The 220,293-nt window shown below is 65.2% G+C and carries 221 protein-coding genes, 7 tRNA genes, 1 pseudogene and 1 riboswitch (2 of these 230 running past the window's edge); of the genes and pseudogenes, 117 read left to right on the forward strand and 112 right to left on the reverse strand.

Annotated elements, in window-relative coordinates; translation table 11 throughout:
• Positions 1–231: the start of a tRNA dihydrouridine synthase DusB gene (dusB, locus tag J2P76_RS07040; protein WP_207405639.1), read on the reverse strand. Its footprint begins 795 nt before the window's first position; the window shows 231 of its 1,026 coding nt (coding positions 1–231); the start codon lies at positions 229–231; its stop codon lies beyond the left edge, outside the window.
• Between the two features lie 55 nt (positions 232–286).
• Positions 287–1,447: a UbiH/UbiF/VisC/COQ6 family ubiquinone biosynthesis hydroxylase gene (locus J2P76_RS07045; protein WP_207405641.1), complete on the reverse strand. Its 1,161-nt coding sequence runs from the start codon at positions 1,445–1,447 to the stop codon at positions 287–289.
• Between the two features lie 54 nt (positions 1,448–1,501).
• Between J2P76_RS07045 and J2P76_RS07050 the strand changes: the two genes are divergently transcribed.
• Positions 1,502–1,954, forward strand: a complete 453-nt coding sequence (locus J2P76_RS07050) for an NINE protein (protein ID WP_207405643.1) — start codon at positions 1,502–1,504, stop codon at positions 1,952–1,954.
• A 6-nt stretch (positions 1,955–1,960) separates the two neighbouring features.
• On the opposite strand, the gene J2P76_RS07055 is transcribed toward J2P76_RS07050, so the two are convergent.
• Complete coding sequence (locus J2P76_RS07055; protein ID WP_207405645.1) at positions 1,961–3,301, reverse strand: aminopeptidase P N-terminal domain-containing protein; 1,341 nt, start codon at positions 3,299–3,301, stop codon at positions 1,961–1,963.
• A gap of 89 nt (positions 3,302–3,390) precedes the next feature.
• A riboswitch (yybP-ykoY riboswitch) is annotated at positions 3,391–3,530 on the forward strand.
• Between the two features lie 78 nt (positions 3,531–3,608).
• On the opposite strand from J2P76_RS07055, the gene J2P76_RS07060 reads away from it, so the two are divergent.
• The 3 genes from J2P76_RS07060 to J2P76_RS07070 all read left to right on the forward strand — a co-directional run bounded on the left by J2P76_RS07060 (position 3,609) and on the right by J2P76_RS07070 (position 6,276).
• Positions 3,609–4,601, forward strand: a complete 993-nt coding sequence (locus J2P76_RS07060) for a sodium:calcium antiporter (RefSeq protein ID WP_207405647.1) — start codon at positions 3,609–3,611, stop codon at positions 4,599–4,601.
• Positions 4,602–4,972: 371 nt separating this feature from the next.
• On the forward strand, positions 4,973–5,299 hold the full coding sequence (locus tag J2P76_RS07065) for a hypothetical protein (RefSeq protein WP_207405649.1): 327 nt from the start codon (positions 4,973–4,975) through the stop codon (positions 5,297–5,299).
• Between the two features lie 80 nt (positions 5,300–5,379).
• Positions 5,380–6,276, forward strand: a complete 897-nt coding sequence (locus J2P76_RS07070) for a cytochrome c oxidase assembly protein (protein ID WP_207409145.1) — start codon at positions 5,380–5,382, stop codon at positions 6,274–6,276.
• A gap of 13 nt (positions 6,277–6,289) precedes the next feature.
• On the opposite strand, the gene galU is transcribed toward J2P76_RS07070, so the two are convergent.
• Positions 6,290–7,126, reverse strand: coding sequence for a UTP--glucose-1-phosphate uridylyltransferase GalU (gene galU / locus J2P76_RS07075; protein ID WP_207405651.1), 837 nt, complete (start codon positions 7,124–7,126; stop codon positions 6,290–6,292).
• Positions 7,127–7,191: 65 nt separating this feature from the next.
• On the opposite strand from galU, the gene J2P76_RS07080 reads away from it, so the two are divergent.
• Entirely contained in the window at positions 7,192–8,703 is a 1,512-nt protein-coding gene (locus J2P76_RS07080; RefSeq protein WP_207405653.1) for a M48 family metalloprotease, read from the forward strand.
• Positions 8,704–8,786: 83 nt separating this feature from the next.
• On the opposite strand, the gene J2P76_RS07085 is transcribed toward J2P76_RS07080, so the two are convergent.
• The 4 genes from J2P76_RS07085 to J2P76_RS07100 are packed head-to-tail and all read right to left on the reverse strand — an operon-like array spanning position 8,787 to position 11,507.
• Positions 8,787–9,887 (reverse strand): YheT family hydrolase, encoded by a 1,101-nt coding sequence (locus J2P76_RS07085; protein WP_207405655.1) that lies wholly within the window; start codon positions 9,885–9,887, stop codon positions 8,787–8,789.
• A gap of 14 nt (positions 9,888–9,901) precedes the next feature.
• Positions 9,902–10,324, reverse strand: a complete 423-nt coding sequence (locus tag J2P76_RS07090; RefSeq protein WP_207405657.1) for a YybH family protein — start codon at positions 10,322–10,324, stop codon at positions 9,902–9,904.
• Between the two features lie 7 nt (positions 10,325–10,331).
• The gene (locus tag J2P76_RS07095) at positions 10,332–10,544 is read right to left on the reverse strand and encodes a zinc-finger domain-containing protein (RefSeq protein ID WP_207405659.1); all 213 of its coding nucleotides are present in this window, start codon (positions 10,542–10,544) and stop codon (positions 10,332–10,334) included.
• 42 nt (positions 10,545–10,586) lie between these two features.
• A complete protein-coding gene (locus tag J2P76_RS07100; RefSeq protein WP_207405660.1) occupies positions 10,587–11,507 on the reverse strand; it encodes a branched-chain amino acid transaminase in 921 nt (306 codons plus the stop codon).
• Between the two features lie 203 nt (positions 11,508–11,710).
• Here J2P76_RS07100 and J2P76_RS07105 point away from each other — a divergent pair, with 203 nt between their 5' ends.
• The 3 genes from J2P76_RS07105 to J2P76_RS07115 all read left to right on the forward strand — a co-directional run bounded on the left by J2P76_RS07105 (position 11,711) and on the right by J2P76_RS07115 (position 14,300).
• The gene (locus J2P76_RS07105) at positions 11,711–12,442 is read left to right on the forward strand and encodes an AzlC family ABC transporter permease (protein WP_207409146.1); all 732 of its coding nucleotides are present in this window, start codon (positions 11,711–11,713) and stop codon (positions 12,440–12,442) included.
• Entirely contained in the window at positions 12,439–12,774 is a 336-nt protein-coding gene (locus tag J2P76_RS07110; RefSeq protein ID WP_207405662.1) for an AzlD domain-containing protein, read from the forward strand. The genes J2P76_RS07105 and J2P76_RS07110 overlap by 4 nt, the downstream gene beginning before the upstream one ends.
• A 104-nt stretch (positions 12,775–12,878) precedes the next feature.
• Positions 12,879–14,300 carry a DEAD/DEAH box helicase gene (locus tag J2P76_RS07115; protein ID WP_207405664.1) on the forward strand — a complete coding sequence of 474 codons (1,422 nt, stop codon included), beginning with the start codon at positions 12,879–12,881 and terminating at the stop codon, positions 14,298–14,300.
• Between the two features lie 19 nt (positions 14,301–14,319).
• Here J2P76_RS07115 and J2P76_RS07120 read toward each other — a convergent pair whose 3' ends face one another.
• The gene (locus tag J2P76_RS07120) at positions 14,320–14,706 is read right to left on the reverse strand and encodes a thioredoxin family protein (RefSeq protein ID WP_207405666.1); all 387 of its coding nucleotides are present in this window, start codon (positions 14,704–14,706) and stop codon (positions 14,320–14,322) included.
• 63 nt (positions 14,707–14,769) lie between these two features.
• Between J2P76_RS07120 and J2P76_RS07125 the strand changes: the two genes are divergently transcribed.
• The 3 genes from J2P76_RS07125 (at position 14,770) to J2P76_RS07135 (ending at position 17,406) form a co-directional block, all read left to right on the forward strand.
• Positions 14,770–15,573 (forward strand): EI24 domain-containing protein, encoded by an 804-nt coding sequence (locus J2P76_RS07125; protein WP_207405668.1) that lies wholly within the window; start codon positions 14,770–14,772, stop codon positions 15,571–15,573.
• Positions 15,574–15,596: 23 nt separating this feature from the next.
• Complete coding sequence (locus tag J2P76_RS07130) at positions 15,597–16,397, forward strand: competence/damage-inducible protein A (protein ID WP_207405671.1); 801 nt, start codon at positions 15,597–15,599, stop codon at positions 16,395–16,397.
• Positions 16,398–16,554: 157 nt separating this feature from the next.
• Positions 16,555–17,406 (forward strand): IclR family transcriptional regulator, encoded by an 852-nt coding sequence (locus J2P76_RS07135; protein WP_207405673.1) that lies wholly within the window; start codon positions 16,555–16,557, stop codon positions 17,404–17,406.
• Positions 17,407–17,603: 197 nt separating this feature from the next.
• Here J2P76_RS07135 and J2P76_RS07140 read toward each other — a convergent pair whose 3' ends face one another.
• Entirely contained in the window at positions 17,604–18,581 is a 978-nt protein-coding gene (locus tag J2P76_RS07140) for a tripartite tricarboxylate transporter substrate binding protein BugD (RefSeq protein WP_207405675.1), read from the reverse strand.
• Positions 18,582–18,909: 328 nt separating this feature from the next.
• Between J2P76_RS07140 and phaP the strand changes: the two genes are divergently transcribed.
• Positions 18,910–19,485, forward strand: a complete 576-nt coding sequence (gene phaP, locus J2P76_RS07145; RefSeq protein ID WP_207405684.1) for a TIGR01841 family phasin — start codon at positions 18,910–18,912, stop codon at positions 19,483–19,485.
• Between the two features lie 116 nt (positions 19,486–19,601).
• Here phaP and J2P76_RS07150 read toward each other — a convergent pair whose 3' ends face one another.
• The 7 genes from J2P76_RS07150 to J2P76_RS07180 all read right to left on the reverse strand — a co-directional run bounded on the left by J2P76_RS07150 (position 19,602) and on the right by J2P76_RS07180 (position 25,376).
• Positions 19,602–20,648, reverse strand: coding sequence for a quinone-dependent dihydroorotate dehydrogenase (locus J2P76_RS07150; protein ID WP_207405686.1), 1,047 nt, complete (start codon positions 20,646–20,648; stop codon positions 19,602–19,604).
• Positions 20,649–20,686: 38 nt separating this feature from the next.
• A complete protein-coding gene (locus tag J2P76_RS07155; RefSeq protein ID WP_207405688.1) occupies positions 20,687–21,421 on the reverse strand; it encodes an arginyltransferase in 735 nt (244 codons plus the stop codon).
• 60 nt (positions 21,422–21,481) lie between these two features.
• The gene (gene aat / locus J2P76_RS07160) at positions 21,482–22,243 is read right to left on the reverse strand and encodes a leucyl/phenylalanyl-tRNA--protein transferase (RefSeq protein WP_207405690.1); all 762 of its coding nucleotides are present in this window, start codon (positions 22,241–22,243) and stop codon (positions 21,482–21,484) included.
• A 3-nt stretch (positions 22,244–22,246) separates the two neighbouring features.
• A complete protein-coding gene (locus J2P76_RS07165; RefSeq protein WP_207405692.1) occupies positions 22,247–22,828 on the reverse strand; it encodes an NUDIX hydrolase in 582 nt (193 codons plus the stop codon).
• 49 nt (positions 22,829–22,877) lie between these two features.
• A complete protein-coding gene (locus J2P76_RS07170; RefSeq protein ID WP_207405694.1) occupies positions 22,878–23,465 on the reverse strand; it encodes a DUF2946 family protein in 588 nt (195 codons plus the stop codon).
• Between the two features lie 84 nt (positions 23,466–23,549).
• Complete coding sequence (locus J2P76_RS23805) at positions 23,550–24,281, reverse strand: LuxR C-terminal-related transcriptional regulator (protein ID WP_207405696.1); 732 nt, start codon at positions 24,279–24,281, stop codon at positions 23,550–23,552.
• Positions 24,282–24,500: 219 nt separating this feature from the next.
• Positions 24,501–25,376, reverse strand: a complete 876-nt coding sequence (locus tag J2P76_RS07180) for an AraC family transcriptional regulator (protein WP_207405698.1) — start codon at positions 25,374–25,376, stop codon at positions 24,501–24,503.
• A 593-nt stretch (positions 25,377–25,969) separates the two neighbouring features.
• On the opposite strand from J2P76_RS07180, the gene J2P76_RS07185 reads away from it, so the two are divergent.
• The 4 genes from J2P76_RS07185 to J2P76_RS07200 all read left to right on the forward strand — a co-directional run bounded on the left by J2P76_RS07185 (position 25,970) and on the right by J2P76_RS07200 (position 28,185).
• A complete protein-coding gene (locus J2P76_RS07185; RefSeq protein WP_207405700.1) occupies positions 25,970–26,365 on the forward strand; it encodes a hypothetical protein in 396 nt (131 codons plus the stop codon).
• A gap of 68 nt (positions 26,366–26,433) precedes the next feature.
• On the forward strand, positions 26,434–26,835 hold the full coding sequence (locus tag J2P76_RS07190; protein WP_207405702.1) for a hypothetical protein: 402 nt from the start codon (positions 26,434–26,436) through the stop codon (positions 26,833–26,835).
• Positions 26,836–26,994: 159 nt separating this feature from the next.
• The gene (locus J2P76_RS07195; protein ID WP_207405704.1) at positions 26,995–27,309 is read left to right on the forward strand and encodes a DUF1153 domain-containing protein; all 315 of its coding nucleotides are present in this window, start codon (positions 26,995–26,997) and stop codon (positions 27,307–27,309) included.
• Positions 27,310–27,612: 303 nt separating this feature from the next.
• The gene (locus J2P76_RS07200) at positions 27,613–28,185 is read left to right on the forward strand and encodes a hypothetical protein (protein ID WP_207405706.1); all 573 of its coding nucleotides are present in this window, start codon (positions 27,613–27,615) and stop codon (positions 28,183–28,185) included.
• 64 nt (positions 28,186–28,249) lie between these two features.
• On the opposite strand, the gene J2P76_RS07205 is transcribed toward J2P76_RS07200, so the two are convergent.
• Together J2P76_RS07205 and J2P76_RS07210 are read right to left on the reverse strand one after the other, a co-directional pair.
• Positions 28,250–28,323 (reverse strand) — tRNA-Cys (locus J2P76_RS07205).
• Positions 28,324–28,502: 179 nt separating this feature from the next.
• Positions 28,503–28,578: transfer RNA gene (locus J2P76_RS07210), tRNA-Gly, on the reverse strand.
• A gap of 212 nt (positions 28,579–28,790) precedes the next feature.
• On the opposite strand from J2P76_RS07210, the gene J2P76_RS07215 reads away from it, so the two are divergent.
• Both J2P76_RS07215 and J2P76_RS07220 read left to right on the forward strand, forming a co-directional pair.
• Positions 28,791–29,357, forward strand: coding sequence for a DUF2478 domain-containing protein (locus J2P76_RS07215; RefSeq protein ID WP_207405708.1), 567 nt, complete (start codon positions 28,791–28,793; stop codon positions 29,355–29,357).
• Complete coding sequence (locus tag J2P76_RS07220) at positions 29,354–30,148, forward strand: class I SAM-dependent methyltransferase (RefSeq protein WP_207405710.1); 795 nt, start codon at positions 29,354–29,356, stop codon at positions 30,146–30,148. The genes J2P76_RS07215 and J2P76_RS07220 overlap by 4 nt, the downstream gene beginning before the upstream one ends.
• Positions 30,149–30,208: 60 nt before the next feature.
• On the opposite strand, the gene J2P76_RS07225 is transcribed toward J2P76_RS07220, so the two are convergent.
• Both J2P76_RS07225 and J2P76_RS07230 read right to left on the reverse strand, forming a co-directional pair.
• Positions 30,209–30,913 carry a glutathione binding-like protein gene (locus tag J2P76_RS07225; RefSeq protein ID WP_207405712.1) on the reverse strand — a complete coding sequence of 235 codons (705 nt, stop codon included), beginning with the start codon at positions 30,911–30,913 and terminating at the stop codon, positions 30,209–30,211.
• A gap of 91 nt (positions 30,914–31,004) precedes the next feature.
• Complete coding sequence (locus J2P76_RS07230) at positions 31,005–31,754, reverse strand: IclR family transcriptional regulator (RefSeq protein WP_207405714.1); 750 nt, start codon at positions 31,752–31,754, stop codon at positions 31,005–31,007.
• Positions 31,755–31,857: 103 nt separating this feature from the next.
• Between J2P76_RS07230 and J2P76_RS07235 the strand changes: the two genes are divergently transcribed.
• Genes J2P76_RS07235 through J2P76_RS07255 form a run of 5 tightly spaced genes read left to right on the forward strand, consistent with a single transcriptional unit; the run spans position 31,858 to position 36,744 of the window.
• The gene (locus tag J2P76_RS07235) at positions 31,858–32,847 is read left to right on the forward strand and encodes a Bug family tripartite tricarboxylate transporter substrate binding protein (RefSeq protein WP_207405716.1); all 990 of its coding nucleotides are present in this window, start codon (positions 31,858–31,860) and stop codon (positions 32,845–32,847) included.
• A gap of 18 nt (positions 32,848–32,865) precedes the next feature.
• Positions 32,866–34,371 carry an AMP-binding protein gene (locus tag J2P76_RS07240; RefSeq protein ID WP_207405718.1) on the forward strand — a complete coding sequence of 502 codons (1,506 nt, stop codon included), beginning with the start codon at positions 32,866–32,868 and terminating at the stop codon, positions 34,369–34,371.
• Positions 34,368–35,153 (forward strand): citryl-CoA lyase, encoded by a 786-nt coding sequence (locus J2P76_RS07245; protein ID WP_207405720.1) that lies wholly within the window; start codon positions 34,368–34,370, stop codon positions 35,151–35,153. The genes J2P76_RS07240 and J2P76_RS07245 overlap by 4 nt, the downstream gene beginning before the upstream one ends.
• A gap of 2 nt (positions 35,154–35,155) precedes the next feature.
• Positions 35,156–35,899, forward strand: a complete 744-nt coding sequence (locus J2P76_RS07250) for an SDR family NAD(P)-dependent oxidoreductase (protein ID WP_207405722.1) — start codon at positions 35,156–35,158, stop codon at positions 35,897–35,899.
• Positions 35,896–36,744: an SDR family NAD(P)-dependent oxidoreductase gene (locus J2P76_RS07255; RefSeq protein WP_207405724.1), complete on the forward strand. Its 849-nt coding sequence runs from the start codon at positions 35,896–35,898 to the stop codon at positions 36,742–36,744. Before J2P76_RS07250 ends, J2P76_RS07255 begins: the two co-directional genes overlap by 4 nt.
• A gap of 55 nt (positions 36,745–36,799) precedes the next feature.
• Here the strand turns inward: J2P76_RS07255 and J2P76_RS07260 are convergent, their stop codons facing one another.
• The 3 genes from J2P76_RS07260 to J2P76_RS07270 all read right to left on the reverse strand — a co-directional run bounded on the left by J2P76_RS07260 (position 36,800) and on the right by J2P76_RS07270 (position 38,334).
• Entirely contained in the window at positions 36,800–37,228 is a 429-nt protein-coding gene (locus J2P76_RS07260; protein WP_207405726.1) for a putative toxin-antitoxin system toxin component, PIN family, read from the reverse strand.
• Entirely contained in the window at positions 37,218–37,469 is a 252-nt protein-coding gene (locus tag J2P76_RS07265) for a type II toxin-antitoxin system Phd/YefM family antitoxin (RefSeq protein ID WP_207405728.1), read from the reverse strand. Before J2P76_RS07265 ends, J2P76_RS07260 begins: the two co-directional genes overlap by 11 nt.
• Positions 37,470–38,258: 789 nt before the next feature.
• Positions 38,259–38,334, reverse strand: a tRNA-Gly gene (locus J2P76_RS07270).
• 135 nt (positions 38,335–38,469) lie between these two features.
• Between J2P76_RS07270 and murB the strand changes: the two genes are divergently transcribed.
• Positions 38,470–39,531 carry a UDP-N-acetylmuramate dehydrogenase gene (gene murB, locus J2P76_RS07275; protein WP_207405730.1) on the forward strand — a complete coding sequence of 354 codons (1,062 nt, stop codon included), beginning with the start codon at positions 38,470–38,472 and terminating at the stop codon, positions 39,529–39,531.
• A gap of 33 nt (positions 39,532–39,564) precedes the next feature.
• Here murB and dapB read toward each other — a convergent pair whose 3' ends face one another.
• Together dapB and J2P76_RS23615 are read right to left on the reverse strand one after the other, a co-directional pair.
• On the reverse strand, positions 39,565–40,356 hold the full coding sequence (gene dapB, locus J2P76_RS07280; RefSeq protein ID WP_207405732.1) for a 4-hydroxy-tetrahydrodipicolinate reductase: 792 nt from the start codon (positions 40,354–40,356) through the stop codon (positions 39,565–39,567).
• A gap of 260 nt (positions 40,357–40,616) precedes the next feature.
• Positions 40,617–41,105, reverse strand: a pseudogene (locus J2P76_RS23615) (outer membrane protein assembly factor BamE); the annotation flags it as partial.
• 162 nt (positions 41,106–41,267) lie between these two features.
• Here J2P76_RS23615 and fur point away from each other — a divergent pair.
• Positions 41,268–41,690: a ferric iron uptake transcriptional regulator gene (gene fur, locus J2P76_RS07290; protein WP_207405736.1), complete on the forward strand. Its 423-nt coding sequence runs from the start codon at positions 41,268–41,270 to the stop codon at positions 41,688–41,690.
• Positions 41,691–41,746: 56 nt separating this feature from the next.
• Here fur and recN read toward each other — a convergent pair whose 3' ends face one another.
• Together recN and J2P76_RS07300 are read right to left on the reverse strand one after the other, a co-directional pair.
• Positions 41,747–43,408: a DNA repair protein RecN gene (recN, locus tag J2P76_RS07295; RefSeq protein WP_207405738.1), complete on the reverse strand. Its 1,662-nt coding sequence runs from the start codon at positions 43,406–43,408 to the stop codon at positions 41,747–41,749.
• An 11-nt stretch (positions 43,409–43,419) separates the two neighbouring features.
• A complete protein-coding gene (locus tag J2P76_RS07300) occupies positions 43,420–44,319 on the reverse strand; it encodes an NAD kinase (protein ID WP_207409147.1) in 900 nt (299 codons plus the stop codon).
• Between the two features lie 116 nt (positions 44,320–44,435).
• On the opposite strand from J2P76_RS07300, the gene hrcA reads away from it, so the two are divergent.
• The 7 genes from hrcA to dnaJ all read left to right on the forward strand — a co-directional run bounded on the left by hrcA (position 44,436) and on the right by dnaJ (position 51,182).
• Entirely contained in the window at positions 44,436–45,443 is a 1,008-nt protein-coding gene (hrcA, locus tag J2P76_RS07305; protein WP_207405740.1) for a heat-inducible transcriptional repressor HrcA, read from the forward strand.
• A 54-nt stretch (positions 45,444–45,497) separates the two neighbouring features.
• Entirely contained in the window at positions 45,498–46,604 is a 1,107-nt protein-coding gene (hemH, locus tag J2P76_RS07310) for a ferrochelatase (RefSeq protein ID WP_207405742.1), read from the forward strand.
• Positions 46,605–46,677: 73 nt separating this feature from the next.
• A complete protein-coding gene (locus J2P76_RS07315; RefSeq protein WP_207405744.1) occupies positions 46,678–46,923 on the forward strand; it encodes a hypothetical protein in 246 nt (81 codons plus the stop codon).
• 89 nt (positions 46,924–47,012) lie between these two features.
• On the forward strand, positions 47,013–47,570 hold the full coding sequence (gene grpE, locus J2P76_RS07320; RefSeq protein WP_207405746.1) for a nucleotide exchange factor GrpE: 558 nt from the start codon (positions 47,013–47,015) through the stop codon (positions 47,568–47,570).
• A gap of 5 nt (positions 47,571–47,575) precedes the next feature.
• Positions 47,576–47,974, forward strand: coding sequence for a thioredoxin family protein (locus J2P76_RS07325; RefSeq protein WP_207405749.1), 399 nt, complete (start codon positions 47,576–47,578; stop codon positions 47,972–47,974).
• A 54-nt stretch (positions 47,975–48,028) separates the two neighbouring features.
• Positions 48,029–49,951: a molecular chaperone DnaK gene (gene dnaK / locus J2P76_RS07330; protein ID WP_207405751.1), complete on the forward strand. Its 1,923-nt coding sequence runs from the start codon at positions 48,029–48,031 to the stop codon at positions 49,949–49,951.
• A gap of 103 nt (positions 49,952–50,054) precedes the next feature.
• The gene (gene dnaJ / locus J2P76_RS07335) at positions 50,055–51,182 is read left to right on the forward strand and encodes a molecular chaperone DnaJ (protein WP_207405753.1); all 1,128 of its coding nucleotides are present in this window, start codon (positions 50,055–50,057) and stop codon (positions 51,180–51,182) included.
• Positions 51,183–51,270: 88 nt separating this feature from the next.
• On the opposite strand, the gene J2P76_RS07340 is transcribed toward dnaJ, so the two are convergent.
• A complete protein-coding gene (locus J2P76_RS07340; RefSeq protein ID WP_207405755.1) occupies positions 51,271–51,606 on the reverse strand; it encodes a DUF4148 domain-containing protein in 336 nt (111 codons plus the stop codon).
• Positions 51,607–51,887: 281 nt separating this feature from the next.
• Complete coding sequence (locus J2P76_RS07345; RefSeq protein ID WP_207405757.1) at positions 51,888–54,710, reverse strand: M16 family metallopeptidase; 2,823 nt, start codon at positions 54,708–54,710, stop codon at positions 51,888–51,890.
• A gap of 247 nt (positions 54,711–54,957) precedes the next feature.
• Here J2P76_RS07345 and J2P76_RS07350 point away from each other — a divergent pair, with 247 nt between their 5' ends.
• Both J2P76_RS07350 and J2P76_RS07355 read left to right on the forward strand, forming a co-directional pair.
• Positions 54,958–55,326 carry a hypothetical protein gene (locus J2P76_RS07350; RefSeq protein ID WP_207405759.1) on the forward strand — a complete coding sequence of 123 codons (369 nt, stop codon included), beginning with the start codon at positions 54,958–54,960 and terminating at the stop codon, positions 55,324–55,326.
• Positions 55,327–55,380: 54 nt separating this feature from the next.
• Positions 55,381–55,941 (forward strand): N-acetyltransferase family protein, encoded by a 561-nt coding sequence (locus tag J2P76_RS07355; protein ID WP_431603382.1) that lies wholly within the window; start codon positions 55,381–55,383, stop codon positions 55,939–55,941.
• A gap of 21 nt (positions 55,942–55,962) precedes the next feature.
• Here the strand turns inward: J2P76_RS07355 and J2P76_RS07360 are convergent, their stop codons facing one another.
• Positions 55,963–57,135 (reverse strand): vWA domain-containing protein, encoded by a 1,173-nt coding sequence (locus tag J2P76_RS07360; protein ID WP_207405764.1) that lies wholly within the window; start codon positions 57,133–57,135, stop codon positions 55,963–55,965.
• Positions 57,136–57,154: 19 nt separating this feature from the next.
• The gene (locus J2P76_RS07365; protein WP_207405766.1) at positions 57,155–58,027 is read right to left on the reverse strand and encodes an AAA family ATPase; all 873 of its coding nucleotides are present in this window, start codon (positions 58,025–58,027) and stop codon (positions 57,155–57,157) included.
• A gap of 152 nt (positions 58,028–58,179) precedes the next feature.
• Between J2P76_RS07365 and J2P76_RS07370 the strand changes: the two genes are divergently transcribed.
• Positions 58,180–58,521 (forward strand): c-type cytochrome, encoded by a 342-nt coding sequence (locus J2P76_RS07370; protein WP_207405768.1) that lies wholly within the window; start codon positions 58,180–58,182, stop codon positions 58,519–58,521.
• Positions 58,522–58,535: 14 nt separating this feature from the next.
• Positions 58,536–58,898: a c-type cytochrome gene (locus J2P76_RS07375; RefSeq protein WP_207405770.1), complete on the forward strand. Its 363-nt coding sequence runs from the start codon at positions 58,536–58,538 to the stop codon at positions 58,896–58,898.
• A gap of 83 nt (positions 58,899–58,981) precedes the next feature.
• On the opposite strand, the gene J2P76_RS07380 is transcribed toward J2P76_RS07375, so the two are convergent.
• Positions 58,982–59,407, reverse strand: coding sequence for a DUF1841 family protein (locus tag J2P76_RS07380; protein WP_207405772.1), 426 nt, complete (start codon positions 59,405–59,407; stop codon positions 58,982–58,984).
• A gap of 196 nt (positions 59,408–59,603) precedes the next feature.
• On the opposite strand from J2P76_RS07380, the gene icd reads away from it, so the two are divergent.
• Both icd and J2P76_RS07390 read left to right on the forward strand, forming a co-directional pair.
• Complete coding sequence (gene icd / locus J2P76_RS07385; RefSeq protein WP_207405774.1) at positions 59,604–60,860, forward strand: NADP-dependent isocitrate dehydrogenase; 1,257 nt, start codon at positions 59,604–59,606, stop codon at positions 60,858–60,860.
• 445 nt (positions 60,861–61,305) lie between these two features.
• Complete coding sequence (locus J2P76_RS07390; RefSeq protein ID WP_207405776.1) at positions 61,306–62,442, forward strand: porin; 1,137 nt, start codon at positions 61,306–61,308, stop codon at positions 62,440–62,442.
• 78 nt (positions 62,443–62,520) lie between these two features.
• Here J2P76_RS07390 and J2P76_RS07395 read toward each other — a convergent pair whose 3' ends face one another.
• Positions 62,521–62,913, reverse strand: coding sequence for a pyrimidine dimer DNA glycosylase/endonuclease V (locus J2P76_RS07395; RefSeq protein WP_207405778.1), 393 nt, complete (start codon positions 62,911–62,913; stop codon positions 62,521–62,523).
• A gap of 343 nt (positions 62,914–63,256) precedes the next feature.
• Between J2P76_RS07395 and J2P76_RS07400 the strand changes: the two genes are divergently transcribed.
• Positions 63,257–63,535: a DUF4212 domain-containing protein gene (locus J2P76_RS07400; RefSeq protein ID WP_207405780.1), complete on the forward strand. Its 279-nt coding sequence runs from the start codon at positions 63,257–63,259 to the stop codon at positions 63,533–63,535.
• Entirely contained in the window at positions 63,535–65,616 is a 2,082-nt protein-coding gene (locus J2P76_RS07405; protein ID WP_207405782.1) for a sodium:solute symporter family protein, read from the forward strand. The genes J2P76_RS07400 and J2P76_RS07405 overlap by 1 nt, the downstream gene beginning before the upstream one ends.
• On the opposite strand, the gene J2P76_RS07410 is transcribed toward J2P76_RS07405, so the two are convergent.
• Genes J2P76_RS07410 through trxB form a run of 3 tightly spaced genes read right to left on the reverse strand, consistent with a single transcriptional unit; the run spans position 65,617 to position 67,566 of the window.
• Positions 65,617–65,946, reverse strand: a complete 330-nt coding sequence (locus tag J2P76_RS07410) for a DMT family transporter (protein WP_207405784.1) — start codon at positions 65,944–65,946, stop codon at positions 65,617–65,619.
• Positions 65,943–66,620 (reverse strand): Smr/MutS family protein, encoded by a 678-nt coding sequence (locus J2P76_RS07415; protein WP_207405786.1) that lies wholly within the window; start codon positions 66,618–66,620, stop codon positions 65,943–65,945. Before J2P76_RS07415 ends, J2P76_RS07410 begins: the two co-directional genes overlap by 4 nt.
• Positions 66,607–67,566: a thioredoxin-disulfide reductase gene (gene trxB, locus J2P76_RS07420; RefSeq protein WP_207405788.1), complete on the reverse strand. Its 960-nt coding sequence runs from the start codon at positions 67,564–67,566 to the stop codon at positions 66,607–66,609. The genes J2P76_RS07415 and trxB overlap by 14 nt, the downstream gene beginning before the upstream one ends.
• A gap of 42 nt (positions 67,567–67,608) precedes the next feature.
• Here trxB and J2P76_RS07425 point away from each other — a divergent pair, with 42 nt between their 5' ends.
• Together J2P76_RS07425 and lolA are read left to right on the forward strand one after the other, a co-directional pair.
• Positions 67,609–69,972 carry a DNA translocase FtsK gene (locus J2P76_RS07425; protein ID WP_207405795.1) on the forward strand — a complete coding sequence of 788 codons (2,364 nt, stop codon included), beginning with the start codon at positions 67,609–67,611 and terminating at the stop codon, positions 69,970–69,972.
• Positions 69,972–70,598: an outer membrane lipoprotein chaperone LolA gene (gene lolA / locus J2P76_RS07430; protein ID WP_207405797.1), complete on the forward strand. Its 627-nt coding sequence runs from the start codon at positions 69,972–69,974 to the stop codon at positions 70,596–70,598. The genes J2P76_RS07425 and lolA overlap by 1 nt, the downstream gene beginning before the upstream one ends.
• Here the strand turns inward: lolA and J2P76_RS07435 are convergent.
• Positions 70,588–72,684 (reverse strand): acetate--CoA ligase family protein, encoded by a 2,097-nt coding sequence (locus J2P76_RS07435; protein WP_207405799.1) that lies wholly within the window; start codon positions 72,682–72,684, stop codon positions 70,588–70,590. The genes lolA and J2P76_RS07435 overlap by 11 nt on opposite strands.
• A 26-nt stretch (positions 72,685–72,710) precedes the next feature.
• Positions 72,711–74,060, reverse strand: a complete 1,350-nt coding sequence (locus tag J2P76_RS07440; protein ID WP_207405801.1) for an MmgE/PrpD family protein — start codon at positions 74,058–74,060, stop codon at positions 72,711–72,713.
• 231 nt (positions 74,061–74,291) lie between these two features.
• Between J2P76_RS07440 and J2P76_RS07445 the strand changes: the two genes are divergently transcribed.
• Positions 74,292–75,287: a Bug family tripartite tricarboxylate transporter substrate binding protein gene (locus J2P76_RS07445; RefSeq protein WP_207405803.1), complete on the forward strand. Its 996-nt coding sequence runs from the start codon at positions 74,292–74,294 to the stop codon at positions 75,285–75,287.
• Between the two features lie 40 nt (positions 75,288–75,327).
• On the opposite strand, the gene J2P76_RS07450 is transcribed toward J2P76_RS07445, so the two are convergent.
• Complete coding sequence (locus J2P76_RS07450) at positions 75,328–76,218, reverse strand: LysR family transcriptional regulator (RefSeq protein ID WP_207405805.1); 891 nt, start codon at positions 76,216–76,218, stop codon at positions 75,328–75,330.
• 125 nt (positions 76,219–76,343) lie between these two features.
• On the opposite strand from J2P76_RS07450, the gene J2P76_RS07455 reads away from it, so the two are divergent.
• The gene (locus tag J2P76_RS07455) at positions 76,344–77,501 is read left to right on the forward strand and encodes an acyl-CoA dehydrogenase family protein (RefSeq protein ID WP_207405807.1); all 1,158 of its coding nucleotides are present in this window, start codon (positions 76,344–76,346) and stop codon (positions 77,499–77,501) included.
• A gap of 26 nt (positions 77,502–77,527) precedes the next feature.
• Entirely contained in the window at positions 77,528–78,367 is an 840-nt protein-coding gene (locus J2P76_RS07460; protein ID WP_347565297.1) for an alpha/beta fold hydrolase, read from the forward strand.
• Positions 78,368–78,388: 21 nt separating this feature from the next.
• Here the strand turns inward: J2P76_RS07460 and J2P76_RS07465 are convergent, their stop codons facing one another.
• From J2P76_RS07465 to J2P76_RS07505, 9 genes are read right to left on the reverse strand one after another with little or no spacing between them, the layout of a single operon-like run.
• A complete protein-coding gene (locus tag J2P76_RS07465) occupies positions 78,389–78,802 on the reverse strand; it encodes a RidA family protein (protein WP_207405809.1) in 414 nt (137 codons plus the stop codon).
• A complete protein-coding gene (locus J2P76_RS07470; RefSeq protein WP_207405811.1) occupies positions 78,799–80,283 on the reverse strand; it encodes an N-acyl-D-amino-acid deacylase family protein in 1,485 nt (494 codons plus the stop codon). Before J2P76_RS07470 ends, J2P76_RS07465 begins: the two co-directional genes overlap by 4 nt.
• 4 nt (positions 80,284–80,287) lie before the next feature.
• Positions 80,288–81,157: a MurR/RpiR family transcriptional regulator gene (locus J2P76_RS07475; RefSeq protein ID WP_207405813.1), complete on the reverse strand. Its 870-nt coding sequence runs from the start codon at positions 81,155–81,157 to the stop codon at positions 80,288–80,290.
• Positions 81,158–81,207: 50 nt separating this feature from the next.
• Positions 81,208–82,191 carry an ABC transporter ATP-binding protein gene (locus J2P76_RS07480; RefSeq protein ID WP_207405815.1) on the reverse strand — a complete coding sequence of 328 codons (984 nt, stop codon included), beginning with the start codon at positions 82,189–82,191 and terminating at the stop codon, positions 81,208–81,210.
• A complete protein-coding gene (locus J2P76_RS07485; protein ID WP_207405817.1) occupies positions 82,188–83,195 on the reverse strand; it encodes an ABC transporter ATP-binding protein in 1,008 nt (335 codons plus the stop codon). The genes J2P76_RS07480 and J2P76_RS07485 overlap by 4 nt, the downstream gene beginning before the upstream one ends.
• 2 nt (positions 83,196–83,197) lie before the next feature.
• Positions 83,198–84,067: an ABC transporter permease gene (locus J2P76_RS07490; RefSeq protein ID WP_207405819.1), complete on the reverse strand. Its 870-nt coding sequence runs from the start codon at positions 84,065–84,067 to the stop codon at positions 83,198–83,200.
• Positions 84,068–85,009 carry an ABC transporter permease subunit gene (locus J2P76_RS07495; RefSeq protein WP_207405821.1) on the reverse strand — a complete coding sequence of 314 codons (942 nt, stop codon included), beginning with the start codon at positions 85,007–85,009 and terminating at the stop codon, positions 84,068–84,070. It lies immediately after the preceding gene.
• 31 nt (positions 85,010–85,040) lie between these two features.
• A complete protein-coding gene (locus tag J2P76_RS07500; RefSeq protein WP_207405823.1) occupies positions 85,041–86,600 on the reverse strand; it encodes an ABC transporter substrate-binding protein in 1,560 nt (519 codons plus the stop codon).
• 40 nt (positions 86,601–86,640) lie between these two features.
• Complete coding sequence (locus J2P76_RS07505) at positions 86,641–87,924, reverse strand: amino acid deaminase (RefSeq protein ID WP_242697320.1); 1,284 nt, start codon at positions 87,922–87,924, stop codon at positions 86,641–86,643.
• Positions 87,925–88,109: 185 nt separating this feature from the next.
• On the opposite strand from J2P76_RS07505, the gene J2P76_RS07510 reads away from it, so the two are divergent.
• The 3 genes from J2P76_RS07510 (at position 88,110) to J2P76_RS07520 (ending at position 91,403) form a co-directional block, all read left to right on the forward strand.
• Positions 88,110–89,450, forward strand: a complete 1,341-nt coding sequence (locus J2P76_RS07510; RefSeq protein ID WP_207405825.1) for a replication-associated recombination protein A — start codon at positions 88,110–88,112, stop codon at positions 89,448–89,450.
• 45 nt (positions 89,451–89,495) lie between these two features.
• Positions 89,496–90,842: a serine--tRNA ligase gene (gene serS, locus J2P76_RS07515; protein ID WP_207405828.1), complete on the forward strand. Its 1,347-nt coding sequence runs from the start codon at positions 89,496–89,498 to the stop codon at positions 90,840–90,842.
• Positions 90,843–91,154: 312 nt separating this feature from the next.
• Positions 91,155–91,403: a hypothetical protein gene (locus J2P76_RS07520; RefSeq protein WP_207405830.1), complete on the forward strand. Its 249-nt coding sequence runs from the start codon at positions 91,155–91,157 to the stop codon at positions 91,401–91,403.
• A 190-nt stretch (positions 91,404–91,593) separates the two neighbouring features.
• On the opposite strand, the gene J2P76_RS07525 is transcribed toward J2P76_RS07520, so the two are convergent.
• Positions 91,594–91,902, reverse strand: coding sequence for a virulence factor (locus tag J2P76_RS07525; protein ID WP_207405832.1), 309 nt, complete (start codon positions 91,900–91,902; stop codon positions 91,594–91,596).
• A gap of 335 nt (positions 91,903–92,237) precedes the next feature.
• On the opposite strand from J2P76_RS07525, the gene J2P76_RS07530 reads away from it, so the two are divergent.
• Positions 92,238–92,435 carry a hypothetical protein gene (locus tag J2P76_RS07530; protein ID WP_207409260.1) on the forward strand — a complete coding sequence of 66 codons (198 nt, stop codon included), beginning with the start codon at positions 92,238–92,240 and terminating at the stop codon, positions 92,433–92,435.
• 25 nt (positions 92,436–92,460) lie between these two features.
• Here the strand turns inward: J2P76_RS07530 and J2P76_RS07535 are convergent, their stop codons facing one another.
• Positions 92,461–93,180 (reverse strand): glutathione S-transferase family protein, encoded by a 720-nt coding sequence (locus J2P76_RS07535; RefSeq protein WP_207405834.1) that lies wholly within the window; start codon positions 93,178–93,180, stop codon positions 92,461–92,463.
• Positions 93,181–93,295: 115 nt separating this feature from the next.
• Here J2P76_RS07535 and J2P76_RS07540 point away from each other — a divergent pair, with 115 nt between their 5' ends.
• Positions 93,296–93,877: a TetR/AcrR family transcriptional regulator gene (locus J2P76_RS07540; protein ID WP_207405836.1), complete on the forward strand. Its 582-nt coding sequence runs from the start codon at positions 93,296–93,298 to the stop codon at positions 93,875–93,877.
• Positions 93,878–93,899: 22 nt separating this feature from the next.
• Here J2P76_RS07540 and J2P76_RS07545 read toward each other — a convergent pair whose 3' ends face one another.
• Positions 93,900–94,595, reverse strand: coding sequence for a MarC family NAAT transporter (locus J2P76_RS07545; protein ID WP_207405838.1), 696 nt, complete (start codon positions 94,593–94,595; stop codon positions 93,900–93,902).
• Positions 94,596–94,754: 159 nt separating this feature from the next.
• Here J2P76_RS07545 and chrA point away from each other — a divergent pair, with 159 nt between their 5' ends.
• Entirely contained in the window at positions 94,755–95,963 is a 1,209-nt protein-coding gene (chrA, locus tag J2P76_RS07550) for a chromate efflux transporter (RefSeq protein WP_207405840.1), read from the forward strand.
• A 10-nt stretch (positions 95,964–95,973) separates the two neighbouring features.
• Here the strand turns inward: chrA and J2P76_RS07555 are convergent, their stop codons facing one another.
• Together J2P76_RS07555 and J2P76_RS07560 are read right to left on the reverse strand one after the other, a co-directional pair.
• Positions 95,974–97,368: a sensor histidine kinase gene (locus J2P76_RS07555; protein ID WP_207405842.1), complete on the reverse strand. Its 1,395-nt coding sequence runs from the start codon at positions 97,366–97,368 to the stop codon at positions 95,974–95,976.
• On the reverse strand, positions 97,365–98,072 hold the full coding sequence (locus J2P76_RS07560; RefSeq protein WP_207405844.1) for a response regulator transcription factor: 708 nt from the start codon (positions 98,070–98,072) through the stop codon (positions 97,365–97,367). Before J2P76_RS07560 ends, J2P76_RS07555 begins: the two co-directional genes overlap by 4 nt.
• A 147-nt stretch (positions 98,073–98,219) precedes the next feature.
• Between J2P76_RS07560 and J2P76_RS07565 the strand changes: the two genes are divergently transcribed.
• A complete protein-coding gene (locus tag J2P76_RS07565; RefSeq protein ID WP_207409150.1) occupies positions 98,220–98,672 on the forward strand; it encodes a MarR family winged helix-turn-helix transcriptional regulator in 453 nt (150 codons plus the stop codon).
• Positions 98,673–98,688: 16 nt separating this feature from the next.
• On the opposite strand, the gene J2P76_RS07570 is transcribed toward J2P76_RS07565, so the two are convergent.
• The 5 genes from J2P76_RS07570 to J2P76_RS07590 all read right to left on the reverse strand — a co-directional run bounded on the left by J2P76_RS07570 (position 98,689) and on the right by J2P76_RS07590 (position 101,194).
• Complete coding sequence (locus J2P76_RS07570; protein ID WP_207405846.1) at positions 98,689–99,060, reverse strand: VOC family protein; 372 nt, start codon at positions 99,058–99,060, stop codon at positions 98,689–98,691.
• A gap of 63 nt (positions 99,061–99,123) precedes the next feature.
• A complete protein-coding gene (locus J2P76_RS07575) occupies positions 99,124–99,819 on the reverse strand; it encodes a helix-turn-helix transcriptional regulator (protein WP_207405848.1) in 696 nt (231 codons plus the stop codon).
• 16 nt (positions 99,820–99,835) lie between these two features.
• A complete protein-coding gene (locus J2P76_RS07580; RefSeq protein ID WP_207405850.1) occupies positions 99,836–100,702 on the reverse strand; it encodes a nickel/cobalt efflux transporter in 867 nt (288 codons plus the stop codon).
• A gap of 11 nt (positions 100,703–100,713) precedes the next feature.
• Positions 100,714–100,992, reverse strand: a complete 279-nt coding sequence (locus J2P76_RS07585; RefSeq protein ID WP_207405857.1) for a metal-sensing transcriptional repressor — start codon at positions 100,990–100,992, stop codon at positions 100,714–100,716.
• A 111-nt stretch (positions 100,993–101,103) separates the two neighbouring features.
• Positions 101,104–101,194 (reverse strand) — tRNA-Ser (locus J2P76_RS07590).
• Positions 101,195–101,493: 299 nt separating this feature from the next.
• Between J2P76_RS07590 and J2P76_RS07595 the strand changes: the two genes are divergently transcribed.
• Genes J2P76_RS07595 through J2P76_RS07605 form a run of 3 tightly spaced genes read left to right on the forward strand, consistent with a single transcriptional unit; the run spans position 101,494 to position 104,313 of the window.
• On the forward strand, positions 101,494–102,276 hold the full coding sequence (locus J2P76_RS07595) for a 3-hydroxybutyrate dehydrogenase (protein WP_207405859.1): 783 nt from the start codon (positions 101,494–101,496) through the stop codon (positions 102,274–102,276).
• 43 nt (positions 102,277–102,319) lie between these two features.
• A complete protein-coding gene (gene yaaA, locus J2P76_RS07600) occupies positions 102,320–103,090 on the forward strand; it encodes a peroxide stress protein YaaA (RefSeq protein WP_207405860.1) in 771 nt (256 codons plus the stop codon).
• 11 nt (positions 103,091–103,101) lie between these two features.
• The gene (locus tag J2P76_RS07605; RefSeq protein ID WP_207405862.1) at positions 103,102–104,313 is read left to right on the forward strand and encodes an MFS transporter; all 1,212 of its coding nucleotides are present in this window, start codon (positions 103,102–103,104) and stop codon (positions 104,311–104,313) included.
• A 197-nt stretch (positions 104,314–104,510) separates the two neighbouring features.
• Here the strand turns inward: J2P76_RS07605 and J2P76_RS07610 are convergent, their stop codons facing one another.
• Entirely contained in the window at positions 104,511–106,730 is a 2,220-nt protein-coding gene (locus tag J2P76_RS07610) for an FUSC family protein (protein WP_207405864.1), read from the reverse strand.
• Between the two features lie 474 nt (positions 106,731–107,204).
• Here J2P76_RS07610 and J2P76_RS07615 point away from each other — a divergent pair, with 474 nt between their 5' ends.
• The 4 genes from J2P76_RS07615 (at position 107,205) to pssA (ending at position 111,490) form a co-directional block, all read left to right on the forward strand.
• On the forward strand, positions 107,205–108,920 hold the full coding sequence (locus tag J2P76_RS07615; protein ID WP_207405866.1) for an acetolactate synthase 3 catalytic subunit: 1,716 nt from the start codon (positions 107,205–107,207) through the stop codon (positions 108,918–108,920).
• Positions 108,921–108,930: 10 nt separating this feature from the next.
• Complete coding sequence (gene ilvN, locus J2P76_RS07620; protein WP_012248528.1) at positions 108,931–109,422, forward strand: acetolactate synthase small subunit; 492 nt, start codon at positions 108,931–108,933, stop codon at positions 109,420–109,422.
• Positions 109,423–109,488: 66 nt separating this feature from the next.
• Complete coding sequence (gene ilvC, locus J2P76_RS07625; protein ID WP_207405868.1) at positions 109,489–110,505, forward strand: ketol-acid reductoisomerase; 1,017 nt, start codon at positions 109,489–109,491, stop codon at positions 110,503–110,505.
• A gap of 211 nt (positions 110,506–110,716) precedes the next feature.
• Positions 110,717–111,490 carry a CDP-diacylglycerol--serine O-phosphatidyltransferase gene (pssA, locus tag J2P76_RS07630; RefSeq protein ID WP_207405870.1) on the forward strand — a complete coding sequence of 258 codons (774 nt, stop codon included), beginning with the start codon at positions 110,717–110,719 and terminating at the stop codon, positions 111,488–111,490.
• Between the two features lie 16 nt (positions 111,491–111,506).
• Here pssA and J2P76_RS07635 read toward each other — a convergent pair whose 3' ends face one another.
• The gene (locus tag J2P76_RS07635; protein ID WP_207405872.1) at positions 111,507–112,025 is read right to left on the reverse strand and encodes a hypothetical protein; all 519 of its coding nucleotides are present in this window, start codon (positions 112,023–112,025) and stop codon (positions 111,507–111,509) included.
• A 274-nt stretch (positions 112,026–112,299) separates the two neighbouring features.
• On the opposite strand from J2P76_RS07635, the gene rpsO reads away from it, so the two are divergent.
• The 4 genes from rpsO to J2P76_RS07655 all read left to right on the forward strand — a co-directional run bounded on the left by rpsO (position 112,300) and on the right by J2P76_RS07655 (position 116,945).
• On the forward strand, positions 112,300–112,569 hold the full coding sequence (gene rpsO, locus J2P76_RS07640; RefSeq protein ID WP_012248532.1) for a 30S ribosomal protein S15: 270 nt from the start codon (positions 112,300–112,302) through the stop codon (positions 112,567–112,569).
• A 90-nt stretch (positions 112,570–112,659) separates the two neighbouring features.
• On the forward strand, positions 112,660–114,819 hold the full coding sequence (gene pnp, locus J2P76_RS07645) for a polyribonucleotide nucleotidyltransferase (RefSeq protein WP_207405874.1): 2,160 nt from the start codon (positions 112,660–112,662) through the stop codon (positions 114,817–114,819).
• A gap of 139 nt (positions 114,820–114,958) precedes the next feature.
• Complete coding sequence (locus J2P76_RS07650; protein ID WP_207405876.1) at positions 114,959–115,681, forward strand: hypothetical protein; 723 nt, start codon at positions 114,959–114,961, stop codon at positions 115,679–115,681.
• A gap of 46 nt (positions 115,682–115,727) precedes the next feature.
• A complete protein-coding gene (locus J2P76_RS07655; protein ID WP_207405878.1) occupies positions 115,728–116,945 on the forward strand; it encodes a threonine ammonia-lyase in 1,218 nt (405 codons plus the stop codon).
• Positions 116,946–116,977: 32 nt separating this feature from the next.
• Here J2P76_RS07655 and J2P76_RS07660 read toward each other — a convergent pair whose 3' ends face one another.
• Positions 116,978–117,583, reverse strand: coding sequence for a PIN domain-containing protein (locus J2P76_RS07660; protein ID WP_207405879.1), 606 nt, complete (start codon positions 117,581–117,583; stop codon positions 116,978–116,980).
• Between the two features lie 355 nt (positions 117,584–117,938).
• Between J2P76_RS07660 and J2P76_RS07665 the strand changes: the two genes are divergently transcribed.
• From J2P76_RS07665 to J2P76_RS07705, 9 genes are read left to right on the forward strand one after another with little or no spacing between them, the layout of a single operon-like run.
• Positions 117,939–119,822, forward strand: coding sequence for a type VI secretion system tip protein TssI/VgrG (locus tag J2P76_RS07665; RefSeq protein ID WP_207405881.1), 1,884 nt, complete (start codon positions 117,939–117,941; stop codon positions 119,820–119,822).
• A gap of 23 nt (positions 119,823–119,845) precedes the next feature.
• The gene (locus tag J2P76_RS07670) at positions 119,846–120,814 is read left to right on the forward strand and encodes a hypothetical protein (protein ID WP_207405883.1); all 969 of its coding nucleotides are present in this window, start codon (positions 119,846–119,848) and stop codon (positions 120,812–120,814) included.
• A gap of 38 nt (positions 120,815–120,852) precedes the next feature.
• Positions 120,853–121,893, forward strand: coding sequence for a hypothetical protein (locus J2P76_RS07675; protein WP_207405885.1), 1,041 nt, complete (start codon positions 120,853–120,855; stop codon positions 121,891–121,893).
• A gap of 9 nt (positions 121,894–121,902) precedes the next feature.
• The gene (locus J2P76_RS07680; protein WP_207405887.1) at positions 121,903–122,892 is read left to right on the forward strand and encodes a hypothetical protein; all 990 of its coding nucleotides are present in this window, start codon (positions 121,903–121,905) and stop codon (positions 122,890–122,892) included.
• 9 nt (positions 122,893–122,901) lie between these two features.
• Positions 122,902–125,532 (forward strand): DUF2169 domain-containing protein, encoded by a 2,631-nt coding sequence (locus J2P76_RS07685; RefSeq protein ID WP_207405888.1) that lies wholly within the window; start codon positions 122,902–122,904, stop codon positions 125,530–125,532.
• Positions 125,529–126,572 (forward strand): pentapeptide repeat-containing protein, encoded by a 1,044-nt coding sequence (locus tag J2P76_RS07690; protein ID WP_207405890.1) that lies wholly within the window; start codon positions 125,529–125,531, stop codon positions 126,570–126,572. The genes J2P76_RS07685 and J2P76_RS07690 overlap by 4 nt, the downstream gene beginning before the upstream one ends.
• A 16-nt stretch (positions 126,573–126,588) precedes the next feature.
• Positions 126,589–126,957 carry a hypothetical protein gene (locus J2P76_RS07695; RefSeq protein WP_207405892.1) on the forward strand — a complete coding sequence of 123 codons (369 nt, stop codon included), beginning with the start codon at positions 126,589–126,591 and terminating at the stop codon, positions 126,955–126,957.
• Between the two features lie 5 nt (positions 126,958–126,962).
• On the forward strand, positions 126,963–127,463 hold the full coding sequence (locus J2P76_RS07700; RefSeq protein ID WP_207405894.1) for a hypothetical protein: 501 nt from the start codon (positions 126,963–126,965) through the stop codon (positions 127,461–127,463).
• Between the two features lie 43 nt (positions 127,464–127,506).
• Positions 127,507–128,016: a hypothetical protein gene (locus J2P76_RS07705; RefSeq protein ID WP_207405896.1), complete on the forward strand. Its 510-nt coding sequence runs from the start codon at positions 127,507–127,509 to the stop codon at positions 128,014–128,016.
• Between the two features lie 24 nt (positions 128,017–128,040).
• Here J2P76_RS07705 and J2P76_RS07710 read toward each other — a convergent pair whose 3' ends face one another.
• From J2P76_RS07710 to J2P76_RS07730, 5 genes are all read right to left on the reverse strand, one after another.
• A complete protein-coding gene (locus J2P76_RS07710) occupies positions 128,041–128,403 on the reverse strand; it encodes a DUF2784 domain-containing protein (protein WP_207405898.1) in 363 nt (120 codons plus the stop codon).
• 28 nt (positions 128,404–128,431) lie between these two features.
• On the reverse strand, positions 128,432–129,073 hold the full coding sequence (locus J2P76_RS07715) for a DedA family protein (RefSeq protein ID WP_207405900.1): 642 nt from the start codon (positions 129,071–129,073) through the stop codon (positions 128,432–128,434).
• Positions 129,074–129,132: 59 nt separating this feature from the next.
• On the reverse strand, positions 129,133–129,756 hold the full coding sequence (locus J2P76_RS07720; protein ID WP_207405902.1) for a hypothetical protein: 624 nt from the start codon (positions 129,754–129,756) through the stop codon (positions 129,133–129,135).
• A 96-nt stretch (positions 129,757–129,852) separates the two neighbouring features.
• Positions 129,853–129,937, reverse strand: a tRNA-Leu gene (locus J2P76_RS07725).
• Between the two features lie 12 nt (positions 129,938–129,949).
• Positions 129,950–130,039 (reverse strand) — tRNA-Ser (locus J2P76_RS07730).
• A 124-nt stretch (positions 130,040–130,163) separates the two neighbouring features.
• On the opposite strand from J2P76_RS07730, the gene J2P76_RS07735 reads away from it, so the two are divergent.
• The 3 genes from J2P76_RS07735 to secG all read left to right on the forward strand — a co-directional run bounded on the left by J2P76_RS07735 (position 130,164) and on the right by secG (position 132,544).
• Positions 130,164–131,141 carry an NAD(P)H-quinone oxidoreductase gene (locus J2P76_RS07735; protein ID WP_207405904.1) on the forward strand — a complete coding sequence of 326 codons (978 nt, stop codon included), beginning with the start codon at positions 130,164–130,166 and terminating at the stop codon, positions 131,139–131,141.
• A gap of 96 nt (positions 131,142–131,237) precedes the next feature.
• Positions 131,238–131,984, forward strand: a complete 747-nt coding sequence (gene tpiA / locus J2P76_RS07740; RefSeq protein WP_207405906.1) for a triose-phosphate isomerase — start codon at positions 131,238–131,240, stop codon at positions 131,982–131,984.
• 17 nt (positions 131,985–132,001) lie between these two features.
• A complete protein-coding gene (gene secG / locus J2P76_RS07745) occupies positions 132,002–132,544 on the forward strand; it encodes a preprotein translocase subunit SecG (RefSeq protein WP_207405909.1) in 543 nt (180 codons plus the stop codon).
• Between the two features lie 58 nt (positions 132,545–132,602).
• Here secG and J2P76_RS07750 read toward each other — a convergent pair whose 3' ends face one another.
• On the reverse strand, positions 132,603–133,283 hold the full coding sequence (locus J2P76_RS07750; RefSeq protein WP_207405910.1) for an HAD family hydrolase: 681 nt from the start codon (positions 133,281–133,283) through the stop codon (positions 132,603–132,605).
• A gap of 179 nt (positions 133,284–133,462) precedes the next feature.
• On the opposite strand from J2P76_RS07750, the gene J2P76_RS07755 reads away from it, so the two are divergent.
• From J2P76_RS07755 to J2P76_RS07785, 7 genes are all read left to right on the forward strand, one after another.
• A tRNA-Leu gene (locus tag J2P76_RS07755) sits at positions 133,463–133,547 on the forward strand.
• A gap of 202 nt (positions 133,548–133,749) precedes the next feature.
• The gene (locus J2P76_RS07760; protein ID WP_207405913.1) at positions 133,750–135,075 is read left to right on the forward strand and encodes a tyrosine-type recombinase/integrase; all 1,326 of its coding nucleotides are present in this window, start codon (positions 133,750–133,752) and stop codon (positions 135,073–135,075) included.
• A gap of 30 nt (positions 135,076–135,105) precedes the next feature.
• The gene (locus J2P76_RS07765; RefSeq protein ID WP_207405915.1) at positions 135,106–135,888 is read left to right on the forward strand and encodes a hypothetical protein; all 783 of its coding nucleotides are present in this window, start codon (positions 135,106–135,108) and stop codon (positions 135,886–135,888) included.
• Positions 135,889–136,030: 142 nt separating this feature from the next.
• The gene (locus J2P76_RS07770) at positions 136,031–136,300 is read left to right on the forward strand and encodes a helix-turn-helix transcriptional regulator (protein WP_207405917.1); all 270 of its coding nucleotides are present in this window, start codon (positions 136,031–136,033) and stop codon (positions 136,298–136,300) included.
• Positions 136,293–136,670 carry a hypothetical protein gene (locus tag J2P76_RS07775; protein WP_207405918.1) on the forward strand — a complete coding sequence of 126 codons (378 nt, stop codon included), beginning with the start codon at positions 136,293–136,295 and terminating at the stop codon, positions 136,668–136,670. The genes J2P76_RS07770 and J2P76_RS07775 overlap by 8 nt, the downstream gene beginning before the upstream one ends.
• On the forward strand, positions 136,670–137,932 hold the full coding sequence (locus J2P76_RS07780) for a DUF3987 domain-containing protein (RefSeq protein ID WP_207405921.1): 1,263 nt from the start codon (positions 136,670–136,672) through the stop codon (positions 137,930–137,932). Before J2P76_RS07775 ends, J2P76_RS07780 begins: the two co-directional genes overlap by 1 nt.
• A gap of 64 nt (positions 137,933–137,996) precedes the next feature.
• Positions 137,997–139,100 carry a hypothetical protein gene (locus J2P76_RS07785; protein ID WP_207405923.1) on the forward strand — a complete coding sequence of 368 codons (1,104 nt, stop codon included), beginning with the start codon at positions 137,997–137,999 and terminating at the stop codon, positions 139,098–139,100.
• Between the two features lie 272 nt (positions 139,101–139,372).
• Here the strand turns inward: J2P76_RS07785 and J2P76_RS07790 are convergent, their stop codons facing one another.
• The 4 genes from J2P76_RS07790 to J2P76_RS07805 all read right to left on the reverse strand — a co-directional run bounded on the left by J2P76_RS07790 (position 139,373) and on the right by J2P76_RS07805 (position 142,673).
• Positions 139,373–140,104, reverse strand: a complete 732-nt coding sequence (locus tag J2P76_RS07790) for a MobA/MobL family protein (RefSeq protein ID WP_207405925.1) — start codon at positions 140,102–140,104, stop codon at positions 139,373–139,375.
• 345 nt (positions 140,105–140,449) lie between these two features.
• The gene (locus J2P76_RS07795; protein ID WP_207405927.1) at positions 140,450–140,779 is read right to left on the reverse strand and encodes a DUF4087 domain-containing protein; all 330 of its coding nucleotides are present in this window, start codon (positions 140,777–140,779) and stop codon (positions 140,450–140,452) included.
• 49 nt (positions 140,780–140,828) lie between these two features.
• Positions 140,829–141,203: a hypothetical protein gene (locus tag J2P76_RS07800; RefSeq protein ID WP_207405929.1), complete on the reverse strand. Its 375-nt coding sequence runs from the start codon at positions 141,201–141,203 to the stop codon at positions 140,829–140,831.
• A gap of 360 nt (positions 141,204–141,563) precedes the next feature.
• Complete coding sequence (locus tag J2P76_RS07805; protein ID WP_207405931.1) at positions 141,564–142,673, reverse strand: glycosyltransferase family 4 protein; 1,110 nt, start codon at positions 142,671–142,673, stop codon at positions 141,564–141,566.
• Positions 142,674–143,301: 628 nt separating this feature from the next.
• Between J2P76_RS07805 and J2P76_RS07810 the strand changes: the two genes are divergently transcribed.
• Positions 143,302–143,655, forward strand: a complete 354-nt coding sequence (locus J2P76_RS07810; RefSeq protein WP_207405933.1) for a helix-turn-helix domain-containing protein — start codon at positions 143,302–143,304, stop codon at positions 143,653–143,655.
• 414 nt (positions 143,656–144,069) lie between these two features.
• Here J2P76_RS07810 and J2P76_RS07815 read toward each other — a convergent pair whose 3' ends face one another.
• The 8 genes from J2P76_RS07815 to J2P76_RS07850 form a co-directional block, all read right to left on the reverse strand.
• On the reverse strand, positions 144,070–144,387 hold the full coding sequence (locus tag J2P76_RS07815) for a hypothetical protein (protein WP_207405935.1): 318 nt from the start codon (positions 144,385–144,387) through the stop codon (positions 144,070–144,072).
• A gap of 63 nt (positions 144,388–144,450) precedes the next feature.
• A complete protein-coding gene (locus J2P76_RS07820; protein ID WP_207405937.1) occupies positions 144,451–145,356 on the reverse strand; it encodes a hydrolase or metal-binding protein in 906 nt (301 codons plus the stop codon).
• Positions 145,357–145,397: 41 nt separating this feature from the next.
• Positions 145,398–146,387 (reverse strand): YqaJ viral recombinase family protein, encoded by a 990-nt coding sequence (locus J2P76_RS07825; protein ID WP_207405939.1) that lies wholly within the window; start codon positions 146,385–146,387, stop codon positions 145,398–145,400.
• Between the two features lie 81 nt (positions 146,388–146,468).
• The gene (locus J2P76_RS07830) at positions 146,469–147,434 is read right to left on the reverse strand and encodes a DUF932 domain-containing protein (protein WP_207405941.1); all 966 of its coding nucleotides are present in this window, start codon (positions 147,432–147,434) and stop codon (positions 146,469–146,471) included.
• Between the two features lie 990 nt (positions 147,435–148,424).
• Positions 148,425–150,068, reverse strand: a complete 1,644-nt coding sequence (locus J2P76_RS07835; RefSeq protein ID WP_207405943.1) for a nuclease-related domain-containing DEAD/DEAH box helicase — start codon at positions 150,066–150,068, stop codon at positions 148,425–148,427.
• Between the two features lie 24 nt (positions 150,069–150,092).
• Entirely contained in the window at positions 150,093–156,386 is a 6,294-nt protein-coding gene (locus J2P76_RS07840) for a DEAD/DEAH box helicase (RefSeq protein ID WP_207405945.1), read from the reverse strand.
• A gap of 46 nt (positions 156,387–156,432) precedes the next feature.
• Positions 156,433–159,441, reverse strand: coding sequence for a hypothetical protein (locus J2P76_RS07845; RefSeq protein WP_207405947.1), 3,009 nt, complete (start codon positions 159,439–159,441; stop codon positions 156,433–156,435).
• Positions 159,442–159,470: 29 nt separating this feature from the next.
• On the reverse strand, positions 159,471–160,757 hold the full coding sequence (locus tag J2P76_RS07850; RefSeq protein WP_207405949.1) for a DNA cytosine methyltransferase: 1,287 nt from the start codon (positions 160,755–160,757) through the stop codon (positions 159,471–159,473).
• A gap of 223 nt (positions 160,758–160,980) precedes the next feature.
• Here J2P76_RS07850 and J2P76_RS07855 point away from each other — a divergent pair, with 223 nt between their 5' ends.
• A complete protein-coding gene (locus J2P76_RS07855; protein WP_207405951.1) occupies positions 160,981–161,412 on the forward strand; it encodes a very short patch repair endonuclease in 432 nt (143 codons plus the stop codon).
• Positions 161,413–161,488: 76 nt separating this feature from the next.
• Positions 161,489–162,385, forward strand: coding sequence for an HNH endonuclease (locus tag J2P76_RS07860; protein WP_207405953.1), 897 nt, complete (start codon positions 161,489–161,491; stop codon positions 162,383–162,385).
• Between the two features lie 26 nt (positions 162,386–162,411).
• On the opposite strand, the gene J2P76_RS07865 is transcribed toward J2P76_RS07860, so the two are convergent.
• From J2P76_RS07865 to J2P76_RS07880, 4 genes are all read right to left on the reverse strand, one after another.
• Positions 162,412–162,624 carry a hypothetical protein gene (locus J2P76_RS07865; RefSeq protein ID WP_207405955.1) on the reverse strand — a complete coding sequence of 71 codons (213 nt, stop codon included), beginning with the start codon at positions 162,622–162,624 and terminating at the stop codon, positions 162,412–162,414.
• 102 nt (positions 162,625–162,726) lie between these two features.
• Complete coding sequence (locus J2P76_RS07870; RefSeq protein ID WP_207405957.1) at positions 162,727–163,047, reverse strand: hypothetical protein; 321 nt, start codon at positions 163,045–163,047, stop codon at positions 162,727–162,729.
• Between the two features lie 1,005 nt (positions 163,048–164,052).
• Positions 164,053–164,430: a hypothetical protein gene (locus tag J2P76_RS07875; protein ID WP_207405959.1), complete on the reverse strand. Its 378-nt coding sequence runs from the start codon at positions 164,428–164,430 to the stop codon at positions 164,053–164,055.
• Positions 164,431–164,652: 222 nt separating this feature from the next.
• Complete coding sequence (locus J2P76_RS07880) at positions 164,653–164,874, reverse strand: hypothetical protein (protein WP_207405961.1); 222 nt, start codon at positions 164,872–164,874, stop codon at positions 164,653–164,655.
• 158 nt (positions 164,875–165,032) lie between these two features.
• Here J2P76_RS07880 and J2P76_RS07885 point away from each other — a divergent pair, with 158 nt between their 5' ends.
• Positions 165,033–165,284: a hypothetical protein gene (locus tag J2P76_RS07885; protein ID WP_207405963.1), complete on the forward strand. Its 252-nt coding sequence runs from the start codon at positions 165,033–165,035 to the stop codon at positions 165,282–165,284.
• Positions 165,285–165,300: 16 nt separating this feature from the next.
• Here the strand turns inward: J2P76_RS07885 and J2P76_RS07890 are convergent, their stop codons facing one another.
• The 5 genes from J2P76_RS07890 to J2P76_RS07910 form a co-directional block, all read right to left on the reverse strand.
• Positions 165,301–166,488 (reverse strand): FAD-dependent oxidoreductase, encoded by a 1,188-nt coding sequence (locus J2P76_RS07890; RefSeq protein ID WP_207405964.1) that lies wholly within the window; start codon positions 166,486–166,488, stop codon positions 165,301–165,303.
• 60 nt (positions 166,489–166,548) lie between these two features.
• Positions 166,549–167,541, reverse strand: a complete 993-nt coding sequence (locus J2P76_RS07895) for a Bug family tripartite tricarboxylate transporter substrate binding protein (RefSeq protein ID WP_207405966.1) — start codon at positions 167,539–167,541, stop codon at positions 166,549–166,551.
• A gap of 86 nt (positions 167,542–167,627) precedes the next feature.
• The gene (locus tag J2P76_RS07900; protein WP_207405968.1) at positions 167,628–168,962 is read right to left on the reverse strand and encodes an NAD(P)/FAD-dependent oxidoreductase; all 1,335 of its coding nucleotides are present in this window, start codon (positions 168,960–168,962) and stop codon (positions 167,628–167,630) included.
• A gap of 33 nt (positions 168,963–168,995) precedes the next feature.
• Complete coding sequence (locus J2P76_RS07905) at positions 168,996–171,014, reverse strand: hydantoinase B/oxoprolinase family protein (protein WP_207405970.1); 2,019 nt, start codon at positions 171,012–171,014, stop codon at positions 168,996–168,998.
• Positions 171,011–173,062 (reverse strand): hydantoinase/oxoprolinase family protein, encoded by a 2,052-nt coding sequence (locus J2P76_RS07910; protein ID WP_207405972.1) that lies wholly within the window; start codon positions 173,060–173,062, stop codon positions 171,011–171,013. Before J2P76_RS07910 ends, J2P76_RS07905 begins: the two co-directional genes overlap by 4 nt.
• A 104-nt stretch (positions 173,063–173,166) precedes the next feature.
• Here J2P76_RS07910 and J2P76_RS07915 point away from each other — a divergent pair, with 104 nt between their 5' ends.
• On the forward strand, positions 173,167–173,814 hold the full coding sequence (locus tag J2P76_RS07915) for a helix-turn-helix domain-containing protein (RefSeq protein ID WP_207405975.1): 648 nt from the start codon (positions 173,167–173,169) through the stop codon (positions 173,812–173,814).
• A gap of 16 nt (positions 173,815–173,830) precedes the next feature.
• Here the strand turns inward: J2P76_RS07915 and J2P76_RS07920 are convergent, their stop codons facing one another.
• Entirely contained in the window at positions 173,831–174,145 is a 315-nt protein-coding gene (locus J2P76_RS07920) for a DUF2007 domain-containing protein (RefSeq protein ID WP_207405977.1), read from the reverse strand.
• Positions 174,146–174,266: 121 nt separating this feature from the next.
• On the opposite strand from J2P76_RS07920, the gene J2P76_RS07925 reads away from it, so the two are divergent.
• Entirely contained in the window at positions 174,267–174,917 is a 651-nt protein-coding gene (locus J2P76_RS07925) for a DsbA family oxidoreductase (RefSeq protein ID WP_207405979.1), read from the forward strand.
• A 20-nt stretch (positions 174,918–174,937) separates the two neighbouring features.
• On the opposite strand, the gene J2P76_RS07930 is transcribed toward J2P76_RS07925, so the two are convergent.
• From J2P76_RS07930 to J2P76_RS07940, 3 genes are all read right to left on the reverse strand, one after another.
• Positions 174,938–175,459, reverse strand: coding sequence for an ureidoglycolate lyase (locus J2P76_RS07930; protein ID WP_207405981.1), 522 nt, complete (start codon positions 175,457–175,459; stop codon positions 174,938–174,940).
• A 415-nt stretch (positions 175,460–175,874) separates the two neighbouring features.
• On the reverse strand, positions 175,875–176,852 hold the full coding sequence (locus J2P76_RS07935; RefSeq protein WP_207405983.1) for a tripartite tricarboxylate transporter substrate binding protein: 978 nt from the start codon (positions 176,850–176,852) through the stop codon (positions 175,875–175,877).
• Positions 176,849–177,694, reverse strand: a complete 846-nt coding sequence (locus J2P76_RS07940; RefSeq protein ID WP_431603417.1) for an amidohydrolase family protein — start codon at positions 177,692–177,694, stop codon at positions 176,849–176,851. Before J2P76_RS07940 ends, J2P76_RS07935 begins: the two co-directional genes overlap by 4 nt.
• Positions 177,695–177,839: 145 nt before the next feature.
• Here J2P76_RS07940 and J2P76_RS07945 point away from each other — a divergent pair, with 145 nt between their 5' ends.
• Positions 177,840–178,724, forward strand: a complete 885-nt coding sequence (locus J2P76_RS07945) for a LysR family transcriptional regulator (protein ID WP_207405986.1) — start codon at positions 177,840–177,842, stop codon at positions 178,722–178,724.
• Positions 178,725–178,746: 22 nt separating this feature from the next.
• On the opposite strand, the gene J2P76_RS07950 is transcribed toward J2P76_RS07945, so the two are convergent.
• The 4 genes from J2P76_RS07950 to J2P76_RS07965 all read right to left on the reverse strand — a co-directional run bounded on the left by J2P76_RS07950 (position 178,747) and on the right by J2P76_RS07965 (position 181,747).
• Positions 178,747–179,448: a 3-oxoacid CoA-transferase subunit B gene (locus J2P76_RS07950; protein ID WP_207405988.1), complete on the reverse strand. Its 702-nt coding sequence runs from the start codon at positions 179,446–179,448 to the stop codon at positions 178,747–178,749.
• Entirely contained in the window at positions 179,445–180,116 is a 672-nt protein-coding gene (locus J2P76_RS07955) for a 3-oxoacid CoA-transferase subunit A (protein WP_207405990.1), read from the reverse strand. The genes J2P76_RS07950 and J2P76_RS07955 overlap by 4 nt, the downstream gene beginning before the upstream one ends.
• A 63-nt stretch (positions 180,117–180,179) precedes the next feature.
• Positions 180,180–181,352 carry a thiolase gene (locus J2P76_RS07960; protein ID WP_207405993.1) on the reverse strand — a complete coding sequence of 391 codons (1,173 nt, stop codon included), beginning with the start codon at positions 181,350–181,352 and terminating at the stop codon, positions 180,180–180,182.
• The gene (locus J2P76_RS07965) at positions 181,349–181,747 is read right to left on the reverse strand and encodes a Zn-ribbon domain-containing OB-fold protein (RefSeq protein WP_207405995.1); all 399 of its coding nucleotides are present in this window, start codon (positions 181,745–181,747) and stop codon (positions 181,349–181,351) included. The genes J2P76_RS07960 and J2P76_RS07965 overlap by 4 nt, the downstream gene beginning before the upstream one ends.
• A gap of 252 nt (positions 181,748–181,999) precedes the next feature.
• On the opposite strand from J2P76_RS07965, the gene J2P76_RS07970 reads away from it, so the two are divergent.
• A complete protein-coding gene (locus J2P76_RS07970) occupies positions 182,000–182,560 on the forward strand; it encodes a cytochrome b (RefSeq protein WP_207405997.1) in 561 nt (186 codons plus the stop codon).
• A 28-nt stretch (positions 182,561–182,588) separates the two neighbouring features.
• Here J2P76_RS07970 and J2P76_RS07975 read toward each other — a convergent pair whose 3' ends face one another.
• Positions 182,589–183,113 (reverse strand): anti-virulence regulator CigR family protein, encoded by a 525-nt coding sequence (locus J2P76_RS07975; protein ID WP_207405999.1) that lies wholly within the window; start codon positions 183,111–183,113, stop codon positions 182,589–182,591.
• A gap of 222 nt (positions 183,114–183,335) precedes the next feature.
• Here J2P76_RS07975 and J2P76_RS07980 point away from each other — a divergent pair, with 222 nt between their 5' ends.
• Positions 183,336–184,229 carry a manganese catalase family protein gene (locus J2P76_RS07980; RefSeq protein ID WP_207406001.1) on the forward strand — a complete coding sequence of 298 codons (894 nt, stop codon included), beginning with the start codon at positions 183,336–183,338 and terminating at the stop codon, positions 184,227–184,229.
• 11 nt (positions 184,230–184,240) lie between these two features.
• Here the strand turns inward: J2P76_RS07980 and J2P76_RS07985 are convergent, their stop codons facing one another.
• From J2P76_RS07985 to J2P76_RS08000, 4 genes are all read right to left on the reverse strand, one after another.
• A complete protein-coding gene (locus J2P76_RS07985; protein WP_207406004.1) occupies positions 184,241–184,441 on the reverse strand; it encodes a hypothetical protein in 201 nt (66 codons plus the stop codon).
• Between the two features lie 76 nt (positions 184,442–184,517).
• Positions 184,518–185,756, reverse strand: a complete 1,239-nt coding sequence (locus tag J2P76_RS07990; RefSeq protein ID WP_207406006.1) for a DUF763 domain-containing protein — start codon at positions 185,754–185,756, stop codon at positions 184,518–184,520.
• A 129-nt stretch (positions 185,757–185,885) separates the two neighbouring features.
• On the reverse strand, positions 185,886–187,283 hold the full coding sequence (locus tag J2P76_RS07995) for an APC family permease (protein ID WP_207406008.1): 1,398 nt from the start codon (positions 187,281–187,283) through the stop codon (positions 185,886–185,888).
• 182 nt (positions 187,284–187,465) lie between these two features.
• Positions 187,466–187,606: a hypothetical protein gene (locus J2P76_RS08000; RefSeq protein ID WP_207406010.1), complete on the reverse strand. Its 141-nt coding sequence runs from the start codon at positions 187,604–187,606 to the stop codon at positions 187,466–187,468.
• A gap of 267 nt (positions 187,607–187,873) precedes the next feature.
• Between J2P76_RS08000 and J2P76_RS08005 the strand changes: the two genes are divergently transcribed.
• A complete protein-coding gene (locus J2P76_RS08005) occupies positions 187,874–188,446 on the forward strand; it encodes a DUF4142 domain-containing protein (RefSeq protein WP_207406012.1) in 573 nt (190 codons plus the stop codon).
• A gap of 58 nt (positions 188,447–188,504) precedes the next feature.
• Here J2P76_RS08005 and J2P76_RS08010 read toward each other — a convergent pair whose 3' ends face one another.
• From J2P76_RS08010 to J2P76_RS08025, 4 genes are all read right to left on the reverse strand, one after another.
• Positions 188,505–189,425: an NAD(P)-dependent oxidoreductase gene (locus J2P76_RS08010; protein ID WP_207406014.1), complete on the reverse strand. Its 921-nt coding sequence runs from the start codon at positions 189,423–189,425 to the stop codon at positions 188,505–188,507.
• Between the two features lie 35 nt (positions 189,426–189,460).
• Complete coding sequence (locus J2P76_RS08015) at positions 189,461–190,261, reverse strand: SDR family oxidoreductase (RefSeq protein ID WP_207406016.1); 801 nt, start codon at positions 190,259–190,261, stop codon at positions 189,461–189,463.
• Complete coding sequence (locus tag J2P76_RS08020; RefSeq protein ID WP_242697321.1) at positions 190,258–191,073, reverse strand: N-acyl homoserine lactonase family protein; 816 nt, start codon at positions 191,071–191,073, stop codon at positions 190,258–190,260. Before J2P76_RS08020 ends, J2P76_RS08015 begins: the two co-directional genes overlap by 4 nt.
• A gap of 152 nt (positions 191,074–191,225) precedes the next feature.
• Complete coding sequence (locus J2P76_RS08025) at positions 191,226–191,864, reverse strand: GntR family transcriptional regulator (RefSeq protein ID WP_347565299.1); 639 nt, start codon at positions 191,862–191,864, stop codon at positions 191,226–191,228.
• 337 nt (positions 191,865–192,201) lie between these two features.
• Between J2P76_RS08025 and J2P76_RS08030 the strand changes: the two genes are divergently transcribed.
• The 12 genes from J2P76_RS08030 to J2P76_RS08085 all read left to right on the forward strand — a co-directional run bounded on the left by J2P76_RS08030 (position 192,202) and on the right by J2P76_RS08085 (position 203,619).
• On the forward strand, positions 192,202–193,560 hold the full coding sequence (locus J2P76_RS08030; protein WP_207406021.1) for an MmgE/PrpD family protein: 1,359 nt from the start codon (positions 192,202–192,204) through the stop codon (positions 193,558–193,560).
• A gap of 56 nt (positions 193,561–193,616) precedes the next feature.
• Positions 193,617–194,579: a tripartite tricarboxylate transporter substrate binding protein gene (locus tag J2P76_RS08035; protein WP_207406023.1), complete on the forward strand. Its 963-nt coding sequence runs from the start codon at positions 193,617–193,619 to the stop codon at positions 194,577–194,579.
• Positions 194,580–194,598: 19 nt separating this feature from the next.
• Complete coding sequence (locus tag J2P76_RS08040) at positions 194,599–195,342, forward strand: SDR family NAD(P)-dependent oxidoreductase (protein WP_207406025.1); 744 nt, start codon at positions 194,599–194,601, stop codon at positions 195,340–195,342.
• Positions 195,343–195,359: 17 nt separating this feature from the next.
• Positions 195,360–196,709: an MmgE/PrpD family protein gene (locus J2P76_RS08045; RefSeq protein WP_207406027.1), complete on the forward strand. Its 1,350-nt coding sequence runs from the start codon at positions 195,360–195,362 to the stop codon at positions 196,707–196,709.
• Between the two features lie 24 nt (positions 196,710–196,733).
• Complete coding sequence (locus J2P76_RS08050; RefSeq protein WP_207406029.1) at positions 196,734–197,696, forward strand: branched-chain amino acid ABC transporter permease; 963 nt, start codon at positions 196,734–196,736, stop codon at positions 197,694–197,696.
• Between the two features lie 8 nt (positions 197,697–197,704).
• A complete protein-coding gene (locus J2P76_RS08055; protein ID WP_242697322.1) occupies positions 197,705–199,483 on the forward strand; it encodes a branched-chain amino acid ABC transporter ATP-binding protein/permease in 1,779 nt (592 codons plus the stop codon).
• Positions 199,473–200,183: an ABC transporter ATP-binding protein gene (locus J2P76_RS08060; protein ID WP_207406033.1), complete on the forward strand. Its 711-nt coding sequence runs from the start codon at positions 199,473–199,475 to the stop codon at positions 200,181–200,183. Before J2P76_RS08055 ends, J2P76_RS08060 begins: the two co-directional genes overlap by 11 nt.
• A gap of 45 nt (positions 200,184–200,228) precedes the next feature.
• Positions 200,229–201,452 (forward strand): ABC transporter substrate-binding protein, encoded by a 1,224-nt coding sequence (locus J2P76_RS08065; RefSeq protein WP_207406034.1) that lies wholly within the window; start codon positions 200,229–200,231, stop codon positions 201,450–201,452.
• 114 nt (positions 201,453–201,566) lie between these two features.
• Positions 201,567–201,962 (forward strand): carboxymuconolactone decarboxylase family protein, encoded by a 396-nt coding sequence (locus tag J2P76_RS08070; protein WP_207406036.1) that lies wholly within the window; start codon positions 201,567–201,569, stop codon positions 201,960–201,962.
• A gap of 13 nt (positions 201,963–201,975) precedes the next feature.
• Entirely contained in the window at positions 201,976–202,869 is an 894-nt protein-coding gene (locus J2P76_RS08075) for an NAD(P)-dependent oxidoreductase (protein WP_207406038.1), read from the forward strand.
• Positions 202,870–202,882: 13 nt separating this feature from the next.
• Entirely contained in the window at positions 202,883–203,281 is a 399-nt protein-coding gene (locus J2P76_RS08080; RefSeq protein WP_207406040.1) for a cupin domain-containing protein, read from the forward strand.
• Positions 203,282–203,292: 11 nt separating this feature from the next.
• Positions 203,293–203,619 carry an NIPSNAP family protein gene (locus J2P76_RS08085; RefSeq protein WP_207406041.1) on the forward strand — a complete coding sequence of 109 codons (327 nt, stop codon included), beginning with the start codon at positions 203,293–203,295 and terminating at the stop codon, positions 203,617–203,619.
• Positions 203,620–203,625: 6 nt separating this feature from the next.
• Here J2P76_RS08085 and J2P76_RS08090 read toward each other — a convergent pair whose 3' ends face one another.
• Both J2P76_RS08090 and J2P76_RS08095 read right to left on the reverse strand, forming a co-directional pair.
• Positions 203,626–204,591, reverse strand: a complete 966-nt coding sequence (locus J2P76_RS08090) for a Bug family tripartite tricarboxylate transporter substrate binding protein (protein WP_207406043.1) — start codon at positions 204,589–204,591, stop codon at positions 203,626–203,628.
• A 62-nt stretch (positions 204,592–204,653) separates the two neighbouring features.
• On the reverse strand, positions 204,654–206,237 hold the full coding sequence (locus J2P76_RS08095; protein WP_207406045.1) for a sulfatase family protein: 1,584 nt from the start codon (positions 206,235–206,237) through the stop codon (positions 204,654–204,656).
• A 143-nt stretch (positions 206,238–206,380) separates the two neighbouring features.
• Here J2P76_RS08095 and J2P76_RS08100 point away from each other — a divergent pair, with 143 nt between their 5' ends.
• The 8 genes from J2P76_RS08100 to J2P76_RS08135 all read left to right on the forward strand — a co-directional run bounded on the left by J2P76_RS08100 (position 206,381) and on the right by J2P76_RS08135 (position 212,998).
• Positions 206,381–207,286: a LysR substrate-binding domain-containing protein gene (locus J2P76_RS08100; RefSeq protein ID WP_207406047.1), complete on the forward strand. Its 906-nt coding sequence runs from the start codon at positions 206,381–206,383 to the stop codon at positions 207,284–207,286.
• A gap of 192 nt (positions 207,287–207,478) precedes the next feature.
• Positions 207,479–207,766 carry a hypothetical protein gene (locus J2P76_RS08105; protein ID WP_207406049.1) on the forward strand — a complete coding sequence of 96 codons (288 nt, stop codon included), beginning with the start codon at positions 207,479–207,481 and terminating at the stop codon, positions 207,764–207,766.
• A 148-nt stretch (positions 207,767–207,914) separates the two neighbouring features.
• On the forward strand, positions 207,915–208,880 hold the full coding sequence (locus J2P76_RS08110) for a tripartite tricarboxylate transporter substrate binding protein (RefSeq protein WP_207406051.1): 966 nt from the start codon (positions 207,915–207,917) through the stop codon (positions 208,878–208,880).
• 16 nt (positions 208,881–208,896) lie between these two features.
• Positions 208,897–209,682: a UTRA domain-containing protein gene (locus tag J2P76_RS08115; RefSeq protein ID WP_207406053.1), complete on the forward strand. Its 786-nt coding sequence runs from the start codon at positions 208,897–208,899 to the stop codon at positions 209,680–209,682.
• Between the two features lie 14 nt (positions 209,683–209,696).
• Entirely contained in the window at positions 209,697–210,959 is a 1,263-nt protein-coding gene (locus J2P76_RS08120) for a 3-isopropylmalate dehydratase large subunit (RefSeq protein WP_207406055.1), read from the forward strand.
• Positions 210,956–211,471 carry a 3-isopropylmalate dehydratase gene (locus J2P76_RS08125; RefSeq protein WP_207406057.1) on the forward strand — a complete coding sequence of 172 codons (516 nt, stop codon included), beginning with the start codon at positions 210,956–210,958 and terminating at the stop codon, positions 211,469–211,471. The genes J2P76_RS08120 and J2P76_RS08125 overlap by 4 nt, the downstream gene beginning before the upstream one ends.
• Complete coding sequence (locus tag J2P76_RS08130) at positions 211,471–212,334, forward strand: isocitrate lyase/PEP mutase family protein (protein ID WP_207406059.1); 864 nt, start codon at positions 211,471–211,473, stop codon at positions 212,332–212,334. The genes J2P76_RS08125 and J2P76_RS08130 overlap by 1 nt, the downstream gene beginning before the upstream one ends.
• Before the next feature lie 82 nt (positions 212,335–212,416).
• Positions 212,417–212,998 (forward strand): cytochrome b, encoded by a 582-nt coding sequence (locus J2P76_RS08135; RefSeq protein WP_207406061.1) that lies wholly within the window; start codon positions 212,417–212,419, stop codon positions 212,996–212,998.
• 30 nt (positions 212,999–213,028) lie between these two features.
• Here J2P76_RS08135 and J2P76_RS08140 read toward each other — a convergent pair whose 3' ends face one another.
• Positions 213,029–214,234 (reverse strand): MFS transporter, encoded by a 1,206-nt coding sequence (locus tag J2P76_RS08140; RefSeq protein ID WP_207406063.1) that lies wholly within the window; start codon positions 214,232–214,234, stop codon positions 213,029–213,031.
• A gap of 86 nt (positions 214,235–214,320) precedes the next feature.
• On the opposite strand from J2P76_RS08140, the gene J2P76_RS08145 reads away from it, so the two are divergent.
• The 3 genes from J2P76_RS08145 to J2P76_RS08155 are packed head-to-tail and all read left to right on the forward strand — an operon-like array spanning position 214,321 to position 216,875.
• The gene (locus J2P76_RS08145; protein ID WP_207406076.1) at positions 214,321–215,274 is read left to right on the forward strand and encodes a diacylglycerol/lipid kinase family protein; all 954 of its coding nucleotides are present in this window, start codon (positions 214,321–214,323) and stop codon (positions 215,272–215,274) included.
• Positions 215,271–216,083 carry a metallophosphoesterase family protein gene (locus J2P76_RS08150; protein WP_207406080.1) on the forward strand — a complete coding sequence of 271 codons (813 nt, stop codon included), beginning with the start codon at positions 215,271–215,273 and terminating at the stop codon, positions 216,081–216,083. Before J2P76_RS08145 ends, J2P76_RS08150 begins: the two co-directional genes overlap by 4 nt.
• Before the next feature lie 39 nt (positions 216,084–216,122).
• Positions 216,123–216,875: a phosphatase PAP2 family protein gene (locus tag J2P76_RS08155; RefSeq protein WP_207406082.1), complete on the forward strand. Its 753-nt coding sequence runs from the start codon at positions 216,123–216,125 to the stop codon at positions 216,873–216,875.
• Here the strand turns inward: J2P76_RS08155 and J2P76_RS08160 are convergent.
• From J2P76_RS08160 to J2P76_RS08170, 3 genes are read right to left on the reverse strand one after another with little or no spacing between them, the layout of a single operon-like run.
• Positions 216,859–217,332, reverse strand: a complete 474-nt coding sequence (locus J2P76_RS08160) for an NAD(P)-binding domain-containing protein (RefSeq protein WP_431603384.1) — start codon at positions 217,330–217,332, stop codon at positions 216,859–216,861. The genes J2P76_RS08155 and J2P76_RS08160 overlap by 17 nt on opposite strands.
• Positions 217,329–217,757 carry a PaaI family thioesterase gene (locus J2P76_RS08165; protein WP_207406084.1) on the reverse strand — a complete coding sequence of 143 codons (429 nt, stop codon included), beginning with the start codon at positions 217,755–217,757 and terminating at the stop codon, positions 217,329–217,331. Before J2P76_RS08165 ends, J2P76_RS08160 begins: the two co-directional genes overlap by 4 nt.
• Positions 217,754–218,371 carry a TetR/AcrR family transcriptional regulator gene (locus J2P76_RS08170; protein WP_207406086.1) on the reverse strand — a complete coding sequence of 206 codons (618 nt, stop codon included), beginning with the start codon at positions 218,369–218,371 and terminating at the stop codon, positions 217,754–217,756. Before J2P76_RS08170 ends, J2P76_RS08165 begins: the two co-directional genes overlap by 4 nt.
• Positions 218,372–218,815: 444 nt before the next feature.
• Here J2P76_RS08170 and J2P76_RS08175 point away from each other — a divergent pair, with 444 nt between their 5' ends.
• On the forward strand, positions 218,816–219,922 hold the full coding sequence (locus J2P76_RS08175; RefSeq protein WP_207406088.1) for a porin: 1,107 nt from the start codon (positions 218,816–218,818) through the stop codon (positions 219,920–219,922).
• 200 nt (positions 219,923–220,122) lie between these two features.
• On the forward strand, positions 220,123–220,293 hold the start of the coding sequence (locus J2P76_RS08180) for an NADH-quinone oxidoreductase subunit A (protein ID WP_207406090.1). Its footprint extends 189 nt past the window's final position; 171 of the gene's 360 nt are visible here — the first part of the coding sequence; the start codon lies at positions 220,123–220,125; its stop codon lies off the right edge, out of view.

The raw sequence follows: 220,293 nt of genomic DNA on the forward strand, positions 1-220,293 counted from the left end.
GGCCGGGTCGGCCCCGGCGATCTGCACTGCCACCGGGGCGATTTCGCCGTCGTGGTTCAGGCGGCGCGAGGTCTTGACGCTGTCCCACAGGCGCGGGTTGCTGGCCGCCATTTCGGACACCGCGTGCCCGGCCCCCAGCCGCTTGCACAGCTGGCGGAAAGGCCGGTCGGTCACCCCCGCCATGGGGGCGACCAGCACGTTGTTGGGAAGGGTCCAGGGGCCGATGCGCATGGGCGGATTTTACCCGCCTTCATGTGGCCCCATATTGACTGGCGGCGCGCGCGGTCTAGTTGCGCAGCCCCTGCAGCAGGTGGCGCGCCAGCGGCGCGCGCAGCGGCGCCGCCAGGTCCAGGGCCAGCAGCCCCAGCCCGCAGGCATGCTCGACCGGCGCCAGGCCGGTGGCGAACGCGCGCGGCATCAGGTCGGTCAGGCCGGCGGTAATCCAGCGGTCGGCGCGGCGCGCCTGGGCGAAGGCGGCCAGCGCGGCGGCCGGGCTGGCCGCGGGGCTGGCCAGCCAGTCGGCCAGCCCCTGGGCCAGGCGGGCCGCGTCGCGCAGCCCCAGGTTCAGGCCCTGGCCGGCCACGGGATGCAGGGTTTGCGCGGCGTTGCCGATGGCCGCCAGGCGGCCCTGGGTGAGCGTGCGCCGGGCGTTGAGGGCCAGCGGGAAAACGTGCCGCGGCGCCTGGCTGGACAAGCGCCCCAGTCGGGTGCCGAACGCGGTGCTCAGCGCTTCCGAGAAGGCGGTGTTGTCCAGCTGCGCCAGTTCGGCGGCGCGCGCCGGCGCGCTGCACCACACCACGGAATAGGCCTGCGCCTGGTGCGGATGCGGCAGCAGCGCCAGCGGGCCCTGGTTGGTGAAGCGTTCCCAGGCCCAGCCCGGCCGGGGCAGGGCGGCCTGCGCGCTGGTGATGACGGCATGCTGGCCGTACTCGCGGCGCAGGTCGTTGCCGCCGCTGCCATCGGACAGCACCGCGACGCCGCAGCGCAATTCGGCTTCGCCCTGCCGGACGGTGACGCCCTGGCCATCCTGGCCCTGCACCCGGGCCGGCGGCCCGTGCAGCACGGTCACGCCGCTGGCCTGCACGTGCTCGTGCAGCGCGGCGTGCAATTCGGCATACGACACGGTGCTGCCCAGCCGCGGCACCTGGAAATCGCCGCACTGGATCAGCGTGCTGCCCAGCCGGCCGCGCTGCGACACATGCACGGTGCGGATGTCGGCGGCGCGCCCGGGCCAGGCCTGCAGCGATTCAAGCAGCACGCGGCTGCCGTGGTTCAGCGCCAGCACGCGCGGATCGGCGGACGGCGCGGCCGCCCCCGGCGCCGGCGCGGCCCCGGCCAGCAGCGCGATGCGCTCCGGCCGCGCGGCATGGCGGGCCAGCAGCAGCGCCAGCACGCGGCCGACCGGGCCGGCGCCCAGGATGGCGATATCGTAAGCAGGCTGAGTCATGCCGAAATTCTACCGTCCACTACAATCGCCGACATTCCCGTCCCTTGCCTTCCCATGCCGCCAGCCTCGTCCACTTTGCCCGCTTCCGCCACCCGCCCGCGCAACAAGCTCGTGCTGGGCCTGCTGGCCTGCCTGCTGGGATGGCTGGGGGCGCATTGGTGGTACCTGGGCCGCCGCTACGCCTGGCTGGTCACGCTGGCGGCCGTGCTGTGCCTGGCCGCGGCATCGCAGTTTCCGGTGTGGTACGACAACCCCGCGTTCTTCGTGGTGTTCATTCCCATGATCGACGGCTTCATTGAAGGCGTGGTGTTCAGCCTGATGCCGGACGAAAAATTCGACCGCCTTTACAACCCCGTCCACGGGCGCATCACGCATACCGGCTGGGGGCCGGTGCTGGTGGCGCTGATGGGAACGCTGGTGGGGGCGATAGCCGGCATGTTCGCCATCGCGATGGTGGTGGTGTACACCTGGACGGCCATGGGCTGGCTCGACGGCTACGTGTTCTAGCCGCTGTCATTCGCGCATCAGGGCCTCGATTTCGCGCGCGTCCACCGGCACGCCGCGGGTGATCAGCTCGCAGCCTTCCTGGGTGATCAGCGCGTCGTCTTCGATGCGGATGCCGATGTCGTGGAACCGGCTGGGCACGTCATCGGCGGCGCGCACATAAATGCCGGGCTCGATGGTCAGCACCATGCCCGGCTCCAGGTTGCGCCACGGCCGGTCTTCGCCCGTGCCCGCGCCGCCGCGGTAGTCGCCCGCGTCGTGCACGTCCAGCCCCAGCCAGTGCCCGGTGCGGTGCATGTAGTAGCGGGTATAGGCGCCTGACTCGATCACGCCGTCCAGCGATCCCTGCAGCAGGCCCTCGTCGAGCATGCCCTGCGCCAGCACGCGCACCGCGGCTTCGTGGGCGTCGTTCCAGCTGCGGCCCGGCGCCGTCGCGGCGACAGCGGCGGCCTGCGCGGCCGCGGTCAGGTCGTACAGCGCGCGCTGCGGCCCGCTGAAATGGCCATTGACCGGAAACGTGCGGGTGATGTCCGACGCGTAGCTGTCGACTTCGCAACCCGCGTCGATCAGCACCAGCTCGCCGTCGCGCAGCACCGTGTCGCCGGCGGCATAGTGCAGCACGCAGGCATTGGCGCCGGCCGCCACGATGCTGGGATACGCCGGCGCCTGCGCGCCATGGCGGCGGAATTCATACAGCAGCTCGGCTTCCAGCTCGTATTCGCGCTGCCCGGCGCGCGCGGCCCGCATGGCGCGCGCATGGGCGCCGGCCGAAATGCGCGCGGCCTGGCGCATGGCGGCGATTTCGCTGGCGTCTTTTACCAGCCGCATGCCGGCCAGCAGCGGCCGCAGGTCGTGCACGCGCGCCGGCGGCTGGCGCCGGCCGCGGCCTTGCTGCTCGGCTTCGGCCTGCCAGCGGCGCAGCTTGCGCTCGACCGGCCCGGCCGCCGCGAACGAACGGTACAGCACCGGCTGGTCCAGCAGCAGGGCGGGCATCAGTTCGTCGAGTTCGTCGATGGCGTGCGCATCGTCCATGCCGTAGCGTTCGAGCGCGGCCTCGGGCCCGCACCGGTAGCCTTCCCATATTTCCTGTTCGGGATGCCGGGCGCGGCAGAACAGAATGGCCCGGTCGAAGGCGCCCGCCACCAGCACCAGCCAGGCCTCGGGCTCGGTAAAGCCGGTCAGGTAGTAGAAATCGCTGTCGTGGCGGTACGGGTATTCGGTATCGCGGTTGCGCACCGCATGCGGTGCGGTGGCCAGCACGGCGATGCCGCCGCCGGCCGCGCGCAGGTGGTCGAGCACGCGGCGGCGCCGGTCGGCGAAGGGGGCAATGTCGGTGGCGGGCAGGCTCATGGCGGGGCGGGCTTTCCGGGGGGCGGCAACAGGCCTACTTTACCTTGGCAGCGTCCTGGCGGGGGGGCTTTGCGCCTGCTACAATCCGGGCCACTGTCATTGGGGAGTAGCCATCCTTTGAATCCCCAAAGGAGTCAGCGTCAACAAACTTGGTGGTCTTGCACCCCATGGCGCTGACGGTTCCCGCGCGGCGGCATTGCCCGCCGCTCCGGGCCAGCCAGGCGAGACCTTTGGCCGCGATGCGTTCACGCCAGCCGGGCGAGCCGCATCGTCGCGCCATGGGTATCTGCTCGTCCGGCTATGCGTCATGCTGCTCACCCTGTTCCTGTTCTTCCTGTCCGCGCTGGTCATCTACTTTGCCTGCGAATACTTCGTCAACGGCATCGAATGGGTCGGCCATCGCCTGAAGCTGGGCGCCACCGCCGTCGGCACCGTGCTGGCCGCTTTCGGCACGGCGCTGCCCGAAAGCGCGGTTACCTTCATGGCGGTGGTGTTCGGCACCACCCCTGAACAGAAAGACATCGGCGTGGGCGCCGCCATGGGCGGGCCGCTGGTGCTGGCCACCCTGGCCTACGCGGTGGTAGGGCTGGCGCTGTGGCGCGGCGGGCGCAGCGCCGCCCGCATCAATGCCGACCAGAAGCGGCTGGCGCGCGACCAGGCGTGGTTCATGGGCGTATTCGTGGTCAAGGTCGGCCTGGGGCTGCTGGCCTTCGCCTGGAAGCCCTGGCTGGGCCTGCTGTTCCTGGGTGTCTACGGGCTGTACGTCAAGCGCGAGCTGTCCAACGATGAAGAATGCCTGGACTGCGACGAGCTCGAGCCCCTGAAGCTGCGCCCGCGCGACGACAACCCGTCGATGGCGTGGGCCTGTATCCAGACGGCGCTGGCGCTGGCGGTGATCGCCGGCGCCTCGCACGTGTTCGTGCGCCAGATCGAGCTGCTGGGCATCGCCATGGGCGCCTCGCCCCATATCGCGGCGCTGCTGCTGGCGCCGGTGGCCACCGAGCTGCCCGAGATCATGAACGCCCTGATCTGGGTGCGCCAGGGCAAAGAGCGTCTGGCATTGGCCAATATTTCCGGCGCCATGATGATCCAGGCCACCATCCCCAGCGCGCTGGGCATTTTCATGACGCCCTGGCTGCTCGACGGCCCCCTGGTGGCAGCCGGCCTGTTCACGCTGCTGTCGATCTCGCTGCTGTGGCTGCGCTTCCGCCGCGCCGGCATGAGCGTGCCGGTGCTGTCGACGGTGGGCGGCTTCTACGGCCTGTTCGCCCTGTACCTGGGCTGGCACTTCGCGCGCTGAGGCTGGCGTGTCGCGTATCTGGCGACAAAACCGGGAAAACCCTTGTTGTCGGTCAAAAAATCACGTAAAATCAACATGTTTACATCATACGGAGTTGCTCTGTGAATACCGATTCCGGCGACAGTAGTCGATCTTGCATCGACGTCGCTGCCTGACAGGATCCACGCAGAAACTCCATCTGCCGCATCCTGCCAGTGCAGGGTGCGGTATGCGGCGGCAAGTTCTTTGCTGCCATCGTCCCGCCAAACCGCCAGAACCGTAGCTGTGCCTTCGCAGCCCGCGTCGGTGCGCGCCTGTCTTGCGCCGCCGCTTGCTGCCGGGAAGGCGCGCGCGCATTCGCAGCAGCGCTCCCCTGCTTCAGGGAGGTTGCCATGCGTTTATTCGACCTGTTCATGCGCCGCGCCGGGGTGGACCGCGGCGCGCTCAACCGCCGTCCGGGCACATCGCGCCTGACCATCGAGTGTCCGCGCGACGCCCTGGGCGCCGTCCGCAAGCAGATATGCCTGGATTTCGGGGCCGCCGGCCTCGACGTGGCGCAGTTCCAGATCGATTCCGGCCGCGATGCCGATTTCGCCTCTGCCTGCATTACCGTCAATTGCCCGCCCGAGCTGCGGCCCGAGCTCATGTCGCAGGCACGGCGCTTGCGCGCCAACCCGGCCGTGCGCCACCTGCATTTCGGCACGTCGGCCCGCGCCTGACTACCCGCCGCGCCATCCTGGCGCGGCTCTACTACAATGCCATCCCGGGCCCGCGGCCCGCATTTCGTCAGATTTTCCGGATTTTCGGCATGGATCGGCTCGGTTGGCTCGTCCCGTGGGAATTCTCCCCGACCCTGGTGGCTGCCTTCCTGGCGGCCATTGCGCTGTTCTTGCGCGGCCAGCGCGTGCACCGGGTCAATGGCGCGCGCCAGTTCTTGTTCTGGGCCGGCATGGTGCTGCTGTACCTGTCGCTGCATACCCGGCTCGACTACTACGCCGAGCGCATGTTCTTCATCCACCGCATCCAGCACCTGGTGCTGCATCACTTGGGGCCGCTGCTGGTCATGGCCGCGTTCCCGGGTTCGGTGATGCGCGCCGGCCTGCCCATGGCCTGGCGGGTGCGGCTGCGCGATTTCCTGCGCACCGGCGGCGGGCGCGCCCTGGTGGGCGTGCTGACCAATAAATACCTGGTGCCGACCCTGTTCGTGTTCCTGGTGCTGGTCTGGCTGATCCCGTCGGTGCAGTTCTATTCCATGCTCGACTGGCGCCTGTACCGGCTGATGAACTGGTCGGTGGTGATCAGCGGTTTCATGTACTGGAACCTGATTCTCGACCGGCGGCCCAGCCCGCCGGCCGCCATGAGCCCCGGCGGCCGGGTGCTGTCGCCCATTCTCACCATGGCCCCGCAGATGGTGGCCGGCGCCGTCATCGCCTTCACCGAATCCGACATCTACCCGCTGTTCGAGCTCTGCGGCCGCGCCATTGCCATGTCGGCGCAAACCGACCAGACCATCGGCGGCCTGACCATGTGGATTCCCGCCGCCATGGTGGAAGTCTTCGGTTTGCTGGTGGCGCTGGGCACCCTGATGCGCCTGTCTGGCAAGGGCCGCCTGCGGCCCGAAGACCGCCAGGCGCGGGCCAGCGCGCGCGAACGCGAACGCGCCGCCAAGGCGGGGCAGGCCGTGGCCAGCCCCTGAACGCCGCGGCGGCCTACGCCACCAGCCCGTGGTACTTGCGGCCCAGGGCCACGGTGGCCTGGAACATGCCCGCCTTGCTGCCGCAGTCGTAGCGCTGCCCCGCATAGCGGTGCGCAAACACCGGCCGCGCGCCCATCAGGGCGGCAATGCCGTCGGTCAGCTGGATTTCATTGCCGGCCCCGATCTGCGTGGCGCGCAGGTGGTCGAAGATCTCGGGTTCGAGCACGTAGCGGCCCACCACCGCCAGGGTGGACGGGGCCTCTTCGGGCGCCGGCTTTTCAACAATGTGCGTGATGCGGGCGGTGCGGTCGTTGATCGGGCGCGCCGCCACGATGCCGTATTTGCGCGTGTCTTCGCGGGGCACGTCCTGCACGCCCAGCACGCTGGCGTCTTGGGCGTACGAGGCGTCGATAAGCTGTTTCAGCACCGGGGTGTCGGCGTCGATCAGGTCGTCGGCCAGCAGTACGGCGAAGGGTTCGCTGCCGACCGCGGGGGCGGCCGTCAGCACGGCATGGCCCAGCCCCAGCGGCGCCGCCTGGCGGATGTACAGGCAATTGACATGCGCCGGCAGAATGCCGCGCACCATGGCCAGCAGCTCATGCTTGCCCTTGCTTTCCAGGTCGGCTTCCAGTTCGGGGGCGGAGTCGAAGTGGTCTTCGATGGCGCGCTTGTTGCGCCCGGTAACGAAGATCAGATCGGTGATGCCGGCCGCCACGGCCTCTTCCACGGCGTACTGGATCAGGGGCTTGTCGACCACCGGCAGCATTTCCTTGGGCATGGCCTTGGTGGCAGGCAGAAAACGGGTGCCCATTCCTGCGACAGGAAAAACGGCTTTGCGGATTGGGCGCATGAGGACCTCTGGTGGAAAATTGATCGAACCGGCAAACTTTTGCCGGCGGTCGCTATCATATTGCCATGAACCGCAGGCATACGATATTCAGGTATCCCATTGTGCAGCGCGGGCTGGCCGGCGCCCTGAGCCTGGCCCTGGCCCTGCCCGTTGCGCCGGCCCTGGCCCAGCCCGTGGGCCTGCCCTCGATGGGCGCGGCCTCGTCGGCCGACTTGTCGCCCGCGCTGGAACGCCAGCTGGGCGAGGCTATCATGGCCCAGGGCAGGCGCGACCCCACCTACATCAATGATCCCGAACTTACCCAGTACCTGACCACCATGGGGCGCAAGCTGGCCGCCTATTCGCCCGGCACGGTACCCGATGTCGAGATGTTCGGGGTGCGGGACCCCGAAATCAACGCCTTTGCCATGCCCGGGGGCTTCATCGGGGTCAACAGCGGCCTGATCGTCTCGTCCACCAGCGAATCCGAGCTGGCCTCGGTGCTGGCCCACGAAATCGGCCACGTCGTGCAGCGCCACATTGCCCGTGGCATGACCCAGCAAAGCCAGAACAGCGTGGTCATGATGGCCAGCATGGCGGCCGCCCTGCTGGCGGCGCTGGCGGGCGGGAGCGGCAACCTGGCCATGGGGGTGGCGGCCTTCGGCCAGGCCGCCGCCATCAACCGGCAACTGGGCTTCTCGCGCGATGCCGAGCGCGAAGCCGACCGCGCCGGGTTCCAGATGCTGACCCGGGCCGGCTACGACCCCAACGGCATGGTGCGCATGTTTTCGCGCCTGATGAACGCCTCGCGCCTGAACGAAGGCATGGGCGGCGGCGCATGGGCCAGCACCCACCCCCTGTCGATCGAGCGGATGTCGGATATCCAGAACCGCGCCCGCAGCCTGCCGGCCGAGCGCCACGCCGACAGCGACGACTTCTGGTACATACGGGCCAAAATGCGCGTCATCCAGGGGCGCGACGCGGTCAGCCTGCGCACGTCCGGGCAGCAATTGCAGGACGAGGCGCGCACGCTTACCGGCGTGCGCCAGTCGGCGGCCTACTATGGACTGGCGCTGCAGGCCTTCCAGCGCAACAGCCTGGACGAAGCCCAGCGCTATCTCGACCAGGCCAGCGCCGGGCACAGCAGCCCGCAGCTGGCGCGGCTGGGCATCGACCTGGCGGCCGCCCGCAAAGACAGCGCCCAGGCGCTGTCGCTGGCCTCGGCCGCCATCAAGCGCTGGCCGCAGCAGCGCGCCCTGGGCATTGCCTATGCCCAGGCCCTGCAGGGCGTCGGCCGCCACGCCGACGCGCAGGCCTACCTGCGCGACCGCATCAAGCAGTGGGGCGACGACGAGCCCGGCCTGTACCAGATGCTGGCGCAAAGCGAAGAGCACAACGGGCAGCCGGTGCAGGCGCGCCGCGACATGGCCCGCTATTACGTGCTGACCGGCGCCTACGCGGCCGCCGAATCCCAGCTGCAGCAGGCGCGCGGCCTGTCCAAGGATTTCTACGAACAATCGCAGATCGACGTGCAGATCCGCGAAGTGAAAGACAAACTGGCCGCCGAACGCGACCTGCTGGAACGCTTCAAGGGATAGGCGGCCTGCGTGGCGGGCCGGGTCGGGCCAGGTGTCAGGCTCCGCAGGTGCCTGACACCGTTCTATTGAGATGGTCGCTGGCCTTATTGTCCGGTTTCGAAGAAACGTCCCAGGCGCTGCGGCAGCCAGCCCAGGTGGGCCGGGAACGGGCCGGTGGGAAAGCCGGCGTGTCCGCCTTCGGCCGGCTGGTGCAGCAGCACGTGGCCCGAGCATTCGCGCGGCGTGGGCAGGGCGCTTTCGGGCAGGAAAGGGTCGTTGCGCGCGTTCAGCACCAGCGTGGGCACGGCGATGCTGGTCAGCCACGGCTTGCTCGACGCGCGGGTCCAGTAGTCGAGCGCATTGCGAAAACCATGCATCGGGGCCGTGTAGGCATCGTCGAAGTCGCGCAGGTCGCGCGCGTGGGCGATGCGCATGACATCGATGGCGCCCGGGAAGCGCCGCGCCTTTTCCAGCACCTTGTGCTTCATGGTTTTCAGGAAATGCGCGCTGTACAGGCGGCGGTTGATGAACCCGCGCGACAGGGTCGTGCCGCCGGCCACCAGGTCCAGCGGCACAGATACCCCGGCGCACGCCGCCAGCCACGATACATTGCCGCCTTGCTCGCCCAGGTACTTGAGCAGCGCGTTGCCGCCCAGCGATACGCCCACGGCGTGCCAGCGCGCGTGCGGGATGCGGGCGCGCACGGTGTCGAGCATGAAGCCCACTTCGGTGGAGTCGCCCGAATAATAGGCGCGCGCCAGCCGGTTGGGCGTGCCCGAGCAGCCGCGAAAGTGCGCCACCGCCACGATCCAGCCGCGCGCCCGGAAATGATGGGCGATGGACTGCGCATAGCGGCTGGTGCTGCCGCCTTCCAGCCCGTGCAGCAACAGCAGCGCGGGCGTATCGGGGGTTTGCGGCAGCGATGGCCAGTCGGCGTCGGTGATCCAGCGGGCGGCGGCGGTCTTGCCGGCGACCACGGGGGCGGCGCTGTCGATGGGATGCCCGTCGGCGCGCTTGTGCGGAAACAGCCCCGGCCCGGTCCAGTCGATGTCGATGAAATCGGTATCGGGCGTGTCCACGCGCTGGCGCACGAACGCGATGTGATGATGCTGGGCCACGAAGGCGGCATAGATCGTCTGGCTATGGCAACCGGGCAGCCAGGCGGGAACGGGACAGGGCGAGGTATCGAGTCGGGCGGAGGCCAAGCGATGCACCCGGATCAGTGCAGCCGGTCGGGCATGTCGTGCAGGTCGAGTACCCCGGCATCGGCGGGCGCCGGCGATGCGTGGTGCGCGACCATGCGCCACCCGGTCGGCCCCTTGTGATAGATGTTGGTGGCATAGCAGTTGGCGTACTGCGTGCTGCCGCGCGTGCGCACGGCCACCTGTTCGACCAGCGTGTGCACCGAGCACATCATGCTTTGCATGACCAGCGGGCGCAGCGGCCGGATGTGCAGCGGCCCCGCCGCCAGCGTCTGTTGCCAGGATTCCTGCACGGCCGTATGGCCGACCGCGCGCAGCCCGCCCGGATGGATGCAGACGACTTCCTCGTCGTCGGCCCAGATCTGCATCAGGCGGACGGTATCGGCTTGCTCGAGCGCTTCGTAGAACGCTTGCTCGGCTTCTTCAGGCGTGGCGAACATGGGGCGGTCAGTGGCCGTGGACGACGGTGCCGGGCTTCAGGCGGTATTCGGCGCCGCAGTAGGCGCAGCGCGCCGAACCGGAATGGGTGATGTCGAGGAACACGCGCGGGTGCATGCTCCAGAGGGGCGCCTTGGGGCCGGGGCAGTACACGGGCAGGTCTTCGGCGCCGATTTCGATGGTTTCGTGCGTGGGCGCGGCGGCAGGGGCGGCGGCGGTCATGGGGTTTCCTGGAAAAAGCGTAGGGTGGAAGAAAGCGGCGGATCAGACCGGGGTGAGCCAGTGCGCATACTTGGTGTTGCGCCCGCTGACCAGGTCGAAGAACGCCGTTTGCAGTTTTTCGGTGACCGGCCCGCGCCGGCCCGCGCCGATCTTGCGGTTGTCGACTTCGCGGATGGGGGTGACCTCGGCGGCGGTGCCCGTGAAAAAGGCTTCGTCGGCGATGTAGATGTCGTCGCGCGTCAGGCGCTTGGTAACCACGGGTATGCCCAGGTCGGCGGCCAGCGCGTGCACGGTGGAACGCGTGATGCCGGTCAGGGCCGAGGCGATCTCGGGTTCGCACAGCACGCCGTCTTTGACGATGAAGACGTTCTCGCCCGCGCCTTCGGCCACGAAGCCTTCGGTGTCGAGCAGCAGGGCTTCGTCGTAGCCGTCTTGCAGGGCTTCGGCATTGGCGATGATGGAATTGGCGTAGGTGGTGGCCACCTTGGCGCGCGGCATGGTGACATTGACGTGCTGGCGCGCGTACGACGACACCTTCACGCGGATGCCCTGCGCCAGGGCTTCTTCGCCCAGGTAGGCGCCCCAGGGCCAGGCCGCGATGGCCACGTGCACCTTGGCGCCCTTGGGCGACACGCCCATTTTTTCCGAGCCGTAGAACACCAGCGGGCGCAGATAGCAGGATTCGAGCTGGTTGGCCCGCACGACCTCGCACTGGGCGGCGTTGAGCGTGTCGGGGTCGAACGGCATGGGGATTTGATAGATGTGCGCCGAATTGCACAGCCGCCGGGTGTGGTCCTGCAGGCGGAAGATGGCGGTGCCGGCGTCGGTTTTGTAGGCGCGCACACCTTCGAACACCGACAGGCCGTAATGCAGGGAGTGGGTCAGCACGTGCGTGGTGGCGTCGCGCCATGGCACGAGCTTGCCGTCGTACCAGATGAAACCGTCACGGTCCGCCATCGACATGGTATTCCCCCCTTGAAAGAGGCGCCTATTGTATCAAGCAGCAAGGGTACAATGCCGCGTTTCAGCGCCAGGGCCGCGGGCGGCGCCCCGGACTGGCGCCGCGCCGGACGAGCTGGCGTGCATGTATGTGCCTTCTTTGATGAATTCCATGCCGTCCAGTTCCATTTGCCAGGGGGCGCCAGGTGCCCGCTGACTCTGCCGCCATGCCCGAAGATGCCCGCCTGGCGCGCCAGGAACGCATCGATGCGTTCCGCCAGGGCGTGCATGCCCTGATGCCGGCCCTGATCGCCACCGGCACCTGGGGCCTGGTCACCGGGGTGGCCATGGTCAAGTCGGGCCTGACCGAGTCCATGGCCCTGGCCATGACCCTGCTGCTGTACGCCGGGTCGGCCCAGCTGACCTCGCTGCCGCTGATCGCCAGCGGCGCCCCGCTGTGGTTGATCTTCATGGCCGGCAGCGTGGTCAACCTGCGCTTCATCATCTTCGGCGCCGCCCTGCATCCGTATTTCCGCCATTTGTCGTGGCCGCGCCGCCTGGGGCTGGGGTATTTCACCACCGACATGGGCTTCGTGCTGTTCATGCCGCGCTTCGGCGACGCCGCCGAGCGGGGCACGCGCGAGCAGCTTTGGTATTTCCTGGGCACCATCGCCCCGGGCTGGGTGGTCTGGCAGACCTCGTCGATTGCCGGCATCTACCTGGGCACGCTGGTGCCCACCGCCTGGTCGCTCGATTTCGCCGCGGTGCTGGCGCTGCTGGCCATTACCGTGCCGCTGGCCAATTCCAGGCCCATGCTGGTGTCCATGCTGGCCGCGGGGCTGACCGCCTGGGTCGGCCAGCTGCTGCCCCTGCGGCTGGGTCTGGCGGCCGCCGTGATCGTCGGCATCCTGGCCGGCATCGCCGCCGAACGCTATTTCCACAAGGCGGCCCGCCCATGAGCTTCTGGCCTTCGGAAATCTACGTCTATTCCGCCATTCTGCTGCTGGCGCTGTGCAGCGTGCTGACCCGGGCGGGTTTCATGCTGTTCGGCGACTACGTGCCGCTGCCCGACGGCGTGCGCCGCGCCCTGCGCTATGCGCCGGCGGCGGCCCTGACCGCCATCATCGTGCCCGACCTGCTGCCCTGGAAAGCCGGGGCGGGGCCGGCGTTCGATTACCGCCTGGTGGCGGCCACGGTGGCGGTGGTGGTGTTCCTGCGCACCCGCAGCGCGGTGCTGGTCATCGTGGCGGGCATGCTGGTGCTGTGGACGCTGCGCTGGCTGGCCGGCTAGGCGTCCGGGCCGGCTGCGCTAAAATAAAGTTATCCACAGCAATCCGGGCTTGGCAGCATACTCGTTTTGTTCTTTTTCATGGCCCCCGGCATCTGCCCATCCTGATGACTGACTCCAATACATCCGCAGCCCCCAGCACCGACGCGCCCACCTCGACTTTCGCCGACTTCGGACTGCACCCGCAACTGCTCCAGTCGGTTGCCGACACCGGATACACCACCCCCACGCCGATCCAGGCCCAGGCCTTGCCGGCGGTGATGGCCGGGCGCGATGTCATGGGCGCGGCGCAAACCGGCACCGGCAAGACGGCGGCCTTCACGCTGCCCATCCTGCATCGCCTGATGCCGCTGGCCAATACCAGCGCATCGCCGGCGCGGCATCCGGTGCGCACGCTCATTCTCACCCCCACGCGCGAGCTGGCCGACCAGGTCTACGAAAGCGTCAAGCGCTACAGCAAGCACACGCCGCTGCGTTCGGCGGTGGTGTTCGGCGGGGTGGATATCGGGCCCCAGAAAGACGCGCTGCGGCGCGGCTGCGAAATCCTGGTCGCCACGCCGGGGCGCCTGCTCGACCACGTCGAGCAAAAAACCGTCAACCTGGGCCAGGTGGGCATCCTGGTGCTGGACGAGGCCGACCGCATGCTCGACATGGGCTTCCTGCCCGACCTCGACCGCATCGTCCGTCTGTTGCCGGCGCAGCGCCAGGGGCTGCTGTTCTCGGCCACCTTCAGCAACGAAATCCGCAAGCTGGGCCGCAGCTACCTGAACCAGCCGGTCGAAATCGAAGTCGCCGCGCGCAATGCCACGGCCGACACGGTCACCCAGATCGCCTACCAGATGCCCAGCGACGCCAAGCGCGCCGCGGTGGTGCACCTGGTGAAGTCGCGCGGGCTGAAGCAGGTGATCGTGTTCTCGAACACCAAGATCGGCACGGCGCGCCTGGCGCGCGAACTCGAACGCGACGGCGTGCGGGCCGAATCCATCCACGGCGACAAAAGCCAGGCCGACCGCATGAAGGCGCTGGATGCCTTCAAGGCCGGCGAGCTCGAAGTGCTGGTGGCCACCGACGTGGCCGCCCGCGGCCTGGACGTGGCCGGCGTGCCCTGCGTCATCAATTACGACCTGCCGCACAACGCCGAAGACTACGTGCACCGCATCGGCCGCACCGGCCGCGCGGGCGCCTCGGGCGAAGCCATCGCGCTGTTCACGGCCGATGAAACCCGCTACCTGCAAGACATCGAAAAGCTGACCAAGCGGCCGGTGCCGCGCGGCACGCTGGACGTGCCCCAGGACCTGGTGGCGCGCAGCCACACGCGCGATACGCGCGAGCCCCGCGGCCGCGGCCGCGAGCGGCGCGGGCCGTCGCAGGCTTACGGCGCGCCGCGCCAGCCGGTGGACGATTTCTTCTACAAGCCCTACGAGCCGGCCGCGCCCACCGCCGGTCAGGCCGACTCTCAGCCCGAATCGCGCCCGGCCGCGTCGAAGCGCCAGGTGGCGGTGCTGCTGGGCGGCAGCCGCAAGCCCTGAGCCTGAACCGCCGCGCCCGCTAGCCGGCCAGCAGCGCCGGTACGTCGGGCAGGCCGGTAGCCACCGCGGGGCTGTCGGGCCCCAGACTGTCCAGCAGCCGTTCCAGGTGGCCGATATGCGGCAGCATCGGGCCATAGAACACCACGCGCGACCCCGCCTGCACCAGCAGCGTGGGAAAGTTCTCGACATCTTCGTCGCCGAGCAGGTCGGGGTGGTCTTCGATATCGATCCAGGCGTACACCCGCCCGGGCTGGGCATCGGCCAGGGCCGCCAGCCGCGGGCGGTATTGCCCGCAGGTATCGCACCATGCGGCGCAGAAGCAGGCCACCAGCCAGGTGTCGGGGCCGCCTTCGGCCAGGGCGGCGCGCAGCGCGGGGGTGTCGGGTCCGGGAACGAGCAGGGGCATGGCATCAAATCGCAGCGTATTTGAGACTATGATACCCGGCATGTCTTCCGACGGGTTTGCCACATGATTCCTCCCCGCCCCGATTACGCGGTGCCCACGCCGGCCCGCGCCGCCGCGGCAGGCGCGGCCGGCGTTGCCCAGGCGTTCAAGCGCGCGCTGGTGTCGCAGTGCCATCCCAACATGCTGTTCGCGGTACTGCTGCCGTTCGTCATTGCCCTGCTGGGCGCGTTGCTGCTGGTGTGGCTGTTCTGGACGCCGCTGACCGAATGGCTGAACCTGCAGGCCTCGCAATGGCAGGTGGTCAACAACGTCGACGCCTGGCTGGTGGGCATCGGCCTGTTTTCCATCAAGCTGTATTTCATCCCCGTCATTGCCGCGGCCATCCTGCTGCCCATATCGGGCATCCTGGGGCTGGCCATCGCCGCCGTGTTCGTCATGCCGCTGGTGCTGCGCCACGTCGGCGCGCGCGAGTACGCCGGGGTGGCGCGCCAGGGGCGCAACGCCACGGCCTACAGCGTCTGGAACGCTATCTGGGTCAGCGTGATTTTCGCGGCGGGCTGGGTTCTGACCCTGCCGTTCTGGCTGATCCCGCCCATGGCGGTGATTCTGTCGATTTTCTGGTGGGCCTTCGCGTTCTCGCGCATGCTGCGCGTCGACGCCATTGTCGAGCACGCCAGCCCGGCCGAGCGGCGCATCCTGCTCGAACGCCATAACACCGGTTTCTGGATCATCGGCCTGGTCTGCGCCCTGTTGAACCTGCTGCCGCCGGCCTGGATCATCCTGCCCGTGTATTCGGGCCTGGTGTATGCCCATTACGGGCTCGAAGCCCTGCGGCGCCTGCGCCAGGAACGCGTCATCGAAGCCTGACCCCGCCACTTATCTGGATCCCCATGGCTGCCTCTTCTTCCCGCCGCATCGGCCTGATCATCGTGGGCGATGAAATCCTGTCCGGCCGCCGCCAGGACAAGCACTTCGCCAAGATCGTCGAACTGCTGGCCGCGCGCGGCCTGCAGCTGGCGCGCGCCGAAATCCTGCCCGACGACCGCGCCGCGCTGACCGCCGCCCTGCGCCGCAGCTTCGCGTCCGGCGATATCGTGCTGTCGTGCGGCGGCATCGGCGCCACGCCCGACGATCACACCCGGCAGGCCGCCGCGGCCGCGCTCGGCGTGCCGCTGCAACTGCATCCCGATGCCGAGCAGGCCATCGCGCTGCGCGTGGCCGAGATGGTGGCCAAGGGGCAGGGCTCGGCCGACATGAGCACCCCCGAAAACCAGCACCGCTTGCAGATGGGCATGTTCCCCGCCGGCAGCGAGATCGTGCCCAACCCCTATAACCGCATCCCGGGCTTCTTCATCCACGACCACACCTTCGTGCCCGGCTTCCCGGTCATGGCCTGGCCCATGATCGAATGGACGCTCGATACCCGCTATGCCTCGCTGCATCACCACGTGGCGCATGTCGAGCATTCGTTCCTGGTGTTCGGCATTCCCGAATCGCGCATCGCGCCGGTCATGCAGGCCATCGAGCAGCGCTGGGGCGCGGTGCGCGCCTTCAGCCTGCCCAGCGTGGGCGAAGCCGGCGGGCCGCCGCACATCGAACTGGGCGTCAAGGGCGACCCCGACGAAGCCGCCCAGGCACTGGCCTTCCTGCAGCAAGAAGCGCAACGGCTGGGCGGCCGGCTGGCGCCCTGATCCCGCCCGCCCCGGGAAGCCGGGTCGGCCCGGGTTGCCAAATCGGCCGCAAGATTTCACAATACGGGAAGTCGGCCCCATGGTGCGCTGCGGCATCCGCCGCGATGCCAGGGGGCGCACCCGTTACCCGCGCTAATCGATCATCGTGACTTCCACTATGTCAGCCATCGTGCCGGGCTCGGACAGCGAGCATGCCCCGGGCCAGTCTCCTATTGCCATCCAGGTCATCGAGCGCGCCATGCGCCTGCTCGACGCCCTGGCTGCCCACCCCGACCCGGTCACCCTGAAAGAGCTGTCCGCCACCACCGGCCTGCACGCGTCCACGGCGCACCGCATTCTCAATGACCTGGTCGTGGGGCGCTATGTCGAGCGCGTCGACAACGGCCTGTACCAGCTGGGCATGCGCCTGCTCGAGCTCGGCTCGCTGGTGAAAGGGCGCCTGAACGTGCGCGAAGCCGCCATTTCGGCCATGCGCTCGCTGCACAAGCTCACCGGCCAGACCATCAACCTGTCGGTGCAGCAGGGCGACGAAATCGTCTACATCGACCGCGCCTGGAGCGAGCGGTCCGGCATGCAGGTGGTGCGCGCCATCGGCGGGCGGGCGCCGCTGCATCTCACGTCCACCGGCAAGCTGTTCCTGTCCACCATCGACAGCCGCCAGGTGCGGGCCTATGCGCTGCGCACCGGGCTGGCCGGGCACACCCGCAACAGCCTTACCGAGCTCGAGCGCCTCGAGCGCGAACTGGCCCTGGTGCGCCGCCACGGCTACGCGCGCGACAACGAAGAACTCGAAATGGGCGTGCGCTGCATCGCGGCCGGCATTTTCGACGACACCGGCAAGCTGGTGGCCGGCCTGTCGATCTCGGCGCCGTCCGAGCGCCTGCAAGACGAATGGATCCAGGCGCTGGTCGAATCCGCCCGCAACATTTCCGAAGCCCTGGGCTACGAGCCCACGGTGACCGCCAACCATACCGGCAAGGGGCTGGCGCCGCACGCGGTGCGTACGTAACGTTCCCCCCCGAAGCGCTGCGCGCTTCCCCCCCAGGGGGGCGACGCTGGCGGACCGGCGGAGCCGGATCCGCGGCGTCCCCGATCTGGCCGCATCTGTTTTCATTGCTGCAACGCGGTACAGCAATGAACAACACCCAATAAAAAACCCCTGGCAAGCCAGGGGTCGCAGGGGCCCGAAGGCCGGTGTTGTTGGTTTTATTGTTTCGGTACGCCAGCCTTCTTGAACAGCTCGGCCCATTGCGGCACTTGCTGCTTGACCTTGGCTTCGAGCGCCTTCGGGTTGGCTTCGTCGTTCAGCACTTCCGCGCCCAGGCCCGCCATGCGTTCCTTGAACTTGGGGTCGGCCAGGCCGGCCTGCAGGGCCTTGACCAGCTTGTCGACCACCGGCTTGGGCGTGCCCTTCGGTACCCACATGCCGTGCCAGATGCCCACTTGGAAGCCCTTGAAGCCCGATTCATCCATGGTGGGCAGGTCGGGCAGGGTGGGCACGCGCTTCAGGCTGGTGACGGCATAGGCCTTCACCTTGTGGCTGGTGATGTACTGGGTGGTATTGGTGGTCTGGTCGCACAGCATGTCGACCTGCTTGCCCAGCAGATCGTTCATGGCCGGGCCGGTGCCCTTGTAGGGGACGGTAAGCAGGTCGACCCCCAGGGCGTCGACCAGCATGGTGCCGCACAGGTGGCTGGCGGCGCCGATGCCTGCGTTGGCCAGCGAAACCTTGTCTTTGTTGGCCTTGACGTACTCGACCAGTTCTTTGATGTTGTTGGGCGGGAAGTCTTCGCGGGCGATGACGGTCATGGGGACGTCGACCACCAGGCCCACCGGCTCGAAGCTCTTGAAGGGATCGTAGCCAGGGTTCTTGTACAGCGACGGCGCGGTGGTGAATCCCAGGTGCATCAGCAGTACGGTGTAGCCGTCGGGGTCGGCGCGCGCCACGAACGAGCTGCCGATGGTGCCGCCCGCGCCGGTCTTGTTTTCGACCACTACGGACTGGCCCAGGGTGGGCCGCATGGCTTCGGCCAGCGAGCGCGCCACGTTGTCGGTGGGGCCGCCCGCCGAGAACGGCACCACCATATTGATGGCCCGTTCCGGGTATTCAGCCTGGGCGGCGCCGGCTGCGAACAGAGCGCCGGCGGCCAGCAATGCCGAAAGCGTACGGGGGATGAATGTCATGGGGTCTCCTGTGCCGCGGGGTGCGCGGCGGTGTTTTCACTAGGGCTGACGAAGCTTTCTTGGAGTGTCATCAGCTGGTCGTCAGTGTAGAAAACAATGGGTGGTCCGTCACCGGGTATTTCCCCCGATCCTGCGGCGCCCGGATCATAGTTTGTTGCGATGCATCAAAAGTGCTTGACAGCCGGCTGCGGGTCCGTAAAATGGAGTTTGTGCAGTGCAACAAACGCGCCGGCGATAGCTTGCAACATCCGTTCCCGAGCACGTTTCCATCCCTCGCAAAGCATCGTTATCCGCCGGCACGCCCCCGGCTCCCCTACCGGAGATCCTCATGACCGCCATTCCGCAACAAGTTCTGGACCGCCAGAAATCCGCCCTGAATACCCTGGTTGCCACCCAGGCCACGCTGTTCGCCGGCTTCGAAAAGCTGGTCGACCTGAACCTTAAGGTCGTCAAGGCCACGCTGGACGAAGTGGCCCAGACCTCGCAGCAGGCCATCACCGTCAAAGACTCCCAGGAAGCCGCCGCGTTCGCCACCGCCCTGGTGCAGCCGGGCGCCGAAAAGGCCCTGGCCTACGGCAAGCATGTGTATGACATCGTTGCCGGCGTGCAAGGCGAACTGGCCAAGCTGGCCGAAGTGCAGATCGCCGAAGGCCAGCAGCAAGTGGCCGACGCCGTCGAGCAGTTCTCGAAAAACGCCCCCACCGGCTCGGAAAGCGCCGTGGCGCTGCTGAAGTCGTCGCTGGCCACCGCCAACGGCGCCTACGAATCGCTGACCAAGGCCGCCAAGCAGGCCGCCGAAGTCGCCGAATCGAACCTGAACGCCGCCGCCAACGCCACGTTCAAGGCCGCCACCGACGCCGCCGAGGCTGCCACCAAGTCGACCCGCGGCCGCCGCGCTGCCTGACGGCCTCGCGGGGCTGTTGCAGCCGAGCAGACTGTAGTACTGTTGAGTGACAGAGCAGAGCTGGAATTAGCCACCCCACGGGGTGGCTTTTTTTTTCGGCCCTTTTTTGATGGGTATCAGGCCGCAGCGCCGATGGCGCTGACGCATTCGCCCACCAGCGCCGGCCCGCGGTAGATCAGGCCGGTATACAGCTGCACCGCGTTGGCGCCCGCGTCGATTTTTTCGCGGGCCTGGCGGCCCGCCAGGATGCCGCCCACGCCGATGATGGCCGCATCCGGCCCCATGCGCTGGCGCAGGCGCGCAATAACGGCCAGCGACAACGCATGCACCGGCGCGCCCGACAGGCCGCCGGCCTCGTTGGCGTGGGGCTGCCCGGCCACGGCGTCGCGCGACAGAGTGGTATTGGTGGCGATGACGCCGTCCACGCCGTAGCGCGGCAGGATATCGGCGATGGCGTCGATCTGCGCTTCGGTCAGGTCGGGGGCGATTTTCACGGCCAGCGGCACGTGGCGCTGGTGGCGGTCGGCCAGTTCGGCGCGCTTGTCGCGCAATTGCGCCAGCAGGGCCGACAATTCATCGCCGCCCTGCAGGGCCCGCAGGTTCTGCGTGTTGGGCGACGAGATGTTCACGGTGACGTAGTCGGCGTGCGGGTACACGCCTTCCAGCCCCAGCAGGTAGTCGTCGGCCGCGCGTTCGATGGGAGTGTCGGCGTTCTTGCCGATATTCAACCCCAGCACGCCGCCCTGCGCGCGCCACTGGCTGCGCCGCACATTGGCGATGAAAGCGTCCAGCCCCTGGTTGTTGAAGCCCAGGCGGTTGATCAGCGCCTGGGCGCGCGGCAGGCGGAACATGCGGGGCTTGGGGTTGCCCGGCTGGGCCCGCGGGGTGACCGTGCCCACTTCGACGAAACCGAAGCCCAGGTTGCCCAGGGCATCGATATGGGCGCCGTTCTTGTCCAGGCCGGCCGCCAGCCCCACCGGGTTATCCAGCGCCAGGCCCATCAGGGTGGCGGGCGCCTGCGGGCGGGCGCGCAGCAGCCTGCGGGTGGCGCCGCAATCGTAGGCGCGCTGCAGCCCGGCCAGCGTGACTTCGTGGGCGGTTTCCGCGTCCATGGCAAACAGGGCCGGACGCGCCAGGGGATAGGCTTGGAACAGGATGGACATGGGGCGCAATTGTAGCCAGTTTGCGCCGCCGCGGGCCTTCAGGGCATGTCGGGCGGCGGTTCTTGCCAGGCACCGTCCAGGTGCAGCTGCAGTGGCCGGAACCCGGACTTGTAGGCCATCTTGCGGCTGTCGCGGATCCAGTAGCCCAGGTACAGCCAGGGCAGATTGAGGATGCGGCACTGCTCGATCTGCCACAGCACATTGTAGGTGCCCAGGCTGCCGCGCGCGGCCGGATCGTAGAACGTGTACACCGACGAGAGGCCGTCGTCGAGCACGTCGATGATCGACACCATGGCCAGGGCGCCTTCGGCATCGCGGAACTCGACCAGGCGGGTGTTGACACGGCTGGTCAGCAGGAACTGGGCATATTGCGTGCGGCTGTCGTCGTCCATGCCGCCGCCGGGATGGCGGCCCTGCTGGTAGCGGGTGTACAGGTCGTAGTGCTCGGGCGACCAGGCCAGCTCGGCCACGAAGGCGCGCAGCCCCTGGTGGCCGCGCCATGCGCGGCGCTGGCTGCGGTTGGGGGCGAAGCGGGCGGTGTCGACGCGCACCGGCACACAGGCCCGGCAGTTGTCGCAATGGGGGCGGTACGTGAACAGCCCGCTGCGGCGGAAGCCTTGTTCGACCAGTTGCGAATAGGCGCCCGCATTGATCAGATGGCCGGGCGCGGCCACCTGCGAGCGCGCCTGGCGCCCGGGCAGGTAGCTGCAGGGGTACGGCGCAGTGGAATAGAACTGCAGGGTGGCGAAAGGAAGTTCTTTGAGCTGGCTCATGGGCGGCCCGCCCGGAAATCGGGCCCGGCAGGCATGGCTACATCTTAACGCCGAAGCGGGTCAGGACAACAACCGCGAGGCCCAGGCCGGGTGCAGCCGGCCCTGGCTGTCCAGGCGCCCCGTCTGCCAGGCGGGCGGGGGCCCCGCCACGGCGCGGCGCACGTGCTCGACGAAGCGGGCGCGCGGCACCGGCCGGGCCCCCAGGCTGGCCAGGTGGCGCGTCTGCTGCTGGCAGTCGATCCATTCGACGCCGGCCCGGCGCAGGAACGCCACCAGGTAGGCCAGCGCCACTTTCGAGGCGTCGGGCGCGCGCGTGAACATCGATTCGCCGAAGAACATGCGGCCCAGGCTGATGCCATACAGGCCGCCCGCCAGTTCGCCATCGATCCAGGTTTCGACACTGTGCGCCGCGCCCGCGGCATGCCAGGCTCGGTAGGCCTGCCGCATGTCGGCGGTGATCCAGGTGCCGGCCTGTCCGTCGCGCGGCGCGGCGCATTGCGCCACCACTGTGTCGAACTCGGTGTCGACGCGCACTTGCAGGCGCGGCAGCAGGCCGGATTCTTCGCGCGCGACCTGGCGCAGCAGCTTGCGCAATGAGTGCGAGGGCGCGAAGTCGGCGCAGGCCAGCACCATGCGCGGATCGGGGCTCCACCACAGGATGGGTTCGCCTTCGCCGTACCAGGGAAAGATGCCGTTCGAATAGGCCGCCGCCAGGCGCTCCAGCGACAGGTCGGCGCCCGCCGCCAGCAGGCCGGCCGGATCGGACAGCGCCTGCTCGGCCGGCGGAAACGGCGTGTCGGGGGATAGCCAGGGCAACTTCAAGATTCAGCGGTGCGATTCGAGGGTGTAGTGATGGGTGCCGAAGCTGCCGCGCCGGCGATCTTCCAGGAACTGTTTCAGGGTGGTGGCCACCGTGCGGAAAGACAGGTCTTCCCAGGGAATGTCGGCCTCGTCGTAATAGCGCGCTTCCAGGCTTTCGGGGCCGGGATCGAGCTCGGGGCCCAGCGCCTGCGCCAGGTAGAACAGGTGTACCTGCTCGATCTGCGGTACGTCAATGATGGTGAACAACTGGCCCAGTTCGATGCGCGCGCCCGATTCTTCCAGGGTTTCGCGGGCCGCGCCCTGGGCAGTGCTTTCGCCCAGTTCCATGAAGCCCGCCGGCAGCGTCCAGGTGTCGTAGCGCGGTTCGATGGCGCGCCGGCACAGCAGGATGCGGTTTTCCCAGACCGGCACCGTGCCCACCACCATGCGCGGGTTCTGGTAATGAATGGCGCCGCAGTGGTCACAGACGTCGCGCTCGCGATTGTCGCCATCCGGCACCCGGCGATTGATGGGGGTGCCGCACTGGCTGCAGAAGCGTGCCCGGCGCGGGGCTGGAAAATACGTCGGAGGCGATTGGGCGGTCATGGCGTCGATTCTAACGGCAGTCGGCCCGCCCGTTGCGCGGCGCGCGGAGTCAGCGCCGCGGATTCGCCACGAAGGCCAGACGGGCCGGGATATCGCACCGTGCGACCTCGAGATGCAGCGGGGCGGGGGCGGGCAGGGCGGGATGCGTGACGGGCAGGTTGCCGGGGGCCGATTCCAGCGCATCCGTCAGCGGCCGGCCGTGCGCGTCGCGCAATTGATCCAGCAGCGCCGGCAGTTCGCGGCCTTCGACCATGGCCGGGCCCACGTCGGCCTGCGCATAAAGGCGTCCCGTGTCGTCCAGCCACCAGGCCGACACCGCCCGCACCGGCAGGCCCGTATGGGTGGCCAGCCCGACCCCGTCGTCGGCGCGGCGCAGCAGATAGGGCGCGGCGTCCAGCCGCACATACACGCGTTGCGGACCATTCTGGAAATACCAGCGGCCCTGGCTGTCGCTTTCGTAATTGCGGCCGATGAATTCCAGGATCTGGGTGTTCTCGATGGATTCGCCAGGCCCGCCGCCGGCGGCGTCGCCCTGCGGATGCAGGCGCCAACGCCCGCGCTCGTCCAGCGACAGCCAGCCGTGCACGGCCGGCACATCGGGCCATTTGGCCAGGGCTGCTTTGACGGAAGAATCCATGTGGAAGGCAAAAGAATGCCGCAAGGCGGTCGGCCCGCGTTCGACCTGCTATTTAACCAGAACGGCCTGCAGCCGGCGGCGCCGCTACACGCTGGTGGCCGCTTCGCGCGCCATGGCGGGCCAGCCCAGCGTGGCGCCGCGCGAAATGGCGGCATACACGGCCTCGGTGCGGTTGTGCACATGCAGGCGCTGGTACACGGTTTCGGCGTGCACCTTGGCGGTGGTGACGGCAATATTCAAATCGCGCCCGATCGCTTTCAAGGTATAGCCGCGCGCAAGCAGCACCAGCACTTCGTATTGGCGCGGGGTCAGCCCCAGCGCCTGGCCTTCCTGGTGCCGGAAGGGAAGTTCATGCGGCGACGGACAGGCGGCGTCGCTGTCCGCCGTCGCCCGGCCGGGCGCGTCCTGCTCTTCGAACGGCGGCTTGTCGATATCCGGCGCGGGAAAGAACATGCCGCCGGCCAGCACCAGCCTGATCGAGGCCTGCAGCATGTCGGCGGGCGCATCGCTGGGCACGCAGCCCACGACGCCCGGCGGCAGGCCATGCGGCCAGGGGGCGAATCCGCGGCTGCTGGCCAGCAGCAGAATGGCCTTGGGCATGTATGTCAGCTTGGCCATGGTCACGGTCTGGTAAACGTCGTCCAGGTTCAGCACTGACAGCAGCATCAGTTCATATCCCTGGTCGCGCCACGGCTCGCTGGGCATGTCAAGGTAGGCGGAGCTGTCGACACGCCAGCCGGGAACGGCCTGCGAGGTTGCCTGCAGAATGCCCTGCCGGATCGACGGCCGCGATTCGATGATGATGATGGTCGACACGTTTGCTTCTCCCTTGGTGGTCCCTTCGCCCTGTTCTAGTTGTTGACGGGGGGGGCACGCCAGAAGCGGTGACGATGGAGAAATCGGCAGCAGGCAGGTGGCTGCCCTGCCTGCTGCGGCACGACCGGAAGTTGATCCCGGTTTGTGAAAAAATTTAACGCCAAATAACAAGCTGTGCAAGGATTTTGCTACATAAACGCATCAATTTATCTTTAATAATCACTGAATCCAGCAATTTAATTGCACCGGTTGGGGCTTTGCGCCCCAATTCAGCGGAAATGTGTCGAAGCGCTCGGCAAAGCACGATGCCCGCAGGCTGTAGCCGGACCGCGGCAGCCATTGGTCCAGCAGGTTCCCGTAAAGCGCCAGGATCCCGTCGGCCGTGCATTGGGCTTCGCAGGTGGCGATACGGCCGCCGGGCAGGGTGATTTCGAAGGCGTCCTTGGGCTTGGGCCCGAAGCCGGGTGGCACCTGCACGCCGCAGTAATAGCGCATGAACGGCGTGGGCACGAACATCGGCGTGTCGTAGGTCAGGCCAAAGAAGGGGCCGGTGAGCAGGTCCGACCGCAGATGGGCGAACAGCCGGTGAAAGTCATTCCAGCAGGCGTGCTTCTGGCTGGACATGCCTTCGTAGCGCACCGCCCAGAAGCGGGTGGGCGGCAGTTCGCGCACGGCAACCCGGGCCGGGCTGGCCGGTGGATGCGGAGAATCGGCGGCCAGCCTGCCTGGCTCGTTCATTTTCGCAATGTAGCGGGCATGCGCCAGCCGGAACTGGCAGGGCGATATTCCCCAATAGCGCGTGAAGGCCCGCGTGAAAGCCTGCTGGCTCGAGAAGCCCATGTCGATCGCAATCGAAAAAGGCGGCTGGCGCGTATGCGCGACCATCAGGGCGCAGCGCCCCATCAGGTTGCGATGGATGTAATCCCGCGGGGAATGCTGGAAGTCTTTCAGGAACAGGCGGGTCAGGTGAAAACGGCTTAGCCGGATTTCCTGTGCCAGTTCTTGTATGAGCGCGTCATGGACGCAGTGCTCGGTTGATTCGTGCAGGATTTTTTGTTCGATCTGCGTTATGCAGTATTGAATGCGAGGGTCCATGGGACTAGTTCCTTTCGCTGGTGGCCAGCGCCCGCTCCTGGTTCTTGCAGATTCCGCCGCGGGACCATGCAAGGCCAAACTTCAAAAAAAAATTTGAAAAATCACAAACTGTAAATTTTGTGAGTCGGAACTGCCTAGAATGAAAACCGTGCAGACAAGCGCGAAGGGGAGCAGGAAGGCAATTTCGAATAGCGTCCGGGCAGACGTGGAAATTGCAAGGATTAGTCAGAAGATTGCGGCAGTGGTTTTCACGACTGGATTATGCGGCGAACTGAGTAAGTATTAAATAGGCCGTTGGTAGTAGATGGGTGGTGCGCAGGCGCGCACCGGCGGGGGCCGAATTTAAAACACTGTTGCCGATTGCTGGCTTGGCATTTTCAGCCGAGCGGGGGAGCTGTTTGTCCGCGATTTCTGAAATAACAGGATCGGCAGGTTTTCGTAGCGGATTTCCAGTATCGAAAAAGCCATTTTCATATGGAAAAAAGATATTCCCGGCATTGCGGTCTTATTGAAAAAGCGGCAGCGGCGCAATTCCGGATAACCGGGTTGGACCGCCTCGAGACGGATTCTCGAGATATCAGGAGGCATACATCATGAAGAAAGCACTATTGGCAGTGGCCCTGGCCGTCAGCTCTGTGGGCATGGCGCACGCGGCGGGTTTTGCGATCGGCGTCTTCGGCGGAACCGGCACGTCCACCTCGGGCACGCAAGGCGGTTCGCAGGCGTCCAGCAGCAGCGGTTCGCTCGGTTTCGGCGCGGCCCTGCAGGGCACCACGGCCACCAGTTCGACCAGCGCCAATTCCGGCGTTTCGTTGACCCCGCAAGGCACCAACACCTATGCCAACGGCACCAGCGTCAACCAGTCGGTGGGCGGTGGCTACACGGCCGGGTTCGCGGTCGGCGGAACCTCGGGCATGGCCGGAGGTGAATACACCAGCGGCGCCACCGGCAACGTCGGCAACATCGGTTTCGGCGGCTGGAGCTGGTAAGCCATCTGTCCGAGCCGATACCTGTCGTGTGGGGAAGAGCGGTCTTCCCCACACGTGGGAGAACTCTCATGAAACCCGTGCTGTGCCTGGCTTTCCTGGTTTTCGGGGCTTGCGTTGCGCCGCCGCGCCAGGCGGCGTCCGGCCCGGCGGCGCTCGCGCCGGCCGCCGCGGTGTCGCCGGCGCCGGTCTGCCGGCCCGACGCAGATCTGGAAATGACGCAGTTCGCCGCCACGTTTCCGGCGATGGCGCCGGCCGAAAAGGACTTTTCTCTGGCCAGCGGCGACCCGCCAGACTGCCGCGCGCCAGGCGGCAGCGGTTTCACGAGCTTCATCGCGCGGGTGCATGCCGGCGGCGACTACCGGTTCCGCGACTACTGGCTGGCCGGCGCCCGCCTGCTGCCCAGTTATCCCGACGCCGGCAGTCCGGCATTTTTGCCGCCCGGCTGGCACTGGATAGAACTCGATCGATAAACCCGATTTTTAATAGGCGGCTATATCCGGGGATTATCCCGGCTGCTCAGCGCAGCCCGTGGCACGGCCTCGGAATAGTGTATTGGCGAAGGGCAGTTACATTCTTGCGCGGCTAATTAAAAGGCCGGGCAGGAATAGGCCATCTCAGGAGCGCTGGTCATGGACGAGAAACTTGACGAAGAAATCAAGCGGTGGACGGTCAGGCGCAAGAGCGTGCTGGTCATGGATATTATCCAGGGCAGAACCAGTGTGCGCGAGGCCAGCGAGGCTTTTGATTTGCCGGTGCCCGAGATAGAGCGCTGGGTCGAAGAAGGAAAGCGCGGCCTGGAAAATGCGTTGAGATCCAACCCTTTGAATGTAAAGGAATTTTATGAAAAACAGATCAAGGCCCTGCAGCAGGCCTATGGCGAAGCCATGCTCGAGCTGCGGGTCAGGGGCAAGCAGAACGGGCCACCGGCTGATGATGAGAAATGACGATCTGTCCGGCTTGGCAGGGCCACCCGCGGTGATTTTCACCAGAATATCGGAAGCGGGACGCGCAGTGGCGCGCATCAGGCTGGACGAGTATTGAAATCAGGTTGTTTCTTGGAATAAGCCGTCGAGATTTATTTTTAATAAATAATCAGTAGAACCTCACAAAGTGGCAAAACCCGGTTTTAGCGTAACCATACAATGAATTGCCCGTATTCGCGTGGTTACAAGGATTTTGAATAAAACGATTATGTGGCGGGTATCCCTGCTGACAGCATAGGGTGGCTTCATTCCAGGAGAATAATCATGAAACGCCTATTATTTGTGATATTGGCCTTATGCAGCGCCGGTGCGCAGGGCCAGACCATTACGACGGGCGCCGACGCGGCCTCGAACGCAACCGGCAGCGCCAGCTCCAATTCCCAGTCGGGCACTGCCCAGGTGGGCGTGTCGGCCCAGATGGGCATGGGCAACATCACTTTCGAAGGGTCTTCCCAGCGCGAGCACCAGAGTGTTTCCACCACGCCCAATGTCTACATCGCCCCCAGCATGTTCGGCGGCGCCAACAATTGCGGCCAGAGCAATACCATGGGCGTGGGCGTAACCGGGTTCGGCATAGGCGGGTCGGTGGCAAGCGAAAGCTCTGCCTGTAACGCCCGCGAAGACACGGCCACCGCCTACAAGCTGGGCTACAAAGAGGTGGCCGACATGAGATTCTTCTGCTTCGGCGAAGACGAGAACCGGCTGGCCTGGGAAGCCACGGGCCACACCTGCCCGGCGACGGCCAAGCCTGTTTCCCAGCGGCCCCAGGATACTTCGGTCGCGGCGGCGCCCAGCAGCGCCAGCTATGGACCCGTGTCGAACTACATCGAGCCGTGACGCGGGGGCAAAAGAAAAAGGCTCTCGGTAACGAGAGCCTTCGTTTTTGCAGCGTTGTTCTTTCTGGAGGCGCAAGCCGGAATCGAACCGACGTACACGGATTTGCAATCCGCTGCATAACCACTCTGCCATTGCGCCAGGGCATGTTCTGCCAAGCCCGCCATTGTACAGGAATTAAGCCGCTTGTGTCGTATGCGGCGGCCCGGCTCGCCGGGTGCGCATCCTTGTGTAGCGCGGCATGCCGCAATAAAAAAGCCCCGGCGACGGGGCTTTTTTTCATGCCGGGCAACTGGATGCCAGTGCCTGCATGCTGAATCTGGAGCGGGAGACGAGTCTCGAACTCGCGACCTCAACCTTGGCAAGGTTGCGCTCTACCAACTGAGCTACTCCCGCGTATCTGGTTGCCTGGCGTGTTGTGAAGGTGCTGTGAAGCACATTCAGCGCGTGGCCACCAAAGACAAAAATTATATCATTGTTTTTTGCGCCTTGCCATCGGCCGGCCATCCTAGGCCAACGGCAGGGCTTTCGGGCCGGGGGCGGCGAGTATAGAGTGGGCACGTATCCCCATGCATTCCGCCGCCGCGCCCGGCGTCGGCTGTCACACAATGGCCCTGAACCCCGCTGTTTCCATTCCTGTCGCCGCGCTGGTGTATGGCAAATCGTCGCGCGGCGCCGATGCCTTGCTGGCCGATTTCGCCCGCGACCTGCTGGCGCAGGGCCGGCGGCTGCACGGGCTGCTGCAGCACGAAACCTTGCCGCCCGATGGCGGCCGGCCGCAGCGCCGGCTGCGCGATGTGCGTTCGGGGCGCCTGTACGGCCTGTCGCAAGACCTGGGCCCCGGCTCGCGCGCGTGCAGCCTGGATTCCGGCGCGCTGGCGGCTGCCAGCCATGTGCTGCGCGAAGCCCTGCAAACCCGCGCCGAACTGGTCATTGTCAACCGCTATGGCGCCACCGAAGCCGCCGGCGGCGGCTTCGCCCAGGAAATGCTGGCCCTGATGAGCGACGGCATTCCCCTGGTTACCGTGGTGTCGGCGGCGCTGCTGCCCGACTGGCGCCGCTTCACCGGTCAGGCGGGCCTGGAATTGCCGGTGGCCCGCGCGCCTTTGCAGGCCTGGTTCGAGCAAGTGGCCGCGCCCCATCATGCGGCCCGCAGCGGGGGCGCCCCGGCATGACGCTGGCAGATATTGATTTCGCGCAGCGTTACCGCCAGCACCTGGCGGCGGCGCGCGGCCAACCCAAGCCGCCGCAGGCCTGGGACCGGCGCGCCGGCGAACTGGGGCCGCGCGCCCCGCGCAGCCGCTATGCGGACGATTTCATTGCCCGCATGCAACTGGACGGCGCGCGCACGCTGCTCGACGTAGGCTGCGGCGCCGGCACGCTGGCTCTGCCGCTGGCGGCGCGGCTGCAGCAGGTGGTGGGCCTGGATTACAGCGCGGGCATGCTCGACGCGCTGGCGCGCAACGCGCAGGCGCAGGGGGTGGGCAATATCCAGCCCCTGCTGCGCGCCTGGGAAGACGACTGGTCCGATGTGCCGGTGTGCGACATCGTGGTGGCCTCGCGCTCCACCGCGGTCGAAGACATGGCGGGGGCCCTGGCCAAGCTGCACGCCAAGGCCCGCCTGCGCGTTTACCTTACCCACCTGGCGGGCGGCCATTTCATCGACCCCGCGATCCAGCAGGTGCTGGGCCGCACGCGGCCCGCCATGCCCGGCTACATCTACGTGATCAATATCCTGCATGGCATGGGCATCCAGCCTTCGCTGGACTACATCAGCGTGCCCAGCCAACTGGCGGCCGCGCCCGATTTCGACGACTATGCGCGCCGCGTGGCCCGCTCGATGGGCGGGCTGGACGACGACGAGCGCGGGCGCCTGCAGGCCTGGTACCGCCGCGCCTCGCCGCAGGAACGCGTCGGCGCGCCGCTGCGCTGGGCATTCATCCACTGGCAGAAAGACGGCGCCTAGCCGCCTGGCGCTTCAGCCGTCCGGCGGCATGGGCGCTGGCCCAGCGCGTGCGGCCGGCTGTCAGCGCGCGCCCGCCTGCTGCGCCGTCTGGCCGAACAAAATCTTCTTTCCTTCTTCGGTCACGGCCGGCCGGTTCGTATAAGGGTCGCCCTGGGCATAGGCGCGCACCGTGGCGGGACGCTCGCGCACCGTGTCGAACCAGCGCCGCAAATGCGGGAAGTCGTCCAGGTTCTGCTGCTGCTTTTTCCACGGCACGATCCACGGATACGATGCCATGTCGGCGATGCTGTAGTCCTTGCCCGCGACAAAGGGCTGCTCCGCCAGGCGCCGGTCCAGCACGCCGTACAGCCGGTTGGTTTCCTTGACATAGCGCTCGATGGCATAGGGCAGCGGCTCGGGCGCATAGAGCCCGAAATGATGGTTCTGGCCGGCCATCGGCCCCAGGCCGCCCACCTGCCAGAACAGCCATTCCAGCACCGCCTTGCGGCCGCGCGCGCCGGCCGGCAGGAACTGCCCGGTTTTCTCGGCCAGGTACAGCAGGATGGCGCCCGATTCAAACACGGTGACCGGCTCGCCGCCGTCGGCGGGCGCCGTATCGATAATGGCCGGCATGCGGTTGTTGGGCGAGAACGCCAGGAACTCGGGCTTGAACTGGTCGCCCGCGCTGATGTCGACCGGATGGATACGGTACGGCAGGCCCGCTTCTTCCAGGAACAGGGTGATTTTGTGCCCATTGGGCGTGGGCCAGTAGTACAGCTCGATCATGGCGTTTCCTTGCAGGAGTGGAGCAGTTTATTTTAGAACGATTGATTTAAAATGAACAGCATCCGCCCGGGCCGGCGCAAGCCGGCTGCCTTCAGGCGATGTCGCCGATTTCGCGGCGGATCAGGTCGGCAATGGTGCGCTGCCGGGCCGCCGGCATGCGGTCGAGAATGCACGACACGCTGACCGCCAGGCGCGGATAGCCCGAGCGGTCGCGCAGCGCCACGCCCACGCCCAGCACGCCCGGCACCGCCGCGTTGCCTACCGCGGCCCAGCCGCGGCCGCGCGTGGCCTCGACCAGCAGCCGCATGTGCGCCACCGTCATGTGCCCGTACGAGCGCAGCGCCTCGCGGTTCTGCTGCATCAGGGCTTCGGCCTCGTCGGCGGGCAGGGCGGCCAGCAGCGCCAGGCCCGCCGCGCCCACCCCCAGCGGCTGGCGATGGCCGATGGTCACGGCCAGCACCTGCACCGGGTAGCTGCCGATTTCGCGGTGCAGGCACAGCGAGTCGGAACCGACCCGGCAAATCAGGAACGAAGAATCGCCGGTGTGGCCGCTGATGCGCCGCATGGCGGGCGCCAGCTGCGCCACGGACAGCGTCTGTTCGTCCACCGGATGCGTCCCGGTCGAGGCCGCGCGATAGCGCCCGGTTTGCGGGTCGCGCACGGCATAGCCCTCTTCGGCCAATACCGAAATGTAGCGATACACACTGGTGCGCTGCATGGCCAGGGCCCGCGCGATGCCGGCGATATCCAGGCCTTCCGGGGTCCGCCGCAGCGCCGCCAGAATGTGCAGGCCGCGCCGCAGGGTGCGGGCGCCGTGGTCGCCATGGTCTGGGTTGTTCATTATTTGGACAGCCTGTCTTCCTGAGTAGATACGCAAGGCTGATGATATCTCTGACGCAGCGGGAATGCGCGTCCAAATAATGAACAACCGATAGGAGACTCACATGCATTCTGTTATGCGACGTTTTGTGCGGCCGGCGGCGCTGCTGCTGGCCGGCCTGGGCCTGGTCCCGGCCGCCCGGGCGGCGGCCGATTATCCGCAGCGCCCGGTGACCCTGGTGGTGGGCTATGCCGCTGGCGGCGCGACCGATATCGTGGCGCGCCTGATCGCCAAGTCGCTGTCGGATTCCCTGGGCCAGCCGGTGGTGGTGGAAAACCGCACCGGCGCCAACAGCAACATTGGCGCCGAAGTCGTGGCCCGCGCCAAGCCCGACGGCTACACCCTGTACATCGGCTCGATCGCGAACACCATCAACCGCACCCTGTACGAAAAGCTCAACTACGATTTCAAGAAAGACTTCACGCCGGTGGCGCTGCTGGCCACCATCCCCAATATCCTGGTGGTCCATCCCAAGCTGCCGATCCATTCGGTGCAAGAGTACGTGGCCTACGCCAAGAAGCATCCCGGCAAGCTGACCTGCGCGTCGTCGGGCAGCGGTTCGTCCATCCACCTGTCGTGCGAAATCTTCAAGATGGCCACCGGCACCGACATCCTGCATGTGCCGTACCGGGGCAGCGGCCCGGCGGTGGCCGACCTGCTGGGCGGCCAGGTGGATTCGATGTTCGACAACCTGCCGTCGTCGCTGCCGCACGTGCAGGCGGGCAAGCTGCGCGCCCTGGGCGTCACGGCGCCGCAGCGCGTGCCGTTCGCGCCCGACGTGCCCACGCTGGCGGAATCGGGCCTGCCCGGCTTTTCGGTGCAATCGTGGTTCGCGGTCATGGCGCCGGCCGGCACGCCCGGGCCCATCGTGGCCCGGCTGAACCAGGCCATCAACCAGGGCCTGGCCGGCGACACCCTGACCCAGGCCTACAAAGCGGCCGGCTTCCTGCTGCCGGCCACGCCGAATACGCCCGCCACTTTGCAAAGCTTCATCGACAGCGAAATCGAAAAGTGGGGCAAGGTCGTGACCCAGGCCGGCCTCAAAGTGCAATAGTAGAACCAGGAGCCGTTCGTGTATCCCATTGATTTTTTCCTTCGGGCCGCCGCCCGTTTCAGCGACCGCGTCGCGCTGGACACGCCCCAGGGCGCCTGGACCTACGGCCGGCTGCGCAGCGAGGTGCAGGCGCTGGCCGCCGCCCTGCAGGCGCTCGACCCGGCTCCGCAAAGCCGGGTGGCGGTCTGCGCCGGCAATACAGCGCAGCACGTGGTGGCGCTGCTGGCGGTGATTGCTTCGGGCAAGATCTGGGTGCCGTTGAACTACCGCAGCACCGCGCCGGAAATCGGCCGCATCATCGATGCGACCGAGCCCGGCATCGTGATCACCGACCGCACCGGCGACGCCCTGGTGGACGCCGGTAGGGCGGCGCACATCCGCCTGGATGAGGCCGCCGGCGGGCACACGCTGGCCGGCCTGCTGCAAGCCTATGCCGGCCGCGAGCCGGTGCGCTGCGAGCCAGGCACCGACGCGGTGCAGGCAATCAAGTTCACCGGCGGCACGACCGGCCTGCCCAAGGGGGTGATGCAGCCCTACCGGGCCTGGACCGCGGTCATCGTCAACCAGATCCAGGCCTGGCGGCTGACCAGCGAAGACCGCTATGTCGTGGCCGCGCCCGTCACGCATGGCACGTCCACCTATCTGCTGCCCGTGCTGGCGCAGGGCGGCACCCATGTGTTCCTGGATGAAGCATCGCCGGCGGCGATCACGGCCGCCTTCCGCGAACGCGGCGGCACGCTGGCTTTCATGCCGCCCACGCTGATCTACATGATCATGGCGCAGCCCGGCGTCTCGCGCGCCGACTTTCCGCGCCTGCGCAACCTGATCTACGGCGGCGCGCCCATGCCCGTGGAAAAATTCGAGCAGGTGCGCGCGTTCTTCGGCCCGGTGGTGGGCGCCACCTACGGCCAGACCGAATCCCCGCAGATCGTCACGGCCATTACGCCGGCCGAGCTGGCCGACCCGGCCAACCTGGGGTCGGTGGGCAGCGCCACCTGGTTTTCCGAATTCGCCATCATGGACCGCGACGGCCGCTGCCTGCCGGCCGGGCAGGCGGGCGAGGTGGTGGTGCGCGGCGACCTGGTCATGGCCGGCTACTGGCGGCTGCCCGAAAAAACCGCCGAAACCATCGTCGACGGCTGGCTGCATACCGGCGACGTGGGCGTGGTGGACCAGCGCGGCTACCTGACCATCAAAGACCGCCTGCGCGACGTCATCATCACCGGCGGCTTCAATGTGTATCCGGTCGACGTCGAGAACGCGCTGGCCCGCCATCCCGCCGTGTATGAATGCTCGGTGTTCGGCGTTCCGGACGATAAATGGGGCGAGGCCGTGCAGGCCGCCGTGCAATTCCATGGCGGCGCGTCCGCCGAGCCGCAGGAACTGATGATGTTCGTGCGCGACCGGCTGGGCCCCGTGCACACGCCCAAGCGCATCCATGTTTTCGAGAACCTGCCGCGCTCGTCCGTCGGCAAGGTGCTGAAGAACGCCGTCCGGGATTCTGTCATCAAGGAGACCACATGAACCGCCCCGTTACCCGCCTGTGCGCCCACCACCTCGAGGGCATGTCGTATCGCGACGCCGATCTGGTCGAAGAGCTGATCGGCAAGAAGACCTTCACCGAAGTGATGTTCGCGCAGATCATCGGCCGCGATGCGCGCCCGGTCGATCTGCGCGTGGTCGATGCCGTGCTGATCACCCTGATGGAGCACGGCCTGACGCCCAGCGCCATTGCCACGCGCGTGGTGTACATGAGTGCCCCGGAAAACCTGCAGGGCGCGGTGGCCGCCGGCCTGATGGCCGTGGGCAGCAGCTTCGTGGGCACCATGGAAAACTGCTCGCTGCTGCTCGACCGCATTCTCAAGGCCGACGACGCGCAGGCCGAAGCGCGCGCCATCGTGCAGGCGCACCGCGACAGCAAGAAGCCGCTGCCCGGCTTCGGGCATCACCTGCACAAGCCCGACGATCCGCGCTCGATCAAGTTGCTGGCGCTGGCCCGCGCCGAGCCCGACCTGGCGGGCAAGTGGCTGGACGCGCTGGAACTGCTGGCCCGCACCGTCGACAGCGTGTATGGGCGGCACATCACCATCAACGCCACCGGCGCGGTGGCGGCGCTGCTGGGCGAAATCGGCATCCCCACCCAGCTGATGCGCGGTTTCGCGGTCATATCGCGCGCCGCCGGCCTGGTGTCGCACGTCGCCGAAGAACAGCAGTGCCCCGCGGGCCGCTTCATCTGGGAAACCATCGACCGCGAGATTCCCTATGTGGGCGCGGGCAAGTCGGCGCGCGGCCGGCAGGAGGGCTGACGATGGGTGTCCCGCACACCGCAGCGCCCGTCGCGCTGGTCACCGGCGGCAGCGCCGGCATCGGCCGGGCTGTGATCGAACGCCTGCTGCAGGACGGCTATGAAGTCGTCAATTTCGATCTGAAGGCGCCTGCTGCCACTCTGCCGGGCGAGACGCATGTGGCGGTCGACCTGTGCAGCGCCGATGCCACGCGCCAGGCCGTGGCCGCGCTGGCGGCCGAGCGCGATGTGCTGTACCTGGTGAACAACGCGGGCACGGTGCGCCCGGCATTGCTCGAACACGCCTCGCCGGATGACCTGGCCTTCGTGATGGCGCTGAATATCCAGGCCCCCATGCTGCTGATGCAAGGCCTGCTGCCTGCCATGCGTCGCCGCCAATTCGGCCGCGTGGTCAATATCTCCAGCCGCGCGGCGCTGGGCAAGGCCGAGCGCACCGTGTACGCCGCCAGCAAGGCCGGTCTGCTGGGCATGACGCGTACCTGGGCGCTGGAAATGGCCGGCGACGGCATCACGGTCAATGCGGTCGGCCCCGGGCCGATCGCCACCGAACTGTTTGAACGGGTCAATCCGCCGGGCGCGCCGCAGACCGAGAAGATCCGCGCCGCGATCCCGGTGCGGCGCATGGGCACACCCGCCGACATCGCGCATGCCGTGGCCTCGCTGCTGGACGAGCGCGCAGGCTTCATCACGGGGCAGGTGCTGTACGTGTGCGGCGGCATGACGGTCGGCCTGGGGAGCGCGGCATGAACAACAGCCTCGACATCGACGCTCTGCAGGCGCTATTGCCGGCCGCCAGCGGTCGGCTGGCCGGCAAAGTGGCGCTGGTTGCCGGCGGCGGGTCCAGCGGTCCGGGGTGGAGCATCGGCAAGGCCAGCTGCGCCACGCTGGCCCGCCACGGCGCGGCGGTCTGCGTGCTGGACGCCAGCCTCGACGCGGCGCAGGATGCGCTGGCCGCGGTGCAGGCGCTGGGCGGGCAGGGCCTGGCCCTGCAGGCCGACGTGGCCGACCCCGGCGCCATGGAACAGGCCGTGCAGGCCGTCATGGCCCGCTACGGCAGGCTGGACATCCTGCAGGCCAATGCCGGCATCGGCAAGGTGGGCGGCCCCGAAGGCATCGCGCTGGCCGACTGGGAACGCATCCAGAAAGTAAATGTCGACAGCCTGGTCATCGCCAGCCGGCTGGTGCTGCCCATCATGCGCGGGCAGGGCGGCGGCGCCATCGTGGCCGTGTCGTCGGTAGCGGGCCTGCGCTACCTGGGCTACCCGCACCTGGCCTACAACGTCACCAAGGCCGCGGTGATCCATTTCGCGCGCATGATCGCGCAGCAGTATGCCGCGCAAGGCATCCGCGCCAATACCGTGGTGCCCGGCCTGATCGACACGCCGCGCGTGCGCACTACGGTGGCCCGCATGTTCTCGGCCGACGACTTCGAGCAGGCCCGCGCCGCGCGCGACCGGCAGGTTCCCATGGGGCGCATGGGTACGCCGTGGGAAGTGGCCAATGCGGTGGCTTTCCTGGCTTCCGACGAAGCGGCCTACATCACGGGCACGGAACTGGTGGTGGACGGGGGGCTTATCGGAAAGTACGCCTGAGCGCGCGGCGCGCGGCTGCGCGCCGGGTTCGACTTCGTTATGAATTGGAGTTTGCTCAATTCTGTTGCCATTTTTGCAGAGCCTGCGCGGGTGACAGAATTTCAAATCCCCAGTCGGCGGGTGGCAGCTCCAGTAAATCCCTGTCGCCACTTACTAGCCATTCCGCCTTGCCATGTAGGGCGGTATGGAGAAATACATCGTCATCGGGATCACGGCTGTGCGTTGGCCTGGGCGCCGTGGGCAGATCAATCCATTGAGCCGCCGCAGCGAAGTCATGCAATAGCAGGCTGCGGCGATCAATGTCCAGATAACGGTCAAATTTTGGACGCCAGAGCCTGGTTTCCAGTTCCGCGAAGGTCTCTCGCGAAAACACCAACGTAGCATGTTGCAGAAGGCAATCCACGATCCGAGCGGGAGCAGAGCAGGGGGATAGCGCAGCACTTATCAGGACGTTGGTATCGACGACTGCGCGTTCAATCCTCATCGGCCAAAAGCTGTTCCAGCTTCTCGTCTGTCAAGCCTTTGGCTGTTGCTTCTTCGGCACTTTGCTTCAATGTGCGCCGCAGTCGATCTGCATAGAACTCGCGCATTGCACGGTAGTCCTCCGCAGAAACCATGACACCGACGACACGGTTGCGCCGCGTGACCTGGATTGGCTCTCGCTGTACCCGGTCTATCAGTTCGCCGAATCGAGTTTTTGCCTCATTGGCAGTAAAAGTTTGCATTTTGGACTCCTCGAACAAGTCTACTTTGTCAGCTTACCTCAATCGTTCGATTCGTTCAATTCGGTTGAATAGGTCGATTTGCTGCCATGCTGATCCAGCTGTCAAATACTGGCGAGAGAGGCGGACGGCGGCACTGTGTGGCCTGGTAGAGGAATGAGATATGGTTGGAGCGTTCCTGGGCCATCGGGGCGAAGTGGGACTATTGCGTTATAGATTTGGATCCCTTGAACTTGCAGCATGTTTAGCTGACTCAATGTATGCGCTGACTTCTGTTGTAGTTCATCAGGAAGCAGCTCGACAGAGAACGATTCCAGTGCTCTTGGTATAGCCCTTGCGAGAAATATAAAAGTTGCCAAAGCGTCACTGATGCTCGCACGATAGCCGATAGGGCAGTGCCAGCCGCTGAGATGGAATCTGCAGTCATATAGTCCTTAAGCACTACCATGCGCTCCTACGGATCACCAGCAACTTAACAATGTCATGAATGGAGGCATCAGGCGTACATGCCGTCTTCTGCATGTCACTCGCACTCGTACAAAGAAAAGCATCCTGGGCCATCGAGTCTAAGGGGGCACATGGTGCCCATTCGAAATCAGGAAATGCTACCGATATCCATGGTCGTTCCCAGACATCAGAGCCGGAAAGAGACAATAAAAATGGACTAAAGGGAACGGGCTGCTGGTTGAATCCGCAGGATACCGGTGGAATTCCGGTTGGAAACGAAAAAAGGAGCCGAAGCTCCTTTTTGGCGTGCCATGGCGTGCTTGTGAAGCCCCATGGAAAGAATCCTGGAGCGGGAGACGAGTCTCGAACTCGCGACCTCAACCTTGGCAAGGTTGCGCTCTACCAACTGAGCTACTCCCGCGTGGCCGGGCCCGGTCAAAGCAGTGGGCCGATCAGCGAAGACCGGCATCATAGCGGTTTTCCAAGCCGTGTGCAAACCATTGACGGCCTGCCGTTAATATGTGGGCTCTTGTCCTTTGCAACCCTGCTTTCTTACATGCCGGATCCTTCCCGGGCCTTGCCCGACACCCTGGTCCCCGCCGCCCACGACCTCACCCCGCTCAACACGCTGGGGCTGGCCTCGCGCGCCGCGGCTTTTGTCAGCCTGCAGTCGCTTTCCCAGCTCGACGCCCTGTCGACGCTGGCCGGGCGCTATCCCGGCCTGCTGGTGCTGGGCGGCGGCAGCAACCTGGTGTTGCCGCCGCGGGTCGACAGCCTGGTGGCGCACGTGGCAATGCGGGGCGTGCGCCTGCTCGAGGCCCGGCCCGATGCCTGGATCATCGAAGCCGGCGCGGGCGAGAACTGGCACGGCTTTGTGTCGGCCTGCGTGGCCAACGGCTGGGACGGCCTGGAAAACCTGGCCCTGATCCCGGGCACCGTGGGCGCCGCGCCGGTGCAGAATATCGGCGCCTATGGGGTCGAACTGGCCGACCGCTTCCTGGGCCTGACCGCCTGGAACGTGCGGCAGCGCCGCCTGGTCGACATGGATGCCGCCGCCTGCCGTTATGCCTATCGCGACAGCGTGTTCAAGCACGATGCGCCGGGCGCCTGGATCATCGTGGCGGTGCGTTTCGCGCTGCCGCGGCCCTGGCGGCCGGTGCTGGACTATCCCGACCTGCAGCGCCAGGCCGCACTGGCGGGGGGCACGCCCACGGCCCGCGCCGTGTTCGATGCCGTGTGCGGCATCCGCCGCGCCAAGCTGCCCGATCCGGCCGTCATCGGCAACGCGGGCAGTTTTTTCAAGAATCCGCTGGTCGATGCCGCCGCGCGGGACGCGCTGGCCGCGCGCTATCCGGGGCTGGTGTCGTATCCCCAGCCGGGCGGCCGCTACAAGCTGGCCGCCGGCTGGCTGATCGACCAGTGCGGCTGGAAGGGCAGGCACTTGGGCCCGGCCGGCGTGCACGACCGGCAGGCGCTGGTGCTGGTGAACCGGGGCGGGGCCGCGGCGGCCGACATCCTGGCCCTGGCCGCCGCCATTCAGCGCGACGTGGCGGCCCGTTACCAGGTGGCGCTGGAGCCCGAGCCGGTGGTGTGGCGCGACGCGGCGCCCGGCGCATAGCCGGCGGGCGCCGCGCCGGATGCCGCGGGCCGGCTACAGCTCCAGCACGGCCTGCATGTCGAACAGGCCGTTGTGGCGGTCTTGCAGGAAGCGCGCGGCGCGCAGGGCGCCTTCGGCGTAGGTGGCGCGGCTGCCCGAGCGGTGCGTGATCTCGATGCGCTCGCCCGTGCCGCAAAAATACACAGTGTGGTCGCCCACGATATCGCCGCCCCGCACCACCGAAAAGCCGATGGTGCCCGGCTTGCGCACCCCGGTGTCGCCGTGGCGGGTCCAGGTGGCCACGTCGGGCAGGGCCACGTTCCAGGCCGAGGCGATGGTCTCGCCCATTTTCAGGGCCGTGCCGGACGGCGCATCGACCTTGTTGCGATGGTGCGCCTCGAACACTTCGACGTCGTAGCCTGAATTCAGGATGCTTGCGGCCACTTCCAGCAGCTTCAGGGTGGCATTGACCCCCACGCTCATGTTGGGGGCGAACACGATGGCGGTTTTCTGCGCGGCCACCTCGATGGCGGCGCGGCCATTGTCATCGAAACCCGTGGTGCCGATGACCATGCGCGTGCCGTGCCGGACGCAGGCCTGCAGGTGTTGCAGCGTGGCTTCGGGGCGCGTGAAGTCGACCAGGCAGTCGGCCCCGGCCAGCACGTCGAGCTGGTCGGTGATGGCCACGCCGGTGTCGCGCCCCAGGAAGGCGCCGGCGTCCTGGCCGATGGCGTCGGCGCCGGCGCGGTCCAGGGCGGCTGCCAGTGTCAGGTCGGGGCTGTTCAGCACGGCTTCGATCAGCATGCGGCCCATACGGCCGCCGGCGCCGGCAATAGCGATACGCATCGTGGTTCCTTTCAGCGCAGAGGCTCGGCGCCGCCGCCCGGTTGCCCGATGCTGCTGGGCGGCAGGGCGTCGGGCGAATTCAGTCGCAGTTCGCGCCGCCCTGGCGAGGGGGCGGCGGGCTGCGCGGCAGGGTTCTGGGTGTCGGACGCGTCTGGTTGCGCGCCCCCCATGTCGGGCGCCGGCACCGGCTGGGCGTCGATGGTCGGCTGGGCATTGCTTGCCGGCTGCACGCCTCCCGGCGGCGTGCCCAGCGCGGGCAGCTGAGCCGGATCGGCCGGCTCTGGCGCGGTGGTGCCGTCCATGCCGGCGGCGTCCTGGCGGGCGGTGTCGGCGTCGATCTGCTCGTCGGCCTTTTCCTGGGCCGGCTTGCCCTCGGCATCGAGCTGGAACGGCTGCAGTTCCGGCTGTTCGTCACCGCTCCAGCGCACCAGGCGGTCGTTGTCGAACCAGACGGTGAATTTGCGTTCTTGCGGCTTGCCGTAACCCGGCTTGAAGAAATAGGGGTAATCCCAGCGATCGGCGTGCAGCACGCTGGTCAGGGTGGGGCTGCCCAGGGCAAAGCGCACTTGTTCGCGCGTCATGCCCGGCTGCAGCAGGGCGACCTGCTCTTGGGTGATCCAGTTGCCCTGCTGCACGGGCGCCTTGTACGGGAAGCCCCATTTGTCGGACGTGCAGCCCGCCAGGGCGGCCGTAACCGCGGCCGCCGCGAGCAGGGTTTTCAGGAACCGGGTCGGAATACGTGCAATCATGGACTCCAAGCGCCCCTATCTGTGATTTAAAGCCAGTAAAACCGTTATCATAAAGGTTTCATATTGCGGTAGCTCCGCGGGCAGCGCAAAAAGGCGGTACGTTGCCGAGAGGGGCCCCGTGATTCTGCCCATGCCACACCGCGGACGGAGAGCGATTACACCATGACCACCGACCAAAGCGAATTGAAGAACATGGGTTTGAAGGCGACTTTCCCGCGCCTGAAAATTCTGGATATCTTCCGTAAAGCCGACCAGCGCCATCTCAGCGCCGAAGACGTTTATCGCGCCCTCATCGGCGAAAACGTCGAAATCGGCCTGGCCACCGTTTACCGCGTACTGACCCAGTTCGAGCAGGCCGGCATTCTCAGCCGCAGCCAGTTCGACAGCGGCAAGGCGGTATTCGAGCTCAACGATGGCGACCACCACGACCACCTCATCTGCACCAATTGCGGCAAGGTGGTCGAGTTTTCGGATCCCGACATCGAAAAGCGCCAGCACAAGGTTGCCAAAGACAACGGCTTTGCCCTGGAAAGCCACGCCATGGTGCTGTACGGCATCTGCAGCGACTGCCAGAAAACCCGTTAGGCCTTTTGTTGTGGCGGCGGCGGCCGCGCCGCCGTGTCCGGAAAACCCCGGAACGCCTAGCGCGACGGCTCGGCCAGCCCGCCCAGCATCTCGCGCGCGTGTTCGCGCGTAGTGGCGGTGATCTTGATGCCGCCCAGCATGCGCGCGATTTCTTCTACACGCTCGCCCGCGTCCAGTTCGGCAATATGCGACCGGGTGGCGCCGGCGGTTTCCGTCTTGCTGACCCGGTACTGCGCCGTGCCGCAGGCCGCCACTTGCGGCAGGTGCGTCACGCACAGCACCTGGTGGCGTTCGCCCAGTTCGCGCAGCAGCTTGCCCACCACTTCGGCCACCGCGCCGCCCACCCCGCTGTCGACTTCATCGAAAATCAGCGTGGGCACGCGCGCCGCGCGGCTGGCGATGACCGACAGCGCCAGTGAAATGCGCGACAGTTCGCCGCCCGATGCCACCTTGCCCAGCGGCCGCGGCGAGGTGCCGGCGTGGCCGGCCACCAGGAACTCGACGTGGTCGCTGCCGTGGGCCGACGCGGCGGCCCGCGACACCACGGGCTCGAAACGGCCGCCCTGCATGGCCAGCGTCTGCATGGCCTGGGTGACCTGCTTGCCCAGGCTCTTGGCCACTTTGGCGCGCGCGGCCGACAGCTTGCCGGCGGCCGTCTCGTACTGGGCGGCGGCGGCGTCGGCGCGGGCGCGCAATGCATCGATGTCGGCCGCCGCCTGCAGGTCGGCCAGTTGCGCGTGCACGGCGTCGCGCAGGGCCGGCAGGGCTTCGGGCTCGGCCTTGAATTTGCGGGCGGTTTCAAACACCGCGCTCATGCGGGTGTCGACCTCGGCCAGCCGCTGCGGGTCGAGTTCGACGCGGCTGACATAGTTGTTCAGGTCGGACACGGCCTCGGACACCGCGATGCGCGCCGATTCGAGTTCGTCGGCCACGCCCTGCAGCGCCGGATCGTGGCGCAGCATCTGCTGCAGCCGGTGCTGCGCGGCATTCAGGCGGTGGCCGGCGGAATCGTCTTCGCCATCGAGGGCTTCGAGTATTTGCCCGGCGCCGTCGAGCAGGGCCTGGGCGTGCGCCAGACGCGACTGTTCGGCCTGCAGGGCGTCCCATTCGTCGGGCTGCAGGGCCAGCTGGCCCAGCTCATCGGCCTGCCACTGCAGGCGCTCGCGCTCGGCCGCCAGGCCGGCCGCGTCTTTTTCGGCCAGTTCGAGCTGGCGGGCCAGCGTGCGCCAGTCTTTCCAGGCCTGCGCGACCGCCTGGCGCAGTTCGCCGTGGCCGCCATGCGCGTCGAGCAGGTCGCGCTGCGCATCGGCGCGCATCAGGCTCTGGTGGGCGTGCTGGCCGTGGATGTCGACCAGGCTGTCGCCCAGTTCGCGCAATTGCGCCAGGGTGGCCGGCATGCCATTGATGTAGCCGCGGCTGCGGCCCTGGGCGTCGACCACGCGGCGCAGCGCCAGTTCGCCGCCGGCATCGAGATCGCGCTCGGCCAGCCAGGGGCGCAGCGTATCGGGGGCCTCGAACAGGGCCGTGATGTCGGCGCGCGCGGCGCCTTCGCGCAGCACGCCGACGTCGGCGCGTTCGCCCAGCGCCAGCGCCAGCGCGTCGATCAGGATCGACTTGCCGGCGCCCGTTTCGCCGGAAAACACGGTAAAGCCGGCGCCGAAATGGATTTCGGCCTGCTCGACAATGACGAAATCGCGGATATGCAGGGTGCGCAGCATGGCCGGTGCCGTTATTCCACGCTGTCGGATGCCTGCGGCATCAGGTTCCAGTGCAGCTTGCGGCGCAGGGTCGAGAAGAAACTGTAGCCCTCGGGGTGCACGAAGCGGATGGTGTGCGGCGCGCGCTGCACCGAGATGCGGTCGCCCGGCTGCAGGTCGGACCAGGTCTGCATGTCGAAATGCACGCTGGCGCCGACTTCGACGCGGCCGATGGCGGTAAGCGTCATGTTCAGCACGCCGCCGCCCGGAATGACGATGGGCCGGTTCGACAGTGTCTGGGGCGCCACCGGCACCAGCACCATGGCGTCGAGGCCGGGGTGCAGGATGGGGCCGTTGGCCGACAGCGCGTACGCGGTGGATCCGGTCGGGGTGGCGATGATCAGGCCGTCGGCGCGCTGGGCGTACATGAAGGCGCCGTCGAGCTCGACCCGCACTTCGATCATGCCGCCGCGGCCGGCCCGGTTCAGCACCACGTCGTTGAGCGCCGGCGCCGTATACATGAGCTGGTCGCCGCGCCAGACGCTGCCCACCAGCAGCATGCGGTCTTCGGCCTGGTAATTGCCTTCGATGACCCGCGCCAGGGCATTGTGCGCTTCTTGCAGCGGCACGTCGGTGATGAAGCCCAGCCGTCCGTGGTTGATGCCGACCAGCGGCACGCCGTAGGGCGCCAGCGTGCGGGCGGCGCCCAGCACGGTGCCGTCGCCGCCCATCACCACCGCCAGCGACGCGGTGGAGCCGATTTCCTGCAGGCTGGCCACCGGGTATTCATGCACGCCGGTATTGCTGGCGGTATCGGCCTCGACCAGCACGCGGCGCCCGGCCTGCACCAGCATGTGCGCCAGGGCGCGCAGCGGCGCGTCCAGGCCGGTATCCTGGTGTCTGCCAATCAGGGCGACGATGGGAAAGTGCATGGCGAAAGAGAGCGAATAATCGAAGGGAACAGCAGATTCGGCGATTATATGGGGCCGCATGTTCGGCCGCTGGACAAAAATCGCCCATTTCCAAAAGTTTCCCTACAATAGCCTATATGGATGATCGTGCACGCGCCTTGCTGAAAGCGTTGATTGAACGCCACATCGCCGACGGACAACCGGTCGGTTCGCGCACGCTTTCCAAGGTATTCGACCTGTCGCCGGCCACTATCCGCAACGTCATGGCCGACCTCGAAGACCTCGGCCTGATCCACAGCCCGCATACCTCGGCCGGGCGCGTTCCCACCCCGCGCGGCTACCGCATGTTCGTCGATTCGCTGCTGGCGGTGCAGCCCTTCGAATTCCAGCCCCGGCAGTTCAGCGAAGCCGCCCTGACGGCCACCGAGCCGTCGCGGGCTGTCAGCGCGGCCGCCGCGCTGCTGTCGAACCTGACGCAGTTCGCGGGCGTGGTGCTCACGCCCAAGCGCGCCCAGGTGTTCCGCCAGATCGAATTCATCCGGCTGTCGGGCAAGCGCGTGCTGCTCATCATCGTCACCCCCGATGGCGACGTGCAGAACCGCATCCTGTCGGTGCAGCGCGACTACTCCGAAGCCGAGCTGATCGAGGCGGGCAACTTCTTCAATGTCCATTTCGCCGGCAAGTCGTTCGACGCCGTGCGCCGCACCCTGACCACCGAACTGGCGCAGCTGCGCGAAGACATCTCGCGCCTGATGCAGGCCGCGGTCGAGGCCGGCGCCGAGGCCGCCGAAGACGGCGACGACGTGATCATCTCGGGCGAACGCAAACTGCTCGACGTGACTGACATCGCGTCCGACATGGACCGCCTGCGCAAGATGTTCTCGCTGTTCGAACACAAAACCGACCTGCTGCAGCTGCTGGACATCTCCAGCCGCGCCCAGGGCGTGCAAATCTATATCGGCGGCGATTCGCAATTGCTGCCCATGGAAGAGGTTTCGGTCATCACCGCGCCCTACGGCGTCGACGGCAGGGTGATCGGCACCCTGGGGGTCATCGGCCCCACCCGCATGGCATACGAGCGCGTCATTCCCATCGTCGACATCACCGCGCGGCTGCTTTCCAACGCGTTCAGCCACAACCAATAAATCTGTAGCGGGCCGGCCTTCTTTTCGCGGAGAGGGCGCCCAGAGGGGTGTTTTGTGTTTCTTCGCCTGTTCAAGTATTTGTGGCCCGAGCGCTACCTGCCCGAACCCAGCCAGGCGGACCCCTTCGACGACGACCCGCCCCCGCGCGCGGCCGGCCCCGTCGGCGTGCTGCTGGTCAACCTGGGCACGCCCGACAGCGCCACGCCGCGCGACATCCGCCGCTATCTGGCGGATTTCCTGTCCGACCGGCGGGTCATTGAAATTCCCCGCTACCTGTGGTGGCCCATTCTGCACGGCATGGTGCTGGCGCGGCGGCCGCGCCGCCTGCAGCCGCGCTATGCCGGCATCTGGATGGACGAGGGTTCGCCGCTGCTGGTCTACAGCCGCAGGCAGGCCGAGGGCGTGCAGCGGGCGCTGGCCGAACGCGGCCACGCGGTGCAGGTCGAGCTGGCCATGCGCTACGGCGAGCCTTCCATCGCCCAGGCCATCGAGCGGCTGCGCCAGCGAGGCTGCCAGCACATTCTTACCGTGCCGCTGTATCCGCAGTACGCGGCCAGCACCACCGCCACCGTGGTCGACGCGGTGGCCGCGTATGCCGGGCGCCTGCGCGACCAGCCCGAGCTGCGATTCATCAAGCGCTTCCACGATGACCCCGGCTACCTGGACGCCCTGGCCGGCCGCATTTCCAGCTACTGGCAGGCCCATGGCCGGCCGCAGAAACTGGTCATGAGCTTTCACGGCCTGCCCCGCTATTCCATCGAGCTGGGGGATCCGTACTACCGCGATTGCCTTGAAACCGCGCGCCTGCTGCGCGAGCGCCTGGGGTTGTCGCCCGAGCAATCCGAAGTCACGTTCCAGAGCCGCTTCGGCGCCGCGCGCTGGCTCGAGCCCTATACCGAACCCACCCTGAAGGCCCTGGCGGCCCAAGGTGTTACCGAGGTCGACGTGGTGTGTCCCGGTTTCCTGGCCGATTGCCTAGAAACGCTGGAAGAAATCAGCCAGGAATGCCGCGATGCGTTCCTGGCCGCGGGCGGGCGCCAGTTTCGCTACATTCCGGCCCTGAACGATGACCCCGCGTGGGCCGAAGCCCTGGCCCGCCTGGCCGACAAACACTTACAAGGCTGGCCCACACGCGCCGCGCCGGGGCCTTACACTGGGTGAAAGGGCATCCGCCGAGGCGGGCGCCAGCGGCCCGGCGGGCCGCCCCCTGATCGACCTTTGCAGGAGACAGCGCATGAATACCACCGCGAAACCCGGCGTGGGCACATCTTCGGCACCTGGACATACCGATCTGAAAGAAGATCCCATCGAACGCGAGCTCGATGAAGCCCTGGAAGACACCTTCCCGGCCAGCGACCCTATCGCCGTCACGCCCGAAGAAGCGCCGCAGCGCGACCCCGATGCCGCCGTCGACGAGGCGCTTGAAGACACCTTCCCGGCCAGCGACCCGCCGGCCCCGGTGCGGCCCGGCAAGGGTTAGGGCAGTCCGTTCCGCCGTCCGCCTCTTGAAATCACCGGATCGGCCCCCATTATCGGGGCCGACGCTATTGTTTTTTGGAGGAAATCCCCATGACGGCATCCCAAGAGCCTGTCGATCAAGCCCCCGAGTCTGACGAACCGGCCGCGGCCATGCCCGCCACTGTTGAAGCGCTGCAGGCCGAGCTGGCCGCCGTGCGCGCCGAACTCGAGGCTGCCCAGGCCACGGTTGCCGCGCAGCAGGATCAGGTGCTGCGCGCCCGGGCCGATACCGAAAACGTGCGCCGCCGCGCGCAGGAAGACGTGTCCAAGGCGCGCAAATTCGGCATCGAATCGTTCGCCGAAAGCCTGGTTCCCGTCAAAGACAGCCTGGAAGCGGCGCTGGCGCAGCCCGACCAGACCGTCGACGCCCTGCGCGAAGGCGTCGAAGTCACCCTGAAGCAACTGGCCGGCGCCTTCGAGCGCAATCTGCTGAAAGAAATCGCCCCGGCGCAGGGCGACAAGTTCGATCCCCACCTGCACCAGGCCATTTCGTCGGTTCCGTCCGACCAGCCCGCCAATACGGTGGCGCAACTGCTGCAGAAGGGCTATGCCATTGCCGACCGCACCCTGCGGCCCGCCCTGGTCATGGTGTCCGCCGGCCAGGGGTAAGCGCCATGTCCGGCCCCACCTCGTTCGATCCGGCGCAGGTTTTCGACGTATTCGCCATGCGCACGGTCGGCACGGCCGATTTCGACCAGGCCGTGGTCGACGCGCCGGGCGACGACCTGCGCTGTGTATTCCTGTGGGGCCAGGATTGTTACAATTGTAATTTGTTCAAGCAGGCCGCCTTGCTGCACCGGCAGGCGCTGCTTGACCTGGGGCTGACCTGGTTCCAGGCCGATGTCTACGCCGACGAGGCACTGGGGCGGCGCTTTTCGCTGCATGGCGTGCCCACCTTCGTGCTGTACCGCGGCGGCAGGCGCCTGGGCCGCATTACCGGCTGGCCGGGGTTGCCGCGCTTTACCGAAGCCATCGGCCGGCTCTTGAAAAACCCCTCTGGCAGCCCCAGTTAGGCTAAGACCCATTTTTATCCCTGTATTCACGGATCTACATCAAGGTATTCCACCATGAGCAAAATCATCGGCATCGACTTGGGCACGACCAACAGCTGCGTGGCTGTCATGGACGGCGGCCAGGTCAAGATCATCGAAAACGCCGAAGGCGCCCGCACCACGCCCTCCATCGTCGCCTACATGGACGACGGCGAAACCCTGGTGGGCGCGCCGGCCAAGCGCCAGGCGGTCACCAACCCCAAGAACACCCTGTACGCGGTCAAGCGCCTGATCGGACGCAAGTTCGACGAAAAGGCCGTGCAGAAAGACATCGACCTGATGCCCTACAGCATCGTCAAGGCCGACAACGGCGACGCCTGGGTGGAAGCGCGCGGCAAGAAAATCGCGCCTCCCCAAGTGTCGGCCGACGTGCTGCGCAAAATGAAGAAAACCGCCGAGGACTACCTGGGCGAAGAAGTCACCGAGGCCGTGATCACGGTGCCGGCGTACTTCAATGACAGCCAGCGCCAGGCCACCAAAGACGCCGGCCGCATCGCCGGCCTGGAAGTCAAGCGCATCATCAACGAGCCCACCGCGGCCGCGCTGGCGTTCGGCCTGGACAAGTCCGAAAAGGGCGACCGCAAGATCGCCGTCTATGACCTGGGCGGCGGCACGTTCGACGTGTCCATCATCGAGATCGCCGACGTCGACGGCGAGAAGCAGTTCGAAGTGCTGTCGACCAACGGCGATACGTTCCTGGGCGGCGAAGACTTCGACCAGCGCATCATCGACTACATCATCGGCGAGTTCAAGAAAGAGCAGGGCGTCGACCTGTCCAAAGACGTCCTGGCCCTGCAGCGCCTGAAAGAAGCGGCCGAAAAGGCCAAGATCGAGCTCTCGTCCAGCCAGCAGACCGAGATCAACCTGCCGTACATCACGGCCGATGCGTCCGGTCCGAAGCACCTGAACCTGAAGGTCACGCGCGCCAAACTGGAAGCGCTGGTCGAAGAACTGATCGAGCGCACCATCGACCCCTGCCGCGTGGCCATCAAGGACGCCGGCGTGAAGGTCTCCGAGATCGACGACGTGATCCTGGTCGGCGGCATGACCCGCATGCCCAAGGTCCAGGAGAAGGTCAAGGAATTTTTCGGCAAGGATCCGCGCAAGGACGTCAACCCCGACGAGGCCGTGGCCGCTGGCGCCGCCATTCAAGGCTCGGTGCTGTCGGGCGAGCGCAAAGACGTGCTGCTGCTCGACGTCACGCCGCTGTCGCTGGGTATTGAAACCCTGGGCGGCGTCATGACCAAGATGATCCAGAAGAACACCACGATCCCGACGCGCTTCTCGCAGACGTTCTCCACGGCCGACGACAACCAGCCGGCCGTGACGATCAAGGTATTCCAGGGCGAGCGCGAAATCGCCGCGGGCAACAAGAGCCTGGGCGAATTCAACCTCGAGGGCATCCCGCCGGCGCCGCGCGGCCTGCCGCAGATCGAAGTCACGTTCGACATCGACGCCAACGGCATCCTGCACGTGTCCGCCAAGGACAAGGGCACCGGCAAGGAAAACAAGATCACCATCAAGGCCAATTCCGGCTTGTCGGAAGACGAGATCCAGCGCATGGTCAAGGATGCCGAGGCCAACGCCGAGGAAGACCACCGTGTCGCCGAGCTGGCCCAGGCCCGCAACCAGGCCGATGCGCTGGTGCATGCCACCCGCAAGTCGCTGACCGAATATGGCGAGAAGCTCGAGGTTTCTGAAAAAGAAGCCATCGAAGGCGCCATCAAGGAACTGGAAGATGTGCTGAAAGACGGCGACAAGGCCGCCATCGACGCCAAGGTCGAAGCCCTGTCCACGGCCTCGCAGAAACTGGGCGAGAAGATGTACGCCGACATGCAGGCGTCGCAGGCTGCCCAGCAGCAGGCCGCCGACGAGGCCAAGCCGGTGGACGAGAACGTGGTCGATGCCGACTTCAAGGAAGTCAAGCGCGATCAGTAATGGCCATTAACGCCTGAATGACGCCCGGAGCCGGAATTTTCGGCTGCCGGGCGGATTCGTTTCAGTACCTACAAGCTTATGGCTCTCTCCGGGCCCATCCATTATGGCAAAACGCGATTACTACGAAGTCCTGGGCGTGGCAAAGAACGCAACGGACGATGAACTGAAAAAGGCCTATCGGAAGCTGGCCATGAAGCATCATCCGGACCGCAATCCGGACAACAAAGAGGCTGAAGAAAAGTTCAAGGAAATCAAGGAAGCCTATGAAGTCCTGGGCGACGAGCAGAAGCGCGCCGCCTACGACCGCTATGGCCATGCGGGGGTCGACCCCAACGCGGCCGGCATGGGGGGCGCGGGCATGGGCGGCGGCTTCGCCGATGCCTTTGGCGACATCTTCGGCGAGATCTTCGGCGGCGCGGGCGGCCGGCGCGGCGGCGGTGCGCAGGTGTACCGCGGCGCCGACCTGAAGTACGCGCTGGAAATCACGCTGGAGCAGGCGGCGCACGGTTTCGATACCGAAATCCGCGTGCCCAGCTGGGAACATTGCGACACTTGCCATGGCAGCGGCGCCAAGCCCGGCACTTCGCCCAAGACCTGCCGCACCTGCGGCGGTTCGGGGGCAGTGCGCATGCAGCAGGGGTTCTTCAGCGTGCAGCAGACCTGCCCCACTTGCCACGGCACCGGCAAAGAGATCACCGATCCGTGCCCGTCCTGCGATGGGGTGGGGCGCATCCGCCGCAACAAGACCCTGCAGGTGAAGATTCCCGCCGGCATCGACGACGGCATGCGCATCCGCTCCAGCGGCAATGGCGAGCCGGGCATCAACGGCGGCCCTTCGGGCGACCTGTACGTCGAGATCCACATCAAGCCGCACAAGATCTTCCAGCGCGACAGCGACGACCTGCACTGCGAGCTGACCATTCCGTTCACCACGGCGGCCCTGGGCGGCGAGCTGCAGGTGCCCACGCTGGGCGGCAAGGCCGAGATCTCCATTCCCGAGGGCACGCAGTCCGGCAAGACTTTCCGCCTGCGCGGCAAGGGCATCCGCGGCGTGCGCGCCAGCTATCCGGGCGACCTGTACTGCCATGTGGTGGTCGAAACCCCGGTGCGGCTCAGCGACGAGCAAAAGGCCATTCTGCGCCAGTTCGAAACGTCGCTGAGCGACGGCGGCGACCGCCATTCGCCGCAAAGCAAGTCCTGGACCGATCGCGTGAAGGAATTCTTCAGCTGATCGCCGGCCCGCAACGAAAAACCCCCTGCCGCACACACGGCAGGGGGTTTTTTTTGCAGCTTGCCGGCCCTGGGAAGGGCCTGTCCTATCAGTTGGCAACCGGGGGATAGTCCAGTTCGCCGAAGGTGTACTGGCCGTTGGCCTTGGCTTCGGCCAGTTCGGCGCGAACCTGCTCGCGGGTCTTGCCGGCGGCGGTGGACACCTGGACAGCCGGGTAGTCTTCTTCGCCGAAGGTGACCAGGCCGGCGGCCTTGGCCTGGGCCAGTTCGGCCTGCACCTGGGCGCGGGTCGGCGCGTTGGCGTCAGCCTGGCCGTACACACCCTGGAAGGGCACGTTGTTGGGTTCGATGTTGGGCGACGCGGCGTAAGCGCCGGCGCTCAGCAGGCCCATCGAAACAAAGAGAGCAGTAGCTAGGGTTTTCATGATAAGACCTCCATTCGTCTGTTGATCTGGGACTGAATCCGGCGGCCTTCCGTCGTGGTTCGTTGTGTTTCCCGATGACTGAATTCTGCGCGCATCCGAACCTGGGATAAACCCTGATTTTTTGAAAATATTTTTCCATTTTCCGGTGTAATAAGCAGGTTCATGGGGGTTATATCGGAATGATGGCCGCCTTTCCCATCAGGACCCGGGCGGGGATCGCCGCGACCGGCCCCAAAAAAAACCGGCCCCTGGGGCCGGTCTGGGCGGCAACGAAGGGCTGCCTAAGGGGCGGCTTTCTTCGGGGCGGCATCCTGCGGAGCGGCCTTTTCTGGCGGGGGTTGCCGCGGCGCCGCCTTGTTCGGGGACGCGAAGTCGCCCGCCACGGCCGTGCTGAAGGCCGCCGGCTGCAAGTGCCCGCGCAGGGCCGCATTGACGGTATCGGGCGTCAGGGCGGCAATCTTGCGGTCCATGTCGGCCGACCATTCGAAGCTGCGGCCGCGCTTCAGGTAGTTGATCCAGGTCGAGGCCAGCACGCTGTCCTGGGCGCGGGCCAGCTTGCGGTAGTTGAGCAGGGCGGCGATGCCGTCTTTGACTTCTTCGGCGGAGAAGCCGTCTTTCAGCGCCCGGGCCAGCTCTTCGTCTATGGCTTTTTCAAGCCGTGCGCGGTTCTGCGGCGCATAGATGGCATAGATGGTCCAGCTGGCCGTGGGCTCGAACGACGACACCGACAGATTGCTGCGCACGTTGTACGACAGCCCGTCGGTTTCGCGCACGCGGTTCCACAGGCGCGATGTCTCGGAGGTGCCCAGCAGGAAATTGGCCAGGTACAGCGCCGGGAAGTCGGCGTCGGTGTCCTGCAGCTTCAGCGGCATGCGCGAGATATAGAACGCGTTGGCCTTGTCGGGGGTTTCGATGCTGAAGCGCTGCGCCTTGATGGCCCGGTAGGGGTCGGACAGGCGGGTATAGGCCGGCGCCTGCTGCCAGCCTTTCAGGCCGGTGGTCAGGGCCTGCTTGACCGCGTCGGCGTTGAAATCGCCCACGGCCGAGAACTTGATGTGGCCGGCGCCGTAGTAGCGGTCGTGGAAAGCGGCCAGCGCGTCGCGGTCGAGCTTGCCCGCGTCGGCCAGGGCTTCTTCGAAAGTGGGTACATAGCGCACATCGTCGGCCGGCCACGGGTTGTCCTGGCGCGCCAGCGCGCGCGAGGCCAGGGCGGTGGGCTCGGTCATGCTGCTGCGGATCGAGGTGAGCGCCTGGCGCTGGTATTCCTCGACCTGGTCTTTGGGGAAGTTGGCGTGGCGCACCACGTCCAGCACCAGGGCGACCAGTTCGGGCAGGTGCTCGCCCGCGGCCGACATGGCCACCGTGAGATCGGTGCCCGACCCGTCGAATTCGACCTGGGCCTGCAGGGCATCGAAGCGGTCCTGGATGTCCTGGCGCGACAGCTTGGCGGTGCCGCGCTCGAGCAGATCGGCCACGGCGGCGGCGTTGACGCGCTGGCCGCGCAGGCTGTCGGCGTCGCCGAACTGCACCAGCAGCTCGGCCTGCACGCGGCCGCCGCGGGTGGCCTTGGGCAGCAGGGCCAGCTGCACGGGGCCGTTGGGCAGATCGAGCTGGCTGCGCTGGGTGAGCTTGTCGATGTTGGCGGGCGACGGGTCGAAGGCCTCGGCCTGCTTGAAATCGGGGTCGCCCTGGTAGTCTTTCAGCAGGCCGGCCAGGTCGGGGCGCTGCGCCAGCGGCGCGCGCTGGGGTTTTTCGGTGGGAATGTAGCGGCCTTCGGTGCGGTTGCTGGCCACCAGGTAGGTGGCGGCCACGCGCTGCACGTCTTCGAGTTTGGCGTCGCGCACCCGGTCGCGCTGCAGGAAGAACAGGCGCCAGTCGCCGCCGGCGATGGCCTCGGACAGCGCCACGCCGATTTTTTCGGGATCGGAATACACCTGCTGCCAGGCGGTCAGCCACTTGCTGCGGGCGCGCTCGAGCTCTTCGGCGGTAAACGGCTTGTCGCCCAGCGACTCCAGGGTCGAGGTCAGGGTTTGCAGCGCCTTGTCCTGGTCCATGCCGGGCTGCAGCTGCGCGCCGAACATGGCCACGCCGGGGTCGAGCTGGTCCATGGTGAAACCGAACACGTCGGCCGCCTGCTTGGTGGGCACCAGGGCATGGTACAGGCGGCCCGAGGGCGTGTCGGCCAGGATGGTGGTGGCCAGGTCGAACGGCGCGTAATCGGGGCTGCCGGCCGCCGGAATGTGGTACATGGCCGCCACCAGCGGGATGCCGCCCGCGCGGCGCAGGGTGATGGCGCGTTCGCCGTCTTGTACGGGCTCGACGGTGTATTCGGGCGGCAGCTTGCGCTGCGGCCGGGGCAGCTTGCCCAGGGTGGCGCGGATGGCTTCCAGGGTGGTTTGCGGGTCGAACTTGCCGGCCACGATCAGCACGGCGTTGTCGGGCTGGTAATACTCATGATAGAAGGCCCGCAACTGCCCGACATCGACATTTTCGACATCGGAGCGCGCGCCGATGGTGCTTTTGCCGTAGTTGTGCCATTGGTAGGCGGTGGCCTGCATTTTCTGCATCAGCACCCGGAAAGGGTTGTTTTCGCCGCTTTCCATTTCATTGCGCACCACGGTCATCTCGGAATCGAGATCTTCCTTGGCGATCAGCGAGTTGACCATGGCGTCGGCCTGCCAGCCCAGGTACCACTTCAGCGTGTCGGGGTTGGCGGCAAAGCTGGCAAAGTAGTTGGTGCGGTCGGCCGAAGTCGAGCCGTTGGCCTGCAGGCCGCGCCGCGAGAATTCGGCCAGCGCGTTGCGGGTGGTGGGGGTGGCCTTGAACAGCATGTGTTCCAGCAGGTGCGCCATGCCGGTCTGGCCGTAGTTTTCCTGGCGCGAGCCCACCAGGTACGTCATGTTGACCGTGGTGGTGGGTTTGGACGCGTCGGGCGCCAGCAGCACGCGCAGCCCGTTCGGCAGCCGGTATTCGGTGATGCCCTCGACCGAGGCAACCTCGGAAACCCCCGCCGGCACCGGCGCGGCGCCGGCCTGGAAGGCCAGGAAAGAGGTGATCAGCAGGGCGTTCAGGCGGGCGGGCAGCCCCGAAAGCGAAAAGCGCATGGCGAGTATCCGTGTTACGGGAGGATGTCGTTGGAGTGTATACGCCCCGGATGGTTCCTATTTGGCGCCGCGCCCGGCGCGGGTGTAACCTGTTGGAAACAGGGCTGTTCCAGACAGACGGGATGCGCGACGGCCTGCAGCGGGTCTCCCGTCTTGCGCCTTTCCGGCCTCTCCGCGGCCGGGGTGTGTCGTTCGCGCGTTCGCTGCCGGCATTGCGCCGGCCAACCTGACCGGAGGAACGACGGCCATGCTGACCAATCTTGTCACGCGCGCCCTGTCCCAGCTCGTGGGCGCGCCGCTTAGCCAAGACCGCATCAAGGGGCGATTCCGCTACGCTTATGCCAGCGACGACGGGCAATTCGTGGCGATACTGGCCCATGATCTGACCACCTATGTGGTGGATGTGCCGGCCGAGCGCTATTTCGCCGAATGCGGCGGCTCGCCGCGCGGCTTTGCGGGGCATGTGCTCGAAATGGAAGGGGTTGCCACGCAACCGCGCCAGCGGACGGCCGCCAATGAGCTGTTCGACCTGGACATGGACAGCGACGACATTCCCTGGCGCCGCTGTCCGGGGCCGCAGGCGCATTTTGCCGTGCAAGAGCGGCGCATGGCCTGAGCCGCCCGCGCAGGCCGGAAGGGCGGCCGGCGCGCCGCGCGCGGCGTCGCTACAATGCGCGCCATGGATTCCGATTCTGCCCGCCCGTCCGGCGCCACTCTGATCGAATGCACGCATGCGCGCCATGCCGGTGCCATTCTGGCCATCTTCAACGACGCCATCGGCACGTCCACGGCCCTGTACGAATATCAGCCGCGCACGCCCGCGACGATGCAGGCCTGGTTCCAGGCCAAGCAGGCGGGCGGCTTCCCGGTCATCGGCTTCGAAAACGCGGACGGCGAGCTGATGGGCTTTGCCAGCTATGGCGCGTTCCGCGCCTACCCGGCCAACAAGTACACGGTCGAGCACTCGGTGTACATCGATGCCCGCTTCCGTGGCCGCGGCCTGGCCGAGGCGCTGATGCGCATCCTGATCGCGCGTGCGCGCGACCGCCAGCTGCACGTGCTGGTGGGCGGCATCGACGCCGCCAACACCGCCAGCATCCGCCTGCACGAAAAGCTGGGCTTCGAGCATGCCGGCACGATCCGCCACGCGGGTTTCAAGTTCGGCCGCTGGCTGGACCTGGCGTTCTATCAATTGATATTGGACACGCCGGCCGAGCCCGCCGACGGCTGAAGCCGCCGGCGCGGGCAGCCGTTATTTCGACAGCAGGCGCATGGCCTGTTCCAGGCCCGCCACGGTAACGGGGTACATGCGCTGCTGCATGATGTCGCGCAGCAGCGCAATGGACTGGCGGTATTGCCACGACGCCGTGGGCTCGGGATTGAGCCAGACGGCCTTGGGCCAGGCATCCAGCAGCCGGCGCAGCCACACCGCGCCCGGCTCTTTGTTGTAGTGCTCTACCGAGCCGCCGGGCTGCAGGATCTCGTACGGGCTCATGGTGGCGTCGCCCACGATGATCAGCCGCCAGTCGGGGTTGTACTTGCGCAGCACATCCCAGGTGTCGAAGCGCTCGTTCTGGCGCCGGCTGTTGCTTTGCCACAGGCTTTCGTACGGGCAGTTGTGGAAGTAATAGACATCCAGGTTGCGGAATTCGCTGCGGGCCGCCGAAAACAGTTCTTCGACCCGGGCGATGTGGTCGTCCATGCTGCCGCCCACGTCCAGCAGCATCAGCACCTTGACTGTGTTGTGGCGCTCGGGCACCAGGCGCAAGTCCAGGTGGCCGGCATTGCGCGCCGTGCTGGCGATGGTGTCGTCCAGGTCCAGTTCGAGTTCGGCGCCTTCGCGCGCGAAACGCCGCAGGCGCCGCAGCGCCACCTTGAAATTGCGGATGCCGAGTTCGAGCCGGTCGTCGTAGTCGCGGAACTGGCGCATGTCCCACACCTTGACCGCGCTGCGGTTGCCGGCCGAATCGCCGCCCACCCGGATGCCTTCGGGGTGGTAGCCGCTGTTGCCGAACGGCGAGGTGCCGCCGGTGCCTATCCATTTGCTGCCGCCGGCGTGGCGCTCTTTCTGTTCTTCCAGCCGCTGCTTGAACAGTTCCATCAGCTTGTCCCAGCCGTGCCGCTCGATGGCGGCTTTTTCTTCGGGGGTCAGGCTTTTTTCGAACTGCTTGATCAGCCAGTCGATGGGAATGTCCTTGCCGGCGGGCAGGGCGGCCTCGATGCCCCGGTAGTAGGCGCCGAAGGCCGCGTCGTAGCGGTCGTACAGCGATTCGTCCTTGACCAGCGCGGCGCGCGCCAGGTAATAGAAGCTGTCCAGCGTAGGCGCCATGACGTCGTGGCGCAAGGCGTCGAGCAGGGTCAGGTATTCCTTGACCGAGACCGGCAGCTTGTGGGCGCGCAGGTGGTAGAAGAAATCGGTCAGCATGGCGGCGGGGGCCGGGCGCTCAGCGGCGGGCGTTGCCGCGGGTCATGGCGGCCAGGCGTTCCAGCAGCTGCACGTCCTGCTCGTTCTTGAGCAGGGCGCCGGCCATCATCGGCACCGAGGCGGCCGCGTGGGCGTCGATCTGCTCCGCCGTGGCGCCTTCGGCCAGCAGCAGGCGCAGCCAGTCCAGCAATTCGGAGGTGGACGGTTTTTTCTTCAGGCCCGGCGCATCGCGCAGCGCGAAGAAGGTATCCAGCGCGGCCCGCAGCACGTCCTGCTTCAGGTCGGGAAAATGCACCGCCACGATGTCGCGCATGGTTTCGCGCTCGGGAAAGCGGATGTAGTGGAAAAAGCAGCGCCGCAGGAACGCGTCGGGCAGGTCTTTTTCATTGTTCGACGTAATGATCACCAGCGGCCGGTGGCGCGCCGCGATGGTCTGGCGCGTTTCGTACACATGGAATTCCATGCGGTCGAGTTCGCGCAGCAGGTCGTTGGGAAACTCGATGTCGGCCTTGTCGATTTCGTCGATCAGCAGCACCACCGGCTCCGGCGCTTCGAACGCCTGCCACAGCGTGCCCTGCACGATGTAGTTGCGGATGTCGCGGACTTTTTCGTCGCCCAGTTGCGAGTCGCGCAGGCGCGATACGGCATCGTATTCGTACAGGCCCTGGTGCGCCTTGGTGGTGGACTTGATATGCCATTGCAGCAGCGGCCGGCCCAGCGCCAGCGCGACTTCTTCGGCCAGCATGGTCTTGCCCGTGCCCGGTTCGCCCTTGATGAGCAGCGGGCGCTGCAGGGTCAGGGCGGCGTTGACGGCCAGTTTGAGATCGTCGGTGGCAACGTAGCGTTCGGTTCCGTCGAAGCGGGGGGCGGCAGGACTCTGGGCAGCGGGCATGGGCGGTGGCGGGAAAGATACGCGCGGGCAAACCGCGCAGGGGTTGGCATGGCTTGGCAACAATTATCGTACAATCGCAGGGTTTTGTTAGCCGGGCGCAGATCCGGCGCTCATCCTTAGCCCAGTTTTCAGCCTTACCAAGAGCCATTCCAATGAAGTTGAGAACCTCTCTGTCCGCGCTGGCCATGGTTGCGTCCTGTTCGGTCGCCGGTCAGGCGGCTGCTGCCGATGCAGCGCCGGTCGGCAATGCCCAGAACGCCCGAGACAAAATCTCCATGTGCATCGGTTGCCATGGCATCAAGGGCTACAAAGCCAGTTTCCCCGAGCTGTACCACGTTCCGATGATCGCTGGGCAAAACGCCAAGTACATCGAAGCGGCCCTCAACGAGTACAAGAAAGGCGCGCGTAGCCATCCCACCATGGATGCCATCGCCGGCAGCCTCAGCGACCAGGACATCGCCGACCTGGCCGCGTACTACTCCAATCTCAAGTGATGCGAGGGCCCATCATGAAACGCTATACGCTGACCCTCGCGGGCGCCATCCTGGCTGTTGCCGGCGGCGCCGCGCAGGCGCAAGACCTGGCCGCCGGCAAGGCGGTGTTCGACAAGTTCAACTGCGCGTCGTGCCACGGCGCCGACGCCAAGACGCCGGTCGACCCGGCCTACCCGATCCTGGCCGGCCAGCATGCCGACTATCTCGAGCAGGCGCTGAAGTCGTACAAGCGAGGCGCCGCCGGCGCCCCGGCCTCGTCGAACGTGCGCAAGAACCCCATCATGGGCGCGTTCGCCGTGCAGCTGTCCGACCAGGACATCGAGAACGTCACCGCCTGGCTGGCCTCGCAGTCCAGCGACCTGGGCGTGCGCAAGTAAACCGCCGCGCGGCCTGCAGGCAAGAAAAAACGCCCCGCGGGGCGTTTTTTCTTGCCTGCGGCCAAGGGCCGGGCCGGCCCCCGCTAGCGTTCCGCGCGCTGGCGGATCAGCTCGATATAGGCATCGCTGTCGAGCGGCGTGCCCAGCCGCTGGGCTTCCCAGACCACCTGGCCCAGGCATTCCATGATTTCGTGCGCCGCCTGGTGGGCGTCGCCGCGGTTGACCAGCCGCTGGTAGGCCGCGCGGATGCCGCGCGGATGGTCGATGGACAGCTGCTCGGCGATGGCCAGGTGCATCGACAGGTGCAGGAACGGGTTGGTGCGGCCCTGCTCGACCGGGTATTCGGCCGTCATGGCCTCGGGGTGTTCGAGGTCGCCGTGGTACTCGGGGTGCTCGATGACCCAGTCCAGCGCCATGGACTCCAGCGGCGTCAGGACCTCGCCGGCGCGGTGCTTGCGCCAGGTCTCGATGAAGAACTCGCGGACTTGGTCGCGGGAAGGGTTGAACATGGGGGCTGCGGCAGGTATACGGATGACAGGCCTTCATTTTACGCCCCTGCGCCGCCCCCGCCGGACGCGGCGCCCCAATGCGAGCTAGAATTGGGGGTTGTCCGCCATCCGGCCCGGTAGCTTCGGGGGTTTCCCGCCTGCGTCCGCGCCCCGGTCAGGCGTGCGCGCAAAACCACCCGGAGCAACTGGAGCATTCATGTCCTACCAACATATCAAGGTTCCCGCAGGGGGCCAGAAAATCACGGTCAACGCCGATTTTTCGCTGAACGTGCCCGACCAGGCCATCGTTCCGTACATCGAAGGTGATGGCACGGGCGCCGACATCACGCCCGTCATGATCAAGGTCGTGGACGCTGCCGTGCAGAAGGCCTACGGCGGCAAGCGCAAGATCCACTGGATGGAAGTCTATGCCGGCGAGAAGGCCACCAAGGTGTACGGCCCCGATGTCTGGCTGCCCGAAGAAACCCTCGACGTGGTGAAAGACTACGTGGTGTCGATCAAGGGCCCCCTGACCACCCCGGTGGGCGGCGGCATCCGTTCGTTGAACGTGGCCCTGCGCCAGCAGCTCGACCTGTACGTCTGCCTGCGCCCGGTTCGCTACTTCAAGGGCGTGCCTTCGCCCGTGCGCGAACCTGAAAAGACCGACATGGTCATCTTCCGCGAGAACTCCGAAGACATCTACGCCGGCATCGAATACCAGGCCGAAACCGAGCAGGCCAAGGAACTGATCCAGTACCTGCAGACCAAGCTGGGCGTGAAGAAAATCCGTTTCCCGAACACCTCGTCGATCGGCATCAAGCCGGTGTCGCGCGAAGGCACCGAGCGCCTGGTCCGCAAGGCCATGCAGTACGCCATCGACAACGACCGCGCTTCGGTCACGCTGGTGCACAAGGGCAACATCATGAAGTTCACCGAAGGTGGCTTCCGTGACTGGGGCTACGAGCTGGCCCAGAAAGAATTCGGCGCCCAGCTGATCGACGGCGGCCCGTGGTGCAAGTTCAAGAATCCCAAGACGGGCCGCGAAATCATCGTCAAGGATTCCATCGCCGACGCCTTCCTGCAGCAGATCCTGCTGCGCCCGGCCGAATACGATGTCATCGCCACGCTGAACCTGAACGGCGACTACATCTCCGACGCCCTGGCCGCGCAGGTCGGCGGCATCGGCATCGCCCCGGGCGCCAACCTGTCCGACTCGGTGGCCATGTTCGAAGCCACCCACGGCACGGCGCCCAAGTATGCCGGCAAAGACTACGTCAACCCGGGTTCCGAGATCCTGTCGGCCGAAATGATGCTGCGCCACATGGGCTGGACCGAAGCCGCCGACCTCATCATTTCCAGCATGGAAAAATCCATCCTGTCCAAGCAGGTCACGTACGACTTCGCGCGCCTGCTCGAAGGCGCCACCCAGGTGTCGTGCTCGGGTTTCGGCCAGGTAATGATCGACAATATGTAATTCCGGCGGCGGCATCGCCCGCCTGTCGCTAAAAAGCCGCCCTCGGGCGGCTTTTTTTTAAATGCGCGGGTTGCAACGCATGGACAAATATTGCCCGGATGTATTAAAAGCAATACCAACATTTGCGCGTGCAGATAATCACAAAAATGCGCGCATCTGCTGGCCAGGGTTGCCGCGCGGGCCTGCGGCACGGTGCAACGTCTTGCGCTCTGTTGTTAAAGCGCCATATATCCAGTGTTCATGAAAGTGTATTAAGTAACTTAATGTACTGTGCCGATATTTCTCTTCATAGGAAAATGGTGAGGTTCGCCCGGCCGCTGGAAATTTTTTGATTCCTTGTGTAGTTCCTCGTTTTGGTGGAAACACCAGCATTCCCTAACGTATGGGTTCGAACTGTCTCCGCGGGTGGAGACAGACGGCTTTCACTCTTGATCGGGATGAGGAAATGAAACTAACAAAAACCTTGCTCGCCGGCGCAATTCTCGCCGGTATCGGCGGCACCGCGTACGCTGAAACGTCGGTGACCTTGTACGGCTTGATTGACGTCGGGATCACCTACCAGCGCGGCAAGGTCGGTACCGAAGACGCCAACCGCGGCCAGTATGGTGGTGACTACCAATCCCGCATCGGCATGACCGACGGCATCCAGAGCGGCTCGCGCTGGGGCCTGCGCGGCACCGAAGACCTGGGCGATGGCCTGTCGGCGGTGTTCGTGCTGGAAAGCGGTTTTGGCGCCAGCAACGGCAACAGCAAGCAGGGCGACCGCCTGTTCGGCCGTCAAGCCACCATCGGCCTGAACCACGAATCGTTCGGCCGCCTCGATCTGGGCCGCCAAACCAACATCGCGTCGAAGTACTTCGCCGACATCGATCCGTTCTCGCTCAGCTACCTGAACTCGACCATGGGTTCGGCGTTCAGCGCGGCCAACACGGTTCGCTATGACAATATGGTGATGTACCAGACCCCCAGCTGGAGCGGCTTCCAGGGTGGCATCGGGTACTCGTTCTCGACCGATGACGTCGAAGGCCCGACCGGCTTCGAAGAAGACGACAACAACCGCGCCATCACGGCCGGTGTGCGCTACGTGGGCGGTCCGCTGCAAGTGGCCTTCACGTATGACCAGCAATTCCGCGCGCCCAGCCAGCCGCAACCCCAGCAGTTCATTCTGGGCGCGGCCTACGACTTCGAAGTGCTGAAGCTGTCGCTGGCCTATGGCCGCACCAAGGACGGCGTGTTCGTCGGCCAGGACTTCGACCTGATGGGCGGCGCTGTCAACCCCAACACGCCCGCCAAGGGCCTGGGCAATACCAACGACCGCTTCACCTGGGACGGCCTGAAGGTCAATTCGTACCTGGTCGGCGTAAGCGCGCCCATCGGCGGCGCCAGCAACGTGTTCGCCTCGTGGCAGCGCGCCGATCCGAACAAGGGTCTGGAAAACATGGACATCTACAGCGTGGGCTACACCTACGACCTGTCCAAGCGGACCAACCTGTATGCGGTGGGCTCGTATGCCGACGGCGCTGCCTTCGTCGAAGGCAACAAGATGACGACGGTCGGCGTCGGTCTGCGTCACCGCTTCTGATCAGGGTACGGGTTGCCCTTTTCCGAGCGGAGTCGGGGCACCTTGTTCTTGGCCATCCACACTGTGGGTGGCCTTTTTTTATGGCCGCGCATCCTCGGCGTAAGCCGGCCCGCCGCGTTCGGCGATACGCCGGCGGTTCATGGCCAGCGCCTGGGGCGTGGGCGTCCAGTCGCCCCACAAGGCGGCGGGAATGTCGGCGTGCACCTCGGCCAGCGGGGCCAGGAAGGCCGGCTGGTAGCCGCGTCTTTGCATCTCGCGCACGAGTTCGCCATGGCGCCTGGCCAGATACCCTAGCCGGGTGTAGAAAAACAGCAGGTGCCCCTTGCCCAGAGTGTAGTCGGTGGGACTGGACACCGGGCCGCGCTCGCAGGCCTTGCGGGCCAGGGCGAAAACCCGCGGCAGCTCGCGATATTCGGCCACCAGGTGCTGGCGAGTAAGTTCTTCAACCGGAACGCAGTTGATGCGGGTCATAGACTATGTATACAGGCGTACAAGCCGCCATTTTAGGTGGCGGAGCCAGTGGGCTCGGCGGTTTGCACCATATTGGTGCATTCAATCACATGTTTCGGCGCCGCCTTAGGGCATTCCCCTAGTGTGACAATCCCGTTCCTGGTGCAGAATCCTGTTCCATGCAGGTGAGGAGACAAACAGCCCTGCATGGGCGACCGGCGGCACCGGTATAACAAACTGGCAGTACCCAATAAAAGCAAAATGCACAACGGCTGGCACCATTTCGTGCCGGCCGTTGTCGCTTACAAGGCTCGCTTTTGTGCATAAAGGCTTCAAGCGGCGCGTAACCGGATAATAATCACGCATGCCGGCTCCCCGCACCCCGACACCCCCTGCCGCACGGCGTTACTGGCGGCGCAATCTGGTCCTGATCGCTGTTCTCACGGTCTGCTGGGCCACGCTGACCTTCCTGCCGGCCTTTTTTGCCCGCAAGCTGATGTTCGATTTCATCGGCTGGCCGTTCGCCTTCTGGATGGCGGCCTATGGGGCGCCGCTGTCGTACCTGGTGCTGATAGCCATCTATGCCCGCCTGATGAACCGCGCCGACCGGCGCGCCCGCCGTGAAGGCGAGCGGGGCGATTGATGCCATTTACCGGCGACAACCCCCGTGAATTCGAGATCCGGCTGCGCCGCATCTATGTGCTGTACACGGCCGGCTTTGCCCTGCTGATCGTGCTGCTGGCGCTGGCCGAAGTGGCGGGCATGGCCCGCAACTGGATCGGCTACGTGTTCCTGCTGGTCACCGTCAGCCTGTACGCCGGCATCGGCATTGTCTGCCGCACGTCCGACCAGGTCGAATACTACGTGGCGGGGCGGCGCGTGCCGGCCTTCTACAACGGCATGGCCACCGCCGCCGACTGGATGTCGGTGGCCTCGTTCATCGGCGTGGCCGGCACGCTGTACCTGACCGGCTACGGCGGCCTGGCCTACATCATGGGCTGGACCGGCGGCTATGTACTGGTGGCGCTGCTGCTGGCGCCGTACCTGCGCAAGTTCGGCCAGTACACCATTCCCGATTTCATGGGCGCGCGCTATGGCGGCAACCTGGCCCGGCTGGCGGGCGTGGCCTGCGCGGTGCTGTGCTCGTTCACGTACCTGGTGGCGCAGATCTACGGCGTGGGCATCATCACCACGCGCATGACGGGCATTTCGTTCGAGCTGGGCATTTTCGTGGCCCTGGGCGGCATGCTGGTGTGCTCTTTCCTGGGCGGCATGCGGGCGGTCACCTGGACCCAGGTGGGGCAGTACATCATTCTGGTGGTGGCCTACCTGGTGCCGGTGATATGGCTGTCGGTAAAGCATACGGGCATGCCGCTGCCGCAATTGTCGGCCGGCACGGTGCTGCAGCAGGTGACCGAGCGCGAAGCCCAGCTGGGCAAAGACGTGTCCGAACTGCAGGTGCGCCAGTTGTGGAAGGCCCGCGCCGATGAAATGACCCAGCGCCTGCAGGCCCTGCCGGAATCCTGGCAGCAGGAAAAAGACAGGCTGCGCAACCGGCTGGCGAAAATGACCGCGGCCGACGCGCCCATGGTCGAAATACGCACGCTGGAGCGCGAGCTCGAGGCGTATCCCGCCAGCGTCGAACAGGCCCGCGTGGCGTGGTCGCAGGCGCGCGCCGTCTACGAGGCGCGCGGCTCGCCGCCGGTGCCGCATGCCGAGCCGTTTCCCGCCAAAGACCCGCAAGAGCGCCAGGAGATGCGGGTCAATTTCCTGGCGCTGGTGCTGTGCCTGATGCTGGGCACGGCCGGCATGCCGCACATCCTGATGCGCTCGTACACCACCCCGTCGGTGATCGAGGCGCGCCGCTCGGTGTGCTGGTCGTTGCTGTTCATCCTGCTGCTGTATTTCATGGCGCCGGCGCTGGCATTGCTGGTCAAGTACGAGGTCTATACCCAGGTGGTGGGCACCGATTTCGCCGCGCTGCCCAACTGGGTGCATGCCTGGAGCGCGGTCGACATCAATTTGCTGGACTTGCTGGACGTCAACCGCGACGGCACGGTGCAGCTGGGCGAGATCAGCATGGGCGCCGACGTGGTGGTGCTGGCCATGCCCGAGATCGGCGGCCTGCCATATGTGGTGTCGGGCCTGGTGGCGGCCGGTGGGCTGGCGGCCGCGCTGTCCACGGCCGACGGCCTGCTGCTGACCTTGTCCAATTCGCTGTCGCACGACATGTGGTACCGGCTGGTATCGCCGCGCATGTCGGCCGCGCGCCGCGTGATGGTGTCCAAGATACTGCTGCTGGCAGTGGCGTTCGGGGCGGCCTGGGTGGCGGCCCGCAAGCCGGCCGACATTCTTTTCATGGTGTCGGCGGCATTTTCCTTTGCCGCCTCGTCGTTCTTCCCGGCGCTGGTAATGGGCATATTCTGGCGCCGCGCCAACAAATGGGGCGCCACGCTGGGCATGCTGGCGGGCCTGATGATGACCTTCGGCTACATGGCGCACACGCATCCATGGCTGCGCGAATGGGTGTTCGGCGTGGACCGCGGCCAGCCGGTGGAGCTGTGGTGGGGCATCCAGCCCATCGCGGCCGGCGTGTTCGGCGCGCCAGTGGCCTTTTTGACGATTATCGTGGTGTCGCTGCTGACGCCGCCGCCCGACCGGGCCACGGCCATGCTGGTGCAGTACCTGCGCGAGCCCGACGGCCCGCCGCCGCCGCTGCCGTGATCAGTGTCCGACCGATTTCGAAAACACGTTCATGACCACCACGCCGGCGATGATCAGCGCGATGCCCAGCAGGGCGGGGGTGTCGAGGTGCTGCTTGAAGAACACCGCGCCCACCAGCGAGATCAGCACGATGCCCACGCCCGACCAGATCGCGTAGGCGATGCCCACCGGGATTTCGCGCAGCGTCAGCGCCAGAAAGTAGAAGGCCACGGCGTAGCCGGCCACCGTGACCAGCGAAGGCAGCAGCCGGGTGAAGCCCTCGGCGCTTTTCAGGGCGCTGGTGGCCACGATCTCGGCCACGATGGCAATGCCCAGGTATACCCATTTCATGGGCGCCCCGTGCCGGTCTGGCGCAGCAGCACCAGCAGGGCGCCGGCGCCGCCTTCGCGTTCGGGCGCCTGCGAAAACGCCATGACATCGGCTTTTTGCACCAGCCAGGTGCGCACCTTGTCTTTCAGCACGGGTTCGAGCCCCTGCGAGCCGTAGCCCTTGCCGTGCACGATGCGCACGCAGCGGATGCCGTGTTCCAGGCATTCGTCCAGGAACGACAGCACTGCGTGGCGGGCCTGTTCGACCCGCAGGCCGTGCAGGTCGAGCTCGGCGCCGGCCGGCCACTGGCCGCGGCGCAGGTTGCGCGCGGTGTCGGGCGCGGCATCGGCGCGCACGAACGCGGTGCCGCCTTCGGACAGCAGATGCGCCACGTCGCCGCCGTCGGAGACACCGGCATCGGCGCGCGCCGCGCTTTCGCCCACCGCGGCCGCGCGGCGCATGGCCACGGCGGCGCTGGCCGGCGCCGCGGCGGGCGGCGGGGGCGGCCGGCGGCCGGTGTGCTTGAGCGGGGTGACCGCCTGGGTGGCGCGGCGAAAGGCGTCGGGGTCGTCGGCCGGGCTGGCCGGCGCGGCGGCCTTTCGGGCGGCCTGTTCGGCCTGTGCCTGTGCCTGGGCCTGGCGGGCGGCCTGGTGCAGGCGCTTCAGGTCGGCCAGGCCGCTTTTAGTGCTGCGCATTCTCCAGCCACCGTTGCGCGTCCAGGGCGGCCATGCAGCCCGTGCCGGCGCTGGTGATGGCCTGGCGGTAGACGTGGTCCTGCACGTCGCCGGCGGCGAACACGCCGGGCACCGAGGTCATGGTGGCCATGCCCGACAGGCCGCTTTTGGTGATGATGTAGCCGTCTTTCATGTCGAGCTGGCCTTCGAAGATGCCGGTATTGGGCTGGTGGCCGATGGCGATGAAGGCGCCGGTGGCGGCCAGGTCTTCGGTGGCGCCGGTGTCGGTGTGGCGCACCCGCACGCCCGTGACGCCGCTGTCGTCGCCCAGGACTTCTTCCAGGGTATGGAACAGCTTCAGTTCCATATTGCCGTTGTTGACCTTGTCCATCAGCTTGTCGACCAGGATGGGCTCGGCGCGGAATTTGTCGCGGCGGTGGATCAGCGTGACTTTGCGGCAGATATTGGACAGGTACAGGGCTTCTTCCACGGCCGTGTTGCCGCCGCCCACCACCACGACGTCCTGGTTCTTGTAGAAGAACCCGTCGCAGGTGGCGCAGCCCGACACGCCGCGGCCCATGAAGGCCTCTTCAGAGGGCAGGCCCAGGTACTTGGCCGAGGCGCCGGTGGCGATGATGAGGGAGTCGCAGGTGTACAGGTTGCCCGTGTCGCCGGTCAGGGTGAAAGGGCGCTGCGACAAATCCACTTTGGCGATATGGTCGAAAATGATGTCGGTATTGAAGCGCTCGGCGTGCTGCTGGAAGCGCTGCATCAGTTCGGGGCCCTGGACGCCGCTGGCGTCGGCCGGCCAGTTGTCGACGTCGGTGGTGGTCATGAGCTGGCCGCCCTGGGCCAGACCTGTAACAAGTACGGGGGCCAGATTGGCGCGCGCCGCATAGACGGCAGCCGTGTAACCGGCGGGGCCGGATCCGAGTATCAAAACTTTAGCGTGTTTGGGCGTGGACATAGGTAAGTATCTTTAGAGGGATGCCCAATTATAATGAGCCGCATGCCGCGTATTTCAACTGCTTCCCCGCGCGCCTCGCGCAACACCCGAAACGGCCCTTCGCCGCTGCAGACGCGAATCTCTGCCTTGCTGCGCGAAGCCCGCTGGATCCTGTTCGCCGCCCTGGCCGCCTGGCTGACCCTGGTGCTGGCCACCTGGTCGCCCGCCGACCCGGGCTGGTCGCATTCCGTGCCCGGCGGCGTCATCCATAACCGGGGCGGCACCCTGGGCGCCTACCTGTCCGACATTCTTCTGTACCTGTTCGGCTATTCCGCCTGGTGGTGGGTCGTGCTGCTGCTGCACCGCGTGCGCGCCGGCTACCGCCGCCTGGCCAGCCACCTGCGCGCCTCCGACGGCAAGCAGCCCGAAGTCCTGCCGCGCGTGCACTGGGAAGAGGGCATCGGCTTCTTCCTGGTGCTGGTGGGCTCGCTGGGCATCGAGGCGCTGCGCCTGTACAGCTGGGGCATGCACCTGCCGGGCGGCACCGACGGCGAAAGCGGCGCGGGCGGCGTCATCGGCCAGATGCTGGCCGGCGCGCTGGCCGAGGGCGTGGGCTTCACCGGCGGCACGCTGGCGCTGCTGGTCATGCTGGCGGTGGGCCTGAGCCTGTTCTTCTCGTTCTCGTGGCTGCATGTGGCCGAACGGGTCGGCGCCTGGCTCGAAGGCCTGCTGCGGCGCGTGCGCGATTCGTACACCGCCCGCCAGGACCGCAAGGTCGGCGAGGTGGCCAAGGCGGTGCGCACCGAACAGGTCGAGGCCAAGCACGAAAAGCTTACCCACGAACAACCCGTGCGCATCGAACCGGCCATTACCGTGGTGCCGCGCTCCGACCGGGTCGAAAAAGAAAAGCAGCAGACGCTGTTCGCCCCGCCCGCCGGCGAAGGCGACCTGCCTGCCATCGGCCTGCTGGACGCGCCCGCGGCCAACCAGGAAACCGTCTCGGCCGAAACCATCGAATTCACTTCGCGCCTGATCGAAAAGAAACTGGCCGATTTCGGCGTGAACGTCACCGTGGTGGCGGCGCAGGCCGGGCCGGTGATCACCCGCTACGAAATCGAGCCCGCCACGGGCGTGAAGGGCAGCCAGATCGTCAACCTGGCCAAAGACCTGGCGCGCGCGCTCAGCCTGGTCAGCATCCGGGTGGTGGAAACCATTCCCGGCAAGAACCTCATGGGCCTGGAACTGCCCAACCCGCGCCGCCAGATGGTCAAGCTGTCCGAGATCCTGGGCTCGCAAACCTACCACGCCAGCCATTCGGTGGTGACCATGGCGCTGGGCAAGGACATCGCCGGCAACCCGGTGGTGGCCGACCTGGCCAAGATGCCCCACTTGCTGGTGGCCGGCACCACCGGCTCGGGCAAGTCGGTCGGGATCAACGCCATGATCCTGTCGCTGCTGTACAAGGCCGGCGCGGCCGACACGCGACTGATCCTGATCGACCCCAAGATGCTCGAAATGAGCGTCTACGAAGGCATCCCGCACCTGCTGGCGCCGGTGGTCACCGACATGCGCCATGCCGCCAACGCCCTGAACTGGTGCGTGGGCGAAATGGAAAAGCGCTACCGCCTGATGAGCAAGATGGGCGTGCGCAACCTGGCCGGCTACAACTCCAAGATCCGCGACGCCATCAAGCGCGAAGAGCCCATTCCCAATCCGTTCTCGCTGACGCCCGACCAGCCCGAGCCGCTGGCGCCGCTGCCCACCATCGTGGTGGTCATCGACGAACTGGCCGACCTGATGATGGTGGTGGGCAAGAAAATCGAAGAGCTCATCGCCCGCCTGGCGCAGAAGGCGCGCGCCGCCGGCATCCACCTGATCCTGGCCACCCAGCGGCCCAGCGTGGACGTCATCACCGGCCTGATCAAGGCCAACATCCCGACGCGCATCGCGTTCCAGGTATCGTCCAAGATCGACTCGCGCACCATTCTCGACCAGATGGGCGCCGAAACCCTGCTGGGCCAGGGCGACATGCTGTACATGCCGCCCGGCACCGGCCTGCCGGTGCGGGTGCACGGCGCCTTTGTCAGCGATGAAGAAGTGCACCGCGTGGTCGAACACCTGAAGTCGCAGGGCGAGCCCAACTATGTCGACGGCCTGCTCGAAGGCGCGCTGGAAGGCGAAACCGGCGACGGCGTGGGCAGCGTTACCGGCATGACCGATTCCGAAAGCGATCCCATGTACGACCAGGCCTGCGAAGTGGTGCTGAAGCATCGCCGCGCCTCGATTTCGCTGGTGCAGCGCCATTTGCGCATTGGTTACAACCGTGCCGCACGGTTACTCGAGCAAATGGAGCAATCGGGTATGGTGTCGGCAATGCAATCCAACGGCAACCGCGAAATCCTGGTGCCGTCCAAAGAGGAAGCCTGATGCCTGGTCTACGCCGGCTGGCCGCCGCGGCCGCGCTGCTGGTGCTGTGCCCGATGGCCGCCCTGGCGGCCGACGCCCGCACGCAGCTGAAGTCTTTCGTGGCCGAAATCAAGAGCGCCACGGGCAGTTTTACCCAGTCCACCACCGGGCCGCAGGGCCGCGCGCAGCGGCCGCAAAGCGGCACCTTCGCCTTCCAGCGGCCGGGCAAGTTCAAGTGGGCGGTCAGCCAGCCTTATGAACAGCTGGTGGTGTCCGACGGGCAGCAGCTGTACCAGTACGATCCCGACCTGGCCCAGGTAACCTCGCGCAAGGTCGATCAGGCCATCGGCACCTCGCCGGCGGCCATCCTGTTCGGTTCGGGCAACCTCGAACAGGCTTTCCAGGTGACGCCGCTGCCGGCGCGCGACGGGCTGGAATGGCTGCGCGCCAAGCCGCGCAACGCCGACGCCGGTTTTGCGCAGGTCGATATCGGCATGAAAGGCAACTTGCCCGTGCGCGTGGAACTGCTGGACGCCTTTGGCCAGACCACGCGGGTCGAGCTGTCCGATATCCAGGCCAATCCCGCGCTGCCCGCCGGTGAATTCCGCTTCACGCCGCCGGCGGGAGTCGACGTCGTCAAGATGTAGCGTCGGGCGCCTGCAAATGCAGCAGGCCGTCCACCGCGATTACCCCATCCTGGCGCACGAATAGCGGGTTGATTTCCGCTTCGGCCACCCGCGCGCCGCGCACCCGCGCCAGCCGCGAGAAGGCCACGATGGCATCGGCCAGGGCGTCGCAATCGCCGCGCGGCAGGCCGCGAAAGCCGCGTATCAGCTGTGTGGCGCGCACTGCTTCAATCATTTCCATGGCCTGCCGGCGAGTGACCGGCGCCAGCCGCACGGCCACGTCGGGCGACAGCTCGGCCGCCACGCCGCCGGCGCCCAGAACCACCACCGGCCCCACCAGCGGGTCGTGCCGGTAGCCCAGGATCAGTTCGAGCAGCTTGCTTTGCATCTGCTGGACCAGGACGCCATCCAGCCGCGCCTGCGGCATGCGGCGGCGGACTTCGGCCAGCATTTCGCCCGCCTGTCGCCGCAGATCGGCGGCGTCGCGGATGCCGATGCGCACGCCGCCCGCATCGGTCTTGTGCGGAATGTCGCGCGACGCGATCTTCAGCGCCACCGGGTAGTCCAGGTCGTGGTCCGGGTTGTCGGCGGGCACCTGGCGCATGGCGGCCACGGGCACGCCCAGGCTGGCGAACACCTGGCCGGCTTCGTACTCGGTCAGCGCGCCCGCGGCCGGCAGCCCGGCGGGCCAGTCGAAGGCGGGGCCGTCGCCGGCGGGGCATGCCGCCGCCGGGCGGCGCAGGAACAGCGCCAGGGCCTCGGCGCAGGATTCGGGCGTGCGGAAGCCGGCAATGCCTTCGCGCTGCAGAACCTGCAGCGACGCCATGGCCTCGGGCGCCAGGAACGCCGCGACCGGCTTGCCGTCGGGCTTGCGGGCGCGCACCAGCGGCTGCACCGCCACTTCGGGGTGGAACTGCGCCGACGATCCGGCCACGCTGAGCACGGCATCGCACCAGTCGGAAACCAGCAACTGCTCGAGCAGGTCCTGGTACTGCGCGCTGGTGGCCGCCAGCGTCAGGTCGATGATGGGCGCCTGGCGCACGCGCAGGCCGCGTTCGGCCATGTGGGCCACGAACGCGTCCGGCGGCGTGGCCGCCACCAGGCCGCGCATGCCCAGGTTGTCGACCACTGTGGCCGCGCCGCCGCCCGTGGTGGTAATGACCGCGACGCGCGGGGCGCGCGGCGGCGGCGGGGCGTGGCGGCCGTAGCGCAAGGCCAGCGGCACGATTTCGTACAAGGTTTCCAGGGATTCCACGCGCAGCACGCCGTGCGCGCGCAGAAAGGCATCCACGGCGGCGTCATTGCCCGCCATGGCGCCCGTATGCGACTGCGCCAGCGCGTCGCCCTGGGCCGAGCGCCCCAGTTTGTAGGCGATGACCGGCTTGCCGGCCGCCTGCGCCGCCTGCAGCGCGCGCCCCAGCACGGGCGCGTCGCGCAGCGTTTCCAGGAACAGCAGGATGGCGCCGGTCTGGCCGTCTTCGCTCAGGGCCTGGACCACTTCGCCGACGCTGATGTCGCATTCGTTGCCGACCGACACCGACTTGGCGAAGCCGAACCCGCGCGCGCTGGCGCGCGACAGCAGCGAGCCCATCATCGAGCCGCTTTGCGAGACGATGCTGATGGCGCCCTGGCTCAGGTGGTCGGATTCGAATACCGCATTGACCGAGATGATGGCGCCGCTGTGGATGTTGGCCAGGCCGATGCTGTTGGGGCCCAGCAGCCGCACGCCCAGTTCGCGGGCGCGGGCCACCAGGGCGTCCTGCGCGGCGCGTCCGGCCGCGCCGGTTTCGCCGAAGCCGTCGCTGTAGATGGTGGCCACCTTGGCGCCGGCGCGCGCGCAGCCTTCGAGCTGTTCGGCCACTTTCGGGCCGGGCACCATGATGAACACATGGTCTACCGGCTGCGGCAGCGCGGCCAGGTCGGGATAGGCGGGTTCACCCAGGATCTCGGCGCGGCCGGCATTGATGGGAAAAATGCGGCCGCCATAGCCGTGCTTGCGCATGAAGCGCAGCGGCCGGGCGGTGTTCTTGGCGGGATCGCCGGAAGCGCCGACTAGCGCGATGGCCTGGGGGGCGAGCAATGCTTGGGCAAAAGTACCGTTCTGCATGGGCAACTTCGAAAAAGAGAATGGGGTTACACCGGCTGGTGCAGCTGCAGGTCGCGCACCGCCAGCGATTCCAGGCGCCAGGCCTGTTCGCGCAATTGCCGCGTGCGGGCCTGGCCCAGTACGGGGGCGACCAGTTCATTGAATTTGTCGTTCAGGTCCGCATCGCTGAGCGGCGCCTCGGGGTCGCCTTTCCGATACGGGGCGTAGTGGCGGTGCGTGGCGCCGTCACGCGTGCGGATGGCCACCCGCGCGGCCCGCCGGCCGGGAAATGCGGCCGTCAGTTCAGGATCGGCGCGCAACTGGATGCGCGCCATCAGGCTGCGCAGGCCAGGTTCGGCCAGGCGCGCCGGCTCGAAGGCGTCCAGCCGCACCGATCCGTAGGCCAGGGCGTGGGCCACCACATAGAACAGGCTGAATTTTCCTTCGAACGGCGTGCGCGGATCGGCGTTGCCGGTGACATCCAGCGTAGTCTGGTAGGCGTCGACCTCGATGGCCTCGATGTCGGCCGGTGTCAGCCCATGCGCGGCGCGCAGCGCCAGCGCCGCGTCGATGGCGGCGAAGGTGTGGCCGCAGCAGCCGTGGTTTTTCTGGGTGATCTGCAGGATGTTGTAGCGTTCGCCCAGCGCCTGGGTGGCCTTGCTCCAGTCGGGGTGGTCGGCCAGGGCGGCGCCGAAGCCCACCGGGCCGTCCAGCATGCCGGCCGCGCCGGTCAGCCCATGGGCGGCGCCCAGCCCGGCGCGCACGCCGACGCTGGCGGCATTGCCGGCGTGCAGCGCCTTGGTCATGGCGTCGGAACGGAAGGCCTGCTGCAGGCCGGCGGCGAAACTGGCCGCCGTGGCCAGGGCGTGGCGCATGGCGTTTGCGTTGCCGGGCGCCGCGAGCGCGGCGGTGGCGGCGGCCGCGCCGAAACAGCCTACCGTGCCGGTGGTGTGGAAGTACCGGTAGTGCGAAGGCTGCACTGCCGCGCCGATGCGCGTGGAAATCTCGTAGCCCACCACAATGGCATTGAGCAGCGCGGCGCCGCTGGCGTCCTGTTCTTCGGCCACCGCCAGGGCGGCGGCAATGACCGGGCAGCCCGGGTGATAGATCGCGTCGCGGAAAATATCGTCGAATTCCACGGCATGCGACACGCTGCCGTTGATCCAGGCCGCCGTGGGGCTGAAGGCGGTGGTGCCGCAGCCCGGCAGACTGGAGCGCCCCGATCCCAGTTCGGGCCGGTGCGCGGCCAGCAGCTGGGCGCAGGGCGCCGTGCGGGTGCCGGGATACAGGGCGGAAAACCAGTCCACCAAGGCCCGCTTGGCATGGTGGGTGACATCGGCGGGCAGGTCGCGCACGCTGTCGCGCGCCCCGTAGTGGGCCAGTTGGTCGAGAATCATGCGCTGTCTCCGGAATGCCTGGCCGGCCCTGCTGCGGATGGCGGGCAGCCGTCATGTGCAGACTACTGTAGCGGCCGGCGCCGGCGCGTGGCATGAAAAAAAAGAAACGCCTGCTATGCCGATTTTTCACACCGCGCGGGGCGTGCCGTTCCTAAGATGCTTTTCCAGGAACGCGGCGCCCCGGATTGCCCGGCGCTGCGCGCCTGCCGATTTCAAAATGAGGAGACAAGATTGAAACTGCACTTCAGCGCGCGGACCGCCGCGGCCCTGTTGACCCTGGCCGGGCTGGCCGGCCCGGCGGCGGCCGCCGACCCCGCCGCCGACTATCCCGCGCGCCCCATTACCCTGCTGGTGGGTTTCCCGGCCGGCGGTCCGTCGGACACGGCGGCGCGCATCCTGGCCAGCCGGCTCGAACACGAACTGCCGGGCGCGCGCGTGGTGGTGGAAAACCGCGGCGGCGCCAATGGCACCCTGGCGGCCGCCGCGCTGACCAAGGCGCCTGCCGACGGCTATACACTGTTCCTGGTCACCAAGAGCCACGTCAACACCAAGTGGCTGTACCGCCATCTGCCGTTCGATCCGGCTAGCGACTTCCAGCCTGTGGCGCTGCTGCTGACCATGCCGAATGTGCTGGTGGTGGGGCCTTCCATCGATGCGCCCGACTACCAGGCGTTTGCCGCCGATGCGCGCAAGCACCCCGACGACTACACCGTATTCTCTACCGGCAACGGCTCCGACCCGCACCTGGCGGCGGCGGAGTTCCAGGAAAAAACCGGGTTGAAGTTCCGCCACATTCCGTACAAGGGCGGGGCGCAGGGCATGGTGGACATGCTGAGCGGCCGGGTGGACCTGTCGTTCGCCACGCTGGGCACGGTCATGAGTTATCTGGGCGACAGCGGCAGCAAGGTGCGAGCGCTGGCGCTGGGCGGCGCGCAGCGCGATCCGCTGCTGCCCGACGTGCCGACCTTCGGCGAAGTGGGAGTGGCCGGTTTCGAACCGATCGCCTGGTATGGCGTGATGGCGCCAGTGGGCACGCCGCGGCCGATTCTGGAAAAACTCAACCACGCCATCAACCATGGCATGAATCAGCCCGAAGGCACTGCCCTGCTGCACAAGATGGGCGCATCGCCCGCCAATGCCTCGATCGAAGCGTTCACCGCCCTGTACCAGAAAGACATCAAGACCAACGGCGAACTGATCCGGCACCTGGGCGTGACGCTGGACTGAGGCCCGCGCGATGAACCGGGCCGGATCGATGGCAGCGGCGCTAGGCGGGCTGCGACAGGAACTGCAGCAGCTCGGCCACGACCGGGCTCAGGCTGTCGGGGTCGCGCACTGCCACGAAGAAGTGGCGGGTGGCCCATTCATCGCGCAGGCGCAGCAGCACCAGCCCCATGCCGCCCAGGTAGTTGGCGGCGATGCGTTCGGGCACGATGCCGATGCCCAGCCCTTCGCGGATCATGCGGCAGCGCGTCTCGAAGTTCGACACCTGCAGCTTGACCGTGGGCGGGCGCGTGACGGTCTGGCCGATGTAGGCCAGGAACTGGTCCAGCGAATGGCGCGGAAAATAGCCCAGCAGATCGTAGTCCAGCGCCTCTTCCAGGAACAGTTCGCCGCGCCCGGCCAGCGGGTGGCCGATGGGCACCACCAGGCCGACGCGGTCGCTGGCGAAGGGCTGCGACGTGACGCCGGTGGCGGGGTGGTCGGCATGGTAAATGCCGATGTCCACCGAACCATCGATCAGCAGGCGCGGGATGTCATAGCTGTGGGCCTCGAGCAGGTCGACGCTGACGTAGTCGCGCAGCGACAGGAAGCGCCCCATGCGGTCGGGCAGGAACTGCAGAATGGTCGACGGGTTGGCGGCCAGCCGTACCTTGGCCTGCCCGTCGGCCGAATAGACTTTCACGGCCGATTCGGCCAGCTGCACGGCGCGCAGAATGGCCTTGGCGCGCTGGTACAGCAGCGTGCCGGCCGGTGTGGGCTCGACGCCGCGCCCATGGCGCTGCAGCAGGGTGCGCTGCAGGTGGCGCTCGAGCTCGGCCACGCGCTTGCTGGCGGCCGAGGTCACCAGGTTGGCGCGTTCGGCCGCTTTCGACAGGCTTTTTTCTTCTACCGCGGCCACAAACGCCTCGAGGGCGGGGATATCCATGCCTTTCATCGGGAATCTCGCTGCTGCGCCGGCGGCCATGGCCGCCGGCCGGGGTCCAACCGCTTTTATCATGGCCGCACGGCGCTTGGAAAGCGCATGGCGCGGGCACTGACTTTTACTAGGTAGCCACATCTATGGATTTCAACCTGAACCCGGAATACCAAGCCTATGCCGATTCGGTGCGGCGATTCGCGCGCGAGCGCCTGGCCGACGGCGCGCTGGCGCGCGCGCACGCCGATACGTATCCATGGGAAACCGCCCGCCTGCTGGCCGACAATGGCTTCCTGGGCATTGCCTTTCCCGAGGCCGACGGCGGGCAGGGCGGCACGCTGATGCACGCCGTGCTGGCCATCCAGGAAATCGCCCTGGTGTGCCCGCGCAGCGCCGACATCGTGCAGGCGGGCAATTTCGGGCCGATACGCACTTTTGTCGAATACGCCACGCCCGAGCAGAAGGCCCGCTTTTTGCCCGACCTGCTGGGCGGGCGCAAGCTGATCTCGCTGGGCATGACCGAGCCGCAGGCCGGGTCCGCGGTCACCGAGCTGTCTACCACTGCCACGCGCGACGGCGATGAAGTGGTCATCAACGGCAGCAAGATCTTTTCCACGCACAGCCCCGAGGCCGGCGTATTTTTGGTGTACGTGCGCTTCGGCCCGGGCACGGGTGGCATCGGCTCGGTGCTGATCGAGCGCGGCACGCCCGGCTTCACCGTGGGGCAGCCGTCGCGCTTCATGAACGGCGAGCATTGGGCGCAGCTGTACTTCGACGGCGCGCGCATCCCGGCCTCGCAGATCCTGCTGGGGCCGGGCGGCTTCAAGAAGCAGATATCGGGCTTCAACGTCGAGCGCCTGGGCAATGCCTCGCGTTCGCTGGCGCTGGGCCGCCACGCCTTCAACCTGGCGCGCGAGCATGCCCTGATCCGCAAGCAGTTCGGCCGTGAACTGTGCGAATTCCAGGGGCTGCAATGGAAGTTCGCCGATATGTGGATGAAGCTGGAGCAGGCGCAGCTGCTGCTGTACAAGGCCGCCCTGGAGGGCGAGCAGGGCCTGCCCAGCGCCCAGAGCACCGCCATGGCCAAGCTGGCCTGCAACGAGGCCGGCTGGTTCGCCGCCAACGAGGCCATGCAGGTCATGGGCGGCATGGGGTTCAGCCAGGAATCCCTGGTAGAGTACTGCGTACGCCGCACGCGCGGCTGGATGATCGCCGGGGGTTCCATCGAGATGCTGAAAAACCGAATCGCGGAAGGGGTGTTCGAACGCAGTTTCCCGCAGCGGCCGCCCAAGGCCGCATGATGAGCGGGCAGCCTGCGCAAGCGTCCGTGCATCCCGAAATCGCCCGGCTCGACGCCCTGGCCGAGCCTGTCGATATCGCCGTCGGCCCGGCCGGCACCGTGCGCTGGCACCGCCTGGGCCAGGGCGACCCGCTGGTGCTGCTGCATGGCGGGCACGGCAGCTGGCTGCACTGGCTGCGCAACATCGAGCCCCTGGCGCGGCATCGCACAGTGTGGGTGCCCGACATGCCGGGCTACCTGGATTCATCCAACGTGCCGGCGCCATCCGGGGCCGACGAACTGGTGCCCCTGGTCGACATGCTGCAGGCCGCGCTGGACCGGGCCGTGGGGCCCGATACGGCCATCGACCTGGCAGGGTTCTCGTTCGGCGGGCTGGTGGCGTCGCGGCTGGCCGCGCAGCGCCCGCACGTGCGCCGGCTGGCCCTGCTGGGGTCGGGCGGACACGGCATGCCGCGCCCCCGCGCGCTCGACATGCGGCAGTGGCGCAAAGCCGAATCGGCGGCGCAGCGGCGCGACATGCTGCGCCACAATCTCAACCAGCTGATGCTGTACCGGCACGAGCCCGACGAGCTGGCGCTGGACATACACGAAATCAGCTGCATGGCCACGCGCTTTCGCAGCCGCACGGCATCGCAGGGCGACGGCATGGTGCAGGCCCTGCGCCGCTACGGCGGCCCGGTGCTGCTGGTGTGGGGCGAGCACGATGTCACCGCCGCGGCGCGCCAGGTGGCGCCCGCCATCGCCGCGGCCGGGCCGCGGCGCGAGTGGCGCGTCGTGCCCGCGGCCGGGCATTGGGTGCAGTACGAAGGCGCCGCGGTGGTCAACGACCTGCTGCCGCGCTGGTTCGACGGCCTGCCCCTGCCTTAGGCTTGCCGGCGGGGCCGGGCGCTACGGCTTCTTGTAGGCCACGCAGTCCACTTCGACCTTGGCGTCGACCACCAGCCGCGATTCCACGCAGGCCCGCGCCGGCGGATGCTCGCCGAAGGCTTCCTTGAATACCTTGTTGAAAGCGGCGAAATCGCGCGGGTCGTCCAGCCAGACGCCGCAGCGCACCACGTGCTCGGGGCCGTAGCCGGCTTCGCGCAGGATCGCCAGCACATTGCCGATGGCGACGCGCGACTGGGCCACGATGCCGCCGTCCACCACTTCGCCGTCCTGCATGGGCACCTGGCCCGATACATACAGCCAGCCGTCGGCCTGCACGGCGCGCGCGAAGGGCATGTGCTGGCCGCCCTGGCCGGTGCCGCCGGCCACGCCATAGCGGATGATGCCGTTGGCGTCGGCGGTGGGGGGGATGCTCATGGCTGCTCCTGGGATGGGGAAAAAAAAGCGTTGAAGCCCGCGCGCAAGTCGCCGCCGCGCGGCAGCCAGCGGCCGGCGCGCGCGCCGGTCAGGCGCCCGGCCCGGTACGACAGCGCGCCATTGACCCACACCGCGGCAATGCCGTCGGCCGGCTGCTGCGGGTCGGCATAGGTGGCGCGGTCGGCCACGCGGGCCGGGTCGAACAGCACCAGGTCGGCGTGATGGCCGGCGCGCACCAGTCCGCGCTCTTGCAGGCCGAAGCGCGCCGCCGACAGGCCGGTCATCTTGTGCACTGCCTGCGCCAGCGGGAACAGGCCCAGCTCGCGGCTGTAGTGGCCCAGCACGCGCGGAAACGCGCCCCACAGGCGAGGATGCGGCAGCGGGTCGTTCGGCAGGCCGTCCGAGCCCACCATGGTCAGGCGGTGCGCCAGGATGCGGCGCACGTCGTCTTCGTGCATGCCGTGGTACACCGCGCCGGCCGGCTGCAGGCGGCGCGCGGCCTCGCGCAGCGGCACCTTCCATTGCGCGGCGATGTCGGCCAGCTTGCGGCCCGCCATGGCGGGGTGCGGGTCGGACCAGGTAATGTCGATGTCGAACTCGCCGGTCACCTGCTTCAGATCCAGCGTGGACGAACTGGCCGAATAGGGATAGCAGTCGCAGCCCACCGGCAGGTAGCGCCCGGCGGTGTCCAGGCTGGCCAGCACTTCGCCGCTGCGGCCCCAGTTGCCGGCGCCGGCGCATTTCAGGTGCGACACGATCACCGGCACGCGCGCGTGCGCGGCGATATCGTAGGCCTCTTGCATGGCCTCGAGTATCTCGGCGAATTCAGAGCGCAGGTGCGTGGTGTACAGCGCGCCGTGGGCATCGAGCTCTTCGGCCAGCGCCTGCACCTCGGCAGTGTCGGCATGCTGGGCCGAGGCATAGGCCAGCCCGGTGCTCAGGCCGATGGCGCCGTGGCGCAGCGCGTCGCGCAGCTGCGCGCGCATGGCGGCGACCTCGGCATCGGTGGCGCGCCGGTCCAGGCGGTCCATGTGGTTGCTGCGCAGCGCCGTGTGGCCCACCAGCGCCGCCACGTTCACGGTCGGCCGGGCGGCGTCCACCGCTTGCGTGTAGTCGGCAAAAGAGGGGTATGCGAACGCGTCGCGGCCGCCCAGCAGATTCATCGGGTCGGGCGGTTCGCCGCGCAGGGTCACCGGCGCGGCGCTGATGCCGCAGTTGCCCACCACCACGGTCGTCACGCCCTGTGACAGCTTGGGCAGCATGTCGGGCGTGCGGATCACATTGGTGTCGTCGTGGGTGTGCACATCGATGAAGCCCGGCGCCAGCGCCAGGCCCGCCCCGTCGATGTGTTCGCGCGCGGCGGCGCCCCGCAGCCGGCCCAGGGCGGCGATGCGGCCATCGGCCACGGCCACGTCGGCCTGGAAGCCGGCCGCGCCGCTGCCGTCCAGCACCAGCGCGCCGCCGATCAGGGTGTCGTACATCGGGTCAGTCTCCCAGCGGCAGGCGGTTGGGCCCGCCGCGGTACTCGTCCAGCGCCAGCTTGATGCGGCGCAGCCGTTCCTGCGTGGCCTCTTGCCGGGCCAGCGCCAGCTCGGTGGCCAGGATGTCGATGGCCAGCAGCATGGCATAGCGCGACGACGACGGCTTGTAGATGAAATCGGTCTCGGCGGTGTGGATGGGCAGGACCACGTCGGCCAGCTCGGCCAGCGGCGAGGCCGGATCGGTCAGGGTGACCATGCGCGCGCCGTATTGCTTGACGATGCGCGCGCCGGCCAGGATCTCGGGCGTCAGGCCCGAAGTCGACAGCACCACCACCACATCGCGCTCGTCCAGCGTGGCCGCCACCATGCGCAGCAGCACGGCATCGCTGTAGGCCGCCACCGCGTAGCCCAGCCGCACCAGGCGCGACTGCAGTTCCTGCGACAGCACGGCCGAGGCGCCGCCCATGCCGAACACATAGGTCATGCGCGCGTCGCGCACGATGCCGGCGGCCTGTTCGAACAGCGCCTCGGAAAACCGCGGCAGGTGCGCGCGCAGCGTGGCCTCGATGTCGGCGTACAGGCGCGCGTAGAAGGTGCTTTCTTCGGGCGTGGACGGATCCAGGAAGCGTTCGCCCACCGCGCTGGCCTGCGCCAGCTTCAGCTTCAGGTCGCGCGTGTCGTCGCAGCCCACCGAGCGCGCAAAGCGTGAGATGGTGGCGATGCTGACGCCCGCCTTGCCGGCCAGCTGGTCCACCGTGGCGCCGGCCGCGGCCGCGATGTCGTCCAGGATGGCGTCGGCCACTTTGCGTTCGGTGGCGCTCAGGGTGTCGCGGCGGCTGCGTATCTGGTAGACGATGTCGCGCGGGGTGGGCATGCCGGAGGCTCCGTTGCCGTGCCGGTTGGGGGGTGTCCGGGTAGGGGGGGTCATAAGCTGATCTCGTCCAGGCGCGCACAGGCGGCATGATGCCCGCCGCCCAGGTCGCGGGCCGCGGGCACGGCCGCCGCGCAGATTTCGGCGGCATGCGGGCAGCGGGTGCGGAACACGCAGCCCGACGGCGGGTCGACCGGGCTGGGAATCTCGCCCTTGAGCAGGATACGCGAACGCGGCGCGCGCGGATCGGGCACCGGCGCGGCCGACAGCAGGGCGCGGGTGTACGGGTGGCGCGGCTGATCGTATACGCGCCGCGTGGGCCCGCGCTCCATCACGCGGCCCAGGTACATCACCACCACTTCGTCGCACAGGTAGTCCACCACCGCCAAGTCGTGCGCCACGAACAGCATGGTCAGCCCCAGGTCGCGCTGCAGGTCCTGCAACAGGTTCAGCACCTGGGCCTGCACCGACACGTCCAGCGCCGACACCGGCTCGTCGGCCACGATGAAATCGGGCTCCACCGCCAGGGCGCGGGCAATGCCGATGCGCTGGCGCTGCCCGCCCGAGAATTCGTGGGGATAGCGGCCGCGGTGATCGGCGTGCAGGCCCACCCGTTCGAGCAGTTCGCCGATGCGGGCGGCGCGGCGCCCCTGCGCCAGGCCATGGGTGTCCAGCGCTTCGCCCAGGATCTCGGCCACGGTCATGCGCGGGTTCAGGCTGGCATACGGGTCCTGGAACACGATCTGCATGCGCCGCCGCCAGGGCAGCATGCGGGCTTCGTTCAGCCCGGTGATGTCGGTGCCGTCGAACAGAATGCGCCCGGCCGTGGGCGCGAACAGGCGCAGCAGGGCGCGCCCCGTGGTGGTCTTGCCCGAGCCCGATTCGCCCACCAGCCCCACGATGGCCTTGCGCGGCACGTCGAAACTCACGTCCTCGACGGCGCGCACCACCTGGCCGAGGCGCGCGGCGCCGGTCGGGAAGTGCACAGTCAGGCCCTGCACGCGCAGCAGCGGCTCGGCGGATACGGTGTCGGTCATTGCGGCGTTACCTTGATACAGCGGGCCAGGTGCGCGTCGCGCACCGCGGCCAGTTCCGGGACGGCGCGCGTGCAGGCCGGCTCGGCCAGCGCGCAGCGCGGCGCAAAAGTGCAGCCGGGCGGCAGGTCCAGCACGCTGGGCACATTGCCGGGAATGGGCTGCAGCCGCTGGCGCGACGCCAGCAGGGCGGCGGTAGGGATGCACGACAGCAGCCCGCGGGTATACGGATGCGTGGGCCGCTCGAACAGTTCATGCACGCCGGCGTCCTCGACCACGCGGCCGGCGTACATCACCGCCACGCGATGCGCGATTTCCGCCACCACGCCCAGGTTGTGCGTCACGAACAGAATGCTCATGCCGGATTCGGCCTGCAGGCGCCGCAGCAGGTCCAGGATCTGCGCCTGCACGGTCACGTCCAGCGCGGTGGTGGGCTCGTCGGCGATCAGCACCGAGGGGTTGCAGGCCAGGGCCAGCGCGATCATCACCCGCTGGCGCATGCCGCCCGACATCTGGTGCGGATACTCATGAACGCGGCGCGCCGCCGCCGGGATCTCGACCCGTTCCAGCATGTCGCGGGCGCGCTGCAGCGCCGCGGCGCGCGAGCCGCCCTCGTGCTGCAGCACGGCTTCGGCGATCTGGTCGCCCACCGTGTACAGCGGGTTCAGGCTGGTCATGGGTTCCTGGAAGATCATGGCGATCTCGGCGCCGCGGATGCGCCGCAGCGTCGCGACCGGCGCGCGGGCCAGGTCGTGCGTGGCGCCGCGGCGGTCGCGGAAACGGATGCTGCCGGCTTCGATGCGGCCGGCCGGCTTGGGCAGCAGGCCCATGATCGACAGGCTGGTCACCGATTTGCCCGAGCCCGATTCGCCCACGATGGCCAGGGTCTCGCCGCGCGCCAGGTCGAAGGTGACGCCGTCCACCGATCTGGCCACGCCGTCGCGGCTGTGGAACCAGGTTTTCAACCCGTCCACCGCCAGGATGATGTCTCGTTGGCTTGCGCCCATGTCTACAGCTCCTTGCGCAGGCGCGGGTCCAGCACGTCGCGCAGGCCGTCGCCCACCAGCTGCAGCGACAGCACCGACAGGACGATGGCGATGCCGGGAAACACCATGATCCAGTCGGCCGACCCCATGTACTGCTGGCCCGCGTTGATCATGGTGCCCCAGGTCGGGATGTCGGGCGATACGCCCACGCCCAGGAACGACAGCCCGGCTTCGGCCAGGATGGCGTAGGCGAAGATGAAGGTGCCCTGCACCAGGATGGGCGAAACCAGGTTGCGCAGCACATGCACGGTGACGATGCGCCGCGTCGGCACGCCCAGCGCCCGGGCGGCCTCGACGAACGGCAGCTCGCGGATCACCAGGGTGGAAGCGCGCACGATGCGGGCCAGGCGCGGCGCGTACACGATGCCCAGCGCGATGACCACGTTCAGCAGCGACGGCCCCAGCGCCGCCACCAGCGCGATCGCCAGCAGGATGTCGGGGAAGGCCATCATCGCGTCGATCAGCCGCGACACCACTTTGTCGGCGCCGCGGAAGAACCCCGCCACCAGGCCCAGCGCGATGCCCAACACCCCCGACAGCAGCACCACCAGGAAGCCCACCAGCAGCGATAGCCGTCCGCCGTGGATGACACGGCTGAACACGTCGCGGCCGAAGTCGTCGGTGCCGAACCAGTGCACGGCGCTGGGCGCCTGCAGGCGGCTCATGATGGACAGCTTGTACGGGTCGAACGGACTGATCCAGGGCGCCAATGCCGCCGCCGCCACCAGCACCGCCAGCACGATCAGGCTGGCCAGCACTGTCTTGCGCGCCACCAGCAGGCGCAGGACCTGCCAGCGCTCGGCGCCGGGCCCGGAAGTGATTGCAATTGCCATTTAGTAGCGCACCCGCGGATCGACCAGCAGGTACAGCAGGTCGATGAAAAGATTGATCAGGACATAGATGGCGGCAATCACCAGCAGCGCGCCCTGGATGACCGGGTAATCGCGCCGCAGCACCGCCGACACCACCAGGCTGCCGACGCCGGGCAGGCCGAACACGGTCTCGGTGACCACCGCGCCGCTGACCAGCAGGGCGGTGGTCAGGCCCAGCACGGTCAGGATCGGGATCAGCGCATTGCGCGCCGCGTGCTTCAGAATCACCTTGCGCTCGGGCAGGCCCTTGGCGCGCGCGGTGCGCACGTAGTCGTCGCGCAGCACGTCCAGCATGCTGGCGCGGATGAAGCGGGTGATCAGCGCCGAGTTCACCAGCCCCAGCACGATGGCCGGCAGCACCAGGTGCGACAGCCGCGTGGCGATGCTGGCGTCCGGCCCGCCGTAGCCCGCCACCGGCAGCCAGCCCAGCTTCACCGAGAAAATCTGCATCAGCAGCAGCCCCAGCCAGAAACTGGGCACGCTGGACGTGAACATGGAAAACGTCACCACCGACTGGTCCAGCGCCGTGCCGCGCCGCACCGCCGACAAAATGCCCACCGGCAGGGCGATGGCGCTGGCGATGGCCAGCGACATCAGTGTCAGCCAGAAGGTCGGCTCGGCGCGGTCGGCCAGCGCGGCCAGCACCGGCTTGTCCAGGAAGATCGACTGACCCAGGTCGCCGCGCGCCAGCTGGCCCAGCCAGGTGGCGTACTGCATGGGCAGGGGCTGGTCCAGCCCCAGGCGCGCGCGCAGGGTGTCGATGTCCTGCTGGCTGGCCTGCGGGCCCAGCATCACGGCCGCCGGGTCGCCCGGGGTCAGGCGCAGGATCACGAACACGATGGTGGCCACCAGGAACATCACGGCCACCAGCCCCACCAGGCGGTTCAACAGATAGCGCAGCACGGTCGCTTCCTTTCAGGTTGGCGCGCGGGCGCTACTTGGCGGCCTTCCAGGCATTCCAGAAGTACGGCCATGGCGAGGGCTGCACGCCTTGCAGGGCGGGCGATTTCGCGGCCAGCGAATTGAAGTCGCCCACCTTGATGAAAGGCACTTCGTCGAACACCGCCTGCTGCACGTCGGCCCAGCGCTTGATGCGTTCTTCGGGGCTGCCCGCCTGGTTGAAGGCGTCCAGCACCTGGTTGCGGCGCGGCGTGTCCCACCAGCCCGGCGAGTCCTTGGACGGAAAGTCGATCAGCGCCGGCTCGGGCAGGAACGGGCTGTGGGTAATGAAGATGTCCCACAGGGCCGGGTCCTGGCGGCGCTGCGTCAGCGTGGCCCAGTCCACCACCTGCATGTCCACCTTGAAGCCGGCCGCCTTCAGGTATTCGGCCGCCACCAGCGCCATCTTGTAGTGGAACTCGTACTGCTGGCTGGTCAGGATGCGGATCGTGCGGTCCTGCACCTTGGCTTCGTCCAGCAGCTTCTTGGCGCCGGCCGCGTCGCCCTGGTTGTAGACTTTGCCGCCCAGGCGGGTGGCCCATGGGTAGCCCTGCGGATACAGGTCGCCGTTCAGGCTGTAGAAGTCCTTGTTGCCGAAGGCCGCGTACAGCATGTCTTCTTCATTCAGCGCCAGCTGCACGGCGCGCCGCGCGGGCAGGCTGGACATGATGCCCTGCCTGGTGTTGAGCACCAGGCGCGGCCAGCCGAACGGCTTGAGCAGCAGCGGGTCCGAACGGCCGTTCTGCAGCTTGGCGATCGATTCCACCGGCAGCGCGTCCACGTAGTCGTACTGGCCCGCCGCCGCGCTTTCGACGCGCGTATTGGCGTTGCTGACCGGCGCGAAGCGGATCTCGTCCAGGTACTGCTTGCGCGCGCCGCCGTAGCCGTCGGGTTCGCCGGCGCGCGGCTGGTAGCCGTCGAAGCGCGTCAGCTGGATGTACTGGTCGGGCACGCGCGCCTTCAACTGGTAGGGGCCGGTGCCGATGAATGCTTTCAGGGGCGTGGCCAGTTTTTCTTGCGGCATCACCACCGCGGCGCTGTTGTTCATGGCCAGCAGCGCGGTCAGCGGCGCATAGGGCTGCTTCAGCACGATGCGCACCGTGTGCGCGTCGGGCGCCTCGATGGCGCTGATCAGCTTGGCGGCCTGCTTGCCGCGCGAGGCGGTCTCGGTCCAGCGCTTCAGCGAAGCCGCCACGTCGGCGGAATCCATGTCCGAGCCGTCATGGAACTTGATGCCCTGGCGCAGGGCAATGGTGTAGGTCAGGCCGTCGCTGCTGATCTGCGGCATGCTGTCGGCCAACAGCGGCGTGGTGTTCCACTTGGCGTCGAAGGTGTACAGCGTTTCGAAGATGTGCTGGGTCAGGATCCCGACCAGGTCGGCCGTGCTGGCCATCGGGTCCAGGGTGGGCGGTTCGCCGATGGTGGCAACCACGATGGTGCCGCCCTTGACCGGCGCGGCGCCAAGCGCCGGGGCCGACAGGGCCGCCAGGCCGATCGCACCGGCGGCCAGCAGGCCGCGCAGCCCGCCACGGCGCCGGAAGGTACAGAAGTTCATGGGTCTGTCTCCAGTGGGGGTCAACAACACGCCGTGGCGGTCAGAAGCAGGTGGGCGCCACGCCGGTGATCCGGTACTGCTCGTCTACCAGCAATACCTGCCGCCATTTATCGAATGTCAGGCAGGGGTGGGAAATATCGAAGGCAATCATGTCGCCGACCTGGATGTCGTCGCCGGCATCGATGTCCAGGAAGGCGTGCTGGTCCATCATGGCGGTCAGCTTCCAGTGGCCGGGCGCGGGCAGGGGCGCCGCGCTGCCGGGCCGGTAATGCACGGCCGGCACCGGCAGCCCGGCATCGAACGCCGCGTCGCGCTTGCCCAGCGCCACGATGGCGCGGCGCTGCTCGGGCACCGACTGCACATAGGCCCACACCTGCAGGGCCGGCTGCAGGCCGGGATCCAGCCGGCGCGCCACCGGGTTGTGCGCGGCGATGCGCTCGGCCGCGCTGCGGTAGATGCCCACGTCGTGCGACAGATAACAGCCCGGGCGCAGCACGATATCCAGCGGCATGCCGATATCCAGGCCCGAGAACTCTTCGGCCACCACGTCGAACCAGGCCGAGCCCGCGCCGGATATCAGCGCCGGGCCGTCCTGGCGCAGCCGCCCGTCGGCCGCCAGGTCGCGCAGGGTGTTCACCGCGCGCCGCATGAATGCGCGGATGCTGTCTTCATCCTGCAGCACGCCTTCGTACACCTCGACCCCGGCCAGGGCCAGGGCCTGCGGCCAGCGCTCCAGTTCGGCCAGCAGCGCGCGCAATTGCGCCTCGTCGCGCACGCCGGTGCGCCCGCCGGCCACGCCCAGCTCGATCAGCACCGGCAGCCGCAGGCCCTGTCCGGCAAAGTAGTCGCCCAGCCGGGCGGCGTTGGCGGCCGAATCGACCAGGCAGAAATACGTAAACCCCGGATCGCGCAGCAAGTCGGCCACCATGGCCATGTTGGCCCGGCCCACCAGCTGGTTGGCCATCAGCACCGTGCGTATTCCGTGGCGGTAGGCCGCGCGCGTCTGCGGCGCCGTGGCCAGCGTGATGCCCCAGGCGCCGCCCTGCAACTGGCGATGGAACAGCGCCGGGCTCATGGTGGTCTTGCCGTGCGGCGCCAGCTTGACGCGGTAGGCCTCCATGAAGCGCTGCATCCATTGCAGGTTGTGGCGCATGCGCGCTTCGTACAGCACGGCTACCGGCAGGCTGACGTCTTCGCGCAGCAGGTTCCAGTCCAGCGCCGCCGACTGGTCCGCCGGCCAGCCGGCGGGGAAGGCGCCCAGGCCTTTGCCGTCGGCATCCAAAGGCATGCCGGTGTCGGAGGGGGCGGGCGGGGAAGTTTCCATGGCGCGGGTGTCTTGAAAAAAATTACCGTCAAATCACTAGATTGTGATTATTATGAAAATAATTTACATATGGCAGTTGGGAGTTTCCCGTATCCCGGCGGCCGGGCGGCCCCGGCGGGGCGGCAGGGCAGCCATGGTGTAATGGCTGTTTTGGCCGCCTTGCGGCCTGCTGTCATTCCGCCGCCATGAGCAACGATCTGTTCGCCGCCGATCCCGCGCACCGGCCCTACGTTCCGCTGGCCGAGCGCCTGCGTCCGCGCACGCTGTCCGACGTGGTCGGCCAGTCGCATCTGCTGGGCCCCGACAAGCCGCTGCGCGTCGCCTTCGAGTCGGGCCGCCCGCATTCCATGATCTTCTGGGGGCCGCCCGGCGTCGGCAAGACCACGCTGGCGCGGCTGATGGCCGACAGCTTCGACGCCCAGTTCATCGCCATTTCGGCGGTGCTGGGCGGGGTCAAGGACATCCGCGATGCCGTGGCCGTCGCGCAGGTGGCGCAAGGGCAGGGCCGCCGCACCATCCTGTTCGTGGACGAAGTCCACCGCTTCAACAAGGCCCAGCAGGATGCCTTCCTGCCCTACGTCGAAAGCGGCTTGTTCACCTTCATCGGCGCCACCACCGAAAACCCCTCGTTCGAGGTGAATTCGGCCCTGTTGTCGCGGGCGCGCGTTTATGTGCTGCAGTCGCTCAACGCCGAAGAGCTGCAGCAGCTGATCGACCGTGCCGTGCAGGCCCTGAACGACGGCCGCGAGGCCGAAGCCCGGGTGCGCTTCACGCCCGACGCGCGCGAACAGCTGGCGGCCTGGGCCGACGGCGATGCGCGCCGCCTGATCAGCGCCGTGGAAGTCGTGGCCGAGTCGGCCCAGGCGGCCGGGCGCGACGAGGTCGACGCCGACTGGCTTGAAACTTCGCTGTCGCAGAACCTGCGCCGCTTCGACAAGGGCGGCGACGCCTTCTACGACCAGATCAGCGCGCTGCACAAGGCCGTGCGCGGCTCCGATCCCGACGCCGCGCTGTACTGGCTGGCCCGCATGCTCGATGGCGGCGCCGATCCCAAATACATGGCGCGCCGCCTGGTGCGCATGGCCATCGAAGACATCGGCCTGGCCGATCCGCGCGCCACCGAGCTGGCCATCAACGGCGCCGACATCTACGAACGGCTGGGCTCGCCCGAAGGCGAGCTGGCGCTGGCGCAGGCCGTGGTGTACCTGGCCTGCGCGGCCAAGTCCAATGCCGTGTACAACGCCTACAATGCCGCCCGCAAGTTCGCCGCCGAACACGGCAGCGCGCCGGTGCCCATGCACCTGCGCAATGCGCCCACCAAGCTGATGAAACAGCTGGGCCACGGCCATGCCTATCGCTACGCCCACGACGAGCCGCATGGCTACGCCGCGGGCGAGCAGTATTTTCCCGACGGCGTCAAAGCCACCTTCTATCGGCCGACCGATCGCGGCCTGGAAGCTAAAATCCAGCAAAAGCTGGCGTTCCTGCGCGAACTCGACGCCCAGGAACGCGCCAGGCAGCGGTAAGTGCTTCGTGTCCGCCGCCTTTCGTCAACCCTTACTCTGTCGCCCATGCTAGATCCGATACTGCTGCGCAAAGACCTGCAAACCGTCGTAGGCCGCCTGAAAACCCGCGGCGTCGACTTCGACACGCAACGATTCAACGAACTGGAATCGCGCCGCAAGGCCGTCCAGACCGAAACCGAATCCCTGCAGGCGCGCCGCAACGCATTGGCCAAGCAGATCGGCCAGCTCAAGGCGCAAGGCCAGGATGCCTCGGCGGTGCTGGCCGAATCGCAGGCCATTCCGGCCCGCCTGAAGCAGCTCGAAGACGACCTGGCCGCCGTGCAGCAGTCGCTTGGCGACCTGCTGATGGCGGTGCCCAACCTGCCGCACGACAGCGTGCCGGCTGGCGCATCGGCCGACGACAACGTCGAAGTGCGCCGCTGGCTGCCGGTGCAGCCGGCCGCCGACGGCAACCCGCCGCCGCTGCCGTTCGAGCCCAAAGACCACGTCGCGCTGGGCGAGCCGCTGGGGCTCGATTTCGACACGGCGGCCAAGCTGTCGGGCGCCCGCTTTTCGTTCATGCGCGGCCCGGTGGCGCGCCTGCACCGCGCCCTGGCCCAGTTCATGCTGGACCTGCAAACCGGGCAGCACGGCTATACCGAGTGCTATACGCCGTACATCGTCAACAGTTCCACACTGTACGGCACGGGCCAATTGCCCAAGTTCAAGGACGACATGTTCTTCGTCACCAGGGGCGGCGAAGACGACGACCCCAAAGTCGACGAGCGCGGCAACGTGCTGGCGCGCGAAGACCAGTACCTGATTTCCACGTCCGAGATCACCCTGACCAGCGTGGCGCGCGACAGCATCATTCCCGCGGCCGACCTGCCGGTGCGCCTGACCGCGCACACGCCGTGCTTCCGGTCCGAAGCGGGCAGCGGCGGGCGCGATACGCGCGGCATGATCCGCCAGCACCAATTCGACAAGGTCGAGATGGTGCAGATCGTCCACCCCGAAACCTCTTACCAGGCGCTGGAAGACATGGTGGGCCACGCCGAGCATGTGCTGCAGCTGCTCGAATTGCCGTATCGCGTGGTGCTGCTGTGCACCGGCGACATGGGCTTCGGTGCGGCCAAAACCTACGACCTGGAAGTCTGGCTGCCCGCCCAGAACACCTGGCGCGAAATCTCGTCGGTGTCCAACTGCGAGACCTTCCAGGCGCGGCGCATGCAGGCGCGCTTCCGGGCCGCGCAAGGCAAGCCCGACTACGTGCACACGCTCAACGGCTCGGGCCTGGCCGTGGGCCGCGCCCTGGTCGCCGTGCTGGAAAACCACCAGCAGGCCGACGGCAGCATTGTGGTGCCCAAGGTGCTGCAGCCCTACATGGGCGGGCTGACCGTGCTGCAGCCCTAGCGGGTTCCCCCCAGGTGTCTGACTCCGCAGGTGTCAGACACCACTGCGCGCCATGGTTGCCTCATTTGTGCGGTGTCTGACACCCTTCGGGAGCCAGACACCTGCCGGCCACCCGCCCCGGCGCCGACTTCCATTTCCGGACACACGGCCGTCATATTCCTGTCGTGTCGGCCGGTTATCCTGCCCGTCATTCCCCGGTCTTTGATGTCAGCAATTGTATGCGGCTAAAAAAGGGCCGCATCTTTAAGGCACAATATGCGCCGGTACGCCGCAGGCGGTTTTGTCGTCAATGAATTGGGGAGATGACTCAACATGAGTTCCAGGATGATCGGTGATTTTCGCGTGCGTTGCGATGTCGTTGAAGACGGAGCGCAGGGCTTTCAGGTGCGGATCTGGACTCGCCGCATCGGAGGCAACGCGCCCGAAAAGAGCTGGACCGTACCGGGCCAGCAGCCGTTCGCAACACGCCTCGAAGCCGAGCAGCGCAGCCTGCAGGTATTCGAGGGCATCAATGGAGTGCGATTCAATGGTGAACCGGAGTTCGCGCACGCGTCCGCATAATGGCTGGTGGCGCGCGCCCAGCGCCCCGCGCCGCCTGCCCGACCCGCCGGCCTCGGGCCGGCGCCCGGCGGGCTGAAGGGCGTAGGCCAGGGCCCCATGCGGGGGCCCGGCCATAAAAAAGGCTGCCCGTGGGCAGCCTGTGAAAAACGGGCGGCGCTACACCGCCCGTGCACCGAAACGCCAGAGGGCGTCAGTCGTCGTAGCGGTGATGGCCGCGGCCGTGTTTCCAGTGCTTCTTGTGATAGTGGCGATCGCCGTGGCGGCCACCGTAGTAGTACACCGGCGCGGGGTACACATAGCGCGGGCGATACACCGGCGCGGGTTGGTAGTACACCGGCGGGGGCGGCGCCACGTAGACAGGCTGCGGCGCCACATAAACCGGCGCGGGAATCATTATTCCCGGGATGCCGATGGCCACGCCGATGTCGACGCGTGCCATGGCGGCGCTCGAGATCAGCAGCCCCGCGGCTCCGATTCCGGCTATGAACCATTTTTTCATGTGCACCTGCCTTGCTGCGCAAGCAGCCGAGTTGATATGACGGCCCTATTGTCGGGTTTTTCCCCCGGCAGAACGTGAGCGGATCTGCGTCAATGGCGACAATCCGCAACACGGTGGCGAACGGCCCGGGCCGGCTTGCTGCGGTGCAAGGCAGGCATCCCGGCAGGGCGAAGGCGCGCGGTGTAATCGACTGAAATCGGGCATTGCCAGGGTGGCGGGCGCTATTTTGTTACATTCATGCACCAAGCGGCGTGCCCGCGTGCGGCCATTGCGCAACAGTCCGCGGCAGGGGCGCGCGGCGGTGCGAATGCCGGGTTTGTCGATATACTTTGGCGATGCAGACCAAAATCCACGATCTCAAGCCTGGCTACTACTGGTACACCATGGCATCGGACCCGCTGGCCGTCATCCACATCCACGACGACGGCGGGGCAACCCTGATGGGCACCGATTACCGCATGGAAGCCCAGGGCGTGGCCCAGATGATCCAGCAGGGCGAACGCTTTTTCTGGATCGAACCCCCGGCGCTGTAGGCCCGCGCCGCGCCCTGGCCGCCGGTCAGGGCCGCGCCCAGTCCGCCAGTTCCGGGTAGTTCGACGGAAACAGCGCGCGCCTGGTTTCGTCGTCGTTCACCCGCTTGAATTCATGGTCCTTGCCCACCGCGCGGGCGCGCGCTGCGGCGGGGCGCGCATCAATGGCCTGGAACCAGCGCTTGATGTTCGGATAGGCCGCCAGCGGGTCTTGTTCGCCTTTCAGCACGCGCGAGGCGCGGTCCAGCCAGCCCCAGCCCGACATGTCGGCAATCGTATAGGCGTCGCCCACGATGTAGTCGCGGCCGGCCAGGTGCGTATCCAGCACCCGGTAATGGCGTTCCGCCTCGCGCCGGTAGCGGTTGGCCGCGTAGTCGTTGCCTTCCGGCGCCGCGAACTGGAAATGCACCGCCTGCCCAGAGAACGGGCCCAGGCCCGTGCCCAGGAAAAACAGCCACGACAGCAGTTCCGGCCGGTCGGCGGGCGCGCCCATGAACTGGCCGGTTTTCTCGCCCAGGTACAGCAGGATGGCGCTCGAATCGAACACCCGCGCCGCGTGGCCGCCCGGCCCTTCGGTATCGACAATGGCCGGCACCTTGCCATTGGGATTGATGGCGCGAAACGCCGCCGCGTGCTGCTCGCCCTTGCTGGTATCCACCGGCGCCACTTCATAGGCCAGCCCGGCTTCTTCCAGGAACAGCGCGACCTTGGCGGGGTTGGGGGTGGGGTGGAAATAAAAACGGATCATCGGTAGTCTCCATGCCGGACGTTCGGGAATGAGGGAACGATTCTAGATCGGTTGATCTAGAATAAAGCATGAACCCCGGCGCGGCAAGATCGCCCGCCCTTGCAAGGACAACATCATGGCCCGGCCACGAGAATTCAACGAAACGGCAGTGCTCGACGCGGCGGTGGGCTGCTTCTGGGCGCGCGGCTTCGAGGCGACCTCGGTACGCGAACTGGCCGAATCCATGGGCATTACCGGCGCCAGCCTGTACAACGCGTTCGGCGACAAGCGCTCGCTGTACCGGCGCGCGCTCGACCACTACGTGGAAACCAGCTTCAGCGCGCGGGTCCGGCGCGTCGAGCCGCTGCCGCCGTGCGAGGCCCTGGCCGCGTTCTTTGCCGACATCGTCGAACGCTCGCTGGCGGACCGCCAGCGCAAGGGCTGCATGATCATCAATTCGGCGCTGGAAGTCGCGCCGCACGACCCGGAATTCCAGCAAGTGGTGGCCGGTGTCCTGGCCCGCATCGAGGCGTTTTTCCTGCGCTGCGTCACCGCCGGCCAGCAGGCCGGCGTCATCACGGCGGCCCAGCCGGCCGACGACCTGGCCCGCCTGCTGCTGAGCGTGCTGATGGGCGTGCGCGTCATGGCGCGCACCCGGCCCGAGCGCGAACTGCTGGAAGGCATGGTGCGCCCGGCGCTGGCGCTGCTGGCGGCGTAGCCCAGGCAGGTTGCCGCGCGCCTTATGGCACGGTCTTGCCCATCAGTTCGAAAATGCCGTCGATGCCGAACTGCACGCCCATGCATATCAGCAGGAATCCCATGATGCGCGAGACCGCGTCGATGCCCGACTCGCCCAGCACATGAACCACCCGCTCGGCGCTGCGCAGGCAGATCCAGAACAGCAGCGCCACCAGTATCGCCACGGAAATCACCGCCAGGTGGTGGATGGGCTGCAGTCCGCCGTGGCTTTGCAGCGCCGAGGCGCTGCTGATGATCAGCGCGATGGTGCCCGGCCCGGCCGTGCCCGGCAGGGCCAGCGGAATGAATGCGATGTCGCGCGGTTTCGGGCGCTGCGGGCCGTGCGGCGTGGCCACGTGCACGCTGGGCTCATCCGGCGCCATGTCGAGCTGTACCGAGGCCTCGGTCTGGCTGGGAAACAGCATGCCGAAGCCGATGTAGGCCACGATCAGGCCGCCGGCGATGCGCAGGCCCGGAATCGAGATGCCGAAGCCCGACATGATGGCGTTGCCGGCGTAGAAGCACACCAGAATGATGGCCGCCACGTAAATGGTTGCGCGGTCGATCTGGCGATTGCGTTCCTGGGTGGTGTAGCCCCGGCTCAGGGCCAGCAGCAGCGTGGTGCTGGTCAGCGGGTTGGCCACGGGCAGCAGCGCCACCAGGCCCAGCCCGACATACTTCAGATATTCGAGTAGCAAGCGGACTCCTGGTGAAATGCCGGCGCTGGCCGGCGCCGGACCGATGGCCGGCCGGGCGGTGCAGGCCATGGTAGCACCGGACGGCGCGCCGCCGCGCATGTGGCCGTAATATCACTTCGGTTAGCATCGCGGCGAACCTCAAACACATACCCTGCATATATGGCCGATTCCGCACCGCGCGACACCCGTCCCTGGACGGTTTTCCTGGTCTTCCTGCGCCTGGGCCTGACCTCGTTCGGCGGGCCGGTGGCCCACCTGGGTTATTTCCATGCCGAGTTCGTGGCGCGGCGGCGCTGGCTCAGCGAGCACGCCTATGCCGACCTGGTGGCGCTGTGCCAATTCCTGCCGGGGCCGGCCAGCAGCCAGGTGGGCATGGCCCTGGGGCTGTCGCGCGCGGGCTACCTGGGGGCGCTGGCCGCCTGGGCCGGCTTCACGCTGCCCTCGGCCGCGCTGCTGGTGCTGTTCGCCCTGGGCATCTCGCACTTCGGGCAGGCATTGGCGCCGGGAGTGCTGCACGGCCTGAAAGTCGTCGCCGTGGCGGTGGTGGCGCAGGCGGTCTGGAACATGGCGCGCAGCCTGTGCACCGATGCGCGGCGCGTCGGCATCATGGTCGCCGCCGCGTGCGCCGCCGCATTGCTGCCTTATGCCTGGACGCAGGTGGGCATCCTGGCGGCGGCCGCGCTGGCCGGCCGTCTGTGGCTGGCCTCGTCCAGTCCGGCGGCGCACCAGGCGTTGCCCATCGCCGTGGGGCGCCGCGCCGGGGGCGCCTGGCTGCTGCTGTTCGCGGCGCTGCTGGCGGGCCTGCCGCTGGCCGCCGCCGTGTTTCCCAGCCATGTATTGGCGCTGGTCGACGCCTTTTACCGCGCCGGTTCGCTGGTGTTCGGCGGCGGCCATGTGGTGCTGCCGCTGCTGCAGGCCGAAGTGGTGCCGCCGGGCTGGGTCGGCAACGATGTCTTCCTGGCCGGCTATGGCGCGGCCCAGGCCGTTCCGGGGCCGCTGTTCACTTTCGCCGCCTTCCTGGGCGCCTCGCTGCAGGGCCAGCCCTCGGGCTGGCTGGGCGGCATGCTGTGCCTGGCGGCGATCTTCCTGCCGTCGTTCCTGCTGGTGGCCGGCGCGCTGCCGTTCTGGGAAAGCCTGCGGCGCGGCCCGCGCGCCAGGTCGGTGCTGGCCGGCGTCAATGCCGCGGTAGTGGGTCTGCTGGCGGCCGCCCTGTACCAGCCGGTCTGGACCAGCGCCATCCTGCGGCCGGCGGACTTCGCCCTGGCCCTGCTGGCGCTGGCCGCGCTGACGGCCTGGAAGCTGCCCGCCTGGCTGGTGGTGGCCGGCTGCGCCGTGCTGGGCGCTTTGCTGGCCACCTGGCCGGCATAGCGCCCGGCAGCTAGGCAGCGGCCAGGGCAGGGTCGCGCGGAAAGTGCAGGCGCACGCACAGCCCGGGCTGCGCGTTGCCCAGTTCCAGGCGGCCGCCATGCAGCCGGGCAATCGCCATGACGGTAGCCAGGCCCAGGCCGTAGCCCGGCACGTGGCGATGGGCCCGATAGAACCGTTCGCCGATGCGCCCCATTTTTTCGGGTGGAATGCCGGGGCCGTTGTCGATGACGGTCAGCCGGGTTTCCTGGGCGGTCTGCACGGTCTCGATACGGATGCGCGCCGCGTCGCCGGCGTACTTCAAGGCGTTGTCCACCAGGGTGGCGATGGCGCCGGCCAGCAAGTCGGGGTCGCCCAGCAGCGGCGCGGGGCCGTCGCCGTGAAAGGTCAGCACCGCCTGCCGGTCTTCGGCCACGGCTTCGTACAGCTCGGCCACATCGCGCGCAATGACGTCCAGCCGCAGCGGTTCGAAATGCTTGCGCCGCGTGCCCGATTCCAGCTCGGCGATCTGCAGCAGCTTTTCCGATACCTTCACCAGGTCTTCCAGTTCGGCCTGCAGGCCATCGACCCGCGCCCGGATGTCCGCGCGCGAGTCCTGGTTCCAGTCGATCGTGCGCAGCCGCACCAGCATGCGCGTCAGGGGCGTGCGCAACTGGTGCGCCACGGCGTCCGACACATTGCGCACGCCGTGCATCAGCAGCTCGATGCGGTCCAGCATGCGGTTGATGTCGTTGGACAGCAGCGCGAACTCGTCCTGCCTGGGGTGCGCCGGAATGCGCTGCCCCAGTTCGCCGGCGCCGATCTGCGCCGCCGTGCGCCGGATGACCTCGACGCGGCGCTGCAGCACCCGCCGGAACAGCGCGGCGCCCAGCAGCACCAGCAGCGCAATGACGCCGGTGGCAACCAGGCTGACTTTCTGGATCAGGTCGGTCAGTTCGTACAGGTCGCGCAGGTCGTGCCCGATGATCAGCGTGGACCCGTCGCGCAGCTTGCGCGCCACCAGGTAGCCGTGCACGGGCTGCCCGCGCAATTGCACCGATCGCATCACGCCGCTGCCGTTCAGCGGCGCATCGGATGGGTCCCAGGCGATATTGCCCGCCAGCATGCGGCCGGCGGGGTCCAGCAGCATGAACATTTCCGTGTCGGTGTTGACGTGGTCGGCCATTTCCAGCGAGATCTCGCGGGCCAGGCCCGCCAGGCCGCCCTGTTCGAAATGGGCGTTCATGCGCTGCGACGTGATCTGCACCTGGCGCGAGAATTGCGCTTCCAGGATCTTCACGCTCTGGTAGTACATGAAGAACAGCGACAGCAGCGAGGCCAGCAATGCCAGGATGCTGTAGTTGAGCGTCAGGCGGAACGCCACCGAACTCCAGATGGCGCGCAGCCAGCGTGCCAGGCGGCCCATCATGAACGCGCCTGCCGGCCGGCGTCCGCCTGCGCCGCCAGGCGGTAACCCACGCCGCGCACAGTGTGGATCAGCGGCGCCTCGCCCGCGCCGTCGATCTTCTGGCGCAGCCGGCTGATATGCACATCGATCACGTTGGTCTGCGGATCGTAGTGATAACCCCACACCGTGGCCAGCAGCATGGTACGCGTCAGTACCTGGCCGGCGTTGTTCATCATGTAGGCCAGCAGCTTGTATTCGCGCGGCTGCAGCGCGATGGTCCGGCCGCCGCGCGTGACCTGGCCGCTGACCAGGTCCAGCGACAGGTCGGCCACGGTAAGCTGGCGCTGCTCATAGCCGGACGAGGAACGGCGGATCAGCGCCTCGACGCGCGCGGCAAGCTCGGGAAACGCAAACGGCTTGGTCAGATAGTCGTCGCCGCCCGCCTTCAGCCCGCGCACGCGCTCGTCCAGCGCCGTCAGTGCGCTCAGCACCAGCACCGGCGTCTTGCGGCCCAGCGCGCGCAGCGACCACAGAATCGACAGCCCGTCGACATCGTTGGGCAGCATGCGGTCCAGGATGATGGCGTCCCAGTGCTCGGCGGTGGCCCGCTGCAGCGCGGTCGGCCCGTCCATGGTGATGACCGGGTCGTAGCCCAGTTCTTTGAGCCCGTTGGCGATATAGCGGGCATTGTCGGCATCGTCTTCGACGATCAGGCAGCGCCACATGGTTATCTCCTGCAAGGCCTGGCGTACAGCGGCGCATTCTAGCCCAGCCCAATACGCATTTCCCCCGTCGGGCCCGGCTGCATTACCAATAATTAACGATTCCGTAATGCCACCCGGCGGCGCCGCATGCGTACCATCGGCAGGGTAATGGATGCACTGACGCTCTCATCTTCGCATGCCCGCAACGCGCTTCGGGCGCTGCAGCCGGCCGATTTCGCCGTGCTGGCGGATTTCCGCCACGAACTGCGCCGCTTCGCCCTGTACGGCGAGGCCGAGGCGCAGGCCCAGGGGCTGGCGCCGCAGCAGCACCAGGCCCTGCTGGCCATCAAGGCCAGCCGCGGCCCCTTGACCGTTACCGAACTGGCCCAGCGGCTGTGCATCAAATCGCACAGCGCCGCGGAACTGGTCAGCCGGCTGGTGCAAATGGGCATGCTGGCCCGCCGGGCCGACCCCAGCGACGGCCGGCGCGCGTTGCTGCGCCTGACGCCGCAGGCCGAAAGCACGCTCGACGCGCTGGCCACGGCCCACCTCGAACAATTGCAGAGCATTCGCCCCTTGCTGGTGGGCCTGCTGCAGAAATTCGGCGCCGAAACCGAATAAGCAGCAGGGTGCGTGGCTAGCCTTCGTTTACGGTATACACCCGCAGCCGGTGCCCGTCGGGGTCGGCCGCGACAAAGGTGCGGCCGAAATCCAGGTCGGTGGGCGGCAGCACAATGGCCGCGCCCTTGGCCTGCCAGTCGGCATGCAGCGCATCGACCCGGTCGGGCGCCTCGACCCTGAAGCCCAGGTCGCTGCCGCCGCCCGCAGCGGTGGGCGGCGGTTCGGCGCCCGCCTTGCCCCACAGGCCCAGCCCCAGGCCGGACGGCAGGATGAACATGGCGAAGGTGGGGCTGGCCTCGATAGGCTGCTGGTCGAGCAGCCGCGCATAAAAGCGGGCGCTGGCCGGCGCGTCGGCCACGTAAAGCAGGATGCTGTTGCGGGTGGTCATGGAGTGTCTCCGGGTTGCGTGAACCCGTACTCTAGCCACACATACTGCCAAATTTTGGCAGTATCAGATTTCCCGTTCGGGGATCCCTTGTGTTTCGCGCCACTGCTTCAGCAATGCCAGCCGCCGTTGCGGATACCGGCCTTCCAGCGTCTCGGCCTGCGCGATCCGGTCGGTGCGGAAATGGCGGAAATCCTGGCGCAGTTCGCACCAGGCGACCAGCACGCGCACGTGGTCGAAAAAGGCCAGCGCGAACGGCCAGATGACACGCTGTGAAACCTCGCCGGCCGCGTCGCGGTACGCCACCGACAGGCGGCGTTCGCCGCGGATGGCCGCGCGCAGGATCGACAGTGCGACGCGTTCCGCCGGCACTTGTGCGCCGGGGCCCACCAGCAGCGCGGCCGTATCGAGTTCGACCCGCAGTTCGGGCGGCAGCACCGCGGCGATGCGCGCCAGCGCGCTGACGGCTGCTTCGCGCAATTGAAGGTCGGCCCGTTCGGCCACCCAGCGCGAACCCAGCACCAGCGCTTCAAGCTCTTCGGGCGGGAACATCAGCGGCGGCAGCAGGAATCCGGGCTTCAGCACATAGCCCACGCCCGGCTCGCCCTCGATCATGGCGCCCTGGGCCTGCAGGCTGGCGATGTCCCGGTACAGCGTGCGGATACTGACGCCGGTTTCCTGCGCCAGCACCTTGCCGCTGACCGGCCGGCGGTGGCGGCGCAGCGCTTGCAGAAGGTCGAAAAGGCGTTCAGAGCGGGACATGGCGGGACGCTGCGGGTCAGCCCCGGGCTGCAATGCCCAGCCAGCCGTGGATGCCTACGTAAAGGCCCACTGCAATAATGAGCAGGCTGGACAGATAGGGCGCGCGGCGCGCGATGGCCGACAGGCCGCTATAGCGCTTGTTGACATGGCGTACGCTCCAGGCCGCCGCCATGCCCACGGTAACCAGTGTAAGCGCCAGCCCGACCGAAAAGCACAGCACCAGCACCGCACCCAGGGATACCTGCTTCAGCTGCAGGCACAGCAGCAGCACCGTGATGGCGGCCGGGCAGGGGATCAGGCCTCCGGTCAGCCCGAAAAGCGCAATTTGCCAGTGGGTGACATTCCGGTGGGCAAAGCGGCGCTGGATGTCGTGGGCGTGCGCCAATTCATGCGCATCCTGGTAGCCTTCGTCCGGCAGGGCCGGGCCGCGCGGTTCGCCGTGGCCGTGATGCTGGCCGTGGTGATGATGGTGCGCGCTGCCTTCCGCATGGCCATGATCGTGGCCGTGATGTCCGTGGCCGGCGGCCTGGCGCAGCCGTTCTTCCTTCAGCGTGCGCAGGAACATCCATATTGCGATGGCAATGATGGCAGCCGCCGAGGCAAGCTGGAAATAGGGCTCCATATTTTCGGCATCGATGCCGCGCCACAAATACATGCCGCCCAGGGCAATGCCCCAGACCACCAGCGTGTGGGAAATGGTGGCGGTCAGGCCGAGCAGGATGGCCTGGCCCATCGTGCCGCGGATGGCCACGATAAAGGCCGCCATCATCGTCTTCGAATGCCCCGGCTCCAGGCCGTGCAAGGCGCCCAGCACGATGGCGCTGGGAATGAACAGCCAGGCATGGGCCGCGCCCTGCTGCATGAGTTCGGTGAATGAAAGCACGGTAGCGGACTCTACAGGTATTTGGTGATTGCCTTGAATTCATCGACCGTTAGGCGCTGTTCTTTGCCCACGCTGCCCACCACGTCTTCCAGGCAATGGTCGATGTGATCCTGGATAAGCAGTTTCTTGGCCTGCGTAATGGCCTTTTCCACCGCGTGCAGCTGCTGGGCGATGTCCAGGCAGGGGCGTTGCGCTTCGATCATCTGCACGACGCCGCGCAGGTGGCCCTCGGCGCGCTTCAGGCGCTTGACGACGGTGTCGTGGTGTTGATGGGGGTCGGACGTGCTCATCGCCGCATCCTATCCCCCCGGGGGGGATATGTAAAGCGGCTTGCAGCCACTCGCCCGCTCAAGCGCGGGCCAAAGAAAAAGCCCCTGACAAGTCAGGGGCTTCGGTATTTCTGGCGGAGAGGGTGGGATTCGAACCCACGGTACGGGGATACCGTACGCCTGATTTCGAGTCAGGTACATTCGACCACTCTGCCACCTCTCCGGTGTCCGTTTTCCTTGCCGGATGTGGCCATCCGGCGGGACGCTGCCTGCGGCGCCAGGCGCCGTGGTCGTCTGGCAGACGTCCGGACCTTCGCTTTGCAAAAAAGCGAAGACCGAGACTATATCAGAAAAAAACCGGCCACGCGCACCCCCCAAAGCCAAAAACACAGGCGCCGGCCGTGCCGGCCGCCATGCCCCCGCCCGGGGTGGGGCCTCGCCGCATTGTGACGGACCGCGCGGCTACACTTGGGGCCGGTCTTCCATCCCGGGCCCGGCCCGAATCCAGACAGGAGAATTCGCATGCTCAAAGGAAAAGTCGCCATCGTCACCGGTTCCACCAGCGGCATCGGCTTGGGTATCGCCATTGCCTTTGCGCAGCAGGGCGCCGATATTGTCCTGAACGGGTTCGGCGACGCGGCCGAGATCGAGAAACTGCGCGCCGGCCTGGCCAGCCAGCATGGCGTGAAGGTGCTGTACGACGGCGCCGACCTGTCGCGCGGCGAGGCCGTGCGCCAGTTGGTGGCCAACACGGTGCAGTCGCTGGGCCGCATCGACATCCTGGTGAATAACGCCGGTATCCAGCACACCGCCCTGATCGAGGACTTCCCGGTCGAAAAATGGGACGCCATCCTGGCGCTGAACCTGTCGGCGGTGTTCCATGGCAGCGCCGCCGCGCTGCCGCACATGAAAAAGCAGGGCTGGGGGCGCATCATCAATATCGCCTCGGCCCACGGGCTGGTGGGCTCGGCCAGCAAGTCGGCGTACGTGGCCGCCAAGCATGGCGTGGTGGGCCTGACCAAGGTCACCGCCCTGGAAACCGCCGGCAGCGGCGTTACCGCCAATGCCATCTGCCCGGGCTGGGTGCGCACCGGGCTGGTGGAAAAGCAGATTACCGCCCTGGCCGAAAAAGACCATGTCGACCAGGACGCCGCCGCCCGCGAACTGCTCAGCGAAAAGCAGCCCTCGCTGCAATTCGTCACGCCCGAACAGCTGGGCGGCACGGCGGTCTACCTGGCGTCGGATGCCGCGGCCCAGGTCACCGGCACCACCATCTCGGTGGACGGCGGCTGGACGGCCCGCTGACCGCCTTTTCTACATACCAAGAAAAACCAAGGAACCCTGGAACATGCTGTTCTTGCTTTCTCCCGCCAAGAAACTGGACTACGACACGCCGGTCCATGTCGAGCACCACACGCAGCCGCTGTTCGTCGACCAGTCGGCCGCGCTGATCAAGGTGCTGAAGAAGCTTTCGGCCGACGAGGTTGCCGGGCTGATGAGCCTGAGCCCGGCCCTGGCCGAGCTCAACGTGGCGCGCTATGGCGCCTGGACCCGCAAGTTCACCCAGCACAACGCCCGCCAGGCCGTGCTGGCCTTCAACGGCGACGTGTACGAAGGCCTGCAGGCCGGCACGCTGTCGGCGGCCCGGCTCGACTGGGCGCAAGAGCACGTGGCCATTCTCAGCGGCCTGTACGGGGTGCTGCGCCCGCTCGACCTGATGCAGCCCTACCGGCTGGAAATGGGCACGCGCCTGGCCACATCCAAGGGCAAGAACCTGTACGAGTACTGGGGCAGCACCATTGCCGACTATCTGAATGAACGCTTGGCCGGCCAGAAAGCGCCCATCGTGGTGAACCTGGCGTCGGAAGAGTATTTCAAGTCGGTAGACCTGAAAGTGCTGAAGGCGCGCGTGGTGCAGTGCGTGTTCCAGGACTGGAAGAACGGCGCCTGGAAAGTGATCAGCTTCCATGCCAAGCGCGCGCGCGGCCTGATGGCGCGTTATGCCATCGAGCACAAGGTCGCCAAGCCCGAAGGCCTGCAGAAGTTCGACAGCGAAGGCTACGCCTACGACGCCTTGGCCTCCAGCGCCGACAAACTGGTGTTCCGGCGCAAAGCATAAAGCGGCCATTCATGTCCGCTGGATTGCGCGTCTTCCTGTTTTTTTCGCTGGGCTACCTGGTTTCGTACCTGTTCCGGGGCGTCAACATCGGCTTCGGGCCGTACCTGACGCAAGAGCTGAACCTGTCGGCGGCCGACCTGGGCACCCTGACCAGCCTGTATTTCCTGGGGTTCGCGCTGATGCAGCTGCCGGCCGGGCTGTTCCTGGACACCTGGGGGCCGCGGCGCGTCAACGCGCTGATGCTGCTGCTGGCCGCGGCGGGCACCCTGGTGTACGGGCTGTCGGATTCGCTGGCCGGCCTGATGGTGGGCCGCCTGCTCATCGGCGCGGGCGTGTGCGTGTGCCTGGGGGCCGCGTTCCAGGCCCTGGCGCAGACCTTTCCGCTGGCGCGCCTGCCCATGGTCAATGGCCTGGTCATGGCCGTGGGCGGCCTGGGCGGCGTGCTGGTCGGCTCGCCGCTGTCCTGGCTGCTGGGGCGCAGTTCGTGGCAGGCGGTCAGCGTGGGGCTGGCATTCTTCACGCTGGCGGTCGCCGCGCTGATCTGGTTCGGCGCGCCGCGCGAAGGCGCGCGCCACCGCAGCGCGCCCTCGCTGGGCGAGCAATGGCGCGGCACCTGCGCGCTGCTGCGCGATGGCCGCTACTGGCGGCTGGTGTCTCTGCCGGTCATGACGGGCGGGGCCTTCTATGGCGTGCAATCGCTGTGGGTGCGGCCCTACCTGATCGACGTCAACGGTCTCGATGCCGCGCATGCCGCGGGCCTGGTGTCGCTGCTGGGCTTCGCCATGATGGGCGGCAATGTGGGCCTGGGCGCCATGGCCCGCCGCATGGAGCGCCTGGGGCTGGGGCTGTACGGGTTTGGCGGTGCCTGCATGGTGCTGTTCCTGCTGACACAGGCCCTGATCATGATGCGCGCGCCGATCCCGCCCGCGGTGCTGTGGGCCTGCTACGGCGCGTTCGGCTCGGCCAACATCCTGGTCTACGCGCTGCTGGCGGGCGAGTTTCCGCCGGAACTGCTGGGCCGGGTCGCCTCGACCACCAACCTGCTGATGTTCCTGACCATCTTCCTGTGCCAGGTGGGCATGGGATGGATCGTCGACCTGTGGCCGCGCCAGGGCGGGGTGTACCCGCCCGCGGCGCACTTGTCGGCCTGGGGCGTGGTGCTGGCGCTGCAGGCGGGCGCGGCCGTCTGGTATTTCTGGCCCGCGCGCCGGCGCGCTGCGTGATATTGCCAGGTGCCTGGCCTGCGCCAGGTGTCTGACTCCCGCAGGGTGTCAGACACCTCAGTTTCACTCCAGACCGTGGGTAATGTGCCAGGCTTCGCCAGGTGCCTGACACCGTGCCGTTGAGACGGCCGCTGCACACTTCGGTGTCTGGCCTGCGGAGCCAGACACCTGGGGCAGAGTCGGGCAAGCCCCGCCGCTCAAGCCGGCACCGCCGTCGGCCGGCTGCGCGGCGGGTCGGCCACGGCGGCCAGCTCCTGCCGTATCTGCGTCGAGGCCCGCAGCATCTGCTTCAGCGGGTAGGCCAGGGCGGCCAGCTCGCCTTCGGTGTCGAACTGGCTGGGCAGATCCAGCGGCGCCGGGCGGTTGTCGTCCAGCATGTCGACGATGCCCGCCAGCGCCTGCCGCATGGGTTCGGGCGACTGCTTCAGGCCCGCCAGAATAGGCACCGCGGCCGTGATCTGCGACGCCATGATGTGGTTCTGGATGAGCAGGTTGTTGAACTCGGGCACGTTCATCTGGTGCGAGCGCGGCTCGCTCATCATGCGGTAGAACGCCTCGGCAAAGTTGCTGAAGGCAATGTGCACGTTCTTGCGCGCCAGGCGCCAGGCGATGTCGGCCTCTTCCGCCGTGGGCGCGCCTTCGGGCGGCGCGGCGCCCGCGGCATGGGCCTGCATGGCGCGGGCGTACTGCAGGCCGGTGCGCAGGTATTCGCGGTTGGCATTGGTGGCGGCGCGCGCCAGCGGCTTCATGTAGCGCGCTTCCCACCAGGGCAGCACATAGCTGCATACCAGCGCAATGGCGCAGCCCAGCGCCGTGTCCAGCGCGCGTTCGCCGATCACTTCCATCGACACCGTGCCCGGCGCCACGAAGTGGAACACCATCACCACGAACAGCGTATTGAAGATGGCGCTGGCCATGTAATTGAGCTGCACCAGGCTGTTGCCCATGATGCAGGCCGCCAGCAGCACGGCGAACAGCGCCTCGGGGCGCGTGGTCACGCGGAACAGCGCCAGCGCCAGCAGGCAGCCGATCAGCGTGCCCATCAGGCGCCAGCCGTTGCGCTGGCGGGTCAGGGCGAAGCCGGGTTTCATGATGATGATGATCGTCAGCAGCACCCAGTAGCTGTGCGCCGACGACACCTGCGGCGTGGCCAGTTGGGCGATCAGGCCCATGGCAATGGCGGCCGCCAGGGTCACCCGCGTGGCATAGCGGAAGTAGGGCGAGTCCAGCCGCAGGTTGCTGGTCAGCATGCCCAGCCGCAATTCCTGGCGCGACATGAACTGGGTCAGTGACTTGTCGATGCGCAGCACGCTGGTGGGCTCGGCATCGGGGCGGGCCGCGGTATGGTCGGCCAGCTTGCCGACGATGCGCGCGGCATTGCGCAGGCGCCGCAGCACCTGCACGATCAGGGCCAGCATCTCGGGCTCTTTCTCGCCCATGCCCTGCTGCTTGAACTGCTCGATCTCGTATTCGATGGCGCGCAGTTCCGCCTTGGTGCTGCTGCGGTATTGCACCGGCCGTCCGCGCGACACGTCCAGCGCGATGCGGTTCAGTTCCAGCGACATCTTGGTCAGCGCGTCGCGCATGAACATCAGGCAGTCGTGGCCGGCCAGCGCGCGCCGCAACGCGGCATAGTCGGTATGGGTGGCCACCAGCGTGTCCAGCAGCTGCAGCATGTCCACGAACATGTTCCACAGCATCACGCGCTCGCCGTCGCGGTAGCCGCCGCCGCGCGGCAGGCTGCGCAGCACGATGTCGCGCGCGGCCTGGTGCTTTTCCGTCATGACCGATTGCGACTGGATCAGCGCCCGGTAGATGTCGTCCAGGTCGGTGGTCTCGTCATAGAAGCGGCTGCGCGCGGCCATGTAGTCGGCGGTGGCGAACAGCGCCACCGACATGGCCTGGCGCTCTTCGCGCAGCCAGAAGATGCGGCTGAAGCCCAGGCTGAACACCAGGTAGAACAGGGCGCCGCCCAGCGTGGCCGCCGAATGCGCCAGCACCTGGCTGGGCGCCAGCGGCGAATGCATGGTCAGCGTCATGATCAGCATGCCGGCAAAGCCGATCAGGCCGCCGCGCTTGCCGAACACCGAGAACATCGAAAACACGAAACACTGCCCGATCACCGCCAGCCACAGCAGCAGCGGGTAGGTGGAAGCGGCGCCGGTGATGGTGACCGCCGCGGTGGCCAGCAGCGCCCCGCCCAGCATCTCGTTGGTGCGGTGCCGCTGCGGGCCGCCGGGCTGGTCGATGATGGCCAGGCATTGGGCGCCGAAAGTGGCCACCAGCCCGAAGCTGTACTGCCCGAACAGGCCCCCCAGCACCATGACGGGCAGCAGCATGCCCACCCCTTGCCGCACCCCGCCGAAGAAGTAGTGGCTGTAAAGAAAGCGCGGAATGCTGGCGATGCGTAGATCCATGGACGAGCCGCTTTTCGGATGCGATCGTCCAAGTATAGAAAGATGCGCGGGGTTTTGGGGGTCGGATGGTCCGCCAGGGCGGTGCGCCAGGGCGCCCCAAGGGGCCGATTTGCCCCCGATGCCGCAACGCGGTAAATTTGCTGCCTTGCGCCGGCCTGCCTATCCGATGCCGGCGCCCAGGCCAACCGGCTGCCCGGGCTACATTCCGGGTGCTGCGCGCCAGTAATACCTGCTGTTGGCCGCGCCACAAGCGTGTGTTGCCAAGGCTTCCATTTCGACCTCCAGCGTCCCCCAGGGGCGTTTGCGCTGCGTTCCCGACGAACGCGTGCCGGGTCGGCAGGGTGTCCGGGTGGCGAGGCTCCGTGAGCCTCAAAGCGCCAGATCATGCTGCCGTTGCCGGTCCGGGTTCAGTTGCCGCCGTATCCGGGCGTGCCACGGTCAGGAAAACAGGGCCGGTACTGAAAGGAATACAACATGGAAACCATAGGCGCCGATATCGTCGTGCGCTGCCTGGCCGAAGAAGGCGTCGAGCACGTTTTCGGCTATCCCGGCGGCGCGGTGCTGTACATCTACGACGCGATTTTCAAGCAAGACAAATTCCAGCATATCCTGGTTCGTCACGAGCAGGCCGCCGTGCACGCCGCCGATGCGTATTCGCGCGCGTCGCAAAAAGTGGGCGTGTGCATCGTCACCAGCGGCCCGGGCGTCACCAATGCCGTCACCGGCATTGCCACCGCCTACATGGACTCGATCCCCATGGTCATCATCAGCGGGCAGGTGCCCACTGCGGCCATCGGCGAAGACGCCTTCCAGGAATGCGACACCGTGGGCATCACGCGGCCCTGCGTGAAGCACAACTTCCTGGTGCGCGACGTGAAAGACCTGGCCGAGACCATGCGGCGGGCCTTCTACATTGCCCGCACCGGCCGTCCCGGCCCGGTGCTGGTCGACATCCCCAAAGACGTCAGCCTGCAGCCCTGCAAGTACGTGCCGCCCAAGGGCGAAATCAGCATGCGCTCGTACGCGCCGGTCAACAAGGGCCACCAGGGGCAGATCAAGAAGGCCGTGCAGATGCTGCTGGCCGCCGAACGCCCCATGATCTACGCCGGCGGCGGGGTCATCCTGTCGGACGCTGCGGCCGAACTGCGCCACGTGGCCGATCAGCTGGGTGCGCCGTGCACCACCACGCTGATGGGCCTGGGCGGCCTGGCCGGCACCAGCCGCCAGTACGTCGGCATGCCCGGCATGCACGGCACCTACGAAGCCAACATGGCCATGCAGCACTGCGACGTGCTGCTGGCGGTGGGCGCGCGCTTCGACGACCGCGTCATCGGCAATCCCCGGCATTTTGCGCAGAACGCCCGCAAGATCATCCACATCGACATCGATCCGTCGTCCATTTCCAAGCGCGTGCGGGTCGACGTGCCGATCGTGGGCAATGTGAAAGACGTGCTGGCCGATCTCAGCGCGCAATACGATGCCGCGCGCGCCGACACCAAGCCGGCGCCGCTGGACAAGTGGTGGCAGCAGATCGAAGCCTGGCGCGGCAAAGAATGCCTGAAGTACGCCAACTCCGACGAGGTCATCAAGCCGCAGTACGTGGTTGAAAAGCTCTGGGAAGTGACCGGCGGCGACGCCTTCGTCACGTCCGACGTGGGCCAACACCAGATGTGGGCGGCGCAGTACTACAAGTTCGACAAGCCGCGGCGCTGGATCAATTCCGGCGGCCTGGGCACCATGGGAGTGGGGCTGCCGTACGCCATGGGCGTGCAGATGGCCAATCCGGGCGCGGACATCGCCGTCATCACCGGCGAAGCCTCCATCCAGATGAACATCCAGGAACTGTCCACCTGCCAGCAGTACCACCTGACGCCCAAGATCGTCTGCCTGAACAACCGCTTCCTGGGCATGGTCCGCCAGTGGCAGCAAATCGACTACGGCTCGCGCTATTCCGAGTCGTACATGGATTCGCTGCCCGATTTCGTCAAGGTGGCCGAGGCCTACGGCCACGTCGGGCTGCGCATCGAGCGGCCGGCCGACGTCGAGCCGGCGCTGCGCGAAGCATTCAAGAAGCACAAGGATCGCCTGGTCTTCCTGGACTTCATCACCGACCGCACCGAAAACGTGTGGCCCATGGTGAAGGCCGGCCGCGGGCTGACCGAGATGCTGCTCGGCTCTGAAGACCTGTAAGGAGGCGACCATGAAACATGTGATTTCCGTGCTCATGGAAAACGAACCCGGCGCGCTGTCGCGCGTGGTGGGCCTGTTTTCCGCGCGCGGCTACAACATCGAAACCCTGACCGTGGCGCCCACCGAAGACGCCACCCTGTCGCGCCTTACCGTGGTCACGGTGGGGTCGGACGAGGTCATCGAGCAGATCACCAAGCACCTGAACCGCCTGGTGGATGTGGTCAAGGTCGTCGACCTGACCGAAGGGGCGCACATCGAGCGCGAGCTCATGCTGATCAAGGTGCGCGCCGTCGGCAAGGAACGCGAAGAAATGAAGCGCATGGCCGATATCTTCCGCGGCCGCATCATCGATGTCACCGACAAGTCCTACACCATCGAACTGACCGGCGTGCAGGAAAAGGTACAGGCGTTCATCGACGCCCTGGACCGCAGCGCCATCCTGGAAACCGTGCGCACCGGCGTGTCCGGCATCGGGCGCGGCGAACGGATCCTGAAACTCTGAAGGCCTCCGCGCCTTGTACAAACCCTCTAGAATCACCCAAAAATCGCATAATCCGGAGCACACGACATGAAAGTTTTCTACGACAAAGACTGCGACCTCTCCCTCGTCAAGGGCAAGACCGTTGCCATCATCGGCTACGGCTCGCAAGGCCACGCCCACGCGCTGAACCTGCACGATTCGGGCGTGAAGGTCGTGGTCGGCCTGCGCAAGGGCGGCGCCTCGTGGAACAAGGCCGCCAACGCCGGCCTCGAAGTCAAAGAAGTGGCGGAAGCCGTCAAGGCCGCCGACGTGGTCATGATGCTGCTGCCCGACGAAAACATCGCCGCGGTCTACCGCAACGAAGTGCACGCCAACATCAAGGCGGGCGCCGCGCTGGCTTTCGCGCACGGCTTCAACGTGCACTACGGCCAGGTCGTGCCGCGCGACGACATCGACGTCATCATGATCGCGCCCAAGGCCCCCGGCCACACGGTGCGCTCCACCTACACCCAGGGCGGCGGCGTGCCCCACCTGGTGGCCGTCCACCAAGACAAATCCGGCTCGGCCCGCGACGTGGCCCTGTCGTACGCCAGCGCCAACGGCGGCGGCCGTGCCGGCATCATCGAAACCGATTTCCGCGAAGAAACCGAAACCGACCTGTTCGGCGAGCAGGCCGTGCTGTGCGGCGGCACCGTCGAGCTCATCAAGGCGGGCTTCGACACCCTGGTGGAAGCCGGCTACGCGCCCGAAATGGCGTACTTCGAGTGCCTGCACGAGCTCAAGCTGATCGTCGACCTGATCTACGAAGGCGGCATCGCCAACATGAACTACTCGATCTCGAACAATGCCGAATTCGGCGAATACGAGACCGGCCCCAAGATCGTCACCGAGCAGACCCGCCAGGCCATGCGCGATGCCCTGGTCGCCATCCAGACGGGCGAATACGCCAAGAAGTTCATCCTGGAAAACGCCGCCGGCGCTCCCACGCTGACCTCGCGCCGCCGCATCAACGCCGAATCGCAGATCGAACAGGTCGGCGGCAAGCTGCGCGCCATGATGCCCTGGATCGCCGCCAACAAGCTGGTCGACAAGTCGAAGAACTGATCGCGCCGCCAGGTGCCTGGCTTCCCGCCAGGGGCGTCAGGCACCGAAATGGCCGGATCATCTACCCAAGGCGGTGTCTGACACCTTCGGAGTCAGGCACCCGATGCCAAGGCATCCCCAGGCGGGATGCTTTTTTATTGGGGGCGCACGAAGCCGCAAGCCGGCCCGGATGGGTTAACCTTTCATTTATACGCCGCCACTTTCAGTGACCATGCCGAATTTCTCCATGCGCGATTCCGAAAATCGCCACCGCAGCATCTACCTGCTGCCCAATGCCTTTACCACCGCGGCCCTGTTTGCCGGCTTCTACGCCGTGGTGCAAGCCATGAACGACCGCTTCGAAGTCGCCGCCATCGCCATTTTCGTGGCCCTGGTGCTCGACGGCATGGACGGCCGGGTGGCGCGGCTGACCAACACCCAGTCGGCATTCGGCGAACAGTACGACTCGCTGTCGGACATGACCTCGTTCGGCGTGGCGCCCGCCCTGGTCATGTACGAATGGATACTCAACGACCTGGGCCGCTGGGGCTGGCTGGCCGCGTTCGTTTACGTGGCGGGGGCGGCGCTGCGGCTGGCCCGCTTCAATACCAACATCGGCGTGGTCGACAAGCGCTTCTTCCAGGGGCTGCCCAGCCCGGCGGCGGCGGCCCTGGTGGCGGGCTTTGTCTGGCTGGCCATCGACAACAAGCTGCCCATCCACGACAACGTCATGGCCTGGGTGGCCTTCGGCGTCACCATGTACGCGGGCGTCAGCATGGTGTCCAACGCGTCATTCTTCAGCGGCAAAAGCTTCGCCCTGGGCCGCAGCGTGCCGTTCTGGGGCATTCTGCTGGTGGTGGCCGTATTCGTGTTCGTGTCCAGCGACCCCCCGGTGGTGCTGTTCGGCCTGTTCGTGCTGTACGGGCTGTCGGGCTGGGTGATCATGGCCTGGCGCTGGAACCGCGCCCGGCGCCTGCAGCAAGAGCGCCGTTCGCACATCGAATAGCGCCGGGCCGGCGCGGCTAGCGCCAGCGCCAGTCTTCGTCGTACATGGGGTCGGGGCCCGGATGAAAGCGCGTCACGCGCTGGCCGTCGCGGCCCATGTACACGTACATCAGCGAATTCCACACGCCCGACTGCTTGTAGCGGTACGACCACACCACCTGGCGCACGCTGGGCAGCCCCACCTCGTCCACCTGGGCCGGCGGCCCGAATTCGCAGCGCACCTGGTCGGCTGTCCAGACGCCGCTGGCCAGCACCTTGAAATGCGCGTCGGTCAGGATGGGCACCACCTGGCCGACCCGGCCGTCGGCGCCCACATTGGCGCCCCAGGCATACTGGCCGTAGGGCTGCTGGGTCCAGATGACGCGCTGGCCGCCGCCGGCGATGTCGCAGCTGAAATTGGGCCGCCCGTACTGGGCCGCTACGTCGGCCAGGGGCGTGCCGGGCGGCACCTGGGACAGGTTGCCGCAGGCGGCCAGGGCGCCCAGGGCCGCCACGGCCGCGGCGCGGCCGGCCAGACGGTAGATGTTACAAATCATCCCGGTTCTCCGGTGGGCCGGCAGGGCCGGCGCGGGGGCCTGGCAGGGGGAGGCGCCGGGCCAATAGGGTAATTCTAGCGAATCGGCTATAATCCTCGCCTGATTTGCCCGGCCGCTTGTGCATGGCCGGGCAAATTGCTAGTTGAAAGCAAGTAGTTTGAACGCAGTACCAGTGTAAAGAAGCAAGCAGTATCCAAGCATCACGGCTTTTGCCGTTTTTTTGAAACCACGGCTGGGCGCCTCGGCCCTGCCGCAAGTCCGAAGAGGTCATTACATGTCCGTAGCCGACATCAAAAAAGCCGACATCGTCGCGCAGTTCCAACGCGCCCAGGGCGATACCGGTTCCCCCGAAGTCCAGGTGGCTCTGCTCACCGCCCGCATCAACGAACTGACCGGTCACTTCAAAGAGCACATGAAGGACCACCACTCGCGCCGCGGTCTGCTGCGCATGGTCAGCCGTCGTCGCAAACTGCTCGACTACCTCAAGGGCCGCAATCCCGATTCGTACCGCGCACTGATCGAAAAACTCGGTCTGCGCAAGTGATCGACGGGGCAGGCTCCCCATGACGCAACCGTGGCCGGTGCGACGTTTGTCGCGGCGGCCACGGTTTTTCATTTGTAAGGAATCCTCGTCATGTTCAATAAAGTGACCAAATCGTTCCAATACGGCCAGCACACGGTCGTGCTGGAAACGGGCGAAATCGCCCGCCAGGCCTCCGGCGCCGTGCTGGTGTCGGTGGACGACACCGTCGTGCTGGCCACCGTCGTGGCCGCCAAAAAGGCCAAGCCCGGCCAGACCTTCTTCCCCCTCACTGTCGACTACATCGAAAAAACCTACGCCGCGGGCCGCATCCCCGGCGGGTTCTTCAAGCGTGAAGGCAAGCCGTCCGAAAAAGAAACCCTGACCTCGCGGCTGATCGACCGCCCGCTGCGTCCGCTGTTCCCGGAAGGTTTCTACAACGAAGTGCAGGTCGTGCTGCACACCGTGTCGGTCAATCCTGAAATCGATCCCGACATTCCCGCCATGATCGGCGCCTCGGCCGCGCTGGCCATCTCGGGCATCCCGTTCAACGGCCCCATCGGCGCGGCCCGCGTGGGCTATGTCGACGGCCAGTACGTGCTGAACCCCACGGCCTCGCAGCTGAAGTCCTCGCAAATGGACCTGGTCGTGGCCGGCACCGAAAACGCCGTGCTGATGGTCGAATCCGAAGCCAAGCAGCTGTCCGAAGACGTCATGCTGGGCGGCGTGGTCTACGGCCACGAGCAAATGCAGGCCGCCATCAACGCCATCCATGACCTGGTGCGCGAAGCCGGCAAGCCCGACTGGGACTGGCAGCCCGAAGCCAAGAACGACGCCCTGATCGCCGCCGTGGCCGCCGCCGCGCAAGACAAGCTGGTTGCCGCCTACCAAGAACGCCAGAAGCAGGCCCGCACCACGCTGCTGCGCAACGTCTACGCCGACGTGCATGCCGCGCTGGCCGAGCAGGCCGCCGCCGCCGGCCAGGACGCGCCCGACGCCGTCACGGTCGACAACATCCTGTTCGACCTCGAAGCCCGCATCGTGCGCGGCCAGATCCTGAACGGCGAACCGCGCATCGACGGCCGCGACACCCGCACCGTCCGCCCCATCGAAGTCCGCCTGGGCGTGCTGCCGCGCGCGCACGGCAGCGCGCTGTTCACCCGTGGTGAAACCCAGGCGCTGGTCGTGGCCACGCTGGGCACCAAGCAAGACGAGCAGATCATCGACGCGCTCATGGGCGAATACCGCGACCGCTTCATGCTGCACTACAACATGCCGCCGTTCGCCACCGGCGAAACCGGCCGCATCGGCGTGCCCAAGCGCCGTGAAATCGGCCACGGCCGCCTGGCCAAGCGCGCCCTGGTGTCGCTGCTGCCCGCGCACGAAGATTTCCAGTACACCATCCGCCTGGTGTCCGAAATCACCGAATCCAACGGCTCGTCGTCCATGGCGTCGGTCTGCGGCGGCTCGCTGGCCATGATGGACGCCGGCGTGCCCCTGCAAGATCACGTGGCCGGCGTGGCCATGGGCCTGATCCTCGACGATGGCAAGTTCGCCGTCCTGACCGACATCCTGGGCGATGAAGATCACCTGGGCGACATGGACTTCAAGGTGGCGGGCACGCAGAACGGCATCACCGCGCTGCAAATGGACATCAAGATCCAGGGCATCACCAAGGAAATCATGCAGGTGGCGCTGGCCCAGGCCCGCGAAGGCCGCCTGCACATCCTGGGCAAGATGCGCGACGCCCTGGAAGGCTCGCGCGGCGAGCTGTCGGCCTTCGCCCCGCGCATGCTGACCATCAAGATCAACCCCGAGAAGATCCGCGACGTCATCGGCAAGGGCGGCGCCACCATCCGCGCCCTGACCGAAGAAACCGGCACCCAGATCGACATCTCCGATGACGGCACCATCGTCATCGCCAGCGTCGACGAGGCCCAGGCCAAGGAAGCCCAGCGCCGCATCGTCGAACTGACCGCCGATGTCGAAGTCGGCCAGGTCTACGACGGCTCGGTGCTGCGCCTGCTGGATTTCGGCGCCATCGTGCAAGTGCTGCCGGGCCGCGACGGCCTGCTGCACATCTCCGAAATCGCCAACTACCGCATCGCCAACATCAACGATGTGCTCAAGGTCGGCCAGCAAGTCCGCGTCAAGGTCATCGAGGCCGACGACAAGGGCCGTCTGCGCCTGTCCATCAAGGCCATCGGCGGCATCGAGCAGCAACAGGCCGGCGGCGCCGAACCGGCATCGCAACCGGAATCGCAAGCTGAATAAGCTTTGCGTTTCTTGAGCCAGAAAACGGCACCGCAAGGTGCCGTTTTTGTTGTATCTACGGTAAATTCTGGACGCGCCGGCCCGCCGCCGGCGTTTTCACCACGGAGCAGGCATTGACCGGTACAGGAATCCACCGCGCATGATGACGCCACGGCTGGCGATCCGGGCCATGGCCGGCTGCGCGCTGGCGCTGGCGGCCGGCTGCATGTCCCAGCCGGCTGCCGTCGGGCCGCGCAGCGAAGACATGTCCATGGACCAGTTCGCCCAGACTGACTTCAACCGCACGGTGACCCTGGAAATCCGCGACAACCTGCAAAGCCTGTATACCCTGCTCGACAAGCTCTACCGCCGCAATCCGCGCGAATGGCGCAAGGCGGGCGTGGCCGACCAGCCGGCCGCCGTGGCGCGCGTGCGCGCCATGATCGAAAACCGCACGCCGCCGCCCGGCCTGAACGGCCTGCGCGACATCCAGATCCTGGCGGTGTCGCTCGACCCGGCCTATCCGCGCGACCGCGTCGCGGCGTTCATCTACGGCCTGGCCGACACCCTGATCGCCGCCCACAACGACAAGACCCGCATGTACTTGTCCGACGTGCTGGACGGCCAGCGGATCTACAACGCAGCCCGCAACGTCGAGGCGGCCGCCTGGCTGCTGGCGTCGCGCCGCGACGCGCGCGGCGAGCCGCTGCTGCTGGCCAACGAAATATCGCCCACCGCCACCAACCTGAGTTTCGAGCGCGAGTTCGGCGCCATCATCGGCCGGCTGGACCTGATCGCCAATCTGCTGGGCGAAAACGCCCGGCGCGTGGGCATCAACTATGCGCAGGGCCTGTTGTTCTTCAACTTCCTGCCGGTGCGCTAGAATGTAAGCCCACCTTCGGGGCGCCGCACGCCCACAGGCCTCTATCTTGATCGATCTTGCCGCCATTCAAGCCGCCCGCGCCCGCTTGCAGGGGCAGGTACACAAGACGCCGTTCACCCATTCGCGCACGCTGTCCGACATCCTGGACGCCGAAGTCTGGCTGAAGTTCGAGAACCTGCAGTTCACGGCGTCGTTCAAAGAACGCGGCGCGCTCAACCGCATGCTGGCGCTTACCCCCGAAGAGCGCGCCAGGGGCGTCATCGCCGTGTCGGCCGGCAACCATGCCCAGGGCGTGGCCTACCATGCGCAGCGCATGGGCGTGCCGGCGGTCATCGTGATGCCGCGCTTCACGCCCACCGTCAAGGTGGCCAACACCCGCAGATTCGGCGCCGATGTCGTGCTGCACGGCGACACCTTCGACGATGCCCAGGCGCACGGCTACGAACTGGCGCGCGAGCGCGGCCTGGTCATGATCCATCCCTACGACGATGCCGCGGTCATCGCGGGGCAGGGCACGCTGGCGCTCGAAATGCTGGAAGACCAGCCCGGCCTCGACGCCATGGTCATCGCCATCGGCGGGGGCGGCCTGATCGGCGGCATCGCCACGGCGGCGCGCGCCATCAAGCCAGGCATCGAGATCGTGGGCGTGCAGACCGAACGTTTTCCGGCCATGTACGCGGCCATGCGCGGCGTGGCGATGACCCCCGGGCACTACACCATCGCCGAAGGCATCGCCGTCAAGTCGCCCGGCGCCATCACCCAGGAAATCGTGCGGCGGCTGGTCGACCGCATCGAACTGGTCAGCGAAGCCGACATCGAGCACGCCATCGTGGTGCTGCTCGAAATCGAGAAAACCGTGGTCGAGGGCGCCGGCGCCGCCGGCCTGGCCGCCTTGCTGCACGACCAGGCCGCGGGCACCAACCGCTTTCGCGGCAAGCGCGTGGCGCTGGTGCTTACCGGCGGCAATATCGACCCCCTGATGCTGGGCGAGCTGATCGAGCGCGGCATGGTGCGGGCCGGCCGCCTGGCCCGCATCCGCGTCGACCTGCGCGATCTGCCCGGCGCCCTGGCGCACGCCACCAAGCTCATTGCCGATGCCCAGGCCAACATCACCGAAGTGCATCATCAACGCGCCTTCACGGCGCTGCCGGTGCGCAATGTGGAAGTGGATTTCGTGCTGCAAACGCGCGGCCCCGAGCACATCCAGGAAGTCATCAACGTGCTGAACGCAGCCGGCTTCGCGGCCAGCAACCACGACCACTGACCCGCCGCGGGCCAGAATGGTCGCCGCGCGGCCTACAGCCCGTCGCGCGCCACCAGGGCCTTCAGGCGGTACAGGCGTTCACGGTGCAGCGTGGCGGCCAGAGGTTCCGGCTCGCGGCCCAGGGCCACGTAATCGTCCGGCACGGCCCGGATCGCCTCGCGCAGCCGCGCGGCGTCGGCCTGCCACCACTGCGACAGCAGCCGGTCGGGGTTGAGCGCGTCCAGGCCCTGGCGCCGCAATTCCGAGCGGCTGAAGTCCTTCAGGTTCCAGGTGGCCACCAGTACCTGGGGCGGCTGCTGCAGGCCGCAGCGGGCCCGCCACGCCAGGCCGGCCGCGATCACGTGGAAATCCTTGGGGTCGCTGTAGCGCAGGCCTGCTTCGTAGGCCTGCAGATCGGCTTGCGCGGCTTGCGGAAAATGCCGGTTCATTTCGGCCCATTGATCGTCCAGCACATCGGCCGGAATGGCCCACAGGCGGGCTGCATTGCGGCGCCATTCCTCGCCGATGCGCTCGCTCCAGACCGGCTGGTAGACGCCGCTGGCGGCCAGCCGCAGCATCAGGCGGCGCACGATGCCGGACATCAGGACGCAGGCGTCCAGCACGACAAAAGGGGCGGGGATCAGGTCAGGCGAGGGCACGGCAGCGGCGCGGGCGCGCCGGAAAAGACAGTCGACGGCCGACACTGTAGCAGGAACGTGGCCCCAGTTTCTGGTAACAATAAATTGCGGGGACGGTCTGCCGGCCCGGCCGCCCGGTCGGCCAGATGCCGTGCTGCAACAGGCCATCTCCAGACACGATATGGCTGGCGTTTTCAGCAGTTATAGATTTGTTGCATCTATTAGGGAAAACCGCCTTGAGGCGGTTTTTCACTTCAAGTAGCTTGCGCGGGTAATCCCTAATCGGCGCAGTGTATCCAGGCAGCATGACATTCGCATGAACACAGCAGGGCGGGCCCTGCATTTACCGTAAAAAGATAGTCTCGGGAGAGTACTTGTGGATATTCCAAGCTTCATCCAGTCCCGTCCCATCATTGCCCATACTCCCCTGGAAGGCAGCCTGACATTCAAGCAGATGACAGGCCACGAAGGCATGTCGCAATTGTTCGAATTCGATGTCGAACTGCTGGCCGACAATTTCAACCTGGATCTGAAACAGCTGCTGGGCAAGCCCCTGACGCTGGAACTCGCCACCACGTCGAAAACCCGTTACCTGAGCGGCCAGATTGTGCGCTGCGTAATGGTGGGCCGCGAAAGCAGCACGTCGCGCAACTATATCTACAAGGTCACGGTGCGGCCCTGGCTGTGGTACCTGACGCAAACCTCGGACAACAAGATCTTCCAGCAGAAGAGCGTTCCCGACATCATCAAGGAAGTGCTGGGCGAATACGGCTATCCGTTCGAGATGAAGCTCACGGGCAGCTACCGTTCCTGGGAATACTGCGTGCAGTACCAGGAAACCGACTTCGCCTTCATCAGCCGCCTGATGGAGCACGAGGGCATCTATTACTACTTCAAGCACGACAAAGACCAGCACACGCTGGTCATGACCGACGACATCGGTTCGCACGAGCCCGTGCCGGGCTACGAATCGATTCCCTACTACGGCCCCGACCGCGTGTCCACGCCGCAGGAAGAATACGTTTCGATGTGGGAAATCTCGGCGCAGGTTACGCCCGACGGCTACGCCACGGTGGACTACGATTTCACCAAGCCCGGCGCCAGCCTGGATGCCGTGTCCAAGCGGGCCGGCGGGTCCGAGCCCGGCAACCTGGAAATGTTCGAGTGGCAGGGCGGTTTCCAGGAAGCGCAGCATGGCGAGCAATACGCGCGCGTGCGCCTGGAAGAACTGCAAAGCATCCAGGAACAGGACCTGGGCATGAGCAACGCCCGCGGCCTGGCGCCCGGCCACCTTTTCACGCTGAAAAACCACCCCCGCAAGGCCGAAAACCGTGAATACCTGGTGGTGTCGGTGAATTACCGCATGAGCGTGGGCGGCTATTCCACCAACAGCGGCTCGGAAGAATTCTACGAAGAGTCCTTCTCGGCGCTGCCGTCCAGCGTGCAATTCCGCGCGCCGCGCGTCACGCCCATTCCGCGCACCCACGGCCCGCAGACGGCCCGCGTGGTGGGCCCCGCCGGTAAGGAAATCTGGACCGACAAGTACGGCCGCATCAAGATCCAGTTCCACTGGGACCGCTACGGCCAGAAAAACGAAAGCAGTTCGTGCTGGGTGCGCGTGTCCAGCCCCTGGGCGGGCGGCGGATTCGGCGGGCTGCAATTGCCGCGCATCAATGACGAAGTGGTGGTCGATTTCATCGGCGGCTGCCCCGATCGTCCGCTGGTGCTGGGCCGCGTGTACAACGCCAACAACATGCCGCCGGTCGAGCTGCCGGGCAACGCGAACCAGAGCGGTTTCCGCAGCCAGTCGGTGTACGGCGACCCGACCATGTGCAACAAGATGATCTTCGACGACACGCTGGGCAGCGAACTGGTGCACCAGCGGGCGCAAAAGGACATGAACCACGAGGTGGTGAACAACCATGGGCACACGGTCGGCTCGAATTACACCGTTGATGTGGGCGAAGGGCTCAGCACGACTGCGGGAACGAAGAAAACCCACGTAAAAGGCACGACCGATTGCACCCGGGACGGCACCACCACCGTGAACCAGAAATCGTATGTCGAGACCACGCAGGGCGTGGTGCGCCAATCGGTTACTGGCGACGTTACCCGGTCGGTTACCGGCATGCTGACCACCACCCAGATAGGGGCGCAGGCAATCACCGAAGTGAATGCGGTTGGCCATTACCTAGTGGGTTCGTATGGTTCGGTGCAGGTGGGCAGCTTCAAGAAAACGATCTTTGGCAATGTCGGTTAATACCTTGGATCCGGGAAGCCGCCATGGGCACAGATAATATCCAGGCCATCAGCGACGAGGTCAATGCCGCGATCGAGGCGCTGGGGCCCGACGCGACCGCCGAGCAAATAACCGCCGTCATCGAAGAACACGCCCGCAACGGTGTGATCTACGGCTCTCCGTCGCTGGGCGACGTGGCCGCCGAGGAAGCCGCCAGCGCTTATGCCGAGCAGCACCTGCCGCCCGGCGCCGCTGCGACGCTCGGGGCGGCAAAGGGCCGCCAGGAGGCGGACAAAGACAAGCCCTCCATCAGCGAGTTGGCCGCCGATATCCGCAACCGCAATGCCAGCGCGGGCGTTCTGAGCGCCGACGACATCGCGGCGGCCACCGGCATATCGGCAGACAGCAATGACGGCATACTGAAGGACGTTACGAGCAGCCTGGCAGACCACAATGTCGATCCGGCCACGGCCAGCCTGGTTCAAAGCGCGGTCGCCAATGCAATCTCCGGCGGAGCGCTGGCGTCGGCCGGCCTGGATATACAGGGCCAATTGAAGGTCACGGTGCATGACTTCGTCGACCTGAAATTCGACAGCTCGCATATCAAGACAACCCTGGGGCAGGTTGTATACACCCATGAAGGGACGGTCGACATCAAGGCGCAGAGTGCCTATCTGACGGCGGGCAGCATACGCATCGAGGCCAGCCACAGCGAAACCAACATCGTCCACGCCGAGAAAAAGTCCAATGTATCCAACTACTCTTTTTCTCGCGGCCCGTGGTATTCCAGCGACTTCGGGCATTCCCATTCGGTGTCCGACTGGTCTGTATCGGGCGCCTTGCTCAACGCACACGTGGCGCCGGTCAAGGTGGGCGTGGCGGCCAGAATGGTTACCAACTTTGGCATACGTACCGGCATCAAAGGCGTGTCTTTCGATGATGTCGGCGACAACGTCAATAAAACCAACCTGGCGCTGATGGGCGTATCGGTGATCTTGATGATTCTTGGGTAAATGCATCGTTGATGCGCAACTGCGACGCTCGGTGATACATGACTTCACTGTACAAGAACATTCCCTATGTATTGCCCGGCTCGACAGCCGCCGATGCCGTTGACGAGGTGAATGCGTTCTGGCAGCGCAACGGCGGCAACGTCGCTCCGAAAGAGCTGGAGAAGTTTGTAGACAAGACGCTGCGGCAGCATGGTGTCGATCCTGTCACGGCTGCCGCATCGGCCCGCACCGCCAGCCTGATGGCGGAAGAAAATCCCGCGGGCGCGCTGGCGTCGGCGGAACAGCTCACGGGCATCACCGTGGCCGACCCGACCCGGGTGGCCGCCACGGCCAGCGGCCGGGTGAATGCCGATCTGTCCAAGACGGGAAAGACGTTCGGCGACCTCAGCCGGGACGAGAAGATTTCTTTGGCGCAGAAAGGCGCCATGCAGACCCTGGCCGACGCGGGCGTGCCGGAAAGCGAGGCGTCCGGCCCGGTGCAGCAAGAGGTTGCCCGGCTGATCGATGCCGGCGTTCCGCCGGACGAAGCGGCCGCGGCGGCCGCAGCCGCGGTGATGAGCCAGATGCTGCCGCAGGCGGACTCGTTCAACATTTTCGGCTATCTCAGCATGATGGTTCACCAGCGTGCCGAGTACACCTTCATGAATACCGAAACGCTCGAGATCGGCGGATCGGCATTCCATACCCACGCGCAGAACACAAAATATGACATGGCCGGCCATGACATCAATCTGCGTGTTACCGACACCTTGAAGACCTCATCGACCCGTGAAGCGGCCCGCTCGAAATACTCGCTGGCGCGCGGGATATACGAGGGTACCTATGAATCGTATGTCCCCGTTTCATACCAGCTGTATTGGCAGAATGTGATGAGGCGGGGCATCGAGGCCAAGAATCTCGGGATCGCATCCCTGTCAGTGTCAGGGGTCAGGTTTTATGTGGCGGGCTACGACTCGGACGTGGTGATATCGACCAAAGCCAGCGATTCGGAGCGCGACGGGCGGGCTGCGCTTCTGGAACTCATTCTGGCCTGGAGCGACAACCGCAAAGCCAAGAAAACCCACATAAAGAAGAAATAAGAGGCATCTATGGGCACCCCATACGCAGTCTTACCCGGATCGGATGCCGCCGCGGCCGCGGCAGAGGCCGCGGCGAAGCAATATACGCTCGATGGATTCGGCGAAAGCCTGAGCCAGATCCTGGCCGAGCACGGCGTCGATCCGGTGACCTCGGCGGCGGTAAGCGCGGCCGGAGAGCAGCTGGCCCAGCGTCCGGGCGGCACGCCCATGGCCGAAGAGGAACTGCCCGGCCTGGCCGAGAGCCTGGTCGGTGCCGCGGTAGCCGACCCCAGGGTGGCAGGCGGCCAGGCGCGCACGGCCGTCGAGGAAAATGCCGCCGGGTTGAGCAAGAGCGAGCAAGAGGCTTTGGCGATAACGGCGGCCGGCGATGCCGCCGAAGATGCCGGCGCCGATCGGGCGACTGCCGAGCAGAAGGCACGCGAGGCGATTGCGGCAGGCGTCCCGCCGGCGGCGGCCGCCGAAGCCGGCGCAGCATCCGCCGCCGCCATCGCCGTGACGTCCAACCCCGATGCCTCGCCCGGGATCGAGATATTCGGCTATCTGAAGGCGCGTGTGCAAGGGCTGGTCACGGAGACCTATCTGGCCGATGAAAACAAGAAAGTGACGGGCCTGACGCAATGGAAGATAGAGAAAGGCCCTTTTTTCCAGACCACTGCCGGAGAGCTGCATATAAATTGCAAGAACTACCTGGCCCAGGCTGATATCGACCACGTGGATACCGCGCAGTCAAATACGAAATACCTGGCTGGCTATGAAACCACTGCGCCCAGCCCTTCGTTCAGCAACAACATGGGCTTCTTCGGCGCTACTGCCGTGAATGCGGCCTATTGGGTCAGGACTTCGTCGGCGGCGGCCTACAAGCGCACCGTGTTCGGCCTTGACTTCTATATTGCATTGCTGGGAACGCAGAATACCTCGTCGAATAACTGGATCGTGGACAAGTTCATCATGAGGCATATCGTTTCCATTCATGCGCGTTTTTATTCGAATTACCGCTGAGTCGACTCTGTGAAGTTCATCAAGCCGCTGAGATTGCTGGTCATGCCCAGGCCGTATCGCTGGCGCAACGGCGTGCACCTGGCTGTCACCATCGCCGCCACATTCGAAGACAAGGGAGGGACGCCGCTCATCCTGCCCGAGCATGCCTGGATGCAGGAAACCCTGCCCGAGCTCGACGCGGATGAAATGCTCGATTATGTAATGCCGAAGCCTCATCCCGAGTTTCTGGTAAGCGGAAACGCGTACACGGCGCACCAGGATGAAAAAAGACATTGCATGGTGAGCGTGCGAGTAGCAGACAAGCGCAAGGATGTGCTGGCATTCGGCGACCGGCACTGGACAGGCAACCGCATTTCCAGCCCTCAGCCATTCGATTGCATGCCCTTGACATGGGGGCGCTCATTCGGCGGCGGCTCGGTGCCGGAAAATCCTTTGGGGGTAGGGCTGGACGAGGCCGAGTTTAATGGCGTGCGGGCGGTGCCCTTGCCGAACGTGGAATCGCCCACCGAGCGCATTCACAGCAGGGGCCAGATGGTTCGCCCCTGCAATCTGGGCCAGATCCGCATCGATTGGCCTCCGCGCATACAACGGCTCGGTACGTGGGACGCGGAGTGGCTGGAAAATGTCGGCACGGGATTCTTCGACGATATGCAGCCCACGGCATTCAACGGGGCCGCGGACGACCAGATATGGCACGACCGCGACACGCTGCCCTTGGGCGCATCGTTTGAAATCTGGAATATGCAGCAAGAGCAGCCATGCTGGTCGGGAACCTTGCCCGAGGTGCAGGCGCGATGTTTCATCCGCAGGCGTTTCGGGGACGGGCAGCTGGATGAAATGCCGATGCGATGCACCACGGTCTGGTTCGTGCCGCATCAGAGCCGGTACATTTTGCTGTTTCACGGCACTTTGCCTATCAATGACGATGACGGCTATGACGTAAGCACGGTCATGGCTGCCCTGGAGCGAACCGGGCAGCCGCGTCCGCAAGCGCATTACGAGCATATCTACGCCCTGCGCGACGACCGCCAGCAGGCGGTACTGCATGCGCTGAACGACGACGAGCTCATGCCCGCCGACATGCTGGCGCCCTGGATCGAAAAGCTGGATTTCGGCAGTAATGCGCTGCTTTCCAAGGTCGATCGGATGCTCGGCGAAAGCGGCTTTCCCCCGGGCGTGTTCGTGGGGCCGACCAAGCCCAAATCGCTGAGCGATTTGCCTGAAATGGTGGAGTCCAATCGGAAGTACCAGCAGGAGCTGATGGCCGAACTCCAGGCCGAGCGCGACGCCAGGAATGACCCGGCGTGGCTGGACAGCGGCGACAAGGCCTGGGCGAACTCGCGCAAGCTGCAGCAGGACGTTTACCGCAGCCTGGATTTTGCCGGCAAGAAGACCGCCGATGACATCGTCCTGCCCCACAGGGGGCCACCCGAGATAAAAGGACTGTACGGCGAGGCGAAATCGCTGGAGGGGCGCAGGGATTATCGCGAGATGGCCGCCGCGCTGGACAGGAAATCGCACGAGATGACCAGTTTTCTGCGCTCGTCGATGAACAAGGTCTATCTGTATTCCGTCCATTACCAGAGCGGTGTCGCAAAAGTGGGCGAGCATCAGGCCAGCCTCCTGCGCAACCGGGTGCTCAAAAAATACCGGCTGGGCCGCAATCTTTCAAAAATGGATCTCACCGGCGCCGATCTTTCCGGCATGGACTTGTCGGGGGCGGATTTTTCCGAGGCATGGCTGGAAAACGCCGACCTGAGCGGCTGCAATCTATCGGGCGCCAAGTTCGACAAGACCGTGCTGGCCCGGGCGCAGTTTCGCGCTACGCAGCTCGATGATGCGAAATTCCTGGGCTGCAATATCAGTCAGGCCGATTTCCAGAGCTGCACCGCCCGGGGCGCGCTGTGGCGGAACGTGATTTCGGAAAAGGGAACCCGGCTGCAATCCTGCACTTTCGAAGATGCCACCTTTGACAAATTCGACTTTGAAGGCGCAACACTCACCGACGTCCATTTCGTCTCGACGCTGCTGGATTCAATCGATTTCAGGGCGTGCGCGCTGGCAAATTGCAGCATGACGGGTACCAAGCTGTTCAAGACAGACTTCTATGAGTGCACGATCCGTGACTCGGCGTTGCACGAGTGCCTGCTGGAGGGGCCGTTGTTCGACGGGACTTCGCTTGCCAATGTAGAGCTGGAAAAGTGCCATGTGCTGAAGACCACTTTCATGTCGAACGCCAAGTTCGACGGCTGCCGTATCCTGGAAAACTCGTTTCTGCAGACGATGTTCCGGGCGGTGCGTTTTACCGACGTTGATCTGTCGGGCTGCGTGTTCGAGCGCTGCGACTTGTCAGAGGCCGTTTTCGAGCGTTGCGCGCTGCGGCAGATCCGCACGCCTCAGACCATGTTCATCAGGGCGAGTTTCAATACTTCGGATCTGTCGGGCAGCAACTTCATGCACGGGATTTTCCAGAAAGCCGACTTCATCGGCGCGCGGCTGGCGCGATGCAATTTTTTCCGTGCCGACATGAGCGAGACTTTGCTGGACCCGGCGACGGATATTTCCGACTCGTATGTGCAGCATACCCGCCTGGTGCCGCGCCGCCCGCCCGGCGCGCAGTCGGAAAGAGGGCAGCCATGAGCAAGGCGCAGATTCTCGCCAAGGCGCACACCCTGGAGCTGATGCAGGACATGAGCGTGGCCGGCGAAGCCTTCGGTGCAGACATGCTCGAAGGAATGTCGTTCCACAATGTCGACTTCTCCCGGGTCACGCTCGACAAGACGTCGTTCAAGGACTGCATATTCCACAAATGCAGCTTTGCTGGCGCCAGGGCGGCGGCTGCCAATTTTTCCGGCATCCAGATGTTGCACTGCGACTTGTCGGGCGCGTCGTTTACGGGCTGCAATCTGACGCAGGCCACCATTCTTTCGTCGAGGCTGGTCAAGACGTCTTTTGACGCCTGCGACTGCAGCAAGATGGAACTCACCGATTCCGATGCCACCCAGGTGCGCTTCTGCGGCCAAAGGCTCGATGACGTGAATTTCCTGGATGTCGTCCTGGACGAGGCGGATTTCTCTTCGGCTGTATTGTCCGGCGCTCTGCTTCACGAACTCGACTTGCGCACGGTCAACTTGAAACAGGCCACGATGCGGGATGTGGCTTTTTCGGGGTGTGATGTGTCGGGGCAGGATTTTTCAGACCAGGTGCTGTCCGGAGCGCAATTCAACGAGGCGAAGCTGCACAATGTCATTTTCGCCCGCTGCTCGCTGGCGGGAAGCAATTTCTCTGACAGCGAGGTAAAGAACACCTCTTTCCTGGAAGCAGACATCCGCGAATCGCTGTTCGTCAATGTGAATATGCAGCAATCCAGCGTGGCGCGGGCGTGCCTTGATAAAACCCTGTGGAACGGGGCGGTTATTGTCGGCTCGGATTTCGGTTCGTCGACCTTGAACATGGCCGTTTTTCAGCAGGCCAACGTCGAGGATTCCAGCTTTTCCGGCACCGAATTGCAGTACGCCGATTTTTCCTATGCCAGGCTGCACCAATGCGCGTTCGACGACGCGCTGATGATGGGCACCAAGTTCCATCGCGCGCTGTGCGATGAAAACCTGAAAAACCGGCCGGGAGCGATCAGCCGGGACAACGAATTGTTCGAAGCAGAGTTGTGGAGCGTTTCTTAACTTAGGGAGAAGGATCATGCCGTTCTGGGGATGCATGGGGTCGGGCAAAAGCACCGGCCTGGGGCCTTACATGACCGGGCCGTCGAAAAACGAAATGTTCAGCTGCATGAAGCTGCCCACCACCAATGTCTATATAAACAACAAGCCGGGGCACAACCTTTATTCCGTGGCGCCGCTGACCATCGACATGCCCTCGTCCGTCTTGGGAGCCACTACGGGCACCCTGTTCATGCTGGGCACCACCATCGCGCTGTTTTCCGTGTCGGTCATTGCGTCGGGCGGGCCGGTGATCAGATGGCTGTGCCTGGCGATCCAGAATCTCTGGAATACCATCGCCTGCTACCTGAAGCGGGATAACGGCCTGGTCGCGATATTCGCGCCTTGAATGAAATGATGAAGTACGCCGGCGTCTTCCGCTGGATAACAGGCCTGATTGCGCTGGGGCTGGTCATCGCCGGCCTGAGCTATCTTTGGGATATGCGCCAGGCCAGGCTGCAGGACCCATTCGGCATCTGGGACGGCGGCCGGACGGACTCGGCGCTGAATTTCTTCCTTGCCGCCGGTGCCATGGTCATCCTGTACCGCGGAATATCGCTGATGGAATCGAAGTACATCAACGACAAAGGCTTGCCCGGCACAGGGGAAGTGCTGTCCGCGACGTGCATCGGGCGTCCCGAGAATTCAAACGACCGCAACTGGTACAAAATAGTGATCAAGGTGGTTCCCGAAGATCCGCGGCAAGCCCCGTTCACCGCCAAAGTCACGCAGCTCATCAAGGCGGACGGCCGGCGCAATATCGAGCCTGGCTCCCGGGTTCCTCTCAAGTACCTGCCGGGGCGCAGCAAAATCATCTTGACGGCGCAAGGCGCGGTAGAGTCCATCAAGGGCTGAGCGCCCGGCTGCCGCGGCCGCGCCCATTCGCCACGTGTGCAGAATGATCTACTACCACCTGACAGGCCTGCTCGGCTATGTGCTGATTATTGGGTCGGCCGCCTGCTTTCTGGTCTACGTCGCCTTGCTGGTGTCGATTACAGGCTTTTTCGGCAACGAACACGCCTACAACATCATCCTGGCGTGTTTTTTCGCGGGCATCATGCTTTTCCAGCTGCGCTCGCTGCTGGTGGACTTCATTTCCGAGCACGTGTTCAAGTCGGGCACTCGCGTGGCGGGCAAGATCCTGGCCGCCGAAAACTGCGGCCGGCAGGGCGGCGACAACGACCGGTGGTACCAGCTGGTGGTGGAACTGGAGCCGTCGCAGGCCACGCTCAGCGGGCGCGATGTGTATATCGAACAGCTGTTCAAAGAACGCGCGGCCGAATGGCTGAAGCAGGGGGCGCAGGTTCCGGTCCGCTATTCGCCCAGAATGAGGCTGGCCATCATCGACCATGAAGACGCCTACCAGCGCCTGCACGCTGGCCCGCAGTTCAGCCTGCGCCGCCGATGACGCCGCCGCGAGGGCGGGGCGCCGCTATTGGCGCCGGCGGCGATACACAACGGCGTAGACAGCCGCGTTGAAGGCCACCAGGGCGCCCGCCAGGGCCATCTGCATGGGCCGGGTCAGGCCGTCGGGGTAGATCAGGCCGAATACATAATGCTCGATGAAGCCGCCGGGGTAGCCGTCCTGCCCGGCCAGTTGCCGCAGCTGGTTTTCCAGTGGGGTCAGCGGACAGATCCAGCCCATGCCCATCACCGCGGCGCCCCATGCCAGGGCCGCCAGGTGCCACGGCAGCAGCCGGCGCTTGCGCAGCACCAGCAAACCGCCCAGCACCGCGAACAATATGAAGCCGGCATGGGCCAGCAGGACCAGATCGGCAAGAATGCGATAAACCATGCGCGAGGCCTTTGCCGCGCAGCGGCTGCTAGCGGTGGCGCCGCGCGCGGGCGTTTTCCGGGCGGCGCTTGCGCACCAGGGCCACCAGCAGCCCGCCGCCGAGCAGTACCGAGACCGCCGTGCCGATGATCAGGCCGATGTGCTGGCTGCCCTGCAGCGCGCCTACGCCGCGGGCCGTGATGAAGCCGGGCGCCAGCATCAGCGGCAGCCAGACCAGCGCCGACAGCACATTGGCCAGCTGGAAGCGCGCCTGGCTCATGCCCATGATGCCCGCCACGGCCGGGATCGTGGAGCGGATCGGCCCCAGGAAGCGGCCGATCAGCACCGACGCGAAGCCGTAGCGGTAGAAGAACAGCCGGGCGCGCGCTACCGCACTGCGCTGAGTAGTGAAGGGCCAGCGCCGCAGCAGGCCGGGGCCCAGCCAGCGGCCCACCCAGTACGACAGGGCATCGCCCGCCACGGCGCCGGCCAGGCCCCACGCCAGCACCGTCCAGGGCGACAGCGTGCCCGCGCCGATCAGCCCGCCGGTCAGCAGCATCAGCGCCGTGGCGGGAATGAACAGGCCCAGCACGATCAGCGATTCGCCGAGCGTCAGCAGAAAGGTGACCGGGCCGGCCCAGTCGTGGTTGGCCTGGATGAACTGGCCGATTTTGTCGAGATAGGCGTCCATGCGCGGAAAATGACTTCAGACGCCAGCCATGTTACCGCACGGCCTCCCGCTCGCCGGTGTCAGTGCCGGCCGCGCAGCATGTCGTCGCGCGCATGCTCGGCGCGCGAGGCGCCAATCGCGGTTTCCACCTGTTTCACTTCTTCCGGCGGCGGCAGCACGGCGGGCAGCCCCAGTGCCTCGATCCACAATTCGCGGGTCCATCCCTTGGTGTGATACAGGTGGTGGTCTTCGTCTTTTTCCACCGCGTCGAACGCCTGCTTCAGCACCTTCGCCTGGGTTCCGCCGGTTTTGCCGGCCAGCAGGCCGATCAGTTCCCAGTTCAGGTGGTCTTTGGTTTCGGCCAGCACCACGCATTCCGCCGCCACGATCTGCGCGGCCGCCGGGTCGCCCTGCGCCTTGGCCAGCTCTATGGCCTTGACCAGCGATTTGCCGTGGTGCGCCACGATCTCGCGCGACGGCACCTGGGCCTGGGGATCGAGCCCCAGCTGCTCAAACACGGTCAGCAGCACCTGGCGATGGGTGGTCGTCTCTTTCAGGTAACCCTGCCATTCTTCTTTCAGGTCGTCATTGGTGGCGCAGCCGATCGCCGCCTCATACACCTGCATGCCGCCCAGCTCGGTCTCCAGGGCTTGATAGAGCAGGTCGTGAGTCTGCTGCGTATTGCTGGTATGCGCTTTGGCCATTTCGCTCTCCGGGGAAGGGACGGATTGCCGTCCGGGATACTTGAGGAAAGCGCAACAGCAAGCACTGTGCCCAACGGGGAAATGCATGGCCGGGGATGGTGCACCCACCCGGAATCGAACCGGGACGCCTTGCGGCGAGAGATTTTAAGTCTCTTGCGTCTACCAATTTCGCCATGGGTGCGGGGGGGATGGCTGGCGGAAGCGGTGGGATTCGAACCCACGAAGGGCGCAAACCCTTGCCGGTTTTCAAGACCGGTGCCTTCAACCACTCGGCCACGCTTCCGTCTTGTGTCGACGGTATGGTACCGCGACGGGAAAGTCCGGGCCGTGGACGGTGACGCCGTGCGGCCGGTTTGGATATTCCGTAAAGGGCGCAATAATAATCCATTTGATCCAGGAGGCGTGACATGCGAGCTGTAGAGATAACCCAACCCGGCGGCCCCGAAGTCCTGGTGCCGGCCGATCGCCCCATGCCCGAACCGGGCGCGGGCGAAGTGCTTATCAAGGTTGCAGCCGCAGGCATCAACCGCCCCGACGTGTTCCAGCGCAAGGGCAACTACGCGCCGCCTCCGGGCGCCTCTGACCTGCCGGGCCTGGAAGTGGCCGGCGAGATCGTCGGCGGCGACGCCGCGGCCGGCGGGTTCGCGGTCGGCGACAAGGTGTGCGCCCTGGTGGCGGGCGGCGGCTACGCCGAATACTGCGTCGCCCCGGCCGCGCAGTGCCTGCCCATTCCCAAGGGCCTGTCCGAGATCGAGGCCGCCGGCCTGCCTGAAACCTATTTCACGGTCTGGAGCAATGTGTTCGACCGCGGCGCCCTGCAAGACGGCGAAACCCTGCTGGTGCACGGCGGCGCCAGCGGCATCGGCACCACGGCCATCCAGCTGGCCCGCGCCCTGGGCAACACCGTCTACGCCACCGTGGGCAGCGACGAGCGCGCCCGCGCGGTCGAGGCGCTGGGCGCCGCGCGCGGCATCAACTACAAGACGCAGGATTTCGTGCAAGAGGTGCGCGACGCCACCGGCGGCGCCGGCGTCAATGTCATCCTGGACATGGTGGCGGGCGAATACATCAACCGCAACATGAAATGCCTGGCCGACGACGGCCGCATCGTGGTCATCGCCCTGCTGGGCGGCGCCCGCGCCGAGGTGGACTGCAATCAGATATTGCGCCGCCGCCTGACCCTGACCGGCTCCACCCTGCGCCCGCGCCCGGTGGCCTTCAAGGGCGCCATCGCCCAGGCCCTGCGCCAGCGCGTGTGGCCCCTGCTGGAACAGGGCGCCATCAAGCCCATCGTGCACGCCACCTTCCCCCTGGAGCAGGCGGCCGCGGCCCACGCCATGATGGAAGCCGGCGAAAACATCGGCAAGATCATCCTGACGGTGTAACAGCGGGGTCGGCGGGGCAGCGTATTTCCTGGTAAACAGGATACAATCTTGGGTTTGACCCGGATTTTGTCCGGGCCGACCCTACCGTGTTGCGCCATGACCTCTGTTGAAAACCGCGCCCGCCTTGTGCTGGGCAACTGGAAGATGCACGGCAGCCTGGCCGAGAACGCCGCGCTGCTCGACGCGCTGCGCGCGGCCGACCCGGCCTCGCACTGCGAAATCGGCGTCTGCGTGCCGTTCCCGTACCTGGCCCAGGCCGCGTCGGCCCTGAACGGCAGCGCCGTGTCCTGGGGCGCGCAAGACATCAGCGCGCACGCCAAGGGCGCCTACACCGGCGAAGTCTCGGGCGCCATGCTGAACGAATTCGGCTGCCGCTGGGCTCTGGCGGGCCACTCTGAACGCCGCAGCCTGCACGGCGAAACCGACCAGGCCGTGGCCGACAAGGCCCGCGCCGCGCTCGACGCAGGCCTGACGCCGGTGGTGTGCGTGGGCGAGTCCCTGGCCGAACGCGAGGGCGGCAACACCCTGGGCGTCATCGAGCGCCAGCTCGAGCCCATCCTGGCCCTGGGCGCCGACGCGCTGGCGCGCATGGTGCTGGCCTACGAACCCGTCTGGGCCATCGGCACCGGCCGCACGGCCACGCCCGAGCAGGCCCAGGAAGTCCATGGCGCCATCCGTGTCGCCCTGCGCGGCCTGGGCGCCGGCCAGGTGCGCGTGCTGTACGGCGGCAGCGTCAAGGCCGCCAATGCGGCCACCTTGTTTGCCATGCCCGACATCGACGGCGCCCTGGTGGGCGGCGCATCGCTGGTGGCCGAAGAATTCTTGCGCATCGCCGCACCCTAAGTTTCCCGGAGTCTTCAATGTCTATGACCCTTACCGCTTTACTGGTCGTGCAGGTGCTGTCCGCCCTGGCGATCATCGTCCTGGTCCTGCTGCAGCAGGGCAAGGGCGCCGACATGGGCTCGGCTTTCGGCAGCGGTTCCGCCGGCAGCCTGTTCGGCGCCACCGGGGCGGCCAACTTCCTGTCGCGCACCACCAAGTGGGCCGCCGTGGTGTTCTTTGCCAGCACCCTGGGCCTGGCCTACGTCAGCCACAAGGGCTCGGCGCCCAGCGGCTCGGTCGAGTCGGGCGTGATGCAGAACTTCCCGGCCGACCGCTCGGTGCCGCAAGTGCCGGGCGCAGCCAACGGCGGCGGCTCGTCTGTGCCGCAAAGCACGCCGGCCCAGCCCGACGCCTCGGTGCCGCAAGTTCCGGCGCCGGCCGCCCAGCCGCAACCCGAATCCAAGCCGGCCGACGTGCCGTCCGCCCCGGCCGCGCAGCCGCCCGCCGACAAGCCGGCGGAACAGCCCGCCGAAAAGCCGGCCGCCCCGGCCCAGCCGGAAGCGCCCAAGCCGGCTCAATAGCCGCGCTTCGTCAGCCGTACTTGAAAACCCGCAGGGCCTGCCGGCCTTGCGGGTTTTTTCATGCCGCCTGCGCCAGCAGCGCGGGCAGTGCGCGCATGTCATGGAACACCTGGGCCACGCCGGCCCGCAGCAAGGCCCGGGTGCTGTCGTGGCCGGGGCCGCCCGGGCTGTAGCCAAACACGGTCGCGCCCGCGGCCACGCCGGCGGTCGCCCCGGTTACCGTGTCTTCCACCACCGCGCATCGTTCCGGCGCCACGCCCAGGGCATCGGCCGCCGCCAGGTAGACATCGGGCGCGGGCTTGTTGCGGGGCAGGGCCTGGCCGCTGAAGAACCGCCCCGCAAAGTAGTCGTACACGCCCACCTTGCGCAGCTGCAGTTCGATCTTGGCCAGGTCGGCGCCCGACGCCACCGCGATGCGCCCGCCCAGCAGGCCATGCAGCGCCTGCACCGCCTGCGGCGCGCCGGCAATGGCTTGCAGGTCTTGTTCCAGGGCCTGGTTGCGCCGGGCGCGGAATTCCGCCTGCCATTCGGCAGTCAGGGCAAAGCCGGTGCGCGCCTGGATCAGGGGCGCCTCGTCCTGGACAGTCTTGCCGACGAAGATGCGCAGCGCATCGTCTGGCGTGATCGGCCAGCCCAGCTCGCCCAGCATGGCGGCCAGCACGCGCGCCGTGATGGGCTCTGAATCGACCAGCACGCCATCGCAATCGAACAGTACGGCCTGGAAACGTAAAACAGTCATGAGGGTACGCGTCTGAAAAAAGTGACAGACCGCGTAGTGTAAAGAGCCGGGCGCCTGCCGCAGGACAGCAGCGAGGTGGTTGGGCCGGGCAATCGTGATAGAATATCGGACTTTGCTGGGGTAGCCCGAAGTGCCGGGCAGCCTTGGCAGGCAGGCGCGGCAAGCGCCTGATGCACCCAGCCGACGTGGTGGAATTGGTAGACACGCTATCTTGAGGGGGTAGTGGCGAAAGCTGTGCGAGTTCGAGTCTCGCCGTCGGCACCAAGAAATAATCCAAGTATGTCTTGGGAGGCTTAAAAGGCCCGTAAGAATCAGTGCCTTACGGGCTTTTTTGCGTCTGAGATGTCCATAGGATTCCGGTCAAATCCTGTTGGATCCGCTGTTTTTGGGTATGCTCTTGAGTACGTTTTTATTAACCTACTCAAATCGGTCTCGCTCTTGCAAGGCCTTCTACTCAAAACATACTATGCCCAGGCTTGCCAAGCAGTTGACCGCTCTTGCCGTGGAGAAAGCCCGGCCAAAGGAGGTAGCCTATAACTTGGCCAGCGGCAACGGCCTCTACCTTTGTGTCGCAATCAGCGGGTCGAAATCTTGGATGGTGCGTTACCGTCTGTTAGATGGCAGGCAGCGGACGATTGTGATCGGCGCATACCCAATGATGAGCTTGGCCGATGCCAAGATAAGGGCCGAGGAAATCCATCTTGCTGCCAGGACTGGAAAGCCCATCAAAGGTCTGCGTGCAGAGGTCAAAGCCGCCAAATCCAAGCTCACCCAGGACGAATTGGCAGCTCAAGAGATTGCAGAAGACATACGAAAGCACTCCTTCAACTTTCTGTCGGAAGCGTGGTTGGAGGTGAGAAAGGTTGGTTGGGCCGATGAAAGCTACCGCAAAGCAAAGTACGTTGTTCGTCAGTACTTACAGCCCAGGATTGGTGCGCTCGATATGCGCACTTTGCGCACTCGTGACGTGACTGACCCACTTCGAGATCTCGCGGCTAAGGCTCCGAGCCTGGCTAAGAAGGCTGTTCAATACCTTAATGGGGTCGTGGAGCACTGCATTTTGGAAGGTATACGCGATGATGATCAAGTGTTGCGCCTGCGTGGTGTTCTGCCTAGTCACAGAGGTGGGCATATCCCGGCAGTAACTCGAGAACAGAATATTGGCCCGCTAATGCGGGCCATTTATGCTTACGAAGGTCACGTGGTGCGTTATGCGTTACTACTAGCCGCCTGGACGGCATTGCGACCAGGCGTGATCGCAAGTGCTCGTTGGTGCGAGATCGACCTAGAAAAGGCTGAGTGGCACATCTCGGGTATGGAGACGGATGGGCGGCGGCGAATGAAGACAGGCAATGACCACATTGTGAGCTTACCCGCCCAGGCTGTGGCGATGCTAAGCGATATGCAGAAGTACTCAGCGGGAGCAGAGTACGTGTTTCCGCCAGTCGGAAAAATGAACAATGCTCACTTACACCGAGACGCGCTTTCACGAGCGCTGCGCCTAATGGGCTTTGCGGGTCAGCATAGTACACATGGCTTTCGGGCAATGCTGCGCACGGTGGCTAGAGAGCGGCTTGGGGTGGATTTCGACGTACTAGAGGCGCAGCTCGCCCACGCTAAACGGGATGAGATTCAGGCGGCCTATGATCGCACGCGATTTGATGACGAACGCCGAGCAGCGATGCAGCGGTGGGCGGATTACTTGGATGAGCAGGTGGAGGTATGGCTGGCGACGCGGACAATGCGGAGTTCTGGCAATAAGGCGGTTCATACTTCAGCGATATCGGAATGAAAAACGCATTCGCCCGAAAAGGGAAATCAAGTGGAATTAGAAGACTTGGGTCTGTCTGAAGAGCAGATGGCAGAGCTTTCTTACTATGGATTGAATGAACAGAACCTGCGAGGCGCGATAGCAAATCCCGCCAATCAACTATGGTTGAAAGGTAAGCATCCATCATTCGTAGAGCGATGGCGATTATCCTTGCGCAGACTCTATGCTTGCTACAAGGCCATTTACCCTAAGGCTCATCCAGAGGAGTTTAAAAGTGTCTTGGCCGCTGTTGCAGCTCAAGATCTAGTCTTGGATGACCCTCTTACGATTCCCTATCAGGTGGCGTCAATGGAAGACAGGGAGAAGGGATGTGAATGGGTTTTGAACAATACGTCTCATGCTGTTGTCTTGATCTCCAGCGCGTATTTGCTGCGCGCCTTGAAATCAATTGACGAATGTCAATGGGCGGACCTTGCTGACGCAAACTACTGGTGCGGCGCTGCCATGATGCAATCAAACAGCTCGAGTCCAGATTACGAAAAATTGGTACATAGAAAAATTGCAGAGAAGGGGGCGCAAGCAAGAGACAAGAAATATGCTCCCTTAAGAGAGCTGGCGTGGGGTTTGGCAAGAGAGAAGCGCCCCAAGGTGCAGGGGTGGCCTTCTAGGAGGCAGGCAGTGTTCGCCGTCATGGAGGAGGTGTTGGAGGAGGCTCGAAAAAGGAACACACCTCTTAGCGAGGACAACGCATTCGCTACTATTGATGGGTGGCTTGCGAAAATGCCCAAGGTTCACGAGCTTTTTCCCAAGCGAAGCAAGAAATCTGCTGAATGACGTTACCCGGTTTGCCGGCAAACCAACTAGATTGGCTGGCAAGCATGGCGTGTTATCTAGCAGCCCAGCTATCAGGGATTTCTCGTCTCCAAGATCATTCGCAGCATACCGGTATGTTCCGGTGTTTTCTTGGAGAAGCCAGATGGCTGATCACGTTAAAGCAATGCTCATAAAGCGCCAGGAAGTTGAGGCGCTGACTCAGCTCGGTCGTTCTTCGCTGTATGCCAAGCTGAATCCCAAAGACGCCAACCACGACCCCAGTTTTCCTGTTCCGGTGAGGGTGGGCGCCACGGCTGTGCGTTGGGTAGCCTCTGAAGTTGACGCTTGGATTCTGTCTCGTCCTCGGACGCGCCTTTTCTCGGCGAATGATGGTGTCATTTTTCCCGATCAACGTGAGGTGAGCCATGGCTAAGCTTATCGCCGATGCTCCTAAAGTCGATGTTGACGCGATCAAGGCGGCGCTTGCTGTGCTTGAGTCACCCAAGGCTAAGAAAATCCGGGAGCGGGCCGTGCACTTCTCGCAGCTCTACGATCTGATCCAAGACCTACTCGACAGGAGCGTTCCGAAACGGGCCATTCTTGATTCGCTTGCGGAGCACGGCGTGAAAGTCACATACGTTGAGTTTGCCGAACTCCTTAAGATTGAAGCGCAGAAGCGTGATGAGTCTATATCTGGCAAGGGTATCCAAGCAGCTGCAGCTGACTCGGTACCGAGTCCTAAGGCCGACCAGGCCAAGTCGACGTCTCAGTATGGTCAGGCCCCTGGCGAGGGGAGGGCGTAATGGACTTCAGTCAATACAAAACCCCGCTCCCGATTTGCCCCGATAATGCGCTGCCCGGCCTGCTCGGTCAGCTCGTGTCGGAGCGCAGTATGGGCTCCAGCCACGAACGTGCATTGGCAACCGGCATGCTGAACGCGGTGGTATCCCACGCCGCTGCGGTGCACGCGCGCCATCGCACCATCGATGGCGACATTGCCCCAGGCACAACGTTCTCGATCGTCGATAGCCCGACTGGTAGTGGCAGTTCAAAACACCTGCGCGCGTTGTTGCTGCCGTTCAACCAGACCGATGACCCATGGCTGACCGACGATATCACCGTGCAGACCTTCCCCAAGTTGTTGGAGAAATCGCCGATGCTGGGCCAAATCTGTGATGAGGGCGACCAGGCTCTCGTCGGAATGAACAGCAGAGTTATCGGTGCCTATTGCAAGGCGTGGACGGGTGACCCTCTGCGCGTTGACCGCGTGTCCACGGGCAAAGCCGTGGCAAGGCAGGTCATGTTCACGCTGTTGCTGCTTACCCATCCGGAAACTCTCCAAGACTTCCGCTCGGGCCATGCCAAAAATATGCGCGCCAGCGGTTTTGAGCCGCGTGTCCTCTATACCGTGGTTGATATCCCGCCGATGGACCACTTCCCGGCGCCACCGTTGGAAATCGCCTACGCGAAATACCAGGCACGCATTAAGGACATGCTGGAAACCTCAGTGCAGTTCGTCAATCAGGATGTGGAAAACGCTCCGGTGCAGAGCTTCTCACCCGCAGCCACGCGCGTTCTTCATGGTGTCCGCATGCGCTGCATGCAGGCCAGCCAACCCGGAGGGCCGCTGGCGCCGTCCCGTGATTACGTCGCCAAGATCGTCGCCAACATACAGCGCCTGGCCTCCAGTTGGCACGCCTTCAATGGTTGCGTAGGTGACATATCTTCCGAGTATGTCGAGCGGGCCGATTATCTGTGCGCCTATCACTTGGACGTCTACCGAGCGATGACTTGGACGCCGCCGATTTTGCCCCAGGTGGAGCAGGATGCACAGGCACTGGAAGCCGCCTTGTGGTCGCGTGCCCATGCAACCGGCCAGTTTTGGATGCCCGAGCGTGAGGTCATCACTTACGCACCGAACATCCATCTGACCAAGGCGCGCGCCAAGTGCGCGTTGGAGCTGTTGTGCTGGTATCGCCGAGCGCAGTTGGTTGTTCGAAAAATTGGGCGCAGGGACGTGTGCTGCATCGAGCTGTTGCCTCGGCAGCCTTTCCCGCTCCGCTAACCTACAAGAGCCCCACACCCTCGGCCCTGGAACGGCCGAGGCCCAGCACGGGGAAGAGAAGAATATGCCCAAAAAAACAACAACCCTTCATATTCCGGGCCAAGCCGAGTACACAGAACGCAGCGTTAATGCGCTTACCTTTGAAGATGGCACTGACGTGCGGCTCGGCCAGGAGTTGTCCCATCTCAATACCTTGGACAAATTTGCGCGCCTGCTGATGCGCAAAGATTCCGAATCGCTCTTTGAAATCGTGACCAGTAAGCACGGGCACAAGGTCGCTAAAGCCAAGACCGGTTTGGCAGAATATTTCCCGCTACTGCCCGTCTGTGTCACGGTCTATCCTGCCGAACTGGAATACGCACCCCATATTGGAGCGGTGTTAGATGCTTACCATCGTTACGGCATTGGTAGTCTGCCCCTAGGCCGCCCCTCCAAGCCGTGGGCTACTGGGCTAGACGAGGCCGATTGCCTCACCGCTTACGCCCGGGATGTGCGGGCAGAGATGATCAAGAACGATATTGCACGTCTGACTGCGAATTGGGATAGGAGGGGAACCAAGAACCATCTGCGCGTGCAACGCTATATGGCACGCCAACTTGAATGCACACCTGACCTGTCTGCTGTGTTCTTGGAGTTGACCCATCATCGTGATTCTGTAGAGACCGAGCGCATCATACGCTTGGCGAAAACGATGGACTGCTCCCTCCAGACTTCTCCGAGTCTAGACATCTACCGTGCGTTGCAAAACGACGCCGTTCAGTTCTTTCAGAAACTGCGCTGCGACGTCGATGTGACTGATTACATGGTAGGTCACGTTTGGTCTTTGGAGCGTTCACTGTACGACATGCCACGGCTTAAGATGGCTCTACTTTTTGACGGCAGCGGGGTGCGTCAGAGCGACCAGCTGAGCGAGTTGCTTGGCAGACTCTGGACCGACGTCGCGACTGTCCATCGTGGTGCGTACCGGGTTCTACGGCACATAGGTCCGGTCGGCCTGAACTCGGCTACCTGCCCTTTTGGCACCGCCAGGAACGTCCGTCGCGGGGCCCTGATGAAGACATTGGGTCACATGGCCATGCATGAGCGCTACTGCCGCTTCAAGGCCGCCATGCCTGGCAAAAGCTTCGGCACTGGCCGTATGCCACCTGACCCGGGTTGGGTTACCTAAGCTGCCGCTGCATTGTCTCTCGAGAGGTGAGCATCGAGTTGCCAAGTGGTGCTGCCGAAATAGTTCCAATTGGCTCCTGGCGTGGGTTTCGGGGCAATTCTTGCAGTTCGATTGTTTGCTCGCTCCCCCTGTCTCAAGCGGGTCCCCTCCTGTCGGGGTTGGGCTAGGTGGGGTCCCTGATCGAGCCGCCACCGCAGCGTACAACGCGAAATTTTTCCATTCTTTGGATCGGGAATATTCACGGAAAGTTAACGTGGTCGATGCGGTATCAATTATCTCTCTTCAGTACTTTTCGGCGCAGTCTGACGTGCTTCGACAAGCTGTTCCTTTTCCTCTTTTTTCATGCCGCGCACGCGCGCAGGGCCAAGGTGACGCTCTGGTTCACGCTCTACGCCTTGATCTTTCAGGGATCGGTGGTCAACGCGCGCGTCGTGACCAGCGGCGGCTAGTGCCGCGTTCTGCAATTCAGCACAAAGCCGGCGCGTTTCAATCAGCTCATCGCGCAGGGCGAGCTTGTTCCGGCCACCGCTGTCCTTTCTGCGACCACCACGCTCGGGATGCTTGGGGTTGTAGCGTTTGAAGGTCTTTTCTTCTGAACGTTCAATACCATCATCCGAACGATCGGACAGCATGATGTGCACATGTGTATTCTTTATGGCCCCATCAATCGCAGCGTTCGGACCATGGATAGCGAATTGGAAAGGTTTGCTGCCCACCATTTGCTTGACTACGTTGTTCACGAGCGCAGTTTGCTCGGAGCTTTTCAGTTCTCCTGGCAATGCAATTTCCAGTTCTCGATATGCGGAACCGTTGTTGCGTTCGTGCGTATCACTTGCTGCCCAAAATTTTGCGGGATCGCCTGCTGCCCACTTGGGTAGATTGCCATGACTGGTCGCAACGAGGTCACCGCGCTGTGCATGACTGCCTTGACGGGTGATGTATCGAGCATGCTCTTTCGCGGTGCCCTTTTTGCCACGCTTGATGGAAAAGTGGAATGATGCCATTTTGATATATACGTACTATCTTGTTTTGAAAATAAAAAAGCCAGCGTTATTGGCTGGCCACCTATACTTGAAGTACCTGGTCTCAGATATTCAAGAGAAACGGGAAGTGCGCGTCTGATAATTCCCCTTTACTACGTCATGATCCAAGTATTCAATAAGAGATATCAACACTGGCACTACTCGCTCCTCATATATATCTAATGCTCATAGTAAAAAATTACCGTATAGAGGAGTTAAGGGCATGCAGCTAAGAATATCTCTGAGACGTTGACCTCAATAAAAAATAAGTAAGCAACACACCAGGGAGATCCCAATTAGAGATCTCCCTGTATGTTCCAGCGTGTGCTACTTCAATGCCTCATCTGCTTTGCAGATCTTGTACTGCAAGACTTTTCCACCGTAGATCGTGGTGATACGGCGGGTTACGGAATCGGTGTCGACCACCAAGCATCCGCATGCCTCTTGTTTGTTGATGGGTGGCATATATTGTTCAAAGCCACTAGCAGCCTCGGTCATTGTCGCGATGGTCCAATTGCCATCCTTGTCGGTGAGTGACATGCCGGAGGGCATATCATTCTCAATCCACCCGCAGCGTGTTTCTTTGGCGAAAGCGCTTATAGGAACAATAGTTAGCGCCGTGATGAGAGTGACAGCAAAAGGAACTTTTTGCAACATGAGCCTCAGCTTGATTTAAACGATGTCTTGTTGCTGACGAGAGCCTTTGTTAACGTCCAAACGTAAACACGTAACTTCCTTCACTGGTTTCTATCTCTGCTTCTCGGATAGAGCAAAGCCCTTCTTTTATGCTGATAAAAATCTCTACACTTTGTCCATATTGAAGTAAGGCGGGTAGCCCTTTGATAGATCCGTGCTGATCAACAACCGCATGGCAATTGCCTCGATTCACGATCAAATCTTCAACCTGCAGGTCGTTTGTCAGTGCGGTAATTCTTAGAGAAGGAATCGGAGTGTTGAAAATTGGATCGGGTCGATAAAGGCGCTCCACTTCAAAAGTGGGCTCGTCTGCATGTGACGGGTTTGACAGGAAAAGCATACCGATTGCAACGGAACAATGGATAGCTTTGTTTTTGACGAACATATAAATTCAATAAGAATGGTTGGAATCCGGTGTTTCTTTTCGCTTTCGACAGCTCAGCGCGAAACGCGCTCCACCATAGTTCTCTTCAAGCCATATTCAGACTCCACTAGCCGATTCATAGCTGTGACGGCAGGAGTAATCATCAGATCACCAATGGTGCATTGCGAAGATGGTGGCAGCGGCCGATCGGTGCTCTCAGCCATGCAGCGGGTTACGGCATACGCAAGCGAACATCCCCGCCATTCAACGGCTTTTGCCTTTGTTGTCGTAGTTGTCGAGCACGAGATAGAGAATGAGGAATACCAAATATCTACTTTGTTATCTGTTTGCGTTCTGAGATTTGGAAGATCTTCGAGCAAATCAGGCGCTCTGAGAGAGCCATCTGTAATACCAATGCTCCGTGGCCTCAGCCATATGTTCGACAGAAAACCGAACATCGTTCCTGATCTTTGTGCGTGCTGCGTGTCCCATGCTCGTTCGCAAGCTCTGATTATCGACAAGCATGCGTAGCGCATCCGCTAGCAGACGGTTGTCGCCTAGCGGCACCAGAAAACCATTCGACCCATTTTCAACAATTTCGGACACGCCACCGACGTCCGTTCCGATTAGAGGCAACCCTAGTGCGCCCGCTTCGATATAAGAGGTCCCCAGTGCTTCATTCTGCGTTGCGAGAGCAAAAATATTGAACCCGGCCAGGACGTTCGCGATATCGTCACGCTGCCCCAATAAATGGATTCTGTCGTTGAGACCCTCTCTTCTCACCATCTCTTTGAGCTTGGTTAGTAAGGGTTCCCCGCGCCCGGCAATTACTAGATGAAGCTTGGGACGAGTTCGAAGCAGCGGAATTGTCGCGGCGATCAGGTCGGCATGGCCTTTCTTCTCTCGCATATGGCCGACCGAGCCAATAATGATGTCGTCATCAGACAACCTGAGTTCCGTGCGCAGGGTTGAAGCTTGAACAGCATCCGGCAGGTTGATCGCTGTCATCACCGTGGCGACCTTGTCAGTGTGAACGCCTCGACTCACCAGCAGATCCCTGACATGTTCACTGATCGCTATGACCCGATGGGGCAGGCCTGTATAGGAAATGAGCGAGCCTGGCGGTATAGCCAAGTGGCGTGTACGGACAATTAGCGGCGTCTTCGCAAAGCGGCCCGCCGTAGCCGCCGCCATCGTGTCTGTGCGGCTATGGGTGTTCAGAACGTCGATCTCTCCTGCTCTCAATATCCGTGCGATCTGTGTGGCAGCGGTGATGGAGTTCTTCAGTCCCGCCATCGGAATTACATGAACTCGAAATCCCTCCGACTCCATGCGCGAGATCAATGTGGCCCCAGACTGGCATACAAGCTCCAGGTGATGGCCTCGCTCTCGCATTGCCAGCATCTCCTTGAATACGCGGTGTTCCTGACCTCCAAAAGTCATTGCAGCCTCTGTGTGCAGGATACGCAGCGGCTTCCCACATTTAGTCATGGGTGTGTCCACCCTTGTGGTTTTCTAACCCAAGCTGGTCTGGATCGTTCCAACGTCGGCCCAGGAAGACTAGATATGCCTCTAGGTACTGGTTTTCTTCAGGGTTGAGAAGGCGAGCGCCATGGCCCGTGCAGTCCGCTTGACTTTCGGCTGCATGAATCCGCCCATCCAGCCATATTCGGATGCTGCCTGATCTGGAAAGGTCAAACTTTGCATTTTTATTGGAGAGACGCTCCAGTGATTCTGGTGGCACAAGCGTCTTGACCAAGTAATTCTCGTCAGGCGTCGCGGGGGTAGCTATCTGGAGGCAGGAGGAATCCAGGGGATTGCTCACCTCGAGCAGGCACGGTGCTCTGCCTGTAGACGGGCAATAGAACAGTGCTTCAAGAGTCGGAAGGTTCATTCGAGATGGATGCCGTTATGGTGGTAGTAACCCGTTCGCCGTGGTCGTGCAGGTTGGAGCAGAGCCTGAGGGGCGGCGTGCTCGTTTGCGTGGCGGGGACTAGCGCTCGTCAGTGTTGTCAAAATTCAGCCCAAATTTACGACTTTTTAGGTTGATACTCAACCTAAGAAGCCCTTCATCTGAATCGGTCGTCCCTCGACTATCTAGGTCGGTTCCGGAGGGCATATGGGCAAATCTGACGCGGATGGGCTGGCAGAGGTCGTGGGCAAGGCGATAGCGAAGCGCCGGGTTGCGTGCGAACTGACCCAAGAGCAAGTAGCGGAGCGGCTAGGGATAGGCGTGGAGGCGGTGTCTCGCATTGAGCGAGGTGTAGCGTTGCCGACCGTGGTGCGCCTGAGTGAGCTGGCCGAAATCTTTAAGTGCAATATTGCCGAGCTCGTCACCGAGACGAGTTCACGGGCAGCGGATCAGGCCGTCCATTTGACTGGATTGTTGTCCAAACTGGGCAGCGCGGATCGGGCACTGGTGGTCGAGATCGTGGAAACATTGACAGCCAGGCTGGGAAAGTCGCGGGCCTAACCTGACTGAAAGGCACGAGGCGTCTTTCAGGAAGACGTTGGACAGATGATTGCCGGGCCCGGCTTCGGTGACAGCCCGAATGACGGCTCAGTGCAGTTATCTTATTTTTGCTTTGAGTCGTATCTTCAGGCCGTTCTTGGCCTAGCAGTCGCAACTGCTTGTGGCGTCTCAGCATGTTTCTCAGGAAAGAATTCCTCTATCACTGTCGGCACGTCGTCCACAGATTTCCCAAACGCGCCATTGGCAAAGCCTAGGTGCATAGCGGCGCGGGTCTTGCCGGCCGTGGTCACCTTCAGGCCCGGCGTGGCGGCCAGGTCGCCGGCTAGCTTTCGGGCCGCGGCGAGGTCGATATCGTAGGCGCGGATCTCGGAGACGCCGAGCAGGTGATGAAATGCCAGCGCCTGGCGATGTACTTTAGCCTCCTCTGACGGCCACCTGGTCACTGTCTGCCAACAGAATAATCGTTTCCGAGCGGCTCGCCGCAGTAATGATCCAGATAGTCTTCCCCGTGGGAAGGCGATAACTCGACCAGACGCGCATTCCGAGAACCAAGGCGATCTCATTCTGCAAGGCATCCTGCTCGGTCACGTCTCCCCAGTCGCCATGCAAGTGCCGGTAGAGCAGTGGTACCCCCTCTTCCTTGGGTGAGTCGAGAGCATCTGATGCTGCTTGAGTAATAAGGACCTTTCCCAGCGAAAGACGCGGAACGGCACTTTTCTTGAATAGGGACATTTCAAATTCCAAATAAAAAGGCCCAACGAAAATTGCGTTGAGCCTGTATACGTGAACCGAACTTCAATGTGTGTCGCTAGTCTTCGCTTTGAGTTTGGCAACTAAGTTAGTCTTGGAAGGCAGCGGGTCAGGCGGTAGGATGGATGTCTCTCGAAGCGCTGTCGAAAGGTCGTCTGGGAAAAACTCCTCAACCACAGCAGGCACATCCTCCGCCGATTCCTCGAACGCGCCATTGGCGAACCCCAGGTGTGCAGCCTTGTCGAGCGCATCTTGATCAAAACCCGCCTCTTGTCGCTGGACATTGAGCCGTTGCGCATCCTGAATGGCCTCGGCCAATGTCATGCCATGGCCGATAACCAGATCGACGTAATAGATGGCGGTGCGAAGGCTCTGCGTGGTGGATTTGCCGCGTAGGCGCAATTCCAACGGCATGCACGCCAGCAAACCGCCTGATACCGCGTGGAAGTAGCGCATGCGCGCCGCAAGGGTACGAATGGAATTGTAGGAAGTTGTGCGCAGGACGAAAACGCCCAGTTCATCCTGATCCCCTATGGTGACGTAAAGTCGTCCATAGGGCTTGCATTCCCGGTTGTGAAAGCCGCAGCCATCCGGGGTGTAGCACGGGAGCGTTTGCATGCCTTCGTCAGTGTTGCGGCGGCAAATCTCGCCGTCGCCCACGCAGATTGGCCGGCCATCCTCCCGATCAAAGTAGGAATAGTCGGCCCGCAGATTCAGATCGGGATCATTGAAGGGCAGCATGATATTGATCGCTCGCAGCTTGTCGCCGCCGCGCAGTTTGCGCTGTGCGTCGTCCAGGGGATGTAGCAACCAACCATCCCGAGTTTGCACTTGGGTTGTGATTGTGAATTGATCATCTTTTTCGGGCAGCCGCTTGCCGTGCTTCTCGACAACTCGGCCAATGGAAATACGTCCGACTATGGGCGGCGTGATCGCTAAGCCTTTCAGCATGGTCTTGCTCCTGTGTGAAAAGGTTTATATGCCGGTTGATATCAATCGAGAATGCGAAAGCGTCGGCTTCCCGGCCTGGTAGTGACATATTCCAGCGCTAGCCGCGGGTGGTTCAGCAGCAGACGATCCACGTCGAAGTGACTGCTGTCTTTGCTACGTCGAAAGCTGATTCTCCCTGTCTCGAAACGGGCTTCGGAGGCATCTCCCATCGCCTGCAGCAGGGTTTGCTTGAATTTCTCGGCCTGCGTCTCCTTGGCCTTGATGTCGGCACGTAGTGCAACCAGATCGGCAAAGGTGGTCGAGAGGCCCCTGTCGTCGCTGAAATCCACCGTGGAGGAATTGCCCTGATACAGGCAGCGCAAGGCCAGTTCCGCTGATTCCGAGCCGTCGGCCGGTGGCGGCGTGTCGGTGGTAACGTATTTCCAGAACTGGGCTTCCAGTTCGATCAGCCGGGCAATGAGTTCATCATCGCGCTGTATGCGGTGGACTTCCAACCGTTGGCCGCACAGAAGCACGACCACGTCGGCAGCCTGCTTGCCAGTGACAGCCAACTGGTGTTGCACCTGGAGCTGGGCATATTCGGGCACACCTTCTTTCCAGAGTCTCGCGCCGAACTCACCCGCTGTCTTGCATTCCAGAATTTGCACGCCCGGAGCGGCGATGACTTCCCGGTCGAGGTTGGCCAACATGAAAGGAACCTCAGGGTGCTGCAGTACGGCATTGACCTTGCGCACTTTGCGTCCGGTCTGGTGGGTGTAGGCTGCCGCCACGATAGGCTCCAGCAGCGTGCCCCAATGGATAGGTTCCGTGGTGTCCTTCGGGCCGGGCTTGGGCAGATCGGCATCCCGCCCTGTTTTTTCCATCCACAATTCGAGTTGGCTCTTGTAGGGAGACAGACCTACGGCAGCGGCAGCATCCGAGCCGCCGATGCCGGTCTTGCGCACTTCCAGCCAGTCGGCGCGCTCGATCTTGCGGGTATCAATCAATCGCAATGCTGGGCGCGTCTCTGAGCGTTGTTTGGGCAATGCCATTTTCAAATCTCCAGAAGGCACAAAGCCCGCCACTGCGTAGCAGCAGTGGCGGGCTTCATGTCGTGGTGAATAGAATAGTTGTTACGCCACCAACTTCAAGGCTTCGTCCAGGGCCTTCTGCTTCAGTGCAGCGCCCGCCCCAAACCAAGCCGCGTCCAGCCGGTGGTCGCTGGAGCGGGCGCGGCGGTGATGATCGACATATTCCGTGATGCTGTTGAGCAGGCCCCAGGCCGTCCCGGATGCTGAGGCCATCTCCGAACCCTTGCCACGTCCGGCATACAGCTCCTGCACCGCCTTCATAGCCCGTTCGTTGACGGCAGTCGCGCTGCCTTCGGCAGTAGGATGGATCGGATAGGTCAACACGCGACGCAAGAAAGCTTCTACCGCATCGTCCTTCACCTTGTATTCGGCTAGCGCCTTCATGCGGGCCATGAAACCATCCCAGCTTGATACCGCGATGCCAAGCTGGCGTTTCACAGCCTGTGGATCGAATTGACTGCGATGGGGTACCTTCACCACGCCATCGCCGTCGCTCAAGGCAATGGCAAGGGTGTTGTTGCAAACCACGCGAACGGATGTGAACTGGGCCGTGGTTGCCAACGTGCCGTCGCAGGCCGTGGCCAGCAGAAGATAGCCGTTCACCCGATCGCGGCCTTTGAGGCAGGCGGATTGGCCGGTGCGGGCTAGCGCCCACAGCTTGCGGCCCTCCTTGAGGACGCCAGCGGTTTCCAGCTCGAAACCGCCTGCTTCGGTCAGGTCGCGATAGAACTCCAAAATCTCCGAGGGCTGCACGACTTGGAAGCGCCTGGAGACGACCGATAGCGGAGCCTTGGTGTCCGAGCGGTACAGCACTTTCTGCTCGGGGAATGCGTGAATGGAACCCAGGCCGTCGTCATTGGCGACGTACCGAACATCCGCCGATTCGATGTGCCAAGCCATTCCAGCTTGCTGGGCCCAGATTTCCAACGGCGAATTCGGAGAAAGCTGATTGCCCAGACCGTGCCAAGGTTGTTGGCCGATATACGCCATGGTTTGTACGAGGTGCATGGCTGCTCCTTGAAATTTGAAATTCGGAATGGAAAGCACAAATACCCACGGCTCTTCGGAGCCGTGGGTATTTGCATTAAGGGGTGAAAGAAGTGGCTGCTCAGCCCTGGGACAGTTTCCTGTGGCCGAACGTGTGGCCGCAGTCTTTGCACTCGAAGTTATTGAGTACAGTGTTGTCGATGACTTCGCCGACTGCCGCGCCAGCGCAAGAGCCCGCCGCCGCACCTATCAGGGCTTCCATCAGGCCGCTGGCTAGGCCGCTAAGGTGCAAAGCACGTGAGAGGGCGAAAGCCCCAGAGGAGGCTCTAGTATGTGTGCCCACTATTTCGGCGGCCGCAGCGTCCCAGGCGCCTGCGACACCACCGACGATACTACCTGTGATGCGGGCATAGTCCCGTGCGACAACATTGATGGAATGGCAGCAGGGACAAAGGAGAGGAGGTGTAGCAGAAAAGGATGTGGGCATACCGACTCCTGCAGACGCATGAATGTCTGCTTCAGAGTGGTGATATATGGGTAAAAAAAACTGGAATACTCGTAGATGTAGTTTTTAGAAGGCACGGCTGGGCCGCGTTATACCTGCTAGGCGAAATTTTATGGGAGGCGTGCTAACCACTGGGCCAAATCGCCATACAGGCGCTGAAGTTGTCGGTACGCTGCATCGCGTTGAAAGACGTGGTTTGCTTGCCGATAAGCACGGGCTGGTGGGGCAGGATTACGCCAAGCCTATAGTTGAAACCTTGTATCCATGGCTCTCGCACAACTTTAGCGTGTACCCCGCGAGTTTGGGTGCGCACATACCCTCGAACGCTACCTGGCTAACGGTGATGTACCGATCAACAACATCGTATAAGCAGAACGACCAAGGACGGGTGGATGTCTACTGATAGGCAGCCGACAATCATTTTTCTTCCGATGAAAGGCGAAATGGCTTGGAGGAAGGAACATCACGACTCGAGGACGCCGATGCCATTCAGCTTTCGATGGGGCTCATTGGCGACAGAACCATCTATATGCTTCTTCAGAACTGGTCACAATCGTGAATCGTCCCGTGGCGCGAGTACAAGCAACGTATAAATCATTCAGCGTCAGCGCGGGGCCTTTGTCGGGACGGTCAGCATGAATCAAGATCACATGCCCAGCTTCAAGCCCCTTGAATGCCTTGATTGTAGAAAAGAAAACATACCCGGGTTTGTTGAGCTTTTCTATGTCTTCTGTCAATTGCAATCCATAGCCGCGGCTCATGGTAGATAGGCACGACTTCTCTAGTATGTATGGCGAAAGGATGACTGCTCCCCCTTCAGGACTCAGTTCATGCACCAATTCCCATGCCTTGGCTCCCATAATGCCAGGTTCGCATCGCAATACTTGTGGCAGCACGCCCCTCGGGACGCCTGGCATGGCTTTCACATCGCTGTCGCAATACTGGTTCGTCGCCTCGTTTATCAACTCCGTGTTTCGACAATTATGGTAGAGCTTAAAGATTACCTCGGCCAAGGTTTCATCCCCGCTTCCTGCACGATAAATGTCTTGTTGCCAGTCCGCGAAAAATAGCCACTGCCCACCGTCACGCAACAACCCATAAAGAGCAAGCAGTCGCTCTTCACCAAAGTCTTGTCCTTCGTCGACGACTATGGCTTCGTATCTCTCGTCCTCCATCATATCCCCCTGATTGGCTACGACCATTCGGGGGAGAAGCTCACGAAAGTAATGAGCATCCTTCTGCAGGCTGCCGTTAGGTTTAGCGACCTTGGTAAACAGCTTGTCGACATTGACAATAGCCTGTTCGAGAAGATGGTTTTTCCTGCGTAAATCATCTGCAAGTGCCTTGTTAAAGCACACGTAGATAGCACGCCGTCCTTCTTCCAACAAGGAAGACAACTTCCAGATAGCAAGCGTGGTCTTGCCGGAACCTGCTGGCCCAATTATGGCAACGCTCGGCAGCTCAAAGGCCCCTTTAAGGGCCGCATATTGCTGCCGAGTCAATTTCTCGATGTTATCTGTATCTTCCCGGGCATCGGCTCCCGAGTCAATGGACTCGACACTAAACCCAAGATTTCCCAAGATAATTGAAGCGCGTTTCGCAGTGTCGGCAGAAAAATTCCTGCCGCTTCTTTCTGCTCCCCTGGCCATGAGGGAGCTCTTGATGCATGGCCCAAGACGTCCCATCTTGTCATGTGAAATGATGGTCGATTGGTCATATAGATCGGATCTCCCTTTAACCACGCCATTTGGATATGCCACCAAAAATGTATACGCGCCTGGGAATGTCGCCGAGCCGAGTCCTTTGCTCACTACCCCTGCCAAGGTGTGCATGTTTCCGCACGCCTGTTCAGGAGGAGCCTTCTCAATCTTTATCTCAGCACCTACTTCCCCAGTCCTCGTATTTTGCTCCTGACGATACCAGACCCCATCCTCTCCCACGCGAACGGACCTCGAGCCCTTGACCTCGACTATGGCCATGCCAAGATCAGGTGCCAGCACTACGAAATCACTCTGGCCATCCCTGACATAACCCCCGGATTCTATGGCCCAGGACACATTGCACACCACAATCCATTCATCGGGCAGTTGGCGTTCCAGCTGACGCCTAACCTCTCGCTCCCATTTGTCTTGGGTTACCGGGCCAATCATCCTTGGCAATTTCCACTCCTTTGGCTAGTCCGTCCGACGGGCGATAACGATAACCTGCGGATTCTGTTCTCTAGATAGATGAGGAACATCGATCTTTACCGGTGTAATCATTTTCCCTCGCCCAGGTATTTCTCGAATCAATACCTCAAATAGATTCCCAATCTCGTCCTGCACCACCCAATTCCCCTTCTCTGAACTCCATGCATTCCTCTCAGCAACACGTTGCCACGTCTTCCCCTGGCTCCGAATGCTGGCCCCTATCTCGAGGGACGCCACGGAACCCATCCAATCGCTACCGTTGCCAGTGTCAAGCAGGTATTCAGCAAAGTAATGCGGCGGCGCCTTCCTGACCCAGGCCATCCTGCGCGATAGATTGAAGGAGTCGACTAGCTTGAGCGTTCCAATATGAAGGCTTGAGGCCCAGTCTCTCACGGCCGCGCTAATCGAATCAGTGCAAGTTTGATCAAACTGCCAGAGTGGATGAGCGACGACGTGAAGTGTCGGTTCCGCTCTACTTTCACCGTGCCCGGTAATCCAACCATGCAACCCAGTCGGTCCGTCCACCCGGCATGACAGTCCTCCTTCGAACGCATTGCAGTAGAGGTTCGCCAAATCCTTGGCCATGTCACCCCATCCGGGCATTCCCAGCCCCCATTGCTCAAAGAGGGGAGTTATACCCGGCAGGTACCCAGGATCATTCATGGTGGCCAACAATTCAAGCCCTAGGCGCCAATCAATCAATCCATGTAGCTGGCGATTCCTGAAGCCCTTTAGCAAGACGTCAGGAGATCGCCAAAACTGGTCTTCTTTGCTGGCCCGAGCACACTCCTCACGAATTAATCTTCCGAGACGAGTCAGGCTGCCTGATGCCGAAATGCAGCCGTCCACCAATTCCCGCCAGTTAAGATGTGCCCAATAGACCAGCCCGGCTCCATTCGGATGTTCATCGGCTAGATAAAGTTCGGCCCCACGCCGCCCTGAATCGTCCACCCTGTGCACCGAGGCAATTTCAATATCAAGGGAATCTACATCAAGCTCAAGGGCAATGGCTCTTTGCAAGATGGTCGCCGCCGAATACCATGCGGCTCGACGACTGGAGACTTCCCTCTGGGCATCAAAGAATCCGAGACCTGGAACGTCCAGCATCCTTGCACTAAGGATATCCGTCGTCTTTGGCGACGCGAGGCTAGCCTTTATCTCGGCTTGATCGTCGTTAGCAACCCATATTTCCCCGCTGAGGCGTTGGCTTTGCTCATGCTGGAATAGGGAGCTTGCCCTCGCGAAACCATGGGGCTCCCCATCTTGATTCTGTCCTATCCGATAGACGCGTTCTTGGTGTGCCAAGGACAAGAGAACCCTGCCTTCCCTCATAAAGCTAGTATTTGAAATCGAAGGCGAAGCTACGAAGGCCACAGGACCTCCTTTTCCTCCTATTTCTGTAGTGCTGGCTGGCTTCTCGAGATCAAGATCGGTTAGGAACCCATTCGGCGTAACGGCAAGGTATGCGCTGGCGGCTGAGTTTTGGCAAACTGAGCATTGGATCGTTCTGGCATTTGATATCCACTGACGATCCCAGCCTGGCAAATCTTCTTTGGGTTCTAGTGTGGCGGAGTCGGCAGGATATACCTTCAAGTTCCTGCATTCTCGACAGAAAACCTGCCACGTCACTTCGCCTATGGGGCGTCCAATTGATTTCCACAGATTGCTTCGTTCATGCTGGATAGATCCCACGAGCCCATTCGGCGTAAGAAGCCGTTTGTCCCATATTCGCTCCGAGCCAGGAGCGAATTCTGTGATCGCCTGGTCCAGGGTACGGTCGAGAGTCTTTGGTTCTCTTCCATGAAGGGGGGTGTCCGGCAACGAAAAGTATAAGCTCCTAACTGCAGATGGCATGCCGTACATAGGTAATACCCCGGCATCGGCCAGGGCCTGGGCCAGCCCCCTAGACGGATCAGAGTCCGAGCGAGCTGCCGCCAATATTCTCCCAGGTAGATCTAGCGCCGTGCTAACAAGCTTCTCGGGCTCGATTGCAGTTCCACGGGCTACTACCATCGCTATTTCTCTTACCTCTCTCTCCCTAGACAGTATCCATTGACTTACGGCGGAACGATAATTGTCATCAGCCAGAAATGTTCCTACGGTCCCCATTTCTCCATGTGTATCTGCAGGGATCCCTGAGCTTGTCCAAGTAGCTCCTGCAGCCTGGAATGCTCGGCGCAAGACCTCCTTCGACACCAGGCGCTCGGCCAGTATTCTCTGGTCATCACTCACCGACACTGCTGGCTGTGGAGGAATACCACTAGTCATTTCTTCCGGATGCTCGAAATGTATCCGATCATGAGTCTGGCCTCGGCAATAAGTAAGGACGACAGAGTAGATCTGTTTCTTTCGCCCGGCCCGTCCCGCCCTTTGCTGGTAATTGAACCGCTCTGGCGGCATGTTGGCCTGGAATACCGCCTGAAGGCCTCCAATATCAACACCAACTTCCATTGTCGTGGTAACTGATAGGAGGTCGATTTGGTCTACAAGTGGAATGACCTCTCGATCGACGACATCGTAGACACGCTCGCCCTTGAAAAAAATCCCACGGAAATGCCGTTGCCTTTGTGCCTGGTCATTCGTTTGCCCCGTTAGCTCCTCGGCATGGATCCTGAACCTGAATCCATCTTGTCCAGCAAGGTTGGAATAATAGTGACCAGATTCGATCTCTCCGGCCGACCGAGATCCGTTTGGTTGTGTGGATAGCTGATCCAAGCATCTTGCGCAAATTCCACCCGACGCATGCCAGTGCACTTGTGTGCATCGGCCACATACCCAAGGCATTGCATCACGGCCAACTACTCGTACCCACAGCTGGGGTTGCCGGACTATGCCCCAACCCCGTGAAACGTGATGCCCTTCTTGCATCAAGGCGCCTCTTACATAGTCTCGTAACTCCTTCCACTCGCACCCATGGGTAGCCGAGCAAGCCTTCAGGAACTGGACAACCCGCTTCTTACCAATTCCTTCAACGCCTAGCCCCTTGGGATCATTTTGTTGCCACGGATCAGGGGTGGTGTCATTTTGCGATGGATCTGTCCGGCGTTCCTCTGTCAAGAGCCGAATCACGCTATCGCAAATTTCCCTGAATACTTGTGGGCTCATTCCGGTTGGCGCATTCGCTGCGAAGCCTGGCGAGACTGCGAGATGCCCAATACCCTGAGCCTCCAAGTCATACAACAGTCTTCCTGAAATCGCTCGCCAGGCCTGCTTGCGTAGCCTTCGGGAAAGCGCATCCAGCCCACTCCTTCTGCTTGTCGAAAGAGGCACATCACGAAGTAGAGGCGTCGTAGCCCCTCCTTGATCTCCAAAGTCGATGAGGGAAGTCCAATCGGCATCTCGAAGGATACGCTTGGCGTCTACCGATGGCCCCGCTGGATTAACGCCAAGTTGTGCCAAGCGTCTCCAAATCACGGGAAGCTCCGCTAGCTCCGAATCAGGGTCGTTCAGGAAATCATCCAGACGGACATAGCCTGGCTTGAAGTTCTTCACTTGGGTTACCTGCTGCCTATCGCTTGATGACGCCAAGTCTCCATCGTCGTGGACGCTTCTTGCCGCCGCACGAAAACGAAGCAGTGACTCTCGAGCTTCATCCGTTATCTGACCGTCCAAACCACGGATAATGTCTTTTGCCTCATCATCGTTGCCTGCCTCGATTGCGCGAAGGATTTCTTGCTGTATGGCTTGCAATCCGCCAGCAGACCGACTTTGCAGCTCATGGATGACAAACGAGCTTAGCAAGTGCTTCCACTGTTCGACTTCCACGCCATTTGAAAGGGTGGCCGCAGATTGACGGCTATCGGAGAAGGCAACCAACCTCCTCGCATCCCCTCCTGGCATGATTGCCATCAGATGCTTCGTCAAAAGCAAGGATGTCTGCGTAAGACCAGTTGCAAAGGAGCGTATTGGCGCTGATCTCCCTCCTTTCCGTTCAGAGTAGTTAATTCCACATGATGGGCATAGCTGCGGCATGGCCGGCAACGGGGGGAGAGCGCCTTCATCTGTATCCACATGTAGCCAAAGACAGCGAAGCCATCCCTCTTTTTGCTCCCCACCAATGATTACGATACCTGTAGTTGGATTCAAGACTGCTTCTATCCAACCGGCATCTCTTCTGTCTAGCCGCCTCCTACGATCGTCCCGTTCCTCAGTCCCTTGTTTCCAGTTGAGGGCGGGGCGGTCTCCAGGATAGGCCCAAGTATCGGGGATCAAGTAGACGACTCCAAGCCTATGATAGGGTTGAGAATCCGTCCGTGTTTGCGGCGTTATCTCAGGCAATCCGTCAATCGCTGGCGGCATGGGGGCAATCTCGAACCGTTGGTGGCCCCCATGATGCTCTGCCTTGGTTTTGTATCCAGCGAGAAGCTGAGTGCCGCAGCATTCGCAATAGAGCACCTCTAGGACGCGCTGCCCCTGCACGTCCATCCTTGGTTCTGCCAGTAGTCGTCCAACACGACGCTGTTCATCTCGAGCATCAAGCCCTGCCGTTGCCCATAGCCCGTCCAGATTCTTGACCATCCAATGGAAACGAACTCTAGGAAGATGAAACGCCGAAGCACCCTTGCTCTCGGCATCAATTCTCGAGGCATGGCCTCCCGCAGCGAGCAACCCTTGCACAGCCAGCAGCCGCCTTTCAGGATCGCATATTCCCGGGAACCATCGAGAAGCGAGTTCTGATACAGGATAAGCCCTATGTCTGCTTTTCCCCTCATCCCAGAAGGCGCTAGCAAACTTGCTCGAGTTCCCTGCAAATTCGTCGCCCTCGAATACGTTCTTGGCTACTTCAATCCCAAGTGCACCATTCGATGTCTCGCGCCCCAGTTGGATGCAGCTATGCGAGACCTGTTCCGAAAAGCCGCACTCTACTGCCGGCTTGGAATAGACTGGACGACCGACTTCGATATGAAACCTTGTTCTTGCCTCTCCGGAACTAAGTCCGAATAGCCCACCTAAAAATTCGAACGTTGATCTGCTATTGCCATCCAATGATGCGCTGGATGCCAATATTTGCAATTGCGGGCTCTCTGGAGAGAGTCCAAGCCTATCCAGCAATAACCTGAGAAGATAGCCAACCTCAGTACCCGCAGCACCACGATACAGGTGCAGCTCATCTATCACAAGTTGGAATACTCGTGATTGCCTATCCTCTGCAAGCCAAGACTTCGTAGCCTCGAAGATCTGAGAGTCGGCGCTATCCCCGGGAATACGGGGATGAGGATGCCTCATCAGCATGATGGAAAGCATGCTGATATTGGTGATTAACAAGTCTGGGGGAGATGCTTGCATCTCCCATCGATGGAACATTTCCCCTGAGGATGGGTCCATTCTGGTAACGAAGGCGCCTTGTTCCTTGACTTTTTCTAGGCGCTCTTCATGGAGCCGAATGGCATCTTTGTCACCCGATTCTCTTGCCTCAGTAAGATCCAGTTCTGCCTGGTCGAGTCTTTCTCGCTGGAGCCTATAGCTTCTTATCGCCTCTGCAATATCCCGGCCTAGCTCCGTCCGCTTCTGGGTGTTTGACGCCCTTCGCCCGTTTTCTCCTAGCTTCCAAGGGTGGCCAGCCACTGGGGTGGAGCCGTTGTAGCGACCGAATCTGATGCGATTCCTCCCAATCATCGCGTCCATGGCCGAATGTACCGGATCGGAGTCTAAGGCTGTCCTAAGTCGCGAGATTTGATCCTCCACCAACGCATTCATCGGATATAACAAGAGAGCCCTCACAGCCGGTGCTCTCTTCTCACCTCGCGCATGCATCCGATTGAAGTCCCATTTTGGTGGCGCGCTCTCTTGCCACGCTTGCCCAGGATTCCTTGTCGCAGGCGCCCACCTACTATCCACGGCCTCCTTGACGACTGACGCAAGTACTGGCAACAAGAACGACTCAGTTTTGCCAGAGCCAGTACCGGTTACCACGATGCAATTCTTCCGTTGCAATGCAGCCTTCAGCATCTGCTGCTGATGATGGAATAGCTTTGCGGCTCGTGGCATTAGCCCAGAGTTTGCAATGGCACAAAACGCCTCGCGAGCCTCCTTGCTCATGCCTGGTAGGTCTTCCTCCGTCAGTTCTTCTAGCTTTTTCCCAGCGTCGTAGGAGGGCAGCATTTCCAGGAACAACTCCTGGAATAAGACACCAGGAGTATCGAGAAGCTTCTGGCGATCAACCTCAAAGGTTGGAGAGTTGGTCCCGAAGGCTGATTTGACATACCTTTTCAGATGATCCTGCAATTGACCCCATGCACCAATAGGATCCAAGTCAAGGTTTTCCGGCATGTTTTCCATCCTCTTTTTCTGACTGAGCTGCTAGCAATAATTTAAGTGCATACTCTCAAAAGCTACTCAGCTGGCCTTCTAGCAATCCTGCGACTCTTGTTGCGATTTCCAGTGGAACCCATCGATAGCACAACCATACGCCGGGCACAAAGCCGCCATAGACATGATTTGCCAAACCTATGATCTTTTCCGTTTTGCCCTCCACAAGGAAAAGTCCTGTCTCATCGGAAAAGCCGGGTGTTACGCACACTTCTACCGCGCTGCTTCCAGAACATGTCGTCAGGGCCCTTTCGATCATGGCAGGAGGCCTAAGACGCGCTGGAAGCCAAAGCTCCCCTTGCTGCGGAGCGTAATGAATTGGCCAGGGGCTCGCATCCTCGATTGAGTGATGTTTTTTGACCCATTTTGCAAAAGCATTGATTGCAATCCAGACGCCCCATCTGGAATCGTGAATGAAGTTATAGCTTTCTGGACCATTGCCCAGTCGAGAACCAAGTGCGTAGACTTGCAGCCCAGGTGTTGCTGGATCGTCGAACTTGAAGAGTTGCCTGCCTACCTGTGGATCGACCGCCATGAATCCTGAGGAAACCATGCTGAATTGCGCAGAGTTTGGTACCAACCGCTGGAGTTGGCGGAGATTGGCGGCCAGGCCACTCCAACCTTGTGGCGCAAGTTCGCTAGTGGCTTCCTCCAAGGGGCCAGCCCACTTCGAAATCGAAACGCTTGGATTGCGAGCGAAAAGCAGCCCATACCGATCGACAACCTTACGAATCGACTCCTCGTCTATGGATGCAAGTCTAAGTACTGGAAGGCGCCACTCTCTCCCTTGCTCTATATATGCCACGATATCTTGATCATTTCGTAGGCACTCCCAATGCTTCAGCCGCAAAGTGCCGCAGACCCCATGAAGAGCTAGGCCATCGTGCATGGCAGGCAAGGAGTAAACTGTAGGAGGAACTGCAAGTACCCTGATCAAGTGCCCCCTGGCATCCGTCTGAAGCTCCAGGCATCCCCTGCTTCTTAGGTCTAAGAGGGCGAAGACTGGCTGCACATCGATCCCGTCAGATTCTCCTAGGCGGGTCAACTGATCTCTTGCAGCTCCATAGGGGATTGAGCCTAGGGACGCTAGGGAATCCAGGAATTTGGCTGAAACACCTTGGATCAGGTTCGACCCAAGATCTTGGCAAAGCATCCCTTCCGCTAAGTTGAATACCTGGGTTTGTGCCCTATGTTCATCCTCGGACTGACCGCTTTGGATGATTACGCCACTGAGTCCTTCGCTTGCCAGAACAGTCCTGCCGAAGCGATCCAAGCCCAAAGCCCTTCCTTGAGCCAGCGCCAGGCCGTCGCGCAAGACCAGTCGCAATTTGGCTTTGGCCAATATCTCTGAGTCAGAAATTACCCTTATCTCGAAGCCTGCTTTTCGTTCATCCGTCACCCTGATACTGAGTCGCCTGATTTGAGACCGCTCGGCACGCATGCCTGGATCACTGAATTCCAATCCCTCTGCCATCAAGATAGCGCCCCTCGGGGCTTCAAGCTCCACCATCGGTAAATCATAGGGCGCGTATGTCCTGGTACGCCCTTGGATAATCGAACGGCCGCCAACAAAGCGGAGACGAGCTCGGGCACCAGGAAGAGCACTCCTATCTTCCAGCCACTGACGTTGCTCTTCGTTCAATTGTGCAGAGTCGGGAATGCAGGTGAGGGCCCAATTAGACGGTAGGCCACCAGTGGTAAGTTGCTCCGTAGGTATGCCTTCATTACGAAGATAGGTATCCAGAATCTCTCGGAAGCTATCGGTACTGAGGATATAAGCAGGACCAAGTATTGGAAGGTCTCGTTCTACCAGCTCCTCGATTGACCTGGGATTCGGCATATCCCAGGAAAAAAATCTCCTGTCCTTCCGATGAATCCTATATCGTCGCCGGCCCCCCAGGCCAGGGGAATTCTCATCCCCATATTCCACGTCGAGCACGATATCCTCCACTGTGGACTTCTGGAGCATATCCCTGGCTACATCTTGGTGGCCGGCAGAGTCGCTGTTAAACGCATCTCCCATCGGGTCAAGTTTGGCAGGGATGCGGTTGCTCCCATGAACCAATGTGCATGAAACAATGCCCCCTGCTGCTGGGAACCTCCAGCCAATTTCCCAGCCATCTACATCATTGAAAGAAGGGATTAGCCTAGCCTTTACCTCGTCTTCACAATCCTCAAGGGTTGGTCCAGGTCCCCCCACGTCTTGCGGGTCGTGGTTTCTCCCGTGCTGCCCTTCGGCTGCTCTAGGGCGTCGCCCATCCCAAATATCCAGCAGCTCAGCCAAGACATGCTGGAGCGGTTCGTGATACGCAGGATCTTGCATCGCACTTTTAAGGGTGCTGCTCAGATAATGGACATCCTTGCCTTGGTCAATAACCTGGCGGAAAAGCGAATGCGTCAATGCTTGCTTGGGATGTAGTCCGCACGCCGCAAAAAGCTGGCGGATACCATTGGCATCCTTGCTCGACACCATGCATTGTGACTTTGAGATTCCGACGAACCTGTGCTCCCCGAGCTTGCGGAATCTGAAGATGCCAAATCGACCATCTATCTCGTCTTTGCTCCAGCGTTCGAGATCCTGCCATGCGGCCTCCATAACGGAAGTAACTGGGGGAGTATTGGGAAAAGGTTGCTTCAATAACCCGGTAACCTTTGCATAAAAACCTTCCTCGCCTGCCTCGGACGACGCAAGCACCCATAAGGCTAGGTAAGGCAGGTAAGTAGGCGCCTTCAAGCCCTCATAAATCGGGTTTTCAGCCCCTGGATCAATGTAGCTATTCGATCGCAGGTTGGCTCGCCGCAGGTTTATTAGTTGACGAACCACGTCTCCGCAATGGCTGGCCGAGGCGGGAATCCATTCTGGCCCCTGTCTTGCGGCCTCTACTAACCCATCCGCTCCACCAAGATGTAGGCCAAACGCGTCTAGGTCTGCACGATTGGCGTGAATCCATGCTTCCTCATGAGAGGACGCGAGGGAAAAGTATTCGCTTAACAGTAGGGAATTCCAATCAGTGAATAACGCCATTTTTTCCCTCCTCGTGCACAAGCATGTACTCAAGACCGCCCGTGGATTTCATCGAGGATTTGCTTGATTGCTAGGCCAATCGCGCGGGCAAGAAGAGGGGGAACTGCGTTACCTACTTGGGTATACCTTGGGCATTCCTTTGTTCTGGAGGCTCCACCCGTTGTGAATTTCCCTTTGAATCGAAACCAATCCGGGAAACTCTGGAGTCGGGCGCTCTCGCGGACCGTCAGGATTCTCGGTTCCGCATAGTGCAATACATCGTCTGGAAGGGTCGTTATCGTAGGCGCTGGCTCATTGCCGGACATGGGAAATATCCGATGCTTCTTGAGCCGGAATTTCTTTCGGCTATCTTCATCCATTCGGACGCCCTTTCGGCATTCTTCGATGATTCTCTCGAAACGGCCTGCGACTTCTATGGAATGGTTTGCCAATCGCATGCTATCCATGGCGTCCGATCTGCAAAATCTGTGCATAAGCCGTTGGTATGAACTGTCTGGCCCGGTATAGACTACCTCTTGGAAGCCAGATTTTGACCTCGGATCCGTGCATTCCTTGAGTTTGCTCCAACGACGACGAGTCCTTAGATCATCAATTGCCTCGTGTGCTGAAACGGTCCTGCCGAGCTTCAGGTCCTTCAGTTGCTGTTCTCGAATCTCCTCAATCAAGGAGAAAAAGCGCTTCTTCCCACCATTCAAACAGCCAGAGACATCCGACCTGACTCCCACGGCAATTAGCCGTGCCCGCCGTTGGGGTACGCCAAAACGCGCAGCATCAAGAATCTCCCCGTGAACCTCGTACCCGATGGCCTCTAGGCTCAGCCTGAGCTTTTCATAATACGATTCAGAATGCTTGACCTTCGAGCCATCCTTCCCCTCCTGCGCCCAATGGGCAATCCTCATGCCGGGGACATTCTCGAGGACCAGTATCTTCGGCCTCACAGCATCTACTACCTCGACATACTTCGTGAAAAGCTGATTGCGAGGGTCGTCGCCATTCCTTCGGCCAGCAAAACTGAATCCTTGGCACGGAGGGCCACCTGCAAGGATGTCGATCTGCTTCGCCAAGCCTTTTAGCTCGCCCAGATGTTTGGCAAGCAATTCGTCGATTCCCCATGCTCGCTGCTCAAGCCACTCCGGCCATTGGAACTTTTCTATAGGGAGCTTCCGATCACTTAGGAAATTGGCCGAGAACGTCTCGAAGGCCATCGAGTCTTTCTCGATCGCGAATTTCCCTTGCAAATTGGCCATGGTTAGGCCTAGCGAAAGTCCTCCACAACCGGAAAAAAGATCGATATAGCTGTATTTTTCTTTATCCATTCTCAATTAATTCAATCGCCAACTCGTTGTTTTGCTTTGTTTTTTTGCCCTAGCCGCAGCGGTACCTTCTGGATTGAGCCACAATACCGGTGACATCGCTCGACACAAGACCCATTGAATTCTGCATGATCTAGCGAATCGATGGCAACAACTGTACACATTTGCAGTCCAAATGTCTCACCTTGGCTGTGTTCGCTTCCACCCGCGACATGAGTCGTCCGATATGACAGATTTCTTATCACCGCTCGAACGCTCAGAAAGAATGGCCCGTATCCGAGGAAAGGACACGGAACCAGAGCTCGCGCTGCGCAGGGAGCTGCATCGTTTGGGACTGCGATTTCGGCTTCATGTGGCCGGCCTCCCTGGAAAACCTGACCTTATCTTTCCGCGCTACAAGACCGTGGTGTTTGTCCATGGTTGCTTCTGGCATAGACATGCAGGATGCAGCATAGCGACTACACCCAAGAGCAACACATCATTTTGGCTTGAAAAATTCGACAAGAATGTGGAAAGAGATCGGCGGGTAGCCGAGCAACTCACTGTGCTGGGGTGGCGTGTACTAGTGGCATGGGAATGCGAGCTCTCTACAAGGACCAAGGCTGCGATGACGGGAGAGATGCTTGCGAGCCAGATAAGGGCGCCGCATATGGACTGAATCGACCAGACCGGTCGTGGTCATATCCATGGTCTTCCGAAGCGAAGATACTCGGCAATAATGAACGAGGCATTGATTGGACACACATTATTTTTCCGTAGGGAGCGAATACCGCAGGCAAGAGCTGCTCGACTACGTGGGCAGCAAGCAAATGCAAACGGGCGTGATTTGGGGACCGTTGGAACCGGGATGCATCATCTGTACATCTGGCGGGAGGCATGGCAAGAAGGCTGGCTATTTCGATCATCCCACTCACGATGGGGGATGGCTCTATTTCGGGCAAGGGGGGCAGGGAGATCAGCGTATCGATAATGCAGCCAATTCAAGGCTGGCCGCTGGCGATAGATCCGTCTTGTTGTTCACGACAAGGGAGCCTACTGCTAAGGAGGTCGCCCTCAATAGGAGCTATGGGAAATTATTCACGTTCCAGGGAAGCTTCAACATTGCCTTCATGGATATCGTAGTCCCTAGCTCTGGGCCTCGGAAAGGGGATCGCCTGCTGAGCTTCCATCTAGTCCGAGCAATTGAGGGGCATCATCCCGAAGAAGTGCCGCGGTTCTTGGATCAAGCGAGCCACGCCAGCCTTGTTGGACTGCGGCGCCAGCTGGATACGCGACTATCTGGATCCTCCACTTCAAGTCTCGGATTGGTCGAATACAGGAAACGCAGCGCAACTGTACGCCGTTATGCATTGATGCGCGCGAACGGGATTTGCGAACTCTGCCAATCTCAAGCACCGTTTACTTGCGAAGGCGGCATACCTTACCTGGAGGTTCATCATCTCAAGCGTCTAGCTGACGATGGTCCAGATTTGCCAGAAAATGTGGCAGCTATCTGTCCCAATTGCCACCGGGCTGTTCACTTTTCGGACAACCGCGCTGAGCTTAATTACAGACTAGTTCTTGCGGTAGAAAGAAAGGAAGATGCCATTTCCCAGCGAGGTCTGCCAAGCGAGCCCGGTGAAGACCTTTAAGTGCAACGCAACTTGGTAATGAGACCTTAGAGATGCCCGTCACAGATCCCGAGAAACAACCTAGCGAGTGCGTTGTTCATGACCATCCAGTCCCCGCCAGCCAACTTGGGCGATATAGCGTTGACCGTGATCCCCACGCCGAGCATGACATTGCTAGCTATGTCGAAGGGCAGGCGCCGGATGAGGAAGTCCAACACGTTGAGCGTGTCAAGCGTGAGATTGTGTTGGGCGACGTCCATGATATCTGGGATGTCACTACCAATAAGGATCGATGGTGGGTGATCACGAATTTGACGAATCTCTATTCCCAGAAGTACTTCCCCAGTCTTGACTACACACTTTCATTTCATATTGGGCTGATGGCGCGCATGCGTAGCAGATCGGGGCAGATCAACCCGGCAGAGCCAACTCCCTTTGATGAAGTCCTGCGTCGCATGGATCAAGCCGAGGAGCATCACGATGCGGCTGTCGAAGTTGAAGACTTTCAAGCCGTAGGAATGCTCCTTCGTGAAAGCCTCATCTCTCTCGTGGCTGGCATGCGCCGTCGAGTCTCCATCGCAGAAGGCATTGACAGGCCACAGGACGCCAACTTCATTGGATGGTCTGACTTGCTCATGAACGAGTTGTGCTCCGGGGGTAGCAGCAAGGAGTTGAGACAGCATTTGAAGAACATCGCGAAAGAGACATGGCAACTCGCGAACTGGCTTACGCACACGCGAAGTGCTACGAAGACGTCGTCATCCATTGCTCTCCGTTCATGTCAAACTATCGTTGGGCATTACATCCAAGTTCTGGAGGGTGGGCGCTCTGACCGCATTGGTAGCTGCCCAGTATGCAAGTCCCGTGACGTTCGAACGCACTTCGACGCCGTTATCTCTCCAGATGGGAGCTATTACTCTAGCTGCGGGGTATGCGATTGGAATGATCATCCTGATTGCGAAGTAGGGCCTAGTTCAGGTCTCAATTGAGCCCGCCATGGCGAGCCGCAGCAGCCTGTATGGCCCGGCTGGCTCGCATGGTGCCCGTTTTTCGGCGGGTTCATGTCGTCAAGGCCAACCTCCTTCCAGAGACGATGGCGGAAGTTGATGCTGGGGGCTAAAGTGGAAAGTGTCTAAGGCAGTGCAAGACAATCCACCCGAATCCAAGACATTCGTTGGTACTGTTGTTGGTCCGTAGCTGATGGAGTTCCCGAAACCTAGGTTGTATGCGGCTTTCCTGCAACGATATGAATGTCCCTTTGCTAGAGGCATGTAGGCCAACAAGTCATCTTGTGTGGCCAGTGATGTCCATGCACTTCCAGTTGAATCCAATTTTTTTGAGTAGATTTTTAAGTATATTTTTGCTTTTTCGTCCAGAATTTGTCTATGAAGTTCTGGTCTCGCCGTCGCACCAAGTTGCAGTATCAGGTGGTACACACAAGCACATCAAACCCGCGAATCTCTTTGAGGCGCGGGTTTTTTGTTGTCTGTGCGTCTACCGGCGTATCTCTGAATTTATGGCTTGCCTTCCCTTCGCCAACGGGGCCTACAAGCGCAGTGACAGGAAAACCAAAGTCGGCGGTTTCTTCTGAACACCCATGCTCGATCTATATGATCTTGACGGGAACCGGGATCGGGCCGCTTAGCGTCGTGCGTGTCGCGGCGCCTAATTGCTTCCCGGTGATGGGGCTATATCGGCGTGTCTTGCGGCGGGGTGGGGAGCGCGGAAGGCGGCGGCGAAGGAATAGCGGCGCTGCAGCCTTTCTGGACAGAAAGGGTCTGAAGTTGAGAAAGCCGCGTGTTGGCTGCCTCAAGAGCAGCGTTTTTCTCCATAACGTTGCCCATACCAAAATCCCCCAGGAAGGAAAGAACCGATCGAGCATCGAACTCACTTTCTTTTTCGATATGGGCCAGGTACCCGTGAACCTTCGCCTGCTCCAGCTCAATCTCGCGGCAAGTCAGCGTTTGTTTCTCGAAGTCGGTGACCTCACCTTGGCGACCGTAATTCTTGGTGGCGCACCCACCGAGAACCATCAAAATTGCAGTAAAGAGTATTAGTTTTCTCATTTGGTTACATTTATCGTAAAAATCTTGGCAAATCAGATCAGCATGACCTGTCCGGGACTGGGTTGTTTGTTTCTTCAGGGCCCGGTTCTAAGAGCATTTGACCGCTCCCGGGGGAGTAGAAAAGAAATACGCAAATAAGTAAAGGTGGGAGATACCTATAGACACCCCCGCCACAGCACGCAGCGCAAAGCTCTCAACGACCCGCGGATTTTTGCAGCCTCGCTACTCACTAATGTGATGCAACTCCAGCGACTGCGGATCAATCCCGCCAAGCTTCAGACGCGAATCGATATCTTCTCCTTTGCCATCCGGCGCCTCGATCGCGGGCAGGCTCAGGGCATCTGCCAATGCACGCTTTCCTTCCGGCAAGTCTGAAATCGCGCCGTTGACCAGTGCGGTGCCATCGTTGCCATCGGTTTTCTTGAAGCTGATCTGCGTTTTCATGGTTTCCTCCTATGCGCGGCAAGTCTGCTGCGTACCGGCGGCAAGTTCCATGCCCAGCCGCCAGCCTCGGCCAGGGCCAGCGTATGGCCCTCCAGCGCGCACGGCCGGCTCGCGCTTGCGATAACATCAGCCCTGGCATCTCTGTCGGGTTGAGGAAAATGTCCGTTCAAATGTTGGGTCGTTGCGGAATCGCGCTGTTTTTTGCTGCTCTGGCTGCGGGATGTTCGTCGGGCGGCGGCGGTTCCAGTTCCGGGACGGTGAGCCGGTTGTTCAACCAATGCACCTGGAGCCCCAGTTCGTGCCAGTACGAAGGCAAATACGAGCCCGGCGAAGAAGAGTACGCCGAAGAGGAAGCCAGGCGCCTGAATCAGGCGCAATCCGCAAAGCTGCGCAGCCGCTCCAGCAACTGAAGCGGGGCGGGGGCCATCACGATACGGCGCCCGTTCCGTATCGCCCTGTCAGCAAGGCCCCGGTCTGGAATCGCTCGACGGAGTACGGCGCCAGGGATACATCGGTGGGCAGTCCCAGCGCCTCCTGGGCCAGTACGCGGCCGACGGTGGGCGACAGCTTGAAGCCGTGGCCCGAGAATCCGTAGCCCACCACCAGCCCGGCGATGCCGGGCAGCCGCCCCAGCACCGGATTCCAGTCGGGGGTGACGTCGTACACGCCCGTCCATGACGAGGCGATGCCGGCGGTTTCGTATGCGGGAAAGCGCTCCGCGACCTGGGCGCCGACCTCGGCGATGTAGTCCATGGGGATATCGCCCTGTTCCAGTTCGGCCGTATCCAGTCTTTGCCCCGCGGTGCCTTCGCTGACCAGCATCTGGCTGCCGCCATAGCTGCGGCAGTACAGCATGCCGGGCGAGGCCAGGTCTTTGAAGACCGGCATGCTGTAGCTGTACCTGGCGGCGCCGCATTCCAGCGCCAGCACGGCATGCCGCTCCGGCGCCAGGGGCAGTTGTTGGCCGGTCCAGCCGGCCAGTTCGGAAGTCCAGATATTCTGGGTGCTGATGACGGTGGCGGCGCGGAAGTCGCCGGCGGCGGTCGATACCCCGGTGACTTTGCCGTTGTCGATCAGCAGTTTCTTGACGTCGACGTTTTCGCGCACCGTGACGCCGGCGCGGCGGGCGGCGCGCGCGAAGCTGGTGGCCACCAGATAGGCGTCGGCAAAGCCGGCTTCGGGTTCGAAGCCGATCAGGGCGGCGTCGTCGAACCGCGCGATGGGCAGCAGTTCGCGCGCCTGGTCCGGCGACAGGATCTCCAGCGGAATGCCCAGCGCCTGCTGCTGCCGCAGCGACGCGCGCAACGGCTCCAGTTTGCCGCCTTCGGGGGCGGCGATCAGGTAGCCGCACTTGACCAGGCCGCAGGATGCTTCTTCGTCGCCCAGGTAGCGGGGAAAGTCGTTGAAGACCCGCCACGATTGCCGCGCCAGTTCGACATTTTCTCTGACGGAATAGTGCGTGCGCAGGATGCCGGACGATTGGGCGGTGGTGCCGGCGCCGATGGTGCCGCGGTCGAGCAGCAGCACGTTTTTCGCGCCCAGCCGGGAAAGATGAAATGCGACCGAGCTGCCGATGACGCCGGCGCCGATGACCACTACGTCGTATGTATCCACGGATCTACCTGGTGTCTCGAAAGAAAATCAGCGGGCGCCCGCGGGCGCCCCGCCTGTGGGTCATGACGGCTTGATGCCGGCCGCCTCGACATAGCCTTTCCAGCGCAGCTTGTCCTGTTTGACGAAGGCGTCGATTTCTTCGGGCGTGGCCGGCGGGTAGGTCAGGAAGCCCTGTTCCGCATAGGTTTTCTGCACGGCGGGTTTGTCCAGCGTCTTCTGGAATTCCCGGTTCAGCAGGGTGATGATGTCGCCCGGCGTCTTGCGCGGCGCGAACACCGCATGCCAGGTGACGACTTCGTAGTCGCTCTTGACGACGCTGGCGATGGTGGGCAGCTGCGGCGCCCAGGGCAGCGGTTCGCTGCTGGACACCGCCAGCGCCACCAGCTTGCCGGCCTTGACCAGCGGCCCCACCACGGACCAGGCGTCGATGTGGAAGGTGTTGCGGCCGGCGGCCAGGTCGGACATGGCGGTCATGTCTTTGTAGGGAACATGCAGCACGCCGGGGGCGCCGATTTTCTTGGTGAAGATCGCGCCGGCGATGTGGCTGGAGGTGCCCACGCCGTAAGAGCTGAAGCTGCAGTCTTTCTGATGCTTGCGCAGGTACTCGATGAACTCGGGGGCGGTCTTGATGCCCAGGCCGGCGTTGGCCACCAGCACCAGCGGCAGCTTGGCTGTGCGCGACACCGCGGCGAAGTCGTGGTCGGGGTCGAACGGCAGGGTGCGGTAAACGTAGGGGTTGATGCAGAACGGCGTGGCGGTGGAATACAGCAGGGTCTTGCCGTCGGCGGGCGAAATCGCCACCAGGCGGGTGCCGATGTTGCCGGCCGCGCCGGGCTTGTTCTCGGTGATGAAGTCGCCGCCCAGGCGCTCGGATACATCGTTGACCAGCAGGCGGGCGATGACGTCGGTGCTGCCGCCCGCGCCGTAGGGCACCACGACCGTGACCGGCCCGGAGGGATACGAACCGGATTTCGCCAGCGCGAAACGGGGCAGGGCGGCGGCCCCGCACAGGCCGGACAGAACTTTCAAGGCATTGCGACGTTGCGTGTTCATGGATTACTCCTGTAGTTAGGACCTCGTCCGACCCCTTAGTCGCGGCGCTGGCCCGGGGCCAGGTCCGCATCGGACGGTGCAAGAATTCAGCGAGCCTTCCAGTGGTCGTAGGCGTCCCGCGCCTGGTACCAACTGCCTATGGCGAACAGAAACCACGTACTGCCGAAGTAAAAAGGATGACCGGGAATTTCCCCCATGTCGAAAGCGTTGATCGGACCGCGGGACTGTTCGGCGATCTTGCGGCCGACGCTGTGCCCCAGGTAGCTCATCATGGCCACGCCGCTGCCGTTGCAGCCCAGCGCGTAGTGCAGCCCGTCGGATCCGCCGATATGCGGCATGGAATCCAGCGTCATCGCGACCCGGCCGCCCCAGCTGTGCGTGATGCGCGTTCCGGCCATTTGGGGAAAGCGCTTGAGCATGGCCCGATGCAGCAGGCGCGCGGTGGTTTCTTCGCCGGCCGGCGTGAAGCGCGCGCGGCCGCCGAACAGCAGGCGGCGGCCGTCGGGCGACAGGCGGTAGTGGTTGACCACCCGCCGCGACTCGGACACGGCGCGGTTGGTGGGCAGCAGGCTGGCCGCAAGGCCGGGCGCCAGTTCTTCGGTGGCGATCATGTAGGTGGCGATGGGCACCACTTTGCGCTGCAGCCCGGCCAGGCCCGGGCCGGTGTAGCCGTTGGTGGCGATCACCACCTGCCGCGCCCGCACCGTGCCGCGCGGCGTGGCCAGTTCGTAGCCGCCTGCCTGGCGCGTGATGCTCGCAACGGGCGTATTGCCGTGGATGCGGGCGCCGGCGTCGCGCGCGGCGCGCAGCATGCCGCCGTACAGCTGCGCGGGGTGCAGGTGGCCGGCGCGTTCGATCAGCGCGGCGCCGTGGTACACCCGCGACCCGATTTCCGGCGCCAGTTCTTCGCGCGCCAGCATCCGCGCATGCGATCCGGTGCAGGCGTTCAGCTGTTCGATGCGGTCTTTCCAGGCTTCGTAGTGCTGCGGCACCCACATGGTGGTCAGCCGGCCGGTCTTGTGCCAGCCGCACTGGATGCCGTGGTCCGCGATCAGGGATTCGACGTAACTCATGGACGCCGCGGCATCGCGCAGCCGTTCGGCCAGCAACTGCTCGCGCTGTTCGGGGCTTTCGCCCACGGCGGCCAGCGCCTTTTTTTGCACGTTGACGCCGCCCGACACCTGCCCGCCGGACCGGGTGCTGGCGCCCTGGCCGGGCCGGCCGGCTTCCAGCACCAGCGCGTCGATGCCTGCCTGGCGCAGGGTCAGCGCGCAGCAGATGCCGGCGTAGCCGGCGCCCACGATGGCCACGTCGACGCTGGCAGGCAGCGTGTCCTCGCCGGGCTCGGGCGGCTCGTAGGCTTCCCACCAGTAAGGGCGGCGCTGGAAATCCGGCGCGAAGATATCGGCTGAAGACGCCATGCGGGGCTCCTGTGGGTGGCGGCGCCGTTGCGGTCAGGCGCGCGCGGCTGCGCGCTCGTCCAGGGATGACAGCGGCGGCAGGTCGGCATAGCGCTGGCTCAGTTGCGCGTAGATGCGCTCGATGTCGGCCGCGCCGCCGTCCGCGGGCGGCGCGGTGCCGGCCAGCGCGGCGAACATCTGGTGCTTCACGAAATGCCGCCAGCTGACCGGCAGGGCCGCCATGATCCGCGTCATGGCGTCATAGCGCGGGGTGGTCCAGATGCTTTCGAAGCGTGACCGTCCCGGACCGTAGTCGAAATGCTGCTGGCTGCCGCGCTCGCCGCCGCGCAAGGCGCGCGTGGCGGCCTCGTCTACCGTCAGGTCGTCGCGCACCACCACGCCGTAGGCGTCGCGGGCCCGCTGCGGCGATACAAAGCCGCAGCGCACGTCATCCAGCACTTTTTCCTCGGGGCGCTCGTACGGATGGCCGTAGCCGCCGCCCGCCGGCCCCTGCAGGCGGATGACGTCGCCCGGGGCGCAATTGACCAGGTCGCTGTTGCGCAGTTCTTCGGGGTGTTCGGAATCGGGGTTCTTGATAAAGCGCGAGTTGGCGCCCGCCTTGCCGCCCACCACGCCCCAGGCCGCCAGTTCCGAGCGGTTGCGGTTGCGCGCGGTGACCACGCCGTTGGGCGCCAGCACCTTGAATTCCATTGTGGCGGCGTTGCCGCCGCGCAGCCGGCCCGCCCCGCCGGTGTCGGGTACCAGCCCGTAGCGGATGATCTCGATGGGCACTTCGGCTTCGTTGATTTCCACGGGGGTGTTTTTCAGGAAAGCGTTGTTCGCGCCGCAGCCTTCCACGCCGTCGTATTCCGGCCCGCCGCCGGCGCCGCCGCCGCACGGCCCGATCGAGGACAGCACCTGGCGGCCTTCGCGCGTGGCCGTCTTGACGTTGAGCAGGGTCGAGCCGCCGGCCGGGCAGGCGGGCAGGCGGTCGGGCAGGGCGCGGTTGAATACGCCGAACGTGCAGGCCTGGATGACCGCGGCCATCAGGCTGCGCATGCCCACCGCGGCGGGGGCGTGCGGATTGACCACCGAGCCCTCGGGCAGCACGGCGCTCATGGGCCGCACCGAGCCGGCGTTGAGCACGTTGCGCGGCGCCAGGGTGTGCATGACGTAGATGAGGCCTACCGTGATGACGGAATGGTGCCCGTCGCCGCCGGTGGGCACGTTCAGCGACGAGGCGACCTGCGGGTCGCTGCCGGTGAAGTCCAGCTCCAGCTCGTCGCCGCGCACCCGCAGGGTGATGTGGATGCGGCACGGATAGCCGCCCACCGAATCTTCGTCGGCGTATTCGGAAAACTCGTACTCGCCGTCGGGCATGTCGCGTATCAGGGCGCGCGTTTGCTGCTCGGCGTAGTCCAGAATGGATTCGGCGCCCTGCATGAATTCTTCCACGCCGAAGCGGTCGATAATTTCATGCACTTTGCGCTCGCCCACATTCAGGGCAGCGATCTGCGCGTTGAGGTCGCCGTGGTTCTGGTCGGGCATGCGCACGTTCACCTGCATGATGCGCAGCAGCTTTTCGTCGATGACGCCGTCGCGCATCAGCAGCATGGGCGGGATGCGCAGCCCTTCCTGGTGCACTTCGGTCAGTGTGCGCGACAGCGAGGCGGGCACGGCGCCGCCCATGTCGGTGTTGTGGATGTGCGTGCCCACGAAGCACACCAGCCTGCCGTCGCGGAACACCGGCTTCCACACATGCATGTCGGGGGTGTGGGTGGCCACGTAGCCGCTGTAGGGGTCGTTGGTCAGGTAGATGTCGCCTTCGCGGTAGTCGTCGAACATGGCGATCACCCGGCCGTAGTCCAGGCCGGTGTACCAGGTGGCGCCGAAGGTCTTGGGCGAAGCGAAGGTCTTGCCCGACGGCGTCATCAGCTGGGCCGAGAAGTCTTCGGTTTCTTTCACGAAGGTGGAATAGGCCGTGCGCATCAGCGTGTAGCCCATGGCCTCGGCCGCGGCCGTGCAGTGGTTGGCCAGCACCTGCAGGCGGAAATTGTCGACGGTCTTGGTCACGACTCGGCTCCTTCGGAAGTGATGCGCAGGTTGGCGAATTCGTCGACTCGGCAGGCATAGCCGCCGGGAATCACCGTGGTGCAGTCGTCCTGCGTGATGATCGCCGGGCCGGCCAGCTGCTGGCCGGCGTGCAGCGCCGTGCGGCTGAACAGGCCGACTTCGCGGAAGCCGCCGTCCAGCCATACGCGCAGCGAACGCTCGGGCTGCGGCGTGCCGGAGCGCAGCTCATGGCGCGGGAAGCGCGGCTTGTCGCTGCTGCCCGAGATCACCACGCGCAGGCTCACGATCTGCACGGGGGCGTGTTCGTCGGCATGCCCGTACAGGCGGCGGTGCATGGCATGGAAGGCAGCGGCCACCGCCGCCACGTCGCCGTCCGCCACGTGCGCCGGGTCCAGCACGGTGTCGATTTCATACGACTGGCCGCGGTAGCGCATTTCGGCGGAATACAGCAGTTCGGCCTGGTCGATGTGGCCCTGTTCCTGCATCAGCCACGCTTGCGCGCGCTGGCGCAGTACGGCGAATTCGTCGCGCACGGCCTGCAGGTTGGTCGGATTCAGGTCGACGTAGACGGTTTTCAGGAAATCGCTCTTCAGGTCGGCGATCAGGCCGCCCAGGGCGCTGAGCGTGCCGGGCGAGGGCGGCACGATGATTTCCTTGACCTTGATTTCGCGCGCCAGAAAGCAGCCCAGCATGGGGCCGGCCCCGCCGAACGCCAGCACGGCGTATTCGCGCGGGTCGATGCCGTAGCGCGACACCAGCCCGCTGACTTCGGTGTACATGCCGGACACGGCGATCTGGATGATGGCCTCGGCGGTTTCTTCGATGCCGCGGCCGAGCCGGGTGGCGAGTTCGCCGACCGCCTTGCGCGAGGCGTCGGCATCCACGGCCACGGCCTGGTAGCCCAGGTCGGAATGCCCGACCAGGCCGCAGCAGACAAAGGCGTCGGTAATGGTGGCGCGCGTGCCGCCGCGCCGGTAGCAGGCCGGCCCGGGCCGCGAGCCGGCGCTTTCGGGGCCGACTTTCAGCACGCCCAGCGGATCGACCCAGGCGATGGAGCCGCCGCCTTCGCCCACCGACGACACCGACACCGAGGGGATGTGGATCTGGAAATCGCCGATCAGCTCGCCCACGCCATATTGCGGCTTGCCGTCGACGATGACGGCGATGTCGGCGCTGGTGCCGCCGATGTCCAGGCTGAGGCAGCGCGGCACGCCCGCGGTGGCGGCGACGTGGCTGGCGCCGATTACCCCGGCGGCGGTGCCCGACAGGATCATCTGCACGCAGTCGCGCTTGCCCTGCTCGGCGGTCATGACGCCGCCATTGGACTTGGTCAGGCGCGGTTCCGGCTTGACGCCGGCGTTTTTCAGGACGCTTTGCAGCGAGCCCAGGTAGTGCGCGACGCGCGGCTGCACGTAGCCGCCGATGACGGCCGTGACCGTGCGCTCGTATTCGCGGATGATGGGCCAGGTTTCGCTCGAGCACGACACCGGCAGGCCGGGCGCGATCGATTGCACGATTTCCTTGGCGCGCAGTTCGTGGGCCGGGTTGCGGTAGGCATGCAGCAGGGAAATGACAATGCCTTCGGCGCCGGCCTCGCGCGCCTGCTCGACGGCGCGGCAGACGCTGGCTTCGTCCAGCGGCTTGCGCGCGGATCCGTCCGGCGCCATGCGCTCGGCAATGCCGAAGACCATGCTGCGCTTGATCAGGGGCTCGGGGCGGCGCGACAGCAGGTGGTACATGTCGGGCGTTTTCAGGCGCGCCATTTCCAGAACGTCGCAGAAGTTCTCGGTGGTGAACAGGGCCAGCTTCAGGCCCTTGCGCTGGATGACGGTGTTGATGCCCACCGTGGTGCCGTGCGTGAAGTAGCTGATCTGCCCGGGCTGGATGCCGTAGCGCTCGCCCAGCATGCGCACCCCGGCGATGACTTCTTCGCCCGGCTGGTCCGGGCGCGAGAATACTTTCAGGCTCTTGATTTCGCCGCTGTCTTCGTCGAACACGGCGAAGTCGGTGAACGACCCCCCGATGTCTACGCCTACTCTGTACCCCATGAGTGCTCCCAATCTGCGCCGAAGAGCCCGGAATCTGCTTGCGGGCTCGTGCAAAGCCGGCTATGATGTTCACTAGATGAACAAATATTTCATACAGTGGTCAAATGAATGATAATAGGTCGGTCCAGAGGTGTCTAGCCGTGCTGCGCAGTTTTCGCGGCGGCCCCGGGCAATCCCTGACTGCGCTGTCCCGGTCGGTGGATCTGCCGCACTCGACGGTGCTGCGCCTGCTGAACACGCTGCAAAGCGAGGGCTATGTGCGCAAAGAAGGCACGCTGTGGTCGCTGACGCCGCAATTGCTTGAAATCGGCTTCGCCGCGCTGGCGAACACGGGGGTCAACGACCTGATCCAGGCGTCTTTGCAGGCGCTGGCCGACAGCTGTTCGGGCACGGTGAACATCGGCGAAAAAAGCAAGGACGAGGCCATCATCATCGCGCGCGCCAGTTCTGAATCCGAGCGCCGCAAGATCCTGGTGGTGAACCTGCGCGTGGGTAATTCGCTGGGGCCGAAGTCGGCCCTGGGTTCGGCGCTGGACCTGCCGGAAGACGAATGGTCCATTGCGCTGTACGCCGATCGCAAGGTCACCACGATCGGCATATCGCTGTTCACCGGGCCGGTGCGCAGTTTGTCGCTGGGGCTGTCCGTCAACGACGAAGATTATTCGCGGCAGCGTATCGAAAGCGAACTGCTGCCCGAACTGCGCGCCAAGCGCGATGAGATCCGGCGCCTGATGCGCCTGGGCGAAGTCTAGGCGGCGGCGCCTGGCATCAGGCCGGGCGCGCCGCGCCGCATTGCCAGCATGTGCTGAACTGGGGCTCCAGCCATTCGCCGCAATCATCGCAGTGCCAGTGGGGCCGCGCGCCGCCACCGCCATCGGCGTGCCCCTCGATGATGCGCATGGCGGCATCTCTGTCGCGCTCGTCTTCCAGCCACAGGTTGGGGCCGCACTGGTCCACCGGAATTTCTCCCGCGCCTCCTTGCAGGTACTGGCCGGTGATGTGGCAGGCAATGCCCGCTTGTTCCAGCAGATTGGCCCAATGCTGGCCAAGCAGCATGTCGGGCGCGCGTACCAGTCGGATCATCGGTGCCTCCGGGCGATGGGCAATGGTTCATCATAATGGCTGCCGGGCGGGCGTACACTCACCGGATCGAGGGCCGCATTGCATTGCCAGGACAGGCCCGCCGCATTTTCCGGAGCAATCCATGAACAAAGTGAAGATCGATTTCGTGTCCGACGTGGCGTGCCCCTGGTGCGCGGTGGGCCTGGGCGGGCTGCTGGCCGCCATCGACCGCATCGGGCCCGAGGCCGGGTTCGAGATCCACATGCAGCCGTTCGAGCTGAACCCCGACATGCCCAAGGGCGGGCAGAACACGGGCGAGCGGCTGATGAAGAAGTACGGCTTCGACAAGCCGCGGCTGCAGGAAAACCGCAAGGTGATCGCCGAGCGCGCCGCGGCCGTGGACATGCCCATGCGCCAGACCGACGACAGCCGCTCGTACAACACGTTCGATGCGCACCGGCTGCTGCATTGGGCGGGCACGCTCGGCCAGGCGCAGCAGATCGCGCTCAAGCGCAGCCTGCTGAAAACCTACCATTTCGACAACCTGGATACCGGCGAGGCCGATGTGCTGGCGCAGGCCGCGCGCGACGCGGGGCTGGATGCCGACGCGGCGCGAGAGGTGGTGGAATCGGGCCGCTATGCCGACGAGGTGCGCGCCGCGCAGGGCAAATGGCGCGACCTGGGTATTTCATCGGTGCCGTCGGTGATCATCAACGACCAATACCTGGTGTCCGGCGGGCAGCCGCCCGAGGTGTTCGAACAGGCGCTGCGCCAGGTGGCCGCGGGCGGCTGATCCGCGGCCGGCCGGCGGCCTCAAAGATGCCAGTCGATGGCCGGCACGGCGGCCAGCGCGCTTTCCTGCGCGCTTTGCCCGCTACTCAGATGCGCCACCAGGTCCATGGTGGTGGACCGGCGGGTCAGCATCAGGCAGGTCGCTTGCGTGGCGGCCACCCGGGTGGCGTGCCAGCATCCGGGCGCCATGCACAAGCCCTGTCCGGGCGCCACGGCGAAGGCCGCCAGCGTGGCCAGGTCCGGGCTGCCGTCCGGGGCGCCGCGGGCGACGATGTGGATGATCGGGCCGGTGAGCGGAACGATGGCCTGCTGGGTGCGCAAGTGCTTTTCCAGCTCGATGACGTGGCCGGTGTTGCGATAGTTGACCCACAGGATTTCCGCGTCGCCGTCCTGGCCCGGGTCGAACACATGTTCCCGCCAGAAATCGGTGGCCGGGTTGGTATAGGCGGGAATGGCCGGATCGGCGGGAAACGGCTTGCCCAGCATCCAGCCATAGGGGGCGAAAGCGTCGGCGGAAATGGGTTGGGCGCGCAGGCTGGGCATGGGGCGGGCTCGGTGGTGGCTGCAAGCCTGATTACACCCGATTCCGGGGCGGCGCGGCCCAAAGAAAACCGCCCCGAAGGGCGGCGGAAATAAGGTGAGGAGCCTAACTCGTTGTGTACAGCGTCGAGAGTAGCGACCCCGCATGACCATACGATTTCAGCTTCATTTGCCGCATGTACTCGAACAGTTCTTGCTCGGCCGATACGGGCGGGATCTTGCCCGGCTGCGACATCAGCTTCTTGGCAGCCTGCAGAGTGCGTTGCGCCCGCAACTCGGCCGGACTGCATGGAAGACCCTCCCGCCTGGGGTGTAGGGGGTCCATAAGAACTCCTTTGAAACGCCGGCGACCTCGAGCGTCGCCGCTGGCAGCATGATACTGAGCAATGCGCCAGGGGCTGAGTCAAGAAATGACAATTCAATCCAGCGTGAGCCCTGCCTCTTTCGCCACCTTCTGCCATTTTGCGATCTCGGCTTTGCGGAACGTGTCCAGCTCGGCCGGCGTCGAGCCGATGGTTTCGGCGCCGATGCCTGCCAGCGCGGTGGCCACGGCGGGCTCTTTCAAGACATCGGCCAGGGCCGTGGAAACTTGTTGCAGAATGGCGGGCGGCGTGCCGGCCGGCGCGAACACGGCGTTCCACTCATATGATTCGTAGCCGGGCACGCCCGACTCGGCGATGGTGGGCAGGTCGGGCGCGGTGGACGAGCGGCTGGCGCCGCCCACGGCCAGCGCGCGCAGCTTGCCGTTTTTCACGTGCTGCCAGCCCGAGCCCATCGACGCGAACATGACGGGAACTTGCCCGGCCATCACGTCCAGCATGGCCGGGCCGCCGCCCTTGTAGGCCACGTGCTCCAGGTGCGTGCCGGCCAGCAGGTTGAACAGCGCGCCCGCCAGGTGCTGCGCCGAGCCGGGGCCGGCCGAGGCGAAGTACACCGGATGCGCAGTGTCCTTGCCCTGCTTGATGACGTCGGCCACGCTCTGGAACGGGGCGCTGGGCGTAACGACCAGCATGTTGGGCACGCGCAGCAGCAGCGACACCGGCGCGAAGTCCTTCAGCGTGTCGAACTGCATTTTGCTGTGCAGCGCCGGGTTCTGCGCATGGTTCGAGGCATCCAGCATCAGGGTGTAGCCGTCGGGCTGGGCCTTGGCCACGACCGCGCCGCCGATCATGCCGCCCGCGCCGCCGCGGTTCTCGATGACGACCGGCTGGCCCAGCTTGTCGGCCAGCCGCGGCCCGATCAGGCGCGCCACCATGTCCACGGTGCCGCCGGGCGGGTAGGTCACCACCAGAGTAATGGGCCGTTCGGGATAGGCGGCCCAGGCCGCCGAACTGGCCAGCAGCGTGGCGGCGGCGATCGCCGCCGCGCGGCGCGCGACGAAAGACAGAATAGTCATGGCTTGTCTCCTTGTATGCCAAATAGCGCCGACGGGGTGCCGGCCAGGATGATGCGCCGGGTCGCGCCGTCCGCCACCCAGTCATGCAGCCATTGGCAGGCCTGGGGGTAGTCGGCGTGGTGCCGGTTCTCGGTGTGCGGCCAGTCGCTGCCCCATAGCAGGCGGGCCGCGCTGAAAGCGTCCAGTAATTGCAGGGCGGCCTGGCGCCCTTGCGAGGCGCCCTCGGCGGCGGGCCAGATGCGGTAGGGGGCCGACAGCTTGACCCACACCAGGCCGCTGGCGGCCTGCTCCAGCAGGTAGCGAAAGCCCGGGTCGCGCACGCCCAGGGCCGGATCGGGCCGGCCGAAATGGTCGACCACCACGCGGCAGCCGGCCGCCAGCAGCGGCGCCAGCGCGTCGCGCAGGCGCTGGGCGGGGGTATGCACTTCCACGTGCCAGCCCAACTGGTTGACCTGGTGCAGCAGCGCCTGCCAGGCGGGCTGGTCCAGGCCGGGCGTGGGCAGGCCGAACAGGTTCAGCCGGATGCCGCGCACGCCGGCGCGGTGCATGGCGGTCAGTTCGTCCGGCTGTGCGCCGGGCGCCACTACCGCGACGCCGCGCAGGCGGCCGCCGGCCAGCGCCAGGGCCTCGAGCAGGTGGCGGTTGTCGGCGCCCAGGAAGCTGGGCTGCACCAGCACGCCATGCGACAGGCCATGGGCATCCAGCAGGCCCAGGTAGCCCGCCAGCGGCGCGTCGTAGTCCGGCGTATAGCGGCGCGCCGACTGCATGGCCAGGCCGCGCATGAACACGTGGGCATGGGTGTCGACCGCCAATGCAGCGGGGGCGGGGCGCGCGTCAGGGATCAAACTGTCGGTCTCCGGGGCCGGCCGGCGCGCCGCCTGAAGGGGCGGGCCGCGGCGGGCATTCTGGTGGGGAATGGGCCGAATTCTAGGAGCCCGAGATATATTGATCTATGCTGGAAGAATTAATTATTCATATTGGATCGATATGGAAACTCGGCATCTTCGCCATTTCCTGGCAGTCATCGACCACGGCAGCGTCAGCGGCGCGGCCAACTGGTTGGGCATCGCCCAGCCGGCGCTGTCGCAATCGCTGGGCCGCATGGAACGGGAACTGGGCGTGCAGCTGTTCGAGCGCAGCCGGCGCGGGGCGGCGCCCACCGCCGCGGCGCTGTCCATCCTGGAGGACGTGCGCGTCAGCGTGGCGCGCATCGATGCCGCCGGGCGCCGCGCCCAGGACATCGCGCGCGGCAGCGCCGGCCAGCTCGTCATCGGCCTGGTGAGCTCGGCGCTGTTCGACATGCTGCCGCGGGCGCTGCGCGCGCTGCGGCGCGAGGCACCCGGGGTGCGGGTGGTGCTGCGCGAAATGAGCAATGCCGAACAGGCCGAGGCCCTGGCCAACGGCGCGATCGACATCGGCTTGATGCACACGCCGGTGGCCGTGGCCGGCCAGATGCGCGAACGCCTGCTGCTGCGCGATCGCCTGGTGGCCGCCGTGCCGGACGAGTTCGAGGTGGCGCCGGACGGTTCTGTGTCGCTGGCGCAGATCGCCCGCGCGGGCCTGGTGCTGTATCCGCAGAACCAGCTGCCGGTGTTTTATGCCGGCATTCTGGACGCCTTGCGCAAGGCCGGGCTGGAACCCATGGTGGCGCAGGAAGCCAACCGCACCTTGACGGTGCTGGCCTGCGTGGCGGGCGGCTGCGGAGTGGGGCTGCTGCCCAGCTGGATCCGGGCGCTGGACTTTCGCGGCGTGCGCTTTTGCGAGGTGCGCGACGGCGGCGGGCTGCCCAGCTTCGATCTCAGCGCCATCTGGCCGGCGCGCTCGGTGCCGACCCTGGCCGATGTATTCGCCAACCTGGACCTGGGGCAATAGGGCGCGCCGGCCGGGCGCGCCTTCATGCCTGGATGCAGGCGCGCCCGGATGCGTCCAGCACGATGGTCTCGACGCCGTCTTCCACCCACAGCTTGGCGCCGGTGCTGCGCTGCAGGGCGTCGACCGTCATGCCGGCCACCATCGAGCGCAGCACGAAGCGGCCGTTCTTGACGTCGACGATGGCCCAGTTGGTGTAAACCGTGTCCACCACGCCGGCCGCGGTCAGCGGGTAGCTGCAGGCCTGCAGCAGCTTGGGTTCGCCGGCCTTGGTGGTGTGTTCCATCATGACCAGCACATTGCGCGCGCCCACCGCCAGATCCATGGCCCCGCCGATGGCCGGGATGGCGTCGGGCGCGTCGGTCATCCAGTTGGCCAGGTCGCCGTTGGCGGCTACCTGGAAGCCGCCCAGGATGGAAAAATCCAGGTGCCCGCCGCGCATCATGGCGAACGAGACCGTGTGCTCGGTGATCGACGCGCCGGGAATCAGCGTGACGGCCACGCGGCTGGCGTTGATCAGGTCCGGGTCGACGGCATCGCCGGCGGCGGCCGGGCCCATGCCCAGGATGCCGTTTTCGCTGTGCAGCAGGATCTCGCGGTCGCCGGGCAGGTAGTCCGACACCAGGGTGGGCATGCCGATGCCCAGGTTGACCGCGGCGCCCTCGGGAATGTCGCGCGCCACCAGCTGGGCGATCTGCTGGCGGTTCAGGGATAAGGGCTCGGTCATGTGGAAGCGCCTGCCAGGACGACGGATTGAACGAAGATGGCCTGCGTCATGACTTGTTCCGGCGGAATGTCGCCGGCCTGCACGATCTGGTCCACCTGGGCGATGGCGTGCCGCGCGGCCATGCACATGACGGGATTGAAATTGCGCGCGGCCAGCCGGTAGGTCAGGTTGCCCAGGCGGTCGCCCCGGTGGGCGCGCACCAGGGCGAAGTCGGCCGACAGGGGCTGTTCCAGCACGTAGCCCTTGCCGTCGATCACGCAGGTCTGCTTGTCTTTGGCGACCCAGGTGCCATAGCCGGTGGGGGTGTAGAACGGGCCCAGGCCCGCGCCGGCGGCGCGCATGCGTTCGGCCAGGGTGCCCTGGGGCACGCATTCCAGTTCGACCCGGCCGGCGCGGAACGCGTTGGCGAATATGTCGGACCGCGGTGGGCGCGGATGCGAGCAGATCACCTTGCGCACGCGGCCGGCGGCGATCAGGGCGGCAATGCCCCGCTCGCCGGCGCCGGCGTTGTTGCTGATCAGGGTCAGCCCGGTGGTGCCCATGTCCAGCAGGGTGTCGATCAGCTCGAACGGAATGCCGGCATCGCCGAAGCCGCCGATCATGATGCTGGCGCCATCCGGGATGAGCTGCAGCGCGTCGCGGTGCGACGGCTTGATCTTGTCGATCATCGCGGCCCCTGTGTGGTTGTCGGGCTCATGTTGTCTCCTTTGCCGGCGGCGGGCCGCCTACACCTACAGCGTGGCCTGGGTGCCCAGGATGGCGGTGGACTGGCTCGACAGCGTGCCGCCGTTGCCATGCACCAGCGCGGTCCGCGCGTTGGCCACCTGCCGCTCGCCGCACTGGCCGCGCAGCTGCCGCACCGCCTCGATGGTGATGAACATGCCGTACATGCCGGGGTGCACGCACGACAGTCCGCCGCCGTTGGTGTTGACCGCCAGCCGCCCGCCGGGAGCCAGCGCGCCGCCGCTGACGAAGGGGCCGCCTTCGCCCTTCTGGCAGAAGCCCAGGTCTTCCAGGAACAGAATGGGGTTGATGGTGAAGGCGTCGTACAGTTCCACGACGTCGATATCCTTGGGCCGCAGGCCGGCCATCTCGAAGGCGATGGCGCCCGACTGCTTTGCCGCGGTGACGGTCAGGTCGTCCATCGACGAAATCTGGCGGTTCCAGCAGGCGGTGGAGCTGCCCAGCACGTAGACCGGCGGGTGGGGCAGGTCGCGCGCGCGCTCGGCCCGCACCAGCACGTAGGCGCCGGCGCCATCGGTGACCAGGCAGCTGTCGCGCACGGTAAGCGGGTCGGACACCATGCGCGAGGCCAGCACGTCTTCGATGGACAGCGGGTCGCGCATGAAGGCTTCGGGGTTAAGCTGCGCCCACTTGCGGGCCGCCACGGCCACTTCGGCCAGTTGCTCGCGCGTGGTGCCGTACTGGTGCATGTGGCGCGCGGCCGCCAGCGCGTACGAACTGAGCGGGCTGAGCGGGTTGTAGGGGTTTTCGTAGGGCTGCGGGTCGAGCTTGCGGCGCGCATTGCCGATCTCGGCGCGGTTCAGCGTGGATGTGCGCTGGGTGCTGCCGTAGCACACCAGCACCGCGTTGCACTGCCCGCTGGCCAGCGCCTGCAGGGCCGGCATCAGGTGGGCCACGAAGCTGGACCCGCCTATCATGGTGTTGTCGATGAAGGTGGGACGGATGCCCAGGTGTTCGATGACCGGCATCGCCCACATGGTGGATGCCACGCTGGCCGTGGCCAGGCCGTCGATATCGCGCATGGTGAGACCGGCGTCGGCCACGGCGCGCTGGGCGGCCTGCACCAGGATTTCCATTTCGGTATAGCCGTGGGCTTCGCCCAGCCCGGCATGGCCCACGCCGACGATGGCGGCGGCGCCGCGCAGTTCGGGATCGATCATGCGCGGCCTCCGGTTTGCTTGAATACCACCAGCTTGCTGCCGCCGGCTTCGATCACGCTGGCCTGCACGGCCATGCCGATCGCCACGGCGCCGGGCGCGATGCCGTCCACGCGCGACATCATGCGCACGCCTTCTTCCAGGTCGATGAGCGCCACGTTGTAGTCGCCGCCATGCTCGGGCTTGCGCCGCACCACGGTGGTGGAATACACGGTGCCCTTGCCCGAGGGCGTGATCCAGTCCAGCTGGCCGGAGCCGCAGTGGGGGCAGATCATCCGGGGATAGAACACCGCCTGCGAGCAGGCCTGGCAACGCTGGATCTGGAACCGGCCCTGGGCCAGCTGGTCGTGGTAGTGCTTTTCTGGGCCGGCAGGCGGCGCGTCCGTGGACGGGGACATGGTTGGCGCTTCCTTCAGTAGTAAGTTTGCCGATTTTGCGACGATCGCCGGCCTGCCGCCAATCTTGTTTGGCTTAGGGGGGCTTTTGCTGCGGTTAACAGGGCAACGGGGCGTGGCCGCGGGCGGGCGCTGAATCCTCTTTCACTGCATTTCAGTCCGGCCCGGGCCGCCCGGCCGGTTGCGCCGGGTCAACGCCGGCCAGTGCGCAAAGCGCCACCATCGCCAGGCATTCATTCGATACGGAGATCTCACATGCCCGGCACTCCCGCCAACCCCTGGCTCGACAACCCCCAGGCCTACGGTTCGGTCACCCGCTTCCTGCACTGGGCCATGGCCGCCCTGTTCGCGTGGCAGTTCGCCAGCTCGGCCTTGCACGCCTGGAATCGCGAAGCGGATATCTCACGCTGGTTCTGGCAGTCGCATGTTCCGTTGGGCGTACTGCTGCTGGCGCTGGTGGCGATACGCGCCCTTTGGGCGCTGGCCGCCTTGCGGCGGCGCCCGCCCGCCGGCGCCGGCGCATGGGGCCGCCTGGCCGGCTGGGGGCATGCCGGCCTTTACCTTTTCATGATCTGTGTGCCGCTGGCCGCCATGCTGCGCTCATATGGCCGGGGCAAGGGCCTGGCGGTGTTCGGCATGCAGCTGTTCGAGGCCTCGGGCCGCGAGATCCCGTCGCTGATCGCCCTGGGCAACGCGCTGCATGGCTGGCTGGGCTGGCTGCTGCTGGCCCTGGTGGCCGGGCATATCGCCATGGTGGGCGTGCACCTGTATGTGTGGCGCGACCAGGCCGCGGCGCCCATGCTGGGGCGCCGCTAGCCCCGCCCCGGCCCGCATGGGGCGGGGTTCAATCGAACACGTCGAACAGCACGTCGGCCACGATGGCCGTGCCGATGGCCACCAGAATCAGGTCGCTGCCGGCCACCCGCCATTCATAGCCGGGGTGCACCGGCAGGCGGGCCAGCATCGGGCCCGGCACCATCTTCTTGGCGATGCCCGGCGGCAGCGGCTTGCCGCGCGCCAGGTTCTTGCGTATGCCGGGCGGCAGGGATGAATACCCCGTCAGGCCGTAGTCGTCGGCATAGCCGCGGGCCGCCGAGACACTGATGCCCGCGGTGGCCAGCGAAATACTGACATTGACGTCGTCGCCGTCGCCATGCGAGCCATTGCCGCCGCTATTCCCGCTGTTCCCCTTGTTGCCGCTGTTGCCTTTATTGCCCCCGGCGTTGCTGTTCTTGCCATTACCGTTGCCATTGCCTTGGCCGGTCTGGGCGGATTTCCCTTTGCCGTCCGGCGGGGCAGCCAGGGCGGGGACGGCCAGCCCGATGCTGCAGGCGGCCGCCAGCGTGATGATGCCAAAAGAAGTGCGCATGATCCGAAACCCTCTTCAATGCGGTGCAAGCGGAGTGTAGTGCGGGCCGGGCAGGGAAAACAGGGAAAACTGCAGCCGGATTTTGCCGGCATTACAAAATGCTACCGGGTGTTTTTCGGCGCCCGCGGCGGCCGGAAAATGCCGGGCCGGCAAACAGGAACACGGTTTGCGTCCCGCACTGGCCCGCATCCGCGGGCCTTGCACCATTGTCGGGAGATTCCCATGTTTGCACACAACAAGCGCTTGCAGTACACCGTCCGCGTCCAGGAGGGCAATCCGGGGTTGGCCAATTTGCTGCTCGAGCAGTTCGGCGGCCCCCAGGGAGAACTGGCGGCGGCCTGTCGCTACTTTACCCAGGCCATCGCCGAAGACGATCCGGGCCGCAAAGATATGCTGTTCGATATTGCCACCGAAGAGCTCAGCCACCTGGAAATCATCGGCACGCTGGTGGCGATGTTGAACAAGGGGGCCAAGGGCCAGCTGGCCGAAGCGACCGAATCCGAGGCCGACCTGTATCGCAGTCTGCAGGGCGCCGGCAACGATTCACATGTGACACAAGTGCTGTACGGGGGCGGCCCCGCGTTGACCAACTCCGGAGGGCAGTTGTGGAACGCCGGCTATATCGACACCATAGGAGATCCATCCGCCGACCTGCGCTCGAATATCGCCGCCGAGGCGCGCGCCAAGATCATCTACGAGCGCCTGATCAACGTTACCGACGATCCGGGCGTAAAAGAAGCCCTGGGTTTCCTGATGACCCGCGAGGTGTCGCATCAGCGTTCGTTCGAAAAGGCGCTGTATTCCATGCAGCCGAATTTCCCGCCGGGCAAGCTGCCCGGGGATCCGCGTTTTGCGCGCGTGTACTTCGACATGTCGCAGGGCGAGGGCGATATGCGGGGTTCCTGGAACAGCGACGCGAATTTCGACGTGGTGTCCGACCGGGACCGGCAGTGCGCGGTGGACGGCGGCGACGGCATGGCGAATGTGGGCTTGTCCAAAGAACAATTGGCGGCGCTGCAGGCCCTGGCCACCCGCACGGTGTCGATGCCCGATGCCGACCCCATGACCGGCGCCGAACTGGGCAGCGGCTCTGACGATGCCGGGCAGTCGCGCTGACACCCTTGCGCCTAGAACACCCTTAACCATTGCCAGGCGTCCTGGGCGCGGCACCAGCCGCGTACCAGCCGCGCCGGCATCCAGTCGGGCACTGTATTGCAGATTTCGTCGACCACCAGGCCGTCGGCGCGCATGTCGGCGACCTGCGCCGGCGTGGCCTGGAACACGACGTCCCAACGGGCGTGGACGGTGATGGAATAGGATTTTTTCATGGCGGCTCCGGAATGCTGCGGATCATTCGATCCGACATTCCGTAGCGAGCAAGCCTTGTGCCGCGCCCCGCGGGGTTCAGGCCTCCCATCCGTAGACGCTGCGTCCGCCGTAGGAAGCCGAGGCCTGCAGTTCTTGCTGGACGAAGTCGGGCAGGTCCGGGCCGCGCGCCGCCTGTTCCAGGCGCCGCGCCTGCTGGTCCAGCCGCCGCAGGGCCTGCAGCCGTTCATCGTTGCCCAGGGCGGCCTTGCCGACGGCGCTTTTCAGGACGCTGATGGTCTGGTCGTACACCGCGCAGGGCACGGGAAAGGGGTGCCGGTCTTTGCCGCCGTGGGCCAGCGAGTAGCGGGCCGGATCGGCAAAGCGGCACGGCGTGCCGTGCACGACCTCGGCCACCAGCGCCAGCGCGCGCACGGTGCGCGCGCCCACGCCGGGCACCATCAGCAAGTCGGCGAAATCGATCGGGCCGCGTTCGGCCGCCGCCGCCAGGGCGCCGTGCAGGCGCCGCATGTTCACGTCTTTGGGCCGCACATCGTGATGGGCGGGCATGGCCAGGTGGGGCAGCGCCAGCTGGGCCGGCTCGGGCGCCGGCGCCGGGGCGGGCGCTTCGCGGCCGGCCAGGGCGGCTGCTTCGTCCGCGATGAAATCGGGGCCCTGGTCGTGCAGCAGCGCCAACTGGCCCTGCCGCGAGGCGGCCGCGCGCCGGTCGGTCAGGTTCAGGATGCGGCCCTGGTTGACGCCGTCGATGGCAGTGTGCGGGGCGTCGACAAAGCTTTGCAGGTCTTCCGACAGCCAGTGGTAGCGGCGCGCCAGGCCGCTGCCGTCGTTCATGCCCTGTTGCACCACTGTCCAGCGGCCGTCGTCCGTGACGATGAAGCCGTGCAGGTAGAGGTCGAAGCCGTCCTGCACGGCCGCGCTGTCCACTTTGGCCACCAGCCGGCTGGCGCGGGCCAGGGCGTCGCCGTCGATGCCGGTGCGTTCGCCCACGGCGGCCAGTTCGCCCGGCGTCTTGCGCGAGTGCTGCCCGCGCCCGCCGCAGACATGGATGCCCAGCTCGCCCGACAAGGGCTGCAGGCCGCGTTTGAGCGCGCCGATGACACTGGTGGTGATGCCCGACGAATGCCAGTCCATGCCCATGACGGCGCCGAACGACTGGAACCAGAAGGGGTGCGCCAGCCGGCGCAGGAATTCGTCGCGGCCGTAGTGGTGCACGATGGCCTGCGTGATGACGGCGCCCAGGCGCGACATGCGCTGCCCCAGCCATGCCGGCACCCGGCCGCCATGCAGCGGCAAGTCGGCGCTGCCAGCGCGTCGCATGGGGAACTCCGTAAATCGATACCAGGGCCCTATATTACCGAACCGCGCGCCACGGCCGCGCAACGGCGGCGAATGCAACAGGGCGCCCCGTGGGGCGCCCTGGCAATGGCGGCTTGGCGGCCTGGCCCGCTACTCGTCGACCAGGTGTTCCGGATCGAGGTGACGGTCTTCCTTGCGGTGCACCAGCAGCGTAATGCCCCACATCACCACGCCCAGCGCCAGCAGCCAGCCGGCCACCTGGTACTGGATCGGGTCGCGCCCGGTGAACGGCGTTACCAGGAACAGGCAGCACGCCGCCCCGATGCACGACAGCACGGTATTGGCGCGGAAGTGCTCATGCTTGACCGGGTCGCGGCGCAGGACCAGCACGGCCACGTTGACGAAGGCGAATACGCCCAGCAGCAGCAGGGCAGTGGTGCCGCCCAGGGCGCTGATGGCCTTCGAATTGCTGGCCGACACCAGCAGGATCAGGCCCAGGCCGAGCACGGTGGTGAACAGGATGGCCGACCAGGGGGTGCGGGTGCGCGTGTGCACGTGCGACAGGAACTTGGGCAGCACGCCCTGGCGCGACATCCCGTACAGCAGCCGGCTGGCCATCATCATATTGATCAGCGCCGAGTTCGCCACGGCGAACATCGAGATGATCGGCATGATGGTGCCCATCGGCAGATTCGGCGCGGCGCGCTGCACCACCAGTACCAGCGGCGTCGAGCTGGCGGCCAGTTCGCCCACCGGGATCAGCGCGACAGCGCAGATCGACACCAGCACGTAGATGACGGCCGTGATGCCCAGCCCCGTCAGCATCACCTTGGGAAAGATCCGGTGCGGCTCATGGGTTTCTTCGGCCATGTTCACCGAGTCTTCGAAACCGACCATGGCGAAGAACGCCAGGGCCGTGGCGGAAGTCACGGCCAGGAACACGCTTTTGTTCTCGGGGGTCTCGAATGCCACCACGCGCGAGAAATCGGCCTGGCCGCCGGCGATGGCATAGAAGCCCAGAATGATGACCAGCAACAGGCCGCTCAGCTCGACCAGCGTGAGCACGACGTTGGCTTTCACGCTTTCCGACGCGCCGCGGAAGTTCACGATCATGACCAGCAGCATGAAGCCCAGCGCGCCCATCGTCACCAGCGTCGGGTCGGTGTCCATGCCGATGGCGGCGAACAGGTTGGCCGAGAAGGCGCGCGACGCCGTGGCGGCCGAGGTCAGCCCCGAGCACATCACCGTGAAGCAGATGATGAAAGTCAGGAAGTGCACGCCGAACGCCTTGTGCACATACAGGGCCGCGCCTGCGGCGCGCGGATATTTGGTGACCAGTTCCAGATAGGAAAAGGCCGTCAGCAGGGCCACGATGAAGGCGACCAGAAAGGGCGCCCAGGCCGCGCCGCCCACTTCGGCGGCGACCTGGCCGGTCAGCGCGTAGATCCCGGTGCCCAGGATATCGCCGATGATGAACAGTAGCAGCAGCTTCGGCCCCATGACCCGTTTCAAGGGGGTATGGTCCAGGCTGTCGTCCTGGTTAGACATGCTTTTCTCCTCCGGTTTTAGTACCAGGACGGAAGTATGGTGCAGGACGGGCCAGTGCGTCGCCGGGACTGTGTCACCGTTATTAACCAGAGGTTTCGAAAACGGGTTCGGAACAATGGGGCCGCATCCGTGGGCAAGGCGATCGCCGGGGCCTGCCGGTGCGGCCCGCCCCCGGGGACGCCTCAGCCGGCGGCGCTGCGGTAATCCGATGCGCTGAAAGAAATGGTAGTGGTCGCGGCATCGGCCGGCTGGCTGGCGGGCGCCGACGCGACGCCCAAAAGAAACAATTCAGCATGCACCAAGGCATTCACAAAGTCCGTCATGATGACTCCCAGATATATCTATATAAGGTAAAGAGGGATACAGCGTGTCGATGCACCCCCGCGTCGATGAGGCTGATGGTGCGTCAGGCGCCGCTGGGCAGTCCATTTGTTTTGCTCAATGGCGCCGATTGCCTGTCTTTTCCCTGCCGGGGACAGGGTTGCCCGCCGGTGGGCGCGGGCATGTGGCTTGCTGGGTGATAAGCGCTTTCCGGCATGGCGGGAAGCCTTATCACCGACGCGCGCCCGGCGCGTTGCAACGGAGGCCTTATGAAACGACTCAATCTGACGCTCGGCCTGATGGCGGCGGGTGCAATGCTGGCGGCCGGCAGCGGCATGGCCCAGCCCCAACCAACAACGCCCGCGCCGGCCGCCCAGGAGGGCGCCGCGGCGCAGCAGCTGGACAGCAGCGACAAGGATTTCCTGGAAAACGCCGCGCAGGCGGGGCATGCCGAAATCGAGGGCAGCAAGATGGCGCAGGAAAAAGCCAAGAACCCCGATGTGAAAGCCTTTGCCGACAAGATGGTGCAGGACCACACCAAGGTCGGCCAAGAGCTGGCCGCGCTGGCCAGCAAGAAGGGCTACACGCCGCCCGAAGGGCCTTCATTGCTGCAGAAGGCCAAGATCAAGACACTGAGCCTGACCGACGACGGCTTTGACGAGATGTACATCGACAACATCGGCGTCTCGGCCCACGAAGACGCGGTGAAGCTGTTCAAGGACGCCGCGGCCAATGCCAAGGACGCCGATGTCAAGGCGTTCGCCGCCAAGAACCTGCCGGCCCTGCAAGAGCACCTGACGATGGCCCAGGCGCTGCAGCAGCAGGTAAAGGCGCACAAATAACCGGCCGGGCCCGGCGGCCGTTCAGCGCGCCAGGCCGTGTCCGTGCCGTGCCCGGCCTTCAGGCCGGGCCGGCCGCCTTGCCCCGCACTTCGACGCCGGCATCGGCTTCGACGTAGCGGATGATCTCGGTCATGTCGGCCTGTTCGCCGAACTTGTCGCGCGTGGCGTTCAGCAACTGGCGCACCGCGTCGCCCACGCGCAGCGGCACGCCCAGCCGCTCGCTTTCTTCCAGGCACAGGCGGACGTCCTTGGCCGACAGGCCGATGGCGAAGCCGAAATCGAAGCTGCGGCTCAGCACGTACTTGGGAATCTTGTCTTCGGACGCATTGCTGCGGCCCGAGCCGGCATTGATGACCTGCACAATGGTGTCCGGATCCAGGCCGGCCTTGACGCCCATCACCAGGGTTTCCGAGGTAATGGCCAGGGCGGTGACCGACACCAGGTTGTTGATGACTTTCATGGCCTGCGCCATGCCCGGCCGCTGGCCCACGTACATGGGGCGGCCCAGTACTTCGAGCAGCGGCTGCACGGCCGGGTAGTGTTCGGCCGCGCACGCCACCATCAAGGACAGGCTGCCGCGCTCGGCGCCGGCCACGCCGCCGCTGACGGGGCAATCGATGGCGGCGATGCCGCGCGCCTGCAGGCCCGCGGCAAGCTGTTCGGCAGCCTGCGGGCCCGAGGTCGACAAGTCGATCACGGTCTTGATGGCCGCGCCATGCACCAGGCCGTCTTTGCCCAGGCCGACCTCGGTAACGACCTGCGGCAGGGGCAGGGACATCAGCACCGTGTGGGCGGCATCGGCCACTTCGCGCGGGCTGGCGGCGATGCGCGCGCCTTCGGCCGCCAGCGCGGCCGTGGCCTGGGGATTTGTGTCGTAAATGGCGAGGTCGTAGCCGGCCTGCAGCAGGCGGCTGGCCATCGGGGCGCCCATGCGGCCGATGCCGACGAATCCCAGGGAATCTTTGTGCTCAGTGTTCATGGTTGTTGGCTACGCAGAAAAAGAAAAAACAGGGATCAAGAGGCCGTCCAGCCGCCATCGATGGGCAGCACCGCGCCGGTGATATCGCGGCCGGCGTCGCTGCACAGGAAACTGATCAGCGCCGCCACGTTCGCCATGTCGACGAAGCGGCCGGTGGGCTGCCGGCCGGCCAGGTAGTCGTACTGCGCCTGCTGCTCGGTGACGCCCTGGTCGCGGGCGAGGCCGGCGATGCGCGCAACGATGGCGGGGGTGGGCACGGTGCCGGGCGAAACGGCATTGCAGGTGATGCCGTCTTGCGCGGTTTCCATGGCCAGCGCGCGGGTCAGGCCGACAAGCGCGGTCTTGGTGGTGATGTAGCCCACCCGGTTGGCGGTGGCGCCCGCGCCATACACCGACGACATATTGATGATGCGGCCCCAGCCGCGCGAGCGCATGCCGGGGATGGCCAGGCGTGCCAGGTGGAAGGCGGCCGACAGGTTGACGGCCAGGGCTTCGTCCCAGTGATCGCGGGGCAGGGTATCGGCCGGCCCGAAGTGGCGCACGACGGCGTTGTTGACCACGATGTCGATGCCGCCGAAGGCCTGCCGGGCCGCCTGGGCCATGGCTTCGATCTGGTCGACGTCGTTCAGGTCGGCCGCCTGCAGCAGCACGTCGGCGCCGTGGCGGTCCGCCAGCGCGTCACGGGCCTGCCGGGCCGGCTCGTCGTCGCGCAGGTTGTGCAGCACGATGCGCGCGCCGGCGGCGGCCAGGCGGTCGGCAATGGCCAGGCCCAGGCTGGCGGTCGAGCCGGTGATCAGCGCGCAGCGGCCGTGCAGGGCAACGGCGCTGTCGCTCATGCGGGCTCCGACGGCGGCACGTCCAGGCGCGCCACCTTGCCCTGCAGCGCGACGCTGGCCGCCGGATAGCGCTGCATGACCTGCGGATCGTGGCCCGGCACGATGTGCGCTTCGCTGTCGGCCAGCCGGCGCACGGCCTGGTGGCCTTCCAGCATGTCGCCCACGTTGTATACCGCCGGGAACGGCACGCCATGGCCAATGTTGCCGTACAGGTGCGTGGCGTCCGACGCCAGCACCACCCAGCCGCGCTGCGTCCAGACGCGCACGACCTGCAGGCCGGCGGTGTGGCCGCCCACCAGGTGCACCGACAATCCGGGCGCGAGTTCGGCCTGCCCGCTGTGGAACTGCACGCGTCCCGCATAGACCTTGCGCACGAAGGCCACCACGTCTTCGACGTAATAGGGGTGGCGCAGCGCGCCGTGGCACATGCAGCGGCCCGTGGCGTAGGCGGGCTCGGAGTCCTGGATGTGGAAGGTGGCGGCGGGGAAGTCGTTCAGGGTGCCGGCGTGATCGTAGTGCAGGTGCGTGATGATGATGTCGGACACCCGCGCCGCGTCGATGCCCAGCAGGGCCAGCCCCTCGGCCGGACGCAGCAGCAGTTCACGGCCGCGCTGGCGGGCCGAGTCGGCATCGAAGCCGGTGTCGACCACGAAGATCTCGTCGCCGCGGCGCGCCACCCAGATGTAATAGTCGAGGTCGGAATCGGCATCGTGAAAATCGACGCTGCCCAGGTAGTTGTCGGCCGGGCGGCGGCCGCCATGGCGGGCATAGCGGATGGCGTAGACCTCGAACGGGGCGGTGGGGACGGTCAAGGCGGTCTCCTGCGCGGCGGCGCGCCGCATGGGGTTTGGACCCGGGGTTTGGCTCTTTAGTTGGTAGGATTGTATTATAGTATTAGCAAAAATACCAAAGCCCATCCCGCGCGGCGCGGCTGCCGGCGCGGGCGGAAAGAGACGATTCGAGGCTATTCGGCCGCGATGGCGGCCTGGGTTTCGCGCAGAATCTTGATGGCCACGCGCGCGGCATTGCGCACGTGCAGGCTGCCGGCCTTGCGGGCGGCGCGGCCGTCGCGGGCGGCCAGGGCTTCCAGCAGCTCGCCCAGCTCGGCCAGGCTTTTCTTGGCGCGCCCCGGCGCCTGCATGGACGTGGAACGCAGCAGCATGACGCGCGAGTTCAGCAGCCGCAGCGTGGTGGTCAGGGCTTCGTTGCCCGCTCCGTCGAGCAGCTGCTGATAGAAGTAGTTCTTGGCCGACAGCTGTTCCAGCGAGCCGCCTTGCGTGAAGGCGCGCTTGAGCGCCTGGAAGGCATTTTGCAGCGACTTGAGTTGTTCATCGGTGGCGCGCTCGGCGAACAGCTGGCAGGCCAGGCCTTCGAGTTCTTCGCGCACCTGGTAGATGCCCTCGGCCTGCTCGGGCAGCAGGCGGTCGACGACCGGGCCGCGGTGCGGAATGACGTGGATGAGGCCTTCGGATTCCAGCTGCCGCAAGGCTTCGCGCACCAGGGTGCGGCTGACGCCGGTCATTTCGCACAGTTCGCGTTCGGGCAGGCGCTCGCCTGGCTGAAAGCGGCCCACCAGGATGGCGTTGCGGATGCTTTCGGTCACGCTGTGACGCAGCACCGAAGCGGCGCGGGGGACTTTGAAATCGGCGGGGAGCTCAGCGGCTTTCATGCGATCGGGGCAAGTGGGCAGTCGGAACCAGTGTACTGACTTGGCCGCATTTTAGCTGTACTTCGTTGGCGCGACGCGGTTGCGGCGCGGCGTGAAGCCGCGGCGCCGCCGCCGGGCCATGCGGCCTGTGAACGGCTAGCCAGAAAAATGAGTATTCAATCATACAATCTGTTTATAATACCGAAAACTGATGCCCGAGGCCGCGCGGCGGCCGCCGGGCGCACAACGAAGCAGCCGCGGGCGGCAGGGCGGCTGAAGGAGACAGCGCGACATGCAGGCAGGCAGTCCGTCCGGTATTTCCCAGGCCCTGGCGCAGTTCATTGCCGCGTGCCGCTGGGAAGACATTCCCGATTCCATCCGCCATGAGGCGCGCCGCTCGCTGGTGAATTACTTCGCGGTGGCGCTGGCGGGCGCGCGGGATCCCACCCTGGATATCGCGGTGGCCGCCTACGGGCGCTTCGCCGCCGGGCGGCAGGCCGGCCTGGTGGGGCGGCCCGAGCGGTTCGACATGCTCAACGCCGCGGCGCTGAATGCCATGGCGGCCAACGTGTACGACTTCGACGACACGCACCACCCCACCATCATCCATCCCACTGCGCCCGTCGCACCGGCCCTGTTCGCGCTGGCCCAGGCGCAGCCCATGAGCGGGGCCGAACTGCTGCTGGCGTTCGTGCTGGGGGTGGAAACCGAATGCCGCCTGGGCAATGCCGTCTCGCCCGGCCACTACGCGCGCGGCTGGCACATCACCTCGACCTGCGGCGTGTTCGGCGCTGCCATGGCGGCCGGCAAGCACCTGGCGCTGCCGCCGGGGGCGCTGGTCTGGGCGCTGGGATCGGCGGCCAGCCAGGCCGGCGGGCTGGTCGAGACGCTGGGCACCATGGCCAAGAGCGTGGGCGTGGGCAATGCGGCCCGCAACGGCCTGCTGGCGGCGCTGCTGGCGCAGCAGGACTTCGACGGACCGGCCGCGCCGCTGGAAGGCCCGCGCGGATTCCTGCGTGTTGCCGCCGAACAACCCGACCTGGCGGCTGTGACGCGGGGCCTGGGCCAGCACTGGCAGCTGGCCGACAACACCTACAAGCCTTATCCGTGCGGCGTGGTGCTCAACCCGGTCATCGATGCCTGCCTGGCGCTGGCCGCCGATCCGCGCCTGCGGCGCGTCGGCCTGGCCGGCATCGAGCGCGTCACGCTGACCGGCCATCCGCTGCTGCGCCAGCGCACCGACCGGCCCGGCGTGGCCACCGGCCGCGAGTCTCAGGTCAGCGCCCAGCATGCGGTCGCGGTGACGCTGGCGCGCGGGCGCGCCGGCCTGGCCGAATTCAGCGATGCGGCGGTGCGCGAACCGGCCTTGCGTGAACTGGGCGCCAAGGTGGCGGTGTGCGAAGCCGACGGCTATTCGGTCGATGCCGCCCAAGTCCGGATCGTTCTGCGCGGCGGCACCCAGCTGGCGCACCGGGTGGATGCGGCGCGCGGCTCGGCGGCGCGCCCGCTCAGCGACGGCGATCTTGAACAGAAGTTGCGCGAGCTGGGCAGTGCGGCCCGGCCGGACTGGAATGCCGCGCCGCTGATCGATGCCCTGTGGCGCCTGGACGAAGCGCCGGACGCGGCACAAGTAATGGCCTTGGCGGCCTGAGCGCGGGCGGCGCGCCAGCCGGCGCGCCGCGTATGCAATGTGGAAAAGGAGACGACATGAAGTGGCAGCAGTACACACGCCTGGCGGTGCTGGCCCTGGCGGGCTTCGCGTTGGCGCAGCCTGCGCGGGCGGATTTTCCTGACAAACCCCTGCGCATCGTGGTGCCGTTCGCGGCCGGCGGCGGGGTCGATGCGCTGACCCGGCCCTTTGCCCAGGAACTTGGCACGCTGCTGGGCCAGACGGTGGTGGTCGAGAACAAGGCCAGCGCCACCGGGCAGATCGGCGCGGCCGAAGTGGCGCGTTCGGCGCCCGATGGCTACACGCTGCTGCTCAGTTCCGCCGCCTTTGCCACGACGCCGGCGTTCTATCCGCAGGCGCCGTACGACCCGGTCAAGGATTTCGCGCCCATCACCATCCTGGCCGCCGCGCCGCAGGTGGTGGTGACCAGCAAGAACTTCAAGGCCAGGAGCATGGCCGAGCTGGTGCGCATGGCCAAGGCCGGCGAGCAGATCAACGTCGCGCTCAGCGGCATTACCGGCATGCAGGCGCTGGCCACGGAAATGATCGCCGCCCAGGCCGGCGTGACCTTCACCAAAGTGCCCTACAAGGGGGCGGGCGCCGCCTTCAAGGACTTGATCAGCGGCGAGGTCGACGTGATGGTCGACAACCCGGCGTCGTCGCTGCCCCATGTGCGCGCCGGCAGCCTGAACCTGATCGCCACCACGGGGCCGAAGCGCATGGCGTCGGTGCCCGACACGCCCACGGTGGCCGAGACCCTGCCGGGCGTCGAGGCGCGCAACTGGTTCATCCTGGCCGCGCCCGCCGGCACGCCGGCGCCCGTGATCGAGGCGCTCAGCCAGGCGGCCATCAAGGTGGCGTCCGGCCCGGTGATGCAGCGCTTCTTCGAACGCGACGGCACCGAAGTCGTGGCCAATTCGCCGGCGCAGGCGCAGCAATACCTGCGCGACGAAATCGCCAAGTGGGGAAAGATCGTCAAGGACCGCAACCTGCAGCCCTGAACCGGGCACGGAGCAAGTCATGGGAAGACTGGATGGCAAGATCGCGGTGGTTACCGGCGCCGCCAGCGGCATAGGCAAAGAGATCGCCGGCGCCTTTGCCCGCGAAGGCGCCCGGGTGGGCATGCTGGACAACAACGAGGCCTTGTTGAAGCAGGCGGTGGCCGCCGTGCCGGGCGCCGGCGCGCTGGCCTGCGATGTGGCCGACCGCGCCGCCGTGCGGGCGGCGATAGACGGCTATGCGGGCCAGGCCGGCGGCCTGGATATCCTGGTCAACAACGCGGCCTACTTCCATTACGGCTTGCTGACCGACATGCCCGAACCGGTGGTCGACAAGATGATAGACGTGGGCTTGAAGGGGGCTCTGTGGTGCCTGCAGGCCGCCACGCCGCACCTGGTGGCGCGCGGCGGCGGGGCCGTCATCAACCTGTCGTCGGTGGCGGTGTCGGTGGCGATCAAGCATGCCTCGGTCTACAGCTGCATCAAGGGCGCGCTCGACACGCTGACGCGCCAGCAGGCCGTGGAACTGGGGCCGCAGGGCATCCGCGTCAATGCCCTGGCGCCCGGGCCGGTGGTAACGCCGGGCGCCAGTTCAGTGATCGATGCGCAGGGCTGGGAAACGCGACGCGCGCGCACGCCGCTGCGCCGCCTGGCCGAAGGCGCGGACATCGGCGCGGCGGCGGTCTTCCTGGCCTCGGATGAGTCGGTCTCGGTGGCCGGCGTCACGCTGAAGATCGACGGCGCCATGACCGTCATGGGCTACTAGGCTGGCGGGAACCGCGCATGGAACAGACTTCCACACAAGCCGCCCGGCTGGCGCGCGACGCCCTGGCGCCGCGCCAGTTCGGCCAGGCCGCGCTGCAGCAGGCGCGGCGCTGCCTGCTGGATTATTTATCGTGCGCCTTCGAGGCGCTGCCATTGCCGTGGAGCGAGCAGGCGGCCGCGCTGGCCGTGCCCGCGCCCGGCGGCGCCCACGTGATCGGCCGCGCCGGCCCGCGCCAGCCCGATGCCGCGGCCTTCGCCAACGCCGTGGCCGGCCACGGCCTGGTGCGCGAAGACATGCACGCCGGCAGCGTGGCCCACCTGGGCGTGGTGGTGTGGCCGATGGTGCTGGCTCTGGCGCAGCAGCAGCCGGTGTCCGGCGCGCAGGTGCTGGCGGCCGCCATTGTCGGCTACGAAACCGGCGCGCGCCTGGGCCGCGCCGTGATGACGCCGGCGCTGGCGCGCCTGTTCCGGCCCACCGGGCTGGTGGGGCCGATGGCCGCCGTCATGGCCGGCGCGCGCCTGGCCGGATTCGATGAAGCCCGCGCCCGGCATGCGCTCGCGCTGGCCGGCAATTGCAGCGGCGGGCTGAACGAATGGGCGCACACGGGCGGCAGCGAGATGTACTTTCACCCGGGCTTCGCGGTGCGCAATGCCTGGACCTGCCTGCAGCTGGCGCGCGGCGGCGCGCAGGCGTCGGCGTCCATCCTGGAAGGCGAGGCGGGCTTCTTCCAGGCTTATGCCCGCGCGCCGCTGGGCGAAGACATCGCGCTGTTCGCCGACGGCCGGGCGGAAATCGAGCAGGTCTTCCACAAGCCGGCGCCGGCCTGCAACTTCGCCCAGTCTCCTTGCCAGGCGGCGCTGCGCGCGGTGCGCCAGGCCGGCGCGCGCCGCATCGAGGCCGTGCGCATCGACACCACCGAAGCCGCCGTGCGCTATCCGGGCTGCGATGCCGCCGGCCCGTTCCAGCATGCGCTGCAGGCCAAGATGAGCATCCTGTTCGGTGTGGCGGCCACGCTGGCGCGCGGCGCCATTGGCGAAGACAACTACCGGCGCCTGGACGACCCCGCCATCGCGCGGCTGGTCGCGGCCACCACGCTGCGCGCCGATCCGCAATACAGCGCCGCCTTTCCGGCGCGCCAGGGGGCGCGGGTCACGCTGCTGCTGGACGACGGCAGCAGCGTCGGCGCCGCGCTGGACGATGTGCAGGCTGCCGATGATGGGCTGATCCGCCAGCGCTTCCGCCGGGCGGCCGCGGCGGCAGTGGGCGCCGATGCGGCCGCGCGCATCGAAGACCTGGTCGAGCGCTACGAGCAGGCGGCCGACGCGGCCGAACTGCCGCGCCTGTGCGCGGCGGGCGGCGCGGCCTGAGCGCGTTCAAGCAAGGAATAATCCATGACAGAACTACAAATCCATCTGGAAGCATTCCTGCAGTCGCTGGCTGCGGGAATACTGGTGGGCGGCATCTACGGCCTGATGTGCGTGGGCCTGGCGATGATCTTCGGCATCATGCGCGTCATCAATTTCGCCCAGGGCGATTTCATGATGCTGGGCATGTACATCACGTACTTCTTCTTCGTGCTGCTCACCGGCCACGGCATGGCGGGATCGCCGCTGGGGCCTTATGTGTCCATGCTGCTGGCCCTGCCCGTGATGTATGCCGTGGGCTACCTGGCGCATCGCCTGCTGATCTCGCGCGTGACCGGCGGCAAGACCGCCGCGCTAGACGGCGAGGGGCACTACGCCCAGCTGATCCTGACGCTGGGCATCGCGCTGGTGCTGCAGAACGGCGCCATGATGGTGTTCGGACCCGAGCTCGAATCGATCCGCACGCCGCTGTCGAGCAGCGCCTGGGAAATCGGGCCGCTGTGGGGGGATTTCGTCAGCGTCTTCGTCAACAAGGGGCGCGGCTACGCCGCGCTGATCTCGGTGGCGGCCATCGTGGCGCTGGCCGTGGTGGTGGGGCGCAGCCGGCTGGGCAAGTCGCTGCGCGCGGCGGCCGACAACCCCGTCGCGGCCTCGTACATGGGCATCGATGTCGACCGCGCCTACCGCATCGCCTTTGCCCTGGGCACCTGCATCACGGCCCTGGCCGGCGGCCTGCTGGCCACCAATTTCCCGTTCCATCCCTTCGTGGGGCTGGAGTTCGTCATCGTGATGTATGCCGGCGTGGTGCTGGGCGGCATCGGCAGCATCCTGGGCGCCTTCTGGGGCGGCATGGTGATCGGGCTGGTGCAGCAACTGTCCAGCCTGGTGCTGCCCACGCAATTGCAGAACGCGGCGATTTTCGTGTTCTTCCTGCTGATCGTCATTCTCCGGCCGCAAGGGTTGTTCGGCCGCGTCGCGGAGCGGACCTGATGAAATCCATGCGCACTCTCGTGATCATGCTGGCGGTGGCGGCGGCCTACCTGGGCGCCGCGCTGCTGGTCGACAATTCCTACCACCAGCTCATCTTCACACTGGTGCTGGTGTGGGCGTGCTTCGGCCTGTCGTGGAACATGCTCAGCGGCTATACCGGGCTGGTGTCGTTCGGCCATGCCGCGTTCTTCGGCCTGGGCGCCTATGCCGCCGTGCTGGGGCAGATCACCCTGGGCCTGTCGCCCTGGCTGATGATCCCGCTGTCGGCCCTGATCGGCGCGGCGGCCGGACTGCTGGTGGGCCTGCCCACCTTCCGGCTGCGCGGCCATTATTTCGCGCTGGCCATGCTGGCCTACCCGCTGGCGCTGCTGTATGTCTTTGAATGGCTGGGCTACCAGGAAGTCACGTTTCCCATGGTGCGCGAGAACCCGGCCTGGTTCATGCAGTTCTCGAACCCGTGGCTGTACACCGTGGTGGCCATGGCGATGCTGCTGTTGTTCGTGCAGATTACGCGCCATGTCGAGCGCACGCGTTTCGGCATGGCGCTGATCGCCATCAAGCAGAACGAGGCGGCGGCCGAGGCCGCCGGCATCGATACCCTGCGCTGGAAGCTCAAGGCCATCGCGCTCAGCGGCGCCATTGCCGGCGCCACCGGCGCGTTCTACGCCGTGGTGCTGCTGGTGGTGACGCCGGTGTCGGTGTTCGGCATGCTGGTGTCGGCCCAGGCGCTGACAGTGGCGATGTTCGGCGGGGTGGGCACGGTGTGGGGGCCGATCATCGGCGCGGCCATCCTGATCCCGCTGGGCGAAATTCTGCATGCGGAACTGGGCGCCGCCTATCCCGGCATCCAGGGCGTGATCCTGGGCGCCGCCATTATCGCGGTAATCCTGATCGCGCCCGAGGGCGTGTTCTGGAAAACGCGCGATTTCCTGCGCCGGCGCGGCGCCCTGCGGGCGCGCGCGGCCCTGCCGGCGGAAGCGGCGCCGCCGCCAGCCGATGCCGCGCCCGCGCCCGCCGCGCCGGCCGAGCCCGCGCGGCGGCCCGCCGGCGGCGAAGTCATCCTGGACGTGGCGGGGCTGTCGCGCAGCTTCGGCGGCCTGAAGGCGGTGCAGAACGTCAGCTTCCAGGTGCGCAAGGGCATGATCCTGGGCATCATCGGCCCCAACGGCGCCGGCAAGACCACGCTGTTCAACCTGCTCAACGGTTTCCTGAAGCCGGATGCCGGGCGGGTGGTGTTCAAGGGCGCCGACATGGCCGGCCGCAAGCCGCACGTGCTGTGCGCGGCCGGCGTGGGCCGCACCTTTCAGGTGATGCGGCCTTTCATGCGCCTGACGGTGGCGCAGAACGTGAAGATCGGCGCCTACGTCAAGGCGCGCGATGAAGCCGAGGCCGAGGCCCTGGCGGCGCAGGCCATCGAGCGGGTGGGCCTGGCCGACTGCGCCGGCCGTCTGGCGTCGGTGCTGACCACGCGGCAACTGCGCCTGATGGAGCTGGCGCGCGCCGTGGCGGGCCAGCCCGAGCTGCTGCTGCTCGACGAGACGCTGGCCGGCCTGGGGCAGGGCGAGGTCGACGACGTGGTCGCGGCCATCCGCGGCCTGTCGGCGCAGGGCACCACCATCGTCATCATCGAACACACCATGCAGGCCATGGTGCGCCTGGTCGACGAGTTCGTGGTGCTGGACCACGGCGAAGTGCTGGCGGTGGGCGAGCCGCAATCCATCACGCAGGACATGCGGGTGGTCGAGGCCTACCTGGGCAAGAAATGGAGCGCGCGACATGCTGCTTGAAATCGACAGCCTGGTGGCCGGCTATTCCGCCTTGCCGGTCCTGAACGGCATATCGGTGGCGGTCAAGGAAGGCGAATTCGTTTCCATCGTGGGCCCCAACGGCGCGGGCAAGAGCACGCTGTTCAAGACCATATCCGGCACCGTGGCCGCGATGTCGGGCGCCATCCGCTACGACGGCCGCGACCTGCTGGCGGTGCCGGTTTCGCAGCGGCCGCACCTGGGCATCGCGCACGTGCCGGAAGGCCGGCAGGTGTTCGCCTCGATGACGGTGCTGGAAAACCTGGAAATGGGCGCCTACACGGCCGCCGGCCGGCGCGACTGGTCGCGCAACCTGGCGCGCATCTATGAATGGTTTCCCGTGCTCAGGCAGCGTGCCCGGCAGCTGGCCGGCACCCTGTCGGGCGGGGAACAGCAGATGGTGGCCATCGGCCGCGGCCTGGCGTCTTCGCCGCGGCTGCTGATGCTGGACGAGCCATCGATGGGTTTGTCGCCGGCGATCGCGGATTTCATCTTCGAGCGCCTGATCGACATACGCAGGGACGCCAAGCTGACCATCCTGCTGGTAGAGCAGCGGGTGGCCGAGGCGCTGCAATTCGCCGACCACGGCTATGTGCTCGAGACCGGGCGCGTGGTCCTGGAGGGCACCCACGACACGCTGCAGGCGGACGATCGGGTCCGCCGGGCGTATCTCGGCATGTAAGCCTGAATCGAGAGCCGCGCAAGCGGACAACAGGAGGAGACGGACATGAAGAAGATGCAGTCGATCAAGTACCTGGGCCTGGCCGCCGCGCTGGCGGGCCTGGTGTCGGCCGGCACCGCCCGCGCGGCCGAGCCGGCGCCTGTCAGTGTCGGGCTGATTGCGCCGATGTCGGGCATCTATGCGCGGCCGGGGCAGGTCATGCGCATGGGGGCCGAAATGGCGGTCAAGGACATCAATGAACAGGGCGGCATCAAGGCCCTGGGCGGCGCCAAGCTGAAGCTGGTGGTGGTGGATTCGGGCGACACGACCGAGAAAGCCAAGAGCGCCGCGCAGCGCATGGTGGCTGATTATCCCGACCTGGTGGCCGGCACGGGCGCGTATCTCAGCTCGTTCACGCTGGCGGTCACCGAAGTCACCGAGCGCGCCAAGCTGCCCATGCTGACCCTGTCGTATTCCGACCAGATCACGTCGCGCGGCTTCAAGTACATCTTCCAGACCTCGGCCACGGCCGGCAGGCAGGCCGACATCGCGCTGCCGATGATCCTGGATCTGGCCGAGAAGGCCTCGGGCAAGCGGCCCAAGACGGTGGCGATTCTTACCGACAACACGGCCGCGTCGCTGTCGTCGGTGAAGGCCATGAAAGACGGCCTGCTCGCCAAGAACAAGCTGGAACTGGTGGTGGACGAGACCTTCACGCCGCCGCTGTCCGACGCGTCGTCGCTGATTCAGCGGGTGCGTTCACGGCGCCCCGACCTGGTGTTCTTCCTGCCCACTGTGATCTCTGACGCCAAGCTCATCCTCGAAAAAATGAACGAGACCAATGTGCGCATTCCGGTCATCTCGTTCGGCATCGCCATTGCCGAGCCCGATGTGCTGAACACGGTCAGTCCGCAGTTGATCAACGGCGTGATGTCGGCCGTGGCCAACTGGGGTGCGAAAGGGCAGGAAGCCCTGATCCAGCGCATGAAGGATGAATACAAAGAGCCGTGGATGACGCAGAACGGCATCTCGACGTACGGCGACATGTGGATCATGAAGGCGGCGCTGGAAAAAGCCGGCAAGGCCGACCGCGAATCGGTGGCGCAGGCCATGCGCGCGCTGGACGAAGGCAAAACGCCTTACTTTCCGGGCGGCGAACTGAAGTTCGACGAGGCCGGCCATCGCGTGGGCGCCACGCTGACCGTGATCCAGTGGCAGAACGGCGTGCCGGTGACGGTGTTCCCCGAAGACGTGGCCATGGCCAAGCCCATCTGGCCCGGCAAGAAGTAGCACGGCCGCATGGGGCAGCCGCCGCGGCGGCTGCCCGCGGTTTTGGATGAAGATTGAATTATTGTATTATTGGTAGGACAAAGCAGCACACGCAGCACACAAAGGAAACTCAGCATGGAACACATCAATCAGTTCGAGAAAGGCCTGGAAAACCGCAAGAAGGTGCTGGGCGCATCCCACGTCGAGAAATCGTGGGCCGGCGCGGATGAATTCAACAGGCCCATGCAGAAGCTGGTCACCGAATACTGCTGGGGCGAGATCTGGGGCGATGCCACTCTGCCGTTCAAGACGCGCAGCATGCTCAACCTGGCCATGCTCACCGCCATGAGCCAGCATCACGAACTGGCGGCGCACGTCAAGGGCGCGCTGACCAACGGGGTAACCAAAGACGAGATCCGCGCCGTGCTGATGCAGGCCTCGGTGTACTGCGGCGTGCCGCTGGCGCTGGCCGCGTTCCGCGTTGCCTCGCAGGCCATCAGCGCCTACGAGGCCGATGCCGGCAAGGCATAGCAGGGCGGCCATCATGCAACAAGACCGGGTCGGATTCATCGGATTGGGCAATATGGGCGGGCGCATGACGCGGCGCCTGGTCGACGCGGGCATCGCGGTGCGGGGCTATGACACCGATGCCGGGCGGGCCGCGGCGGCGGGCGCCCAGCCGGCCGCCTCGGTGCGCGAGGCAGTCGATTACGCCGACGTAGTGCTGCTGTCGCTGCCCGACAGCCGCGTCGTAGAGGCCGTGGCCGAAGGCCGCGACGGCATCCTGGCCTCGTGCCGGGCGGGCCAGGTGGTGGTCGACCTGAGCACCGCTGCGGCCAGTTCCACCCAGCGCCTGGCGGGCCTGTTCGCGGCGCGCGGCGTGCAGTATGTCGACGCGGGCATCTCGGGCGGGGCGGCCGCGGCCGAAAAAGGCACGCTTACCCTGATGGTGGGCGGCGACGCCGCCACCATCGAGGCCCTGCAGTGGGTATTCGCGCCGTTCAGCAGCAAGGTGCTGAACATGGGCGGCAGCGGCGCGGGCCACACCACCAAGCTGCTGAACAACTTTCTCAACGCGGTCAGCCTGGCCGCCACCGCCGAAGTCATGGTGGCGGGCAAGAAGGCCGGGCTCGACCTGCACCGGCTGCTGGAAGTGCTCAACAGCAGCAGCGGCGTCAACTTCGCCACGCTGAACCGCTTTCCCCACATCGTGGACGGCAACTACCTGGAAGGCGGGCTGACCAGCAAGCTCATGACCAAAGACGTCGTGCTGTACGTCGACCTGGCGCGCGAACTGGGCGTGGCCTCGCTCAACGCGGCCGGGCCGTTGTCGTGCTTCGGCCTGGCCACGGCGCTGGGCTATGGCGAACAGATCAGCAATCGTGTCGTGGATGCCATCGGCGATGTCAGCGGTGGCGTCCGTTTGAAATCTGAATGACAGGAGGCAGTCAATGAAGGTGTTTCACGGCAGGGCCGAAGGCAAGGTTTCCGAGCAGCGCAGCTCCACGTTCACGGGCGTGGTGTGGGGCGATCCCATCATGCCCACCACCGACAATGTCACCATCAACTCGGTGTTCTTTTCGCCGGGCGCCCGCACGTATTGGCATACGCATGAATTCGGCCAGGTACTGCAGGTAACCGCCGGGCGCGGCTGGATCTGCACCGAAGGGCAGCCCGCCCAGTCGATCCGCCAGGGCGATGTGGTGTGGATTCCGCCCAACGAGCGGCACTGGCACGGCGCGGCGGCCGATACCTACATGATCCACGTGGCCACTTCGCTGGGCAAAGGCAACTGGCAGGAAGAAGTCGCCGAGCAGGATTACGCGCGCAGCACCGGCGCGGCCGGGTAAGGGAGAGCGCCATGATCGTCGAACTTCGCGTCTACCATTGCGCGCCCGGCCGCCTGCCCGCGCTGCACGAGCGCTTTACCAGCGCCACGCTCGGCTTTTTCAAGAAGCACGGCATCGAGCAGATCGGCTTCTGGACCACGCTGGCCGGCCCCACCAATCAATCGCTGACCTACTTGCTCAAATGGGAAAGCCTGGCCGAGCGCGAGCGCAAATGGAACGCCTTTCAGGCCGATCCCGAGTGGATCGCCAAGCGCGCCGCCAGCGAGGCCGAGAAGATCATCGTCGAGCGGGTCGAGAACCAGTTCCTGGCCCCGACCGCCTATTCGGCCCTGAAGTAGCCGGGTTCAGTTGGCGCGGATTTTGGCCTGGTCGATCACCGTCGACCAGATCTGCGTCTGCGCCCGCACCCACTTGCGCGCGGCTTCGGCGCCCGCAAAGGGCGGGTGTATGCCCTGCGCGGCCAGGCGCTTCAGGAAGGCGGGCTCGGCGTAGATGCGGCCCAGCACGTCTTCCCATACCTGGGCGACCGGGTCCGGCAGGCCGGCCGGCGCCATGATCACGAAGCCGAACTTGACGTCGTAGTCGTCCAGCCCGGACTGCCCGGCTTTGCGTATCGGGGGCGTAGAGGGCAGGTCGGGGTCGCCGTCCCCGCCCGAAATCGCCAGGGGCAGCAGCTTGCCGGCCTGCACGTGCGGAAGCATGCCGGGCACTGCCAGGAACCCCGCGTCCACTTCGCCGCTGAGCAGCGCATGGGTGGCCGGCGCATTGCCGCGGTAGGGCACATGCGTGGCGTTGATGCCCGTGGCCAGCTTGAGCTTCTCGAACGCCAGGTTGCCCGGGCTGGCATGGCCTGCCGACGAGTAGGTCACCGGGTGCTTGCGGGCGTAGGCAAGAAACTCCGGCAGCGTCTTGACGCCGAGTTCCGGCCGCACGGCCAGGGCCAGGTTGAACGTGCCCGCCAGGCTCAGCGGCCGCATGGCGGTCACTTGCGGCTCGGTGTTTGAAAACACCAGCGGGTTCACCGTGTACACGGTATCGACGCTCATCAGCAGCGTGTAGCCGTCCGGCGCGGCCTGGGCCGCCGCCTGCGCGCCGATGTTGCCCGACGCGCCCGAGCGGTTTTCAACCACCACCGTCTGGCCCAGCAGCTTGCCCGCCTGCTCGGCAATTACCCGCGCCTCCAGGTCCAGCGGGCCGCCCGGCGCGAAATTTACCAGCAGCCGGATGGGCTTGTCGGGGTAGGCCGCGTGGGTTGCCGCAAACGGGGCGGCCAGCGCCGCGGCGGCGCAGAACAACAGGGTCTTGATCATGCTTGTCTCCAGTAATGAGATGCCGCGCTTCGGATGGCGCGGCTGTGGGCCGTCTGGCCGAATCAGGCCAGGGCCGTGGGGTTCGGGCTGGTTTCCGCGTGGCGGATCATGGTGCGCGACAGCTCGAACATCAGTTCCCCGCGCAGCGCGGCGTGGCCGGGGTCGTGCCACAGGTTGCGCAGCTCCATCGGGTCTTCGCGCAGGTCGTACAGCTCGCCCCAGGGCGCGTCGGCATAGACGCTGAGCCGGTGGCGCGCGGTCTGCAGCGTGCGCATGCGCATGCGGCCCGGCAGCCCGAACAGCACGCGCTGGTTTTCCTCTTCCACCAGCACGGCGTCGCGCACGCCGGCGCTTTTGCCCTGCATCACGGGCAGCAGCGAGCACCCCTGCATGCCGTTGTAGGCCGGCAATCCGGCGCGTGCCAGGATGGTCGGGGCGATATCGGCGGTCGAGCACAGGGCCTGGCTGCGCGGCGCCTGCGGCGCCTGCCGGGGATCGCGCCAGATGAACGGCGTGCGGATCAGGCCCTGGTAGTGCACCGGGCCCTTCCACAGCAGCTGGTGGTCGCCGAAGAAATCGCCGTGGTCGCTGGTGAAGATCACCACCGTATTGTCATCCAGGCCGTAGTCGCGCAGGGCCTGCATCACCCGGCCGACGGTGGCGTCGATGTGCGAGATCGAGCCGTAGTTCAGCGCAATGGCCTCGCGCGCTTCACGTTCGGTGCAGGCGAACATGGCGGGAGTGTGCTTGACGGCCTTGCCCGCATCGCGCTGCCCGCGCAGCCAGGCCACGTGCGGCGGCGGCTGGTGGCCCGGCGCCGCGCTGGCATGGAACGACGCCGGCAGGTCGATCTCGTCGGGCCGGTACATGTCCCAGTACTTGCCATGCGGCGTGAAGGGATGGTGCGGGTCGGGAAACGAGCACTGGATGAAAAACGGCGTGCCCCGCGCCGCGTTTTCGCGCAGCAGCGCGATGGCCTGGTCGCCCACATAGGCATTGGTGGAACAGTCTTCCGGCACGCGGGTGCGCCATGCCTGGCGGTGCCTGGCCAGCTCGAAGCCGGGCGCGGGCAGGGCGTGCTCCGGGCCCCACAGGCGGCGCACGTCGGGATGCTCGGCGGCCAGCCAGCGCTCATAGTGCCCCCAGACCTGGTCGCCATGGTCGACGGCCAGCGCCACGCGCGCAAAACCATAGAACGGGGTGGCCAGGTCGTGGCCCGGATCGTTCTGCCACAGCGGGCCCCATTCCTGGCAATAGTCGCCCGCTTCATCGGCCCAGGCTTCGCCCACGCTGGCGTCGTCGGCGGGCGGCCAGATCGCCGGCTTGCCCGTCATGTTCTGCAAATGCGATTTGCCCACCAGGGCCGTGGCATAGCCGGCTTGCCGCAGGCGTTCGACAAAAGTGGTGGCGCGCTGCGACAGGGGAATGCCGTTGTGGCGCGCGCCGTGCACCGAAGGCAGGCGGCCGGTCATCAGGGTGGCGCGGTTGGGCATGCAGATCGGCGAGCCCACATAGAAGCGGTCCGCCGACCAGCCCTGCCGCGCCAGCGCATCCAGTTCGGGCGTGCGCACGATCGGGTTGCCGTAGCAGCCCAGGTGGTCGGCGCGTTGCTGGTCGGTAATGAAGAGCAGGAAATTCGGCGGCATGGTGTTCCCGGAAAGCGGCGCGGGCAGGCGCAGTTGCGATGCGGGAAAATTATGGCCGCCTTATCCATAAATGAATAATGAAATATTATTAGATAAGCATAACTTTGAATTTATGGCTTACCGGCCGAAAATTGCCGCGCATCATGAACTGGACCCACCGCATCCGCCTGCGCCATCTCGAGATCCTGGTGCGCCTGTGCGAAGCCGGCAATCTCAGCCAGGTTGCCGCCGAACTGAACATCACGCAGCCGGCCCTTTCAAAATGGCTGAAAGACCTGGAGCAGGACATCGGCCTGCCTTTGTTCGAGCGTCAGGCGCGCGGCATCGCGCCCACCGCACATGCGCTGGCGCTGCAAGAGCATGCCCGCGCCATCATCGGCAAGCTGGACCGCGCGCACCATGCCATGGCGCAACTGGCCAGCGGCGCCACCGGCACCCTGGAAATCGGCTGTTCCCCCACGGTGGCCCCGGTGCTGTTGCCGGCCAGCATCCAGCGCTTCCGGGCCGCTTATCCCGGGGTGATGATCCATGTCGTGGAAAACTCGCTGAACCACCTGGCGCCGCACCTGCTGCAAGGCCGGCACGACGTGCTGGTGGGGCGGCTCGAACAGCAGACTTTTCCCGACGGGCTGCGCTGCGAGGCGCTGTACGAAGACCCGATCTGCCTGGCGGTGGGCTGTACCCACCCGCTGGCCGGAATGCGCCGCGTCACCTGGAAAGCCGTGCTGGCGTTTCCGTGGATGTCGCCCGACGCCTCCGCGCCCCTGCGCATCCGGCTCGACTACGAACTGGCGTTGGCCGGGCAGCCCGCGCCGCGCCAGGTAATCGCCTCTTCGTCGGTGCAGACCAACGTCGCGCTGCTGGCCGGTTCGGACCTGGTGATGCCGGTGTCGCGCGGCCTGGCCGAGCATTTCGAACAGCAGGGCCTGCTGCGGATCCTGCCGCTGGCCATGCAAAGCCGGGGCGCCATCGGCATGGTGTGGCGCGACGGCGAGGCCGAATCCGAGCACGCGGCGTACTTCATGCAATGCCTGCGGCTGGCGTGCTGACTGTGGCATTCGCGCAATACCCGATTGCGGTGCGGCCAGGATAAGAGTATTCATTGAACTAACAACAGTTCGCGAGACAAACCCACTGGGGTTCGCGGCGGACCGGGCGGCACAGCCCGGCCATGCCGCGGCGCCAGGCCGGAATTCCGCACAGGGCAGGTGCCGTGCGCGGAAGTAAGCTAGGAGGGGCTTATGGCAGTGGTGTATGTGGAGTTCGAACGAGAACGCGCACGCAAGGCGCGTTCCACCCATCAGGCCCGCCCGCGCACCGCGCCGGCCCGGGCCGGCGATAGCCGGCGCGCGTTCATGGCCTGTCTCATCCTGGCGCCCCTGGCCGGCCTGGCGGCTCCGCTGCTGGCGGTGCCCTGGCTGGGCGAACCGGCCGGCTGGCTGCTGGCGGGGGCGGGCCTGCTGGCCTGTGTGCTGCTGCTGTTCCGCCTGGCCATGCACGAGGCCGACAGCGCCCGCGACAACAACTGATCCCGCTGCCTCTTTTCCCGCAGATGTCCGCAGGTGTCTGACTCCCGAGGGGTGTCAGACACCTCGGCGATCACCGCCTGCTTGCCCCGCACGGATTCGTTTAGGTATACTTGTATTGTCATCAATACAACATATCAGGAGACAATCCATGCAAAGACTGCAACGCGTTGTCATGGGCGGCGCGCTCTTGGGCGCGCTGGCCTTGCCGCTGGCCCCCGCCCTTGCGCAGGGCGACGCCATCAAGCTGGTCGTGGGCGCCCCGCCGGGCGGCACTACCGATACGGTCGCGCGCAGCATTGCGCAGCACATGGCGCTGGATCTCAAGCGCACCGTGCTGGTCGAAAACAAGCCGGGCGCGGGCGGCAACATTGCCGCCGACTACGTCGCCAAGAGCAATCCCGATGGCAATACGCTGCTGGTCACGTTCACCAGCTTTTCCATCAATGCGTCGCTTTACCGCAACCTGCCGTTCGATCCGCTGCGCGATTTCACGCCCATCAGCATGCTGGCGAACGTGCCCAGCGTGCTGGTCGCGCGCAAGGATTTTCCGGCGCAGAGCATGCCCGAATTCGTATCGCTGGTGAAAGCCCATCCGGGTAAATACACGATGGCGCTGGCGGCTATTGGTTCGTCGGTCCACATGGCCGGCGAGCGCATGAAGATGATGGCCGGCCTGGATATCCTGAATGTGCCATACAAGGGCACCTCGCCGGCCATCAACGATCTGCTCGGCGGCCAGGTGGATATGATGTTCGCCAGTTCGCTCAATGTCCTGTCGCACATCAACAATGGGGCGCTCAAGGCGCTGGGCGTCACCAGCCCGCAGGCGCTGCCCCAGTTTCCCGGCGTGCCGCCCATCGGCGATACCATCAAGGGTTTCGAATCCAATGCGTGGTTCGCCCTGTTCGGCCCGGCCAAGCTGCCGCCCAAGACGCTCGCGATGCTCAACGCCGCGGCGCGCAAGGCGGTCAATACGCCCGAGTTCCGCCAATTGCTCGAGCGCGATGCCGCCGTCGCGGTCAGCAGCAGTCCGGAAGAACTGGATGCCTTCGTGCGCAAAGACATCGAACGCTACGCCGAGATCGTCAAGTTCACTGGCGCCACGGTCAATTGATTTTCAGGAGTCCACTGTGTCCGATAGCCCGCTGCCCCTGTACCACAAGGTATATCTGTTGCTGAAACAGCGGTTGCAGGCAAGCGGTTTTGCCCCCGATGTGGCCATGCCGGGCGAGAACGCGCTGGCAGCCGAATACGGCGTGTCGCGGCTGACCATCCGCCGCTCGCTCGACGCACTGGAGGCCGAAGGCCTGATCGAGCGCCGCCAGGGCCGCGGCACCTTCGTTGCCGGTCCCGCGCTGCTATCGGTACCGCAGCAAAGCTCCGATATCGACGCGCTGATCGCGCACATGGCCCGCATGGGCATGCAGACGCAGGTGCGCCTGCTGGAGTTCGATACGGTGCCGGCCTCGCCCCAAGTGGCGGCGCGCCTGGAATTGGCGGCGGGGGCGCCGGTGCAGCGCTCGGTGCGGGTGCGCAGCCATCAGCATCTGCCGTTTTCCTATCTTGTCACCTTTGTGCCGGGCGACATTGGCCAGCGCATCCGCCGCAAAGATCTCGGATCCAAGCCGCTGCTGGCAATTTTCCGCGATCTGAACGTGCGCGTGGCACGGGCCGAGCAATCGATTTCGGCGGTGCTGGCCGAGCCTGGCGTGGCCGAACAGCTTGGTGTTGCAGTGGGGTCGGCGCTGCTCAGCCTGCACCGGGTGGTGCGCGACGAATCCGGCCGGCCGGTGGAATGGCTGCATGCCCAGTACCGGCCCGACCGCTACGAATACCGCATGAATATGCAAGCCCACGACATGCCCGGCCAGCCTACCTGGCTGCCGGCTGCCATGCCGGTCGAGGCGAGCGCTTGAATAGGCCTTTTCCCATGCCTGCCCAGACCCTGGCCCAGAAGCTGCTGGCCGCCGCGTCCGGCCGCGACGCCGTGCGCGTCGGCGAAATCCTGACCTGCAAGGTCGACCTGGCCATGTTCCACGATTCCAGCGGCCCGCGCCGACTCAAGCCCATGCTCGAAGAGCTCGGCACCGGCCTGTGGGACCGTTCCAAAGTGGTGCTGGTGATGGACCACTACGTGCCCGAGGCCGACGACGAATCGCGCCGCATCATCCGCATCGCCCGCGACTGGGCGCGCGAACAGGCGCTGCCCCACGTGTACGACTCGGTGGGCATCTGCCATGTGGTGGTGTCCGAGCATGGCCACGTGCGCCCGGGCATGTTCTGCGTGGGGGGCGACTCGCATTCGCCCACCGGGGGCGCCTTCGGCGCGTACATGTTCGGCGTGGGCAGCACCGAAATGCTGGGCGTGGTCGCCAGCGGCGAAATCTGGATGCGGGTGCCCGACACGCTGATGATGCGCTGGAATGGCCGGCTGGCCCCCGGCGTCACGGCGAAGGACATGATGCTGCACATGATCGGGCGGTTCGGCATGAACGGCGGCCGGTATCAGGCCGTGGAATTCTGCGGCGAGGCGGTGCGCGCGCTGTCCATGCAGGAACGCATGACCCTGTCGAACATGTCGGCCGAACTCGGCGCCCAGGCCGGGCTGGTGGCTCCCGATGCCGTCACGTCCGGCTATTTGCGCCAGGCCGGCGTGGCCGCTGTCGATACGACCGGCTGGCATTCCGATCCCGATGCCGCCGCGCAATGGCACGAGTTCGACGCCACGGCGCTCGAACCCCAGGTGGCCACTCCGCACAGCCCGGCCAATGCCGCGCCGGTGCAATCGTATGGCCGCACGCCGGTCCAGGTAGCCTACATCGGCGCCTGTACCGGCGCCAAGCTCGACGACTTGCGGGCCGCCGCCCGCGTGCTGCGGGGGCGGCAAATCGCGGCCGGTGTCAGCCTGATGGTGGCGCCCGCCAGCCAGCGCGACCAGGCCGCCGCCGAGGCCGAGGGCGTGCTGCCCGCGCTGCTGCAGGCCGGCGCCACGCTGCTGCCCACCACGTGCGGCGCCTGCTCGGGCTATGGGGGCTCCATTCCCGAAGGCGCCAATGTCATCGCCACCACGGCGCGCAACTTCAAAGGCCGCATGGGGGCGGCCAGCGCCCGGGTCTACCTGGCGTCTCCTTATACGGTGGCGGCCTCGGCCCTGGCCGGGCGCATTGCCGACCCCCGCGAGGTCCTGCCATGAACCACACCCACAAAGCCTGGCGCGTCGGCGACGATATCGATACCGACCAGCTCGCGCCCGGCGGCTACATGAAGTTCGGCATTGCCGAGATCGCCTGCCATTGCCTGGAGGGCGTGCGCCCCGACTTCGCCGGCGGCGTGCGGGCCGGCGACGTGCTGGTGGCCGGCCGCAACTTCGGCATCGGTTCGTCGCGCGAGCAGGCCGCCGCCGCCCTGGTGCGGCTGGGCCTGCGGGCCGTCATCGCGCCCAGCTTCAGCGGCCTGTATTTCCGCAATGCCTTCAACGTGGGCCTGCTGCTGCTGACCTGCCCGCGCGCCGGCGAAATCGCCGAAGGCGAGCAGGTCGGCATCGACCTGCCCAATTGCCGCGTGCTGCGCGCCGACGGCACGGCGCTGCCCTGCGAACCGGTGCCAGGCTTCCTGCTCGACATGGTGCAGGCCGGCGGCCTGCTCATGCAGTTGAAGCGCCGGCTCGCCGATGGCTCGCTGCCCCGATATCCCCTGAGAGCCTGATGAATCCACGTTCCTTGAAAGACAAGCTGGCCGCCGGCCAGGCGGTGCTGGCCCCCGGCATCTACGACGCGCTGTCGGCCCTGATCGCCGAACAGGCCGGCTTCGACGCGCTGTATCTGTCGGGCGCCTCCATCGCCTACACGCGGCTGGGCCGCTCCGATGTCGGCCTGACTACCTACACCGAAGTCGAGGACGTGCTGGCGCGCATCACCGAGCGGGTGCGCTGCCCGGTGATCGTCGACGGCGACACCGGCTTCGGCAATGCCCTGAACGTGCAGCGCACGGTGCGCGGCTTCGAGCGCGCCGGCGCGGCCATGATCCAGCTGGAAGACCAGGGCTTTCCCAAGCGCTGCGGGCACCTGGCGGGCAAGTCGCTGGTGCCCGCCGGCGAAATGTGCGGCAAGCTGCGCGCCGCGCTGGACGCGCGCGCCAGCGACGCCACCCTGATCCTGGCCCGCACCGACGCCGTGGCGGTCGAGGGGCTGGATGCCGCCTTCGAGCGTGCCGAACGCTACCTCGAGTGCGGGGTCGACGCCATTTTCATCGAGGCCCTGCGCTCGCCCGCCCAGCTGGACGCCGCCTGCGCACGCTTCGCCGCGCGCGTGCCCCTGCTGGCCAATATGGTGGAAGGCGGCCAGACGCCCATCGAAAGCGCCGCCGCCCTGGCCGCGCGCGGTTTCCGCATCGTCATCTTTCCCGGCGGCACGGCCCGCGCCGTGGCCCACGCGCTGCAGGCGTACTACGGCAGCCTGCGGCAGCAGGGCACCACCGCCCCGTGGCGCGACCGCATGCTGGACTTCGACCAGCTCAATGCGCTGATCGGCACGCCGGCCTTGCTGGAAGAGGGCAGCCGCTACGGCTAGCCGGCGCAGCCGGCGAATGTCAGCAAGCTGTCAGGTTTCCAGGGCTACCCTTGGAAACCCTCTTTCGCGCAAGGCCGTCCGCATGCCTTTTACACGCACCGCCCGCCTCGATACCGCCGCCTCCGCCTACGACCGCACCACCATCGCCCTGCATTGGCTGACCGCGCTGCTGGTCATCGCGCTGTTCGTGCTGGCGCAGGTGTGGGAAGCCATGCCGCATGGCACGCCTGCGCGCAAGTCGCTGCAGGGGCTGCATGTGTCGCTGGGCCTGCTGCTGACCGCATTGTTCATATGGCGGGTCGTATGGCGCGCCACCGCGGGCAGGCAGCTGCCGCCGGCTTCCCACGGCGTGCTGCAGGTTACCGCCAAGGGCGTGCACTACGCGCTTTACCTGCTGCTGGCGGCCCAGATCGTATTGGGTTTCCTGTTCCGCTGGGCCCAGGGCGAGCCCTTCACATTTTTTGGCTGGTTCTCGATACCGAAGCTGCTGCCGCTGACGCGCGAGCAGCGGGGTTTTTTCGGCGACCTGCACAATATCGTGGCGTGGGTGATCGTGGTGCTGGCCGGGCTGCACGCACTGGCCGCGCTATGGCACCACTATGCGCGGCGCGACGGCGTGCTGCGCCGCATGGCGGGCTGTAGCCGGGCCAGCCGGCCGCAGTAGCGCCCGCGGCGGCGGCCGGCGCAATCGGCGCTAGGCGCTCTTGCCGCCGGCCGGCGGGTTGCCGCGCGGCAGCCAATGCCAGAACACCGCGGCGCCCGCCAGCCCGAAAGCCCCCATCGCCGCCACCGCGGCGGCCAATGACACCAGCGCGGTAATGGCCGACAGCACCACCGGCCCCAGGCTGCTGCCCAGGTCGGCCACCAGCCGCCAGATACCCAGGAATTCGGTGCGGCCCGCCGACGGCGCGGCATCGGCGCCCAGTGTCATGACAATGCCCGAACCTATGCCGTTGCCCATGCCCAGCATCATCGACACGATCACGAAACCCACCACGCCGCTGGTCAGCGAGGTGCCGAGCAGGGCAAAGCCCATCAGCAGGGTAGAGGGCACGGCCACCCACAGCCGGCCGCGCCGGTCCATCAGCGTGCCGGCCGGGTAGAACACCGACATGTCGATGGCAGCCACCAGGCCGTAGATGATGGAGGTGGTGGTGGGGTTGATGCCCAGGTGGTCGGCCCACAGCGGGATGACCACCTGGCGCGAGGCGCGCACCGCGCTCACCAGCAGAATGCCCAGCCCCAGGGTCAGGAACACGCGCCGGTGCGCCCGCGCGACATCCAGTACGCGCGGCTTGGCCTGCACGGCGGCATCGCGGCGCTCGGGCGGCGTCATGTCGGGGGCCAGGTGGGCGATCAGGCCGGCGCCGGCCATGGCCACCGCCGCTACCCAGTAGGCGCCCTGCAGGCCCATGAAGTGAATCAGCGCGGCGCCGGCGAACGGGCCCACGAACACCCCGATCCGCATGGTGCCGGCCAGCGTCGACAGGGCGCGTGCGCGCATGTACGCGGGCACGGCGTCGATCATATAGGTCTGGCGCGCCAGCATGAACACCGACGAGGCCATGCCGATCAGGAACACGCCCACTGCCAGCATCGATGCGTGGCCCGCAAAAATGCACAGCAGCAGCGCCAGCACGCTGAGCGCCGCGGCGCCCATCATCGACAGCCGCTCGCCGTAGCGCGAGGTGATCATCGCCGCCGGAATATTGCTGACCAGCGATCCGATGCCGATCAGCGCCACGATCAGGCCGGACGTCGCCACCGAAGCGTCCAGCTCGCGCGCGCTCAGGGCCACCACGGGCAGGATGGCGCCATTGCTGACGCCGTAGAGAATGGATGGCCCGAACGCCGGGACGGCTATGCTCTTGAAACTGAAGGGGGCGTCGCGGTTCGACACGATGATGCGCGAGGAAATGGGGCAAGGCCGCTATTCTAGCCGGCCGACGCTTGCCGGCCGGTGCGCCGGCACGCTATCTTTGGGGCATGGCGCCTCCTCATCCCACCGGCCAGGCTCCGTTCTTCATCGTGCAGAACACGGGTTCGGGCCGCGACAATGCGCATGACGTCCAGGCCACGATCCGCCAGGTGCTCGATGCGGCGGGCCGTCGCCACGAGCTCATTCCCGTCGACGATGGGCGGCAATTGCCGGCCGCCGCGCAAGCCGCGGTCGAGCGGGCCCGCCAGCAGGGCGGCATCGTCGTCGCCGCCGGCGGCGACGGCACGCTCAGCGCCGTGGCCCAGGTGGTGCTGGGCACGGGCCTGCCGTTCGGCATCCTGCCGCAGGGCACTTTCAACTACTTCGGCCGCACCTACGGCATTGCCCAGAATACCGAAGCCGCCGCCCGCAGCCTGGTCGCGGCCCGGCCCCAGCCGGTGCAGGTCGGCCTGGTCAATGGCCGCGTGTTCCTGATCAACGCCAGCCTGGGGCTGTACCCGCAGCTGCTGGAAGACCGCGAGGCCTACAAGCAGCGCTTTGGCCGCAGCCGGGCCGTGGCTTTGTGGTCGGCCCTGGCCACGCTGGCGCGGGCCCACCGGCAGCTGGCCGTGCAGCTCGAACACGAGGGGCAGGTGCGCCAGCTGCGCACGCCCACCATCGTGATCGGCAACAATGCCCTGCAACTCGAGCAAGTGGGCATTGCCGAGGCCGACGAGCTGGCGCGCTGCCGGCTGGTGGCCATGGGCGTCAGGCCGGCCGGCACGCTGGCCTTGTACGGCCTGGTGCTGCGTGGCTGGCTCAGCCGGCTGGGCGACGCCGACCACGTCTTCAGTTTCGGGTTCGATCGCCTGACCGTGCGCGTCGGGCGCGGGCGCCGGCGCGTCAAGGTGGCCCTGGACGGCGAGATCCACTGGTTGGATGCTCCGCTGGAATTCACCGTATCGCCGCAACCCTTGTTACTGCTGGTGCCGCCCGAAGCGCAGCGCTCGGAACGCGCATGACGCGCATCCTGCATATTTCCGACACGCATTTCGGCACCGAGCGCGAGCCGGTGGTGCGGGCGCTGCTGGCGCTGGCGCAGCGCCTGCAGCCCGAGCTGGTGCTGCTGGGCGGCGACATCACGCAGCGTGCCCGGCGCGCCCAGTTCGCCGCCGCGCGCCGCTTCGTGCAGGCCCTGCAGCGGCCCGTGCTGGCAGTGCCGGGCAATCACGATATTCCGCTATTCAACCTGGCAGCGCGCCTGTTCGATCCCTATGGCGGCTACCGGCGCGCGCTGGGCATCAATCTCGAGCCCGTCGTCGAAACCGGCGGCCTGCTGGCCATCGGCGTCAATTCCACGCGCCCCGGCCGCCACAAAAACGGCCAGGTCTCGGCCGGCCAGGTGCTGCGGGTGGCCCAGCGCCTGCGCGAAGCAGGCCCCGGGCGCCTGCGGGTGGTGCTGCTGCACCATCCGGTGCGCGCCGCCGTCGACAGCGATCGCAGCAACCTGCTCATCGGCCGCGATCTGGCCGTGCCCGCCTGGGTCGATGCGGGCGCCGACCTGATCCTGGGCGGGCACATCCACCTGCCGTACATCCTGCCCATCCATGGCGCGGCCGGCCCGGCGCCGCGCCGGGCCTGGACCATCCAGGCCGGCACCGCCGTGTCGCACCGGGTGCGCGGCGGTATTTCCAATTCGGTCAATGTCATCGACCATTTGACCGATAATGGGCGGCATCAATGTTCGGCCCAGCGCTGGGATTACGCCGCCGGCTCCGGCGAATTCCAGTGTGTGGCCAGCCAGACGCTCGACCTGCAACGCGGCGGCTAGGGCGCACAAGCCCCGGCCGCCGCGCACTTCCGCCATCGCATGAACGCCTGCATCGATTGGGTTGCCGCCCATCCTCTGTTGATATTCCTGGCCGTGCCGGCCGTGGCCGGCCTGTGCGCCGGATGGCTGGGCCACCGGCTGGGGCCGCGTGCGCATGCGCGCCCGGCCTGGGTCTGCTGGGGCGTGGCGGCGGGAGCCGGGGCGGTCTTCCTGGGGCTGGCGGCGGCCATGAGCCTGCAAGCCGGCCTGGTCGGCCTCGATGACGCCCTGGCGTCCCAACTCAGCCTGTCGATGCCGCCGTCGCTGCTGTGGCTGCTGTCGTGGTTCACCTACCTGGGCGACCGCGACCTGCTCACGGTGATCGCCGTCGGCATGACCGTTGCGCTGCTGTGGCGGCGGCAATGGGGGCTGGCGCTGGCCTGCGCAGTCGCCACCGGCGGCGCGGGCGCGCTCAACCAGGCGCTCAAGCACCTGTTCCAGCGCGTGCGGCCGGAACATGTCCATGGCTATGTCAGCGCCGACGGCTGGAGCTTTCCCAGCGGCCACGCCTCGGCGGCCCTGGCGGTTTACGGATTCGCCTGCTATCTGGCGCTGCGCGTCCTGCCGCCGCGCTGGCACGCGCCCTGCCTGGCGGGCGCCGCGGCCCTGATCATCGCCATCGGCGTCAGCCGGGTGCTGCTGCAGGTGCACTATCTCAGCGATGTGGTCGCCGGCTTTGCGCTCAGCCTGGCGTGGCTGGCGCTGTGCCTGGCCGGCGCCGAACGCCTGCGCGCCTTCAGGCGGCGCGCATAGCCTGCAACACCGCCCGCGCGCTGGCAGTATCGAAACGCGGCGGCAGCATGCGCGCCGCCAGGGTTTCGTCGGCCGCGCCCGCCACATAGGTGGCGCCGGCCGCCTGCACCGCGCTGCGCAGGCCGGCCGTCGCGGCCGGCGGAAGGGCGCGCAAGTTCCAGAGCAGCTTGCCGCGGATGTCCGCGCCCACCTTGCCGTCGCTGAAGCGCTCTAGCGTGCGGTCGATTTCGCGCTGGCCCGGCAGCGCCAGCACCACCACGTCCGATTCGCGCAGGGCCTCGTCGGCCGTGGCCGCCAGCGTGGCTGCGCCGCGGAAGGGTTCGCATTGCGCCGGCGCCTTGTCGAAGACGGTCAGGGCCAGTTCGGGCGGCGCGGCCGCCAGCAGCTTGCGGGCGGCCGCGCTGCCGGCCGTGCCCAGGCCGATGATGCCCACCCGGGGAGGCAGCGGCGCGGTCATGGCGCCGGCACCGACCAGGTGCTGACAATATGGGCCACCGGTTCCGAGGCGTGCTCGCCGTGCAGCACGACTTCGCCGGCGGCCAGGCGGCCCGTTTTCAGCAGCCGCGCCTCGGCCACCACCGCGCCCGCGGGGCTCTTGCGCAGGAAATTGATGGTCAGGCTGGCCGTGACCGCCCCGGCTTGGCCTGTGGCGCCCACCACCGCGGCATACAGCGCCAGGTCGGCCAGCCCCATCAGCATGGGGCCCGCCACGATGCCGCCCAGGCGCTGGTGGGCGTCGCGCGCCGGCAGAATGGCCCGCGCCGTGCCGTGGCCGATATCGGTGATCTGCACGCCCAGCACCTCGGCGAACGGATGCTGCTCGGCCAGCAGGCGGTGGAAATCCGCCACGCTGATGCGGGGCGTGGAAGAGGGCAGTGTCATTGGCGTTGCTCCAGCGTCGTGCAGAAACGTTCCAGCAGCTCGTCGGCCTGCTGGCCCAGGGACTTCAGGCGGCGGGTATGAAACAGCAGCAGCAGGCCCATCAGGTATGTGAATACTTGCATCTGCTCCGCGGCTACGACATCGTCCGGCCACTGCTTGGCCAGGCGCAGGCCGTGGCCCAGCTGCGCCACGCAGCGGCGCAGGCGCACGTTCAGCCGCTCGTCCGCCTCGCGGCCCAGGCCCCGCGGGCCCAGCCCCTGGAACAGGTACATGCCCAGCGAGAACTCGGTGGCGCGCCCGGCGTAATACTGGAAGAAGGCCTCCACGACGCGACGCGCCGCCCCGGCGGGACTGCCGTCCAGGGCGTGGTCCAGCTGCCCGTGCAGCCTCGCCAGCGAAGCTTCGAGCAGCTCGGCATAAATGGCTTCTTTGCCGCCGAACCAGGGGTAGATGGCGCCCGTAGTGCAGCCGGCCTCTTTGGCGATGGCCCGCACCGTGGTCTTTTCCAGGCCATCGCGCTCGAACACCCGCTGCGCCGCTTCCAGGATAAGCTGGCGCCGCAGGGCAGTGAGCTGCTGCGCGCGCGTGGCGGCGGGGGCAAAGTCGGGTTCCATACAGGGCGGCAGGCGGAATATAGCGATGCTTCTATTTAATAACGTTGTTATTTCTGGCGCAATCATTGCATCCCGCCGCCCGCTCTTCCGGGGCCGACATAGATGTATCGAGTCTGTGCTGTCCTGTATCCAGGATTGTGCCGCGTTACCAAAGCAATATTGGCGCCGGGGCTGCCAGTGTGCCGCGATCTCGCATGAAACGGCATGAATACTGGCTCCGGCCGGCATGCAGGGTAAACACTGAGACGGCTCCGCCCAGATGTCCCGCATGTTGCAAGATACCAACATCACTGGCGCCGAACCGGCACTTTTCTGGCGGCGACCATAGCCAGTCCCTGGGTTTTTTGATGCAATAGCGTCAACTTCCCTTCGCGGAGTTAGGGGGGCGGCAGGCTGACGCAAGCATTGCTGCTCTTGTCACTCAAATCAACGGAGATTTCTTAAATGAAAAAGACTCTGCTCGCTGCCGCCCTGCTCGCCGGTTTCGCCGGTGTGGCCCAGGCAGAAACCTCGGTGACGCTGTACGGCCTCATCGACACCGGTATCGGCTACAACAAGGTCAAGGGCGACGGTTTCGATGGCAGCCGCATCGGCATGATCAACGGCGTGCAGAACGGTTCGCGCTGGGGCCTGCGTGGCACCGAAGATCTGGGTGACGGCCTGCAAGCCGTGTTCCAACTGGAAAGCGGCTTCAACTCCGGCAACGGTAGCTCCGCTCAAGGCGGCCGCCTGTTCGGTCGTCAAGCCACCATCGGTCTGCAAAGCGACAGCTGGGGCCGTCTGGACTTCGGTCGTCAAACCAACATCACGTCGAAGTACTTCGGCTCGATCGATCCGTTCGGCGCCGGCTTCGGCCAAGCCAACATCGGCATGGGCATCAGCGCCGCCAACACCGTTCGTTGGGACAACATGGTCATGTACCAGACCCCGTCCTACAGCGGCTTCCAGTTTGGCGTTGGCTACTCGTTCAGCGTGGATGACGAGGCTGCCGACGACCGCGTTGGCTTCCGCACCGCCGACAACGTCCGTGGCATCACCACCGGCCTGCGTTACGTGAACGGCCCGCTGAACGTCGCTCTGTCGTACGACCAGCTGAACGCCTCGAACAACCAGGCTCAAGAGCAAGTCGACGCCACCCCGCGTTCGTACGGCATCGGCGGTTCGTATGACTTCGAAGTGGTCAAGCTCTCGCTGGCCTACGCCCGCACCACCGACGGCTGGTTCGGCGGCCAAGGCATCAACGGCGTTGACGGCACCGTCCTGACCTCGAACGTCTTCGCTGACGGCTTCAAGGCCAATTCGTACATGGTCGGCCTGTCGGCCCCCATCGGCGGCGCTTCGAAGCTGTTCGGTTCGTGGCAGATGGTTGACCCCAGCAACGACAAGCTGACTGGCGGCGAAGAAAAGATGAACGTCTTCTCGCTGGGCTACACCTACGACCTGTCCAAGCGCACCAACCTGTACGCTTACGGTTCGTACGCCAAGAACTATGCCTTCATCGACGACGTGAAGAGCACGGCTGTCGGCGTCGGTATCCGTCACCGCTTCTAATCGGCTGCGGGGCGCAAGCCCCGCTTCGATTCCAAGCGCGCAGGCAGGCTTCGGCCGGCCTGCAAAAAGCCACCCTTCGGGGTGGCTTTTTCGTTCCTGCCGAAGGTCAATGCTTTCTTGTTTTCGAGCTGCCAGGTTCAGCGGACAGTCACTTAGCAAATGCTACAATCTGAAGGTTTGCGCATTTGACGGACGCCAGAATGAACTTGCAACAGTATTTTCCCGTCCTGCTGTTTATTGCGGTGGCTACCCTCATCGGGTTTGCGCTGCTGACGGCAGGTTCGCTCCTGGGGCCGCGGCGTCCCTATGCCGAAAAACTTTCGGCCTACGAGTGCGGCTTCGAAGCCTTCGAAGACGCCCGCATGAAGTTC

The organism is Bordetella petrii (genome assembly GCF_017356245.1).
In the GTDB taxonomy this organism is placed as follows: Bacteria; Pseudomonadota; Gammaproteobacteria; order Burkholderiales; family Burkholderiaceae_B; genus Bordetella_A; species Bordetella_A petrii_D.

Excerpts from the sequence above, each read along its gene's own strand:
- J2P76_RS07510 (WP_207405825.1), top strand. The coding sequence starts at position 88,110 with ATGAGCAACGATCTGTTCGCCGCCGATCCCGCGCACCGGCCCTACGTT.
- J2P76_RS07250 (WP_207405722.1), top strand. The coding sequence starts at position 35,156 with ATGGGTGTCCCGCACACCGCAGCGCCCGTCGCGCTGGTCACCGGCGGC.
- J2P76_RS07450 (WP_207405805.1), bottom strand. The coding sequence starts at position 76,218 with ATGAAAGGCATGGATATCCCCGCCCTCGAGGCGTTTGTGGCCGCGGTA.
- lolA (WP_207405797.1), top strand. The coding sequence starts at position 69,972 with ATGCCTGGTCTACGCCGGCTGGCCGCCGCGGCCGCGCTGCTGGTGCTG.
- J2P76_RS07105 (WP_207409146.1), top strand. The coding sequence starts at position 11,711 with ATGCCCGAAGATGCCCGCCTGGCGCGCCAGGAACGCATCGATGCGTTC.
- J2P76_RS08120 (WP_207406055.1), top strand. The coding sequence starts at position 209,697 with ATGCCTGCCCAGACCCTGGCCCAGAAGCTGCTGGCCGCCGCGTCCGGC.
- chrA (WP_207405840.1), top strand. The coding sequence starts at position 94,755 with ATGGCCGATTCCGCACCGCGCGACACCCGTCCCTGGACGGTTTTCCTG.
- J2P76_RS07325 (WP_207405749.1), top strand. The coding sequence starts at position 47,576 with ATGTCCGGCCCCACCTCGTTCGATCCGGCGCAGGTTTTCGACGTATTC.
- J2P76_RS07125 (WP_207405668.1), top strand. The coding sequence starts at position 14,770 with ATGATTCCTCCCCGCCCCGATTACGCGGTGCCCACGCCGGCCCGCGCC.
- J2P76_RS07540 (WP_207405836.1), top strand. The coding sequence starts at position 93,296 with ATGGCCCGGCCACGAGAATTCAACGAAACGGCAGTGCTCGACGCGGCG.
- J2P76_RS08015 (WP_207406016.1), bottom strand. The coding sequence starts at position 190,261 with ATGAGCGACAGCGCCGTTGCCCTGCACGGCCGCTGCGCGCTGATCACC.
- J2P76_RS07560 (WP_207405844.1), bottom strand. The coding sequence starts at position 98,072 with ATGTGGCGCTGCCTGATCGTCGAAGACGATGCCGACAATGCCCGCTAT.
- J2P76_RS08005 (WP_207406012.1), top strand. The coding sequence starts at position 187,874 with ATGAAACGACTCAATCTGACGCTCGGCCTGATGGCGGCGGGTGCAATG.
- J2P76_RS08030 (WP_207406021.1), top strand. The coding sequence starts at position 192,202 with ATGCAGGCAGGCAGTCCGTCCGGTATTTCCCAGGCCCTGGCGCAGTTC.
- J2P76_RS07695 (WP_207405892.1), top strand. The coding sequence starts at position 126,589 with ATGCCGTTCTGGGGATGCATGGGGTCGGGCAAAAGCACCGGCCTGGGG.
- J2P76_RS08170 (WP_207406086.1), bottom strand. The coding sequence starts at position 218,371 with ATGGAACCCGACTTTGCCCCCGCCGCCACGCGCGCGCAGCAGCTCACT.
- J2P76_RS07050 (WP_207405643.1), top strand. The coding sequence starts at position 1,502 with ATGCCGCCAGCCTCGTCCACTTTGCCCGCTTCCGCCACCCGCCCGCGC.
- J2P76_RS07370 (WP_207405768.1), top strand. The coding sequence starts at position 58,180 with ATGAAGTTGAGAACCTCTCTGTCCGCGCTGGCCATGGTTGCGTCCTGT.
- J2P76_RS07520 (WP_207405830.1), top strand. The coding sequence starts at position 91,155 with ATGAGTTCCAGGATGATCGGTGATTTTCGCGTGCGTTGCGATGTCGTT.
- J2P76_RS08095 (WP_207406045.1), bottom strand. The coding sequence starts at position 206,237 with ATGCCGCCGAATTTCCTGCTCTTCATTACCGACCAGCAACGCGCCGAC.
- J2P76_RS07845 (WP_207405947.1), bottom strand. The coding sequence starts at position 159,441 with ATGGCGTTATTCACTGATTGGAATTCCCTACTGTTAAGCGAATACTTT.
- J2P76_RS07155 (WP_207405688.1), bottom strand. The coding sequence starts at position 21,421 with ATGAGCCAGCTCAAAGAACTTCCTTTCGCCACCCTGCAGTTCTATTCC.
- J2P76_RS08145 (WP_207406076.1), top strand. The coding sequence starts at position 214,321 with ATGGCGCCTCCTCATCCCACCGGCCAGGCTCCGTTCTTCATCGTGCAG.
- J2P76_RS07400 (WP_207405780.1), top strand. The coding sequence starts at position 63,257 with ATGCCGGCTCCCCGCACCCCGACACCCCCTGCCGCACGGCGTTACTGG.
- J2P76_RS07425 (WP_207405795.1), top strand. The coding sequence starts at position 67,609 with ATGCCGCGTATTTCAACTGCTTCCCCGCGCGCCTCGCGCAACACCCGA.
- dnaK (WP_207405751.1), top strand. The coding sequence starts at position 48,029 with ATGAGCAAAATCATCGGCATCGACTTGGGCACGACCAACAGCTGCGTG.
- J2P76_RS07810 (WP_207405933.1), top strand. The coding sequence starts at position 143,302 with ATGGGCAAATCTGACGCGGATGGGCTGGCAGAGGTCGTGGGCAAGGCG.
- J2P76_RS07865 (WP_207405955.1), bottom strand. The coding sequence starts at position 162,624 with ATGGACGTCGCCCAACACAATCTCACGCTTGACACGCTCAACGTGTTG.
- J2P76_RS08155 (WP_207406082.1), top strand. The coding sequence starts at position 216,123 with ATGAACGCCTGCATCGATTGGGTTGCCGCCCATCCTCTGTTGATATTC.
- J2P76_RS08100 (WP_207406047.1), top strand. The coding sequence starts at position 206,381 with ATGAACTGGACCCACCGCATCCGCCTGCGCCATCTCGAGATCCTGGTG.
- J2P76_RS07230 (WP_207405714.1), bottom strand. The coding sequence starts at position 31,754 with ATGAACAACCCAGACCATGGCGACCACGGCGCCCGCACCCTGCGGCGC.
- J2P76_RS08050 (WP_207406029.1), top strand. The coding sequence starts at position 196,734 with ATGACAGAACTACAAATCCATCTGGAAGCATTCCTGCAGTCGCTGGCT.
- J2P76_RS07875 (WP_207405959.1), bottom strand. The coding sequence starts at position 164,430 with ATGAGAAAACTAATACTCTTTACTGCAATTTTGATGGTTCTCGGTGGG.
- fur (WP_207405736.1), top strand. The coding sequence starts at position 41,268 with ATGACCACCGACCAAAGCGAATTGAAGAACATGGGTTTGAAGGCGACT.
- dapB (WP_207405732.1), bottom strand. The coding sequence starts at position 40,356 with ATGCGTATCGCTATTGCCGGCGCCGGCGGCCGTATGGGCCGCATGCTG.
- J2P76_RS07670 (WP_207405883.1), top strand. The coding sequence starts at position 119,846 with ATGGGCACAGATAATATCCAGGCCATCAGCGACGAGGTCAATGCCGCG.
- J2P76_RS07465 (WP_207405809.1), bottom strand. The coding sequence starts at position 78,802 with ATGAGCATCCCCCCCACCGCCGACGCCAACGGCATCATCCGCTATGGC.
- J2P76_RS07435 (WP_207405799.1), bottom strand. The coding sequence starts at position 72,684 with ATGCAGAACGGTACTTTTGCCCAAGCATTGCTCGCCCCCCAGGCCATC.
- J2P76_RS07475 (WP_207405813.1), bottom strand. The coding sequence starts at position 81,157 with ATGCCCACCCCGCGCGACATCGTCTACCAGATACGCAGCCGCCGCGAC.
- J2P76_RS07635 (WP_207405872.1), bottom strand. The coding sequence starts at position 112,025 with ATGATTTGTAACATCTACCGTCTGGCCGGCCGCGCCGCGGCCGTGGCG.
- J2P76_RS07965 (WP_207405995.1), bottom strand. The coding sequence starts at position 181,747 with ATGTCCCCGTCCACGGACGCGCCGCCTGCCGGCCCAGAAAAGCACTAC.
- J2P76_RS07825 (WP_207405939.1), bottom strand. The coding sequence starts at position 146,387 with ATGGCATTGCCCAAACAACGCTCAGAGACGCGCCCAGCATTGCGATTG.
- J2P76_RS07490 (WP_207405819.1), bottom strand. The coding sequence starts at position 84,067 with ATGGCAATTGCAATCACTTCCGGGCCCGGCGCCGAGCGCTGGCAGGTC.
- J2P76_RS08135 (WP_207406061.1), top strand. The coding sequence starts at position 212,417 with ATGCCTTTTACACGCACCGCCCGCCTCGATACCGCCGCCTCCGCCTAC.
- J2P76_RS07380 (WP_207405772.1), bottom strand. The coding sequence starts at position 59,407 with ATGTTCAACCCTTCCCGCGACCAAGTCCGCGAGTTCTTCATCGAGACC.
- yaaA (WP_207405860.1), top strand. The coding sequence starts at position 102,320 with ATGCTGTTCTTGCTTTCTCCCGCCAAGAAACTGGACTACGACACGCCG.
- J2P76_RS07780 (WP_207405921.1), top strand. The coding sequence starts at position 136,670 with ATGGACTTCAGTCAATACAAAACCCCGCTCCCGATTTGCCCCGATAAT.
- J2P76_RS08010 (WP_207406014.1), bottom strand. The coding sequence starts at position 189,425 with ATGAACACTGAGCACAAAGATTCCCTGGGATTCGTCGGCATCGGCCGC.
- J2P76_RS07130 (WP_207405671.1), top strand. The coding sequence starts at position 15,597 with ATGGCTGCCTCTTCTTCCCGCCGCATCGGCCTGATCATCGTGGGCGAT.
- J2P76_RS07960 (WP_207405993.1), bottom strand. The coding sequence starts at position 181,352 with ATGATCGATCCCGAACTGCGCGGCGCCGCCGCCATCGTCGGCGTGGGC.
- J2P76_RS07080 (WP_207405653.1), top strand. The coding sequence starts at position 7,192 with ATGAACCGCAGGCATACGATATTCAGGTATCCCATTGTGCAGCGCGGG.
- J2P76_RS07915 (WP_207405975.1), top strand. The coding sequence starts at position 173,167 with ATGAATGATAATAGGTCGGTCCAGAGGTGTCTAGCCGTGCTGCGCAGT.
- J2P76_RS08075 (WP_207406038.1), top strand. The coding sequence starts at position 201,976 with ATGCAACAAGACCGGGTCGGATTCATCGGATTGGGCAATATGGGCGGG.
- J2P76_RS07595 (WP_207405859.1), top strand. The coding sequence starts at position 101,494 with ATGCTCAAAGGAAAAGTCGCCATCGTCACCGGTTCCACCAGCGGCATC.
- J2P76_RS07710 (WP_207405898.1), bottom strand. The coding sequence starts at position 128,403 with ATGGTTTATCGCATTCTTGCCGATCTGGTCCTGCTGGCCCATGCCGGC.
- J2P76_RS08070 (WP_207406036.1), top strand. The coding sequence starts at position 201,567 with ATGGAACACATCAATCAGTTCGAGAAAGGCCTGGAAAACCGCAAGAAG.
- J2P76_RS07115 (WP_207405664.1), top strand. The coding sequence starts at position 12,879 with ATGACTGACTCCAATACATCCGCAGCCCCCAGCACCGACGCGCCCACC.
- J2P76_RS08055 (WP_242697322.1), top strand. The coding sequence starts at position 197,705 with ATGCGCACTCTCGTGATCATGCTGGCGGTGGCGGCGGCCTACCTGGGC.
- J2P76_RS07485 (WP_207405817.1), bottom strand. The coding sequence starts at position 83,195 with ATGGGCGCAAGCCAACGAGACATCATCCTGGCGGTGGACGGGTTGAAA.
- J2P76_RS08000 (WP_207406010.1), bottom strand. The coding sequence starts at position 187,606 with ATGACGGACTTTGTGAATGCCTTGGTGCATGCTGAATTGTTTCTTTTG.
- J2P76_RS07225 (WP_207405712.1), bottom strand. The coding sequence starts at position 30,913 with ATGATCGAGCTGTACTACTGGCCCACGCCCAATGGGCACAAAATCACC.
- J2P76_RS07410 (WP_207405784.1), bottom strand. The coding sequence starts at position 65,946 with ATGAAATGGGTATACCTGGGCATTGCCATCGTGGCCGAGATCGTGGCC.
- J2P76_RS07760 (WP_207405913.1), top strand. The coding sequence starts at position 133,750 with ATGCCCAGGCTTGCCAAGCAGTTGACCGCTCTTGCCGTGGAGAAAGCC.
- J2P76_RS07530 (WP_207409260.1), top strand. The coding sequence starts at position 92,238 with ATGCAGACCAAAATCCACGATCTCAAGCCTGGCTACTACTGGTACACC.
- J2P76_RS07365 (WP_207405766.1), bottom strand. The coding sequence starts at position 58,027 with ATGCCCGCTGCCCAGAGTCCTGCCGCCCCCCGCTTCGACGGAACCGAA.
- J2P76_RS07190 (WP_207405702.1), top strand. The coding sequence starts at position 26,434 with ATGAAACCCGTGCTGTGCCTGGCTTTCCTGGTTTTCGGGGCTTGCGTT.
- rpsO (WP_012248532.1), top strand. The coding sequence starts at position 112,300 with ATGTCCGTAGCCGACATCAAAAAAGCCGACATCGTCGCGCAGTTCCAA.
- J2P76_RS07770 (WP_207405917.1), top strand. The coding sequence starts at position 136,031 with ATGGCTGATCACGTTAAAGCAATGCTCATAAAGCGCCAGGAAGTTGAG.
- J2P76_RS07090 (WP_207405657.1), bottom strand. The coding sequence starts at position 10,324 with ATGTTCGCCACGCCTGAAGAAGCCGAGCAAGCGTTCTACGAAGCGCTC.
- J2P76_RS07245 (WP_207405720.1), top strand. The coding sequence starts at position 34,368 with ATGAACCGCCCCGTTACCCGCCTGTGCGCCCACCACCTCGAGGGCATG.
- J2P76_RS07575 (WP_207405848.1), bottom strand. The coding sequence starts at position 99,819 with ATGTCCCGCTCTGAACGCCTTTTCGACCTTCTGCAAGCGCTGCGCCGC.
- J2P76_RS07355 (WP_431603382.1), top strand. The coding sequence starts at position 55,381 with ATGCGCGCCATGGATTCCGATTCTGCCCGCCCGTCCGGCGCCACTCTG.
- J2P76_RS07390 (WP_207405776.1), top strand. The coding sequence starts at position 61,306 with ATGAAACTAACAAAAACCTTGCTCGCCGGCGCAATTCTCGCCGGTATC.
- murB (WP_207405730.1), top strand. The coding sequence starts at position 38,470 with ATGCCGGATCCTTCCCGGGCCTTGCCCGACACCCTGGTCCCCGCCGCC.
- J2P76_RS07440 (WP_207405801.1), bottom strand. The coding sequence starts at position 74,060 with ATGATTCTCGACCAACTGGCCCACTACGGGGCGCGCGACAGCGTGCGC.
- J2P76_RS07970 (WP_207405997.1), top strand. The coding sequence starts at position 182,000 with ATGCCCGGCACTCCCGCCAACCCCTGGCTCGACAACCCCCAGGCCTAC.
- J2P76_RS07715 (WP_207405900.1), bottom strand. The coding sequence starts at position 129,073 with ATGGACGCCTATCTCGACAAAATCGGCCAGTTCATCCAGGCCAACCAC.
- J2P76_RS07675 (WP_207405885.1), top strand. The coding sequence starts at position 120,853 with ATGACTTCACTGTACAAGAACATTCCCTATGTATTGCCCGGCTCGACA.
- J2P76_RS07690 (WP_207405890.1), top strand. The coding sequence starts at position 125,529 with ATGAGCAAGGCGCAGATTCTCGCCAAGGCGCACACCCTGGAGCTGATG.
- J2P76_RS07610 (WP_207405864.1), bottom strand. The coding sequence starts at position 106,730 with ATGGATCTACGCATCGCCAGCATTCCGCGCTTTCTTTACAGCCACTAC.
- J2P76_RS08110 (WP_207406051.1), top strand. The coding sequence starts at position 207,915 with ATGCAAAGACTGCAACGCGTTGTCATGGGCGGCGCGCTCTTGGGCGCG.
- J2P76_RS07815 (WP_207405935.1), bottom strand. The coding sequence starts at position 144,387 with ATGTCCCTATTCAAGAAAAGTGCCGTTCCGCGTCTTTCGCTGGGAAAG.
- J2P76_RS07265 (WP_207405728.1), bottom strand. The coding sequence starts at position 37,469 with ATGCAAACTTTTACTGCCAATGAGGCAAAAACTCGATTCGGCGAACTG.
- J2P76_RS07775 (WP_207405918.1), top strand. The coding sequence starts at position 136,293 with ATGGCTAAGCTTATCGCCGATGCTCCTAAAGTCGATGTTGACGCGATC.
- J2P76_RS07375 (WP_207405770.1), top strand. The coding sequence starts at position 58,536 with ATGAAACGCTATACGCTGACCCTCGCGGGCGCCATCCTGGCTGTTGCC.
- J2P76_RS07350 (WP_207405759.1), top strand. The coding sequence starts at position 54,958 with ATGCTGACCAATCTTGTCACGCGCGCCCTGTCCCAGCTCGTGGGCGCG.
- J2P76_RS07405 (WP_207405782.1), top strand. The coding sequence starts at position 63,535 with ATGCCATTTACCGGCGACAACCCCCGTGAATTCGAGATCCGGCTGCGC.
- icd (WP_207405774.1), top strand. The coding sequence starts at position 59,604 with ATGTCCTACCAACATATCAAGGTTCCCGCAGGGGGCCAGAAAATCACG.
- J2P76_RS08165 (WP_207406084.1), bottom strand. The coding sequence starts at position 217,757 with ATGACACTGCCCTCTTCCACGCCCCGCATCAGCGTGGCGGATTTCCAC.
- J2P76_RS07885 (WP_207405963.1), top strand. The coding sequence starts at position 165,033 with ATGTCCGTTCAAATGTTGGGTCGTTGCGGAATCGCGCTGTTTTTTGCT.
- J2P76_RS07150 (WP_207405686.1), bottom strand. The coding sequence starts at position 20,648 with ATGTCCATCCTGTTCCAAGCCTATCCCCTGGCGCGTCCGGCCCTGTTT.
- J2P76_RS08035 (WP_207406023.1), top strand. The coding sequence starts at position 193,617 with ATGAAGTGGCAGCAGTACACACGCCTGGCGGTGCTGGCCCTGGCGGGC.
- J2P76_RS07415 (WP_207405786.1), bottom strand. The coding sequence starts at position 66,620 with ATGCGCAGCACTAAAAGCGGCCTGGCCGACCTGAAGCGCCTGCACCAG.
- J2P76_RS07045 (WP_207405641.1), bottom strand. The coding sequence starts at position 1,447 with ATGACTCAGCCTGCTTACGATATCGCCATCCTGGGCGCCGGCCCGGTC.
- J2P76_RS08150 (WP_207406080.1), top strand. The coding sequence starts at position 215,271 with ATGACGCGCATCCTGCATATTTCCGACACGCATTTCGGCACCGAGCGC.
- J2P76_RS07110 (WP_207405662.1), top strand. The coding sequence starts at position 12,439 with ATGAGCTTCTGGCCTTCGGAAATCTACGTCTATTCCGCCATTCTGCTG.
- J2P76_RS08090 (WP_207406043.1), bottom strand. The coding sequence starts at position 204,591 with ATGATCAAGACCCTGTTGTTCTGCGCCGCCGCGGCGCTGGCCGCCCCG.
- J2P76_RS07260 (WP_207405726.1), bottom strand. The coding sequence starts at position 37,228 with ATGAGGATTGAACGCGCAGTCGTCGATACCAACGTCCTGATAAGTGCT.
- J2P76_RS07950 (WP_207405988.1), bottom strand. The coding sequence starts at position 179,448 with ATGACCGAGCCCTTATCCCTGAACCGCCAGCAGATCGCCCAGCTGGTG.
- J2P76_RS07720 (WP_207405902.1), bottom strand. The coding sequence starts at position 129,756 with ATGGCCAAAGCGCATACCAGCAATACGCAGCAGACTCACGACCTGCTC.
- J2P76_RS07340 (WP_207405755.1), bottom strand. The coding sequence starts at position 51,606 with ATGAAAACCCTAGCTACTGCTCTCTTTGTTTCGATGGGCCTGCTGAGC.
- J2P76_RS07360 (WP_207405764.1), bottom strand. The coding sequence starts at position 57,135 with ATGCTGACCGATTTCTTCTACCACCTGCGCGCCCACAAGCTGCCGGTC.
- J2P76_RS07895 (WP_207405966.1), bottom strand. The coding sequence starts at position 167,541 with ATGAACACGCAACGTCGCAATGCCTTGAAAGTTCTGTCCGGCCTGTGC.
- J2P76_RS07055 (WP_207405645.1), bottom strand. The coding sequence starts at position 3,301 with ATGAGCCTGCCCGCCACCGACATTGCCCCCTTCGCCGACCGGCGCCGC.
- J2P76_RS07505 (WP_242697320.1), bottom strand. The coding sequence starts at position 87,924 with ATGGAAACTTCCCCGCCCGCCCCCTCCGACACCGGCATGCCTTTGGAT.
- J2P76_RS07185 (WP_207405700.1), top strand. The coding sequence starts at position 25,970 with ATGAAGAAAGCACTATTGGCAGTGGCCCTGGCCGTCAGCTCTGTGGGC.
- J2P76_RS07955 (WP_207405990.1), bottom strand. The coding sequence starts at position 180,116 with ATGATCGACAAGATCAAGCCGTCGCACCGCGACGCGCTGCAGCTCATC.
- J2P76_RS07300 (WP_207409147.1), bottom strand. The coding sequence starts at position 44,319 with ATGCACTTTCCCATCGTCGCCCTGATTGGCAGACACCAGGATACCGGC.
- J2P76_RS07795 (WP_207405927.1), bottom strand. The coding sequence starts at position 140,779 with ATGTTGCAAAAAGTTCCTTTTGCTGTCACTCTCATCACGGCGCTAACT.
- J2P76_RS07700 (WP_207405894.1), top strand. The coding sequence starts at position 126,963 with ATGATGAAGTACGCCGGCGTCTTCCGCTGGATAACAGGCCTGATTGCG.
- J2P76_RS07170 (WP_207405694.1), bottom strand. The coding sequence starts at position 23,465 with ATGGATTCTTCCGTCAAAGCAGCCCTGGCCAAATGGCCCGATGTGCCG.
- J2P76_RS07235 (WP_207405716.1), top strand. The coding sequence starts at position 31,858 with ATGCATTCTGTTATGCGACGTTTTGTGCGGCCGGCGGCGCTGCTGCTG.
- J2P76_RS07395 (WP_207405778.1), bottom strand. The coding sequence starts at position 62,913 with ATGACCCGCATCAACTGCGTTCCGGTTGAAGAACTTACTCGCCAGCAC.
- J2P76_RS08130 (WP_207406059.1), top strand. The coding sequence starts at position 211,471 with ATGAATCCACGTTCCTTGAAAGACAAGCTGGCCGCCGGCCAGGCGGTG.
- J2P76_RS07975 (WP_207405999.1), bottom strand. The coding sequence starts at position 183,113 with ATGCGCACTTCTTTTGGCATCATCACGCTGGCGGCCGCCTGCAGCATC.
- J2P76_RS07455 (WP_207405807.1), top strand. The coding sequence starts at position 76,344 with ATGGATTTCAACCTGAACCCGGAATACCAAGCCTATGCCGATTCGGTG.
- dnaJ (WP_207405753.1), top strand. The coding sequence starts at position 50,055 with ATGGCAAAACGCGATTACTACGAAGTCCTGGGCGTGGCAAAGAACGCA.
- J2P76_RS07935 (WP_207405983.1), bottom strand. The coding sequence starts at position 176,852 with ATGACTATTCTGTCTTTCGTCGCGCGCCGCGCGGCGGCGATCGCCGCC.
- J2P76_RS08060 (WP_207406033.1), top strand. The coding sequence starts at position 199,473 with ATGCTGCTTGAAATCGACAGCCTGGTGGCCGGCTATTCCGCCTTGCCG.
- J2P76_RS07820 (WP_207405937.1), bottom strand. The coding sequence starts at position 145,356 with ATGCTGAAAGGCTTAGCGATCACGCCGCCCATAGTCGGACGTATTTCC.
- J2P76_RS07095 (WP_207405659.1), bottom strand. The coding sequence starts at position 10,544 with ATGACCGCCGCCGCCCCTGCCGCCGCGCCCACGCACGAAACCATCGAA.
- J2P76_RS07900 (WP_207405968.1), bottom strand. The coding sequence starts at position 168,962 with ATGGCGTCTTCAGCCGATATCTTCGCGCCGGATTTCCAGCGCCGCCCT.
- J2P76_RS07750 (WP_207405910.1), bottom strand. The coding sequence starts at position 133,283 with ATGACTGTTTTACGTTTCCAGGCCGTACTGTTCGATTGCGATGGCGTG.
- J2P76_RS07345 (WP_207405757.1), bottom strand. The coding sequence starts at position 54,710 with ATGCGCTTTTCGCTTTCGGGGCTGCCCGCCCGCCTGAACGCCCTGCTG.
- grpE (WP_207405746.1), top strand. The coding sequence starts at position 47,013 with ATGACGGCATCCCAAGAGCCTGTCGATCAAGCCCCCGAGTCTGACGAA.
- J2P76_RS07565 (WP_207409150.1), top strand. The coding sequence starts at position 98,220 with ATGGATGCACTGACGCTCTCATCTTCGCATGCCCGCAACGCGCTTCGG.
- J2P76_RS08175 (WP_207406088.1), top strand. The coding sequence starts at position 218,816 with ATGAAAAAGACTCTGCTCGCTGCCGCCCTGCTCGCCGGTTTCGCCGGT.
- J2P76_RS07830 (WP_207405941.1), bottom strand. The coding sequence starts at position 147,434 with ATGCACCTCGTACAAACCATGGCGTATATCGGCCAACAACCTTGGCAC.
- J2P76_RS07790 (WP_207405925.1), bottom strand. The coding sequence starts at position 140,104 with ATGGCATCATTCCACTTTTCCATCAAGCGTGGCAAAAAGGGCACCGCG.
- J2P76_RS07605 (WP_207405862.1), top strand. The coding sequence starts at position 103,102 with ATGTCCGCTGGATTGCGCGTCTTCCTGTTTTTTTCGCTGGGCTACCTG.
- J2P76_RS08125 (WP_207406057.1), top strand. The coding sequence starts at position 210,956 with ATGAACCACACCCACAAAGCCTGGCGCGTCGGCGACGATATCGATACC.
- J2P76_RS07140 (WP_207405675.1), bottom strand. The coding sequence starts at position 18,581 with ATGACATTCATCCCCCGTACGCTTTCGGCATTGCTGGCCGCCGGCGCT.
- J2P76_RS08040 (WP_207406025.1), top strand. The coding sequence starts at position 194,599 with ATGGGAAGACTGGATGGCAAGATCGCGGTGGTTACCGGCGCCGCCAGC.
- ilvN (WP_012248528.1), top strand. The coding sequence starts at position 108,931 with ATGAAACATGTGATTTCCGTGCTCATGGAAAACGAACCCGGCGCGCTG.
- J2P76_RS07705 (WP_207405896.1), top strand. The coding sequence starts at position 127,507 with ATGATCTACTACCACCTGACAGGCCTGCTCGGCTATGTGCTGATTATT.
- J2P76_RS07920 (WP_207405977.1), bottom strand. The coding sequence starts at position 174,145 with ATGATCCGACTGGTACGCGCGCCCGACATGCTGCTTGGCCAGCATTGG.
- J2P76_RS08160 (WP_431603384.1), bottom strand. The coding sequence starts at position 217,332 with ATGACCGCGCCGCTGCCTCCCCGGGTGGGCATCATCGGCCTGGGCACG.
- J2P76_RS07525 (WP_207405832.1), bottom strand. The coding sequence starts at position 91,902 with ATGAAAAAATGGTTCATAGCCGGAATCGGAGCCGCGGGGCTGCTGATC.
- J2P76_RS07315 (WP_207405744.1), top strand. The coding sequence starts at position 46,678 with ATGAATACCACCGCGAAACCCGGCGTGGGCACATCTTCGGCACCTGGA.
- J2P76_RS07535 (WP_207405834.1), bottom strand. The coding sequence starts at position 93,180 with ATGATCCGTTTTTATTTCCACCCCACCCCCAACCCCGCCAAGGTCGCG.
- J2P76_RS07995 (WP_207406008.1), bottom strand. The coding sequence starts at position 187,283 with ATGTCTAACCAGGACGACAGCCTGGACCATACCCCCTTGAAACGGGTC.
- ilvC (WP_207405868.1), top strand. The coding sequence starts at position 109,489 with ATGAAAGTTTTCTACGACAAAGACTGCGACCTCTCCCTCGTCAAGGGC.
- J2P76_RS07785 (WP_207405923.1), top strand. The coding sequence starts at position 137,997 with ATGCCCAAAAAAACAACAACCCTTCATATTCCGGGCCAAGCCGAGTAC.
- J2P76_RS07615 (WP_207405866.1), top strand. The coding sequence starts at position 107,205 with ATGGAAACCATAGGCGCCGATATCGTCGTGCGCTGCCTGGCCGAAGAA.
- galU (WP_207405651.1), bottom strand. The coding sequence starts at position 7,126 with ATGCGCCCAATCCGCAAAGCCGTTTTTCCTGTCGCAGGAATGGGCACC.
- J2P76_RS07065 (WP_207405649.1), top strand. The coding sequence starts at position 4,973 with ATGCGTTTATTCGACCTGTTCATGCGCCGCGCCGGGGTGGACCGCGGC.
- secG (WP_207405909.1), top strand. The coding sequence starts at position 132,002 with ATGTCTATGACCCTTACCGCTTTACTGGTCGTGCAGGTGCTGTCCGCC.
- J2P76_RS08105 (WP_207406049.1), top strand. The coding sequence starts at position 207,479 with ATGGCAGTGGTGTATGTGGAGTTCGAACGAGAACGCGCACGCAAGGCG.
- J2P76_RS07060 (WP_207405647.1), top strand. The coding sequence starts at position 3,609 with ATGCTGCTCACCCTGTTCCTGTTCTTCCTGTCCGCGCTGGTCATCTAC.
- J2P76_RS07945 (WP_207405986.1), top strand. The coding sequence starts at position 177,840 with ATGGAAACTCGGCATCTTCGCCATTTCCTGGCAGTCATCGACCACGGC.
- J2P76_RS07570 (WP_207405846.1), bottom strand. The coding sequence starts at position 99,060 with ATGACCACCCGCAACAGCATCCTGCTTTACGTGGCCGACGCGCCGGCC.
- J2P76_RS08065 (WP_207406034.1), top strand. The coding sequence starts at position 200,229 with ATGAAGAAGATGCAGTCGATCAAGTACCTGGGCCTGGCCGCCGCGCTG.
- J2P76_RS07800 (WP_207405929.1), bottom strand. The coding sequence starts at position 141,203 with ATGTTCGTCAAAAACAAAGCTATCCATTGTTCCGTTGCAATCGGTATG.
- J2P76_RS07925 (WP_207405979.1), top strand. The coding sequence starts at position 174,267 with ATGAACAAAGTGAAGATCGATTTCGTGTCCGACGTGGCGTGCCCCTGG.
- J2P76_RS07200 (WP_207405706.1), top strand. The coding sequence starts at position 27,613 with ATGAAACGCCTATTATTTGTGATATTGGCCTTATGCAGCGCCGGTGCG.
- J2P76_RS07870 (WP_207405957.1), bottom strand. The coding sequence starts at position 163,047 with ATGCTGTCTCAACTCCTTGCTGCTACCCCCGGAGCACAACTCGTTCAT.
- J2P76_RS07585 (WP_207405857.1), bottom strand. The coding sequence starts at position 100,992 with ATGAGCACGTCCGACCCCCATCAACACCACGACACCGTCGTCAAGCGC.
- J2P76_RS07135 (WP_207405673.1), top strand. The coding sequence starts at position 16,555 with ATGTCAGCCATCGTGCCGGGCTCGGACAGCGAGCATGCCCCGGGCCAG.
- pssA (WP_207405870.1), top strand. The coding sequence starts at position 110,717 with ATGCCGAATTTCTCCATGCGCGATTCCGAAAATCGCCACCGCAGCATC.
- phaP (WP_207405684.1), top strand. The coding sequence starts at position 18,910 with ATGACCGCCATTCCGCAACAAGTTCTGGACCGCCAGAAATCCGCCCTG.
- J2P76_RS07120 (WP_207405666.1), bottom strand. The coding sequence starts at position 14,706 with ATGCCCCTGCTCGTTCCCGGACCCGACACCCCCGCGCTGCGCGCCGCC.
- J2P76_RS07500 (WP_207405823.1), bottom strand. The coding sequence starts at position 86,600 with ATGAACTTCTGTACCTTCCGGCGCCGTGGCGGGCTGCGCGGCCTGCTG.
- J2P76_RS08080 (WP_207406040.1), top strand. The coding sequence starts at position 202,883 with ATGAAGGTGTTTCACGGCAGGGCCGAAGGCAAGGTTTCCGAGCAGCGC.
- J2P76_RS07195 (WP_207405704.1), top strand. The coding sequence starts at position 26,995 with ATGGACGAGAAACTTGACGAAGAAATCAAGCGGTGGACGGTCAGGCGC.
- J2P76_RS07835 (WP_207405943.1), bottom strand. The coding sequence starts at position 150,068 with ATGATTGGCCCGGTAACCCAAGACAAATGGGAGCGAGAGGTTAGGCGT.
- tpiA (WP_207405906.1), top strand. The coding sequence starts at position 131,238 with ATGACCTCTGTTGAAAACCGCGCCCGCCTTGTGCTGGGCAACTGGAAG.
- trxB (WP_207405788.1), bottom strand. The coding sequence starts at position 67,566 with ATGTCCACGCCCAAACACGCTAAAGTTTTGATACTCGGATCCGGCCCC.
- serS (WP_207405828.1), top strand. The coding sequence starts at position 89,496 with ATGCTAGATCCGATACTGCTGCGCAAAGACCTGCAAACCGTCGTAGGC.
- J2P76_RS07930 (WP_207405981.1), bottom strand. The coding sequence starts at position 175,459 with ATGCCCAGCCTGCGCGCCCAACCCATTTCCGCCGACGCTTTCGCCCCC.
- J2P76_RS07840 (WP_207405945.1), bottom strand. The coding sequence starts at position 156,386 with ATGGAAAACATGCCGGAAAACCTTGACTTGGATCCTATTGGTGCATGG.
- J2P76_RS07215 (WP_207405708.1), top strand. The coding sequence starts at position 28,791 with ATGGCCCTGAACCCCGCTGTTTCCATTCCTGTCGCCGCGCTGGTGTAT.
- J2P76_RS07855 (WP_207405951.1), top strand. The coding sequence starts at position 160,981 with ATGACAGATTTCTTATCACCGCTCGAACGCTCAGAAAGAATGGCCCGT.
- J2P76_RS07470 (WP_207405811.1), bottom strand. The coding sequence starts at position 80,283 with ATGTACGACACCCTGATCGGCGGCGCGCTGGTGCTGGACGGCAGCGGC.
- J2P76_RS07980 (WP_207406001.1), top strand. The coding sequence starts at position 183,336 with ATGTTTGCACACAACAAGCGCTTGCAGTACACCGTCCGCGTCCAGGAG.
- J2P76_RS07735 (WP_207405904.1), top strand. The coding sequence starts at position 130,164 with ATGCGAGCTGTAGAGATAACCCAACCCGGCGGCCCCGAAGTCCTGGTG.
- J2P76_RS08085 (WP_207406041.1), top strand. The coding sequence starts at position 203,293 with ATGATCGTCGAACTTCGCGTCTACCATTGCGCGCCCGGCCGCCTGCCC.
- J2P76_RS07990 (WP_207406006.1), bottom strand. The coding sequence starts at position 185,756 with ATGCGACGCGCTGGCAGCGCCGACTTGCCGCTGCATGGCGGCCGGGTG.
- J2P76_RS07100 (WP_207405660.1), bottom strand. The coding sequence starts at position 11,507 with ATGTCGATGGCGGACCGTGACGGTTTCATCTGGTACGACGGCAAGCTC.
- J2P76_RS07480 (WP_207405815.1), bottom strand. The coding sequence starts at position 82,191 with ATGACCGACACCGTATCCGCCGAGCCGCTGCTGCGCGTGCAGGGCCTG.
- J2P76_RS07180 (WP_207405698.1), bottom strand. The coding sequence starts at position 25,376 with ATGGACCCTCGCATTCAATACTGCATAACGCAGATCGAACAAAAAATC.
- J2P76_RS07985 (WP_207406004.1), bottom strand. The coding sequence starts at position 184,441 with ATGAAAAAATCCTATTCCATCACCGTCCACGCCCGTTGGGACGTCGTG.
- J2P76_RS07255 (WP_207405724.1), top strand. The coding sequence starts at position 35,896 with ATGAACAACAGCCTCGACATCGACGCTCTGCAGGCGCTATTGCCGGCC.
- J2P76_RS07680 (WP_207405887.1), top strand. The coding sequence starts at position 121,903 with ATGGGCACCCCATACGCAGTCTTACCCGGATCGGATGCCGCCGCGGCC.
- hrcA (WP_207405740.1), top strand. The coding sequence starts at position 44,436 with ATGGATGATCGTGCACGCGCCTTGCTGAAAGCGTTGATTGAACGCCAC.
- J2P76_RS07165 (WP_207405692.1), bottom strand. The coding sequence starts at position 22,828 with ATGACCGCCCAATCGCCTCCGACGTATTTTCCAGCCCCGCGCCGGGCA.
- J2P76_RS08045 (WP_207406027.1), top strand. The coding sequence starts at position 195,360 with ATGGAACAGACTTCCACACAAGCCGCCCGGCTGGCGCGCGACGCCCTG.
- J2P76_RS07220 (WP_207405710.1), top strand. The coding sequence starts at position 29,354 with ATGACGCTGGCAGATATTGATTTCGCGCAGCGTTACCGCCAGCACCTG.
- J2P76_RS07910 (WP_207405972.1), bottom strand. The coding sequence starts at position 173,062 with ATGGGGTACAGAGTAGGCGTAGACATCGGGGGGTCGTTCACCGACTTC.
- J2P76_RS07850 (WP_207405949.1), bottom strand. The coding sequence starts at position 160,757 with ATGGATAAAGAAAAATACAGCTATATCGATCTTTTTTCCGGTTGTGGA.
- pnp (WP_207405874.1), top strand. The coding sequence starts at position 112,660 with ATGTTCAATAAAGTGACCAAATCGTTCCAATACGGCCAGCACACGGTC.
- J2P76_RS07805 (WP_207405931.1), bottom strand. The coding sequence starts at position 142,673 with ATGACTAAATGTGGGAAGCCGCTGCGTATCCTGCACACAGAGGCTGCA.
- J2P76_RS07650 (WP_207405876.1), top strand. The coding sequence starts at position 114,959 with ATGATGACGCCACGGCTGGCGATCCGGGCCATGGCCGGCTGCGCGCTG.
- J2P76_RS07880 (WP_207405961.1), bottom strand. The coding sequence starts at position 164,874 with ATGAAAACGCAGATCAGCTTCAAGAAAACCGATGGCAACGATGGCACC.
- J2P76_RS07555 (WP_207405842.1), bottom strand. The coding sequence starts at position 97,368 with ATGATGGGCCGCCTGGCACGCTGGCTGCGCGCCATCTGGAGTTCGGTG.
- recN (WP_207405738.1), bottom strand. The coding sequence starts at position 43,408 with ATGCTGCGCACCCTGCATATCCGCGATTTCGTCATTGTCGAGCAGGCC.